At 72.0% G+C, this 229,118-nt stretch carries 205 protein-coding genes and 2 pseudogenes (2 of these 207 only partly in view); 108 read left to right on the top strand and 99 right to left on the bottom strand.

Features of this window, described 5'->3' with window-relative positions:
* The 7 genes from ACZ466_RS47705 to ACZ466_RS47675 form a co-directional block, all read left to right on the top strand.
* A protein-coding gene (locus ACZ466_RS47705; protein ID WP_378281256.1) for an SDR family NAD(P)-dependent oxidoreductase crosses the window boundary here: on the top strand, positions 1–289 show its 3' portion. The gene continues 476 nt to the left of window position 1, outside the view; the window shows 289 of its 765 coding nt (coding positions 477–765); its start codon lies beyond the left edge, outside the window; its stop codon occupies positions 287–289.
* Positions 286–1,194, top strand: coding sequence for a beta-keto acid cleavage family enzyme (locus ACZ466_RS47700; RefSeq protein ID WP_378281255.1), 909 nt, complete (start codon positions 286–288; stop codon positions 1,192–1,194). Before ACZ466_RS47705 ends, ACZ466_RS47700 begins: the two co-directional genes overlap by 4 nt.
* The gene (locus ACZ466_RS47695) at positions 1,182–2,057 is read left to right on the top strand and encodes a hypothetical protein (protein ID WP_378281254.1); all 876 of its coding nucleotides are present in this window, start codon (positions 1,182–1,184) and stop codon (positions 2,055–2,057) included. The genes ACZ466_RS47700 and ACZ466_RS47695 overlap by 13 nt, the downstream gene beginning before the upstream one ends.
* Entirely contained in the window at positions 2,057–3,067 is a 1,011-nt protein-coding gene (locus ACZ466_RS47690) for a dihydroxyacetone kinase subunit DhaK (protein WP_464041991.1), read from the top strand. Before ACZ466_RS47695 ends, ACZ466_RS47690 begins: the two co-directional genes overlap by 1 nt.
* The gene (dhaL, locus tag ACZ466_RS47685) at positions 3,064–3,696 is read left to right on the top strand and encodes a dihydroxyacetone kinase subunit DhaL (protein WP_378281252.1); all 633 of its coding nucleotides are present in this window, start codon (positions 3,064–3,066) and stop codon (positions 3,694–3,696) included. The genes ACZ466_RS47690 and dhaL overlap by 4 nt, the downstream gene beginning before the upstream one ends.
* A gap of 29 nt (positions 3,697–3,725) precedes the next feature.
* Positions 3,726–4,637, top strand: a complete 912-nt coding sequence (locus ACZ466_RS47680; RefSeq protein WP_378281251.1) for a beta-keto acid cleavage family enzyme — start codon at positions 3,726–3,728, stop codon at positions 4,635–4,637.
* Positions 4,638–4,740: 103 nt separating this feature from the next.
* Complete coding sequence (locus ACZ466_RS47675) at positions 4,741–5,490, top strand: SDR family oxidoreductase (RefSeq protein ID WP_378281250.1); 750 nt, start codon at positions 4,741–4,743, stop codon at positions 5,488–5,490.
* A gap of 93 nt (positions 5,491–5,583) precedes the next feature.
* Here ACZ466_RS47675 and ACZ466_RS47670 read toward each other — a convergent pair whose 3' ends face one another.
* Both ACZ466_RS47670 and ACZ466_RS47665 read right to left on the bottom strand, forming a co-directional pair.
* Entirely contained in the window at positions 5,584–6,372 is a 789-nt protein-coding gene (locus ACZ466_RS47670) for an IclR family transcriptional regulator (protein WP_378281249.1), read from the bottom strand.
* Between the two features lie 244 nt (positions 6,373–6,616).
* The gene (locus tag ACZ466_RS47665) at positions 6,617–7,222 is read right to left on the bottom strand and encodes a TetR/AcrR family transcriptional regulator (protein ID WP_378281248.1); all 606 of its coding nucleotides are present in this window, start codon (positions 7,220–7,222) and stop codon (positions 6,617–6,619) included.
* A gap of 63 nt (positions 7,223–7,285) precedes the next feature.
* Here ACZ466_RS47665 and ACZ466_RS47660 point away from each other — a divergent pair, with 63 nt between their 5' ends.
* Positions 7,286–8,170, top strand: a complete 885-nt coding sequence (locus ACZ466_RS47660) for an oxidoreductase (protein WP_378281247.1) — start codon at positions 7,286–7,288, stop codon at positions 8,168–8,170.
* Positions 8,171–8,262: 92 nt separating this feature from the next.
* Here ACZ466_RS47660 and ACZ466_RS47655 read toward each other — a convergent pair whose 3' ends face one another.
* The 6 genes and pseudogenes from ACZ466_RS47655 to ACZ466_RS47630 form a co-directional block, all read right to left on the bottom strand.
* Positions 8,263–8,676, bottom strand: coding sequence for an aldo/keto reductase (locus ACZ466_RS47655; protein ID WP_464044056.1), 414 nt, complete (start codon positions 8,674–8,676; stop codon positions 8,263–8,265).
* Between the two features lie 95 nt (positions 8,677–8,771).
* Positions 8,772–9,122: pseudogene (locus ACZ466_RS47650) on the bottom strand (aldo/keto reductase); the annotation flags it as partial.
* 147 nt (positions 9,123–9,269) lie between these two features.
* Complete coding sequence (locus tag ACZ466_RS47645) at positions 9,270–9,695, bottom strand: VOC family protein (protein WP_378281246.1); 426 nt, start codon at positions 9,693–9,695, stop codon at positions 9,270–9,272.
* 179 nt (positions 9,696–9,874) lie between these two features.
* On the bottom strand, positions 9,875–10,720 hold the full coding sequence (locus tag ACZ466_RS47640; protein ID WP_378281245.1) for an enoyl-CoA hydratase/isomerase family protein: 846 nt from the start codon (positions 10,718–10,720) through the stop codon (positions 9,875–9,877).
* A complete protein-coding gene (locus ACZ466_RS47635) occupies positions 10,717–12,306 on the bottom strand; it encodes an AMP-binding protein (protein WP_378281244.1) in 1,590 nt (529 codons plus the stop codon). Before ACZ466_RS47635 ends, ACZ466_RS47640 begins: the two co-directional genes overlap by 4 nt.
* 105 nt (positions 12,307–12,411) lie before the next feature.
* Positions 12,412–13,566, bottom strand: coding sequence for a CaiB/BaiF CoA transferase family protein (locus ACZ466_RS47630; protein ID WP_378281243.1), 1,155 nt, complete (start codon positions 13,564–13,566; stop codon positions 12,412–12,414).
* Between the two features lie 175 nt (positions 13,567–13,741).
* On the opposite strand from ACZ466_RS47630, the gene ACZ466_RS47625 reads away from it, so the two are divergent.
* Together ACZ466_RS47625 and ACZ466_RS47620 are read left to right on the top strand one after the other, a co-directional pair.
* Entirely contained in the window at positions 13,742–14,251 is a 510-nt protein-coding gene (locus ACZ466_RS47625; protein WP_378281242.1) for a hypothetical protein, read from the top strand.
* Entirely contained in the window at positions 14,235–14,387 is a 153-nt protein-coding gene (locus ACZ466_RS47620; RefSeq protein ID WP_378281241.1) for a hypothetical protein, read from the top strand. The genes ACZ466_RS47625 and ACZ466_RS47620 overlap by 17 nt, the downstream gene beginning before the upstream one ends.
* Positions 14,388–15,060: 673 nt before the next feature.
* Here the strand turns inward: ACZ466_RS47620 and ACZ466_RS47615 are convergent.
* The 8 genes from ACZ466_RS47615 to ACZ466_RS47580 all read right to left on the bottom strand — a co-directional run bounded on the left by ACZ466_RS47615 (position 15,061) and on the right by ACZ466_RS47580 (position 26,163).
* On the bottom strand, positions 15,061–15,738 hold the full coding sequence (locus tag ACZ466_RS47615) for a TetR/AcrR family transcriptional regulator (RefSeq protein WP_378281240.1): 678 nt from the start codon (positions 15,736–15,738) through the stop codon (positions 15,061–15,063).
* Between the two features lie 128 nt (positions 15,739–15,866).
* Entirely contained in the window at positions 15,867–17,597 is a 1,731-nt protein-coding gene (locus ACZ466_RS47610) for a class I adenylate-forming enzyme family protein (protein ID WP_378281239.1), read from the bottom strand.
* Positions 17,598–17,637: 40 nt separating this feature from the next.
* Positions 17,638–18,681, bottom strand: coding sequence for a phosphotransferase family protein (locus ACZ466_RS47605; protein ID WP_378281238.1), 1,044 nt, complete (start codon positions 18,679–18,681; stop codon positions 17,638–17,640).
* Positions 18,678–20,297, bottom strand: a complete 1,620-nt coding sequence (locus ACZ466_RS47600; RefSeq protein ID WP_378281237.1) for a class I adenylate-forming enzyme family protein — start codon at positions 20,295–20,297, stop codon at positions 18,678–18,680. The genes ACZ466_RS47605 and ACZ466_RS47600 overlap by 4 nt, the downstream gene beginning before the upstream one ends.
* The gene (locus ACZ466_RS47595) at positions 20,294–21,313 is read right to left on the bottom strand and encodes an LLM class F420-dependent oxidoreductase (RefSeq protein ID WP_378281236.1); all 1,020 of its coding nucleotides are present in this window, start codon (positions 21,311–21,313) and stop codon (positions 20,294–20,296) included. The genes ACZ466_RS47600 and ACZ466_RS47595 overlap by 4 nt, the downstream gene beginning before the upstream one ends.
* A gap of 89 nt (positions 21,314–21,402) precedes the next feature.
* Positions 21,403–24,195, bottom strand: coding sequence for an ABC transporter permease subunit (locus ACZ466_RS47590; RefSeq protein WP_378281235.1), 2,793 nt, complete (start codon positions 24,193–24,195; stop codon positions 21,403–21,405).
* Entirely contained in the window at positions 24,192–24,848 is a 657-nt protein-coding gene (locus ACZ466_RS47585) for an ATP-binding cassette domain-containing protein (RefSeq protein WP_378281234.1), read from the bottom strand. The genes ACZ466_RS47590 and ACZ466_RS47585 overlap by 4 nt, the downstream gene beginning before the upstream one ends.
* Positions 24,849–24,972: 124 nt before the next feature.
* A complete protein-coding gene (locus ACZ466_RS47580; protein WP_378281233.1) occupies positions 24,973–26,163 on the bottom strand; it encodes an ABC transporter substrate-binding protein in 1,191 nt (396 codons plus the stop codon).
* Between the two features lie 414 nt (positions 26,164–26,577).
* Here ACZ466_RS47580 and ACZ466_RS47575 point away from each other — a divergent pair, with 414 nt between their 5' ends.
* Both ACZ466_RS47575 and ACZ466_RS47570 read left to right on the top strand, forming a co-directional pair.
* Entirely contained in the window at positions 26,578–27,597 is a 1,020-nt protein-coding gene (locus ACZ466_RS47575; protein ID WP_464044055.1) for a DUF7065 domain-containing protein, read from the top strand.
* 133 nt (positions 27,598–27,730) lie between these two features.
* Entirely contained in the window at positions 27,731–29,365 is a 1,635-nt protein-coding gene (locus ACZ466_RS47570) for an AMP-binding protein (RefSeq protein WP_378281231.1), read from the top strand.
* A 118-nt stretch (positions 29,366–29,483) separates the two neighbouring features.
* On the opposite strand, the gene ACZ466_RS47565 is transcribed toward ACZ466_RS47570, so the two are convergent.
* Positions 29,484–30,707, bottom strand: coding sequence for an acetyl-CoA C-acyltransferase (locus ACZ466_RS47565; protein WP_378281230.1), 1,224 nt, complete (start codon positions 30,705–30,707; stop codon positions 29,484–29,486).
* Positions 30,708–30,776: 69 nt separating this feature from the next.
* Between ACZ466_RS47565 and ACZ466_RS47560 the strand changes: the two genes are divergently transcribed.
* Positions 30,777–31,649 carry an SDR family NAD(P)-dependent oxidoreductase gene (locus ACZ466_RS47560; RefSeq protein ID WP_378281229.1) on the top strand — a complete coding sequence of 291 codons (873 nt, stop codon included), beginning with the start codon at positions 30,777–30,779 and terminating at the stop codon, positions 31,647–31,649.
* A 49-nt stretch (positions 31,650–31,698) separates the two neighbouring features.
* Here the strand turns inward: ACZ466_RS47560 and ACZ466_RS47555 are convergent, their stop codons facing one another.
* On the bottom strand, positions 31,699–32,868 hold the full coding sequence (locus tag ACZ466_RS47555) for an acyl-CoA dehydrogenase family protein (RefSeq protein WP_378281228.1): 1,170 nt from the start codon (positions 32,866–32,868) through the stop codon (positions 31,699–31,701).
* A 249-nt stretch (positions 32,869–33,117) separates the two neighbouring features.
* On the opposite strand from ACZ466_RS47555, the gene ACZ466_RS47550 reads away from it, so the two are divergent.
* Complete coding sequence (locus ACZ466_RS47550) at positions 33,118–33,882, top strand: enoyl-CoA hydratase (RefSeq protein ID WP_378281227.1); 765 nt, start codon at positions 33,118–33,120, stop codon at positions 33,880–33,882.
* Positions 33,883–34,163: 281 nt separating this feature from the next.
* Here the strand turns inward: ACZ466_RS47550 and ACZ466_RS47545 are convergent, their stop codons facing one another.
* Positions 34,164–35,174, bottom strand: a complete 1,011-nt coding sequence (locus ACZ466_RS47545; protein WP_378281226.1) for a Rieske 2Fe-2S domain-containing protein — start codon at positions 35,172–35,174, stop codon at positions 34,164–34,166.
* Positions 35,175–35,708: 534 nt separating this feature from the next.
* The gene (locus ACZ466_RS47540; protein ID WP_378281225.1) at positions 35,709–36,821 is read right to left on the bottom strand and encodes an acyl-CoA dehydrogenase family protein; all 1,113 of its coding nucleotides are present in this window, start codon (positions 36,819–36,821) and stop codon (positions 35,709–35,711) included.
* A 521-nt stretch (positions 36,822–37,342) separates the two neighbouring features.
* On the opposite strand from ACZ466_RS47540, the gene ACZ466_RS47535 reads away from it, so the two are divergent.
* Entirely contained in the window at positions 37,343–38,065 is a 723-nt protein-coding gene (locus ACZ466_RS47535; protein WP_378281224.1) for a hypothetical protein, read from the top strand.
* A gap of 419 nt (positions 38,066–38,484) precedes the next feature.
* Here the strand turns inward: ACZ466_RS47535 and ACZ466_RS47530 are convergent, their stop codons facing one another.
* On the bottom strand, positions 38,485–39,126 hold the full coding sequence (locus ACZ466_RS47530) for a DUF998 domain-containing protein (protein ID WP_378281346.1): 642 nt from the start codon (positions 39,124–39,126) through the stop codon (positions 38,485–38,487).
* 471 nt (positions 39,127–39,597) lie between these two features.
* Between ACZ466_RS47530 and ACZ466_RS47525 the strand changes: the two genes are divergently transcribed.
* The 5 genes from ACZ466_RS47525 (at position 39,598) to ACZ466_RS47505 (ending at position 43,780) form a co-directional block, all read left to right on the top strand.
* Complete coding sequence (locus tag ACZ466_RS47525; RefSeq protein WP_378281223.1) at positions 39,598–40,215, top strand: ArsR/SmtB family transcription factor; 618 nt, start codon at positions 39,598–39,600, stop codon at positions 40,213–40,215.
* 44 nt (positions 40,216–40,259) lie between these two features.
* Positions 40,260–40,955 (top strand): hypothetical protein, encoded by a 696-nt coding sequence (locus ACZ466_RS47520; RefSeq protein ID WP_464041990.1) that lies wholly within the window; start codon positions 40,260–40,262, stop codon positions 40,953–40,955.
* A complete protein-coding gene (locus ACZ466_RS47515; RefSeq protein ID WP_378281221.1) occupies positions 40,952–42,514 on the top strand; it encodes an MFS transporter in 1,563 nt (520 codons plus the stop codon). Before ACZ466_RS47520 ends, ACZ466_RS47515 begins: the two co-directional genes overlap by 4 nt.
* Before the next feature lie 130 nt (positions 42,515–42,644).
* Entirely contained in the window at positions 42,645–43,046 is a 402-nt protein-coding gene (locus ACZ466_RS47510; RefSeq protein WP_378281220.1) for a transposase, read from the top strand.
* Positions 42,983–43,780 carry an enoyl-CoA hydratase/isomerase family protein gene (locus ACZ466_RS47505; RefSeq protein WP_378281219.1) on the top strand — a complete coding sequence of 266 codons (798 nt, stop codon included), beginning with the start codon at positions 42,983–42,985 and terminating at the stop codon, positions 43,778–43,780. The genes ACZ466_RS47510 and ACZ466_RS47505 overlap by 64 nt, the downstream gene beginning before the upstream one ends.
* A gap of 11 nt (positions 43,781–43,791) precedes the next feature.
* Here the strand turns inward: ACZ466_RS47505 and ACZ466_RS47500 are convergent, their stop codons facing one another.
* On the bottom strand, positions 43,792–44,793 hold the full coding sequence (locus tag ACZ466_RS47500) for a LacI family DNA-binding transcriptional regulator (RefSeq protein WP_378281218.1): 1,002 nt from the start codon (positions 44,791–44,793) through the stop codon (positions 43,792–43,794).
* A gap of 90 nt (positions 44,794–44,883) precedes the next feature.
* Positions 44,884–45,705 (bottom strand): TetR family transcriptional regulator, encoded by an 822-nt coding sequence (locus ACZ466_RS47495; RefSeq protein ID WP_378281217.1) that lies wholly within the window; start codon positions 45,703–45,705, stop codon positions 44,884–44,886.
* 82 nt (positions 45,706–45,787) lie between these two features.
* Between ACZ466_RS47495 and ACZ466_RS47490 the strand changes: the two genes are divergently transcribed.
* The 3 genes from ACZ466_RS47490 to ACZ466_RS47480 are packed head-to-tail and all read left to right on the top strand — an operon-like array spanning position 45,788 to position 48,826.
* On the top strand, positions 45,788–46,810 hold the full coding sequence (locus tag ACZ466_RS47490; protein ID WP_378281216.1) for a phosphotransferase family protein: 1,023 nt from the start codon (positions 45,788–45,790) through the stop codon (positions 46,808–46,810).
* Positions 46,811–46,838: 28 nt separating this feature from the next.
* Complete coding sequence (locus tag ACZ466_RS47485) at positions 46,839–48,044, top strand: acyl-CoA dehydrogenase family protein (protein ID WP_378281215.1); 1,206 nt, start codon at positions 46,839–46,841, stop codon at positions 48,042–48,044.
* A 5-nt stretch (positions 48,045–48,049) separates the two neighbouring features.
* Entirely contained in the window at positions 48,050–48,826 is a 777-nt protein-coding gene (locus ACZ466_RS47480; protein WP_378281214.1) for an SDR family NAD(P)-dependent oxidoreductase, read from the top strand.
* 107 nt (positions 48,827–48,933) lie between these two features.
* Here the strand turns inward: ACZ466_RS47480 and ACZ466_RS47475 are convergent, their stop codons facing one another.
* Positions 48,934–49,740: a mycofactocin-coupled SDR family oxidoreductase gene (locus ACZ466_RS47475; RefSeq protein WP_378281213.1), complete on the bottom strand. Its 807-nt coding sequence runs from the start codon at positions 49,738–49,740 to the stop codon at positions 48,934–48,936.
* Between the two features lie 366 nt (positions 49,741–50,106).
* Between ACZ466_RS47475 and ACZ466_RS47470 the strand changes: the two genes are divergently transcribed.
* Positions 50,107–50,727: a TetR/AcrR family transcriptional regulator gene (locus tag ACZ466_RS47470; protein ID WP_378281212.1), complete on the top strand. Its 621-nt coding sequence runs from the start codon at positions 50,107–50,109 to the stop codon at positions 50,725–50,727.
* Between the two features lie 3 nt (positions 50,728–50,730).
* Here the strand turns inward: ACZ466_RS47470 and ACZ466_RS47465 are convergent, their stop codons facing one another.
* The 3 genes from ACZ466_RS47465 to ACZ466_RS47455 all read right to left on the bottom strand — a co-directional run bounded on the left by ACZ466_RS47465 (position 50,731) and on the right by ACZ466_RS47455 (position 54,605).
* Positions 50,731–51,156: a cupin domain-containing protein gene (locus ACZ466_RS47465; protein ID WP_378281211.1), complete on the bottom strand. Its 426-nt coding sequence runs from the start codon at positions 51,154–51,156 to the stop codon at positions 50,731–50,733.
* An 89-nt stretch (positions 51,157–51,245) separates the two neighbouring features.
* On the bottom strand, positions 51,246–52,880 hold the full coding sequence (gene abc-f, locus ACZ466_RS47460) for a ribosomal protection-like ABC-F family protein (RefSeq protein ID WP_378281210.1): 1,635 nt from the start codon (positions 52,878–52,880) through the stop codon (positions 51,246–51,248).
* A 318-nt stretch (positions 52,881–53,198) separates the two neighbouring features.
* Complete coding sequence (locus ACZ466_RS47455; RefSeq protein WP_378281209.1) at positions 53,199–54,605, bottom strand: hypothetical protein; 1,407 nt, start codon at positions 54,603–54,605, stop codon at positions 53,199–53,201.
* 109 nt (positions 54,606–54,714) lie between these two features.
* Here ACZ466_RS47455 and ACZ466_RS47450 point away from each other — a divergent pair.
* The 3 genes and pseudogenes from ACZ466_RS47450 to ACZ466_RS47440 all read left to right on the top strand — a co-directional run.
* Positions 54,715–55,014: pseudogene (locus ACZ466_RS47450) on the top strand (thiamine pyrophosphate-requiring protein); the annotation flags it as partial.
* A gap of 412 nt (positions 55,015–55,426) precedes the next feature.
* Entirely contained in the window at positions 55,427–55,756 is a 330-nt protein-coding gene (locus ACZ466_RS47445) for a hypothetical protein (RefSeq protein WP_378281208.1), read from the top strand.
* An 11-nt stretch (positions 55,757–55,767) separates the two neighbouring features.
* Positions 55,768–56,265 (top strand): hypothetical protein, encoded by a 498-nt coding sequence (locus tag ACZ466_RS47440; protein WP_378281207.1) that lies wholly within the window; start codon positions 55,768–55,770, stop codon positions 56,263–56,265.
* 244 nt (positions 56,266–56,509) lie between these two features.
* Here the strand turns inward: ACZ466_RS47440 and ACZ466_RS47435 are convergent, their stop codons facing one another.
* Positions 56,510–56,893, bottom strand: coding sequence for a DoxX family protein (locus tag ACZ466_RS47435; protein ID WP_378281206.1), 384 nt, complete (start codon positions 56,891–56,893; stop codon positions 56,510–56,512).
* 166 nt (positions 56,894–57,059) lie between these two features.
* Between ACZ466_RS47435 and ACZ466_RS47430 the strand changes: the two genes are divergently transcribed.
* On the top strand, positions 57,060–57,998 hold the full coding sequence (locus tag ACZ466_RS47430) for an RNA polymerase sigma-70 factor (RefSeq protein ID WP_378281205.1): 939 nt from the start codon (positions 57,060–57,062) through the stop codon (positions 57,996–57,998).
* Positions 57,999–58,142: 144 nt separating this feature from the next.
* Here ACZ466_RS47430 and ACZ466_RS47425 read toward each other — a convergent pair whose 3' ends face one another.
* Positions 58,143–59,483, bottom strand: a complete 1,341-nt coding sequence (locus ACZ466_RS47425) for a phenylacetate--CoA ligase family protein (protein WP_378281204.1) — start codon at positions 59,481–59,483, stop codon at positions 58,143–58,145.
* 421 nt (positions 59,484–59,904) lie between these two features.
* Between ACZ466_RS47425 and ACZ466_RS47420 the strand changes: the two genes are divergently transcribed.
* The 4 genes from ACZ466_RS47420 to ACZ466_RS47405 all read left to right on the top strand — a co-directional run bounded on the left by ACZ466_RS47420 (position 59,905) and on the right by ACZ466_RS47405 (position 61,454).
* Positions 59,905–60,237 (top strand): hypothetical protein, encoded by a 333-nt coding sequence (locus ACZ466_RS47420; protein WP_464041989.1) that lies wholly within the window; start codon positions 59,905–59,907, stop codon positions 60,235–60,237.
* 83 nt (positions 60,238–60,320) lie between these two features.
* Positions 60,321–60,554: a hypervirulence associated TUDOR domain-containing protein gene (locus ACZ466_RS47415; protein ID WP_378281203.1), complete on the top strand. Its 234-nt coding sequence runs from the start codon at positions 60,321–60,323 to the stop codon at positions 60,552–60,554.
* Complete coding sequence (locus ACZ466_RS47410) at positions 60,551–60,877, top strand: DUF3140 domain-containing protein (protein WP_378281202.1); 327 nt, start codon at positions 60,551–60,553, stop codon at positions 60,875–60,877. Before ACZ466_RS47415 ends, ACZ466_RS47410 begins: the two co-directional genes overlap by 4 nt.
* Positions 60,878–60,998: 121 nt before the next feature.
* Positions 60,999–61,454, top strand: coding sequence for a hypothetical protein (locus ACZ466_RS47405; protein WP_378281201.1), 456 nt, complete (start codon positions 60,999–61,001; stop codon positions 61,452–61,454).
* A gap of 297 nt (positions 61,455–61,751) precedes the next feature.
* Here ACZ466_RS47405 and ACZ466_RS47400 read toward each other — a convergent pair whose 3' ends face one another.
* The gene (locus tag ACZ466_RS47400; RefSeq protein ID WP_378293550.1) at positions 61,752–63,128 is read right to left on the bottom strand and encodes an IS1380 family transposase; all 1,377 of its coding nucleotides are present in this window, start codon (positions 63,126–63,128) and stop codon (positions 61,752–61,754) included.
* Positions 63,129–63,215: 87 nt separating this feature from the next.
* A complete protein-coding gene (locus ACZ466_RS47395; RefSeq protein WP_378285042.1) occupies positions 63,216–64,049 on the bottom strand; it encodes an SDR family oxidoreductase in 834 nt (277 codons plus the stop codon).
* 70 nt (positions 64,050–64,119) lie between these two features.
* On the opposite strand from ACZ466_RS47395, the gene ACZ466_RS47390 reads away from it, so the two are divergent.
* On the top strand, positions 64,120–64,518 hold the full coding sequence (locus ACZ466_RS47390; RefSeq protein WP_378285041.1) for a LysR family transcriptional regulator: 399 nt from the start codon (positions 64,120–64,122) through the stop codon (positions 64,516–64,518).
* Positions 64,502–64,990: a LysR substrate-binding domain-containing protein gene (locus ACZ466_RS47385; protein WP_378285040.1), complete on the top strand. Its 489-nt coding sequence runs from the start codon at positions 64,502–64,504 to the stop codon at positions 64,988–64,990. Before ACZ466_RS47390 ends, ACZ466_RS47385 begins: the two co-directional genes overlap by 17 nt.
* Positions 64,991–65,146: 156 nt before the next feature.
* Here ACZ466_RS47385 and ACZ466_RS47380 read toward each other — a convergent pair whose 3' ends face one another.
* The 5 genes from ACZ466_RS47380 to ACZ466_RS47360 form a co-directional block, all read right to left on the bottom strand.
* Positions 65,147–65,935: a phytanoyl-CoA dioxygenase family protein gene (locus ACZ466_RS47380; protein ID WP_378285039.1), complete on the bottom strand. Its 789-nt coding sequence runs from the start codon at positions 65,933–65,935 to the stop codon at positions 65,147–65,149.
* Between the two features lie 506 nt (positions 65,936–66,441).
* Positions 66,442–67,188: a DUF6069 family protein gene (locus ACZ466_RS47375; RefSeq protein WP_378285037.1), complete on the bottom strand. Its 747-nt coding sequence runs from the start codon at positions 67,186–67,188 to the stop codon at positions 66,442–66,444.
* Between the two features lie 5 nt (positions 67,189–67,193).
* Complete coding sequence (locus tag ACZ466_RS47370; protein ID WP_378285036.1) at positions 67,194–68,192, bottom strand: RNA polymerase subunit sigma-70; 999 nt, start codon at positions 68,190–68,192, stop codon at positions 67,194–67,196.
* A gap of 728 nt (positions 68,193–68,920) precedes the next feature.
* On the bottom strand, positions 68,921–69,106 hold the full coding sequence (locus ACZ466_RS47365) for a hypothetical protein (protein WP_464041988.1): 186 nt from the start codon (positions 69,104–69,106) through the stop codon (positions 68,921–68,923).
* Positions 69,107–69,369: 263 nt separating this feature from the next.
* A complete protein-coding gene (locus tag ACZ466_RS47360) occupies positions 69,370–69,951 on the bottom strand; it encodes a TetR/AcrR family transcriptional regulator (protein WP_378285035.1) in 582 nt (193 codons plus the stop codon).
* 205 nt (positions 69,952–70,156) lie between these two features.
* On the opposite strand from ACZ466_RS47360, the gene ACZ466_RS47355 reads away from it, so the two are divergent.
* Positions 70,157–70,921 carry a class I SAM-dependent methyltransferase gene (locus ACZ466_RS47355; RefSeq protein ID WP_464041987.1) on the top strand — a complete coding sequence of 255 codons (765 nt, stop codon included), beginning with the start codon at positions 70,157–70,159 and terminating at the stop codon, positions 70,919–70,921.
* Positions 70,922–71,420: 499 nt separating this feature from the next.
* Here ACZ466_RS47355 and ACZ466_RS47350 read toward each other — a convergent pair whose 3' ends face one another.
* A complete protein-coding gene (locus tag ACZ466_RS47350; RefSeq protein ID WP_378285033.1) occupies positions 71,421–71,927 on the bottom strand; it encodes a nuclear transport factor 2 family protein in 507 nt (168 codons plus the stop codon).
* Between the two features lie 411 nt (positions 71,928–72,338).
* Between ACZ466_RS47350 and ACZ466_RS47345 the strand changes: the two genes are divergently transcribed.
* On the top strand, positions 72,339–73,772 hold the full coding sequence (locus tag ACZ466_RS47345; protein ID WP_378285032.1) for an MFS transporter: 1,434 nt from the start codon (positions 72,339–72,341) through the stop codon (positions 73,770–73,772).
* 124 nt (positions 73,773–73,896) lie between these two features.
* Here ACZ466_RS47345 and ACZ466_RS47340 read toward each other — a convergent pair whose 3' ends face one another.
* The 3 genes from ACZ466_RS47340 to ACZ466_RS47330 all read right to left on the bottom strand — a co-directional run bounded on the left by ACZ466_RS47340 (position 73,897) and on the right by ACZ466_RS47330 (position 77,427).
* Positions 73,897–74,664 carry an alpha/beta hydrolase gene (locus ACZ466_RS47340; protein ID WP_464041986.1) on the bottom strand — a complete coding sequence of 256 codons (768 nt, stop codon included), beginning with the start codon at positions 74,662–74,664 and terminating at the stop codon, positions 73,897–73,899.
* A 143-nt stretch (positions 74,665–74,807) separates the two neighbouring features.
* Complete coding sequence (locus ACZ466_RS47335) at positions 74,808–76,571, bottom strand: acetyl/propionyl/methylcrotonyl-CoA carboxylase subunit alpha (protein ID WP_378285030.1); 1,764 nt, start codon at positions 76,569–76,571, stop codon at positions 74,808–74,810.
* 25 nt (positions 76,572–76,596) lie between these two features.
* Positions 76,597–77,427 carry an SDR family NAD(P)-dependent oxidoreductase gene (locus ACZ466_RS47330; protein ID WP_378285029.1) on the bottom strand — a complete coding sequence of 277 codons (831 nt, stop codon included), beginning with the start codon at positions 77,425–77,427 and terminating at the stop codon, positions 76,597–76,599.
* A 1,170-nt stretch (positions 77,428–78,597) separates the two neighbouring features.
* Between ACZ466_RS47330 and ACZ466_RS47325 the strand changes: the two genes are divergently transcribed.
* The 14 genes from ACZ466_RS47325 to ACZ466_RS47260 all read left to right on the top strand — a co-directional run bounded on the left by ACZ466_RS47325 (position 78,598) and on the right by ACZ466_RS47260 (position 93,289).
* Positions 78,598–79,923, top strand: a complete 1,326-nt coding sequence (locus tag ACZ466_RS47325) for a helix-turn-helix transcriptional regulator (RefSeq protein WP_378285028.1) — start codon at positions 78,598–78,600, stop codon at positions 79,921–79,923.
* A 205-nt stretch (positions 79,924–80,128) separates the two neighbouring features.
* The gene (locus ACZ466_RS47320; RefSeq protein WP_378285027.1) at positions 80,129–80,554 is read left to right on the top strand and encodes a MarR family transcriptional regulator; all 426 of its coding nucleotides are present in this window, start codon (positions 80,129–80,131) and stop codon (positions 80,552–80,554) included.
* 58 nt (positions 80,555–80,612) lie between these two features.
* Positions 80,613–82,073 (top strand): FAD-dependent monooxygenase, encoded by a 1,461-nt coding sequence (locus ACZ466_RS47315; RefSeq protein WP_378285026.1) that lies wholly within the window; start codon positions 80,613–80,615, stop codon positions 82,071–82,073.
* An 18-nt stretch (positions 82,074–82,091) separates the two neighbouring features.
* Positions 82,092–82,418 carry a TcmI family type II polyketide cyclase gene (locus ACZ466_RS47310; RefSeq protein WP_378285025.1) on the top strand — a complete coding sequence of 109 codons (327 nt, stop codon included), beginning with the start codon at positions 82,092–82,094 and terminating at the stop codon, positions 82,416–82,418.
* Positions 82,415–83,695 carry a beta-ketoacyl-[acyl-carrier-protein] synthase family protein gene (locus ACZ466_RS47305; protein WP_378285024.1) on the top strand — a complete coding sequence of 427 codons (1,281 nt, stop codon included), beginning with the start codon at positions 82,415–82,417 and terminating at the stop codon, positions 83,693–83,695. The genes ACZ466_RS47310 and ACZ466_RS47305 overlap by 4 nt, the downstream gene beginning before the upstream one ends.
* Complete coding sequence (locus ACZ466_RS47300; protein ID WP_378285023.1) at positions 83,692–84,930, top strand: ketosynthase chain-length factor; 1,239 nt, start codon at positions 83,692–83,694, stop codon at positions 84,928–84,930. The genes ACZ466_RS47305 and ACZ466_RS47300 overlap by 4 nt, the downstream gene beginning before the upstream one ends.
* Positions 84,931–84,990: 60 nt before the next feature.
* Positions 84,991–85,251, top strand: coding sequence for an acyl carrier protein (locus tag ACZ466_RS47295; protein ID WP_378285022.1), 261 nt, complete (start codon positions 84,991–84,993; stop codon positions 85,249–85,251).
* A gap of 21 nt (positions 85,252–85,272) precedes the next feature.
* Positions 85,273–86,082 (top strand): SDR family NAD(P)-dependent oxidoreductase, encoded by an 810-nt coding sequence (locus tag ACZ466_RS47290; protein ID WP_378285021.1) that lies wholly within the window; start codon positions 85,273–85,275, stop codon positions 86,080–86,082.
* A 29-nt stretch (positions 86,083–86,111) separates the two neighbouring features.
* A complete protein-coding gene (locus ACZ466_RS47285; RefSeq protein ID WP_378285020.1) occupies positions 86,112–87,059 on the top strand; it encodes an aromatase/cyclase in 948 nt (315 codons plus the stop codon).
* Positions 87,060–87,062: 3 nt separating this feature from the next.
* A complete protein-coding gene (locus ACZ466_RS47280) occupies positions 87,063–89,114 on the top strand; it encodes an SDR family oxidoreductase (RefSeq protein WP_378285019.1) in 2,052 nt (683 codons plus the stop codon).
* A gap of 85 nt (positions 89,115–89,199) precedes the next feature.
* Positions 89,200–90,786, top strand: a complete 1,587-nt coding sequence (locus tag ACZ466_RS47275; RefSeq protein WP_464044054.1) for an acyl-CoA carboxylase subunit beta — start codon at positions 89,200–89,202, stop codon at positions 90,784–90,786.
* Positions 90,787–90,826: 40 nt separating this feature from the next.
* Complete coding sequence (locus tag ACZ466_RS47270) at positions 90,827–91,048, top strand: acyl-CoA carboxylase subunit epsilon (RefSeq protein WP_378285016.1); 222 nt, start codon at positions 90,827–90,829, stop codon at positions 91,046–91,048.
* A gap of 38 nt (positions 91,049–91,086) precedes the next feature.
* On the top strand, positions 91,087–92,070 hold the full coding sequence (locus tag ACZ466_RS47265; RefSeq protein ID WP_378285015.1) for an LLM class flavin-dependent oxidoreductase: 984 nt from the start codon (positions 91,087–91,089) through the stop codon (positions 92,068–92,070).
* On the top strand, positions 92,063–93,289 hold the full coding sequence (locus ACZ466_RS47260; protein WP_378285014.1) for an MFS transporter: 1,227 nt from the start codon (positions 92,063–92,065) through the stop codon (positions 93,287–93,289). Before ACZ466_RS47265 ends, ACZ466_RS47260 begins: the two co-directional genes overlap by 8 nt.
* Positions 93,290–93,361: 72 nt before the next feature.
* Here ACZ466_RS47260 and ACZ466_RS47255 read toward each other — a convergent pair whose 3' ends face one another.
* Entirely contained in the window at positions 93,362–94,579 is a 1,218-nt protein-coding gene (locus ACZ466_RS47255; RefSeq protein WP_378285013.1) for an extracellular catalytic domain type 2 short-chain-length polyhydroxyalkanoate depolymerase, read from the bottom strand.
* Positions 94,580–94,895: 316 nt separating this feature from the next.
* Here ACZ466_RS47255 and ACZ466_RS47250 point away from each other — a divergent pair, with 316 nt between their 5' ends.
* Positions 94,896–95,057 (top strand): hypothetical protein, encoded by a 162-nt coding sequence (locus ACZ466_RS47250; protein ID WP_378285012.1) that lies wholly within the window; start codon positions 94,896–94,898, stop codon positions 95,055–95,057.
* Positions 95,058–95,351: 294 nt separating this feature from the next.
* Positions 95,352–96,527, top strand: coding sequence for an amidohydrolase family protein (locus ACZ466_RS47245; protein ID WP_378285011.1), 1,176 nt, complete (start codon positions 95,352–95,354; stop codon positions 96,525–96,527).
* Positions 96,528–96,575: 48 nt separating this feature from the next.
* Here the strand turns inward: ACZ466_RS47245 and ACZ466_RS47240 are convergent, their stop codons facing one another.
* The 8 genes from ACZ466_RS47240 to ACZ466_RS47205 form a co-directional block, all read right to left on the bottom strand.
* Positions 96,576–97,430 (bottom strand): hypothetical protein, encoded by an 855-nt coding sequence (locus tag ACZ466_RS47240; RefSeq protein WP_378285010.1) that lies wholly within the window; start codon positions 97,428–97,430, stop codon positions 96,576–96,578.
* The gene (locus tag ACZ466_RS47235; protein WP_378285009.1) at positions 97,427–98,725 is read right to left on the bottom strand and encodes an NtaA/DmoA family FMN-dependent monooxygenase; all 1,299 of its coding nucleotides are present in this window, start codon (positions 98,723–98,725) and stop codon (positions 97,427–97,429) included. Before ACZ466_RS47235 ends, ACZ466_RS47240 begins: the two co-directional genes overlap by 4 nt.
* A gap of 19 nt (positions 98,726–98,744) precedes the next feature.
* On the bottom strand, positions 98,745–100,058 hold the full coding sequence (locus tag ACZ466_RS47230) for an NtaA/DmoA family FMN-dependent monooxygenase (protein ID WP_378285008.1): 1,314 nt from the start codon (positions 100,056–100,058) through the stop codon (positions 98,745–98,747).
* Between the two features lie 64 nt (positions 100,059–100,122).
* Positions 100,123–101,751, bottom strand: coding sequence for an ABC transporter substrate-binding protein (locus tag ACZ466_RS47225; RefSeq protein WP_378285007.1), 1,629 nt, complete (start codon positions 101,749–101,751; stop codon positions 100,123–100,125).
* A gap of 32 nt (positions 101,752–101,783) precedes the next feature.
* Entirely contained in the window at positions 101,784–103,442 is a 1,659-nt protein-coding gene (locus ACZ466_RS47220) for a dipeptide ABC transporter ATP-binding protein (protein WP_378285006.1), read from the bottom strand.
* 1 nt (position 103,443) lies between these two features.
* Positions 103,444–104,364: an ABC transporter permease gene (locus tag ACZ466_RS47215; RefSeq protein ID WP_378285005.1), complete on the bottom strand. Its 921-nt coding sequence runs from the start codon at positions 104,362–104,364 to the stop codon at positions 103,444–103,446.
* A gap of 4 nt (positions 104,365–104,368) precedes the next feature.
* A complete protein-coding gene (locus tag ACZ466_RS47210) occupies positions 104,369–105,370 on the bottom strand; it encodes an ABC transporter permease (RefSeq protein ID WP_378285003.1) in 1,002 nt (333 codons plus the stop codon).
* Between the two features lie 343 nt (positions 105,371–105,713).
* Positions 105,714–106,502, bottom strand: coding sequence for an SDR family oxidoreductase (locus ACZ466_RS47205; protein ID WP_378285002.1), 789 nt, complete (start codon positions 106,500–106,502; stop codon positions 105,714–105,716).
* A gap of 420 nt (positions 106,503–106,922) precedes the next feature.
* Here ACZ466_RS47205 and ACZ466_RS47200 point away from each other — a divergent pair, with 420 nt between their 5' ends.
* Entirely contained in the window at positions 106,923–108,194 is a 1,272-nt protein-coding gene (locus ACZ466_RS47200; RefSeq protein ID WP_378285001.1) for a Rieske 2Fe-2S domain-containing protein, read from the top strand.
* A 12-nt stretch (positions 108,195–108,206) separates the two neighbouring features.
* Complete coding sequence (locus ACZ466_RS47195) at positions 108,207–109,154, top strand: PDR/VanB family oxidoreductase (RefSeq protein ID WP_378285000.1); 948 nt, start codon at positions 108,207–108,209, stop codon at positions 109,152–109,154.
* Positions 109,155–109,314: 160 nt separating this feature from the next.
* On the opposite strand, the gene ACZ466_RS47190 is transcribed toward ACZ466_RS47195, so the two are convergent.
* Positions 109,315–109,866, bottom strand: a complete 552-nt coding sequence (locus tag ACZ466_RS47190) for a VanZ family protein (RefSeq protein WP_378284999.1) — start codon at positions 109,864–109,866, stop codon at positions 109,315–109,317.
* 307 nt (positions 109,867–110,173) lie between these two features.
* Here ACZ466_RS47190 and ACZ466_RS47185 point away from each other — a divergent pair, with 307 nt between their 5' ends.
* On the top strand, positions 110,174–110,623 hold the full coding sequence (locus ACZ466_RS47185; protein ID WP_378284998.1) for a VOC family protein: 450 nt from the start codon (positions 110,174–110,176) through the stop codon (positions 110,621–110,623).
* On the opposite strand, the gene ACZ466_RS47180 is transcribed toward ACZ466_RS47185, so the two are convergent.
* From ACZ466_RS47180 to ACZ466_RS47125, 12 genes are all read right to left on the bottom strand, one after another.
* Complete coding sequence (locus ACZ466_RS47180; RefSeq protein WP_378284997.1) at positions 110,599–111,867, bottom strand: ROK family protein; 1,269 nt, start codon at positions 111,865–111,867, stop codon at positions 110,599–110,601. The genes ACZ466_RS47185 and ACZ466_RS47180 overlap by 25 nt on opposite strands.
* Before the next feature lie 111 nt (positions 111,868–111,978).
* Positions 111,979–112,971, bottom strand: a complete 993-nt coding sequence (locus ACZ466_RS47175) for a GDP-mannose 4,6-dehydratase (protein WP_378284996.1) — start codon at positions 112,969–112,971, stop codon at positions 111,979–111,981.
* Positions 112,972–113,015: 44 nt separating this feature from the next.
* Positions 113,016–114,248, bottom strand: coding sequence for a class I SAM-dependent methyltransferase (locus tag ACZ466_RS47170; RefSeq protein WP_378284995.1), 1,233 nt, complete (start codon positions 114,246–114,248; stop codon positions 113,016–113,018).
* Between the two features lie 138 nt (positions 114,249–114,386).
* A complete protein-coding gene (locus ACZ466_RS47165; RefSeq protein WP_378284994.1) occupies positions 114,387–114,938 on the bottom strand; it encodes an NUDIX domain-containing protein in 552 nt (183 codons plus the stop codon).
* Between the two features lie 262 nt (positions 114,939–115,200).
* On the bottom strand, positions 115,201–116,295 hold the full coding sequence (locus tag ACZ466_RS47160; RefSeq protein WP_378284993.1) for a PrpF domain-containing protein: 1,095 nt from the start codon (positions 116,293–116,295) through the stop codon (positions 115,201–115,203).
* A 35-nt stretch (positions 116,296–116,330) separates the two neighbouring features.
* The gene (locus tag ACZ466_RS47155; RefSeq protein ID WP_378284992.1) at positions 116,331–117,152 is read right to left on the bottom strand and encodes an N-acyl homoserine lactonase family protein; all 822 of its coding nucleotides are present in this window, start codon (positions 117,150–117,152) and stop codon (positions 116,331–116,333) included.
* A gap of 18 nt (positions 117,153–117,170) precedes the next feature.
* Complete coding sequence (locus ACZ466_RS47150; RefSeq protein ID WP_378284991.1) at positions 117,171–118,037, bottom strand: NAD(P)-dependent oxidoreductase; 867 nt, start codon at positions 118,035–118,037, stop codon at positions 117,171–117,173.
* The gene (locus ACZ466_RS47145) at positions 118,034–118,906 is read right to left on the bottom strand and encodes an isocitrate lyase/PEP mutase family protein (protein WP_378284990.1); all 873 of its coding nucleotides are present in this window, start codon (positions 118,904–118,906) and stop codon (positions 118,034–118,036) included. The genes ACZ466_RS47150 and ACZ466_RS47145 overlap by 4 nt, the downstream gene beginning before the upstream one ends.
* The gene (tcuA, locus tag ACZ466_RS47140; RefSeq protein ID WP_378284989.1) at positions 118,903–120,396 is read right to left on the bottom strand and encodes an FAD-dependent tricarballylate dehydrogenase TcuA; all 1,494 of its coding nucleotides are present in this window, start codon (positions 120,394–120,396) and stop codon (positions 118,903–118,905) included. Before tcuA ends, ACZ466_RS47145 begins: the two co-directional genes overlap by 4 nt.
* Positions 120,393–121,715, bottom strand: a complete 1,323-nt coding sequence (locus ACZ466_RS47135; RefSeq protein ID WP_464041985.1) for an MFS transporter — start codon at positions 121,713–121,715, stop codon at positions 120,393–120,395. The genes tcuA and ACZ466_RS47135 overlap by 4 nt, the downstream gene beginning before the upstream one ends.
* A gap of 65 nt (positions 121,716–121,780) precedes the next feature.
* Positions 121,781–123,244 (bottom strand): aldehyde dehydrogenase, encoded by a 1,464-nt coding sequence (locus ACZ466_RS47130; RefSeq protein WP_378284987.1) that lies wholly within the window; start codon positions 123,242–123,244, stop codon positions 121,781–121,783.
* Positions 123,241–123,999 (bottom strand): GntR family transcriptional regulator, encoded by a 759-nt coding sequence (locus ACZ466_RS47125; protein ID WP_378284986.1) that lies wholly within the window; start codon positions 123,997–123,999, stop codon positions 123,241–123,243. The genes ACZ466_RS47130 and ACZ466_RS47125 overlap by 4 nt, the downstream gene beginning before the upstream one ends.
* A 258-nt stretch (positions 124,000–124,257) precedes the next feature.
* On the opposite strand from ACZ466_RS47125, the gene ACZ466_RS47120 reads away from it, so the two are divergent.
* The 5 genes from ACZ466_RS47120 (at position 124,258) to ACZ466_RS47100 (ending at position 128,799) form a co-directional block, all read left to right on the top strand.
* Entirely contained in the window at positions 124,258–125,970 is a 1,713-nt protein-coding gene (locus ACZ466_RS47120) for a sensor histidine kinase (protein ID WP_378284985.1), read from the top strand.
* A 91-nt stretch (positions 125,971–126,061) separates the two neighbouring features.
* Positions 126,062–126,475 (top strand): roadblock/LC7 domain-containing protein, encoded by a 414-nt coding sequence (locus ACZ466_RS47115; protein WP_378284984.1) that lies wholly within the window; start codon positions 126,062–126,064, stop codon positions 126,473–126,475.
* Positions 126,472–126,834: a DUF742 domain-containing protein gene (locus ACZ466_RS47110; RefSeq protein ID WP_378284983.1), complete on the top strand. Its 363-nt coding sequence runs from the start codon at positions 126,472–126,474 to the stop codon at positions 126,832–126,834. The genes ACZ466_RS47115 and ACZ466_RS47110 overlap by 4 nt, the downstream gene beginning before the upstream one ends.
* Entirely contained in the window at positions 126,815–127,456 is a 642-nt protein-coding gene (locus ACZ466_RS47105; protein WP_378284982.1) for a GTP-binding protein, read from the top strand. Before ACZ466_RS47110 ends, ACZ466_RS47105 begins: the two co-directional genes overlap by 20 nt.
* Positions 127,453–128,799 (top strand): cytochrome P450, encoded by a 1,347-nt coding sequence (locus ACZ466_RS47100; protein WP_378284981.1) that lies wholly within the window; start codon positions 127,453–127,455, stop codon positions 128,797–128,799. Before ACZ466_RS47105 ends, ACZ466_RS47100 begins: the two co-directional genes overlap by 4 nt.
* On the opposite strand, the gene ACZ466_RS47095 is transcribed toward ACZ466_RS47100, so the two are convergent.
* The 6 genes from ACZ466_RS47095 to ACZ466_RS47070 all read right to left on the bottom strand — a co-directional run bounded on the left by ACZ466_RS47095 (position 128,783) and on the right by ACZ466_RS47070 (position 135,455).
* Entirely contained in the window at positions 128,783–129,982 is a 1,200-nt protein-coding gene (locus ACZ466_RS47095) for a cytochrome P450 (protein WP_378285043.1), read from the bottom strand. The genes ACZ466_RS47100 and ACZ466_RS47095 overlap by 17 nt on opposite strands.
* A 225-nt stretch (positions 129,983–130,207) precedes the next feature.
* Positions 130,208–130,819 carry a hypothetical protein gene (locus tag ACZ466_RS47090; RefSeq protein ID WP_378284980.1) on the bottom strand — a complete coding sequence of 204 codons (612 nt, stop codon included), beginning with the start codon at positions 130,817–130,819 and terminating at the stop codon, positions 130,208–130,210.
* A gap of 177 nt (positions 130,820–130,996) precedes the next feature.
* The gene (locus ACZ466_RS47085) at positions 130,997–131,731 is read right to left on the bottom strand and encodes an SRPBCC family protein (RefSeq protein WP_378284979.1); all 735 of its coding nucleotides are present in this window, start codon (positions 131,729–131,731) and stop codon (positions 130,997–130,999) included.
* Positions 131,732–131,777: 46 nt separating this feature from the next.
* Positions 131,778–132,263, bottom strand: a complete 486-nt coding sequence (locus ACZ466_RS47080) for a (2Fe-2S)-binding protein (protein WP_378284978.1) — start codon at positions 132,261–132,263, stop codon at positions 131,778–131,780.
* Positions 132,256–133,131 (bottom strand): FAD binding domain-containing protein, encoded by an 876-nt coding sequence (locus ACZ466_RS47075; RefSeq protein WP_464041984.1) that lies wholly within the window; start codon positions 133,129–133,131, stop codon positions 132,256–132,258. The genes ACZ466_RS47080 and ACZ466_RS47075 overlap by 8 nt, the downstream gene beginning before the upstream one ends.
* Positions 133,128–135,455: a xanthine dehydrogenase family protein molybdopterin-binding subunit gene (locus ACZ466_RS47070; protein WP_378284976.1), complete on the bottom strand. Its 2,328-nt coding sequence runs from the start codon at positions 135,453–135,455 to the stop codon at positions 133,128–133,130. Before ACZ466_RS47070 ends, ACZ466_RS47075 begins: the two co-directional genes overlap by 4 nt.
* A gap of 245 nt (positions 135,456–135,700) precedes the next feature.
* On the opposite strand from ACZ466_RS47070, the gene ACZ466_RS47065 reads away from it, so the two are divergent.
* The 7 genes from ACZ466_RS47065 to ACZ466_RS47035 all read left to right on the top strand — a co-directional run bounded on the left by ACZ466_RS47065 (position 135,701) and on the right by ACZ466_RS47035 (position 142,558).
* Positions 135,701–136,306: a TetR/AcrR family transcriptional regulator gene (locus ACZ466_RS47065; RefSeq protein WP_378284975.1), complete on the top strand. Its 606-nt coding sequence runs from the start codon at positions 135,701–135,703 to the stop codon at positions 136,304–136,306.
* Between the two features lie 403 nt (positions 136,307–136,709).
* Entirely contained in the window at positions 136,710–137,546 is an 837-nt protein-coding gene (locus ACZ466_RS47060; protein ID WP_378284974.1) for a mycofactocin-coupled SDR family oxidoreductase, read from the top strand.
* A gap of 45 nt (positions 137,547–137,591) precedes the next feature.
* Entirely contained in the window at positions 137,592–138,782 is a 1,191-nt protein-coding gene (locus ACZ466_RS47055; protein ID WP_378284973.1) for a cytochrome P450, read from the top strand.
* A 47-nt stretch (positions 138,783–138,829) separates the two neighbouring features.
* On the top strand, positions 138,830–139,054 hold the full coding sequence (locus ACZ466_RS47050) for a ferredoxin (protein WP_378284972.1): 225 nt from the start codon (positions 138,830–138,832) through the stop codon (positions 139,052–139,054).
* Positions 139,055–139,170: 116 nt separating this feature from the next.
* On the top strand, positions 139,171–140,634 hold the full coding sequence (locus ACZ466_RS47045) for an MFS transporter (RefSeq protein WP_378284971.1): 1,464 nt from the start codon (positions 139,171–139,173) through the stop codon (positions 140,632–140,634).
* 68 nt (positions 140,635–140,702) lie between these two features.
* Positions 140,703–141,764, top strand: coding sequence for a phosphotransferase (locus ACZ466_RS47040; protein ID WP_378284970.1), 1,062 nt, complete (start codon positions 140,703–140,705; stop codon positions 141,762–141,764).
* Positions 141,765–141,847: 83 nt separating this feature from the next.
* Positions 141,848–142,558 carry a TetR/AcrR family transcriptional regulator gene (locus ACZ466_RS47035; RefSeq protein ID WP_378284969.1) on the top strand — a complete coding sequence of 237 codons (711 nt, stop codon included), beginning with the start codon at positions 141,848–141,850 and terminating at the stop codon, positions 142,556–142,558.
* 34 nt (positions 142,559–142,592) lie between these two features.
* Here ACZ466_RS47035 and ACZ466_RS47030 read toward each other — a convergent pair whose 3' ends face one another.
* Together ACZ466_RS47030 and ACZ466_RS47025 are read right to left on the bottom strand one after the other, a co-directional pair.
* Positions 142,593–143,276, bottom strand: a complete 684-nt coding sequence (locus ACZ466_RS47030) for a TetR/AcrR family transcriptional regulator (RefSeq protein WP_378284968.1) — start codon at positions 143,274–143,276, stop codon at positions 142,593–142,595.
* Positions 143,277–143,361: 85 nt separating this feature from the next.
* On the bottom strand, positions 143,362–144,126 hold the full coding sequence (locus tag ACZ466_RS47025; protein WP_378284967.1) for a carboxymuconolactone decarboxylase family protein: 765 nt from the start codon (positions 144,124–144,126) through the stop codon (positions 143,362–143,364).
* 364 nt (positions 144,127–144,490) lie between these two features.
* Here ACZ466_RS47025 and ACZ466_RS47020 point away from each other — a divergent pair, with 364 nt between their 5' ends.
* The 5 genes from ACZ466_RS47020 to ACZ466_RS47000 all read left to right on the top strand — a co-directional run bounded on the left by ACZ466_RS47020 (position 144,491) and on the right by ACZ466_RS47000 (position 148,977).
* A complete protein-coding gene (locus tag ACZ466_RS47020; RefSeq protein ID WP_378284966.1) occupies positions 144,491–145,276 on the top strand; it encodes an SDR family oxidoreductase in 786 nt (261 codons plus the stop codon).
* Positions 145,273–146,046, top strand: a complete 774-nt coding sequence (locus ACZ466_RS47015; protein WP_378284965.1) for an SDR family oxidoreductase — start codon at positions 145,273–145,275, stop codon at positions 146,044–146,046. Before ACZ466_RS47020 ends, ACZ466_RS47015 begins: the two co-directional genes overlap by 4 nt.
* A gap of 126 nt (positions 146,047–146,172) precedes the next feature.
* The gene (locus tag ACZ466_RS47010) at positions 146,173–147,648 is read left to right on the top strand and encodes an aldehyde dehydrogenase family protein (RefSeq protein WP_378284964.1); all 1,476 of its coding nucleotides are present in this window, start codon (positions 146,173–146,175) and stop codon (positions 147,646–147,648) included.
* A 161-nt stretch (positions 147,649–147,809) separates the two neighbouring features.
* Entirely contained in the window at positions 147,810–148,448 is a 639-nt protein-coding gene (locus tag ACZ466_RS47005) for a hypothetical protein (protein WP_464041983.1), read from the top strand.
* Between the two features lie 97 nt (positions 148,449–148,545).
* Entirely contained in the window at positions 148,546–148,977 is a 432-nt protein-coding gene (locus ACZ466_RS47000) for an SMI1/KNR4 family protein (protein WP_378284962.1), read from the top strand.
* A gap of 19 nt (positions 148,978–148,996) precedes the next feature.
* Here the strand turns inward: ACZ466_RS47000 and ACZ466_RS46995 are convergent, their stop codons facing one another.
* Complete coding sequence (locus ACZ466_RS46995; protein ID WP_378284961.1) at positions 148,997–149,662, bottom strand: TetR/AcrR family transcriptional regulator; 666 nt, start codon at positions 149,660–149,662, stop codon at positions 148,997–148,999.
* Positions 149,663–149,794: 132 nt separating this feature from the next.
* Between ACZ466_RS46995 and ACZ466_RS46990 the strand changes: the two genes are divergently transcribed.
* Positions 149,795–150,958, top strand: coding sequence for an acyl-CoA dehydrogenase family protein (locus tag ACZ466_RS46990; protein ID WP_378284960.1), 1,164 nt, complete (start codon positions 149,795–149,797; stop codon positions 150,956–150,958).
* Here ACZ466_RS46990 and ACZ466_RS46985 read toward each other — a convergent pair.
* From ACZ466_RS46985 to ACZ466_RS46960, 6 genes are all read right to left on the bottom strand, one after another.
* Positions 150,955–152,184, bottom strand: coding sequence for a cytochrome P450 (locus tag ACZ466_RS46985; protein ID WP_464041982.1), 1,230 nt, complete (start codon positions 152,182–152,184; stop codon positions 150,955–150,957). The two genes, ACZ466_RS46990 and ACZ466_RS46985, sit on opposite strands and share 4 nt — an antisense overlap.
* Entirely contained in the window at positions 152,181–152,759 is a 579-nt protein-coding gene (locus tag ACZ466_RS46980) for a GTP-binding protein (protein ID WP_464041981.1), read from the bottom strand. The genes ACZ466_RS46985 and ACZ466_RS46980 overlap by 4 nt, the downstream gene beginning before the upstream one ends.
* 34 nt (positions 152,760–152,793) lie before the next feature.
* Entirely contained in the window at positions 152,794–153,153 is a 360-nt protein-coding gene (locus ACZ466_RS46975) for a DUF742 domain-containing protein (protein ID WP_378293530.1), read from the bottom strand.
* Positions 153,150–153,563: a roadblock/LC7 domain-containing protein gene (locus tag ACZ466_RS46970; protein WP_464041980.1), complete on the bottom strand. Its 414-nt coding sequence runs from the start codon at positions 153,561–153,563 to the stop codon at positions 153,150–153,152. Before ACZ466_RS46970 ends, ACZ466_RS46975 begins: the two co-directional genes overlap by 4 nt.
* Positions 153,564–153,709: 146 nt before the next feature.
* A complete protein-coding gene (locus ACZ466_RS46965; RefSeq protein WP_464041979.1) occupies positions 153,710–155,317 on the bottom strand; it encodes a sensor histidine kinase in 1,608 nt (535 codons plus the stop codon).
* A 277-nt stretch (positions 155,318–155,594) separates the two neighbouring features.
* Entirely contained in the window at positions 155,595–156,536 is a 942-nt protein-coding gene (locus ACZ466_RS46960) for an endonuclease/exonuclease/phosphatase family protein (RefSeq protein WP_378279592.1), read from the bottom strand.
* Between the two features lie 510 nt (positions 156,537–157,046).
* Between ACZ466_RS46960 and lexA the strand changes: the two genes are divergently transcribed.
* A complete protein-coding gene (gene lexA / locus ACZ466_RS46955) occupies positions 157,047–157,709 on the top strand; it encodes a transcriptional repressor LexA (protein WP_378279590.1) in 663 nt (220 codons plus the stop codon).
* A 4-nt stretch (positions 157,710–157,713) separates the two neighbouring features.
* Here the strand turns inward: lexA and ACZ466_RS46950 are convergent, their stop codons facing one another.
* The 4 genes from ACZ466_RS46950 to ACZ466_RS46935 all read right to left on the bottom strand — a co-directional run bounded on the left by ACZ466_RS46950 (position 157,714) and on the right by ACZ466_RS46935 (position 171,223).
* Complete coding sequence (locus tag ACZ466_RS46950; protein ID WP_378279601.1) at positions 157,714–158,085, bottom strand: helix-turn-helix domain-containing protein; 372 nt, start codon at positions 158,083–158,085, stop codon at positions 157,714–157,716.
* Between the two features lie 1,025 nt (positions 158,086–159,110).
* Entirely contained in the window at positions 159,111–160,499 is a 1,389-nt protein-coding gene (locus tag ACZ466_RS46945; RefSeq protein ID WP_378279587.1) for an AAA family ATPase, read from the bottom strand.
* 128 nt (positions 160,500–160,627) lie between these two features.
* Complete coding sequence (locus tag ACZ466_RS46940; protein ID WP_378279586.1) at positions 160,628–170,179, bottom strand: type I polyketide synthase; 9,552 nt, start codon at positions 170,177–170,179, stop codon at positions 160,628–160,630.
* Between the two features lie 24 nt (positions 170,180–170,203).
* Entirely contained in the window at positions 170,204–171,223 is a 1,020-nt protein-coding gene (locus tag ACZ466_RS46935) for an acyltransferase domain-containing protein (RefSeq protein ID WP_378279584.1), read from the bottom strand.
* A gap of 228 nt (positions 171,224–171,451) precedes the next feature.
* On the opposite strand from ACZ466_RS46935, the gene accD reads away from it, so the two are divergent.
* The 8 genes from accD to ACZ466_RS46895 all read left to right on the top strand — a co-directional run bounded on the left by accD (position 171,452) and on the right by ACZ466_RS46895 (position 181,163).
* Complete coding sequence (accD, locus tag ACZ466_RS46930) at positions 171,452–173,167, top strand: acetyl-CoA carboxylase, carboxyltransferase subunit beta (protein ID WP_378279582.1); 1,716 nt, start codon at positions 171,452–171,454, stop codon at positions 173,165–173,167.
* Positions 173,164–173,646: an acetyl-CoA carboxylase biotin carboxyl carrier protein gene (locus ACZ466_RS46925; protein ID WP_378279580.1), complete on the top strand. Its 483-nt coding sequence runs from the start codon at positions 173,164–173,166 to the stop codon at positions 173,644–173,646. Before accD ends, ACZ466_RS46925 begins: the two co-directional genes overlap by 4 nt.
* Before the next feature lie 29 nt (positions 173,647–173,675).
* Positions 173,676–175,037 carry an acetyl-CoA carboxylase biotin carboxylase subunit gene (locus ACZ466_RS46920; RefSeq protein ID WP_378279578.1) on the top strand — a complete coding sequence of 454 codons (1,362 nt, stop codon included), beginning with the start codon at positions 173,676–173,678 and terminating at the stop codon, positions 175,035–175,037.
* Between the two features lies 1 nt (position 175,038).
* The gene (locus ACZ466_RS46915) at positions 175,039–176,076 is read left to right on the top strand and encodes a ketoacyl-ACP synthase III family protein (protein WP_378279576.1); all 1,038 of its coding nucleotides are present in this window, start codon (positions 175,039–175,041) and stop codon (positions 176,074–176,076) included.
* Positions 176,077–176,202: 126 nt separating this feature from the next.
* Positions 176,203–177,708: an FAD-dependent monooxygenase gene (locus tag ACZ466_RS46910; protein WP_378279574.1), complete on the top strand. Its 1,506-nt coding sequence runs from the start codon at positions 176,203–176,205 to the stop codon at positions 177,706–177,708.
* 29 nt (positions 177,709–177,737) lie between these two features.
* Complete coding sequence (locus ACZ466_RS46905) at positions 177,738–178,796, top strand: methyltransferase (protein WP_378279572.1); 1,059 nt, start codon at positions 177,738–177,740, stop codon at positions 178,794–178,796.
* 82 nt (positions 178,797–178,878) lie between these two features.
* Positions 178,879–179,619 carry an ABC transporter ATP-binding protein gene (locus ACZ466_RS46900; protein ID WP_378279570.1) on the top strand — a complete coding sequence of 247 codons (741 nt, stop codon included), beginning with the start codon at positions 178,879–178,881 and terminating at the stop codon, positions 179,617–179,619.
* Positions 179,616–181,163, top strand: a complete 1,548-nt coding sequence (locus ACZ466_RS46895; protein ID WP_378279569.1) for a hypothetical protein — start codon at positions 179,616–179,618, stop codon at positions 181,161–181,163. The genes ACZ466_RS46900 and ACZ466_RS46895 overlap by 4 nt, the downstream gene beginning before the upstream one ends.
* 5 nt (positions 181,164–181,168) lie before the next feature.
* Here ACZ466_RS46895 and ACZ466_RS46890 read toward each other — a convergent pair whose 3' ends face one another.
* From ACZ466_RS46890 to ACZ466_RS46870, 5 genes are all read right to left on the bottom strand, one after another.
* Complete coding sequence (locus tag ACZ466_RS46890) at positions 181,169–182,485, bottom strand: cation:proton antiporter (RefSeq protein ID WP_378279567.1); 1,317 nt, start codon at positions 182,483–182,485, stop codon at positions 181,169–181,171.
* Positions 182,486–182,529: 44 nt separating this feature from the next.
* Positions 182,530–182,670 (bottom strand): hypothetical protein, encoded by a 141-nt coding sequence (locus ACZ466_RS46885; protein WP_378279565.1) that lies wholly within the window; start codon positions 182,668–182,670, stop codon positions 182,530–182,532.
* Positions 182,670–183,830 carry an NAD(P)/FAD-dependent oxidoreductase gene (locus ACZ466_RS46880; RefSeq protein ID WP_378279563.1) on the bottom strand — a complete coding sequence of 387 codons (1,161 nt, stop codon included), beginning with the start codon at positions 183,828–183,830 and terminating at the stop codon, positions 182,670–182,672. The genes ACZ466_RS46885 and ACZ466_RS46880 overlap by 1 nt, the downstream gene beginning before the upstream one ends.
* An 85-nt stretch (positions 183,831–183,915) precedes the next feature.
* Positions 183,916–185,172: a ketosynthase chain-length factor gene (locus ACZ466_RS46875; protein WP_378279599.1), complete on the bottom strand. Its 1,257-nt coding sequence runs from the start codon at positions 185,170–185,172 to the stop codon at positions 183,916–183,918.
* A gap of 2 nt (positions 185,173–185,174) precedes the next feature.
* Entirely contained in the window at positions 185,175–186,446 is a 1,272-nt protein-coding gene (locus tag ACZ466_RS46870; RefSeq protein ID WP_378279561.1) for a beta-ketoacyl-[acyl-carrier-protein] synthase family protein, read from the bottom strand.
* Between the two features lie 212 nt (positions 186,447–186,658).
* Here ACZ466_RS46870 and ACZ466_RS46865 point away from each other — a divergent pair, with 212 nt between their 5' ends.
* The 7 genes from ACZ466_RS46865 (at position 186,659) to ACZ466_RS46835 (ending at position 192,742) form a co-directional block, all read left to right on the top strand.
* Positions 186,659–188,143, top strand: a complete 1,485-nt coding sequence (locus ACZ466_RS46865) for an FAD-dependent monooxygenase (RefSeq protein ID WP_378279559.1) — start codon at positions 186,659–186,661, stop codon at positions 188,141–188,143.
* A gap of 68 nt (positions 188,144–188,211) precedes the next feature.
* Positions 188,212–188,538, top strand: a complete 327-nt coding sequence (locus tag ACZ466_RS46860; RefSeq protein ID WP_378279557.1) for a TcmI family type II polyketide cyclase — start codon at positions 188,212–188,214, stop codon at positions 188,536–188,538.
* Between the two features lie 63 nt (positions 188,539–188,601).
* On the top strand, positions 188,602–188,856 hold the full coding sequence (locus ACZ466_RS46855; protein ID WP_378279555.1) for an acyl carrier protein: 255 nt from the start codon (positions 188,602–188,604) through the stop codon (positions 188,854–188,856).
* Between the two features lie 28 nt (positions 188,857–188,884).
* Entirely contained in the window at positions 188,885–189,670 is a 786-nt protein-coding gene (gene fabG / locus ACZ466_RS46850; protein ID WP_378279598.1) for a 3-oxoacyl-ACP reductase FabG, read from the top strand.
* Between the two features lie 22 nt (positions 189,671–189,692).
* Complete coding sequence (locus tag ACZ466_RS46845) at positions 189,693–190,661, top strand: aromatase/cyclase (protein WP_378279553.1); 969 nt, start codon at positions 189,693–189,695, stop codon at positions 190,659–190,661.
* A gap of 13 nt (positions 190,662–190,674) precedes the next feature.
* Positions 190,675–192,198, top strand: coding sequence for an FAD-dependent monooxygenase (locus ACZ466_RS46840; protein WP_378279551.1), 1,524 nt, complete (start codon positions 190,675–190,677; stop codon positions 192,196–192,198).
* Positions 192,199–192,244: 46 nt separating this feature from the next.
* On the top strand, positions 192,245–192,742 hold the full coding sequence (locus ACZ466_RS46835; RefSeq protein ID WP_378279549.1) for a nuclear transport factor 2 family protein: 498 nt from the start codon (positions 192,245–192,247) through the stop codon (positions 192,740–192,742).
* 105 nt (positions 192,743–192,847) lie between these two features.
* Here the strand turns inward: ACZ466_RS46835 and ACZ466_RS46830 are convergent, their stop codons facing one another.
* The 5 genes from ACZ466_RS46830 to ACZ466_RS46810 all read right to left on the bottom strand — a co-directional run bounded on the left by ACZ466_RS46830 (position 192,848) and on the right by ACZ466_RS46810 (position 197,354).
* Positions 192,848–194,143 carry an FAD-dependent oxidoreductase gene (locus tag ACZ466_RS46830; protein WP_378279547.1) on the bottom strand — a complete coding sequence of 432 codons (1,296 nt, stop codon included), beginning with the start codon at positions 194,141–194,143 and terminating at the stop codon, positions 192,848–192,850.
* 82 nt (positions 194,144–194,225) lie between these two features.
* Positions 194,226–194,843 carry an NAD(P)-dependent oxidoreductase gene (locus ACZ466_RS46825; protein ID WP_378279546.1) on the bottom strand — a complete coding sequence of 206 codons (618 nt, stop codon included), beginning with the start codon at positions 194,841–194,843 and terminating at the stop codon, positions 194,226–194,228.
* A 42-nt stretch (positions 194,844–194,885) separates the two neighbouring features.
* A complete protein-coding gene (locus ACZ466_RS46820; RefSeq protein ID WP_378279544.1) occupies positions 194,886–195,563 on the bottom strand; it encodes a hypothetical protein in 678 nt (225 codons plus the stop codon).
* A gap of 23 nt (positions 195,564–195,586) precedes the next feature.
* Complete coding sequence (locus tag ACZ466_RS46815) at positions 195,587–196,285, bottom strand: AfsR/SARP family transcriptional regulator (RefSeq protein ID WP_464041978.1); 699 nt, start codon at positions 196,283–196,285, stop codon at positions 195,587–195,589.
* 403 nt (positions 196,286–196,688) lie between these two features.
* Positions 196,689–197,354, bottom strand: coding sequence for a response regulator (locus tag ACZ466_RS46810; protein ID WP_378279541.1), 666 nt, complete (start codon positions 197,352–197,354; stop codon positions 196,689–196,691).
* 232 nt (positions 197,355–197,586) lie between these two features.
* On the opposite strand from ACZ466_RS46810, the gene ACZ466_RS46805 reads away from it, so the two are divergent.
* From ACZ466_RS46805 to ACZ466_RS46785, 5 genes are all read left to right on the top strand, one after another.
* A complete protein-coding gene (locus tag ACZ466_RS46805) occupies positions 197,587–198,309 on the top strand; it encodes an alpha/beta fold hydrolase (protein WP_378279540.1) in 723 nt (240 codons plus the stop codon).
* A gap of 187 nt (positions 198,310–198,496) precedes the next feature.
* A complete protein-coding gene (locus tag ACZ466_RS46800; RefSeq protein WP_378279539.1) occupies positions 198,497–199,336 on the top strand; it encodes a TauD/TfdA dioxygenase family protein in 840 nt (279 codons plus the stop codon).
* Between the two features lie 138 nt (positions 199,337–199,474).
* On the top strand, positions 199,475–200,425 hold the full coding sequence (locus ACZ466_RS46795) for a MetQ/NlpA family ABC transporter substrate-binding protein (RefSeq protein ID WP_378279537.1): 951 nt from the start codon (positions 199,475–199,477) through the stop codon (positions 200,423–200,425).
* 11 nt (positions 200,426–200,436) lie between these two features.
* Positions 200,437–201,552: a methionine ABC transporter ATP-binding protein gene (locus ACZ466_RS46790; RefSeq protein WP_378279535.1), complete on the top strand. Its 1,116-nt coding sequence runs from the start codon at positions 200,437–200,439 to the stop codon at positions 201,550–201,552.
* 1 nt (position 201,553) lies between these two features.
* Positions 201,554–202,213: a methionine ABC transporter permease gene (locus ACZ466_RS46785; RefSeq protein WP_378279533.1), complete on the top strand. Its 660-nt coding sequence runs from the start codon at positions 201,554–201,556 to the stop codon at positions 202,211–202,213.
* Positions 202,214–202,238: 25 nt separating this feature from the next.
* Here ACZ466_RS46785 and ACZ466_RS46780 read toward each other — a convergent pair whose 3' ends face one another.
* The 3 genes from ACZ466_RS46780 to ACZ466_RS46770 all read right to left on the bottom strand — a co-directional run bounded on the left by ACZ466_RS46780 (position 202,239) and on the right by ACZ466_RS46770 (position 206,450).
* A complete protein-coding gene (locus ACZ466_RS46780) occupies positions 202,239–204,272 on the bottom strand; it encodes an excinuclease ABC subunit UvrA (RefSeq protein WP_464041977.1) in 2,034 nt (677 codons plus the stop codon).
* 479 nt (positions 204,273–204,751) lie between these two features.
* Positions 204,752–205,291 carry a pyridoxamine 5'-phosphate oxidase family protein gene (locus ACZ466_RS46775; protein WP_378279529.1) on the bottom strand — a complete coding sequence of 180 codons (540 nt, stop codon included), beginning with the start codon at positions 205,289–205,291 and terminating at the stop codon, positions 204,752–204,754.
* A 112-nt stretch (positions 205,292–205,403) separates the two neighbouring features.
* A complete protein-coding gene (locus ACZ466_RS46770; RefSeq protein WP_378279527.1) occupies positions 205,404–206,450 on the bottom strand; it encodes an NAD(P)H-dependent amine dehydrogenase family protein in 1,047 nt (348 codons plus the stop codon).
* Positions 206,451–206,751: 301 nt separating this feature from the next.
* Between ACZ466_RS46770 and ACZ466_RS46765 the strand changes: the two genes are divergently transcribed.
* From ACZ466_RS46765 to ACZ466_RS46745, 5 genes are all read left to right on the top strand, one after another.
* On the top strand, positions 206,752–207,768 hold the full coding sequence (locus tag ACZ466_RS46765) for an MDR family NADP-dependent oxidoreductase (protein WP_378279526.1): 1,017 nt from the start codon (positions 206,752–206,754) through the stop codon (positions 207,766–207,768).
* Between the two features lie 14 nt (positions 207,769–207,782).
* The gene (locus tag ACZ466_RS46760; protein ID WP_378279524.1) at positions 207,783–208,184 is read left to right on the top strand and encodes a MerR family transcriptional regulator; all 402 of its coding nucleotides are present in this window, start codon (positions 207,783–207,785) and stop codon (positions 208,182–208,184) included.
* Between the two features lie 338 nt (positions 208,185–208,522).
* Entirely contained in the window at positions 208,523–211,531 is a 3,009-nt protein-coding gene (locus ACZ466_RS46755; protein WP_464041976.1) for a LuxR C-terminal-related transcriptional regulator, read from the top strand.
* A gap of 179 nt (positions 211,532–211,710) precedes the next feature.
* On the top strand, positions 211,711–212,181 hold the full coding sequence (locus tag ACZ466_RS46750; RefSeq protein ID WP_378279520.1) for a hypothetical protein: 471 nt from the start codon (positions 211,711–211,713) through the stop codon (positions 212,179–212,181).
* 211 nt (positions 212,182–212,392) lie between these two features.
* On the top strand, positions 212,393–213,190 hold the full coding sequence (locus tag ACZ466_RS46745; protein WP_378279518.1) for an FAD-binding oxidoreductase: 798 nt from the start codon (positions 212,393–212,395) through the stop codon (positions 213,188–213,190).
* A gap of 34 nt (positions 213,191–213,224) precedes the next feature.
* Here the strand turns inward: ACZ466_RS46745 and ACZ466_RS46740 are convergent, their stop codons facing one another.
* Complete coding sequence (locus ACZ466_RS46740) at positions 213,225–215,099, bottom strand: hypothetical protein (RefSeq protein ID WP_378279516.1); 1,875 nt, start codon at positions 215,097–215,099, stop codon at positions 213,225–213,227.
* Positions 215,100–215,759: 660 nt separating this feature from the next.
* Between ACZ466_RS46740 and ACZ466_RS46735 the strand changes: the two genes are divergently transcribed.
* Together ACZ466_RS46735 and ACZ466_RS46730 are read left to right on the top strand one after the other, a co-directional pair.
* Positions 215,760–216,953: a cytochrome P450 gene (locus ACZ466_RS46735; RefSeq protein ID WP_378279514.1), complete on the top strand. Its 1,194-nt coding sequence runs from the start codon at positions 215,760–215,762 to the stop codon at positions 216,951–216,953.
* A gap of 29 nt (positions 216,954–216,982) precedes the next feature.
* Entirely contained in the window at positions 216,983–217,450 is a 468-nt protein-coding gene (locus tag ACZ466_RS46730; RefSeq protein WP_378279512.1) for a VOC family protein, read from the top strand.
* 40 nt (positions 217,451–217,490) lie between these two features.
* Here ACZ466_RS46730 and ACZ466_RS46725 read toward each other — a convergent pair whose 3' ends face one another.
* Positions 217,491–218,300, bottom strand: a complete 810-nt coding sequence (locus ACZ466_RS46725) for an SDR family NAD(P)-dependent oxidoreductase (protein WP_378279510.1) — start codon at positions 218,298–218,300, stop codon at positions 217,491–217,493.
* 139 nt (positions 218,301–218,439) lie between these two features.
* On the opposite strand from ACZ466_RS46725, the gene ACZ466_RS46720 reads away from it, so the two are divergent.
* Positions 218,440–219,033 (top strand): TetR/AcrR family transcriptional regulator, encoded by a 594-nt coding sequence (locus ACZ466_RS46720; protein ID WP_378279508.1) that lies wholly within the window; start codon positions 218,440–218,442, stop codon positions 219,031–219,033.
* A 33-nt stretch (positions 219,034–219,066) separates the two neighbouring features.
* On the opposite strand, the gene ACZ466_RS46715 is transcribed toward ACZ466_RS46720, so the two are convergent.
* Positions 219,067–220,539, bottom strand: a complete 1,473-nt coding sequence (locus ACZ466_RS46715) for an aldehyde dehydrogenase family protein (RefSeq protein WP_464041975.1) — start codon at positions 220,537–220,539, stop codon at positions 219,067–219,069.
* A 75-nt stretch (positions 220,540–220,614) separates the two neighbouring features.
* Between ACZ466_RS46715 and ACZ466_RS46710 the strand changes: the two genes are divergently transcribed.
* Positions 220,615–221,214, top strand: coding sequence for a TetR/AcrR family transcriptional regulator (locus tag ACZ466_RS46710; protein ID WP_378279505.1), 600 nt, complete (start codon positions 220,615–220,617; stop codon positions 221,212–221,214).
* A gap of 7 nt (positions 221,215–221,221) precedes the next feature.
* Here ACZ466_RS46710 and ACZ466_RS46705 read toward each other — a convergent pair whose 3' ends face one another.
* The gene (locus ACZ466_RS46705) at positions 221,222–222,664 is read right to left on the bottom strand and encodes an amidase (RefSeq protein WP_378279503.1); all 1,443 of its coding nucleotides are present in this window, start codon (positions 222,662–222,664) and stop codon (positions 221,222–221,224) included.
* A 10-nt stretch (positions 222,665–222,674) separates the two neighbouring features.
* On the bottom strand, positions 222,675–223,520 hold the full coding sequence (locus ACZ466_RS46700) for a mycofactocin-coupled SDR family oxidoreductase (RefSeq protein WP_378279501.1): 846 nt from the start codon (positions 223,518–223,520) through the stop codon (positions 222,675–222,677).
* 47 nt (positions 223,521–223,567) lie between these two features.
* Here ACZ466_RS46700 and ACZ466_RS46695 point away from each other — a divergent pair, with 47 nt between their 5' ends.
* The 5 genes in view from ACZ466_RS46695 to ACZ466_RS46675 are tightly spaced (each overlapping or abutting the next) and all read left to right on the top strand, a layout consistent with a single transcriptional unit that may run on beyond the window.
* The gene (locus ACZ466_RS46695; RefSeq protein ID WP_378279499.1) at positions 223,568–225,076 is read left to right on the top strand and encodes a flavin monoamine oxidase family protein; all 1,509 of its coding nucleotides are present in this window, start codon (positions 223,568–223,570) and stop codon (positions 225,074–225,076) included.
* Positions 225,076–225,990 carry an enoyl-CoA hydratase gene (locus ACZ466_RS46690; protein WP_378279497.1) on the top strand — a complete coding sequence of 305 codons (915 nt, stop codon included), beginning with the start codon at positions 225,076–225,078 and terminating at the stop codon, positions 225,988–225,990. Before ACZ466_RS46695 ends, ACZ466_RS46690 begins: the two co-directional genes overlap by 1 nt.
* Positions 225,990–227,225 carry an acyl-CoA dehydrogenase family protein gene (locus ACZ466_RS46685; protein ID WP_378279496.1) on the top strand — a complete coding sequence of 412 codons (1,236 nt, stop codon included), beginning with the start codon at positions 225,990–225,992 and terminating at the stop codon, positions 227,223–227,225. Before ACZ466_RS46690 ends, ACZ466_RS46685 begins: the two co-directional genes overlap by 1 nt.
* Positions 227,222–228,343 (top strand): acyl-CoA dehydrogenase family protein, encoded by a 1,122-nt coding sequence (locus tag ACZ466_RS46680; protein WP_378279494.1) that lies wholly within the window; start codon positions 227,222–227,224, stop codon positions 228,341–228,343. The genes ACZ466_RS46685 and ACZ466_RS46680 overlap by 4 nt, the downstream gene beginning before the upstream one ends.
* Positions 228,340–229,118: the 5' portion of a long-chain-fatty-acid--CoA ligase gene (locus ACZ466_RS46675; protein ID WP_378279492.1), read on the top strand. 751 nt of this gene lie beyond the right edge of the window; the window shows 779 of its 1,530 coding nt (coding positions 1–779); the start codon lies at positions 228,340–228,342; its stop codon lies off the right edge, out of view. Before ACZ466_RS46680 ends, ACZ466_RS46675 begins: the two co-directional genes overlap by 4 nt.

The raw sequence follows: 229,118 nt of genomic DNA, 5'->3' as shown, positions 1-229,118 counted from the left end.
GGTGATGGCCGTCGAACTCGGGCCCAGCGGCGTCCGGGTCAACTGCGTGGCGCCCGGCGCCACGGACACCCCGCTGGTGCGGGTGGCCCAGCCGCCCGAGATCCGCCGCGCCGTCCTGAAGGCGATCCCGCTGGGCCGGTACGCCGACCCCGCCGAGACCGCGGCGGTGATCGCGTTCCTGGCCGGGGACGGCGCCGCCTTCGTGACCGGCCAGATCTGGGGGGTCGACGGCGGGCAGCTGGCGGGCGCCGGCTGGCGGCCGGAACCGACTCGAGGAAGGGAAGGATGAACAAACTCGTCATCGGCGTCCATCCGAACGAGAACACCATGCGCGAGCCGAACGGCGACGTGCCCTGGACGCCCGAGGAGATCGCCCGGGTCGCGGCCGAATGCGCGGACGCGGGCGCCTCCCTCATGCACTACCACGCCCGCACGCCGGAGGGCGGCGCCGACCACTCGGCGGCGGCCTACGCGGAGATCGCACGGCGGGTGCGGAGCCGCTGCGACATCCTGCTGGCGCCGTCGATGGCCAACGCGCCGGGCGGCACGGTGGAGGAGCGGCTCGCCAACGTGGCCGGGACCGCGGGCGATCCGGTCACCCGCGCCGACTTCCTCGTCATGGACATGGGGTCGGCGAACATGGACCTCTTCGATCCGGACGCGGCGCGCTTCCGCACCGAGGACCGGGTCTACGTCAACGGCACCGCCACGCAGCGGCGCCTGTTCCGGCGGGCCCGGGAGCTGGCGCTCAAACCGTACCTGGCCTCGTTCAACGTGAGCTGGACCCGTGCGATCCTCGCCCATCTGGAGGCGGGCGAGTTCGACGAGCCGGGCGCGGTCGTGTTCGTCCTCGGCGGCCCGGAGTTCACCGCCGCGCATCCGGCCACGGCGGAGGGCCTGCGCGCGCAGCTGGCCTTCCTGCCTCCCGGACGGCGGATCGAGTGGATCGTCTCCGCCCATCGCGGCGACGTGCTGCCCGTCGCGGAGGCGGCGATCGGGCTGGGCGGTCACGTGGCCATCGGCGTCGGCGACCACCACTACGGGGAACTGGGCCATCCGTCCAACGCCGAACTCGTCGCGCGGGTCGCCGAGCTCGCCGCCAGGGCGGGCCGCGAGGTGGCCACACCTGACGAGGCCCGCGAGATCTTCGGGCTCGGCCCGAGCGGCACAGGGAGCGCGCGTTGTTCGTCGTGAACGAGTACGGCACCGAACCCGAGACGGTCCTGGAGTCGCACGGCATCCGGGTCCTGACCATGGACTCCATCGCGTTCGCCTCCCTCGCGCTGGCCGGTGAGGTGATCGTGACGGGCTCGCACGGCGGGGCGAGCGCCGGGCAGTACGCCCGGCGGGCCGGGGTGGCCGCCGTCGTGTGCAACGACGCCGGCGTCGGCAAGGACGGCGCCGGGATCGCCGGGCTGCGTGCGGTCGGCGCCGACGGCATCGCCGGGATCGCGGTGGGACACGACTCGGCTCGTATCGGTGACGGCAGGGACGCATGGCTCAACGGCGTCGTGACCTTCGTGAACGATCCGGCGCGGGCCGCCGGAGTGCGCCACGGCCTGCCCTTGCGGGAACAGGCCCGCGGCCTGATCGAGCACCTCACGGCATCGCCCGCCGAGCGCCGCGCCGGCGCCGGCGAGGGCGGCGACGAGCTGCGCCGGATCGTCGTGGTGGACCGCCCCCGTGGCGGCGTCGTCCTGCTCGACAGCATGTCGCAGGCCGGGGACGGCGACCGCGGCCACGTGGTGGTGGCGGCCTCCAACGGCGGCAAGGAGTCCGGGCGGATCGCCGTCCTCGTCGGGTGCGCCTGCGCGGTGTTCAACGACGCGGGCGTCGGCAAGGACGAGGCCGGGATCGCCGGGCTGGCGCTGATGGACCGGGCCGGCCTGCCGGGCGTGGCCGCCTCCCACCTGTCGGCGGCCATCAGCGACGGCCCCGATCTGTGGGAGAGCGGCGTCATCTCGCATGTGAACGAGGCCGCGCGGGCCGCCGGGTTCGAGGCCGGGACCCGGGTGGCGGACGCGGTCCGCCGTTTCGTCGAGCGGAGGGAGGGCTGATGCCGTCGCGGCACATCGTCAACGACCCCGACGACCTGGTCGCCGAGGCGCTGGAGGGCCTGGCGCTCGCCCACCCTGACCTGGTCCGTGTCCATTTCGACCCGGCATACGTGGTCCGGGCGGACGGCACGAGGGGCAAGGTGGCGCTGGTCTCCGGCGGCGGCTCGGGGCACGAGCCGCTGCACACCGGGTTCGTCGGGGCCGGCATGCTGGACGCCGCCGTCCCCGGGGCGGTCTTCGCCAGCCCCACCGCCCACCAGATCCGGGCGGCCGTCACGGCGGCCGACGGCGGCCTCGGCACGCTGCTGGTCGTCAAGAACTACACCGGCGACGTCCTGAACTTCTCCATCGCCGCCGAGCTGGCCGCCGATGACGGCATCGCGGTCGAGACCGTGCTGGTCGACGACGACCTGGCCACCGAACGGCCGGACGGCGACGGCCCGGGCCGCCGGGGAACGGCCGCCGTGGTGGCGGTGGAGAAGATCTGCGGCGCCGCCGCCGAACGGGGCGCCACGCTCGCGGAGGTCGCGGTGCTGGGCCGCAGGGTCGCCGGTGCGGCCCGCACGATGGCACTGGCCCTGGAGGCGTGCACCCATCCCGGGCGGCTGCGGCCCTCGTTCGAGATCGCCGATGACGAGGTGGAGTTCGGTGTCGGCATCCACGGGGAGCGCGGCGTCGGCCGGCGCCCGCGCGGCCCCGCCCGCGAACTCGTCGCCGAGCTCGCGCGCCCCGTGGTGGAGGCGCTCGGGCTTGCGCGCGGCGCGTCCGTCATCGCCATCGTCAACGGCCTGGGCGGCACGCACGGCCTGGAACTGTCGGCCGCCCACCGGGAGCTCACCCGGCTGCTGGACGGGCTCGGGATCACCGTCGTGCGGTCCCTGGTCGGCCCGTACGTCACGGCCCTGGACATGAAGGGAATGTCGATCACCTTGGTACGCGCCGACGACGAACTGCTCGACCTGTGGGACGCCCCGGTGCGCACCCCGGCACTGAACTGGGGCGGGCGATGACCGGGCGGACGCTCACCGCGGAACACGCGCTGGCCTGGACCGGCAGGTTCACCGAGGCGGTCCGGCGCGGCGGCGAGGAGCTGACCGAACTCGACCGCCGGGCCGGTGACGGCGACTTCGGCACGAACATGCGGTTCGCGCTGCGCCGGGTGGCGGACCTGCTGGACGGCGGCGCACCGGACTCGGCTGCGGGCGTCTTCACTGCCCTGTCCGAAGGGTTCCTGCAGACGGGCGGTACGAGCGGCCCGCTGTTCGGGATGTGGTTCCGCGAGTTCGCCAAGGGGTCCGCGGGCGGGGAGGTGACCACGGCGGTGCTGGCACGAGCGGCCGCCGCCGCGGTCGCCACGGTGCAGCGGCTCGGCGGAGCGGAGGTCGGGCACAAGACGATGGTCGACGCCATGGCGCCCGCGGTCGAGGCGCTGCGCGCGGAGGCGGACCGGGACGCCGAGGTCGCCGAGGCGCTGTCGCGGGCGGCCGCCGCCGCCCGCGAGGGCGCCGAATCCACCCGCCACCTCGTGGCGGTGCGGGGCCGCGCCAGCTACGTCGGCGAGCACGCGCGCGGCGTGGTCGATCCGGGGGCGCTCACCGTCGCGCTCTTCTTCGAGGCGGCGCCGGAGCCGGACGCGTGAACATGAACAACGACACAGAGGAAAGGACCATGGCCGGAAAGGTCATCGTGACCATCGCCCCCACAGGCGGCTTCCTGACCCGTGCGGACAACCCGTACGTGCCGGTGCGGCCCGAGGAGATCGCCGAAGACGTGCGCCGCTGCCACGACGCGGGGGCGAGCATGGCCGCGTTGCACGCGCGGCGACCCGACGGGCAGGCCACCTGCGACGCGGCGACGTACCGCCTCATCAACGGGCTCGTCCGCGAACGGTGCGACATCGTCATCAACAACTCCACCGGCGGCGGCGTCAACGGCGACATGGTCCGGGAGACCGCCGACGGCCGTGCGGTGGTGGACTGGGAACAGCGCCTGCGGGGACTGGACGGGGGCGCCGAGACCTGCACGCTCGACGCGTTCACCGCGTACGCCACCGCGGGCGGCGCCGAGGTCCTCATGGACACCCCGTCGTCCCGGGCCCGTGAACTGGCCCGTCTCATGCGGGAGAAGGGGATCAAGCCCGAGTGGGAGGCGCTGAATCCCGCCCACCTCGCGCAGGACGTCACCACCCTGATCGCGGAGGGCTTCGACGACGCGCCGCATCTGGTGAACATCGTGCTCGGCCTCCAGCACGTCTTCCAGAACGCGATGCCCTATTCGCCCAGGACCCTGCAGTACATGGTCGATCTGCTGCCCGCCGGCAGCGTCTTCTCGGTCGCCGTCGCCGGGCCCGAGCAGACCCGCGGGCTGACGCACGCGCTGCTGCTCGGCGGCCACGTCAGGGTGGGGCTGGAGGACAACGTGCGGTACGCGCCCGGGCGGACGGCGGACAACGTCCGTTTCGTCGAACGGATCGTGCGGATCATCCACGACCTGGGAATGGAACCGGCGACCCCGGCCGAGGCACGGAAGATCCTCGGCCTGCCCGCCCCTCCCCGCGACCCCGCTGGGGAGGTCGCCTGATGGACGTCCGGGAAGGAGCCGACGACATGCCGCCCCTGCGTTCGCGTGAATGGTTCGCCGGATCGGACGCCAACGCGTTCGTCCACCGGTCGTGGATGAAGCCATGCTGACCAGGTTGCGGAACAGCATGGACGTGGGGCGCAGCATCGTCTCGCCCAGCGACATGACGGGGAACTCCACGGGGAACCCGCCGGCCTCCAGCACACCGCGCTTGACGTGCTCGGCGAGGCTGCGGGAGACGGCGCAAGGGGCACGGGCCGCGCTGGTGGTGCCGACCGACGTGACCTCGCCGGACTCGGTGGCGGCTCTGTTTCAGACCGTGGAACGCCACCACGGCCGGATCGACCTGCTGGTCAACAACGCGGGAACGTTCGGGCCGTCCGGGGCCGTCGACGAGATCTCACCCGAGGATTGGGCGCACACCGTCGGCACCAACCTGACCGGCGCGTTCCTGTGCGCGCATCACGCCGTCGGGCTGATGCGGCGGCAGCGGCCGCAGGGCGGGCGGATCATCAACAACGGCTCGATCTCCGCGCACTCCCCCCGGCCCCGCAGCGTCGCCTACACCGCGGCCAAGCACGCCATCACCGGCCTGACCAAGTCGATCGCGCTGGACGGCCGGGCCCACGACATCGCGTGCGGGCAGATCGACATCGGCAACGCGGCCACCGAGATGACCGCGGGCATCGCCGAGGGCGCGCAGCAGGCCGACGGGCGGACGGCCCCAGAGCCGACCTTCGACGCCGAGCACGTGGCCCGGGCGGTTCTGTACCTGGCCGCGCTGCCGCTGGACACCAACGTACTTTTCATGACCATCACCGCGACGAAGATGCCGTTCGTCGGCCGCGGCTGAGCCACGGGGCCGGTCACCGCATCACCGGCCAGGCATCGTGTGGCCGGACGGCGGGCGGTGTTCGTCCTGCCCGCGCACCGGCCCCGCCGATGACTACCGCGTCGATCGGCTGGGGGGATGAGCGGCGGGAAGGCGCTCCCCGGCGAGCCGCCGGGTCACCGCCAGGGCGGCGGCCCGGACGGCCGCCTCGACGCGGGTCAGGCTGATCCGCCCGGCGAGCCCGGACATCGACAGCGCCCCGGCGACCTCCCCGTCCGCGCCCATGATCGGCGAGGCCACCCCGACCACGTTCGGAAAGGATTCCCGCAGGTCGTAGGCGACCCCACGGCGCCGTACCCGCTCCAGCTCCGCGGCGAAGGCGTCCCGGTCGATGATCGTGTGCTCGGTGAACCGCCGCAGCGGCCCGGTCCCCGGCCCTTCGGCACCGGAGAACGCGAGGATCGCCTTGCCGGAGCAGCTCGCGTGTGCGGGCCATCTGGTGCCGGTCCGCTGCGGAAGCCGCGGCGCGTCCCGGCCGCGGAACATGTCCACGTACACGACGTCGTCGTCGGCGAGCACGGCCAGGCCGACATTGTGCCGGGTGGCCTCATGCAACGCGGCCATGTGCGGATGGGCGGCCTCGTGCAGCCCGCTCTCCCGCGGCGTCCTGCGGCCCAGCTCGAACACCAGCAACCCGAGCCGGTACGTACCGCCGACCTGTTCGAGCAGTTCGACCCGCACCAGCTCACGCAGCATCCGGTGCACCGTCGACTTCGGCAGGCCCGTCCGTCTGACCAGCGCGGCCGCGGTCAGGGTCCCGTCTCCGGTGCGGAACTCCTTCAGCAGCGCCGCGGCGCGTCCCACCGCGGAGATCTCGCCTTCGTTCCGATGAGCGGGACTCACCCTCCCATCGTCCCTCCCGGTGATCCCGCGGGTCAACATTCCTTGATCGTCGTCGTCGGTCTCATGTGCCGTGTCCGCGTCCGGCGGCGAGCCTGCGGGCGAGGAACACCCCGGCCGGCGGGCGGCTTGGACGCCCGGCGGCTATCAGCGGCGGCCCGCAGTGCTGGGAGAGGGCCCCAGCGGGCTCCGACCAAGTGTGTAGCGGGGAACGCCGTAGGGCATGCCGCCGGTCGATGCCCCGCATTCAGGTAAGCGGGCGGGCGCCGCGCAGGAACTGCTCGGCCGCGGTCTCCACGAGTCCGTCCAGCAGTTCTGGTTCGACGAAATTCCCGTTGATGATCGAGGCGATGCCCTGGACGGTCGCGAAAAGGACGATCCCGATCCGCTCGGCATCAGCGGCGTCGAGCGCGCCCTGCTCTTCCCCCTGAGCGATCAGCTCGGCCATCAGTCCGAACGGCGCCTCGGCCGCCTTCACGACCTGCGTCGCCCCCGGCCGGTGCTTGCTGGTGTACATCAGCTCCAGCAGCGCGGCGTTCTCGGTGGCGAAACGGATGTAGGCCGTCATGGTGGCCCGGAGGCGCGCGGGGAAGCCCTCGTCCGCACCCGCCAACGCGGTGCGAAGTGCCGCGTCCAGGTGGACGAACCCGGCCTCGGCGAGCGCGTCGAGCAGCGCCTGGCGGTCGGGGAAGTGCCGGCGCGGCGCGGCGTGGCTGACGCCGACCTCCTTGGCCAGGTCGCGCAGCGACAACTGGTCCGCGCCGCGCTCCCGCAGGCCGCGCTGGGCAGCGTCGAGCAGTGCGGCCCGGAGGTTGCCGTGGTGGTACGGCCGCTCCCCGTTCGCGTCTGGCATGGCACGAAGATAGCAGAAGTGTTTTCGTTGACTACATTGTTGTCGGTGACTACTTTGTAGGCCATGAGAACATTCTCTGCCTCGGACGTCCCCTCCATGACGGGTCGTACGGTCGTCGTCACCGGCGCCAACAGCGGGATCGGCCGCGTCACCGCCCGCGTCCTCGCCGCCAAGGGCGCGCGCGTCGTGCTCGCCGTACGCGACCTGGACAAGGGGCGCGCGGCCACCGCCTCGATGACCGGCCACATCGAGGTCCGGCGGCTCGACCTCGCCGACCTCTCCTCGGTCCGCGCGTTCGCCGAGGACCTCACCGAGCCCGTCGACATACTGATCAACAACGCGGGCGTCATGATCCCGCCGTTCTCCCGCACCGCCGACGGCTTCGAGCTCCAGTTCGGCACCAACCACCTGGGCCACTTCGCGCTGACGAACCTGCTCCTGCCGCGTATCCGGGAACGGGTCGTCACCGTCTCCTCCAACGCTCACAAGAGAGGCTCGATCGACTTCGACGACCTCAACTGGGAGCGTCGGCCGTACCGGGCGATGGCCGCGTACGCGCAGTCCAAGCTGGCCAACCTGCTGTTCACCTCGGACCTCCAGCGCCGGCTCGACCAGGCCGGCTCACCGGTGATCGCGACCGCCGCACACCCCGGCCTCGCGGCCACGAACCTGCTCCGGTCCGACAGGCTGCGCCTCGTGCAGCCGGCGCTCACCCTCCTCGCGCAGAGCGACGACGACGGCGCTCTGCCAACGCTGTACGCCGCCGTGGCGGAGATCCCGGGCAACGGCTACGCAGGCCCCAGCGGCTTCCTTGAGGGACGCGGCGCGCCGAAGCTGGTCGGCCGCTCGCCCAGGGCACAAGACGCCGAGACGGCACACCGCCTGTGGGAAGTCTCCGAAGAACTCACCGGAGTCGCCTTCCCTGGCCACCTTCTCCACACCACCTGATCTGTGTCCATCGCCCCCGGACTGGCACCCGCCCGGAACGGTTTCGGTGTCAAGAGGACGAGAGCGATGCGCGCTCGCTCGCCAAGGCCCGGTTACATGCGAGCGCTGTAGACCGGGACCTGGAGACACAGCCTGGCAGGCCGCACAGGTGAGCGACCGCGTCGGGCACCAGTACGTCGGCGGGTGGCCGAGGTGACGCCAGGGTGGGTGATGGCGAAGGTCATCGCGAGGTGGGTCAGCGGCATCCCGGCTTCTTCGGCCAGTGGGATGAGCCGTTCGACGGCGTCGAGTTTGCGTTCGTCGGTCAGGTGCCGGGGCACCCAGTGCATCCGTTCGGTCCGTGGTTCGGGCCCGCCCTTGCGGTAGCGGCCGGTGAGCAGGCCCATGGACAACGGACCCCACACCAGCGTGCCCATGCCGTGGCGCCGGCAGGCGGGCAGGACCTCGCGCTCGATGCCGCGGTTGAGGATGGAGTATGTGGGCTGCTCGGTGCGGAAGCGCTCCAGGCCGCGCCGCTCGGCCGTCCACTGCGCCTCGACGATCTGCGAGGCCGGGTGTTGGAGGCGCCGATGGCGCGGACCTTGCCGCTGCGTACCAGGTCGGTCAGCGCGGAGAGGGTTTCCTCGATGTCGGTCTGCGGGTCGGGGTGGTGAATCTGGTAGAGGTCGATGCGGTCGGTCCGCAGGCGCCGCAGCGAGTTCTCGACCGCGGTGACGATCCAGCGCCGGGAGCCGCCGGAGCGGTTGGGGTCCTCGCCCATGGAGCCGCCGACCTTGGTGGCCAGTACGACGTCGTCGCGGCGGCCCTGGAGGGCCCTGCCCACGATCTCCTCCGACACTCCGGCGGGCCCGTACACATCGGCGGTGTCGACGAAGTTGATCCCGGCCTCCAAGGCCCGGTGGACGATCCGGACGCAGTCGTCGGGGTCGGGGTTGCCGAAGCGGCCGAACATCATGGTGCCCAGGCAGTAGGGGCTGACCTGGATGCCGGTCCGGCCGAGTGCGCGCGCCTTCATTACCGGGTTCCTTGTTTCGGGAGGGGCCGCGGCCTGCCCGCCTCCCGGTGGGGTGGCGGGCAGGCGTTGATCGTCGCGACGCGGTCAGGCGGCGTTGTACTCGCTGACGACGTCCAGGACCCAGGTGACACCGAACCGGTCCTTGCACATCCCGTACAGGGGCGCCCACTGCGCGGGCCCCAGCGGCTGCACCACGGTCGCGCCGTCGGAGAGCTTCTCCCAGTACGCGGTGATCTCCTCGGCCGTGTCACCGCGCACCGAGACGAAGAACGCGTTCTCCCCCTGGTGCCACGGCAACTGCGAGGGCACGTCGTAGGCCATCACCCGGAAGCCGCTGCCGGCGGCCACCTGCCCCCACATCACCTGGTCCGCCTCGGACGGCTCCTGGACGTTCCCCGCGTCCTTGTAGGTGACCGTGACCATGTCCCCGCCGAACACCGACTGGTAGAAGCCGAGCGCCGCGCGGGCGTCACCCCGGAAGTTCAGGTGGGTCACTGTGCTGATGGACATGATCGGCTCCTTGCCTTCGCATTCGTCGTGTGCGGGCGCCGCGCGTTCCGGTTCTCGGCGGAACCGCCGCCGCCCGGCTCGGCGATCACAGTGGCAGGGGAAGCGGCCAGGGTGTGGCCGCTACCGCGAGCCGCATGGCACTTCTGACTCCGGCAACAAGCAGGGGCTGGGCGGGGCGTCTAGCGTTCGAGGCGGGCGGCGAGTTGGTCCAGGGCGGTGTGTGTCTCGGGGTGGTCGAAGAGCATCAACTGGGCCGCGTATTCGGCCCGGAGCTGATCGGTCAGGTCGTTGCCCATCGACCGGCGCAGCAGCCGCTTGCTGGAGCGGACCCCCAGCGGCGGCATGGCGGAGATCCGCTGCGCGAGCTCCATCGCCCGTTCCAGCAGCTCGTCGTCGGGCACCGTCTGGTGGACCAGTCGCAGGTCCCTGGCCTCGGCCGCGGTGACGAGCCGGCCGCTGAAGAGCAGGTCGGCCGCCGCGGCCATGCCGACCAGGCGCGGCAGCAGGTAGCTGATGCCCAGTTCCGCGGTCAGCCCCAGCGGGGCGAAGCCCGTGCCGAGCCGGCTCGACTCCCCGGCGAGCACGATGTCGTGCAGGAGCGCGATACCGAACCCTCCGCCGACGGCCGAGCCGTTGACCGCGGCGATCGTCGGCTTGTCCAGCTCCCACATCCGCAGTGTCCAGCGGCCGGAGTTGCCCAGTTCGTCCAGGTCGCGGCCGTGCGCCGACAGCGGCGGCAGGCCGTTGTCGCCCCCCACGCTGGTGCCGGTGAGCAGGTCACGGGCCGGCGGCCGTGCGTCCGAGCCGAGGTCGGCGGCGTCGGCTCCCGCACAGAAGGAGGTGCCGGTGCCGGTGGTGACCACGACGTGGACGGTGTCGTCGGCTCCCGCCTCCTCGAACGCCGCGGCCAGGTCGCGCAGCATGGTGCCCCCGATGGCATTGTGCCGATGCGGCCGGTTCAGACGCAGCAGCACGACACCGCCGTGGCGTTCGGCGACCACGTCGGCCTGTTGCCGGTGTGTCACGGGTTCTCCCCTTTGGTGGCGACGAGACCTTGGGCTTCCAGGTCCCACATGGTGTCGGTGACGCCCTCTTCGCGCAGGAGGTGCTTCATGACCCGGCTCAGCGCGTTGACGGGGAGCGAGTCGCGGATGTCGACGTACCGGGGCACGGCGAAGTAGGCGACCTTGCCGCGGACGAACTCGAAGAACTCGGCGGGGTCCAGGTCCGCGCCGTCGGCCAGGACGATGCTGGCCTTGATGTCGTCGTCGCCGAAGGGGCCGGGGACGGGGGACACCGCGACGTCGGCGACCGCGGGGTGGCCGCGGATGACGTTCTCCAGCGCCAGCGCCGAGACGTTCTCCCCGCGCCGCCGCAGCACGTCCTTCTTGCGGTCGACGAAGGTGACGAAGCCGTCGGCGTCCATCCGCCCGAAGTCGCCGGTGTGGTGCCACAGGTTGCTCCAGGCCGCCTGGGTGGCGTCCGGTTTGCGCCAGTAACCGCTGTACATCGCGTTGGGCACCTTGGGCCGCACGACGATCTCACCTGGCCGGCCGAGCGGGACCGGGTTGTCGCCGTCGTCGACGATCGCGACCTCCAGCAGGGGCGAGATCATCCCCGAGGTGCCGCGGGCACGTGGCCCGTCGGGGGCGCTGACCGTGATCGGCACGCACTCGGTCTGCCCGTAGCCCTCGGACATGACGGGTGTGGCGAACCGCTCCTGGAACCGGCGCTGCTCGGCCTCGCCCATCGGTACCCAGACCGCCAGCCGGAAGGGGTGGGCGCCGTCGGCGGGGCCGGTCGGCTGGGCGAGCAGCAGGTTGCCCATCACGCCGACGCCCACCAGCGTGGTCGCGCCGTCGGCGACGGCGTCGGCGATGAAGCTGGAGGCGTGGAACTGCGGCGCGATGCTGATCGAGGCGCCGTTCACCAGGGCGGTCATGAACGCGACCATCTGCCCGCTGGTGTGGAACATCGGGAAGCCGGTGTACATCCGGTCGCCCGGCAGGCACCACCGGCGCATCCCGTAGGCGCGCCCGACCGACACGTAGTACCCGTTCGACAGCATGCAGCCCTTGGCCGCGGCCGTGGTCCCGGAGGTGTACATGATCGACAACAGGTCGCCGGGCTCCGCGCCCGGCTCGAAGGTGCGGCGCTCCCCCAGCAGGTCGGTGTAGGCGACCAAGCCCGGTTCCGGATCGTCCACGGTCACGGTGTGGCGGATGCCGGTGGCCGCCAGCGGGTCCCGTGCCGCCGCGTGGCCCGGGCCGTCGGTGATCAGTACGCTCGCGCCGCAGTCGTCGAGCTGGTACTCCAGGAACTCGCCCTTGAGCCAGTAGTTCAGCGGGACCTGGACGGCCCGGAGTTTCGCGACGGCCAGCAGGATCTCGACCGTCTCGATCCGGTTCGGCAGGATCGTGGCGACCATCGTCCCGCGCCGGACGCCGAGCGCCGCCAGCCCGGCGGCGAGCCGGTCGCTGCGCTCGTCGAGCTCGGCGAAGGTGAGCCAGCCGGTGCCGCATTTGACGAACGGCGTGTCCGGCTCGGCGGCGACGCGCTCACGGAAAGCCTGGTCGACAGTGGCCGCCGGGGTGGGGTGCTGGGGTGTCATGAGCGTTCCTCGTTCCTCGTACGCGTCCCTGGGCCGGCCAGGTCCCGGCAGGCCGCTGCCGGGCACGGCACCGGCCGCTGCCGGAGTGGTGCCGGCCCTGCCGGGTCAGGCGATCTCGCCGGCCGATCGACGCCGGGCGATGTCGGCGGCGTCCAAGCCGAGCTCGCCGAGGATCTCCTCGGTGTGCTGGCCGTGCGTCGGCGGAGGCCCGGCGATCGCGGCGGGCGTGCGGCCGAACCGCGGGGCCGGGGCGGGCTGGGTGATGCCGAAGCCGTCGGTGAAGGTGCCGCGCACCGCGTTGTGCGGATGCCGCGGCGCCTCCCACGGCGTCAGCACCGGGGCGAAGCAGGCGTCGGAACCGGCGAACACCTCGGTCCACTCGGTGCGGGTGCGGGTGCGGAAGACGGCCGCGAGCCTGCCGCGCAGGGCGGGCCAGGACGCCTGGTCGTACTGAGTCGCCGGGTCCAGATCCAGGCCGAGGCGTTCCACCAGTTCGGCGAAGAACTTCGGCTCGATCGCCCCGACCGACACCCATCCGCCGTCGGCGGTCTCGTACACCTCGTAGAACGGCGCGCCGGTGTCGAGCAGGTTCGTGCCGCGCTCGTCGCCCCACCGGCCCATCGCCCGCATCCCGTACATGAAGGTGTTGAGCAGAGCCGCCCCGTCGACCATGGCCGCATCCACCACCTGGCCGCGGCCGGAGGAGGCGCGCTCGGCGAGCGCCGCGCAGATCCCGACCGCCAGCAGCATGCCGCCGCCGCCGAAGTCCCCCACGTAGTTCAGCGGCGGGACCGGTGCGTCGCCGGCCCGACCGACCGGCCACAGCGTCCCGGCCAGCGCGATGTAGTTGATGTCGTGACCCGCCTGCCCGGCCCACGGACCGTCCTGGCCCCAGCCGGTCACCCGGCCGTAGACCAGGCGCGGGTTGCGCGCCAGGCACTCCTGCGGGCCCAGGCCGAGGCGTTCCATGACACCGGGCCGGTAGCCCTCGATCAGCACATCGGCCTGGTCGACCATCCGCAGGACCAGCTCGACGCCGCCGGGGCGCTTGAGGTCCACCGCGACCGAGCGGCGGCCCCGGAACAGCACATCGGCGGCTTGCTCGGCGGGGTCTGCGTCGTCCACCGCGCCGGGACGGTCGACGCGGATCACCTCGGCGCCGAAATCGCTGAGCAGCATCGCGCAGAACGGGCCGGGCCCCATCGCCTGGATCTCCACGACCCGCACACCCGCCAGCGGACCTGTGGCCTGCCCTGTCATCGAGACGTCGCCTCCTCCACCATGACCAACCATCGAGTTGATTACATCAAGCATGGGGAGTGCTGGCAATCACTGCTGGGATGAATGTTCTCGATTCCAGGACATCAACTAACTAGTTGGCTTGCTAACCTGGGCGTGCTGTATCCGCGCAGCCGAGCAACCGACAGGCGCGCCGATGGCCGAGACCGACACCCAGCAGCCGCACGTCGAGCTTCCTTTGAACCGGCACTGGAGCGACTGGAGCACCCGGGCGATGCGTCAGGCCGCCCCGGGGTGGGCCGACCTGGTGCGGGAGATGGCCACCCTCCAGGACGCCTTCGCGGCCGGCTCACCACCGCAGCAGGCCGTGACGGAGATCAGAGCCCTGGTCCAGCGCGCCACGACGCTGCTCGCCCGGTCCCAGGCCGGCGACGCCGACCAGCTGTTCGGCCGGTTCCTGCTCGACCCCACCCGCGGCCAGACCTTCAGTCCCCCGGTGCACCTGACCACGGTCACCGAGCGGACCCTGACCGGCCAGACCAGGTTCGGGCGGTTCCACTCCGGCAACAACGCCGCCGCGCACGGCGGCGGCGTCGCCCTGCTGTTCGACGAGATGTTCGGCCGTCTCGTGAGCTGCGGAGACATACCCCCTTGCCCGCACGGCGAACCTGTCGGTGGACTACCGCAGCGTGACGCCGCTCGGTGAACCGCTCACCGTCGAGGCCACGGTCGCCCGGGTGGAGGGCCGCAAGTGGCACCTGCGAGGGACGCTGCACCACGGAGACCGGCTCTGCGCGGAGGCGACCGCCTTGTTCCTGACGCTGCGGCCCGACCAGCCGTGACGCCCGCCGCGGGATGCGGGGCACGCACCAGAAACGGCACCGGACAGGGCACCGTTCGCCGCCCAGGCCACCGCGGCTCATGCCTGCTCCGCCGAGCCGCGGGGTCACACCGGGAACGAGCTTGTCGCTCCATTGCGGGCGGGTCCGCGCCCGCTCCCGTGCCACCTCCCTCGCTGAGCACCGCGAACGGCTCGAAGGAAGATCACCTCGAAGCCGGGCACCTCATGGAACTCGCTCACTTCGACACCGCCGGGCCCGCCCGGCAGGCGTAGGGGCCGTCGCCGGGCACGAAGCAGGGCGCCGCCGACCTTGACCGTCCGGCTGCCCAGAGCGGCGCGTTGGACGGCGTCGTCCTCGCCGAACTACGCGATCTTGCGCTTACCCGCCTTCGGCTCATCGGCCTCGTCGTGGGCGCTGGTCACGGCCGCAGTTACTCACGTCGCTCGATCGAACGAACCCCGTGCTCACTCGGGGGCGACAACGCGGCACTCGCGGGTCCCCCACCAACCAGTTGGTAATGAAGATGTCCGCGGCACCCCACCACGGTCAAGACAGATCGCCGCACGTCATCGCGCGGCCCGCTCACCGTCCGCTCGTCGGCGCGGGGCAGCGCGATAGCGACCACCGCGAGAACTCGGATCGGGATCGCCGCGCCCTGAGCCTGCCGCGGAGGTCAGGAGCTGGACGTCTGCTTCGGGGAGCGCCCCCGGCCTGCGGCGGGGAGCCGGCCGCCCTCGGCGGCGGACAGCGGTTCGGCCGCCGCGAGCGCGGGGGTGAGGATTCCGTACATGACGAAATCGGTCAGTTCCTGGACGAGCGCCGCCTGCGCCTTGCCCGTCGCCGCCCGGAACCAGACGGGCACATAGGCCAGGATGCCGACGATCGACGGCATGATCATGCCCACGTCGATGGGCCGGAACTCCCCCGACCGGACGCCCGCGGTCATCAGCTGCTTGCTGAAGTGCTCGTACTTGCGCACACGGCGCCGCAGATCCGCCGCCTGCGCGGGCTCGAGGTGCTTCTCGATCCAGGGCAGCTCCTGGAAGAACACCACGACCTCGTCGTGCTTGCCGGACACATGCTCGACCTGCAGCCGCACCAGTTCACGCATCCGCTCGGTGGCGGTGCCCTCGGAGGGGACCTTGGCGATGAACTCCAGAGTGCCGTCGACCTGCTTTGACAGCAGCTCGTAAAGGATGGCGCTCTTGGACGGGTAATAGTGGTAGAGCGTTCCCTTGTTGAGCCCGATCTCGTCGGCGATCAGGTCCATGGTGGCCGAGCTGTATCCGTACTCGCGGAAGAGCCGCGCCGCCGTGGCGCACACATCCGCTCTCCGGGACGGTCGTGGCACGAAACCCCTCCTGACAAGGCGCCGCGGATGCCCGACCGCGCCGTCCAGCCGGGGCGCGGTCGGTGGAAGCATACATTTTCCCAACCAGCTGGTGGATATCATACACCGCCTGCGGCGTCGACCGGCCGTCACCCGGCCGCGGCCAGCTCCTCGCGCAGGAGCCGCTTGAGGATCTTGCCGGTCGCGTTGCGGGGCAGTGGCGCGTCGCGCACGACGACGACGGCGGGGACCTTGAAGGCGGCCAGGCCGCGGCGCGCGTGTTCACGCAGTTCCTCGCCGGTCACGGCGGCGCTCCCGGCAGGGACCACGACGGCGGCCACGATCTCCCCGAGGTCGTGGTCGGGCAGCCCGACCACCGCCGCCTCCTGGACTGCCGGGTGGTCGTGCAGGACGGCCTCGATCTCGGCCGGATAGACGTTCTCGCCACCGCGGATGATCACGTCCTTGGCCCGGTCCAGGACGGTCAGGTAGCCCTCCTGGTCGAGCGCGCCGATGTCTCCGGCGCGGAACCACCCGTCCTGGAACGCCGTCGCCGTGGCGGCGGGGTCGTTCCAGTAGCCGGCGACGACCTGCGGGCCCCGCACCCAGATCTCCCCCGCCGCACCGGCCGGCCGGTCCGTGCCGTCCTCGGTCACGATGCGGATCGCGGTGCCCGGGGTGGGCAGGCCGACGCTGTCGGGCCGGGCCGCGAACGAGGCGCCGTTGTGCTGGCAGGCCGAGGATGTCGTCTCGGTGAGCCCGTAGCCGTGGTTGATCGAGACACCTGATCCGAACCGGGCGGCGGCGGCGTCGGACAGCTCCGCAGCTCCCGGGGCTCCACCGATCCCGATGGCGGTGACCGCCGACAGGTCGTAGGTCTCGGCGGCGAGCCCCTGGAGCATCCGGCGCAGCATCGTCGGGACCACCGCCAGGTTGGTGATGCGCTCGCGTGCGCAGATCTCCAGCGCCCGGGCGGTGTCCCATTTGTACATCAGGACCTGTTTCACCCCGCCGGAGCCCGCCAGGTACATCGACGACAGGCCGCCGATGTGGAAGAACGGGAACGGGTTGAGCAGCGCCGGCTGCGACGGCTCCCGCCGCGGCGGGGACGGCTGGGTGAGCCGGCCGACCTCGCCCTGGAATCCGGCGGCCATCAGCAGGGAGCAGTGGTTGCGGCCCGTGCCCACCGCGCCCTTGGGCCTGCCGGTGGTTCCGGAGGTGTAGAGGATCGTGGCGGGGTCGTCCGGGCCGATGTCGCAGTCCGGCAGTTCGCCGGTGCCGGTGTGGTCGGGCACGATCTCCCGCCAGGGGATCGCGCCGGCGAGATCCTCCTCCGCCCGTGTGACCACGACCGGCAGGCCGGTCATCGGGAATCCGGCGTCGCGCAGCCGCCGCCACCGCTCGCCGTCCATGACCGCCAGGGCAGGGTCCGCGTCGGCGATCGCCCAGGCCAGTTCCTGCCCGGTCCACCACGCGTTGAGCGGTACCGCGACCGCGCCGATGACCTGGCAGGCCCAGAACGCGATCACGAACTCCGGCAGGTTGCGCATCGCCAGCACGACCCGGTCGCCCCGGCCGATGCCGAATCCCTCGCGCAGGGTGGTCGCCGTGCGGGCGACGGCGGCGTATTGCTGGGCGTAGGTGAGACGTTCGTCTTCGTACACGACGGCGTCGCGATCGCCGTACTCGCGCGTCGACTCGAAGACCGCGCGCAGGTGCGGCGGGGCGTTGCGGTAACAGTGGACCGACTTGCCCGCGACGACGACCTCGTGCAGTTCGTAGGCCGCGCCCGGTGCCGTCAGCGTCGCCCGCGCCGCGCCGACCGTGATCGGCCCCGACCCGACCACGCCCTCGCCCGGCGCCTCGGCCGCTCCGGTCATGTCCCTCCTGCCCTGGTTTTCATCGGCTTGCGGAGACGGCTCATCGCCGGGCCAGCAACTGATCCGCCCGTTCGAGCCATGTCGCGGCGGCGGTGAGGAACTTGGTGGTGTCGTGGGTCTGGCCCATCGCGCCGGACTCGTACCGGGCCCAGCCGCGCAGCCCGGTCGCGGCCAGTCTCCAGCAGGCGAACGCCTGGTAGAACGCCATGGCGTCCAGGTCCCTGCCGGACAGGCGGGCGTAGTGGTCCAGCGCCTCGTCGACGCTGATGGCCCCGGGCGCGGCCGTCGGCATCGTGGTGCCGAGCATCGCCGCGGCGGGCGGGTCCCAGAACGCCGCCATCATGCCGACATCGGCCAGCGGGTCGCCGAGGGTGACCAGTTCCCAGTCCAGCACGGCGCGGATGGTGCCGTCCTGGCCGGTGATGGCGTTGCCGAGCCGGTAGTCGCCGTGCACGACACGGCCGGCCTGCTCGCGCGGGGTGAGGCCGCGCAGCCGTTGGCCGGTCCGGGTGAACAGTGCGACCACGCCGGTGTCATCCAGTGCCAGGCCGTCCACCACTCCGCTCCAGCGTCGGAACTGGCGCTGCACGTAGCCCTCGCGCGGCCCCAGATCGCCCAGGCCGACGGCGTCGGGGGCGACGGCGTGCAGCGCGGCGAGCGCGCCGACGATGTTCCTGGACGCGGCCGCGAGCGCCTGCGGGGGCAGGCAGGTCTCGGCGGCCCGCGCGTCCGCCAGAACGTGCCCGGGGACGAAATCGGTGACATGGCACGACAGCCCGAGCGGGTCGTCGTCGGTGCCGACCGCCCGCAGCCGGGGCACGGGCACCGGCGTGCCGACCAGGGCACCGATCGCGCGGGCCTCGCGGGCGGTGTCGTGCGCGCGGCCCTGGTGGACGCCGGGCGGCCGGTGCCGCAGCACCCAGGTGTTTCCCGCCTGGTCCTCCACCCGCCAGGTGAGCATGGAGTAGCCGCCGGCGATGCGGGTGAACACCAGCGGCGGCTCCGCCGCGGCGAGCCGGCCGACGAGCCAGGCGGTCAGCGCGGGCGGGGCCTGATCGGTGAGGGAGACCGCGGGCTCGCTCACCGCGCCCGCCGTTCGGCGGTGTCCCGGGGCGTGTCCGGGTCGTGCGGGTCCTGGTCGTTCATCTCCTGTTTCACCTGGACGCGGCGGATCTTGCCTGCGGCGGTCATGGGCAGCTCCTCGACGAAGCGCCACCGGCGCGGGACCTTGAAGTGGGCGATCCGCTCGGCCAGGAACGTTTCGAGTTCGGCGGCCTGGACCGCCTGGCCCGCGGTGATGACGCTCGCTCCGACGACCTCGCCCCAGGAGGGGTCGGTGACACCGACGACCGCGCAGGCGGTCACCGCGGGGTGCCGGGCCAGCGCGGCCTCCACCTCGGCCGGGTAGATGTTCTCTCCGCCGCGGATGATGACCTCGCGGATCCTGCCGCGGATGGTGAGGTTGCCGTCGGCGTCCAGGCGGCCCAGGTCGCCGGTGTGCAGGAACCCGTCGCCGGTGAGGACCTCCGCGGTGCGCTGCGGCGCCCGGTGGTAGCCCCGCATGACCAGGGGGGACCTCACGAGGATCTCGCCGGTCTCCCCCGGGCCGGCCACGCCGCCGGTCCGGGGGTCGATGATCCGCACCTCGGTCGCCTCCACCGGCCGCCCCGCCGTGGTCGCCAGGGCGACGGGGTCGTCGCCAGGGGTGCTGCAGGTGATGATCGGGCACTCGGACTGGCCGTAGGTGGTCAGCACGGTGGCGCCGAGCTCGTCGCGAACGCGGTCGATCAGCCGGGGGCTGATGTCGGCGCCGCCCAGCGCCACCGTCGTGACCGAACCGGCCGCCGCGGCGAGTCCCGGCCGGTCCAGAACTCGCTCGATCATGATGGGGACCCCGCCCAGGTGGGTCACCCCCGCCAGCGGCAGCAGCCGCACGGTCTGGTCGGCGTCGAACCTGTCGACGACGACGAAGGCGCCGCCGCCGGTGAGCGCGCCGAGCACGACGTACAGCGACCCGCCGATGTGGTGGTACGGCACGCTGTTGAGGCACACGCCGCCGCTGGCCGGATCGCGCCGCTCCCGCAGGTGGGCGGCGTTGAGGACGGAACGGTGGCTCAGCAGCGCCCCCTTGGCCCTGCCGGTCGTCCCGGAGGTGAACTGCATCAGGAACGGGGCGTCCGGGCCGACCGTGACCCGGGTCGGGCTCGCCTCGGGGCACTCCAGCAGTCCTGCCAGCGGGCGGACCGGGCAGGTGCCCGCCAAGCGCTCGGCCCGTTCCCGCAGCGGCGCCCCGCGGCCGTCGGCGCCGGTGAACACCATCGACGGCTCGGCCAGGTCCAGCGCGGCCGCGGTCTCCTCGTCGGTCCATGCGGTGTTCAGCGGCACCAGAACCAGGCCGCGCAGCGCGCAGGCGTACTCCAGCAGCACCCACTCCACGCAGTTGGCGCCCCACACGGCGACCCGGTCCTCCACCACCAGGCCGGCGCCGCCCAGCAGGTGCGCCACCGCCTGTGCGCGGGCCTCCAGTTCGGTGTAGGTCAGGCGGCGCACCACCTCGCCGGCCTCCCAGAGGACGGCCGGCCGGTGCCCGTGGTCCCGCGCCTGCCGCCGCAGGGCCTCTCCGACCGTCTCCGCCAGCAGCCCGACGCGCTGCGGGCCGCCGCTCTCCGTGCCGGGACGTTGCGATTCCGCGACGCTCATCTCGCTGGCCGCCTCCCTCGTTTTCCACCAATTAGTTGGTTATTGTGCGCCGGCCCGGGAGCGGCGTCAACGGCCGCGCCCAGCCGCAGCAGAAGCCCGCGGGCCAGATCCGGATCCGGCCCGACCACCGAGATCACCGGACGGGTGACCCCGGCGGCGATGTAGTCGGCCACCCCCGCCCGAACCTGCGCCTCGTCCCCGGTGAGGAACAGATCATCGACCAGATGGTCGGGTACGGCGGCGAGCGCGGCCTTCCGGTCTCCGGCCTGCCAGGCCCGCCACATCGGCTCCAGCGCCGGGCCGCGGCCCAGCCAGACCTGATGGGCGGCATAGACGCCCGAGGTGAGGTAGCCGGTGACGAACCTGCGGGCGTGGTCGCGCGCGGCCTGCCGGTCGGCGGCGGCCACGACGAACAGCCGCGCGACGATGTCGGCGTCGGGGTCGCCGTCCAGGACCAGGGGCGCCACCCGCTGGACGTCGCCAGGGCTGAGCCAGTTGAGCACCACGCCGTCGGCTTCGGCTCCGGCCAGGCGGAGCATCCTCTCCCGCAGCGCGGCGATCAGGACGCGGGGCCGCCGCGGAGGTGTCCGCGCCAGCCGGAAACCGTCGATGTCGAAGCTGTCGGAGCGGAAGGTGACACGGTCGCCCTCGAACGCCCGGCGCAGGAAGCGCGCGGTGTCGCGGACCCGCGTGTAGGGCTTGGCGTAGGGCACCCCGTGCCAGCCGGTGACCATCGCCTGGCTGGAGGCTCCGATGCCGACGAATACCGGATGGGCGCTGGCCTCGGCCAGGCTCAGCGACTGCATCGCCAGCAGCCCCGGCGAGCGGGTGAACACGCCGGCGACGGCCGTGCCGAGCCGCAGCCACGGCCGGCCCGCCGCGGCGGCGAGCAGCGGAGCGAAGGCGTCGGACCCGGTGAGTTCACTGGTCCACAGCTCCCGGTAGCCGGCGGCGGTGAACTGCTCGACCAGGCCGCCGACCTGGTCCAGGCTCTCATCGGCCCCGCTGAGGCTCACCGCCGGCCGCGGTCGGGGATCAGCACCGCGACCTGCCGTCTGACCTGCCGGTCGTCCCGTCTCCTGCCCTGCCGCCGCCCCGGCCGGGGTCATTGCCGCACCGTCCCGGGCCTCGTCTCGTCCCGTGTCTCCTCCTGAGCCGCGTCGGGGTCCGCGTCGCCCAGGTAGGCGGCGCGCACGGCCGGGTCGCGTTCGATCTCCTCGGGCGTGCCGACCGCCAGCGTCCGGCCCAGATTCATCACGTGGACGCGGTCGCAGACCGCCATCACCATTTCCATGTGGTGTTCGACCAGGATGATCGCCATGTTCCCGTCGCGGGCCAGCCTGCGCAGCAGGGTGATCAGCTCCTGCACCTCCCCCGGCCCGAGCCCCGCGGCGGGTTCGTCCAGCAGCAGCACCGACGGTGCGCCCGACACCGCGCGCGCGATTCCGGCGAGCCTGCGCAGGCCGAAGGAGACCTCGCCGGGTTTGTCGCCGGAGCATTCCCCGAGCCCGAACAGCTCGACGGCGGCCCGTCCAGCGGGCGAGAGCCGGCCGCGGGCGGGTCTCAGCAGGTCCAGGAGCAGGCCCCCCAACCGCCTGCCCTCATGCCCGACCATGACGTTCTCGCCGACCGTGAGGTCCTCGAACAGCTCGATGCCCTGGAAGGAGCGGCCCAGTCCGCTGCCGGCGCGCCGGTGCGGTGGCAGGCCCGACAGGACCTTGCCGCCGAGCATGACCCGGCCGGCGGCCGGCACCAGGCCGGTGACGGCGTCGATGGCGGTGGTCTTGCCGGCGCCGTTGGGGCCGATGAGCCCGAGGATCTCGCCGGGCGCCACGGCCAGCGACAACCCGTCGACGGCGCGCACCTCGCCGAACCGCACCGACAGGCCCTCGACGCGCAATCCGGCGGCCCGCACCCCCGGAACCGCCGGACGAGCCGCCGGCTCCCCCGTGTCGGGCGCCGCCGAGGTCTGCGGCCGCGGGTGCGGGCGCGCCGCACCGCGGCGCACGGCCGCGACCGCGTTCCGCAGGGCCTCCGCGCCGGGAAGCCGCCGGGCGGCGGCCGCTCCCAGGTGCCGCCAGGTCTCGAGGGTCTCCGGCACGATGCCGCTCGGCTGCACCACCAGCGTCAGCATCAGCGCCAGGCCGCTGATCAGCGGCAGGTAGTCGGCGATGCCGCTGAAGCCGAGCCAGGTGGACACGATCCCCCCGCTGGCCATCACGCCCGCCACGATCGCGCCGCCGCTGTAACCGACGCCGGCGAGCACAACGGTGCTGACCAGCAGAATCGAGCTGAAGGCGTCGAAGGTGGTGAAGGTGGCGACACCGGTCTGGAAACCGGTCAGGACGCCATAGAGCCCGGCGATGAACGCGGCCAGCGAGAAGGCGACCAGCTTGGCGGCTCCGACGCTGATACCGACCGAGGCCGCGGCGCGCTCGTTGCCCCGGACGGCCAGCAGCTGGCGGCCGAGCGGCCCCCTGCGGACGCGGACCATCAGCAGCCCGACCAGCAGCAGCAGCGCCAGCACCAGGTCGGCGTAGCGTTCCGGATGCAGGTTGGCGTCGACCGACCAGCCCAGGACCGTCAGCGGCCCGGTGGTCAGGCCCTCGAAGCCGCCGGTCCAGCGCGGGTTGTTGAAGGCGACGTCGTTCACCACGACCCCGAGGGCCAGCGTGATCGCGGCCAGGTTGGCGCCGCGGGTGCGCAGTGCGGGCAGGGCGACCGCGAGACCGACCGGGACGGCCAGGACGGCCCCGGCGAGCAGGCTCGGCACCAGCGGCCACCCCCAGGCGTGGGAGGCGTTGGCGGCCAGCAGCGCACCCGCGCCGCTCAGCGCCAGCGGCGCCAGGGTGAGCTGACCGGCGTACCCGGTGACCAGCACGACCGACAGCGCCACGATGGCGGCCATGGCCGTGGCGGTGATGGGCCCGACCCAGGAGGCGGGCCCCAGGTGGACGGCCAGCAGCAGGACCAGCACCACCCCTGCCACGCCGGTGCGGCCGAAGTGGGCGCGGCCGACCGCCGGGAGTGCCTGCTGCGCCTCCGAGCGGACCGGCAGGCTCCGGCCGCGCGCGACGAACAGGATGGCGATGCCCAGGAAGGGCACCGCTTTCGACCAGCCCGGTGTGGACACGTAGTTGCCGACGACGGACTCCGCGGCGCCGATCGCGAGGCCCGCGGCCAGCGCGCCGGGGAAGGAGGAGAACCCGCCGGCGATGGCCGCCGCGACGGCGGGGACGACCAGCATGGACAGCGTGTCGGTCTGCAGGCCGGTCAGCGGCGCGATCAGGCAGCCGCACAGGCCCGCCAGCCCGCTGCCGATCGCCCAGTTCGCGCCGGCGACCAGCCTGGGGGACCCGCCGAGCGCGCCGACGGCGTCCGGGTCGTGCCAGACGCCCGTGGTCAGCCGGCCGAACTGGGTGGACCGGTAGGCGTACCAGGCGGCGAGGGTGACCACGACCGCGATCAGCAGCAGGATCAGCCGGTCCAGTCCGACCGCCGCCCCGCTCCACAGGTGCAGGGGCGAGGAGGGCAGGAAGCCGGGGACCATCTTGCTCTCGGTGCCGTAGCGCAGCGCGACCGCCGACTGCAGGGTCACGAACAGGCCGAGGGTGGCCGCCACCTTGGCCAGGGTCGAGGCCCGGCGCATGGGTGTCATGACGATGGCGTGGAAGAGCACGCCGAAGGCGGCGGCGCCCGCCGTCACCGCGACGACGGCGATCGGTGCCGGCACGATGTGGCGCAGGTCGACGAACAGGTAGGCGGCGGCCATCGCGATGGCGCCCTGGGCGAAGTTGAGCACGCCGGAGCTGCGGTAGACGGCCACGATCCCCTGGGCGAGCAGCCCGTAGACCGCGCCGCTGCCCAGGCCGATGATCGCGTAGAGCAGGACGTTCATGGGTGCCTCACCCCGTTCACCGCGGCGGTCGTCAGGCGTTCGATCTCTTCGGGGTGGTCCCGGTGGTCGGCCGAGCGGCCGTCCAGGGCGACGCCGCCCTGGCGCAGCACGAGGAACCGGTCGGACAGGGCCAGGGCCCGCCGCAGCACCTGCTCGACGAGCAGGACGCCGGTCCCCGCCTCCGCGGCCGCGCGCAGCAGCGCCGTGACGGCCTCGGCGGCCAGGGGCGACAGCCCCTGGGAGAACTCGTCGACGACCAGCAGCCGGGGGCGCCGGGCCAGCGCGCGTCCGACGCTGAGCAGTTGCTGCTCGCCGCCCGACAGCAGGCCCGCCCGGCGGTCGAGCAGCCCGGCCAGCGCCGGGACCACGGCCACGACCTCGTCGAGGTCCACCTTGGCCAGGCGCAGGTTGTCCCGGACGCTCAGGGCCGGGATCAGCGAGCGGTTGTCGGCGATGTAGCCCAGCCCGGCCCGGGCGCGCTGGTGCAGCGGCGCCCGCGTCGCCTCGCCGAACAGGTGCACCTCGCCGCCGAGCTGCCGCTGGAGCCCCACGACGGTGCGCAGGACCGTGGTCTTGCCCGCGCCGTTGCCGCCGAGCAGGGCCGTGATCTCGCCTTCGTCCACGGCCAGGTCGACGCCGTCGACGACACGCATGTCTCCGTAGCCGGCCGCCAGTCCCCTGGTCCGCAGGAGAACCCGGCGGGCCGGCGTGGAGGCGGCAGGCGGCCGGGGCCGGTCCCCGGGTGGTGTGGGCCGCTCTGTCACCACGGTGTCCTTCCTAGGAGCCGCTGTAGACGCTGACGAACTTCTGGCTGATGGGGACGCGCTTACCGCCGGTGGCCTGGTACTCGATGACATAGGGGTCGACGATCCGCGGATACTGCGGCAGGGCGCCGGGCTTGGAGAAGGTGAGGCTCCCGCCGGTCACGCCGTGGGTGTCGATGGCCGGTACCGTCTTGAGCCGCTTGATCAGCGTGGCGCTGGTCAGGGGCGTCTGCCCCTTGAGGACCTGGGCGATCGCGTAGGTGGCGAGCCAGGAACCGGCCGAGATGCTGTCGGTGGCGGCCTTGGGGTCGTAGGCGCGCATCTGGTCGTAGAACAGGGCCGCCTTCGGGTCGCCGGAGTAGGCGATGTCGCTGGGGGTGTAGGTGTTGTCGGCCAGCGTCCCGAGCGTCTTGATGTCGCTTTCCAGCAGGGTCGGGTATCCGGCGGTGAACGCCCCGGTGAAGCCGGCCTGCCGGACCGCCTTCAGGATGCGGGCGCCGTCCCCGGCGTTGCAGGCGCAGGCGATCCCGCCGGGGCGCTTGGCCACGGCCTGGGCCGCGGCGGGCGTGGGATCGGGGTTGCCGATCGTCGAGACGATCCGGCTGGTGACCGAGCCGCCTGCCGCCTTCACCCCGCCGGTGACGACGTCGGCGACGAAGGCGGACTGGGAGTTCTGGTGCCTGATGATGACGACCTGCTTGCCGCCCTTCTGCACCGCCAGGCGTCCGGCCTGGTAGAAGCCGGTGACGGTCCCGCCGGTCATCGGGTAGGACATCTCGTTGGTCGCCTGGTCGGCGGAGATGACGTCGAGTCCCACCCAGGGGATCCCCGCGGTCTTCAGCACGGGCCACAACTGCGCGGTGAACAGGTCGATGCCGCCCACCATGGCGACCACGCGCTCCTGCGCCGCCTTGCGCACGCACGCCAGCGCGGTGGACGGGTTCAGCTGGTCGTTGCACTCGATGACCTTGATGGGGCGGCCGTCGATGCCGCCGGCCTTGTTGATCGCCTCGGCGGCCGCCAGCGCGCCGGTCGCGGCCTGCGGATACGACAGGTTCGGGCTCGACAGCGTCCCCGAGACCATGATCGAGACGGGAGAGCCGGAGGATCCCTTCCCGTCGCCGGAGGATCCGGAACCGCCGCAGGCCGTGGCCAGGCCTGCGAGCACCGTGCCGATGAGGACGAAGGCGGATGTGCGTCTCACGGGGACTCCTCTCACCCGTCGGGCGCATAACCCAACCAGTTAGGGGGGAATGATCTGCTGGGGCGACGGCACGTGCCCACCGCTCCCACCAGGTCAGTTGGCCGATGAGCGGATCCTCAACTGACCAAGTGGTTGGCAAACTAGCAACGCCCGATCTGAGCGTCAACGCTCGGCGTGCGATGAATTTTCGCAAGCACAACGGCCATGAGAGGCGACTTCCGCGACCTCCGGCCCCACTCTTGATTTAGCCGACCATCCAGTTGAAGATGTTGGCGATGGCCGCGGGAACGGACGGTGACGATGATCGGCAAGTCCCCTGCGGCGGTCGCGGAGCGGCCACCCGCCCGAGCCGGACACCCCTCAGCGCCCGGCAGCCTGAAGCGCAGGCATCGAGAAGAGGATGACGGCTTGTCCATGTTCGCCGAGTCCATCGCGCCCCTGCACGAGTACCGGCACCCACCGGACCGCACTCCGAGCTACAACGAGTCCACCTACTACAACTTCACTTCACCGGGCTCTGGAGTGGTCGGGTGGCTGCGCATCGCCGTGCAGCCCAACCGACCCGCGGGCCAGGCGACGGCACTGATCTTCCTGCCGGAGGGCAGGACGCTGCTGGCCTTCCACCGGGTGGAGCAGACCACCGCCGACACCCTCGCGGTGGGCCCCATCGCGATCGAGATCGACGAGCCGCACCGGCGCCAGCGACTGACCTTCGACGGCCCCGTCTCGGTCTTCCCCGAACCGCGGGTGCTGTCCGATCCCGGCCCCGCGTTCCGCGCCGCACCACTCGTCGGCGCACGGATCGACCTGACCGTCACCGGCAACGGCGACTCCTTCGGCACCAGCGGCGAGGATCCGGCCAACATCCTTGAGAGGTCCATGGCACTCGGCCACTACGAGCAGTTCATCCAGCTCGCCGGGAGCCTGCGGGTGGACGGCGAGGAGCACCAGATCCAGGGGGGCGGGCTCCGTGACCACTCATGGGGACCGCGCGACTGGGCCGGGCCGCGCTTCTACCGGTGGATCTCCGCCTCCTTCGACGACGGGTCGGCGGTCATGGGGCTGCAGGTCGCCCAAGCCGACGGCACCATGACCCGGCGAGCCGCGCTGGCCTCCGCGGGCATCGCCACCGAGGCCCGGCTCGGCGAAGTGGCACTGGAGTGGACCGATGACGGCTTCTGCCGCCGGATCTCCTGCGCGCTCCAGGGCCCGGACAGCGAGTCGACGCTCACCGGGACCGCGCGCGTCCCCGAGCAGTTCGTACCGCTGCGGCACCACCGCCCGCAGGACGGCACCTCACACGGCGTGACCAGGATCGGCTACTCGGCCTACGACTTCGAACTGAGCGACGGCCGTCACGGCCTGGGCATCGTCGAGGTCCTCGACCGCATGGTCGACGGCCTGCCGATCTCGATGACCGGACAGGACTCGTGACACCGGCCCGAGGCCGCCTCAGCCCGACCCGCTCCGGCCTCGTGAGCCGACCGTTGCGTCCACCCTGCTGAACCGACCCGCGACCGGCCGACAGGCCCCGCACCACACGGGTCGACCGCGAGAAAGGCCGTACATGGGCACGACATCCGACGCGCAGCGCAGCCTGGCGGTGGTGTGGGAGGCGATCGCGGAACAGTTCCCCGACGCCCCCGCCCATATCCAGGGCGAGCGCGCCTACACCTGGTCCCAGTTCGACCAGCGCGCGGACGGCATCGCGCGCACGCTGCTGGACGCCAAGGCGTCCCAGAGCGACCGAGTCGCCCAGTACCTGCGTAACAGCCCGGAGTATCTGGAGGTCTCTCACGCGGCGCTGAAGCTGGGCATCCCCGCGGTCAACTCCAACTACCGCTACAAGGGCGACGAACTGCGCTACCTGTGGGACGACGCCGACGTGACCTCGGTCGTCTTCCACGGCGCCTTCACCGAGACCGTGCAGGGCCTGCGCGCCCGGCTGCCGCGCGTCCGCGCGTGGATCCATGTCGACGACGGCACTCACGACTGCCCGCGGTGGGCGATCCCCTACGAGCAGGCCGCGGCCGCCGCGACCGGCCGCACCACCGGTCCCTGGGGCCGCAGCGGCGAAGACCTGTTCCTGCTCTACACCGGCGGGACCACCGGGCTGCCCAAGGGGGTGATGTGGCGGACCACCGACTTCCTGGAGCAGACCAACGACGTCTCCAGACCGCACTACGACATCGACGATCTGGCCGGCAGCGTCCGCCGGACATTGCGCGAGCCGGGCTGGAGCCACATTTCCGCCAGCCCGTACATGCACGGCTCCGGCCTGTTCGGCGCGTTCATGACGATGCACGAAGCCGGTTGCGTCGTCTCGCTGGCCGGGACGGGATTCGACGCCGCCGAGTTGTTGCGGACGATCGACGCGCACGGTGTCGCCAGCCTGGCGATCAGCGGCGAGGTCTTCGCGGGCCGCATCCTGGCGGCCTTCGACGCCGAACCCGGCCGCTTCGAGGGCGCCTCCGTCAGGCACGTGCTCAACTCCGGTGGCATGCTCAGCGAAGCCGCCAAACGCGGGCTGCTCACGCACTGGCCGGACGCCCGCATCCTCGACGGCTTCTCCTCGACGGAGGGCTTCGGGATCGGCTGGTCGCTGGCCACGCAGGGCGACATCCCTCCGACGGGCCTGTTCTCCCCCGGCCCCAACACCCGGCTCCTGGACGAGAGCGGAGCCCCGGTGACGGCGGGATCGGGCGCCGTGGGCCGGCTGTCGGTGCACAACCGGCTTCCGGTCGGCTACTACAAGGACCCCGAGAAGTCGGCCCGGACGTTCTACGCGATCGACGGCGTGCGTTCGTCCGTCCCCGGTGACAACGCGTTGCTGCTGCCCGACGGCCGGATCCAACTGCTGGGCCGGGACTCGCTCTGCATCACCTCGGGCGGCGAGAAGATCTTCACCGAGGAGGTCGAGTCGGTGATGCTCGACCACGAGGCGGTCGCCGACGCCCTGGTCGTGGGCGTCCCCGACCCGGTGTGGGGACAGGTCGTGAGCGCCGTGGTGAACCTCCGCGACGGGCGCACGGCGACCGCCGCCGACCTGATCGCGCACGTCAAGGAACGTCTGGCGGGGTACAAGGCGCCCAGGCTGATCGCTTTCGTCGACCTGGTCCCCCGCGGCCCCAACGGCAAGGCCGACTACCAGGCCGCCCGCGTCCTGGCCGAGGCCGCTCGCTCCGGGCCCGCAACCGCCTGACGCACCGGCCTCCCGTCTCGTCCGCGAGGCGGGAGGCCCGTCCGTTCCCGGCCGGTGGCACCGCTCGTCACCCGGCCAGGGACATCGCGGCCAAGGGCGGCCTCGACGCTTCTTCCGATCAGATCCGCTCGATGATCGTGGCGGTGGCCATGCCGCCACCGGTGCACATGGTGACGGCTCCGGTCGACAGGTCGCGGCGCTCGAGCTCGTCGAGCAGGGTGGCGAACAGGATCGGCCCGCTCGCCCCGATCGGGTGGCCCAGCGCGATGGCTCCTCCGTTGACGTTCACCGCCGCCGGGTCCGTACCCGTCTCGCGCAGGAAACGCAGAACGACCGAGGCGAACGCCTCGTTGACCTCGAACAGGTCGATGTCGGCCAGGGTCATCCCGGCCCTGCGGGCGCACTTGAGCACGGCCGGGGCGGGGGCGGTGAGCATGGCGACCGGTTCCGCGCCGGTGCTCGCGGTGGCCAGCACCCGGGCGCGAGGACGCCAGCCGCGCTCGCGCGCGGTCCGCTCGTCGGCGAGCAGGACGGCGGCCGCGCCGTCGGCCAGCCCGGAGGAGTTGCCGGCGTGATGGACGTGCTGGACCTGCGCCACATGCGGGTAGACCGTGCGGCACATCTCGTCGAAGGTGCGGTCGTAACCTTCCAGGTCCGCACCGCCCAACTGGGCGAAGGACGCTGGGAGCCCGGCAAGCGCCTCCATGCTGGTGGCGCGCGGCAGTTCCTCCCGGTCCAGGATCACCGAGCCGTCATCGGCCAGGACCGGAACCATCGACCCGCCGAACCGGCCGTCCTCGATCGCGGCGGCGGCGCGGCGCTGCGATTCCAGCGCGTAGGCGTCCACGTCCGAGCGGCCGATCCCGTCGAGCGTCGCGATCAGATCGGCGGAGACGCCCTGCGGCACCAGGGGGTGCCTGGCGCGCAGCCGCGCGTTGCCGCCGTCCAGGGTGAGCGGGCCGCCGGCCGGGTAGCGCGACATCATCTCGACGCCGGAGGCCACCACGGTGTCCGCCTGCCCGGCGGCGATCATCATCGCCGCGGTGTTGATCGCCTGCTGGCCCGAGCCGCAGAACCGGTTCATGGTCAGGCCGGGTACGTGGTCGGGCCACCCGGCGGCCAGGACCGACAGGCGGGCGACGCAGTCCCCGTGGTCACCGACCGCGTTGGCGCACCCGGTCAAGACGTCCTCGACCTCGGCCGGGTCGAGCCCGGTGCGCTTCTCCAGCTCGCGCAGCACCCCGGCGAGCAGCTCCTGAGGGTGGATCCCGGACAGCGCACCGCCCGGCCTGCCCCTGCCCCGCGGCGTGCGGACCACGTCGACGATCACGGCATTCTGCATGACCGCGACGCTACCAAACCAACCGAATGGTTGGCTATGATGCTCGCAGCACAGCTTTGAGGAGGTTCGGTGGCCGAGAGTCTGCGCTACGACGACCGGGTGGCGATCGTGACGGGCGCGGGCGGGGGGTTGGGCCGCGCGTACGCACGGCTTCTCGCCGCCCGCGGTGCCGCGGTGGTCGTCAACGACGTCGATCGCCCGTCCGAGGACGGGCGCACCCCCGCCGAGTCGACGTGCGAGGAGATCGTCGAACTGGGCGGGGCCGCGACCCCCTGCAACGCCTCCATCGCCGAACCGGGCGCGGGCGCCGACGCCGTGCAGACGGCCCTCGATACCTACGGCCGGGTTGACATCATCGTGAACAACGCGGGGATCGTCCGGGACCGTTCCTTCGCGAGGATGCCGGAAGAGGACCTGCGGGCGGTCCTGGACGTCCACCTGCTCGGCTCCTTCCGCCTGACCCAGGCGGCGTGGCCGCACCTGGCCGAGCGGCGGTACGGGCGGGTCGTCATGACCACCTCGGTCGCCGGACTGTTCGGCAACTTCGGCCAGGCCAACTACTCCTCCGCCAAGGCGGGACTCGCCGGCCTGGGCCGCACCCTGGCGATCGAGGGAGCGCGCAAGGACATCCGGGTGAACATCGTCTCGCCGGGAGCCGCGACGGACATGACCTCTGCGGCACTGCCGCAGGACCTGCACGCGGCGATGTCACCGGACCGGGTGGCGCAGCTCGTCGGCTATCTGTGCCACGAGTCGTGCACGGCGACCGGCGAGATCTTCTACGCCGCCGCGGGCCACTACGCGCGCAACCTGATCGTCCAGACCGCCGGCTACCGCAACCCCGCCGCGACCGTGGAGGACATCGCCGCGAACCTGGGCCAGATCATGGACACCGAGCAGTGGACGATCCCGTCCGACGCCCTGGCGCTGCCGGAGACCTGACCGGGCCGCACCCGAGCCGGTGCCCGGGGCGCCGCTCGGGTGCACCGGCTCAGCGGGGCATCCCCAGGCCCTGGGTGGCGATGATGTCGAGCTGGATCTCGTTGGTGCCGCCGCCGAAACGCCACACCGGGGACGACTGCAGCCCGTGTTCCAGGTGCCCGTGCGCCGGAGCGTACTGCGACCCGGTCGCGATCGTGCCCTCCTCGCCGATGAGGTCCAGGCCCGTGTCACAGATCCGCTGCCGGAGCTCGCCCCACCAGATCTTGTTGATCGAGGCCTCGGCGTAGGGCACCTGGCCCGCGGCGAGCATCCGGGCCCCGCGCAGCGCGAACAGCCGGCAGATCTCCACGTCGACGGCGTGCTCGCCCATGGTGACCTGCAGCGTGCCGGCCTCGGGGGTCCGGCCGTCCAGCAGCCCGGCGCCGCCGGCCCACTCCTCCAGTTGCCGCAGCTCCCAGCGCGGCTCGTTGTGGTAGAACATCCGCTCGAAGTTGAGCGCGGCCGTGACGGCCTTCCAGCCGCCGTTCTCGGTGCCGACCATCGCCTCGGCGGGGACGCGCACGTCGTCCAGGAAGACGGCGTTGGTGCGCTCCCCGCCCTGGGTGATGATCGGCGTGATGGTGATCCCGGGGGTGTCCATCGGGATGATGAACAGGCTGACGCCCCGGTGCCTGTCCTCCTGCGCCCCGGTCCGGACCGCCAGCCACAGGTGGGTGGCCACCGAAGCGCCGGTCGTCCAGATCTTCTGGCCGTTGACCAGGTAGTGGTCCCCGTCGCGCACGGCCCGGGTGCGCAGCGCCGCCAGGTCGCTGCCGGCGTCCGGTTCGCTGTAGCCGATCGCGAACTCCAGCTCACCCGCCCGGATCCGCGGCAGCAGCTCGGCCTTCTGCCGGGCGCTGCCCATGAGCATCAGCGTCGGGCCGATCGAGTTGAGGGTCAGCAGGCCGTTGGGCAGCCTGCGATCGTAGAGCTCTTCGGCGAACAGCCACTGCTCGATCGGGGTGCGGCCCTGACCGCCGTACTCGCGCGGCCAGGAGATGCCCAGCCAGCCGTCGGCGCCGAGCCGCCTGAGGAAACGCCGGCCGTGCTCGCGCGGCTGCATGGGGTCCTCGGTGTTCTCCACCCGCGTCGCCTCGACCAAGGCGGGGTCCAGGCCGTCCAGGTAGGCACGCAGCCGCGCGAGGAACTCCAGTTGCTCCGGTCCGATCGCCGTCTTCATTCACAGTCCTTCCGGGCCGCCGCCCGCACGGCAGCCGTCCGTTGACGGGGACACCGGCACCGAGCATGCGGGGCCGTGCACCTGACCTCAACTATAGCCAACCGATTAGTTAGTTATCCAGATAGCATTCCGTCCCGCCGGACGAACCTCGCGGTTCGCCCTGTGCTGGGCGCATCGCCTGGTGCAACAAGGGCAGAGTTAGTCAACTGACTGGTTGATTCTCATCAGGCGGGATCCTACGATGCGCGCATGAGCATCGAGTTCGAGAGCGCGGACGGCATCGCCCGCGTCACCCTCGCGGCGCCGGAGCGCCGCAACGCCCTCACCCCGGACGAGTTCGCCCAGCTGCGCGATGTCCTGGCCGCGATCGCGGCGAGCCCGTCCGAGCGCGTGGTCGTCATCACGGGAGAGGGCACCGCTTTCTGCGCGGGGGCGGCGCTGCCGCCCGACCGCCCGCAGAGTCCGCCCATCGTGCTGATGCGCCAGATCAACGAGACCGCCCGCGCCCTGCACCGGATGCCGCAGCCGTGCGTGGCGGCGGTGAACGGCCCCGCGGTGGGTGCGGGGATGAGCCTGGCCCTCGGCTGCGACTTCGTCATCGCCTCGACCACCGCCACCTTCAGCCAGATCTTCGTCAAGCGGGGCCTGTCCCCCGACTTCGGCAGTTCCTGGCTGCTGCCGCGGCTCGTCGGTCTGCACACGGCCAAGCGCCTCGCGCTTCTCGGCGACACCATCGACGCCGAGCAGGCCGCGGCGCTGGGCCTGGCCGGCGAGGTGGTCGCGCCCGACGAGCTCGAGGCGGCCGTCACAGAACTGGCGCGGCGGCTGGCCGCCGGCCCGCCGATCGCGCTGGCCCTCACCAAAGATCTTCTCAATCAGTCGCTCACGACCGGCTTCGACGACGCGCTGGGCCGCGAGGCCGCCGCCGCCGCGACCAACCTGGGCGCCGAGGACACCACCGAGGCGTTCGCGGCCTTCCGGGAAAGGCGCGCGCCCCAGTTCAAGGGGCGCTGACTCTCCGGTCGGCCCGGCCTGCGTGCACCGCCGCCCGGCCGCTGAGGCGGGCACGGGGCCGGGACCCGCCGGCGGGTCCCGGCTCGCTGTTCCCGGCGGGCGGCGCGCGGTCACCGGATGATGATCCGGCGCTCAGCACCGGTGCGTCCTGCTACGGGCAACCGGCCGCCGGCTCAGGCCGTCTTCGGCAGGCGGTAGAGCAGGACGTCGTCCGGCCGCCACGCGATCTTCGATTGTCGGGGGGCGTCCAGACTGCTCGGCATCTGCGCCTGCCCGGGCGGTCAGACCTGCTCAGACTCGGGGGCGTTCACGTAGAACTGCCGCGACCAGCGCCGGAAGCGGGCGTAGTGCTCCTCCTCGCCGCCGGCGAAGGGCGGGTGCTCGACGTAGCGCTGGTTCTCCCAGATCGCGAAGTCGCGGCGGATCTGGCCCTTCTGGAACTCCAGCATCCGGGCGGCGGTGCCGGAGGGTTCGGGGTCGTCGCTCCCCGGCTCACGGGTGCAGGTGATGGTGTCGAACAACTGTGAGTGCTCCCGGTCGACCGGCGTGGCGGCGGTGAGCTGCGAGGTGATGAAGCCGTCGAGGACGAAGCGGGCGTTCGACAGGCCCAGGCCCCATGCCTCGGTCTCGATCTCGCCGGCGACCGGGCCGTCGGGGGTCAGCCAGGTCGACTGCTTGCCGTGGCCGAACACGAATCCGATGCGGGTGCGCAGGTAGTGCCCCTCCTCCTCCCACAGCAGCGGCTTGCCGGGCTGGCCGGACCCGTGCACCCACATGAAGTGGTAGTAGTCCGGAGTGTTCTCCACCGGAGACTGCGGAATGATCTTCCGGACGCCGATGTGGTCGGCGCCCTGCGGGTAGATCGGGTAGCAGCCGGCACCGTCCTTGAACTCGCGGATACCGGGCCACTCCCACCAGGGCGCCCGGCCGAAGCCGTCGTACCAGGCGATGATGAGCCCGTCGACCTCCCGGGTCTCCCACCGGTCGAGGCCGACGCGGCGCGTCTCACCCGGCGCGTAGGGGATCTCCGACAGCGCACCCTGCGCCGTCCACAGCCAGCCGTGGAACGGGCACTCGATGCAGTCGCCCTTCACCTTCCCGCCGTACCCCAGGTGCGCGCCGAGGTGGGCGCAATAGGCGTCCAGCAGGGCCACCTCGCCCTGCTCGGTACGGAACAGCACCAGGTCCTGATCGAAGTACTTCACCGGGCGCACCTCGCCCGGAGCGAGCTCCGCCGAGTACCCGATCTGGTACCAGCCGGTCGGGAAGACGTCGTACGGCCAGTCCTTCATCCACGTTCTCCGATCTCGGGATATCAACCATCTGGTTGGTAATGTAGGCAAGCGAGAGTTCATCGTCAACTGGCGATGGACAGCAAAGACGGCCATGTCATCCCATGTTTTCGGACACCTTTATCCAACTGGCTAGATGGTTACGTGGGCATCACCAGGTGACCTTGGACCGGCCCGGCGCCCTCGGTGCCCGGCACCCCTCCGACGTCGGCGGCACCCAACGAACGCGTCACTTCGGGCGATGAGCGTGCAGGGTCAGGGCTGCCCAGGGCCCGAGCAGCGGTTGCTCACAGGTCGGTAAGAGCGTTTCGCCGCCGTCGAGGCCGATCGTCTCGCCGGTGATGATGGCGCACCACAATGAAGTCGATGTTCACGAAGGCGCGCAGCATCCGGATGGCGCCGCCAGATTGCCGGAGCGGGCCGGCACTGTGCCGTCGACGGCCGGCCGGAGCGCGATCGCGCGCCCGAGCTCGCGGCCGCCGCCGGTGACGACGGCGACTCACCGGTGGTCGGTTCTCCGGAGGGTCGGTGCGGTCACCAGAGGCTGCCCTCGTGCCGGACCACCAGGGCGTGGTGGATCTCCCGGAGCCGCTCGGCCCGTTTCCCCGAGCGCAGCTGCATCGCCTTGGCGCGCCGGAAGTGGTGGTGCAGCACATGCTCGGTGGTGGTGCCGACCCCGCCGTGCACCTGCGCCGCGGTGAGCACGGCCGAGACGTAGGAGCGCCCCGCCGCGAATAGCGCCACCGCCCCGGTCGCGGTCACGTCCTCCCCCGCATCCGCGCGGGCCAGCGCCTCGTTGCAGGCCAATCGGGCCGCATCGGTGGCGATCGCGATCCGCGCGGCATGGTGGCGCACTGCCTGGAAGGCGCCGATCGCCTGGCCGAACTGAACCCGCTCGAGCGCGTAGGCGACCGTGCGTTCCAGCACCGCCTCGCAGCCACCGACCATCGAGCTGGCCCGCAGGAGGTCGGCGCGGGCGAGCGCCCTGAGGGCCGTGGCGGCGGGGACTTCCACGAACTCGGCGTCCTGGGATGCCAGATGGAAACCGTCCAGGTCCAGGCGGGTCACGCGTTCGTTGTCGATGCTCGGCACCGCGATGCTGCGGGCGTCCAGGAGTGCGCGGGCGACCACGGCGCACAACCAGTTCGCCGAATCCGCCACCGGAAGCAGCAGGACGACCTGTTCGCTCTGCGCCAGCCACTCCACGACCGTGGCGGCACCACCGATCTGGTATCCGCCGTCGACCTCGGCGGCGGCGACCGTGCGGTCCGGAGGCGCGACCAGGGCCGTCGGCGTGCCCTGCGCGATGCGGGCGAGCACTCCGTCGAAGCGGCCGCCTGCATCGACACCGAGCAGGACGTTCGCGGCCATGCTGGAACGCAGCAGCGGCGAGGCGAAGGCGGCCCGACCGCACTCGCGCAGCACGATGCCCGCCTCAGCCAGCGTGCCGTCCCCGCCGCCCACGTGCGTGGGGAGGTTGACCCCTGTCCAGCCCAGCTCGCACAGCTGCTTCCAGCGCCCGGGGTCGTACCCCTCGTCGGTGTCCTCCTGTCCGTTGAGATAGGCGTTGTCGACGAAATCGGCGAAATAGCCGCGGACCGTTTCGGCCAGCAGCGTCTCGTCTTCGGTCAGATCGGTATCAGCCAAAAGGGCCATCATCGGTCTCCTTCAAGGGGCGCTCCCGGGGTGCGTTCCAGGAGCATGACCCGACGGCAATCGGACGCCTGCTGACAGGCGCTCATGGTGTCCAGGCGTGCATGGTCGGGGTACCGCTCGGCCTGCCGTGCTCGACGGTCAACGGGGGTTCCGAGCAGGTCGCGGTTGAGCGCGGCTCCACCGGCGGATCTGCGGCACCTGGCGGAACGCACCGCCCCTTGCTCCCATCGTGACGTCCACCTAGGCACTATAACCAACCAGATGGTCAACTTGGTAGCGCCAGCGGACACCGTGCAGGGACGGCGTAGCCGACCGACCATCAGCGCTATGAACAGCGCAGACCGGTCTCTGTCACACCCAGACGCGGCCAAGGCCCGGAAGAGGCAGCAGAGTGGCACCTCTGACTCTGCCGCAGGTAGTCCACCATTTGGTTGGCTGATGGTCGGGGCTTGAGACGGTCCGAAGCCCGATGATCTGATCAGTGCGCCTGCCCTGTGTGTCAGGATCCGGGGATGTCGGATACCGGGGTATGGAGTGCGGTCCACGCCGTGGATTGGGCGGCGGTTCCCGGGCCCGCGGGCTGGTACGAGCCCGAAGAAGCGGCCTCGGGGTTGCGGAAGCTGGCCGTGGCGACGACCTTGGTCCAGGTCACGGCCGCGGTCGGGCGTCTGGAGAACGGGGGTCTGTGTCACGGTCACAGTGCTGCGGTGTTTCCCGCCGCAGCGGTCGCCGCGCCCGTGCTGCTGGAGATCGTCGGGCATGCCGGCCCACGGGCCAAGGCCGCCGCGCTCGAACTACTGGAGTCGGGGCTGCGCTATGACCCGCACGCCGGGTACGCGCGGATCGACACCGCCGAGGTCGCCCGGGTCCCTGTCTGCTGTGCGATCGCGGAACACATACGTGAACGCAGGGACCTGCTGACCGGCTGTGGGCAGGCTGGTCGGCGGCTGCTCGCCGAGGCCGGCGCGCATTGGCGCTTCCAGGTGGGCGAGCTGTTCTCCGAGGCAAACGACGTCATGGCTTTCGGCACCGCCGGCGGGATCGTGCCCAGGGACCACTTCCCGGCCGAAGTGCATGTCGCCGACAGGATCACCGCGAGCGCCGACGCCATCGCCGAGTATCCACTCGACGTGGACACCCGCGAGGGGGTCCTCCGTCTGATCGGTATGGGACTTGATCGGATCCGGACGGGTGCGGTGCTCTACTCGGCCGAGTGCGGTGCCCGTGTGCACTGACGAACGGCTTCCCTCTTACGGGGGTCGTGCCAAGGACAAGGTTGCCTCGGGCATCCGACCGCAACCGGCTCCCCAGGCTTCCACCATGCAGAGCTCGGCATGCACTCTGGCGCAACGATTCGCCCTGCCAGCGCGATAGGAAGCACTTTTGGGGCTTCGAGCGCACCAGGTAACGACGCGTTGGGGAGTGAAGCGCCCCGGGACACATCAGAGCCGCGACTGAACTCGGGGCGCTTCACTCTCCGACCAGGGTCCATCCGCAGACGAACCGTCGTCGCGGGCATGGTCAGCCAGTACCGCCACGTCGTGTAATCCCAGCTGAGATCGCGTGCTCGATACCCGAGCGGTGAACCGTACTCGGCTTACGGTCGGGAATCGGGCCGCCGGCCGCTCGACTCCCGCCCCCCGTGTGTTCGTGGTCAGGTGGTGGGCGAGGTCATCGGCTCATGTTCGGCCGGCCCGGAACCGTGAGTCGCGTGATTCCAGGCAAGGCCCGCGAACCACAGCCATGCCAGCATCGCGGCGATATAGAAGCCGACACCGGTTGGGATCTTCTCGCTCGCGCCCAACGCGATGAAGACGGGAATGGCGACTCCTGCCGCGAGGCACTGGCCGGCGATGACCTGTCGTTCCTCGCGCCAGAAGATGCCGCCGAAGACGAAGCAGGCGACGATGAGTGAGCTGAAGGCGACCATGAACGCGACCGAGTGCATCGTCGCCGAGGCCGTCATGACCGGCTCAAGATCTTGCGGTGTGCCCAAGGGAAAGCCGAGGCCTCGCGGAGCGGGGAAGATGCCGGCGAGGATGAGTCCGGCACCGAACCCTCCGATGAGGGCGGCCGACCAGCGCCGATGACGGAAGCGCCGGAGGGTGTTCGCCACCTCCAGCACCAGCAGGCCAGAGACGATGAACGTCGCGACCATCACCCACCCGCGGTCGCCGAGACTCAGCATGCTGATGGCGTGCCGCTCCAGATCGAACGCGGGGCGTGCGAACGCTTCGATGGTGGACACGCAGGCGAACAAGACCGCCGCTCCCACTCCGACCCGAAGCCTGGACATGCTCAAGCCCCCTCCCTCGGTTCAACAGGCGACGTGGTGGCGTCGGTGCAGGTGCGTAGCCCGCTGGTGTTTCCGTTGGGATCGTGGACGTAGACCGACACTCCAACGCCTCGAGCGCCGAACTGCTCAACCGGCCCGTTCAGCACGGCCAGGTCCGGCGACTCCAGCCATGGCCGCCGATCATCTGGGTCGATGACGAAGCAGAGGTGATCGACCCATGCGCCGGCCTTCGCCCCCTCCAGAGAGCCACGGCTGATGTCGTCTGCGCCCGGGGCGGCGTTCCGCGATAGGGGTCGAGTGCCTGTTCAACGTCCAGGACGTTGAGGGCGACATGGTCCAGCCGGGTCATGCGAGCATCACGGATCCCTTCAGCGGTGTGGTGCTGCGCAGACTAGGCTCCGAAAAATCTAATCGTCAAGACATCTGAGACTGTCTTGACAAATTAAATTTTCGGTGGCCATCCTTGCATGCATGGAAGATCTCGATGTCATCTCCGACCCGGTCGTTGCCGAGGTCGCCCTCGCCCCGTTGCGTGCGCGCCTGCTGTCAGAGCTGGCGAGCCCCGCGTCGGCGACCATGCTCGCCGCACGCACCGGCCTGGCCCGTCAGAAGGTGAACTATCACCTGCGCGCGCTTGAGAAGCACGGGCTCGCCCAGGTGGTCGCCGAGCGCCGGAAGGGCAACATGACCGAGCACCTTTTCCAGGCCTCGGCCGCGGCCTACGTCATCTCGCCCGAGGTGATGAGGGATGCCGCTCCGAACTCTGAGCGCCTGCGTGACCATGCTTCGGCCACCTGGATGCTCGCGTTGGGCGCCCGGCTCGTGCACGACGTCGGACAGTTGATTCGCGGTGCGGGCAAGGCGAAGCAGAGATTGGCCACGTTCGCCATCGACAGCGAGATCACGTTCGCGAGTCCCCAGGCCCGGGCGCAGTTCGCGGCCGAACTGGCCCACTTCACCGCCGGCCTGGTGAGCCGCTACCACGACGAGACCGCGCCGGGTGGTCGGCGTCATCGCGTCGTCATCGCGCTGCATCCCAAGCTCAAGGACCGATCCCAGGCCGCCGGCGAGATTGCCGCGAGCGATTGAGCGGCGTCGAGCCCGCGCACTCCCACCGACAGGAAGGCAGAAAGATGTCCGATAAGTTCCGGATCGAACACGAGGGCCCGTTGCCCGCCGTCCCCGAGCAGGTCTGGCTCGCCGTAACCCGCGACAGCGAAGCCTGGCTCATGCCGTCCGAACCGATGAAGGACACCGCGATCGTCTGGGACCCGCCGTACCGGTGCGTCGCGCGTGAACAGTCGGGCGACTGGTTCCACCAGATCGAATTCCAGATCGAGGCGCGTGACGGTGGCAGTTACATCCGCTACGTCCACAGCGGCGTGTTCGAGGACGACTGGGACACCCAGTACGACGGTGCACGCAAGCACACGGGGTTCTACATGCACACCCTCGCCGAATACCTGAAGCACTTCCAGGGACGCCCGTACCGACACGTCGAGGTCCACGCCCCTCCGACGTCCGCGACCGCGGCAGGGCTTCAGCCCGTTCGTACAGCGCTCGGCATCCATGACACCACCGAGCCCGGTGGGACGCTCGTCGCGGCGCTGCCGACCATCGGCGAAGTCGAGGCCGTGCTCGACTTCCACAACGAGTACTTCATCGGCCTGCGCACCAGTGACGCCCTTTACCGGTTCTTCGGCCGCAACTTCTTCGGTGCGCCGGTCGTGCTCGGCGCCTACCAGTACGGCGCCCAGGACGTGGCGCTGGAGACCGTCGCCGATGAATGGACCGGCTGGCTCGCGGACGTGTTCGGCGGTGCGGCATGAGCGAGGTTTCCACGAGCACGGACGAAGACCTCCACGACGCATCCGGCAAGGCGTGGCTCGCGCTCCTCGTTCTCGCGCTACCGACCCTCCTGCTGTCCATCGACGTCAGCGTCCTCTACCTGGCGCTGCCGACCCTGAGTCGTGAACTCGGCGCATCGAGCATCGAGCAGCTGTGGATCATCGACATCTACTCGTTCGTGCTGGCGGGTTTCCTCGTCACCATGGGAGGCCTCGCCGACCGCATCGGCCGACGCCGCCTGATGCTCATCGGTGCCACGGCCTTCGGTGCCGCCTCAGCGGTCGCGGGCTTCGCCCAGTCTCCAGAGGTACTCATCGGAGCGCGAGCCGTGCTGGGGATCGCCGGCGCGACACTGATGCCCACCACGCTGGCGACGATACGCCACCTGTTCGCGGGAACCCGCCAGATGAGTTCGGCCATCGGCGCCTGGTTCGCCTGCTTCATGATCGGCATGCTCATCGGACCGATCGTCGGCGGCATCATCCTCGACCGCTTCTCGTGGGGCGTCGCGTTCTTCATCGCCATTCCCGTGATGGTGCTTCTCCTGATCGCCGCGCCGGTGCTGCTGCCGGAATCGAAGGACCCGTCCGCCGGGCGCATCGACCTGCCGAGCGTCGCGCTGTCGCTGGGGGCCCTGCTCCCCGTGGCATGGGGGGTGAAGGACCTGGCACGCGATGGTGCCTCGTGGACGTCCATCGCGGCCACGTTCGTCGGACTCGGGTTCGGCGTGGCGTTCGTCGCCCGGCAGCGCAGACTCACCGATCCCCTCGTGGACCTTGCGCTGTTCGGCATTCGCGCTTTCAGCGGTGCCCTTGCCATCTCCGCGGTCGGAGGCATCGTGATGGCCGGCACATCGTTGGTCTCCGCCATCTACCTTCAATCGGTCAACGACTTGGACCCGCTCGAGGTGGCTCTGTGGCTCATTCCGCAGAACGTCGTGATGGTCGTGGGTTTCGCCGCGGCGCCGGCGCTCGCCAAGCTCATGCCCGAGCGGTACGTCATCGCCGGCGGACTGGTGGTGGCCGCCTTTGGATTCTCCCTGCTCACCCAGGCCGACGCCGACACGTTCGGGTTCGTGATCGCCGGAATGGCCATCGCCTCCTTCGGGGTCGCCGCCCCGATGTCGCTGGGCGCCAACGTCCTGATGTCCTCGGCGCCGGAGGAGCGGGCCGGCTCGGCGGCATCGATCATGGAGACCAGCGGCGAACTCGGAGTCGCGCTGGGGATCGCCTCGCTGGGAAGCGCCGCCGCGGCCATGTACCGGGTCTCCCTCGGCTCCGACCTCGATGACATCGGCATCACCGGCGCCGACGCCTCGGCCGCTTCGCGCGGCATCGAGGAAGCACTGTCAACCGCGGCGAACCTTCCCGTCGGTATCGGGGATGCCCTTGAGTCAGCGGCGAAGGCCGCGTTCGTCTCCAGCGTCCATGTGGTCGGCGTGCTCGCTGCCGTCACCTTCATCGTGCTGGCGGGCGCAGCCGTCCTGACCCTTGCCGCGAAAGGATCACCAACGAGCGACGAGCCGGCGACCACGACATGACCGGCGTGCACGCGTTGTCGCCCTTCGGTGAAAGCGGAGAGTGAGGCCGTCCGAGGACGATGCGGTGGCACGGGGTTGTCTCATGAACGGCGGCCACCGCTGTTGAGGACGGCTGCAGCCGACCAAGCGGGTGCTGGAGTCCCGCCTGGAGGGCGAGATCACCGACCATGTCGGCTGCGAAAGCACGACGGGCCGGGGCAGCGGCAACAGCCGCAACGGATCGCGGGCCGAGACCAGGCTGACCGACGTCGGTCCTGTGGAGGTCAAGGTGCCTGGGGATGCCGCCGGCACCTTCGAGCCGCAGATCGTCCGCAATTCGCGTCTCACAGGCCGCCGCCTTGACAAAGTAAGGTTCGTTCTGGTGGCGCTTCTCGCTCGCGTTGGGCGGCCGGGGCGGCAGCGTCGGCGCCTGGGTTCCGCCTGCGGCTGCCGTAGGCTTTCGGGCCGGATGAGAGAAGGGATCAGCGCATGGCGGACGACACCGACGACGCGGTGGTGCTCACCAAGCCCGGGCCGGGTGTCCGTCTCGTGACCCTGAACCGGCCGGGTGTCCGCAATGCCATGACCGAGGAGATGACCCGCGCCTGGGACCGGGCGCTGGACGAGGTGGCGAGCGATCGGGATACCCGCGTGCTCATCGTCACCGGTCAGGGCGCTTCCTTCTGCTCCGGGGCCGATCTCTCCTGGCTCGACCAGGGTTCGCCCGAGGACGTCACCGTCGACCGGCTGCGGGAGCGGATGCTGCCGTTCTACCGGAGCTGGCTACGGCCGCGCGCGCTCCCCTTCCCCGTCATCGCCGCGGTCAACGGGCCTGCCGTGGGTGCGGGGGTCTGCCTGACACTGGCATGCGATCTGCGGTTCGCCGGTCCCAGCGCGAAGTTCAGCACCCCGTTCATCTACCGCGGGACCCATGGCGGGATGGGGGCGGCCTGGCTGCTGCCCGAGGCGATCGGGGTCACGCGGGCACGGGACATGCTCTACACCGGCCGGGAGGTACTGCCCGAACAGGCGTTGGACTGGGGGCTGGTGACCGGGGTCGCCGATGACGCGCTCTCGCACTCCCTTGAGGTCGGCGCCCGGATCGCGGAGGCGGGCCCGATCGCGCTGCGGTTGACCAAGACGGGGCTGGAGCAGTCGGCCGCCGGGCTGGAGGCCGCGATCCAGTGGGAGGCGGTCGCGCAACCGGTCACCATGACGACCGCCGACCTGCATGAGGGCATCGCGGCCTTCCGTGAGAACAGACCGCCGCGGTTCCGCGGCAGGTGACCGCCGCTGTGCTACGTGGTCTCGCCGGGGAGGATCGAGTAGGCGTCTTCCTGCGGGGGGATGCCGTCCGAGGGCGCGGGACCGCCGAAGGTCTGGGCGAGGAGGTAGCGAATGTGCCGCACGGCCGCCGGGACGTCCCCTTTGACGGTCGTCACGCGGGGCGAGACCGCCTGGCCGATCTCCGCGCCCTCGGCGCCGATCACCGCGACGTCGCCCGGCACACTCAGGCCGAGCCTCTTGGCGGCGAACACGACGGCGACGGCCACCTCGTCGTTGAAGCAGGCGATCCCCACGGGCCGTCCGCGCTGTTCGAGGACCGTCTTGAGCGCTTCCTCGGCGCCTTCGGGCTCGATCGGCACATGGACGTGGATCGGTGCGGTCAGCCCCTCGGCTTCGCAGAACTCGGTGACGGCCGCTGAACGGCTCCGCCCGTACGGGTCGTCGCGCACGTCGGACAGGAAGGCGTAGACGAGTTCGGTGTAGCCGCGGGAGTGCAGATGCCGAGCCTGCAGGATGCCGATCCAGTGGTTGACGTCGAAGTGCAGCTTGCGCGGCAGGACGGCGCAGCCGGTCTTCTCGATGAGGTCGAGTTCGCGCCGGGACACCCCACCCAGGTCCACGACGCCCGCGGGCCGCAGCGTCTCGATCAGGTGCAGCAGCCGGTTCGGCGTCTCCTCCTTCGTCCGGGACATGCTGAAGTGGACGACCATGCTGAAGCCGAGTTCAGCGATGTCGGAGGAGAGGACCTCGATGACGTCCTGGAGCCGGATGAAGGTCGTGTAGGGCACGACCACGACGACGAGGTCGCTGCGTCCCATGGCCAGGGCGCGGCCCGCGGTCGAGCGGACGTAGCCCAATTCGGCCGCGGCACTGCGCACGCGCTCGACGGTGTCGGCGTTGAACTTCTCGGTCTGGCCGTTGAGGACGTGGCTCACCGTGGCCCTGGAGACTCCGGCGAGACGCGCGACGTCCACGCTGGTCGCCGGCTTCCTGTTCTCCGGTTGCCTGGACACGTCTTCTCCCGAGGGCTTGAAGAGAGCGCGGAGCGTGGGCTCGATCCCGCCCACAGTAAGGCAGGACGATACAGATCGATAGATGCAAGATCATCTCGCGGGGTCCCGGTGCAGCATCGCCAGGGCGTAGCGCGCGTACTCCTTCGCCACCTGTTCGGCGCTCATGGGCCCGTCGAGGCGGAACCACGACGGCAGGGACGTGCACATGGTGGCGATCGCCCTGCACGCCGTGCGGATCTCGGCGCCGGGGAAGGCGCGGGCCGCCTGGGCGTCGAGGAGGTGCTGGACCTCGTCGCGCATGGCGGTGATCCGGACCAGGTCGGGCCCGGTGATGCCGCGCATCTCGGTGGCGCCGAGGAAGGCGAGGTCGCCGCGCAGCGCGTGGAAGAGCGCGAGCGACTCGACCATCTTCGCGAACGCGTCCCGCGGGGTGCCGCCGTCGTCGCGCGCGGCGCGCACCCTCCAGCCGATCTCGGCCATGGTGGCCTCGAGCAGCCTCACCAGGATCTCCTGCTTGGCGGCGTGGTGGTGGTAGATGCCGGCGACGCTCACGCCGGACTCGGCCGCGATCTCCCGCATGCTCGTGGCGTGGAAACCGGTGCGGACGAACAGGCGGAGGGCGGCTTCGAGGATGGGGCCGAGGGCGAGTTCGTCGTAGTGCCGCCAGTCACCGGGTTCGTCGGCGGCGCGGGTGCTCGCGGGGGTCTCCCCGCGCAGCAGGGTCGCCGCGGGCACGTCGAGCAGCTCGGCGATCCGCTGGAGCCGGGTCACGGTGAGCGGCGTGCGGCCGTGCTCGATCGCGCTCATCGTGGCCGGACTGACCCCCACCCGGGACGCGAGCGCCCGCAGGGAGAGCCCCTGGGCCTCGCGCGCTCTCCGGACGGCGGCCCCCACCGGCAACTGTTCGGTCACAGCGAACACCATAGCCGCTTGACTGCGCACTAGTGCAGACCGTACGTTCACTCGGTAGTTGTTTAGTGTCGGGAGCGCGTACGTGACCACGCATGACCTCGTCCGCCTGGACCGGCTCGGTCCCGCCCTGGCGGAGGCCACCGGCGGCGACGCATGGCGGGCGGCGACGGCCGAGCTGATCAGCGGCGGCAAGTCGAACCTGACCTACCTGCTGCGCAGCGCGGCCGGTGAGCTCATCCTGCGCCGGCCGCCCAGCGGGAAGCTGCTGCCCAGGGCGCACGACATGGGGCGCGAGGCGCGCGTCCAGCGCAGCCTGTCCGGAAGCGGCGTCCCCGTGCCCGAGATCGTCCTCTACGACGAGGGAGGGCTGCTGGGGATCGGCTGCTACGTCATGCGGAAGGTCGACGGCCACGTCGTCCGCGGCCGGCTCCCCGCGTCCTACGCGCGGACCCCGCGGGAGCGCGAGGCGATGGCCTTCGCGTTCGCCGACACGCTCGCCGCCCTGCACGCCGTGGACTACACCGCCGCCGGTCTCGCCGACTACGGCCGCCCGGAGGGCTTCATGGCGCGCCAGGTGCGCCGCTGGACCGGCCAGTGGGAGGCCAGCAAGACGCATCCCGTCGCGGAACTCGAGGAACTCGGGCGTCGGCTCGCCGCCGCCGTGCCGGGCCAGGAGCGGTGCACGATCGTCCACGGCGACTACCGCATCGACAACCTGGTCTTCTCCCTGGCGGATCCGGGCGAGATCAAGGCCGTCCTGGACTGGGAGCTGTCCACCCTGGGAGACCCCCTCACCGACGTGGGCCTGCTGATGCTCTTCTGGCGTGAGGAAGGCGAGAGACAGATCAGCCTGATCCCCGGTGTCACCCACCTGCCCGGGTTCCCCGGCCGGGACGCGATGCTGCGCAGGTACGCCGCCGCGTCCGGGGCCGACCTCTCCGACATGGGCTACTACCAGGCGTTCGCCCACTACAAGTTCGCCATCATCGCCCAGGGCATCGCGGCGCGTTCCGCCGCCGGGGCGATGGGCGGCCAGGACTTCGGCGACCTCGACGACGAGATCCTCCAGCTGGCTCGCGACGGGCTCACCTTCATCGGCGGCTGAGCCCCCGCACATCACCCAGGAGCACACGATGGACTTCTCCCCTTCCCCGAAGGCCCGCGAGACCTGCGACGCCATGTGGGACTTCATGCGCGGCCACGTGTTCCCGGCCGAACCGGTCTGGGCGGCGCACCTGCGCGAGCACGGCGAGCACGCCTACCCGCCGGTCATGGAAGAACTCAAGGCGGAGGCCCGCCGCCGCGGGCTGTGGAACCTGTTCCTCCCCAAGCTGTCGGGCCTGTCCAACGTGGAGTACGCCGCCGTCGCGGAGATCTCCGGCTGGTCGCCGGTGATCGCACCGGAGGCCCTCAACTGCCAGGCGCCCGACACCGGCAACATGGAGACGCTCGACCTGTTCGCCACGCCCGAGCAGCGCCGGCGGTGGCTCGAACCGCTGCTCGACGGCACCATCCGGTCCGCCTTCGCCATGACCGAGCCCGACGTGGCGTCCTCCGACGCCACCAACATCACCACCGAGATCCGGCGGGACGGCGACGAGTACGTCATCAACGGCCGCAAGTGGTGGATCACCGGCGTCGCCGACGAGCGCTGCCAGATCTTCATCGTCATGGGCAAGAGCGACCCGGACGCGGCGACCCACCGCCAGCAGTCGATGGTCCTCGTACCACGCGGCACCCCGGGCCTGACGATCGAGCGCCATCTCCCGATCTTCGGCTACCAGGACCAGCACGGCCATTCCGAGCTCGTCTTCCGCGACGTCCGCGTGCCGGCCGCCAATCTGCTCGCCGAGGAGGGCGACGGGTTCCGCATCGCCCAGGCGCGCCTCGGCCCCGGCCGCATCCACCACGCCATGCGCGCCCTCGGGATGGCCGAGCGGGCCCTCGCCCTCATGGTGGACCGCGCCCAGAAGCGCGTCGCGTTCGGCAAGCCGCTGGCCGAGCACGCCAACGTCCTGGACCTGATCGCCCAGTCGCGCATCGAGATCGACCAGGCCCGGCTGCTCGTCTACCACGCCGCCTGGATGATCGACCAGCACGGGAGCAAGGCCGCCCGGTCCCAGATCGCCGCGATCAAGGTCGCCGCGCCCGCCGTGGCCACCGCCGTCATCGACCGTGCGATCGAGGTCTTCGGCGGCGCCGGGGTCTCCGACGACACGCCGCTGGCCTACTTCTACGCCTGGGCCCGCGTCCTGCGCATCGTCGACGGACCCGACGCCGTCCACCGCCGCTCCCTCGCCCGCGCCGAACTCGGCAAGACCCCGCCCTACGTCGGATGACCCCGGTGACGAACGTGAACCCCCTCGACCGCTTCCGCCTCGACGACAAGGTCGTCGTCATCACCGGTGCCAGCTCCGGGCTCGGCACCGGCTTCGCCCGTGCCACCGCCGCCGTCGGCGCCACCCTGGTCCTGGCCGCACGGCGCGTGGACCGTCTCGACGCGCTCGCCGACGAACTGCGCGAGCGGGGCGCGACGGTGCTGACCCGGCGAACCGATGTCGCCTCCTTCGAGGACTGCCAGTCGCTCGCCGAGGCCGCCGTCGACGCGTTCGGCCGCATCGACGTGCTGGTCAACAACGCGGGCGTGGGCCATGCCCGGAGCGCGCTCCGCGAAGACCCGGACGTCTTCCGCCAGACCGTGGACGTCAACCTCAACGGCGTCTACTGGATGGCCCGCGCCTGCGCCCCGCACATGCCGGAGGGCTCGGCCATCGTCAACATCGCCAGCGTTCACGGCCGGGTCGCCTCCAGCTACCCCCAGGCGGCGTACGCCGCCAGCAAGGCCGGGGTCATCGGCCTCACCCGCGACCTGGCCCAGCAGTGGTCGAAGCGGCGCGGCATCCGGGTGAACGCGCTGTGCCCCGGCTACTTCGACAGCGAGATCACCAACGGCGAGAGAGCCGACGCGCTGCGCGCCATGGTCGCCGACAAGAGCATCCTCGGACGGTTCGGGAACCAGGAGGAGCTCGACAGCGCGCTGCTCTTCCTGGCCTCGCCCGCCTCGTCCTACGCCACCGGAACCTCCCTGGTCATCGACGGCGGTCTCGAGGCCACCGTGTGAGACCGGGACGGGGTCATCCTCGACGCCCCGCCCCTCCCCCGCCGGCAGGTCCGTGAGGACCGGCCGCCGAGGCGCGGGGCGCGGGCGGTCGCCGGGGACGGGACGGCTCAGCGGTTGAGGGCGCCGAGGTCGACGGGCAGCTGGGCGCCGGTGATGTACTTGCCCTCGTCGGAGGCCAGGAAGGCGACCAGGTTGGCGACGTCCTCCGCCTCGACCATCTCGTACGGCAGCGACGGCATGTAGATGGGCCCCAGGTTGGGGGACTTCTCGATGTAGATCCCCATCGAGCCGTCGGTCATGCCGGTCCGGACGCCGTGCGGGTGGACGGTGTTGACCCGGATGTCGTACTCGGCCAGCTCGTTGGCCAGACTCCTGGCCAGGCCGACGACGCCGTGCTTGGAGCTGGCGTAGTGGGCCAGGAAGGGCAGCCCCTTCAGGCCCGCGACCGAGCTGGTGATGATGACCGAGCCGCCCTGGCCCTGCTCGATGAGCGCGGGCACGCTCGCCTTGATCGTCTTCCAGACGCCGGTCAGGTTGACGTCGATCAGGTCCTGCCACTGCTCCTCGGTCAGCTCCCAGGCCCGGCCGTAGTTCACGATGCCCGCGTTGGCCACCACCACGTCCAGCCGCCCGAACTGCGCGACGCCGTCCCGGACGACCGACTCCAGGCCCGCCAGGTCGCGCACGTCGACCTCGCGGGTCAGGACGCGCCGCCCCTGCTCCTCCACCAGCTTGGCGGTCTCGTTCAGGTCGGCCTCGGTGGGGGGCTCGTACCGGACGTAGGAGCTGGGCGATGCGGCGATGTCGATCGCGATGATGTCCGCGCCCTCGGCGGCCAGCCGGACGGCCTCCGCCCGGCCCTGCCCCCGCGCCGCGCCCGTGATGAAGGCGACCTTGCCCGCCAAACGCCCCATTGCATTACCTCCACGGTGGTGGACCCCACGGCACGGCCCGGTTGCCTGTCCGGCGGCGCCGAGGGCCTTGAAAAGGCCAGCTCAACGAGTGGCCCCCGCAATGATGGCACTCGATGCCAAAAAAGGGCAAGGGTCGTCGGCGACCTGCCGCGCCCTGTCCCCCAGGTCGGTGAGCCCGCCCACCATGCGCCCTCCCGTGCTCGGCTGAGACCATTCTGCTGGCCGCCGCTCGTCCCGAGGCGGCCTTCGGCAAGGTCGTGCGCACCGCGGCGGTCCGCAGGGGGCCGGGGCGGGAGGCCGTCCACGGCTACGATGAAAGCCGGACCACGGTCCCCGGATCCGGGCGGGCGACGGGAGAGCCAACGCATGACGACGACGACGCGCCGCGGACCCTACGCCAAGTCGGCGGCGGTGCGGCGCCGGATCCTTGAGGCGTGCGTCGACGCCTTCGGCGAGACGGGCTTCCACGGCGCCACCATGAAGGACATCGCCAAGCGCGCCGGAATCAGCCACACCGGGCTGCTGCACCACTTCGCGCGCAAGGAGGACCTGCTCGCCGCGCTGCTGGACCTTCGGGCCGAGCGCGGCGCCCGGATCCTCGAGTTGACCGGTGCGCTCGACCCGAGCGCGAAACCCATCGAGGCGCTCCAGGGCATGCTCACCGTCCTGGTCGACAACGAGCTGCAGCCCGGGCTCATGGAGCTGCACTGCGTCCTGTCCGGCGAGGCGACCTCCCCCGAGCACCCCGCGCACCGCTACTACACCGAGCGGTACCGCAACCTCCGCCTCTTCTACACGCGCGCGTTCACCGCGCTCGACGAACGCGGCGAGCTGCGTTCGGCGTTCGATCCCGCCACGCTGGCGACGATGACCATCGCCCTCATCAACGGCCTCCAGGCGCAGTGGCTCTTCGACCGGAACTCGGTGGAGATCGTGGGCGCGGTCCGCGGATTCCTCCAATCGGTCATCCCGGCCATGGACCGATGAGCGTCACTGGAAGTCGCAGCCGGGGTTAGGGGCGTCCCGGGACAGCGGGCTTCCGTGCGGAAGGGTGTAGAGGACGGTCAGGACGACGGGCGTGGAGCCCAGGTTGCGGCCGACGTGCACGTAGCCGGCCCCCGCGAGCTCCACGATGACGTCCCCGTGCCGGTAGATCCCGTCCACCGAGCAGTCGGCGGCGTTGTGGGTCAGCGTGCCCCGCTTCACCACCCCGCGCAGCGGTCCGTCGTGGAAGTGCCAGCCGGTGGTGCCTCCGGGGGCGATCACCACCTCGCGCAGGACGTAGTCGGTGCCGCCCACCGTGCGCTGCGCGACGATCGTCCCCGTGACGCCGGAACCCGGCGTCGCGGCGGCCGTCCCCTGCAAGGCGCCCATGACCAGCACGGCGCCACCGGCCGAAGCCGCCAGTCTGCTCATCAACGTGACCGTCCTCCGTATCCCGCCGCCGTCCGCCGGTCTCCTCGTTCACCTCATTCAACCGGGTGGCGGGCGGCCGCGCCGGCGGCTCAGAGATCCGGGGCGCCGGTCTCCAGAAGGCGTCCCTCGTCCAGCCGCAGCCACCGGCCCACGCTGATCTCGGTGAGGAAGCGCTCGTCGTGGCTGACCACGACGAACGCGCCCCGGTAGGAGTTCAGCGCGCCCTCCAGCTGGCCGACGCTGACGAGGTCGAGGTTGTTGGTGGGCTCGTCCAGCAGGAGCAGGTGCGGCGCCGGTTCGGCGCACAGGACGCAGGCCAGGGTGGCGCGCAACCGCTCGCCGCCGGACAGCACCCCGACCGGGAGGTGGACGCGGGAGCCGCGGAACAGGAAACGCGCGAGCATGTTCATCCGCTCCGCCTCCGCCATGGCCGGCGCGAACGCGGCGAAGTTCTGGGCCACGGTGCGGTCCAGGTCGAGCAGGTCCAGCCGCTGGGACAGGTAGGCGACCCGCCCGTCGCCCCGCCTGGCCTGCCCGCCGTCCGTTTCCAGCTCGCCGCCGACCAGCCGCAGCAGCGTGGACTTGCCCGCCCCGTTGGGGCCGGTCAGCGCGACGCGCTCGGGCCCGCGGATCGTCAGGTCGACGCCGCCGTCCGCGAACAGGGCCCGGTCGCCGTACCGGACCTGCAGCCCCTCGCCCTGGAACACCGTCCGCCCGGCGGGGACGTCGGTGTCCGGCAGGTCCAGCACGATGCTCTGCTCCTCGCGCAGGGCACGGCCGGCCTCGTCGAGGCGGGACTTGGCCTGCCCGACCCGGGCGGCGTGGGTCTGGCTCGCCTTGCCCGCCGCCTCCTGGGCGCCCCGCTTCATGTTCCCGGCGAAGATCTTCGGCAACCCCGCGTTCTTGAGGTTGCGCGCCGCGTTGCTCGCCCGCCGTTCGGCCCGCTCGCGGGCCTGCTGCATCTCGCGCCGCTCCCGCTTCAGCTCCTGCTCGGCGTTGCGGACGTTCTTCTCGGCGACCTCCCGCTCGGCGCGCACCGCCTCCTCGTAGGAGGTGAAGTCGCCGCCGTAGAAGCGCATCTCGCCGCGGTCGAGCTCGGCGATGCGGTCCATGCGGTCGAGCAGCGCCCGGTCGTGGCTGACCAGCAGCAGGCAGCCGTTCCAGTCCTCCAGCACGCCGTAGAGCCGGCGGCGCGCGTCCAGGTCCAGGTTGTTGGTCGGTTCGTCGAGCAGCAGGACGTCGGGCCGCTTCAGCAGCTCGGCCGCCAGGCCGAGGGACACGATCTGGCCGCCGCTGAGGGTGTGCAGGCTCCGGGAGAGACCGACCTCGGCGAGGCCCAGACGGTCCAGCTGGGCGCGGGTCCGCTCCTCGATGTCCCAGTCGTCGCCGATGACGGTGAAGTGCTCCTCGCTCACGTCCCCGGACTCGACCGCGTCCAGCGCCTCGATCACCGGAGCGATGCCCAGGACCTCGGCCGCGGTCATGTCCCCGGTGAGGGGAAGGGTCTGCGGGAGGTAGCCGACCGGCCCGCTCACGGACACGCTCCCGCGGGCGGGCTTCAGCCGTCCCGCGATCAGCTTGAGCAGGGTGCTCTTGCCGGCGCCGTTCGGCGCGACGAGGCCCGTGCGGCCGCCGCCCACGGTGAAGGACAGGTCCTGGAAGACCGGAGTCTCGTCGGGCCAGGAGAAGGACAGGTTGGAGCAGACGATGGAAGCGTCGGACATTCGAAAGACCTCGGAGGTGATGCGGGCGCGCGTAGAAGCGACGGCTCCGCCGTGGGCGTGGGTCAGTGAAACGACGGCATGGCCACCGCGGCGGCGCTCCTCGGCGCCCGCCGGTGGCCGATCACTCCGGTATCACCCGGAGATGTCGTCGTCACCTGCCACGTCTGGTCTCCCTGTCCACGGTCATGACTTTCGCGCATCAATTTACCAGCGACCCGGCCCTGCTCTGTACGCCCGGCGAACGGGCCGGACGCGGACGATCCGCCGCCGGGCCGCCGGACCCGGCCGCCCGTCGGACCGCACCGTGGCCGAGGAGCCTCACCTGTCGTTCTGCGGGACGTACAGGCGGATGTCGTCGACGTGCGCCGACCCCTCGTAGTAGTTCAGGTGCGGGTCGCCGATGATGAAGGAGTCGGGGTAGGCCGAGCCCCTGGGCCAGGAGTGCTCGGTGGTGTACGTCCCGGCGGGGCCCCGGTGGGCGAGCCTGCGGTCGAAACGGCCGTCGTACTCGCCGGGGGTCTGGTTGTAGTGCCAGATCGGGCGCCCGTCCTCGACGAACCTGTGGTGGACGCGCAGCGTCGTCTGCCCGATGTGCCGGAACGGTCCGCTCATCTCGAGCGTGTACCCGGTGCGGTCGCGCTCCACGGCGAACCGGTAGGCGGCCTTCGGCAGCAGTTCCGGCCGCAGCTCGGCGCTGGCGAGGTGCCCGTGGAAGCGGCGGCCCGGGCCGTACGGCTCGTCCATGGAGACGTTCCCGCAGGCGGTCTTGATGTAGTACTCGTTGCTGACGTTGTTGTTGGCGGCCTCGCGGAACCTGTCGCCGCGCGCGAACAGCGCGTTGACGCCGTTGAAGGTGCCGTCGAAGGTGCGGTAGATCCGGCGGGTCCTCGGGTCGCAGGTCCCGGCGTTCTTCCAGCGGTCGTCGTCGCTGTAGTAGCCGTCCATGATGACCTTGCGCCGGTAGTGGATGCCGGGGTTGCCGTGCGGCGCCGGGGTCGCGTAGTCGAGGATCGTGAGGTAGTAGAACCCGTTCTCCCGCGTGACGTCGGGGTAGTCGCAGCGCGACCTGCCCGGCAGCGCGCCCTGGAACGTCCACGGGTAGCGGGTCTTGCAGGGCTCTTTGGTGTAGCCGTTGTGCTTGCCGCCGTAGTCGAAGCGGCCGCCCCGCTGACCGCCGAAGTCGATGCCCCGCAGCGTCATCTCCACGCGGTAGCGCGGCGGCAGCGGGCGGGTGGGCCTGATCAGCACCCCGGCGTCCCAGCTCGGCTCCGAGATCCGCGCGACCCGCTGACCGTCCGGCAGGAACGCGGTCGACAGCCCGGGCCGCGAGTCGGGACGCCCGTCGCGGTCCTTGTCGACGGCGGCGATCTCGGCGGTCAGCCACCCCTGGCGGCCGAACGCGACCCGCTTGCGGAACACGTTCAGGGTGGCGAGCCGCCGCTCGAACAGGGATCCGCTGATCTTCCGCCAGGCCTCGCCGTCGTCGTCGAACGCGTCGACGTGCCACGGGCTGCGCGGCCCTTGCGGGTCCAGGCGCCACGGAGTCCGGTCGACCTTCAGCGGCCGGTCGAAGCCCTCGTGGGCCACCAGCGTCCAGCGTCCGGGACCGTGCCCGCCGCTTCCGGACGCGGCACCGCCGACCGCGGGCCAGGCCGCGGGGACGACCGCCACGACGACCGCTCCGGCCACCGCAACGATGACCTTCCAGCATCTCCGACCAGTCATGCCTGCGGACGCTACGGCCATCCACGGACCGCGTTCGGAGGCATGCGCCTTCAACACGAGCCCTTGCCCATTCCTTGACCGGCCGCATCGGCCACCAGGCGATCTTGGCGTCCCCTACGCCATCGGCGCCAGGTTCGCCCACCCCGACCGCCCCGCCATCGCCTTCATCGCCGTCCTGCACGACAACGACCTCAACCAGGTCACCTGGGAACTGCGCGCCATGAGCGGCGCACCCAAGTTCGAGGAATCCCAGACCCTGCCCGACGTGGCCTACCCCGCCGGGGACCGCGCCCTGACCGCCGACCGGCCCGTCGTCCTGGACGTCCACTGCGACCCCGACGCCACCGGAATCGTCAAGAAGGGCCTCGAGACCAAGGCCCAGGAACTCTTCTCACAAAGCAAGCGCTGATCTCCGTCACCGCCGTCACCTCGCCCGTTCGCCGCTCTCATGGGCACAGGGGTTGATCTCAATGTCCACCCGATCACGGCCTCATCGCCACCAGATCGGCTGGGCGTCCGTGCCCTCTGGACGGATGGAGTAAGCAGCCAACGGCTTGACATCTCTGATTCCACATTCGCCGAATCAGTGGTCCCTTTCTGGACCGAGGTCTCCGTACGATGTCGAAGTGCCCATTCGCCGCGCTCCGATCGAGACGCCGAGCGGGTATCGCCGTCGACCGAAGGCGCCTCCGGACACCGCCCGGCACCCCTCCCCTGCGGCGTCCGAGGACCCTGTTGACGGCTACGGCGCCTACTCGATGATGATGCATGATCTTCATCTGGGAATATGGGGCAGAGTGGACAGCGAAAGGATCCAAATCATGGCTGCGCGACCGCACATGGCCAAGCTGGACGACGTCACCCGGTTCGCCGAGGGACTGACCAACGACTACCTGATGTGCCGCACCTGGGCGCATTCCTGGGACCCGAGCACTTCCGCGGTGCAGCGCACCGGCGGGCGCATCCACTGGACGGTGGAATGCACCACGTGCGGCACCACCCGCACCCGCGTCATGACCACCAGCGGCACCATCGTCGGCAACCGCTACGCCTATCCCGAGGGCTACCAGTCCGGTGGCATCGGACGGATCGGGCAGCGCGGCCTCGCCACCATCCGGATGGAATCGCTCAAGCGCATCGGCGGCGCGTGATGCAAGAGGTCGTGATCGCAACCTACTGCGACCGCTGCTACCAGGCCGACCAGACCAAGACCGAGACCTCGCTCACCATCGAGGTGAGCATCGGCACCGACCAGGCCCGACTCGACCTGTGTCCGCGCTGCGACCAGGGACTGCTGGACCCGCTGCGCGAACTGATCAGCACCCGCGCCGCCGCACAGCGCGCCCTGGACCGATCGGCCGGCGCCTCGCCCGAGACCGAGGACACGGGACAGGCTTCCGCGCGGACCTTCCCCAACGTCGCGGTGCGCTGCGGCCACTGCCAGTCGGAGATCGCACTGCGCAGCCGCAGCAACCACGCCCGGAACCGCCACGGCTGCAAGCCCCAGGACATCACCTGGGACTTCGGCGAGGACATCGCCGAGGTCTGGATCTGCACCTGCGATCTGGCGTTCCCCACCGAACACGGCCGCAACACCCACGCGCACCGCACCGGTCACGCGCTCCCGGACCCCTCCGGACCGCAGCCACCACCACGCTGATGAAGCACGCCCCACGGCCGAGCGGGACGGCACGTCAACGCGCCGCCGACCGACTCACCCGTTGGGGCCGGCATCCGGCCATCGGCCCGTGGCGCCCGGATTCTGCTCTCTGGAAGCCGGGCGCCCACGGATCTGTTTCGAGGCGGTTGGCGGCGCTGTAGCGACCACCGGGCACGGACCCGGCAGCCGATCTCCGTCGAGTTCTCCACGTGAGCAGCCGGCACAGGCAGGCCGCATCCCTCCGTCAGCTGGTGAAAGGCTCAAGAGCGAAGCGGCCCCACGCGACGAAGCCGGCGATCGCGAGGTAGACCGAGTTCAGCATCACGAGGTTGAACTGACCAAGACGGCCATGGGTGATCATCGCGCCGATCATGAGCAGGACCCAGCAGACGGCGGTCACCGGCACCATGACCGGTGCGATGTCGAGCACGGCGGGCAGGATCAAGCCCGCCGCAGCCAGGAGTTCAAGGATCCCGAGGGTCGTGACGAAGCCGACGCCGGCGTGTCCGGTCCACTCGCCGCCATGCTGCGCGGCCAGCTTCTCCTTGGGGATGAACGTCTTGCTGGTGCCGCCGACCAGGGCGACCGCGGCCAGCAGTCCGGCAGCGATCCACAGGGTGAGGTTCACGAGTGCCTCCGGATGGGTGACTGATCACGCATGAGATGCCGACGGCCCGATCCCTGTGACGGCGCGGCCCTGTGACGCGCGCCACCGCTCGCGGTTGTCACAAAGCCGAGTGAACCGGTGTCTTGTGCGTGTGGCATGGTCGAGAAGGAACAGGCGGGAGCCGGCGATGAGCGAGCACAGCGAGCCGACGAGGGGCACGGCCGAGCCGCTCGCCGATGGCGGCCGCATGGACCCGGCCACCGAGGTGTTCGTGGCGCACCGCAATCTGCTGTTCACGGTCGCCTACGAGATGCTCGGCTCGGCGGCCGACGCCGAGGACGTCCTGCAGGAGACCTGGTTGCGGTGGGTGGGCGTCGACCTGGAGTCGGTGCGGGATCAGCGTGCGTACCTGGTGCGGATCGCCACCCGGCAGGCGCTGAGCCGGCTGCGTACGCTCGGCCGGCGCAAGGAGTCGTACGTCGGCCCCTGGTTGCCCGAACCGCTGCTGACCGCGCCGGACGTGGCCGAGGACGTCGCGCTCGCCGACAGCGTCTCGATGGCGATGCTGCTGGTGCTGGAGACGCTCGGACCGACCGAGCGGGCGGTGTTCGTGCTGCGCGAGGTGTTCGCCCTCGGGTACGACGAGATCGCCGAAGCCGTCGACAAGAGCCCCGCCGCCGTCCGCCAGATCGCCCATCGCGCCCGGGCGCACGTCGCCGCGCGCCGACCGCGCGACGTCGTCTCACCGGCCGAGACCCGAGCCGCGCTCCAAGCCTTCCAACGGGCGGTCGAAACCGGCGACCTGCAGAACCTGGTGGACATCCTCGCGCCGGACGTCGTCGCCCTCAGCGACGGCGGCGGACTCAAGCGGGCCGTGCCGCGGCCCATCGTGGGGGCCGACAAGGTGGCTCGCCTGCTGGCCGCCGGTCTGAGTTCGGTCGACGCCGAGGCGTCCGTCGAGCCGGTCCAGGTCAACGGCTGCCCGGGACTCATCCTGCGGCTCGACGGAGAGATCGACGGCGTCGTGGCGGTGCGGGTCGAGGACGGCCTCATCACCGGGCTCTACTTCGTCCGCAACCCCGAAAAGCTGTCACGCGTGGAGCGGGAGACCACGCTGAGCCGCTGACGCCGAAACGACCTCAACAACGCGGCCGACCACAAATGAGCCTGCCTGCCATCGGCAGATGGCGCTTGAGGCGATCTCCCGCTGGCGACCGGGACCGGTGGAACACCAATGGAAGCGTCCGACGGGGTGTCGGCTCGGTCGTGGTCAGGGGGAAGCGTCGACGACACGGCGCGTCTTGTGGAGGCCGTCGGCGCGGGGCAGTTCGCCGGGGGCGAGAACCTGCACGGGGATGCGTTCGCGGACGCCGTTCTGCAACGCCTCGCTGGTGGTCTCGGCCAGGGCGGCGCGCGCGGCGGCGTCGATGGGGTCGGCCGCTTCCACCTGGATCGTCAACGTCGACGATCCCTCCGAACGCAGCAGCCGGTACTCGGTGCCGAGCCCGGGAAGGGAGCGGACGACGGCTTCCACGGCCGAGGGGAAGATGTTGGCGCCGCGGTACCAGATCATGTCGTCGGTGCGGCCCTGAACCGAACCGACGATGCGCGTGTGCGTGGAGCCGCAGGCGCAGGGCGAGCCGTCGGACAGGACGCCCAGGTCCCCGCTGCGGTAGCGCAGCAGCGGATGGGTGTCGCTGATCAGGTTGGTGTAGGTCAGTTCGCCGAGTTCACCGGGAGGCACCGGCTCGTCGCGGTCGGGGTGCAGGCACTCGGTGAAGAAGCAGTCGTCGTTCAGATGCTGGTCGGTTGAATGGGGGCAGTTGCCTCCCAGGGGCAGAAGTTCGGTCATGCCGAGCCCGTCGAGAAGCGTCCGCGCGCCGAACTGTTCGCGCAGCGCACGGTTGGTGGCCTCCACCGCGCAGCCGGGTTCGCCGAAGGCCCAGATGACGCGGACACCGCATGCGCGGAGGTCGATCCCGGCGTCCGCGGCGACCTGCCCGAGGTGCAGCAGGTAGGACGGCGAGCCTGTGACCATCACCGGCCGCAGTTCGGCGATCGCCTCGACCTTGTGCAGGTCGGTTCTGGTCCCGGCCTGGACGACCAGCCCGCCCTGGGCTTGGACGGCCTCGGTGATGATGGTCGCGCCCATCAGCCCGTCCACCGGTGTGGTCAACAGGACCCTCTCCCCTGCATGCACGAGCGCGGGCTTGCGCGCGGCCCAGTCGAGAACCTGGCGCCAGTCGCGGCTCGAGAAGACGCGGCGCAGCGGCCGGCCGGTGGTCCCGGAGGTGGTGAAGTACCGCACCCAGTGGGCGGCGGGCGTGCAGGTGTAGCCGCCGAACGGGGGGTCGGCCTCCTGCTCGGCGAGCAGCTCGTTCTTGTCACAGGTGGGAAGCCGCCTGATGTCCTGGATGCCGGTGATGTCACTGGGGCCGACCCCGGTGGCGTCCAGTTTCCGCCGCCAGAACGGAGCCCGCCGGTAGACGTGGCCGACCATGGCGACCAGTCGCTCGCTCTGCAGCTTCCGCAACTGCGCAGCCGGGAGTTCGCCCAGCTTGGGGTCATTGATCCGATAGTCGGGCAGTTCGCTCGATGGACCGTCGTTCACCGCTCTCACCCCTCATGCGGCGGTGTCGGTAGGCAGCGTCGCGGCCAAGCAAGCGCTCGCGGCATGATGAGCATGCACAAAGGCGACGATGCGCGCAAGACGGCGCTCGCGGTCGGCGAAGGGGCGTGGCGGTCGGACTCGGTCACACCGCGTCGGCACCCCCGAGTGCGCGCGTCCCGGCTCCATATGGCGCCACCCGCTCCCCCGCACCGCCGGACCACACTGCCAACGCGCCCTCGCGAGCTGCAGCAGCCAGATCCTGCCCCCACCGGCTCTGCGAGGAGTCGCCGCCCGGAGACGCCTCAGCGGCGACGCGGCCGCCGGTGACCACGTCCTGGCCGGTATCACGGCCGTCTGTGGCGATGCCCCGGAGATCGTTGGTCGTTGGCAGGCCGGGTTGCTCCTCGGTCTGGGTGAGCGTGTGCTGTTCACCTTCCGCCGCCCCGTCAACGGTCCGTCCGGTGGAACCTGTGCGGGAATCTGTTTTGAGGCGGAGAACCTGCCGTTGTGGGTGGACTGCTATGCGTGGCCCCTGCGGACCGCGCGGGTCCCCAGTGACGCTCGGGTCCTGATGGAACGCGGCGACCACCCGATCCCACACCTAGCCGGGCTAGTGAATCGCCACCGCGCCACGCCCTCCAAGGGCGGGGAATCCATCTGGCGCGCGGTGATCAGGCCGGATCTGGCCGACGCCGTCCAAACGACCGCGCATCTGGTGGAGATGGCCGAGGCAGTCGCCCGGTCAACGCCATGAACAGACTCTTGGGCTGTTATGACTTGCTATTTCTTGGTTTCGTATGGTGACTGGCCTGTGTTCGCGCAGGGTAGGGCGGGCGCATGGCGAAGAAGAGCGAGAAGAGACTGTCGACCGGGGACGAGGTCACCTGGCGCAGTCACGGCTCCACCGCCGAGGGCGAGGTGGAGAAGAAGGTCACCGACCGGCGTGAGGAGGCGGGCCGTACGGTGGCCGCCTCGCCCGAGGAGCCTCAGTACGTGGTGCGCAGCCGGAAGAGCGGCAAGAAGGCGGTGCACAAGCCGTCCGCGCTGCGCAAGAAGAAGGACTCGCAGTGATCAAAGATGAGAGGGCGGTGGCCAGGAAGTTCGGCGATGTGGTGAACATGACCGCCAAGCAGTTGGAGGACTGGCTGGAGACCGAGGAGTCCAGGTCGGTCGGCCAGAAGGAGGGCGGCGAGTCGACCGGCCATGCCTCGGGCCGAAGGATCGTCGACCTGATCCGCAAGCAGAAGTCGGATCTGACGGGTCAGGACTACGAGCACATGAACAAGGTGGTCGGTTACGTTCACCGCCATCTCGCGCAGCGGCCTTCGGGCGATGTGACCGACACCCCCTGGCGCTACTCGTTGATGAACTGGGGCCACGACCCGCTCAAGTAGACCGTGGCGAGCCGCCCCAGAGTTGAACGGCCAAGGTTGCGACGCAAACCGTCCCGCCTGCCCACCCAGAACCGCGGAAAACGAGTCGGCGCGCCTCGCCCGACCATGTGATCATGAAGTGGTGGACGTGGCAGTGCAATGGGTGCACACCTACTGGACGAGCCGCTCGCGCGGAGGCCCCGGCGCCGTCCGGCGCAGTGCGTTGCCCGAAGCCTTTCCCCTTCCGGATGCTGCCCCGCCCTTCGTCCACACAGTGAGCATGGACGAGCCCAGCTTCACCCCACGATCGAGCGTGGCCAGCGGCCTCCCGCCAGACGACCAGGTTGAGTTGACCGAAGCCGACGGGGTGCTGAAGGTGCTGGTTGTCAGGCCTTACCCCTCATGGACTCGACCAGCGGCTGTGCATCTGCGTCCCAGGCATACGCTGCGCTGGCAGATCAACCATCGGTTCGCGAACGAGGACAACTGGTTCTACCGGCTCGACACCCTCAACGTCCTCTTCGGCAAGACCTCGGCCGAGGTCTTCCTGCACCCGCCCACTCGTCGAATCGACGAACGCTCCAAGCTCTACTGGTGAGCCGGGCCGACACGGCCTGACCGGATATTTCCAGAGCCTGGCCACCCGGCGAGGAAGCCAGGCCGGCAGAGTGCTCAGGTCGCCTCCGACGCCGGCACGCGGCCGCCGGAGGGCGCTCACCACGGGATGACGTCGTCTAGCCTCGATCTTTCACAGCGCCGGTTGGGTCGTGTGGCGGCCTGACCGGTTTGTGTTTTCTGGTGGTGGTCAGGTCGGTGGCCCGGATGTCGCTCCGGGTGGGCGGGGTTCCACGGCCCCTGGTTCTCCTTCCTGGGTTGTGGGGACGGTTGGTGCTGGTCAGCCGGGGTTGGGTAGTGCCGCGAGGCGTGCGAGGGCGTCAGTGATCAGGGTGGTCCAGGGCCAGTGCCGGGCGATGCGCAGGATGCGGCGGCGTCCGGTGGTGACCAGCCGTCCGGCGGTGTGCAGCAGCCGCAGCCGCAGGCGGCGGGGTTCCCAGCGGCGGGCGGGGCCGGTAAGGGCGAGCATCGGCATCCAGGCGAGCAGGTCGAGGGCGAGTTGCACGATCTCCAGCCAGATCTGGTTCTGCGCGGTGTCGTGCAGGGGGAGGTTGCGCAGGCCGGTGGCGCGGGCGGCGCGGACGCGGTCCTCGGCCCGGGCGCGGCGGCGGTGCCGCAGTTCCAGTTCGGCGATCGGCGTGCCGGGCGTGTTGGTGGCGAAGCAGGTCAGGCGCATGCCGTCGGCGTCGGTGAGGCGCAGCTGGGCGCCGGGGTGCGGGCGTTCTTTGCGCACGATCAGCCGCATCCCGGGCGGCCAGCCGGCCAGCACCCGGCCGCTCAGCTCGGCCACCCAGGCGCCGTGGCGGATCCGGCCGTCCGGCTCGAGGGCCGGGGTCCAGGCCGGGTCCGGGATCTGCAGGACGGCGGCGTGGATGGACTCGGTGATGGTCATCCCGACCGAGTAGCCCAGCCACCGGCCCCGCGCGGCCAGCCACTCGACGAACCCGTGGGTGCCGCCGGCTGTGTCGGTGCGGATCAGGGTGCGGCGGCCACGCCGATAACGGGCGGGCAACTGGGCCAGCGCCAGCTTCGCTGCGGTGATGTGATCGGCGGCGGTGTTGGACCCGGCGTTCCCGGGCCGCAGCAGCCCCGCCACCGGCTCCCCCGATCCGCCGGGACCGTGATCGACGAACGCCATCAGCGGGTGGTGGCCGAAGGTCTTCTTCCAGGTCGGGGCGGCGTCCTGCTTGTCGGAATGCGCGATCACCAGCACCCCGTCCACATCCACGATCACCTGCCCGCCGGTGTCCGGGGCGGCGTCACCGGCCAGCGCCCACACCCGTTCACGCACCTGGGCACGAGCCCGGCGCAACGCCCTCAGCGCCCGCTCACCGCCACCGGCCAGGACATCGATCAGACGGGAGAACGTCGGGTCGGAGGCCACCGGCCCGAACAACCCCGGCTCGGCACGCAGCATCGCGACATCGGCCAGGCAGTCACCGCCCAGCGCCACCGCCAGCGCCATATCCATCACGATCTTGCCCGGATCATGCCGGGCTCGCGGCCTGCGCCAAGGCGCCAACGCCGCCGAAAGCGCGCCGTCCAGCCCGCTCTTGCGGACCGTTTCCACCAGCAGCACGGCCCCGGCCTGCGAGACCACCCCGCGACCACAGCCATCGACGCCCACACGCGGGTATGACCCGATACGCTTGCTCACCTGAAAAGTGCCTTCTGGACTGGTACGGACAGGACCTTCGACAAGCCCTATCCTCCCAGCACAGAGGCACTTTTCTTATCTAAACGGTCACTCCCGGCCCATCGCCCGGTGAAAGCCCGAGGCTAGGGAGTCGGGGCCTCGGAAGACGCCGGTGGGGCCATCGGTGGGGATCGTCGCGAGCAGGACCGGGACGACTGCGCCGTCGGCTGTGGTGCGGTCGCCGCGAGGGAAAGTGGCGGGGGCGTTCTGGTCTGTCGGCACAAGGCCGGGACTGGCGGCGTTGACCTTGATGCCGTCGCCGCGCAGGGCGTTGGCATAGAGCAGGGTCAGGGCGTTGAGCGCGGCCTTGGACGAGCTGTACGCGAGGAAGCCGCGTGTCGAGAGGGGACTCGCCGGGTCGCCCAGGAGCGTCAGCGAGCCGAGCCCGCTGGACATGTTGACGATCCTCGGGTTGCGGGAGCGGCGGAGCATGGGGAGACAGGCTGATGTCACGGTGACGACGCCGAAGACGTTGACCTCGTATACCTCGCGGAGGTGCGCGGCCGTGACGTCGGCGGTCCGGACACCCCACTCGGCCATGATTCCGGCGTTGTTGACCAAGACGTCCAGCCGTCCCGTCTCGGTGTCGATCTGCCTGATGGCCGCCTGGACCGATTCCGGGTCGGTCACGTCCAGTCGCACGAACCGGATGTCCAGTCCGTCGCCGCTTCGGCCGGGGTCGTCGCCAACGCCGGCCGGTTCCTCGGTCGACTCCACCGAGGTCGCTGACTCTTGCCTCAGTTCCTCGACGGCCGAGTGGCCGCGCTCCGGATCGCGAGCGCCGAGGTACACGGTGAAGTTCCGCTGGGCGAGTCGGCGGACGATCTCCCGGCCGATGCCCTTGTTGCCGCCGGTGACGAGTGCGACTTCGTTCGTTGCCATGCCTCCCAGTCCAGCGGCCGGAGCGCCGGAAGGGAAAGACCGATCGGGTGCAGTTCCCTACCCTGGCGGTATGACGGAGCCGGAAATCCGCGAACTGCGTTACTTCTGCGCCGTCGCCGAGGAGCTGAACATCACCCGCGCGGCCGAGCGGCTCGGGATGGCTCAGCCGCCGCTGTCCCGGGCCATACGTCAGTTGGAGCGCCGGCTCGGTGTCGCCCTGTTCGATCGCACCGAGCGCCGACTGGCCCTAACGCAGGCCGGCGAGATCCTGGTCAAGGAGGCGGCCGTCGTCCTGGGCGCCCTCAACTCCGCCGTACGCCGGACGCGGCGTGCGGGACTCGCCGGTCGACGACTCGTGGTCACCGCCAAGCCTGGGGTGGCCACAGAATTGCTTCACCGGATCCGCGAACGGTCTCGTGCGGACCCGGACGCACCAGAGATCCAGGTCATTGGTGAGCGGATTCGGTGAGCAGGCCGACATGGTCCGCGACGGCCGCGCGGACGTGGCGATCGCCGCCTGCTTCGACGGCCACGGCCTCGAGACCCGGCTGTTGACGACCGAACCACGCGTCGCCGCGCTCACCTCGGGACATGAGTTGGCGGGACGCGATGTCCTCAGTACCGCCGACCTCATAGCCGAGCCCGCACCCCGGTGGAGTGTTCCGGCGGTTGTCGACCGCGACCACTGGCTGGGCAGCCCGGATCGACCGGCCGACGGCCCGGTCGTCGAAGACATCGCCCAGATGCTGGAGGTCGTCGCCCTGGGCCAGGCCGTGGCGTTGGTGCCCTCCTCGCTGGCCGCGAGGAACATCCGGCCCGACGTGATCTACCGCCCGCTGTCCGACGCCGCGCCGTACCAGACCCTGGCCCTCTGGCCGGCGGGCAATCGGTCGCCCTGGATCACCTGGTTCATCCGGACCGCGGTAGAGGGCTCGCGCTAACTCCGTCCCTCCGCGCGGGCCCGGCATTCCGCGCTCAAGGCAGGAACGGAGCCGCCTCGGGCAGCGTCCTGGATGGTGAAGCCCTCTCGAGGACGCCTGGTTGGCATGGCGCCGAGTACGCTGGGCGCCAGTGCCGGGCGGCAAGCCGCAGCGCTCTCATGGACGCCGCATGACGACGCCCTCCGGCGGCTTGTTGAGGATCCTGTTCAGCCCGAGCCGGTAGCGCATCGTCTTCGACAGCTTCTCCGTGACCTCGGGACGCAGCGCCGCCGTGAAATTGAACTGTGGCCGCACGAAGGACCTCGTGTAGTAGGCGAACACCAGGGGGCGGTCCTTGTCCTCGGTGATGTTCGCGCCCGAGGTGTGCCAGAGCCGGCCCTCCATCACCACGGTCGAACCGGCCGCGGCCTCGAACGGCACCAGCCGGTCACCGAGGTCGGCCGGCAACTCGTCCCGGGTCTGGTAACGGTGGCTGCCGGGCACGTAGAGCGTGGCGCCGTTGTCGCCATAGGCGTCGTCGAGGCACCAGATGACGTTCAGCGACCACGGCTGCGTCCAGGGCCCCTCGTGGACCAGGGCCTGGTCCGAGTGCAGCGCCATCGACCCGCTTCCCGGACGGGCGATGTTCGCCGTGATGTTGCTGACGACGTAGTCCTCGCCGAGGAGACGACCGGCGATCGCATCGGCCACGGGGTGCTCGAGCAGCCGGCCGAACAGCGCGTCGAGGTCGACCAGGTTGAACACCCGGACGTTACTGGCGTTGGGGTCGAGCCCGGGCACATGAGTCGGCACGCCCCGGCGTTCGCTCTCCTCGACGGTGGCCCAGAGACGCTCGCGGGCGGCCTTGACCTCGGCTTCATCGAGCACCCCCGGCACCACGGCGAACCCGTCCGCGTCGAGGGCCGCGCTCACCGCATCGGCGTCGAGGGTCTGCGGCGTGGTCACGATCGGGTCTCCTCCCGCTCGTCGAGGCGGTGGTCACAGGCCCGTTCCGGGATGTGCCCGCGCTCCTGGCTCCCGGCCGAGTATGTCCCGACCGGCGACCCATAATCAATATCGATGTCGAAATTGCTCTCTCGTGCTCCTTCTGCGCTGTCGGGTGAGGCAAGGTCGCGACACGGTGATGGGCGTCGCGCCCGTCCGATCGTGCGGTGTCGCCGGGGCTGGCGGTCGCGCGCAGCGCCTTCTCCCGCATGTCAGGGCTCGGCTGCGAGCGTCTGGCGCGGCTTGAGCCTGACGTCGACCCGAGAGAGGGGCAGATCCCGGCCCAAGGGAGCCGAATCCACGTGGGAGGCACGTGGCGGCGGGGGCGGCCAGGATGAACGCGACCGGGGTACGCGGGGCGCCCTTCCCGCAAGGCGCCCTGTGCATCTTCGCAGACGCGACTCGGCCTGGACTGGAGGGTGGCGGCACCCGGGGGGCCACGTAGTGCGCGTCCCGTTGCGGGATCGTCAGTCGGTCCGGGTGCGGAGGCTCCGCGCCAGGGTGGGGATCATCACCGTCGCAGGGACGAGGTGGAGCACGAGGAGGGCAACGGTGGTGGCGGTGTTCGCCCCGGACAGGAAGGGCGGGATCAACGAGATCGCGGTCAGCGACACTGCCGTCCACACGAATCGCGCGGCGGGGCGCGCGCTCCAGCGGAGAAGAGCGGCGGCGATGACGACACCCACGACCGAGCAGAAGCCGGTCACTACGGCGAACCCGGGCAACGGGATCGACTCGTCACCATCGGAGACCTCGAAGTCGACGCCGACGGCCTGGGCGAGCGCAGCGGCGAGGGTGGTGGCCGCCATCGCTGCGAGCGTGGCGACGAAGCCGGTACCGGCGAGCCCGCGGAGTCGGTGGGGATAGCTGGTGTGGCCCGACGCCGGGCCTGCGACGACGCCGGTGTCATTCAGGCTGTTCATGTCATCCTCCATCATTCGGTGCATGGCGTAGGGGTGTGTTGGCCGGCATGTGGCGGTCCTGGCCCTGGGGGTGATGATGCGCACCCTCGCCGTGCGACGGCCGGGGTTGCGCAGGGCGCGGACGCCGGTGCCGCGGAGCCAGAATCCGGCGTCGCGTCCCAGGACAGGCCCGGGCTCGCCGTCGCGCAACTCCAGTTGCACCCGCCCGCGGGTGACGACGCCGAACGCGTCGTGCCACTCGGCCGCGACCACCGCGACACGCGCGCCACCGCGCAGCGCGAGCGTCCGCACCGGGACTACTCCGCGCCGTCCGCCGGCAGGCGCTCCGGCAGCCCGAGCCGCGGGAACCGGTCGTCGTGGAAGATGAAGATCTCGGTGATCGCCCCGCCGGTGACGCGCAGGACGTCGATCGTCAGCGGCAGGTACGCGCCCTCCCGCTCCTGCCAGAGGTAGAAGGCGACGGCGGGCTGCCGGTTCACGGCGGTTTGGACGGCGCGCAGGCCCGTCATGCGCGCGAAGCCGTCCTCGACCCAGTCGTTCACCACCGCGTCGCGGCCGACGTACAGGCCCGGCGTGGGCGGCATCGAGTAGCGGACGTCGTCGCGCAGCATCGAGGCGAGCGCCGGAACGTCCGTGGCCACGCTGGCGTCGGTGAAGCGGCGCACCAGCTCGCGCGTCCCGGCGTCCTGTTCGCCGCCGGTCCAGTCCTGCCGCTCGGCGGGCAGGTGCTCCCGCAGACCGGCGCGGGCCCGCTGCAGCGCGCTGTTCACGGAGTTGACCGAGTCGCCCAGGAGCTCCGCGACGTCCTTCGCCGGCCAGCCGAGCACGTCCCGCAGGATCAGCACGGCCCGCGGGCGCGGCGCGAGGTGCTGGACCGCGACCAGGTACGCCAGCTCGATCGTCTCCCGCGCGAGGGCGAGGGTCTCCGGCTCGTCCGCGTCACCCGCGGGCAGCTCGTCGAGCAGCCGGTCCGGGTAGGGCTGCAGCCAGGGCACCTCACCGCCGGTCGCGGGCTCCGGACGGCGCTTGGCGAGCAGGTCAAGGCAGGCGTTGGTGGCGATCCGGTACAGCCAGGCCCGGAACGTCGACCGCCCCTCGAAGGTCTCCCGCCGCCGCCAGGCACGCAGGAACGTCTCCTGCACGGTGTCCTCGGCATCCTCGAACGACCCGAGCATCCGGTAGCAGTGCACGTGCAGCTCCCGCCGGTGCCGCTCCGCCAGCCCCGAGAACGCCGGCTCGTCGACCTCACCCAGACCGCTCCCGCCCAGCTCCTCCAGCCGTGTGTCCGCACCCATCACGTCATCCTTCCCTCGCGTCATGTCCCGTCATAGTTATGACGGCTAGAGGCGCGACAACTCATCACTGGGGTCGGTCGGCACGGCTGAGCGTTCTCATCGACGTGGCGGAGAACGACTATCTCCACGTTCATCCCGTGCCGTCGACGATGACGTAGGCCGGCAGCCGGATCCTGGGTCATCGCCTGGTGCAGCCGTTGCGCAGGTGGCCAGGGCGAGCAGGGCCCGCCGACCGGGGTCGAGTCGACGCCAGCGGGATAACACAGCAACGAGGCTCCCGGTTGGGGCGTCTTCCGACCTTCACCACGCCACTGACCTGCACCATCAGGCGGCCGTGGGACGGCGCCCTCTGGGCCCCACGTGCTTGGTCGCGGACCTGGCCATTGGCGCCTCTATCCGCTCGGCTTGTTTCCGGTCGGTTCGTCTCGGCCCATGGACGCATAGAGCAGCACCAGCAACTCCCTGACCGGGGTGGCGACGAGCGTCTTCTCCCCCACAGTGGGAGCCTGGAACCCACGTGCCCGGCAGTACTCAAAATCAGCGCGTCAGTAGCGCCACGCCTGGCCTGGCCACACTCGAGGTCGCGGCCATCGGCGCCTTCGCCGGGCGCGCCACTCGGTCATGATCTTGGTTTAGTCGGGTGATGGGTGCCACGGGCAGCGTGAGCGGGCGCCCGACCGGCGCATGTGTGCTTGAACGCGCGGACCATTGGCAGCCACGCCAGCACGCTAGGCCTCGATCGGCCGGGTGATGACGTCGTCAGCATCCTCGTCTGCAATGGCGTTCAACATGGTCTCGTTGAAGTCGGTCAGTATCAGATCCGGCCTCTGCCATGCGGCGCGCGATCGCTTGTTCCATGGCCCTGGTTCTCGCGACGGAGCGTCTTCGCTATAGCGGGCATTCCGCAAGTTCACAGGGAAAAGTGTAGTTCACATCGAGTCGCGGAGCATGTTGATCACGGGTGCCGACAGCCGTATCGGCCGACCATTTACCAAAAGGGCAAAATGGCAAGTACCGTTTGGACGCCTAGCGGGACGTGTGGGATCCCGAAATCATTTCCGTCCGCGGTGTGTCGCGCTTTGAGCGGGGGTTTCGCCGACCAGTTTTCGCTTGCCGAGATATGGGCCGCTCATTGCCGCGCCACCGTCGGTGTTTCTCTGGTCTGGCCGGACGGCTGTCAGCCGACTCGTGCCGCCGCTGTCTCCACGGCGATCACGTCCTGTGTGAGCTCCACGGCCACCTTGGCGTTCTCCGCCGTGCTGAGCACGGAGCCCGTGGTGAAGAGACCGTTGATGATCAGTAGAATCCGGTCGGCGAGGCGTTCCGGGTCGACCGCCGCGGTGCGGCGGGTCAACTCGCAGACCTGCTCACGCACGGTGCCGAAGTGCTCCTGGGCCGCGCGGTGCACGGGGTGTCCCTCGTCCGGGAACTCCGCGTAGGTGTTGCGAATCGGACAGCCGCGGGGACCGGGCACGCTCGCGCCCACCAGCCGCACCAGTTCGACGAGCTGCTCCTCCGGCTGCCCGCCCGACTCGAGCGCGGCCGCCAGGCTCCGCTCCCAGCCCCCCTCGCACCGGTGCAGGTACTCGGTGACGAGCTCGTCCTTGCTGCCGAACTCCCGGTAGAGCAGTTGCTTGCCGCAGCCGGCCTCGTCGATGATGCGCTGCATCCCGACGGCGTGGACGCCATAACGGTCGAACAGGTCGGTCGCGGCGTCGAGAATGCGTTCGCGCACGCTGGCGGACGGTTGCCGAGGCATGTCACGATAATAGCAGACCAATCAGTCCGGCGGCGGTGGACGGCTTCCGGCCGGACGGCCGTGACGCCGGCCGGAGCGTCCCGGAAATCCCGTGGTAACCCGTAGTTTCGCCGCTTCCACATGGCACCGCGGGCGATCGCCTGCCTACCATCGATCCGAATGTCGCCCCGCGAGATCCACTAGGCGGTGGTTGACGAACTGGCGAGTGGACGGGAGTACCGGCATGGCGACAGAAGAACGGACTTTCTCCCAAGAGGATTATGACTTCGACGCGCTCTATGCGGGCCGCGCGGCGTTCGAGGGATCCGAACAGGGCGAGCAGTTCATCCCCTGGGATATCGGCGAGGCCCAGCCCGTGATCGTGGAATTGGAACGAGCCGGGGGGTTCCGGGGCAAGGTGCTCGACGCGGGCTGCGGGCTGGGCGAGAACGCGATCCTGCTCGCCGGCAATGGTCATGAGGTGACCGGGGTGGACGGCTCCCCCAGCGCGATCCAGCAGGCCGCGCGACGCGCCACGGCGCATGGCGTCCAGGTGCGGTTCGCGGTGGCCGACGCCACCGAGTTGCGCGATATCGGGACCGGTTTCGACACGGCGCTCGACAGCGGCCTGTACCACTGCCTGAACGACGAACAGCGGTCGGCGTACGCCGCCGCGCTGCACCGGGTATGCGGACCGGGCGCGGTGCTGCACCTGTTCTGCTTCGCCGAAACCCTGCCGTCGGGGACGCCGATCGCCCAGGAGGCCCTGGTCAGCGTGGCGAACCTGCACGCCAATCTGGACCGGCACTGGATAATCGAGGACATTACGGAGACCGTCTTCGCCACCGGTTTCACCCGTGAACTGCTCACCAAGATGCAGGAGACGAACGCGCTGGAGAGCAGCGACGAACTGGACCCGGACGCACTGCAGGTGGACGACCGCGGGCGGGTCCTGACGCCGATGTCCCACGTCCGCGCCCGGCGGAGGTAACCCGAGTTCCGGCGTCGTATGAAGGACAGGGTCGCGGCGGATCTCGGCTGAGTCGGCAATGCTCGTCGAAGCCCTGGTCCGCCGCCTTGCCGTAGCGTGGCGACTCCGCGGTCAGGATGGGTGACGCCTTCGCGTGGAACGGGGCGATGCCTCCGTTGCGAGCGGGGGCTTTGCTTCTTGTGTGGGCCCGGCCGGGCGGTACGGGCGACTGCGACCGCTCCCCCATCGTGAACGACCGCGTTCATGCCTTCGAGAGGGCGCCGCCCCCTGGACGACCGTCGCGCCGAGCCGTCGAGGGGCTCGGCGCGCGGCGGGTCGCGTGCCACGATGCGGACGGCCCGGCCCGTCGAAGCAGGCGGGGCGTGGAGGCGGCCCGAGGTGGGCGATCGTTCGCGGTCGCCGCCGGTCATCGTGGATGCGCCCCGATCACTTGATCACGGCGGTGGCGCGGTCGTGCCCGGTCGCGAGCGGCCCCGGTCCGGCGGAATCGGCGTCCGGGCTACCAGGGCCAGCGCCAGCCGTCGTTGTCGGGGACCACCCAGTAGTGGTCGAGTTCGACCTTCGCGAAGAACCAGCGATCGCCGATGCGGACGTACTTGTCCGAGAACTGGCCGAGGCTGCTGAACGCCAGGCTGTCCTTGTTGAATCGAATCTGCTCTTCGAAGAAGCACACGCCGGTGGCGGTGTCCTCGCCGTTGATATGGACCTGGTGCCCGTGGATGTAGTTCTTCAGGGCGATCGCCGTGGCATTGCGCATGTCCCTGATCTGCTCAAGGAGCTGGCCGTAGTAGCTCCGGACCTCTTTACTTCCGTGGGCCTGGCCGTATTCGCCGTAGTCGAGGTGCGCGTCCTCGGTGAACAGCCCGGCCAGGGTGTCCCATTCGCGGTTGTTGAGAGCGCGGTGGAACTCGGCGCGCAGGCTGGTGAGGTCGCGGACGGCCTCCAGTTCTTCGATGCGTTTCGTGAGCTGCTTCAGCGTGGTCTGGGTATCCAGTTCCTCGGACATCCTGCTACCTTTCGGATCGGGGCCGCCCCGGCGAAGGAAAGAGCACGGATTTCGCGCGCGCGTGGCGCCGGTCAATGACAGGACAACTGTCGCAAGCGGGTACCGCCGCGGCAAGGTTTGGCGACATGTTCTGTGGTCCGCCCGAAGGGACGCCCGCCGGCCCGTCCGGTCAGGTGCCGGCGGGGTGCGCGGCGGCGTTCCGGGCCTGGTAGGAGCTTTGCGGGGGCTGGTACCGCAATGTCGGACCGATCGGTCCCGAACGCCGCTTTCAGCTTGACACGTCTTCGCCGCCCAGCCGATAATGCAGTTGCGGACCGATCGGTCCGGATCGGTCACCACGGTGGCACGACCCGCCGCGACGGTCCGCCCTCTGCCATGCCTTCTCCGTTCCCGGCCGACCAGGAGTGCCGTGTGACTGCAGAAACGACAACCGCACCACCCGAATCCGAGGAGGTGTATCCGCGCCGGTGGGCCGCGCTCGTCGTGCTCCTTCTGGCCTTCATGCTGGACCTGCTGAGCGTCACCATCGTCAATGTCGGGCTGTCGGCGATCCAGCGTGATCTGGGTGCCAGCCCCACCGACCTCGAGTGGATATCCGCCGCCTACCTGCTTTCCTTCGCGGTCGCACTGATCACCGCAGCCAGACTGGGTGACCTGCGCGGCCGGAAGCTCGTTTTCCTGGTAGGAGTAGCCGCTTTCGCGGTGACCAGTCTGTGGTGCGGAATCGCGGGCAGCCCGGCCGAGCTGATCGCCGCGCGGGTGTTCCAGGGATTGGCCGCCGCCGCGATCGCCCCCCAGGTGATGAGCATTCTCTTCACGATCTTCACCGGCCGGGAGCGCGCCACGGTGTTCGGCACGTTCGGGCTGCTCTCCGGCCTGACCCAGGCCGGGGGGCTGATCCTCGGTGGCGTACTGATCACGACGGACGTCGCCGGACTGGGCTGGCGCTCGATCTTCCTGATCACCGTTCCGGTGGCGATCGTGCTGATCCCGCTCGCGATCTGGCTGGTTCCGGAGAGCAAGGTGGCGGGGGGAGCCCGCCCGAGGTGGGGGGCCACCGCCGTGCTCGTCCTCGCCCTCGTGGCGATCGTGTTCCCCCTCCTGGAGGGCCGCGTCTACGGCTGGCCCCTGTGGGGCTGGCTCCTGATCGCCGCCGGGATCCTGGCGGTGGTCGGGCTGGCGATCGTCGAGCACCGCGATCCGCGGCGGCGGGCGGGGGCCCTCCTGCCGATGGAGCTGTTCCGGAACCGCACCGGCGCCGGCGGGCTGATCGTGCTGCTGCTGTCGTTCTCGGGCTTCACCGGCTTCATGATGATCTTCCCGCTGTGGCTGCAGGACGGGCAGGGCTTCTCGGCGCTCAACGCGGGTACGGTCTCGATCGCGTTCGCCGCGGGCGGGCTCGTCATGGCCGCGTTCACCGGACGGCTCACCATCCGGTTCGGCCGGTTCATCGTGCTCACCGGGTGCCTGGTGTCCGTGGCGGGCGGGGGCATCCTGCTCCTCGCGGTGCACGGGGCGTCGGATTCGCTCAACAGCTGGTCGCTGGTCCCCGGCCTGTTCGCGCTCGGCGTCGGGATGACCCTGGTGATGCCGCCGCTGACCACGCTGTTCCTGTCCGCGGTACCGCCCGAGTACGCCGGATCGGCCTCCGGTGTCTGGACCACCGGCCAGCAGTTCGGCAGCGCGGTGGGCGTCGCCGCGTTCGGCACGGTCTTCTTCACCGTCCTGGAGAACAGCCGGGATCACCCGGAGGCGTTCACGGCCGCCACGATCGCGGTGATGGGCGCCCTGGTGGTCAGCGCGGCACTGTGCTTCACCCTCGCGCCGAACAAGGAGCCGGCGTAGTTCGCCGACGCGTTCCTCACGGCCGATGGGTGTCCCCGGGGCGATGGTCCCGGGGACACCCATCGCCTTTGGGGCGAGGGCACGGCGGCGGCCTCCCGCCCTTGGGCGGGACGTCTCCCCCGGCTCACCCCGTACCGGAACTCGACAGGGCCAGGCACTCGTCCGCGAAGGCGAGCACTCCGAGGTGGTAGTCGCGGGCGGCGTATCCGAGGCTGATGTTGTGCCCCGCGCCGGCCAGCCGTTCGGTACGGACCAGGGGCGCGGCCAGGCGGGCCGTCATGGCGGCGACGGTCTGCGGGTCGCAGCGCCACCAGCGTTCGTGCTCGGCGAAGGTGAACCGCACCGGGACCCGGACCTGGCGGGCCACTTCCGGATACCGGTCGGGCCAGTCCGGTATCTCAGCCGCCTCCCGGGGCGGGACCGGCGCGGCGAGCGGCATCGCGTGCAGGAAGGTCCCCGGTGGGTACAGGTCGAGCGGGCCCCAGTGCAGGGGCCGGGTTCGCCGGTCGTTCACGTCCCCCCGCAGAGCGGGGTCGACGGCCCAGCGGTCACTGATCCCGGAGACGTCCACGCCCAGCAGGGCGCCGGCGGTCCAGCCCGCGGCCACCGACAGCGCCAGCTTGCCGCCCAGCGAATGGCCGACGATGAAGAAGCCCGCCCCGGCCGGGTGCAGGGCGCGGTAGCCGGCGAGAGCGCGCCGGACCCGGGACGCCTGTTCGTCCAGTCCCAGCCCGTCGGGCGCCGCGGACGCCGAGACGCCGTATCCCGGCCGGTCCAGCGCGAGCGCCGCGTAACCGCGCGACGCAGCGAGGGAGAGCAGTGAGGTGGCCGGGTCGGCCTGGCCGTGGAAGTACCCCGCGCGCATGCCGGCGCCGTGCAGGGCGACGATCACGGCCGTCGGCGGGGAGTCCGGGGGGGAGGGCGAGGAGCCCGGAGAGCCGGAGGCCGCCCGCGTCCATCTCCACGGTGCGCACCTGGGCGCCGGGCGGTCCGCCCCGCGTCGGCGGGGGCGAGGGAGGCCGCGTCATGGCGGCCCTAGTCGCTGATCTTGCAGATCACGGCGCCGCCGGAGACGGACGCGCCGACCTCGGCGGACAGGCCGCTGACGGTGCCGGAGCGGTGGGCGGTGATGGGCTGTTCCATCTTCATCGCCTCCAGGACGACGACGGGCTGTCCGGCCTCCACCGGCTGGCCGTCCGCCACGGCGACCTTGACGATCGTGCCCTGCATGGGCGAGACCAGATCGTCGCCGGAGAGCGCCGAACGGGATCGCTTCGCCGCCCGGGGCCTGGCCTTGGCTCCGTCGTCGCCGATGGACGCGGCGGGCTCGCCCGACAAGGCGGGCAGCGAGATCTCCACCCGCCTGCCGCCGACCTCGACGACCACGGTCTCGCGTTCGGCCGACGGCTCCCCGCCGGTGGCGAGCCGGTCCTCGTACGGCGGGATCCGGTTGTCGAACTCGGTCTCGATCCACCGGGTGTGCACGCCGAACGGGGCGCCGTCGTCGGCGGGCACGAACGTGGGATCGTCCAGCACCGCCTGGTGGAAGGGCAGCACCGTGGGCATCCCCCCGATCTGGAACTCCGCCAGCGCGCGGCGGGCCCGGTCGACGGCCTGGCGGCGGGTCGCCCCGGTCACGACCAGCTTGGCGATCATCGAGTCGAACGCCTGCGGGATGGTCTGGCCCTGCGCGCAGCCGGCGTCCAGGCGCACCCCCGGGCCGGACGGGGGCTGCCAGTGGGTGAGCGTGCCCACCTGCGGGAGGAAGTCGCGGCCCGGGTCCTCGGCGTTGATCCGGAACTCGAAGGAGTGGCCGCGCAGCTCCGGGTCGCCGTAGCCCAGGGGCTCGCCGGCGGCGATCCGGAACTGCTCGAGGACCAGGTCGATGCCCGCCACCTCCTCGGTGACCGGGTGCTCGACCTGGAGCCGGGTGTTGACCTCCAGGAACGAGATCGTGCCGTCCTGGCCCACCAGGAACTCGCACGTCCCCGCCCCCACGTACCCGGCCTCGGCCAGGATGGCCTTGGAGGAGGAGTACAGCAGCTCCACCTGCTCCTCGGTCAGGTAGGGCGCGGGGGCTTCCTCGACGAGTTTCTGGTGGCGGCGCTGCAGGGAGCAGTCGCGGGTGGAGACGACCACCACGTTGCCGTGCCTGTCGGCCAGGCACTGGGTCTCCACGTGCCGGGGACGGTCGAGGTAGCGTTCGACGAAGCACTCGCCGCGGCCGAACGAGGCGACCGCCTCGCGCACCGCCGACTCGTACAGGGCCGGCACCTCGTCCAGCGTGCGGGCGACCTTCAGCCCGCGGCCGCCGCCCCCGAACGCCGCCTTGATCGCGATCGGCAGGCCGTGCTCCTCGGCGAACGCCACCACCTCGCCGGCCGAGGCGACCGGGTCGGCGGTCCCGGCCACCAGCGGCGCGCCGACCCGCTGCGCGATATGCCGGGCCGCCACCTTGTCGCCCAGCGCGGTGATCGCCTCCGGGGGCGGCCCGATCCAGGTCAGCCCGGCCTCGGTGACGGCGGCCGCGAACTCGGCGTTCTCGGCCAGGAACCCGTAACCGGGGTGCACCGCGTCCGCGCCCGCCCGCCGGGCCACATCGATCAGCTTGTCGATGACCAGGTACGACTCGGCCGCGCTCTGCCCGCCCAGCGCGTAGGCCTCGTCGGCCAGCCGCACATGCGGCGCGTCCAGGTCCGGCTCGGCGTACACCGCCGCACTGGCCAGGCCCGCGTCGCGGCACGCACGGGCGATACGGACCGCGATCTCACCGCGGTTGGCGATCAGGACCTTGCGCACGTGGAGCTCCCCTCCCTGCGTCGGCTTATCGCCGCGACAGGATCTCTTCGGTGAGGCGGTGCAGCCGCGCCGCCGCGTCGCCGTCGTACACCCTGGGGTCCAGGGGGATCGGACGGTCCTCCCACAGGGCGGTGAGCGGTTCGGCGGGCGGGTCGTCGATGACGTCGACGAGCGGGACGATCGACTCCTCCGCGGACTTGCCCGCGCCCCGCTTCATCTGCTCGACCTGGGCCGCGGTCTCCGGGTCGAACTCGCCGGCGAGGCCGGTGCGCGTACCGCCCGGGAACTGCAGGACGTAACGGGCCCGCCGGTCACCGTGCGCGGCGGCCCAGGTGACGCCGAGGAGGTCGTTGAGCTTGCCGCCCTGGAACATCGCGTCCCAGCCGTTGTACCCCCGCTCCAGTTCGAGATCGTCCCAGTGGATCCGGCCCTCCGAGATGCCCGGCCCGGCGAGGTTGAGGACCACCCCGGGCCCGGCCTTGTGCAGCGGTTCGACGAGGCCGTGGCTCAGGAGGTACCGGCTCAGGTAGTACAGCGCGAGGTTGTGCTCGATGCCCTCGTCGGTGACCCGGCGGTAGGAGCGGAAGAACCGGGCGCACAGGACGAGGGCGTCCACGGCCGTGAATGTGTCCGCGATCTCCTTGAGAACCCGCTTGTTCTCGCTGACGAGGCTGAGATCGGCCTGGACGAAGAATACCCGCTTTCCGGCTCCCTTCTCCTCCGCCTCTTCGATGAAGCGGGCGCCCTTGACGGGGTCGGGCGCGACGACGAGGACGTTGTCCCCGCGGTCGCGGCAGTGGCGGGCCAGTGCCAGTCCGATTCCGGATGTTCCACCCGTTATAACAATGTTCTTCACCGGAATATCCCTTCGGTCGCCGAGGACCCGCGGCGGCCCCCGGTCAGCGTTCTGCAGGCAGCGCGTATATGCACTGGTCACGGCAATTCTCGCAGAGCTTTCAGGGTCGCCGCAAGAGGTTCGGACCGTTCGGTCCGTGACCTGTGGTGGAGCCGTAGGGACGCCGGACTCGGGAGCGCTTAGGGTGCAGCAATGGATTGCCGGAGCCGATCCGAATAGGGAGCCTGAGTGGTCGCGCGACAAAATCGGATCGCGCTGGTCAGCGGGGCGGGCCGGGACATTGGCGGCACGGCGGCAGGGGAGCCCCGCGGACGGACATATTACGCGGTCGTTAACCACCGGCAAAGCGACGGTGAAGCGACCCGGCGGCGGAGGACATCGGGGCCACCCGTTATTCCGCGCTCCCGACGGCGGCCGGCCCCTGTGACGCGGAGCACATTTCCGCACCGGTCGATATCGCCCACACCCCGGGGACCACCGCAAAGGCCCCGGCACCACCGCGGTGCACCACGGCGAAGCCGGCTCCCGGCGTCTCGCGGCGGGCATGCGGCGGCGTTCGCGGCACCGCGCCGGAGCGCCGTCGACGAGGAGCGGCCGCGGAGCGGGGCGGCGTCCGCGGACGGACTTCGACCCGGCGCCCGGCCGGCGATTTCCACCGGCGGACGGCACCGACGCCCCGGACCAGCGACTTCACGCAATGGCCGGCACTTCGATTGGCACCGGCACCTTCACCGGCGCCGCCGAGTGACGCAGATCACTGAATTGCATTACATGTAACATGTTCTTGCATCGCTTGACTTCACCGGTCAATTAGATAAACTACCGATCTAGTAGGAATTGCCGTGCAGGCTTCCCGAATCCAACCTCAGCCCCGGTCGGGGTCGAGGACGACGGCGTACTTGGGTCGGGAATTCCGGCTGGTCGGCGCTCACACCCCCGGCACCTCCATCTTCAGGTGTGTGGCCTGCCTCAGGTGTCGTGTGGCGTTCCCTCGCACACCGTCCGGGGGCGGAATTCCGCTACCACGTGTGAGCCTTCTCAATGATCGGACGGGCCACCCCGCCCTGGACTGTCTTGGGCCCCGTCTCCCAATGGTCGCGTCGGAATTGAGCTAGCTGATGGGGACACAAGATGATGGCCGGAAGGAAACAGGAAACCACAGAGGCGACCGTGAAAGCCCACGAAGGGTGCGGGAAACGGCAGTTCTCCGCCCCTGATCCCCACGGCGGCGCCGGGCGCGGAGGTGGCGCGGGCGGGCGCGGCGGCCCGGTGGCCGTCTACATGCCGGGCGTCGTCTTCCCGACCGACCGCCCGTTGTGCCGCGCGATGAACGAGGCGGCGCGGCGCATCGAGACCGCCACGCTCGGCCGGCAGCTGCGCGGAACCGTGGTCGAAGAGGTGGAGAGGGCGCTGAACGCGGGCGAGCCGCATGCGAGCACGGACGCGATGTGGCTCACCTTGCTCTCCCTGTACTACACCGGCGACTTCGACTCGGTGAACGCCTACTGCGCCGAGCTCTCACGGGATCACGAGTGGATGCGCACGCCCCGCCGCAGGCGGCTGCTGCTCATGCTGCGGGCGCGCGTCAGCCTGGAGACCAGGGAGATGGGACTCGCCGCGGGAATGCTCAGGTCGGCGCTCGCCCAGATGGGGGCGGGGCCGCTGCGGACCCTGGCCGTCGCCTGGCTGATCGAGTCGCTGGTCTACGTCGGCGAGTTCGACCAGGCGCACGAGGTGGTGCTCGCGCACGGGCTGACCGGCCGGCTGAGCGGCGGCCCGGCGGAGCGCGCGCACGTCCTGGCGGCCCGGGGGAACCTACGGCTGGCCACGGGGCAGTTCCAGCTCGGCGTGGACGACTACCTGGAATGCGGTCGCCTGCTGAAGTCGCTCAATGTCGCCAACCCCGCGGTGATTCCTTGGCGTTCCAGGGCGGCGATGGGGGCGCTGGCGGTGCACCGGTGCGACCTGGCGCGCGCCCTGGCCGAAGAGGAGCTCGTCGCGGCCAGGCGGTGGGGGTCCCCGCGCGCCATCGGCGTGGCGCTGCACGCCCTCGCCTTGGCGCGCCGGGACGAGTCCTCGCCCGCGATGCTGGAAGAGGCCGTCGAACTACTGGTCCTGGCCCAGGCAGGCACCGAGTCGATCCAGGCGCTCTACGACCTTGGAGCGTTGCGGATCCAGCGTGGAAACGTTCCAGGGGGGCGGACCGCACTGGCGACCGCCGCCTCGGTGGCGCGCGAGTGCGGCAGCGCGTACTGGGTGTCCCGGACCGACACGGCCATGGCCAGGTTCGGTGACGGCCACGCCACGCAGGCCCTCACCCCGCAGGAGGCGAGAGTCGCCAATCTCGCCCGCGCGGGGTACAGCAACCGCAATATCGCCGAGACGCTCTACCTGACCGTCCGCACCGTCGAGTTCCATCTGTCCAGCGTGTACCGCAAGCTCGGCATTTCCGGTCGGCGCGACCTTTCCGTGGCATTGAGCCTCACCGTGTCCTAGCCTGCCTGAGCACAGCGCGCATATTGTCCGGGCTCCATCCGCCGGCACGGCGGATGGAGCTTCCGGCTGCCCGCATTCAGGGGTCTGTGGCCCTACCGTAGATTCGCCCGGCGCCTCTTGTGAGGGGTGTAGGGGCATGTCAGAGTCAAAGCGTTGATCGGGAACTCGACGGTAAATACCTATTCCCCGGTAATAGAGGTTTCCCATGCTCCAGCAGAACACGACGAAGCGGCTCGGCTATTGGCTGCTGCACCTGCACCGGCTCTTCGACGAGGCCACCACCTCCGCGCTGGTGGACGAGAAGCTGAACCGCCGGCAGTGGCAGGTCCTGCACGCCCTCAGCATCGGCGTGGACTCCGTCGCCGGCCTGGACGGCGCGTTCGCCCCTTTCCTGGCCATCGACGGCGACACGTCCTACCGGCCCATCGTGGACGAGTTCACCGAACGCGGATGGGTCACCGACTCCGGCGGATCCCTCGCGCTCACCGAAACCGGCGCGGCGGCGCACGAACGCGCCGAAAAGCTCGTGAACGCGCACGCGGCCAAATCACTCACCGGAATCAGTGAAAGCGAATTCCTCGCCGCCAACGACGTGCTGGCACGGATCGCCCGCAACATCGAACAGGCCTGAGAACGCGCCGCACGCGCGGCGGTTTCCGCGGTAAGAACAGCCGCCACTGGAGGTTCGCATGGACGCTTCCGTAATCGTCATCGGCGCCGGACCGGCCGGGCTCATGCTGGCCGGGGAGCTCCGCCTGGCCGGTGTCGACGTGATCGTGCTGGACCGGCTGGGCGAGCGCACCGGGCAGTCCCGCGCCATCGGATTCACCATCCGCACGATGGAGGTGTTCGACCAGCGGGGGCTGCTGCCGCGGTTCGGGGAGATCCAGACCAGCTTCGCCGGCCATTTCGGCGGGCTGCCGCTGGACCTCGGGCTGCTGGGCTCGGCGCACGGCGCGGCCCGGAACATCCCGCAGACCGTCACCGAGGCCGTGCTGGAGAGCTGGGCCCGGCAGCTGGGAGCCGACGTCCGGCGCGGCTGGGAATGCACCGGCTTCGTCGAGGACGCCGCCGGGGTCACCGTCACCTCGCTCGACGGCAGGGCGCTGCGCTGCCGCTACCTGGTCGGCTGCGATGGCGGGCACAGCACGGTGCGCCGGACCGGCGGGTTCGACTTCCCCGGGACGCCCGCCACCATCGAGCTCTTCCTCGCCGACATCCGCGGCGTCGAGCTGGAGCCGCGGCTGGCCGGGGCGGGGACCGACACCGGCATGGCGATGGTGGCGCCGCTGCCCGGCGGCGTGCGCCGGATCATCGTGGGCGAGCGCGGGACGCCGCCGCAGCGCCGGACCGGCCCGCCGGAGTTCTCCGAGGTGGCCGACGTGTGGAAGCGGGTGGTCGGCTCGGACATCTCCATGGCGGAGCCGGTGTGGGTCAGCGCGTTCGGCGACGCCGCCCGCCTGGTCGCCCAGTACCGGCGGGGACGGGTCCTGCTGGCCGGCGACGCGGCCCACGTCCACCTGCCCGCCGGCGGCCAGGGCATGAACACCGGCATCCAGGACGCGGTGAACCTGGGCTGGAAGCTGGCCGCCGTGGTGCGCGGGCGGGCCCCCGAGACGCTGCTGGACACCTACCACGACGAGCGGCACGAGGTCGGCCGCGCGCTGCTGTCCAACACCCGCGCGCAGAGCACGGTCCTGCTCGGCGGCGAGGAGGCGGAGCCGCTCCGCGACGTCCTGGGCGACCTGCTCGCCTCCACGGACGCGCAGCGGATGCTCGCCGCCCGGGTGAGCGGCCTGGACATCACCTACGACGTGGGCGGCGGCAGGCACCCCCTGCTCGGCGCGCGCATACCGCCGCTGCGGCTGGAGCACGCGGGCCGGAGCACCGACGCCGGCGAGCTGCTGCGCACCGGGCGGGGCGTCCTCCTCGACCTGGCCGGCAACCGGATCCTGCGGCGGCGCGCCCGGGACTGGGCGGACCGGGTCGACATCGTGACGGCGACGCCGCGCGCGGACGGCACGAGCGGCGCCCTGGAGGACACCACCGCGCTGCTGCTGCGGCCCGACGGCCATGTCGCCTGGGCCGCGCCCGGAACCGACGACGATCTGCGCACCGCCCTGAACCGCTGGTTCGGGCCGAGCCGATAACGATTGAGAAGAGAAACGATGCACAGCACACTGATCGTGGCCAAGATCGCGCCCTCCTCCGCGGACAAGGTCTCCCAGCTCTTCGCCGACTTCGACCGAACCGACATGCCGGACCGGATGGGAACCCGCCGCCGGCAGCTGTTCGAGTTCAACGGCCTGTACTTCCACCTGCAGGACTTCGACGACGACAACGGCGGCGAGCTGATCGAGGAGGCCAAGACCGACCCGCGGTTCGTCCAGATCAGCGAGGACCTCAAGCCGCACATCACCGCCTACGACCCGGACACGTGGCGCTCCCCCAAGGACGCCATCGCCCGCCGCTTCTACGCGTGGAGCGCGCGATGAGCGGCGCGCTCCCCCGCCGGCCCGTGATCACCGGTGTCGGGGTGACCGCGCCGGGCGGCCCGGGGGTCAAGGAGTTCTGGAAGCTGCTCACCGACGGGCGCACCGCCACCCGCCGGATCTCCTTCTTCGACCCGTCGCCCTTTCGCTCCCAGGTCGCCGCCGAGGCCGACTTCGACGCCGAGCTCGCCGGGCTGACCCCGCAGGAGACGCGGCGGATGGACCGCGCGGCCCAGTTCGCCGTGGTCACCGCGCGCGAGGCGGTGGCCGACAGCGGGCTGGACTTCGCGGGGCTCCCCCCGCACCGCACCGGCGTGACCGTGGGAAGCGCGGTGGGCGCGACCATGGGGCTGGACCAGGAGTACCGCACCGTCAGCGACGGCGGCCGGCTCGAGCTGGTCGACCACGCCTACGCGGTGCCGCACCTCTACAACTACATGGTGCCCAGCTCGTTCGCGACCGAGGTCGCCTGGGCCGTGGGCGCGGAGGGGCCCGCCACGGTGGTCTCCACCGGCTGCACCTCCGGGCTGGACGCGATCGGCTACGCCGCCGACCTCATCCGGGAGGGCTCGGCCGACGTCCTGGTCGCGGGGGCGACCGACGCCCCCATCTCGCCCATCACGCTGGCCTGCTTCGACGCCATCAAGGCGACGACGCCGCGCAACGACGACCCCGAGCACGCCTCCCGCCCGTTCGACGCCAGCCGCAACGGGTTCGTGCTGGGCGAGGGCGCGGCGATGTTCGTGCTGGAGGACCTGGAGAGCGCCCGGGCGCGCGGAGCGCGGATCTACGCCGAGGTGGCCGGGTTCGCGACGCGGTCCAACGCCTTCCACATGACCGGCCTGCGACCGGACGGCAGGGAGATGGCCGAGGCCATCCGGGTCGCGCTGGAGGCCGCCCGGCTCGCCCCCGAAGACGTCGACTACATCAACGCGCACGGCTCGGGCACCAAGCAGAACGACCGGCACGAGACCGCGGCGTTCAAGCGCAGCCTCGGCGAGCACGCCTACCGCACGCCGGTCAGCTCCATCAAGTCGATGGTCGGGCATTCGCTGGGCGCCATCGGGTCGATCGAGGTCGCCGCGTCGATCCTGGCGATGACGCACCACGTGGTGCCGCCGACGGCGAACCTGCACCGCCCCGATCCCGAGTGCGACCTGGACTACGTGCCGCTGACCGCCAGGGAGCACCGGGTGGACGCGGTGCTGTCGGTCGGCAGCGGGTTCGGCGGGTTCCAGAGCGCGATCGTGCTGGCCGGCCCCGACCGGAGCGGCGCATGACCACGGCGACCTGGGTCACCGGACTCGGGGTGGCGGCTCCGACCGGGCTGGACGTCGAGTCGTACTGGGCGGCCACCCTCGCCGGGCGCAGCGCCATCGGGGCCGTGACCCGTTTCGACCCCTCGTCCTATCCGTCCCGGCTGGCGGGTGAGATCACCGGTTTCGCCGCCGCGGAGCACCTGCCCAGCAGGCTGCTGCCGCAGACCGACCGGATGACACAGCTCGCGCTGGCCGGCGCCGACTGGGCGTTCGCCGACGCGGGCGTGGATCCGTCGGACCTGCCCGACTTCGACGTCGGGGTCATCACGGCCAGCCACTCCGGCGGGTTCGAGTTCGGTCAGAACGAGCTGCGCGCGCTGTGGAGCAAGGGCGGCCAGTACGTCAGCGCCTACCAGTCGTTCGCCTGGTTCTACGCGGTCAACAGCGGCCAGATCTCCATCCGGCACGGGCTGCGCGGGCCGAGCAGCGTCGTGGTCAGCGACCAGGCGGGGGGCCTCGACGCGATCGCGCAGGCGCGGCGGCAGATCCGCAAGGGCACCCCCATGGTGATCAGCGGCGCGGTCGACGCCTCGATCTGCCCGTGGGGGTGGGTCGCCCAGCTCTCCAGCGGCCGGCTCAGCACCAGGAACGACCCCGAGCGGGCCTACCTGCCCTTCGACGACGACGCGAGCGGGCACGTCCCCGGGGAGGGCGGCGCGCTCCTGGTGCTGGAGAACGCCGACCACGCCCGCGCGCGCGGCGCCGGGCGGGTCTACGGCGAGATCGCCGGCTACGCGGCCACCACCGACCCCCGGCCGGACAGCGGCCGGGAGCCGACCCTGCAGAGCGCCGTCGAGGGGGCGCTCGAGGACGCCGGGGTGGAGCCCGCCGACATCGGCGCGGTCTTCGCCGACGCCGCCGCCGTTCCAGAACTCGACCGCGTCGAGGCGGAGGCCATCGCCAAGGTGTTCGGGCCGGCCGCCGTACCGGTGACCGCTCCCAAGACGACGACCGGCCGGCTGTACTCGGGGGCGGCGCCGCTCGACCTCGCCGCCGCCTTCCTGTCCCTGCGGGACGGGGTCATCCCGCCGACGGTCAACACGAGCCCGTCCCGCCGCTACGACCTCGACCTGGTCACCGGGGCTCCCCGCGCGGCGGAGCTGCGCGACGTCCTGGTCATCGCGCGCGGCCACGGCGGGCTCAACTCCGCCATGGTCGTGCGGTCCGTCGATCCCTCCGCTCCACCGAACCGCTGACGACCGACCGCTGACGATTTTCGCTCTCCACACCGACCGTCCAAGGAAAGGACCGCACACATGCCCGGAAGTCAGTTCACGCTGAACGAGCTCAGGACCGTCCTGCGTGAGGCGGCCGGAACGGACGAGGGCGTCGACCTCGACGGGGACATCATCGACACCCCGTTCGACGACCTCGGCTACGAGTCCCTGGCGCTGCTGGAGACCGCCGGCCGCATCGAACGCGACCACGGCATCAGCCTGGACGAGGAGGCGCTGGTGGAGGCCCAGACCCCGCGCGCGCTGATCGACCTCGTCAACTCCCACCTGGCCGCGGCCTGAACGCACCCCCGAGGAGCCCTCATGCCCGACACGACCGAGAACACCACCACGCAGTCAGCCGGCCGGGTCGCCCTGGTCACCGGTGCCACCAGCGGAATCGGACTGTCCAGCGCCCGGCTGCTCGCCGGGCAGGGGCACCGCGTCTTCGTCTGCGCGCGCGACGAGGAGAAGCTCGCCGACACCGTCAAGGGCCTGCAGAACGAGGGCTTCGACGTGGACGGGGCCCCCGCCGACGTGCGTTCCAAGGAGGACGTCGCCCGTCTCGTCCAGGCCGCGGTGACCCGGTTCGACACCATCGACGTGCTGGTCAACAACGCCGGCCGCAGCGGCGGCGGGGTCACCGCCGACATCGCCGACGACCTGTGGGCCGACGTCATCGCCACCAACCTCACCAGCGTGTTCGTGGTGACCCGGGAGGTGCTGAACGCGGGCGGGATGCGGCGCAAGTCCCGCGGCCGGATCATCAACATCGCCTCGACGGCGGGCAAGCAGGGCGTGGTCCTGGGGGCGCCGTACTCGGCGTCCAAGCACGGCGTCGTCGGGTTCACCAAGGCGCTGGGGAACGAGCTGGCCCCGACCGGCATCACGGTCAACGCGGTCTGCCCCGGCTACGTCGAGACCCCGATGGCGCAGCGGGTCCGGCAGGGCTACGCGGAGGCGTACTCCACCAGCGAGGAGGCGATCCTGGAGAAGTTCGAGGCCAAGATCCCGCTCGGCCGGTACTCCACGCCCGACGAGGTGGCGGGCCTGGTCGGCTACCTCGCCTCCGACACCGCGGCCTCCATCACCGCCCAGGCGCTCAACGTCTGCGGCGGCCTGGGCAACTTCTGACCCGGGCACCTTCTGAGAGGAGAACGGCAGTGTCCGAAAAGCAGGGACGAGAGGTCGAGCACGAGACCACGGTGCGGGCGAGCGCCGAGGAGGTCTACCGGCTCCTCGCCGAGGTCGAGAACTGGCCGCGCCTGTTCCCGCCCTCGGTCCACGTCGAGTACCTGGAGCGCGGCGAGCGCGAGGAGCGGATCCGCATCTGGGCCACCGCCAACGGAGAGGCCAAGAACTGGTCCTCGCGCCGCACGCTCTCCAAGGAGTCGCTGCGCATCGACTTCTGGCAGGAGGTCTCGGCGCCCCCGGTGGCGGAGATGTCCGGCGCGTGGCTCATCGAGCCCGTGGGCGCGGAGGAGACCAGGCTGCGCCTGAAGCACTGGTACCGGTCCATCGACGACGACCCGGAGGGCCTGGCCTGGATCGACGAGGCCGTCGACCGCAACAGCCGGGAGGAGCTCCCGGCCCTGAAGGCCGCGCTGGAGGAGGCGGCCGGGGACGACCCGCTGACGCTGTCCTTCGTCGACTCGGTCCAGGTCGCCGGCTCCGTCAAGGACCTCTACGACTTCGTCAACGAGGCCGACCGGTGGCGCGAGCGGCTGCCGCACGTCAGCGACGTGAAGCTGACCGAGGACACGCCGGGCCTCCAGGTGCTGCGCATGGAGACACTCACCAAGGACGGTTCCGCGCACACCACCGAGTCGGTCCGGGTGTGCTTCCCGCCCGGCCGCATCGTTTACAAGCAGACCACCCTGCCCGCGCTGATGCGACTGCACACCGGGTACTGGCTGTTCGAGGAGGGCGACGACGGCACCGTCACCGCCAGCTCCCAGCACACCGTGGTGATCAGGGCCGAGAACATCACCACGATCCTCGGCGCGGACGCCGGGGTCCCGGAGGCGCGCTCCTTCATCCGCGAGGCGCTCGGCGGCAACAGCCGGGCGACGCTGGACCTGGCCAAAGAGTACGCGGAAGCGCGGCGCTGACCGATGGCCGGAACCGCCGAACGGGACGCCCGGGAGTCCGGCGCGGCCGACGCCGACGTGGTCGTCGTCGGCGCCGGACCGGTCGGGCTGCTGCTCGCGGGAGACCTGGCGGAACGGGGCGTGCGCACCACGGTCGTGGAGCGGCTCGCCGAGCCCATGACCGAGTCCAGGGCGTCCACCCTGCACACGCGCACCATGGGGCTGCTGGCGGAGCGGGGCGTCCTGGACCGGTTGGGAGAGCTGCCCGACGGCGGCCCCGGGCACTTCGGCGGCATCCGGCTCGACCTGACCGAGGCCGACCCCGACCACCCCTACGCCGGGCAGTGGAAGTGCCCCCAGACCCGGCTGGAGGCGGTGCTGCAGGAACGGGCGCTGAGGGCCGGGGCCGACCTGCGGCGAGGATGGCGGCTGGTCGCCCTGCGCGACCGGGGCGACCAGGTCTCGGCCGTGATCCGGGCGGCCGGCGGAGGCGAGCGGACGCTGAGCGCCTCGTTCCTGGTGGGCTGCGACGGCGAGCGGTCCGCAGTCCGCGGGCTCGCGGGCTTCGAGCTCGCCGGGACCGAGGCCGGACGCGAGATGCTGCGCGCCGACGTCGCGGGCATCGACGTGCCGGACCGGCGCTTCGAACGGCTGCCGAAGGGGCTGGCCACCGCGCACCGCTGGCCCGACGGCAGCACCCGGGTCATGGTGCACGTGTTCGGAGCCGAGCCCCGCGCGGGCCGGGACGCTCCGACGTTCGACGAGGTGGCGGCCGCATGGGCCGAGGTGACCGGGGAACGGATCGAGCAGGGCACGCCGTTGTGGCTCAACGCCTTCGACGACGCGCACTGGCAGGTGACGCGGTACCGCAGGGGCCGGGTCCTGGTCGCCGGCGACGCCGCCCACGTGCAGATGCCGGTCGGCGGGCAGGCGCTCAACCTGGGTCTCCAGGACGCGGCCGACCTCGGCGGGCCGCTCGCCGACCGGGTGGCCGGCCGGTCCGGCGACGAGGTCCTCGACGGCTACCACGAACGGCGCCATGCCGTCGGCGCCCGCGCGCTCACCGACATCCAGGTGCAGACACTGCTGCTGCTCGGAGGAGAAGACGTGGAACCGCTCCGGGAGATCTTCGCCGGGCTGCTGGAGTTCGGCCCGGTCCGGCGCAACCTGGCGAGCAAGATCAGCCAGGTCGGCCAGGTCGGCGAGCCCGCCGCCTGGGCCATCGGCCGGGGCGCGGGCGGCGGACCGGCTCCGGTCGCTCCGGCGCCGGCTCGCACGCACACGGCACCACAAGGGAGGAGACGCAGGATGGAACGCCTGGAGAAGAAGACCGCGCTGGTCACCGGGTCCAGCCGAGGCATCGGCCGGGCCGTCGCGCGAGGGCTGGCGGAGGAGGGCGCCCTGGTCGCCGTGCACTACGCCGCCCAGCGGGACGCGGCCGAGGAGACCGTGCGGCTGATCGAAGGGGACGGCGGACGCGCCTTCGCCGTGCAGGCCGAACTCGGCGTGCCCGGCGACGTGCACGAGCTGTTCCTCGGGCTGGAGCACGAGCTCAAGGCCCGCACCGGGGAGACCGTGCTGGACATCCTCGTCAACAACGCGGCCATCACCACGCCGGCCGGCCAGTCGCCGGAGGAGGTCACCCCCGAGGACCTCGACCGGCTCTACGCCGTCAACGTCAAGGCGCCGTTCTTCATCGTGCAGCGCGCCCTGGCGCTGCTGTCGGACGGCGGCCGGATCATCAACGTCTCCTCGGGGCTGACCCGGCTGGCCAACCCCGAGCAGGTGGCCTACTCGATGACCAAGGGCGCCATCGAGCAGATCACCCTGCACTTCGCCCGGCATCTGGCCCCGCGCGGCATCACGGTCAACACCGTGGCGCCCGGCATCACCAACAACGGCAGCGCGATCTTCGACGTCCCGGAGGCGGTGCAGCAGATGGCGCAGCTGTCGGCGTTCAAGCGCGTCGGCGAGGCGGAGGACGTCGCCGACGTGATCCGCTTCCTGGCGACCGACGAGGCCCGGTGGATCACCGGGTCGTTCGTCGACGCCAGCGGCGGCACCCTGCTCGGCTGAAACGACTCTGCTCGGCTGAAACCACCGAACCACCACTCGGCATCCGCGGGAGTAACGGGGTCCCATGACCACAGCACAGGAAACGATGACCGCGCCGGGACCGGCCACGGAACGCGGACCGGAGACCTTCGCCGACCGGGTCGAGGAGCTGCGGGAGGTGAAACGGCGGGTCCGGCAGGGGCCCGATCCCAAGGCGACCGAACGCCAGCACGCCAAGGGCAAGCTGACCGCCCACGAACGCATCGACCTGCTGCTCGACCCGGGGACCTTCACCGAGGTCGAACCGCTGCGCCGGCACCGGGCGACCGGGTTCGGCCTGGAGGCGAAGCGCCCGCACAGCGACGGCGTGGTCACCGGCTGGGGTGAGGTGGACGGCCGGACCGTGTTCGTCTACGCCCACGACTTCCGCGTCTTCGGCGGCGCGCTCGGCGAGGCGCACGCCCAGAAGATCCAGAAGGTCATGGACCTGGCCCTGGCGGCGGGCGCCCCGCTGGTCTCGCTGAACGACGGCGCGGGCGCGCGCATCCAGGAGGGCGTGTCCGCGCTCGCCGGGTACGGCGGCATCTTCCAGCGCAACACGCGGGCGTCCGGGGTCATCCCGCAGATCAGCGTGATGCTCGGCCCGTGCGCGGGCGGCGCGGCCTACTCGCCCGCGCTCACCGACTTCGTCTTCGCGGTCCGCGGCACCTCGCAGATGTTCATCACCGGCCCGGACGTGGTCGCGGCGGTGACCGGGGAGGAGGTGACGCACGAGGGACTCGGCGGGGCCGACGTGCACGGCGGGGTCTCGGGGGTGGCGCACTTCGTCTACGACGACGAGGAGTCCTGCCTGGCGGAGGTGCGCTACCTGCTGTCCATGCTGCCGTCCAACAACCGCGAGATGCCGCCGGTCACCTCCGGCGGGGACCCGCCGGACCGCCCGCTGGACCGGATCGGCGACCTGGTGCCGTCCGACGGCAACCGGTCCTACGACGTGCGCGACGTCATCTCGGAGATCGTCGACGACGGGGACCTGCTGGAGGTGCACGCCGACTGGGGGCGCAACCTGGTCTGCGCCCTGGCCCGGCTCGGCGGCCACGTGGTCGGCGTGGTGGCGAGCCAGCCCTCGTCGCTGGCGGGGGTGCTGGACATCACCGCCAGCGAGAAGGGGGCGCGGTTCGTCCAGTTCTGCGACGCCTTCAACATCCCGCTGCTGACGCTGGTCGACGTGCCCGGGTTCCTGCCCGGCGTGAGCCAGGAGCACGACGGCATCATCAGGCACGGCGCCAAACTGCTCTACGCCTACTGCAACGCCACCGTGCCCCGCGTCTCGGTGGTGCTGCGCAAGGCGTACGGCGGGGCCTACATCGTGATGGACTCGCGCTCGATCGGCGCCGACCTGTCGCTGGTGTGGCCCGGCAACGAGATCGCGGTGATGGGCGCCGAGGCCGCCGCGGACGTGATCTTCCGCCGGGAGATCGGTTCGGCGGAGGACCCGGCCGCGACCCGGGCGCAGAAGATCGAGGAGTACCGCGGCCGGCTGGTGCACCCCTACTTCGCCGCCGAGCACGGGCTCGTCGACGACGTCATCGACCCGGCCGACACCCGTGCCGTGCTCGTCCGCGCGTTCGCGATGCTCAGGCACAAGGACGCCGGCCTCCCGCACCGCAAGCACGGCAACCCGCCCCAATGAGACCGGCGGGACGACGAGAGCGACAGGAGCGATTCGAGCGATGACCGAGCACACGGACGCGCCGTTGCTGCGCGTCGAGAAGGGCACCCTGGACCCCCTGGAGCTCGCCGCGGTCACCGTGGTGCTGATGCGGCGGCTGAACGCGGCGCGGCAGGAGGCGGACCGCTACCCGTGGCCGCCGGCCGCCCCGGCTCCCTGGCGGCGTCTGGAGCGGATCTCCGCCTACCGGGGACCGCGGAGCTGGCAGGCGCTGGCCGCCTGACGGCGCGCCTCGACCCCCCTGACGAACGGAGAGCGATCATGGAAGTCGGGCTGCTGTTCGACCTGCGCAACCCCGAGCCCTGGAAGCGCCCCTGGACCGATCACTACGCGCGCTCCCTGGAACTGTGCGAGGAGGCCGACCGGCTCGGAGCGGGCGGTCTCTGGTTCACCGAGCACCACCTGTTCGAGGACGGCTACCTGCCGCAGCCGCTGACCATGGCCGCCGCCGCGGCCGCCCGCACCCGCGACGCCCGCATCGGCACCGCGGTGATGCTGCCGAACCTGCGCCATCCGGCGCAGATCGCCGAGGAGGCCGCCGTCGTGGACCTCATCAGCGGCGGCAGGCTCGAACTCGGGTTCGGCGCGGGCTACGGGGTGCTGGAGTACGGGCTGTTCGGCGCGGACCACGGACGCCGCTTCCGCAACGTCGAGCGGAACATCGCCGAGGTCCTGCGGCTGTGGCGGGAGAAGGGCGTCACGCCTCTTCCACTGCAGGATCCGGTGCCCGTGTGGGGCGGGTTCTACGGGCCGCGGGGCGCCGGCATCGCGGGCCGCCTCGGCCTCGGCCTCCTGCACATCTCCCCCGACATGTTCGAGCACTACCGCGCCGGGCTGATCGAAGGCGGGCACGACCCGGCCGCGGCGCGGGTGTCGGACCTGCTGCCGGTGATCCTGGCCGACGACCCCGAGTCCGTCTGGCCGCGGGTCGCCCCCCACCTCGCCCACCAGAAGAACACCTACCGGCAGACCTGGGCGGCGGGGACCGACCACCCGCAGCCCCCGCCGCTGCGCGCGGAGGACTTCCCGGACCAGCCCGACGACGGCTCGTGGGCCATGCTGGAGATCCTCACCCCGGAGGACGCGGCGGTGCGCATCCACGAGAAGACCCGCGGGCTGCCGGTCAAGCACCTCATCTTCTGGGCGAGCGTCGCGGGCATGCCGGACGACCTGGTCACGCGCAACATCGAACTGATCACGGGGAGGCTGCCGGAACTGCTGGAGAAGGTGTCGGCCGGTGAGTAGCCCGTCCACGACGGCGGGCCGGCACCGCACCGGGGGCGGCGGATGGCCACTGCTGTTCGTCCTCTCGGGGAACATGCTGCTGGACGCCGTCGAGGTCTCGGTGGTCCTGGTGGCGCTGCCGGCCATCGGCGCCGATCTCGGGCTGGGCCTGTGGTCGGTGCAGTGGCTGATGAGCGGCTTCGCGCTCGGATTCGCCGCGTTCCTGCTGCTCGGGCCGCGGCTGACCGCCGGCTGGGGGCTGCGCAGGGTCTACCTCGTCGCGATGCTCGTGTTCGCCGCCGCCTCCCTCGTCGGGGGGCTGAGCGCGAACATGTGGATCCTCGTGGGCTCCCGCGTGGTCAAGGGCGCCTGCGCGGCGCTGACCGCGCCGGCGGGACTGGCGCTGATCGGCGAGACGTTCCCCGCCGGACCGCGGCAGCGCAGGGCGGTGTCGGTGTACTCGATGTTCGGGGCGTACGGCTTCAGCCTGGGGCTGCTCCTGTCCGGGGCGCTCGTCGCCGACAGCTGGCGGTGGACGTTCCTCTTCCCCGTCCCGATCGCTCTGGCGCTGCTGGTGGTGGGGCATCGCGTCATACCGGACGTCCCGGGCCGGTCGGCCCCGAGGTTCGGCCGGGCGCTGACCGGCAACGGGCCGCTGGTGCGCGCGATGGCGGGCGCGGGCAGCCTGAACGGTGTCTACATCGGCATGCTGCTGCTGGCGACGTTCACCATGAGCGACGGCCTCGGGTGGCCGGCATGGCAGATCGCGTTCGCCCTGCTGCCCGCGTGCCTGCCGCTGGCGGTCTCCGTCCCGTTCGCCGGGCGCCTGATCCAGCGGTTCGGCACGTCCCGCCTGATCGCCGCCGGGGCGCTGCTCGCCTTCGCGGCGCAACTGCTCGCCCTGGTGCGATCGGGCGGGGACGCCCGCGCCGCGGACTCCTACGCCTGGGACCTGCTGCCCTCGCTGGTCCTGGTCGGGGCGGCTTTCGTCGTCTCGTTCGCCGCGCTCAACATGCAGGCGACCCAGAGCGCCACCCCCGAGCTGCGCCGCGCGGCGATCCCCGTCTACCAGACGGGTGTCCAGGTCGGCAGCATCGCCATGCTGCCCCTGGTCGCCGCCCTCCTGAACCCGCCGGGCGGACCGCGGTCGGCGCTGCTGGCCACCTCGGTGCTCGCCACCGCCGGCCTCGCCGTCGCCGCCACCGGCCTGCGCCCCCGCTCCACCGAACCGGACTCCTGATCCGACGACCGGCCAGATGGGTTGAGATGCCTTGCCCGCCGGCGGTGCGGGCAAGGCACCAGGGGCCCGGGGTCAGCACCTGGCCCAGTGACCTGGACTGATCTCCTTGATCGTGCTCTGGGTGTAGGTGTTCCACAGGCCGAGATTCTCGTTGGAACCGTTGGCGTAGGTGTAGCCACCCGAGTGGCGGGCGCGTCCGGTGGTGGTGTGCGTGTAGTTGGAGGCGGTCACACAGACGGGTTCGGGGGTCGGCGTCGGGGTCGGGGTCGGGGTTGGCGAGGGGGTGGTGCCGTCGCCTCCGCCGAGTGCCTTGACCATGTTGACCACGGCGGTCATCTGCGGGCCGCTCTTCATCGCGTATGCGGAGGACCCGTAGCCCCACCAGTCCCAGCACCCGCGCGGATTGGTGCCGGCGGCGCTCGTGGTGGCCTGGGGATACAGCACGATCATGTTGTTGGTGTCGGCGTACTCGTTCAGGTACGCCTTGTCCATGAGCGCGTTCCCGACCAGCCCGTAGTACTGGTAGCACCCGTGCAGCGTCACCATCAGCCTGCACGAGGTCGTCTCACACGACTTCGGCACGTAGGCGAAGCCCTCGTTGCCCATGCTGATCGCGGTGGCGCTGCCGCCAGGGGCGTAGCCGCTCTGATCGAACTGGACGAGCCTGCCCGTCAGCTGCGAGGCGGCGGGACTCACCGTGCCGAGCAGGTGGCCGAGCATCTCCTTCACCGGGTCCGTCGTGCCGCACTTGTTGATGTACGGGGATGAGGTGGAGGCGCAGGCGTTGGGGCCGATCGGGCTGACCCAGGCGTGCCCGGCCCCGGAACCGCTGTTGAACACGACGTTCGAGCCGACCTGCCGGTAGTAGGCCGCCAGGTCGTCGTTGACCGCCCGGTCGACGGTCGTGTCGGCACTGCCGTGGAACATCCACACGGGGTCACCGGAGAGGTTCTGCACCGGGTCGACCTGGCCCGCGGCCGCCCGCTGCCGGGTGAGCTGGACCAGTTGGGCGGGGGTCTTGCGTGCCATGAAAGTGTCCATGCACGCGTACAGGGCGGTGTTGAGGTTGTTCTGCGCGCAGTCGTACGGACCCGCGGAGAAGATCCCTGCGCCTTTGAAGACGCCCGAGTAGGCGACGTGCAGCTGGTTCGCCATGAACCCGCCGGACGACAGCCCGCTGACGTAGGTCCCGCTGATGTCGTACTTGGTGAGCGTGCCGGGGGTGGGCGAGGGCACCGCGGCCTGCGCGACGGACAGCGAGGCCGCCGCCAGCCCGACCGCCGCCGCCATCGCTGGGAGCACCTTTCTCATCCGTATTCGCATTTGTCCTCCTCGGACAGGGGTGCCGTCATTCTTGGGAGAGAACGTGTTCCGCACCACATTCGCCGCCCACACATTTTCCTGATCAACAAGGTGGCGATCGCCATGCACGGGCCGGTGCCGGCCGTCCACGGTGCCTGCGGGGACGGCTCGCCGCGCAGAGGGACGTGCAGACCGGCGGTGGGGAGGTGCTGGCGGAGGCGCCGAAGCTGCCGCCGACCACGGTCGCCACCGAGTCCTGGCCGCCGGACTGCGGATCGTCGACCTGCGCGGGGAGCGGCTGCGGATGGAGTTCGTCGTCTACTTCCTGCGCAAAGTGATCTGGACCGTCCCGGACTTCACCGTCGACCATTACCGCGAACTGCACGAGCAGATCCAGAAGAACGGATCGTTCGTCGCCATTCGGCCCGGTTCCTCATCAAGGCCAGCAAACCGGCCTGACCTGTGACGGCACGGCGGTCGCTCCGGGCGGCCTACGCTCACGGCATAGGGCTGCGACCATCGGGTCCTGGACATCGACTGGCTGGAGCCCCCGGCTTGTCTGCGCCTGGGGCGACGGCGAGCTCGCCGGCTTCGACGCCTGGGGCTTCACGTCGACGAACGCAGGCCTCATCGCGCTCTGACGCGGTTCGCGCACTCGCGAACGCTCGCATCGTCGATCAGAGTGAACATTTACTTGTTAATCACGGATCGTTAGGGTGAGGTGAGAGCGCGTGGATGGGCGCCACCCTGGGAGGCAACGATGGCGAAGCTGGCCGAAGACATCCGTGTGATCGACGCGGACTCGCATCTGACCGAGCGGCACGACCTGTTCACCGAGCGGGCGCCGAAGGGCTACGAGGACAAGGTCCCCCGTGTCGAGCGGATCGACGGCGTCGACATGTGGGTGATCGAGGGCAAGACCTTCGGCAAGGCGGGCTCCGGCGGCACCATCGACCCCCAGGGCAACAAGCACCCCTTCCGGAGTTCCCAAGGCGGGTCCTGGGGCATCGACGACGTCCATCCGGCGGCGTGGGACACCGGGGAGCGGGTCCGGCTGATGGACGACCTCGGCATCGACGCCCAGGTCCTCTACCCGAACAACATCGGCATCGGCGGCCAGAACCTGTACAACACCCTCGACGACAAGTCGGCGGTCCGGATGTGCCTGGAGCTCTACAACGACGCCATGGCGGAGGTGCAGGAGGAGTCGGGCAACCGGCTGCTGCCCATGCCGATCATGCCCGCGTGGGACATCCAGGCGTGCGTGCGCGAAGCCCAGCGCTGCGCCGGGCTGGGCTTCCGGGGGGTCAACCTGACGGCCGACCCGCAGGACTCCGGCTCCCCCGACCTGGGCGACAAGGCGTGGGATCCGTTCTGGGAGGTGTGCGCCGGCCTGAACCTGCCGGTGCACTTCCACATCGGCGCCAGCCAGACGTCCCTCACCTACTTCGGCACCACGTACTGGCCCAGCCAGGACGACTACGTGAAACCGGCCATCGGCGGCGCCTCCCTGTTCCAGAACAACTCGCGGCTGCTGCTCAACAGCGCCTACGCGGGGATCTTCGACCGCCACCCGGACCTCAAGATGGTCTCCGTCGAGAGCGGCATCGGCTGGGTGCCCTTCATGCTCGAGGCGATGGACTACGAGCTCGAGGAGAACGCGCCGGCCTGGTTCGACAAGCTGCAGAAACTCCCTTCGGAGTACTTCCGCGACAACTGGTACGCCACGTTCTGGTTCGAGACCGGCCGGGGCAACCTGCAGCACCTGATCGACGCGGTCGGCGAGGACAACGTGATGTTCGAGACCGACTTCCCGCACCCGACCTGCCTGCACCCCGACCCGATCGAGAAGGTGAGCGAGAAGATCGCCACCCTCCGCCCCGAGACCCAGCGCAAGGTCATGGGCGGCAACGCCGCCGAGCTCTACCGGATCTGACTCCTTCGTGGCGGGTCCCGCCGACGGCCGGCCGGCATGCTCACGGGCTCACCCGGCCGGGCCGAGGGACTTGAGCACCGTCCGGAGCGCGTGGTCGTCGGTGACGAGGACCTGGATCCCCTGCACCTGCTCGCCGTGCCGGGCGAGCTCGTCGGCGCGGCCGAGCTCGTCCGGGTCGCGGACGTGCGCGATCAGGGGGCGTCCGCCGAACGCGTCCGCACCGCCGGGGGTCTCGATCGCCGTGTCGAGGGGCACGGTGACGGAGTCGAAGGCGGGTGGAACGGCGGCCGGGACGCCGTCCGGGGCGAACAGGGACAGCAGCGGGCGGCCGCGGGTCGGCACCGGCAGCGGGCCCGCCACGTCGTAGACGCCGCGGTGGTCGCTGGCGCGGAGGCGTTCCAGGTCGAGGTAGGTGTTCGAGGCCCGGTCGGCGATGACCGCGTCGAGCGGGTAGTCGTCCCAGAGCTTGCGCGCCACCACGCCGGTGTCCAGGGTCGCCTCCAGGCCGATCTCGACCGGCCTGGACAGGTCCCTGACGTCCCAGGCCTCCGCCCCGGGCCGCCCGTCGGGCACGGTGCGGTCCCGGACTCCCAGCACGAGGCCGCTGCCGGACGGCACGAAGTCCTGGAGGCTGGCGACGGCCCGGGCGAGGTTCCAGGGGTGCTCACGATGGTTGGCCGCGGCGATCAGCACCCGGGTGCCCGGGATCCGCGGCGCCAGGATCGCGGCCAGCGAGCTCGGGTCCAGGTGCCGGTCCTCCGGGGAGAGCGGGTCGAGCCGTTCCAGGCCCACGACCACGGCGTCGAGACCGGCCTGGTCGAGGCGTTCCGCGAGGTCGGCGTCGAGGAGCAGGTGCCGGGCGAGCCCGTCCGACAGCGCGATGGACCGCCACCGGGTGCTCATGCCGGCACCTCGCTCACCTGGCCGCCGGCGGCCTGGAAGTGGCCCGCCAGCGTCGACGACGCGTACTCGCGCTTGTAGATGCCGCGTTGCTGGAGCAGCGGGACCAACTCCTCGACCAGGATCGGCAGGGTCTCGGTGACGAGATCGGGTGCGATCACGAATCCGTCGGCGGCGTGGGAGCGGAACCAGTCCTCCATCCGCTCCGCCAGTGGCTCCGGCGCCCCGACGTACATGCCGTGACCGCCGCTCAGATAGCGGGTGCGCAGCAGGTGCTCGGACAGCGGAATCCCCGGTTCGGCGGCCAGGACCTGCAGCGTCGACGTCCGCAGATGGTCCCGGTCCGCCGCCGCGGCGGCGAAGGCGGATTCCAGCACCGACGGGGGAATGGGCTTGTCCGGGTCGAGGTCGGGCACCGTCGCGCCGATCAGCCCGCCGAGCCAGTTCTCGTGCTCCGACCGGGTGATCGCGTCCTCGGTGAACAACTCGTCGACACGGGCCTTCGCCTCCGCGTTCGTGCTCCCGAGCACGATCCGCAGGCCGGGCAGGTAGGCGAGGTCGGAGGGGCGGCGGCCGGCGGCCAGCGCGTCGGACTTCACCTTCTGGTACCGCGTTCGGGCCTCGGCGATCGTGAGCGCCGAGTCGAAGACGGCGCTCGCGAGGCGGCCGGCCAGCCGCCGGCCCTCGTCCGACGAGCTCGCGCGGATGATGGGCGGCCGTCCCTGCGGGGAGCGGGGCAGCGGCAGGCGTCCGGAGACCGTGAAGTTCTCGCTCGCGTGCGCCACCTCGGGGCCGTCGCCGGCCGAGTCCCACAGACCGACGACGACCTCGGCGAAGTCCTCGGCGCGCCGGTAGCGCAGCCCCCGCTCGGGGTGCCCGGCCAGCCCGAAGTTGGCCGCCGCGTCCTCGGCGAAGGTCGTGACGAGGTTCCACGACACCCGCCCTCCCGACAGGACGTCGAGGGACAGCAGCCGCTCGGCGAGCCGGTAGGGGTCGTTGTACGTGGTCGAGGCCGTGACGATGACGCCGATCCGCTCGGTGTGCGGAACGACCGAGGCCCAGGCGACGAACCGGTCCACGCCGTCGATGTCGACCCGGTTGAATCCGAGGAACTGCGCGGAGTCCCCCGCGAACACCGCGTCGAACAGCCCCCTCTCGGCGAGCTTGGTGATGCGCGCCCAGTAGTCGGCGGTGAAGATCTCCAGGCCGGTCGATCCCTGCGACAGCCAGGCGCGCGGCGACACGCCGTAGCTGCGCACGTTGTAGGCGAGGAACAGTCGCCTGCCATCCTCGGTCATTTCCGTCCTCTCATTCCGCTCATGGCACCGGCGGCAGGCCGAGGTGGTCCCGGAGCGTGCCGCCGGTGTACTCCCGCCGGAACAGGCCGCGGTCCTGGAGGATCGGCACGACCTCGTCCGCGAACAGCCGCGCGCCCGCCAGCCCCTGCGCGGGCGAGACGGCGAATCCGTCGGCCGCCCGGGCTCCGGCCCAGCGCTGGATGTGATCGGCGACCTGCTCCGGGGTGCCGAAGACCCGGCCGTGGCCGTGGGCCGTGCCCAGGGCCTGGAGCAGCCGCCGCAGGGTGGCGCCCTTCTCCTTGGCGAGGTCGATGAAGATCTGCGCGCGTCCCGGCTGGCGGGTCAGCGCGCCCGCCTCCGGCAGCCGCTCCTCGGGGACCCGCTCGTCCAGGTCGATGTCGGACAGATCGACCCCGCCGAGCAGTGACTCCAGATTCCGGCGGGTTCGCTCGTAGTCGATCCGGGCGAGGAACCGGTCGTGCAGCTCCTGCGCCTCCGCTTCGCTGCCGCCGATGGTGACGACGAGCCCCGGAAGGATGCTGACGCGCGCCGCGTCCCGCCCCTGCCGCTCGACACGCCTCTTCACGTCGCGGTAGAAGGCCTGCGCCTTGCCGATGTCGTTCTGCGCGGTGAAGACGATCTCGGCGTGCCTGGCGGCGAAGTCCCTCCCCTTCTCCGAGTCGCCGGCCTGGACGAACACCGGCCGGCCCTGCGGGGGCCGGGCGATGTTGAGCGGACCGGCGACGCGGAAGTGCTTGCCGTGGTGATCGATGGTGTTGATCTTGTCCGGGTCGAAGAAGACCCCGTTCTCGCGGTCGACGAGCACCGCGTCCGGCTCCCAGCTCGCCCACAGCTTCGACACGACCTCGATGAACTCGTCGGCGCGCTCGTACCGCTCCTCGTGGCCGGGGATCTCGTCGTAGCCGAACTGCTCCTCGCCCGCGATGGAGGTGACGATGTTCCAGCCGACCCGCCCGTTGCTGAGATGGTCGAGCGTCGCCAGGGTCCGGGCGAGGTTGTAGGGCTCGGTGAACGTGGTCGAGGCCGTCCCGATCAGCCCGATCCTCTCGGTCCGCGCCGCCAGCGCGGCCAGCAGCGTCAGGATCTCGAGCGAGCCCGCGAACGCCTGCTCCGGGTCGGGCAGCGGGAGTCCGAGCCCGTCGCCGCGGATGAGCGCGTCCAGCTTGGCCCGCTCGCCGATCTCGGCCACCTCGACGTAGGGCTGGAGCGAGTTCAGCTCCTCGGCCCTGCTGGCGGGGTCGCGCCATTCGGCCGCGTCCAGGAAGGTGAGCCACAGCCCCAGGTGAAGGTGTCGGTCGTGTCCCTTGCTCATGGTTCTCCCGCAGTGGGTCTGGTGACGCCGGTTCCAGTGACGCCGGTTCGCCGGCCGGCGAGTCCTACTTGCCGAGCCAGGCGTCGTAGACGACGAGGTTGGAGAGGCTGTCCAGGCGCAGGCCGTGCACGCGTGGTGCCGCCGCCACGAAACCGGACTCGTGCTCGACCAGGGGGATGACGATCGCGTCCTCGATCAGGATCTCCTGGGCCTCCGCGAGGAGTTGATCGCGCTTGGTCGCGTCCACCTCGACCGCCTGGCCCTGCAGGACCTCCTGGAGCCGCTTGCCGTGCGAGCTCACCTCGGCGCTGTCGGAGAACAGCCACGGCTGCGCCTTGGTCCCGTCGTTCTGGTACATCTTGCGGAGGACGTCCGCCTCGGAGCTCTTGTTGCCGGAGAACCAGAGGTCGGCGCCGGTCTGCCACCAGGTGGGGCCGATCCCGGTCTCGGGCTTGATCGTGATCTCGATGCCGACCGCCTTGAGCTGCTCCTTGATCAGCACCATCGAATCCTGGATCGGCTTCTGCTCCGCGGATCCGGTGATCACCAGGGACAGCCGCTGCCCGTTCTTCACGCGGATGCCGTCGGCACCGGGCTTCCAGCCCGCGTCGTCGAGGATCTTCCGCGCCCCGGCCGGGTCGTACTTCAGCAGCGCGCTGAAGTCCTTGTACCCGTTCAGCGTCCGGGTGATCACGCTGGTCGCCGGCGGCGCGGTCTTCCCCGTGACGTTCTTCGAGATCTCGTCGCGGTTGATGGCCTTGAGCACCGCGCGCCGCACGTTGAGGTCCCGGGCCAGCGGCTTCTTGAAGTTCGGCTGGAGGGAGTAGGGGATCCCGACGGTGGCACGCCAGTAGAGCCTGTTGCCCTGCTTCTCCAGGAGCGTCGAGCCGTCCACCGTCGGCGCTTCGGCGACCTGCGCCTCACCGCTCGTCAGCGCGCCCTCGCGCACGCCCGCCTCGGCGACGAGCCGGACGTCGATCTTCTCGATGCTGGCCTTGCCCTGGTGCTTCGAGAGCGCCGAGCCCCACGTGTAGTCGTCCCGGCGCTTGAGGAGCAGCCGCTCGTCGGGGACGTACTTCTCCACCACGAACGGGCCGCTGGCCACGAACTCGGTCCTGCGCTTCTCCAGCGGGATCTTGAACGAGCCGGGCGACAGCATGGCCAGCTGGCTGGTGGCCGCCGTGGTCAGGAACGACGGGTTCGGCTTGGAGAACTTCACGACGACGGTGTTCTCGTCGACGGCCTTGGTCTCGACGTAGTGCTCGAACTGGCCGCGGACGTACCAGCCTCCGCCCGCGGCCAGGTCCTGCATCACCCCGTCGAAGTTGGCCTTGACCGACGCGGCGTTCACCCGCGTGCCGTCCGAGAAGGAGGCGCCGTTGCGCAGCCGGAAGGTGAACTCCGTCTGCTTCTCGTTGTGCTCCCATGTCTGGGCCAGCCAGGGGACGAACTTCCCGGTGCCGGGGTCCCTGTCGATGAGCGAGTCGCTCAGTGCCCGGTTGAGCCAGCCGTAGGACTGGCGCGGGTCGAAGGCCGGATTCGGGGCCGCGTAGACGACCAGGGTGCCGCCGTCCTGCCGCTGCCCCGAGGACGCGCCCGCGTCGGTGTCCGCTCCCCCGCAGCCCTGAAGGGCGAGGGCGGCCACGAGGCCGCCGCCCAGCAAGAGTGATGTGCGCCGTGTCAGCACAGGCATGTTCCGCGTCCTCTTTCTCGAATGGCGAAGGTTCACGTGACCCGGTGGGGCGTGGATCCGGGAATCGCGTCGACCAAACGCCGGGTGTAGTCCTGGCGGGGGGTCGTGAAGATCTGTTCGACCGGTGCCTCCTCGACGAGGACGCCGTTGTGCAGCACGCCCACCCGGTCCGAGACCAGCCGGATGACACCGAGATCGTGCGAGATGAACAGATAGGTCAGGCCGAACTCGGACTGGAGGTCCACGAGCAGCTGCAGGACCTGCGCCTGCACGGACACGTCGAGTGCCGAGGTCGGTTCGTCCAGCACGATCAGCTCGGGTCGCAGCGCGACCGCGCGCGCGATCGCCACGCGCTGGCGCTGGCCGCCCGACAGCTCGCCCGGCCTGCGCCGCAGGTAGGTCGTGTCCAGCCCGACCGCGGTCAGCGCCTCGGCCGCGCGGTCGAGGCGCTCGCCCTTGGCGCCCACCTTGAAGCCGTGCAGCGGCTCGGTGACGATCTCGGCGACGTCGAGCCTCGGATCGAGCGAGGAGTACGGGTTCTGGAAGACGTACTGGACGGCCCGGTTCAACCGGCGGCGCTCGGCGCGCCCGGCGTGCGAGACGTCGCGGCCGCGGTAGGCGATCGTGCCGCGGTCAGGCCGGTCGATCCCGGCGACGATCCGCGCGACCGTCGACTTGCCCGAGCCGGATTCGCCGACCAGGCCGTAGGTGGTCCCCTCGGCGATCGCGAAGCCGACGTCGCGGACAGCTCGCGTGACGGTCTTCCCCGACCTCGCGCCGCGGGTCACGTAGCTCTTGTCCAGCCCCTCCACCGTGACGAGGGGTTCCGCACCCGGCCGGTCGCGTACCGCACGGTCGGAGGTCGCGGTCAGCCGGCGGGCGGAGCGCGACGGGGCGGCCTCGAACAGCTGTCTCGTGTACGGGTGGTCGGAGGACGCGATGACCTCGGCGGTCCGGCCCCGGTCGACGACGCGGCCGTCCTGGAGGACCACGACCGAGTCGGTGCGCTGGGCGGCCACCGCGAGGTCGTGGGTGATGAGGATGACCGACAGGCCCCGGGCGCGGACGAGGTCGTCGAGCACGTCGAGGATGAGCTTCTGCACCGTGACGTCCAGGCCCGAGGTCGGTTCGTCGGCGATGATCAGCTCCGGTTCGCCGCCGAGGGCGATCGCGATGAGGACCCGCTGCCGCTGACCGCCGCTGAGCTGGTGGGGGTAGGCGTCGTAGACGCGTTCCGCGTCCGGCAGGCCCGCCTGGCCGAGCAGTTCGATCGACAGCGTCCGCAGCTCGCGCCGGTCCCGCCGGTGCCGGTGGAGCCGGACGGTCTCGTCGACCTGGTGCCCGACCCGCTTGACGGGGTCGAGCGCGATGTTCGGGTCCTGGGGGATGAACGCGATCGACCCGCCCCGGATCCGGTTCCACACCCGCTCGCTGCGGATCGCCAGCAGGTCCCGGTCGCCGAAGCGGGCGGTGCCCGAGCCGGTCACCGCGTTCCCGGGAAGCAGGCCCAGGAGGGTGCCCGCGATCGTCGACTTCCCGGCGCCGGACTCGCCGATCACGGCGAGCCGCTCACCGCGGCGCACCCGGAACGACACCCCCTTCACGGCCGCGACCAGATCCCGCGGCCGCACGTAGGAGACGTCCAGGTCCTCGACGTCGAGGACGATGTCGGCGGTGCTCTCCGCGGCCATGTCAGCGGACCCTCTCCACGAACTTGCTCACCCGGTTCGCCGAGACCACCACCAGCACGATCGCCAGGCCCGGCAGGGTGGTGAGCCACCAGGCGTAGGCGAGGTAGGTCCGGCCGTCCGAGACGAGGGAGCCCCATTCCGGCGTCGGCGGCGGCGCGCCGAAGCCCAGGAAGCTCAGGGCCGAGATCGACAGCAGCGCCGTGCCGAACTCGAGCGCGGCGAGCGCGATCATGGGCCCGGCGGCGTGCGGCAGGACGTGCCGGCGCAGGACGGTGGGCCAGCGCACGCCGGAGTGCACCGCGGACGTGACGAAGTCGGACTCCCGCACGCGCAGCACCTCGGCGCGCAGGACCCGGGTGAAGGTCGCGATCGACCCGACGCCGACGGCGACCGCGATGTTGACGGTGCCGAAGCCGATGCCGGTGACCAGCATCAGCGAGATCAGCAGTCCGGGCACGGCGAGGAAGATGTCGATCAGCCGGCCGACGATCTCGTCGATGACGCCGCCCAGGTAGCCGGCGAGCAGGCCGATCACCGCGCTGACGGCGAAGCCGATGGCGAGCGCGAGCAGCGCCGCGACGAGCGTCGTCCTGCTCCCGTGGACGAACCGTGACAGGAGGTCGCGTCCGAGGCTGTCGGTGCCGAAGGGATGGTCGAGCGAGGGCTGCGCGAGCTTGGCGGTCATGTCCCTGGCGTACGGGTCGTGGGGCGAGAAGAGCGCGGGGAAGAGGGCCCACAGGCAGACCGTGACGAGGACGAGTACCGCCAGCACCAGGCTGGGCTGGAGCAGCTGCGACAGCAGACCTCGCGCCCGCGCGCGTCGCAGCCACGAGGCGGAGCCTTCGCGGGCGACCGTGCGGCCGGGTTTCACGTCCGCGGTCTGCTGCCCGGTCGGCGCCTCGGCGAGTGTTCTTTCGGACATGGGTTCAACCGATCGAGATCCGAGGATCGATCTTGGGATAGACCAGATCGACCAGGAGGTTGGCCACCGCGTAGAGCACGGCGGAGAAGACGACGACGCCCTGCACCACGGGGATGTCCTGAAGGGTCACGGAACTCTGCATCAGGCGGCCGAGCCCCTGGCGCGAGAACACCGTCTCGACCACGACCGTGCCGGCGAGGACGCCCCCGATCGACATCCCGAGCAGGGTGGTCGCGGGGATGACGGCGTTGCGGAAGGCGTGCGTGAGCAGGATCCGCCGGTGCGGGACTCCCTTGGCGCGCAGGTGGTCGGCATAGGGCGAGCGGAGGTTGACGTACAGGCTCTTGGCGGTGACCTGGGCGATCCCCGCGCTGGCGGGGATCGCGATGGTGATCGCCGGGAGGACGAGATGCGCCGTGCTGCCGGTCCCGGCCGCGGGCACGATCTTCAGGCCGAAGGCGAAGGCCTGGACCAGCAGGAGGCCGACGAAGAAGGCCGGCAGGGACGAGAACAGCGGCGGCAGCGAGAACAGCAGGTTGCGCAGGAACGGGGTCCGGACCGCGTTGGCGGCCAGCGCGATGCCGAGGCCGAGGAACGTTCCCAGGACCAGGCCGGCCAGGCCGAGCTGGATGGTGCTCGGCAGCGCCTGCCCGATCACCTCGATGACGGGCCGCCCGGTGGCGGTCGAGGTGCCGAAGTCGCCTCTGACCGCGCGCCACAGGAGCGTCAGGTACTGCTCCAGCGGGGGGCGGTCGAGGCCGTAGCGGTGCTCGAGCGCGGCGACCGCCGCGCGGTCCGCGGCGGAATTGCCGCCGCTGATGTTGCGGAGCATGACCTCGGCCGAGTTGCTCGGTATGAGGAAGAGCAGCAGCCAGGTGATCGTGTACGCGGCCCAGACCACGAACACCGCGTAGTAGACGCGGCGGACGATGTAGCGGGCCTGCCCGCTCGCCTGACGCGGAGCGAGGCGGCCGCGGGCGCGGGCCCGCGTTTCCGTATCCGGCATTGCCCCGCCTCCATGTCGAAATAACGACATAATTGATCGGATGAGTAGGGAATAAGACAAGCGGGAGCGAGGCGTGCCGACCCGCCGCCACGGCGAACCGCGCCGGCACATCGACCTACCCGGACCGATCGGTCTTAGCGGGAAGTATTGGGCACCCGGCCGGGGCTGTCAAGCCTCGGAACGGCGTCCGGGACCGACCGGTCCGCCGTCGCGGTCCTGACGTGCGCGATCGCGCCGACGTCAGGACGGGGACGCCGTTCCCGTCCCGGCGCGGCGAACGCAGGTGGTCATCGCGGCGTGCGCGCCGCCGGCGGGACGCGGGTCACGAACGGGCGGGCACGGATCACCGGAAGAACTCCATGACCGCGTGCAGCTGCTGGTCGAGGACGTCGTAGCCGCCGTCCACCCGGATCACCTGGCCGACCGCCGCGCCGAAGCCGTCATCGGCCACCGACGCCACGCTCCTGGCGGCGTCCTCGGGGTCCATGACCCGGCCGAGCACCGAACGCTCCTCGGTGAACTTCCGCAGACCGTCGCCCAGCACCCCCGCGGTCGCGTCGGTCCGCACCGTCCCGAACGCGACCGTGTTGACCACGATCCCGTCCTGCGCGGCCTGTGCGGCCACATGGCGGCTGAAGGTGTTCAGCGCCGCCTTCGCGGTGGAGTGCGCGGCGACGCTGCCGACCAGGTCGGCGGCGGTGCTGGAGATGTACACGATCCGGCCCGCGCGCTGCCGCTGCATCGCGGGCAGCACGTGCTGGGTGAGGTGGAACGCCCCGGCCAGCTCCCCGCCGACCTTCCCGATGAACGCCTCCCAGGAGACCGAGAGCAGCGGCTCGAACGGCGGGTTCACGGTGTTGGCGTTGCAGATGAGCACATCGATGCGGCCATGGTCGGCGGTCACCCGCCGGACCAGCTCACCGACCTGGCCGGCGTCGCAGACGTCGGCCCGCCGCGCCTCCGCCGTCCCCCCGGCGGCCTCGATCTCATCGACCACACCCTGCGCGGCGGACGCGTTCTCCCGGTAGTTCACGACCACGTGATATCCCCGCCGCGCCATTTCCCGTGCGGTCGCCGCGCCGATTCCCCGGCCCGCCCCGCTGATCAACGCCACCCGCCGCGACTCGCCCATGTGCCCTCCTAGCGGCCGTACGCGCCGGCCGGTGAAAACCCTGTCCCGTCAAGCTAGGACGGGCGGGCCGCCGGTGTCCCTGCGGCCCTCCCACAGGTCCCGCCGCGAACCCTTGCGACCGGCGCCGCCTGATTGCAAAGTGGATACGCCACCGACCTGCGCAATGCGCGCCGTATTCACTTTCGTTCCGTCCCCCCGCACCGCCACGTCTCGTTTCACCAACGCACGCTCCCTGAATTCGGCAGTCAGCGGGATGCGCCGCGGCGACCATGTCGCCGCGGCCCGCCGAACGCGCTGACGACCGCAAAGCCGCCCGCGACCTCACGACCTCGCGCTGCCGATTTCCCCGTCGTCCCGACAACGGTGGCCGGGACGCTTCGGCCTGCCCGGAGGTCCGGGACCACAGCTGAGGAGATCGACATGACTGAACGATCCATTGTCGACACCGGTACCGGCTACGGCCGCAAGACTCCCTCATACGACGCGCGGCTGACCGAGGCCGGCCCGGGCACCCCCATGGGCGAGGCTCTGCGGCGGTACTGGCAGCCGATCGCCACCTCGGCGGCGCTCACCCCCGACGTGCCGCACCGCACGCGCGTCCTCGGCGAGGACCTGGTGGTGTTCCGCGATGGCCGGGGCCGTCCCGGCGTGGTGTTCGAACGCTGCGCCCACCGGGGCGCCAGCCTCTATTTCGGCCGTGTCGAGGAGGACGGCATCCGGTGCTGTTACCACGGCTGGAAGTTCGACGTCCAAGGGCACTGCCTGGCGCAGGCGGGCGAACCCGATCGCGGCCGCCGCCGCGACGCCGTCCGCCAGCCGTGGTATCCGGTCGAGGAGCGGTACGGTCTCGTGTTCGTCTACATGGGACCGCCCGACCGCAAGCCCGTCCTCCCCCGCTACGACTGCCTGGAACCCCAGGAGGAGGGCGAGAAGTACTACGCCGAGTGGCCGGTCCCCGGAATGAACGTGACCGGCCTTGTGCAGGATTTCAACTGGCTGCAGATCTACGAGAACGCGATCGACCCGGTGCACATCAACTGGCTGCACTCCCAGCACAGCGGATACCAGTTCCTGGGAACGGGGACCACCGGTTTCCCCGAGGACTTCTACGACCCCGACACCGTGGCCGACAGGGTCGGTTACGACCGGACCGAATTCGGGGCGAAGTACGGTATCCGCTTCCTGGACAAGGCGGAGAACGGGGTCCGGACCGAGCGCGTCTGGGGCGCGGAACTCCATCTGCCGAACGTCCTCGTGCTGCCGGACTTCGTGAAGCTGGCCCCTGACGCGAAGGCCGACATGCTGCTCTGGGTCATTCCGAGCGACGACACCAGCCACCGGTCGTTCTTCTCCATCCGTTCCAGCGATCCCGAGCGCCTGGACCGGTTCTTCTACGGCGTCAAGCAGAACGGCAAGGACCCATGGGAACTGACCGAGGAGGAGCAACAGCGCTTCCCCGGCGACGGTGAGGCGCAGCGGTCGCAGGGTGCGATCACGCTGCACTCCGAGGAGACCCTGGCGACCAGCGACCGCGGCGTGGTGATGCTCCGCCGGTTGCTGAAGGCGATGGTCGCCGATGTGGAGGCCGGTCGCGATCCGCAGGGTGTGAGCCTGGTCGATGTGCCGCCACGTCACACCGAGGCCGGCCTGTTCAGCACGTCCGCGGCGGCCGTGCCCGCGGCCGGACGCTGACGGGACGTGGCCGTGACGTGGACGGAGGCGGTGGTCGTCTCCCACTCCCCCGCCACCCCGGACATCGTCGTGATCGACCTCGCTCCGGCCGCCGGGGACGGTTTCCCGGCCTACACCGCCGGGGCGCACATCGATGTGCTGATCGCCCCGGGCCTGGTCCGCCAGTACTCGCTGTGCGGGCCGCCCGAGGGGGGCCGTTACCGCCTGGCCGTGCTGGACGGACCCTCCTCGCGCGGCGGATCACAGACGATCCACGGACTCAGGGTGGGCGACCGGCTGCGGATCTCGGCGCCGCGCAACCGCTTCCCCCTCGTCACGGCACGGCGGCATCTCCTGTTCGCCGGCGGGATCGGGATCACGCCCCTGCTGGCGATGGTGCGGCGGCTCGAGCACGAGGGCGGCGACTACGCGCTGCACTACTGTGCCCGCAGCCGCGACCGGGCCGCCTTCGTCGAAGAGCTGGCAGGCAATCCGCGGGTCGCCCTGCACTTCGACGAAGGGGACCCGGGCCAGCTGCTCGACATCGCCCGCGACCTGGGCGACCCGCAACCGGACACGGCCGTCTATGTCTGCGGCCCGGACGGGTTCATGGACTATGTGCTGGGCAAGGCCGAAGCGCTGGGCTGGCCGCCGCAGGCGCTGCACAAGGAACGGTTCGCCGCGGCGGCCCAGCCACCCGGGGCAGGGACGGGCGGCTTCACCGTGCGCCTGGCCTCCACCGGCGCCGAGTACCTCGTCCCGGACGGCAGCAGTGTGCTCGACGTGCTGCTGGAGAACGGTGTCGACGCGCCCTACTCCTGCCGGCAGGGCATCTGCGGGACGTGCGTCGTCCGGGTGCTGGCGGGCGACCCCGATCACCGCGACGACGTGCTCACCGACGACGAGCGCGCCGAAGGCATGTTCACCACGTGCTCGTCCAGGGCCCGCTCCCCCGTCCTGGAACTGGACCTGAACGGGTAAGGAGATTCGCGGCCGACGCCTCCCACGACGTCACAGTCCTTTCCCGATCGGCGGACCGACCATTGACGCGCTGTGGTCCATGCCTCCAGTGAAGACGGAGGACTGTTGCGGCGGCGTAGGCGATTTTCGATACGCCCGCGATACACCCGATCCCCGGCCATCAAGGAACCGCGGTGGAATCGGTCGACGACCGGTCGACCAGCCACCAGCGGAGCGATGCCAGGGCGGCCAGCCCGGCGCCGGCGGTGTTGAGCAGTACGTCGTCCACGGAGGACACCCGGTCCAGCCGCAGGACGTACTGCGCGGTCTCGACCAGGACCGAGCAGCCCGCCGCGAGCGCCAGGATCCGCGGTACCGACGCCAGCGCCGCGAACCGCAGCGGGGCGAAGAACCCCAGCGCCGCAAACACCGGCAGGTTGCCGACGACCTGGCCCGTGTTCATCGTGAGCAGGTCCCGCAGCGGTACCAGGCTCACGGCGGCGCCGCCCTCGTCGCCCGGCAGCATGATCATCCACACCCACGGCACCGTCCCGTAGACGATGCCCACCTCGGCCAGCGACGTCCGCCACGCCGGCGTGACGTCGGCGGCGCTCCGGCGGCGTGCCAGAGCCCACGCCGCCAGCGCGGCCACCGGCAGTGCGGCCACCGTGATGAGTACGACGCCGTTGATCGTGCCGACCCAGCCGTGCCACCCCGGCGTGCGCATCGGCATGGACAAGATCCTCAGTACCGCGCCGACGGGGCCGAATGCCGCGATCGCCGCACCGAGGATCGCCAGACCGACGAGCACGATCCTGCGCGTGCGACGGGCCGGGGCTGACGATGATGCGCTGTGGTCCATGCCTGCATTGAAGACGGAAGACCGTATCGCGGGTGTATGCGTTTTTCGATGCGCCCGTGACACACGCGGCGCGGTCCCGCGGAGAATCCGGGGGCATTCGTTACGCGGGCGAGGTCTCTCGACGACCTCCGCCGGGGAGGTGCCCGGTGAGCGTCCACGACCGCCGAAGGAGAGACCGATGGTGAACCGCGCTGACCTCCCCGCCCCCGAGCGGGGGCTGGTGATCACGCACTTCCTGACCGTGCGGGACGTCGCGGTGTCCCGCGACTTCTACGCGGGGATCCTCGGCGGGGAGGTGGTGCTGGCCGAGAACCCCGCGATCGTGCGGGTCGCCAACAGCTGGATCATCCTCAACCCCGGCGGCGGCCCGACGCCCGACAAGCCGGACATCGTTCTCAGGCCGCCCGAGCCGGGGGACCCGGTGTCGTCCTTCATCAACGTCCGCGTGGCCGACATCATGGCGTTCTACGAAGCCGCGCGGGCCCAGGGGGCGACCTTCGTGACCGAGCCGCTGGACCGCAAGGCCGAGATCCGCTGCTACCTGCGCGACCCGGACGGGTACCTCATCGAGATCGGCCAGGCGACGGGCATGCTGCGCGGCGTCTACGCCGACCCCTCCCCCAGCTGACGGGGGCGGCGTTCCAGGACGCCCAAGGGATCGCACAGCAGCGGGGCGAAGGCCAGCTCCGCGGCACCGCTCAGGCACGAGTCCTCGCCCAGGGCGGCGGTGCGGAGCTCGACGCGTTCCCGGGAGACGGGCAGGCTGCCCGCGTCCACCCGGGCGTGGATCCGCGCCGCCGCGCCCCGGTAGATCTCGCTGAGCACGCCGCCGAAGACCATGGCGCCGGGATTGAAGAGGTTGATCAGGTTGACCGCGCCGATCCCGAGCCAGTCGCCGGCCCGGTCCAGGGCCTGGCGGGCGGTCGCGTCACCGGCGGCGGCCGCGTCCACGACCGCCCGCACGCCGTCCCGGCCGACCGGCCCGCCGGCGCGCCCGGCCGCCTCCAGCAGCGCGGCCTCGCCCACCTCCGCCTCCAGGCAGCCGCGCGAACCGCAGTTGCAGGGGCGGCCGCCATGCGGATTGACGATCATGTGCCCGAGTTCGGCGCCGTAGCCGTCGTCGCCGTCCAGCAGCCTGCCGCCGACGATGACGCCGCCGCCCACGCCCACGTCCCCGTGCAGGTAGACGAGGTTGCGGCTGCCGGCGCCCGCGCCCCGCTCGTACTCGGCCAGCGCCCCGAGATGGGCCTCGTTGCCGACGGCCACGGGCAGCCCCAGGCCCAGCCGCCGGCCGAGCGCGGGGCCGAAGTCGAGGTCGGCCCATCCCATGTTCGGCGCCAGGCGCACCATCCCGTCCGCCGCCCTGACCAGACCGCAGAACGACGCGCCGACGCCCACGCACCCGGCGGCGCGCGGCGCCGCGTCCACGAGCGCGCCGCCGAATCCCGCCAGGACGCCGACCACCTCGTCGAGATCGGGATACCGGCGCCGCCGGACCGTCTCCCTGCGCTCCAGCACCGCGCCGCCGAGCCCCACCCTGGCGGCCACCAGCCGGTCCACCGCCACGTCGAACGCCAGCACGTACGCCCGGTCCCGCTCGGGGCACACCAGCCGCGAGGGCCGGCCCGCCCGCCCCGTCGCGGTGGCGGGCTCCTCCCGCACCAGGCCCGCCGCCGCGAGGCGCGCCGTCAGACCCAGGATCGTGCTGCGGTTGACCGCCATCCGGTCGGCGAGTTCGCTGCGCGACAGCGGGCCGTGCCGATGCAGCAGCCGCAGCAGCACTCCGAGGTTGCCGCCCCGCGCCGTCTCCGGCACCGCGCCCTGCGGCGCGTCGGCGGCAGCGCCTGCGTCCGACACCAGAGGCGACGACATCGGCTCCTCCTGACGACCGCGAATGCCGCCGACCGGCCAGGGCAGCTCGCCTGCGGCCCCGTCCGGGAACGTACTCCCCCATTCTGCAACGCGAGCGCTGGCCGCGCAGCCCTACGCGCGGCCCGTCGCCTCACGGCGCGCGGCGGCGAGATCGGCGTCGACCATCATCTCGACCAGGCCGCCGAAACCGATCCGGGGCGCCCACCCGAGCCGCGTCCGCGCCTTCGACGCGTCGCCTATCAGCACCTGCGCGTCCTCGGGGCGCGCGTGCCGCGGGTCGTACTGGACGTGCCCCTCCCAGTTGGTGATGCCGACGCGGGCGAAGGCGACGTCCAGGAGGTCCCTGACCGAATGGGACTCGCCGGTGGCGACCACGTAGTCGTCCGGTTCGTCCTGCTGGAGCATCAGCCACATCGCCTCGACGTAGTCGCCCGCGAAGCCCCAGTCCCGGCGCGCCTCCAGATCCCCGAGCACGAGCTTCTCCTGCAGGCCCAGCGAGATGCGGGCCGCCGCCCGCGTGACCTTGCGGGTCACGAAGTCCTCGGTGCGGCGCGGGCTCTCGTGGTTGAACAGGATTGCCGAGCAGGCGAACGCCCCGTACGACTCGCGGTAGTTGACGGTGATGTGGTGGCCGAACGCCTTGGCCGCCCCGTACGGGGAACGGGGACGGAACGCCGTGGCCTCGGTCTGCGGGGCCTTGCGGACCTTCCCGAACATCTCCGAGCTGGACGCCTGGCAGAAGCGCACCTTCGCCATGTCGCCGCCGGTGTGGATGCGGATGGCCTCCAGCATCCGCAGCACGCCGGTGCCGGTGATCTCGCTGGTGAGCTCGGCCTGCCTCCAGGACAGCCTGATCATGCTGATCGCGCCCAGGTTGTACACCTCGTCGGGCCGGGACCGCTCCAGCGCGCCGATGAGGCTCGGCAGGTCGCGCAGGTCGCCCTCCAGCAGCCGGATCGACGGAAGGGCCCGGCGCACGGCGGGCGCCTTCGGGTTGGCCTGGCCGCGGACCAGGCCGAAGACCTCGTACCCTCGCGCGGTCAAGAGCTCGGCGAGGTACATTCCGTCCTGGCCGGTGATCCCCGTGATGAGAGCGCGTGGCACTGGAACTCCTTCGTGTCCGGGTCCGGGGTCCGGGGACGGCGGCGTCACGGTGAACGCGTCGCCGCACCGGCGCCCACGATCTCCAGGTCGGGCAGCGGGAAGATCAGCCGGCCGCCGGCCTCCAGGTAGCCGCGTTCCCGTTCGATCAGCACGTCCCGGAAGAACCACGGCCCCACCAGCATGTACTCCGGCCGGTCCGCGCGGGCCTGCCGCTCGGAGATGATGGGCACGCCGACCGCGGCCATCCTCCGCCCCACCTTGGCGGCCTGGCGCTCCACGGCGAAGGGCAGGTCCTTCACCGTCAGGCCCGCGCCCTGCCAGATCGTCGCGCCCCGCGTGCTCGCGCCGTAGATGTAGCAGCGCTGCCCGGCCGCGTTGATCTCGTCGACGAGCCGGCGCAGGTCGCCGAAGGCCCGCGCGGCCCGCGCGGCGAAGTCCCGCCACACGGCGGGGTCCCGCAGTCCGTGCTCCTCCTCCCGCCGCCTGTGCCCGGCCACCGAGGCGCTGACGGGACGGCTCCCGCGACGCGACACCAGCGTGCGGAAGCAACCGCCGTTCACGCTGGTCACCTGCACGTCGTTGACCTCCAGCCCGTGCCTGCCGAGAAGGTCCTCCAGCGCGGTCAGCGACCAGTAGGTGAGGTGCTCGTGGCAGACGTTGTCCACGGCGCCGAGCTCCAGCATGGTGAGCGCGTAGTTCTGCTGGATCACCCAGACCCCGTCCGCCGCGAGCACCTTCAGGACGTCGGCGACGAACCCGTTGGGGTCGTCCAGGTCGTAGAACATCGAGATGCTCGTGATGACGTCGAAGGTCCGGTACCCCGCTCCGTCGCCGTCCCCGGCGAAGTGCCGCGGGCCGAAGAAGTCGACGACGACCCGGTCGGCGTGCCGGCGCGACTCCTCCGCGAACGGCGCCACCGGGTCGATGCCGACCCGGTGGACGCGCTCGGGCACGAACGACAGCAGGGTGCCGTCGTTGCATCCGATGTCCAGCCAGCGCAGCGCGCCGGGATGGGCCTTCAGCGCGTGGTCGACGATGTCGCGCAGGTCGTCGCGGATCGCCTCGTTGACGCCGGACCGGAAACCGTAGCGATCGTGGTACATCAGCTCGGCGGGGGTGGTGTCCCGCAGCTGCGGCAGCCCGCATTTCCCGCACAGCGTCAGCACCAGCGGCCACTTCGGCGGGCGGCTGTCGTCATCGCGGAAATCGCTGAGGTACTGGCTGCCCAGATCGAGGACCTCGATCATTTCGCCGGAGCGGCAGGAACGGCAACGCACGTGCGCCTCCGAGGGTCAACGTGTTCCCGGAAAGGTCTCCTTGAGCGGTCGCTCGCGCCCTCGCACGGCCGCGTGCGGCATGTCCGGCCCGTTCCACCCCGGAACGGCGGGCCCTCCGGGCGGCACCGCGCCGTTTTCTCAGTACAGGCCGGCGTTCCTCAATATGACGAGGAGGAAGGGATGGAGCAGTTCGGATTTCGCGGCTTCGAGTTCACGCAGTTCCGCGGGCGAGTACCACCGGATCCATTCATGGGTCCGGTCGGCGGCGGCGACGGCCTCGACATCGTCATCGGTGCACTCGTACCTCATCACCGTGATGACGGTCTGGAAGCCTGCCTCCTCGGGTGGAGCGGTCCTGCTGCCCCACATGACGTTGTAGACGTTGTCCAGCGCGAGCCGGTCCCGGTCCACCTGGAGGGCGATCTCCTGTTCGAGGACGCGCTCGGCGGTGCCGGCCAGTTGCTCGCCGGGTTTCATCCGCCGCCCGAAGACCCAGAACCTGCCGCGGAGCGGCACGTCCTTGCGGTAGCCGAGGAGGATCTCCCCCGCGGGCGAATGGACGATGACATCGACGTTGGCCTGTACCAGGTGGTCGAGCGCCCGGCCGTAATCGTCGAGCGGCAGGCCGAAGTCCGGGACGTCGCGCGGAAGGAAATCGTCTTCGACGAGTTCATGAATGGCAGGTCTCATCGCCGGACTCCTGGCTCGGGTCAGCCGTCGGTGGCGACGACCTCCATATCGGAAGTGTCGCAGACAGATCCCGCTTTCTGCAACTATCACATTGATATTCAAGACTCGCATTTTGGCACCATTTATGGGATGCCCAAATCGAGGAGAGAAAGGCAATGGGAGGGCAAAAACCGGCCGTCTACCAGGCCCGATCTCGGTGCTTCCGCCGTCCCGGTCACCGAATAAGGGACACCCGGCGACGACCGGCGCGAGGGGCCACCGTTCAGCCGGCCGGGCCGTCGTCGACCGCGTAGACCGAGCCCGCCATGAGCCGGCGGGCGGTCCGGATCGCGCCGACCGAGCGCACGGGCGGGTCGGCGGCGGGGGCGACGTCGGCGAGCACCTCGACGACCCCTCGCGGATGCCTGACGCGAACGCTCTCCCCGCTCACGCCGCGTGCCGCGCCCGACGGGACGGTGCCCGGCAGGCGCACCGCGGCGGCCAGGCACAGCGCCCCCGTCATCGGCAGCGCGTGGTGGATCTTGCCCATGGAGACGCCGAGCGCGGCGATGTGGTGGTCTCCGTCCGCCGGCTCGGCGACGAGCACGATGCGCGGCACGATCGGTGAGAGCCGGGCCGCCTCCCGCGGTGAGGCGGCGCGTCCGAGCGCGACCGCCGCCTCACCGCGCAGCCGCTCCACCCGGGCCAGGAGCGCGCCGTCCTGGTTGAGCGCGGGCGGGCTCGCGTCGCGCAGGTCCACCGCGAGGTCCTCGGCACGGGCGAACACGTAGGGGTGGGTGACGTCCAGGATCGTCACCTCGACGGGCCCGTCCTCGCCGTCCAGCTCCTGCGCCGGCGCGGACGCCGGGAAGCACGGCCCGAGGCCGACGTACCGGGTGACGACCGGCGCGCCGGGACGCCGGATGCCCGGGATGCGGTGCGTCCCCTCGGCGAGCGCGCGCCCGTCGCGCACCGGCACCTCGGCCAGGATCCGCACGCCGGTGTTGCCGTTGCGCATCCGCACCCGCGTCACCGGCTCGACGGCCTCCACCAGTCCTTCGTCGACCGCGAAGGGCCCGACGGCCGAGGTGAGGTTGCCGCAGTTGCCCGACCAGTCCACGATCGGCTGGTCCACCCCGACCTGGGCGAACCAGTAGCACACATCGTCGCCGCCGCTTCCGGGCTCGACCACGACGACCTTGCTGGTGCTGGAGTGCGTGCCGCCGAGGCCGTCGATCTGCATCGGGTCGGGGCTGCCCATGAGGTCGAGCACGAGCGCGTCCCGTGCGGGGCCGGGCGGCGGCAGGTCGCGCGCGTGCAGGAACAGGCCCTTGCTCGTGCCGCCCCGCATCAGCACGGCCGGGATGGCCTTCGCCATGAGCCGTCACCCCCTTCGTCCGCTCCGGAATCCTGTCATGCGATCCGGACGGCCCTGCCCTCCAGGCCGTCGACCGGTTCGAACCTGGTCAGCACCTCGGGATCGTGCCCGGGCACGATCAGCTCGGGCGAGCCGGCCAGGCGGCGCATGAGGTCGAAGGTGTCGTACATCGCGGGCAGTTCGGTGAGGACGCCGAACGGGGCGTCGTCCTCGACGTTGGCGTACAGGTGCGAGGCGTCGGCCGCCAGCACGACGGTCCCGCGCCCGGTGGCCACGCTGACGATCTGCATCCCGGCGGTGTGCCCGCCGACGTGGTGGACGCGCACGCCGGGCACCACCTCGTGCTCGCCGTCCACGTACAGCAGCCGCCCGTCGAGCCCGTACCCGGCCAGCCGCTCGATGTCGTCGCGCTCGACGAGCCTGCGGAACTCGCGGCGCGCGGCGTGCCTGCCGGTCCAGAACGCCATCTCCCTGCCCTGGACGACGAACCTGGCGTCGGTGAACGCCCCCAGGTCGCCGACGTGGTCGTAGTGGAAGTGGGACAGGATCACGTAGGGCACGGCGGCGCAGTCGGTGCCGAGCCCGGCCAGGGCCTCCGACGGGGCGCACCAGTGCTCGCGGCGGCGGCGCGCCGCCGTCTCGGCCGTGAACCCCGCGTCCACCACGATGTCGTGGCCGGGCGACCGGATGAGCCAGACGAAGTAGTCGAGTTGGACGGGCCGGTCCATCGGCTCGGCCGCCGATCCGTAGAAGTAGTCCCCGTGCTTGCCGCCGGGGTGCTGGCCGAACTTGATCGCGTAGACCTCGTGCGCCGTGGTCGCCGCGGTCGCCGTGGTCGTGGTCTCGCTGCCGCTCACTGCCACCTCACTGCCACCTCACTGATCGATCACCCGCACGACGACGGTGTGGTACTCCTCCTCGTGCCCCGCCCCGCACGCGGCGTCGAGCAGCTCGTGCGCGAGCAGGGCGGCGGGCAGCCGCAGGCCGGCCTGCTCGGCCAGGTCGAGGGCGTACCCGATGTCCTTGCGCATGTAGGAGGCGGGGAAGGCGCCGCGGGGGTGGGTGTCGGGCAGCAGCGCCTTGCGGCCGTGGTTGTCCAGGGCGAAGCTGGCGGCCGATCCGGCGGCCAGCGCGTCGAAGAGCGTCTCGTCGCCGACCAGCCCGGTGCGCCTGGCCAGCGTGACCGCCTCGGCCAGCGCCACGACGGTCTCGAAGACGACCAGGTTGTTCACCAGCTTGACCAGGGCGCCCGCGCCGGGCGGTCCGCAGTGCCGCACCTCCGTCGCCATGCAGCGCAGGTAGGGCTCGACGCGGTCGAAGGCGGCGGCGTCGGGAGCGCCGACGGTGATGCTCAGGGTGCCGTCGACGGCCGCCTGCCTGGTCCGTGCGACGGGCGCGTCGAGAAACAGGACGTCCTGTTCGGCCAGGGTGGCGGCCAGACGCTGGGCCAGCTGGACGGGCGAGGTGCTCAGGTCGACCACGGTCTGCCCCGGGCGGGCGTGCGGCAGCAGCTCGTTCAGGACGACGTCCTCGACCTGCGGCCCGCCGGGCAGCGACAGGAAGACGACGTCGGCGCGTTCGGCCACCTCCGCCGCCGAAGCCGCCCGCTCCGCCCCTGCGGCCTCCAGTGCCTGCGCGTTCACGTCGAACGCGGTCACCGGGACGCCCGCGCGGCGCACGAGGTTGCGGCACATCGGCCCGCCCATGACGCCGAGGCCGATGAAGCCGAGTCTGGTGCTCATGACGTTCCCTCCTCCGGGGACGGGGTGGCGTAGCGGGCCTCGAGCTCCTCGAACTCGGCCCGCCGGACCAGGCGCTGCCGCTCCTCCCAGCTCGCGAGCCGCTCCTCTCCCGGGACGGTGCCGGCGCGCAGCGTCCGCAGCGCGTCCTGGACGCCCTTCAGCCCGGCCAGCAGCGGCAGGTTGGCGTGCAGCACGATCGCGAACCCCAGCTCGCGCAGCCGCCGCTCGGGCAGCATGGGCGTGACGCCGCCGTGCACCAGGTTGATGACCTGCGGCCCGCGCACCCTGGCCGCGACGGCCTCGACCTCGGCCTCCGACCGCGGCGCCTCGACGAACACCACGTCGGCGCCGGCGTCGCGGTAGGCGTTGGCGCGGTCGCACGCCTCGTCGAGCCCGGCGACGGCGCGCGCGTCGGTGCGCGCGACGATCAGGGTGCCGTCGTCGCGCCGGGCGTCCACCGCGGCGCGGATCTTGGCGATCATCTCCGCGGCCGGGACGACGCCCTTGCCCGCGAAGTGGCCGCACCGCTTGGGGAAGGTCTGGTCCTCGATCTGGATCGCGGCGGCACCGGCGCGCTCCAGGTCCCGCACGGTGCGGCGGACGTTGATCGGGTTGCCGAACCCGGTGTCGGCGTCGACGATCAGCGGCACGCTCACCGCCTCGCGGATCGCCGCCACGTGCGCGAGCATCTCGCCGAAGGTCAGCAGGCCGATGTCGGGCACCCCGAGGTGGGTGTTGGCCACGCCGGCGCCGGTGACGTAGAGGCTCTCGAACCCGCAGTCCTCGATCACCCGGGCGGTCAGGGCGTTCGCGGCGCCGGGCACGACCAGCGGCCGTCCCGCGCCGAGCAGCGCGCGCAGGCCGCTCATCCGGCGGCCCCGGTCGCGCGGGCCGCGGCGTTCTCCCCGGCGATCCTGCCGAACACCGCGCCGCGCACGAGACCGGAGCCCGCGGCGTAGTTGTGGTAGAAGAAGTCGCCCGCGATCTCCCCGGTGGCGTACAGGCCGGGCATCGGGCGGCCCGTCGTGTCCAGCACGCGGCCCGCGGTGTCGATCTTCAGACCGCCGTAGGTGAAGGTGATGCCGCAGGTGACCGCGTAGGCCGTGAACGGCGGCTCGTCCACGGTCTGCGCCCAGTTCGACTTGGGCGGCTGCCCCTGCGGCCCGGCCGCGACACCGTCCTTGCGCATCGGGTCGAACCGGGATCCGGCGTCGGCGGCGACGGCCGTGTTGAACGCCGACACGGTCTCGGCCAGCGCGTCCGCCGGGACGCCGAGCTTTCCGGCCAGTTCGGCGAGCGTGCCCGCCTGGACGGGCGTGCCGGTCCTGTACCGGGGCTCGAGGAGATGGGCGGTCTTCCGGTCGAACACCTGGTAGGCGACACCGCCGGTCTGCCGCATGATCGCCGCGCCGGTCTTGGCGTAGGTCAGCCAGACCTCGTTCTCGCCCTCGTCGACGAAGCGCCTGCCCTCGCCGTTGACCAGGATCGCGTACGGGTAGGAGTAGCGGCTCAGCTTGTCGGTCATGCGCAGGTCGCCCACGGGCGGGTGCGCGGCGTCCTGCGGGCTGGCGTGGCAGCCGCCCCAGTGCCCGGCGGGCTGCGCGCCGGCCAGCAGCGCCTGGGTGAGCATCGTGCCCATGTTGTAGCGGGTGCCGCGCACCCTGACCAGGTCCCAGCCCGGGCCGAGGTAGCGCAGCCGCATCTCGGGGTTGGCCTCGAACCCGCCGCTGGCGAGGACGACGGCGCCGCGGACCTCGTCGACGCCGTCCTCGCGGTGCACCAGGACGCCGTCGACGGCGGCGCCCCTGGTGATGAGGCCGGCGGCGGGCGCTCCGTACCGGATCTCGATGCCGGCGCGCTCGACGGCGGCGAACAGCCGCTCCATCAGCCCCACGCCCTCGCCCTTGGCGCGGATCGCGCCGCCGGGCGGCAGCTCGTGGACGCCGTCGAGGTTGTCCAGGTCGAAGAGCTTGTTGGCGGTCAGCTCCCACTCCACGCCCTGGCGCCGCATCCATTCGAGGGTCTCGAAGGAGCGGTCGACGACGGTGTCCACCAGGTCGCGCGGCGGGCGGCCCATGGCGGCGGCCAGCCACTCCTCGGCGTAGCGCCGCCTGGTGTACGGCCCGACCGACACCCTTCGCAGCACCTTCTCGTCCGAATCGGCCAGCAGCGGGCGCAGCGACTCCAGGCCGTCGTGGGCGGCGCGGAAGATGCCGCCGGAGAAGCGGCTGTTGCCGCCGCGCTCCTCCTCCGGGGCGGCCTCCAGCACGATCACGCGGGCGCCCGCCTCGTGCGCGGCCAAAGCGGCCACCAGCGCCGCGTTGCCCGCGCCGACGACGACGACATCGGTCTCCGTCATGGACAAGACATCTTCCTTTCGGTGGGGAGAGGGGAGGGCGGCGAGCCGGCGAGCCCGGCGCGCGAGGTCTCGGGCGCCGCGTACACGGCCACCGCGCTGATCAGGGCGGTGAGCGCCATGTACCCGGCGAAGTACCACGGCCGGCCGTCGCCGAACCCGACGAGCGCGGTGGCGATCATCGGCAGCGGCCCGCCGAACAGCGCGCCCGCCACCTGGTAGCCCAGGGACAGGCCGGTGTAGCGGACCGAGGTCGGGAACAGCTCGGAGAAGAAGCTCGCCTGCGTGCCGTACACGGCCGAGTGCCCGAGGCCCATGCAGACGGCGATGCCGGCGAACAGCGCCGGCCCCGAGCCCCCGTCGATCAGCCAGAAGAACGGGAACGTCGTCGCCGCGAGGAAGGCCAGGCCGCCGAGGTAGACCGGCCGCCTGCCGACCCGGTCGGACAGGTGGGCGAACGCGGGCAGCGTGCACGTCTCGATCAGCGCGGCGACGCTGACCGCCACCAGCACCAGGCCGGTGGAGTAGCCGAGCGTCGAGGTCGCGTAGGTCAGGATGAACGTGGCGAAGGTGTAGAAGTAGGTGTTCGGCGCGATGTGCGCGGCGATGAGCAGCGCGATCCTGCGCGGGTGGCGGCTGACGGCCTCGACCAGCGGCACCCGCACGACCTCCCGGGCCTGCTTGGCGTCCTCGAAGGCGGGGCTCTCCACGATCCGCATCCTGATCACGAGCCCGACCAGGACGAGCACGAAGCTGAGCAGGAACGGCACCCGCCAGCCCCACGCGTGGAAGGCGTCCTCGGGCAACGCGGTGAAGAAGGCGTAGAAGACGCCCGTGCCGAGCACGAGCCCGGCGGGCACGCCCATCTGCGCCCAGCTCGCCGCCAGCCCGCGCCGCCCGTCGCGGGCGTGCTCCACGGCCAGGACGACGGCGCCGCCGTACTCGCCGCCGACCGCCAGCCCCTGGACGACGCGCAGCGCCACCAGCAGGACGGGCGCGGCGACGCCGATGCTCGCGTACGTCGGCAGGACGCCGATGAGCATGGTCGCCACGCCCATGCCCACGACGGTGACGACGAGCATCGTCTTCCTGCTGGCCCGGTCGCCGAAGTGCCCGGCCAGCACGCCGCCGAGGGGGCGGGCCAGCCAGCCGGTGGCGAACGTGGCGAAGGCGAGCATGGTGCCCGCGGCAGGCGAGAACTCGGGGAAGAACAGCTCGTTCAGGACGAGGGCCGCCGAGGTCCCGTAGATGAAGAAGTCGTACCACTCGACGGTGGTTCCGATCAGGGTCGCGAGCGCGACGCGCCGGCTCTGTCCGGACATGAGTCACCTCGGTAAGGGGGTGGGGCGAGGCTCTCGGAGGTGGGGAGGGGCGGGGGGTAAGGGGGTCAGGTGCGGATGGAGAACGGGTCCCTGGCGGCGCCGGAATAGTCGATCATCACGTTCTGGACGTAGGTGTACTCGGCGAGCGCCTCCTCGCCGCGCTCGCGGCCGTACCCGCTGCGCTTGACGCCGCCGAACGGGGCCTGCGCGGCGGTGGCGCGGTAGGTGTTGACCCAGACCGACCCGGCCTCCAGGCGTTCGGTGACGCGGTGCGCGCGGTCGATGTCGCCGGTCCAGACCCCGGCGGCCAGGCCGTAGTCGATGTCGTTGGCGATCCGGACGGCCTCGTCCTCGTCGTCGAACGGGATGATCGACAGCACCGGGCCGAAGATCTCCTCGGCGGCGACGCGCATGCCGGGCGACACGTCCCCGAAGACGGTCGGCCGGATGAACAGCCCCTCGCCCGCGCCCTCGGCGGGGCCGCCGCCGGTGAGCAGGGCGGCGCCCTCGTCGCGTCCGGCCTCGATCAGGGCGAGGATCCGGTCGAACTGGGGACGGTTGGCCACCGGGCCCATCTCCGTGCCGGGGTCGAGCGGGTCGCCCAGCCGGATCCGGCCGGCCCGCTCCACGATGGCGCCGGCCACCCGCTCGTACACGGGCCGGTGCACCAGCAGCCGGGAGCCGGCGATGCAGGTCTGCCCCGCCGCGCCGAAGATCCCGGCCACCGCGCCGACGACCGCGCGGTCGAGGTCGGCGTCCGCGAAGACGATGTTGGGCGACTTGCCGCCGAGTTCGAGCGTGAGCGGGACCAGCCGGCGGGCGGCGGCCTCCGCCACCCGGGTGCCCGTCGCGCTGCCCCCGGTGAAGCTGATCTTGCCGATGCCCGGATGCCCGGTCAGCGCGTCGCCGACCGCGCCGTCGCCGGTGACGACGTTGACCACGCCGGGCGGGAAGCCCGCCTCGGCGGCCAGCAGGCCGAGCTCGCAGGTGGTCACCGACGCGTGCTCCGACGGTTTGACCACCACGGTGTTGCCCGTGGCGAGCGCCGGGGGCAGCTTGTTGGCCAGCAGCGCGATGGGCGAGTTCCAGGCGGTCACGAGCCCGGCGACGCCGTACGGGCGGCGGCGGGTGAAGTCGAACATGCCCGGATGGTCGAGCGGCACCGTCCGGCCGTAGAGCTTGTCGGCGTACCCGGCGAAGAACCGCAGGTTGCGCGCGGCGAAGCCCATCTGGTTGCGGGTCTCGCGGATGACCTTCCCGTTGTCGCGGGTCTCCATCTCGGCGATGGCGTCGGCCCGGGACTCCAGCAGGTCGGCCAGGGCGGTCATCAGCCGGGCGCGCTGCACGCCCGGGGTGGTCCGCCACGTGTCGTGGAACGTCCGGGTCGCCGCCTCCACGGCCCGGTCGACGTCACCGGTGGTCGCGGTGGGCACGGTCGCCCAGGCCTGGCCGGTGTAGGGGTTGAACGATTCGAAGCGGGCGGTGCCGTCCTCCGGAGCACCGTCGATGACCATGCGCGCGTGCTTCACGGCCGGGTCCCCTCCTGCCCGCCGAGGTCCAGGCGCCGGTCGCCGGTCGCCCTGGGCTCGCCGCCCGTCCCTTCGATCAGCTGCCTGACGCTCCGCCGGGACGACTCCAGGTGGGCGTGCATGGCCGCGCCGGCCGCCTCCGGGTCGCGTGCGCGTATCGCCTCGTAGATGCGCAGGTGCTCCTCGTAGGCGGCCTGAGCCCGCCCCGGCACCTCGCCCGAGCGCGCCCGGGCGAGCTGGAACTGCGTCGCCACGCTCCGGGCCGTCTCCACCAGCTTCAGGTTGCCGCTCATGTCGAGGACCTGCTGATGGAAGTCAAGGTCGCGGGGGTAGGAGTGATCGGGGTCGGCCAGGGCCTCCCTCGTGCTGGCCAGCAGCCGCTCCAGCGCGTCGAGCAGGGCGTCGTCCGCGCGCTCGGCGGCCAGCGCGGCCGCCTTGCACTCCAGCGCCTGCCGCACCTCGGCGAGCTGGTCGATGGTGTCGGCGTCGAAGGTGGCCACGAACATGCCGCGGCCCGGAACCGCGCGCACGATGCCCTCGGCGGCCAGCGCCTGCAGCGCCTCCCGGATCGGCGACCGGCTGATCGACAGCGTCTCGGCGAGGTTCAGCTCGTTCAGCCGCTCCCCCGGCCCGAACCGTCCGGAGAGGATGAGCTGCCGGATGATCACGGCGACCTCGTCGGCGAAGCGGCGGGCCTGGAACACCGAGCTGTCGAAGCCTTCCGGCAGTCCCTTGCGGTCACGTGCGGGCGACATTGAACCTGCCAATCTGTCGTCTGTCGACAGACGACAAAGTAACCCAGCGCCCCCCTCGTCACAAGAGCTGATCGTGATCCGGGTCCGCGGACCCTTAGGGGACGTATCGGAAGGGACGATTCAAAGTCGGTTTCTCCGAGAATTCCGGCATGCCGATCCGCGGGTGATGCATCATGGTCACCGATCTTTCTCGGCACGGGACGCCCGTCGTCCGGGCCCGTCGTGACCTTCCGCCCGCACCCTTCCCAAGGATGATGGATGTCAGTACAGGCAGGCCGGTCCGGCAACGACCGAGCGGCCTTGGGACGTGCCCTGTTGACCTGGTCGGCCGCGGCGCTCGTCGCCGGAGTCGCCTGGGTCGCGGTCTACCTGACGTCCGGGTCCCCCGATCCGCTGCTGGGCCTGTACGGCGGCGTGGCGGGCCTGGCGTTCAGCCTGGCGGTCGCGGCGGCGGTCTACTTCGCCGAGCGCGCCCGCCGGATCGGCACCGTGCTGGCGGGGGTGGAGAGCGACGGAGAGCGGCTGGACCACCGGCTCCGCGAACTGGTGGACGGTCCGCTGCCCGTGCTGGTCGCCCGGCTGAGGAAGGGGATGGAGCCGGAGGCCGCGCTGACCGGGTTCCCGGCCGTGCCCGACCCCGTGCTCAGGCGCCTGCTGCACCTCGTCGTCGACGGCGTCGCGTCGGGCACGCGCGAGGCGGAGGCGGCGCGGAAGGAGGCGGCCGCGCTGGCGGACGAGGCGGTCTGGCTGGCCGACACGGCGATCCCCGAGGTGGTCGGCCGGCTGCGCGGCGGCAAGTCCTCGGCCCCCGCGGCGCTCGCCGAGCTTCCCGAACCCCGGCACGAGGCCGCGCGCCGGGTGCTGGGCCGGTTCGCCGACGAGCTGGCCTCCGGGGAGCGCACCAGCGCCGCCGCCATGGGCGCCTGCGCGAACGCGGCGGCGCGGATCCAGGCGCAGACGACCCGGATGCTCGCCCAGCTGCGCGAGCTCGAGGACCGCCACGGCGACGACCAGGTCTTCGGCGACCTGCTCGCCCTCGACCACGACGTCTCGCAGCTGGGCCGGCTGGCCGACAGCATCGCGCTGCTCAGCGGCGGCCGGTCGGGGCGGCGCTGGACCAAGCCGATCGTCATGGAGAGCATCGTGCGCGGCGCCATGGGCCGGATCAGCGCCTACCGGCGCGTCCAGTACCACTCGACGGGCAACGCCGCGGTCGCCGGGTTCGCCGCCGAGGGCGTGATGCACGCGCTGGCCGAGCTCATGGACAACGCGGCCAACTTCTCCCCGCGCGGCAGCGTGGTGCACGTGTACGTCGAGGAGGAGGACGCCGGGGTCGTGGTCATGATCGAGGACGCCGGGCTGGGCATGCGGCGGCGCGAGCGCGAGCGCGCCGAGCGGCTGGTCTCCGAGGCGGCCGACCTCACCTCGATCCCCGGGACGCGGCTGGGCCTGGCGGTGGTGGGCCGGCTGGCCCGCAAGCACGACCTGCGGGTCAGCTTCCGGCCCTCCTCGCGCGGCGGCATCGGCGTGGTCGTCCTGGTCCCGAGCAAGCTCATCACGCACGTCGCGGTGGAGGCGCCGTTCCCCGAGCACGGCCCGGCCGTGACCGGCCGGGCGGGCGGCCACAGCTCGGGGGCGTTCCCCGTCTCGCCGCCCGCCGGCACCGGTGAGAGCCGGATCTCCGTCCCGGCCGACCCGGGCGGCGACGCCGATCTGCCCAAACGCCGGAGGGGAGCCGCCCTCGCCAAGGCCCCGGGCACGAGCGCCCCGGACGCCGCCGTGCCGCGCGCCCGCGACACCGGCACCCGCTTCGCGGCGTTCCGCCAGTCGGCCTCCGGGCGCGGCCGCACCACCGACGGCGCGGCCGGCCGGCACGCGCAGAAACAGGACGAGCAGAAACAGGACGAGCAGGGACGGCACGCGCAGGAAGGGGACGCGCAGGGACGGTCCGGCGCGGACCCGGATTCCTAGAGCGCGCGTGCGCGACCGCCGCGCGACGCTCACATGACAGGACGACTGAGGGGAGGAGGGGCGCAGCCGACCGGCCGCGTCCCGGAAACCGATGAGCACCGATCAGCGCGACCTCGACTGGCTGCTGGCGACCCTCGTGGACCGCGCGCCCGGCGTACGGCACGTCCTGGTGCTGTCCAAGGACGGCCTGAAGATCTGCCACACGCCGGGGCTCGACGAGGACAAGGCCGACCAGCTGTCGGCCATCGCCTCGGGCATCCAGAGCCTGTCGCTGAGCGCCTCCGGGGAGTTCGGCAACGGGATCGGCGCGGGCCAGTCCATGGTGGAGTTCCCCGGCGGGGTGCTGCTCATCGTGCCCGCGGGCCAGGGCGCCCACCTGGCCGTGGTCGCCGACGAGATCGCCGACGTGGGGCTGGTGGGCCACAGCATGCACGAACTGGTCGAGCAGATCGGCGGCTACCTGACCGCGGCGCCGCGCACTCCCGGACCCGACGCGCACCCATGAACCCGCGTCCGCTGGACAAGGAGAACCCCGACCGGCTCTACACCGTGACGGGCGGGCGCAGCCGCGTCGAGGGCGACGAACTCGACGTGGTCTCGCTGATCGTCGCCGAGGACGACCCGGTGCCCGGCATGCAGTCCGAGCACGCCGCGATCCTGCGGCTGTGCCGGCACAGCCCGGTCGCGGTCGTCGAGCTGTCCTCCCATCTGGAGATGCCGGTGAGCGTGGTGAAGATTCTGCTGCTGGACCTGCGGGACGCCGGCCGCGTCACCGTCCGCCACCCGTCCTCGGCCGCCGCGCCCGCGCACACGGCCGACCTGGAAACGCTGAAGCAGGTGCTCGTTGGACTCCAAGACCTCTGATCCCGCCGCGGGCCCGCGGTCCGGCCCGCTCCCGGGCACGCCGCTGCGCCGCACCGTCCGGGACGCCTCCAAGATCGTGATCGTCGGCGGATTCGGCGTCGGCAAGACCACCATGGTCGGCTCGGTCAGCGAGATCCGCCCGCTCAGCACCGAGGAGGTCATGACCAAGGCCGGCGTCGGGATCGACGACCCCAGCCAGGTCGCGCACAAGAGCACCACCACGGTCGCGTTCGACTTCGGCCGGATCACGCTGAACGCGCAGCGGGTCCTCTACCTGTTCGGGGCACCGGGCCAGGAGCGGTTCTGGTTCCTGTGGGACCAGCTGTTCTCCGGCAGCCTGGGCGCGGTGGTGCTGGTCGACACCCGCCGGCTGGAGGACTCCTTCTACTGCCTGGACCGGCTGGAGGCGCACGGGATGCCGTTCGTGGTCGCGGTCAACCGGTTCGCCGGGCCCCGGCCCCCGATCGAACGGGTCCGCGACGCGCTCTCGCTGCCCGACGGCATCCCGCTGGTCGACTGCGACGCGCGGGCGCGGGAGTCGTCCAAGACCGTGCTGATCACGCTCGTCCGCCACCTCGCCCGCCTCCAGGACCCGACGGCCTTCGAGGAGATCGCGCCGTGACCGAACGCACCGATCCGTCCGCGCAGGACGGCCTTCCGCACCCGCCCACCGCGACGGCCGCCGGCCCGGGCGCGGGCCTCGAGGTCGAGCCGGTCAGGCTGACCGGGACGGGTGTCGCCCGCGAGCCCGAGGCCTTCTACCACCGGCTGCGGCACGAGTACGGCCCGGTGGTGCCCGTCCTGCTGGACGGCGACGTGCCCGCGTGGTTCGTGGCGGGCTACCGGGAGATCCACCACATCACCAGCAACCCCCGGCTGTTCGCGCGCGACTGCCGGCGCTGGAACGCCTGGGACCAGGTGCCCGACGACTGGCCGCTGATGCCCTACGTCGGCTGGGCCCCGTCGGTGATGTTCGCCGAGGGCGAGGAGCACCAGCGGCGGGCGGGTGCGATCGGCGACGCGCTGGACGCCGTCGACCGCACCGAACTCGCCCAGATCTGCGAGGAACTCGCCGACGGCCTCATCGACGGGTTCGCCGGCGACGGGCGGGCCGACCTGATCGCGCAGTATTCGCACCGGATCCCGCTGCTGGTCATCGCCCGCCTCTTCGGGCTGCCCGACGCCGACGTGCCGGCCCTGGTCCAGGACGTGGCCGAGTCGCTGAACGTCGACGCCGACGCGGCCGCCGCCCACCAGCGCATCCAGGAGCGCATGCGGCGGCTGGTGACCGAACGGGAGCGGCGGCCGGGACCGGACGTCCCGTCCCGCCTGCTGGGCCACCCGGCCGGGCTCACCGCCGAGGAGGTGACCATCGACCTGCTGGTGGTGATGGCCGCGGCGCAGCAGCCCACCGGCAACTGGATCGGCAACACCCTGCGGCTGATGCTCGTCGACGACCAGTTCTCGATGGAGTTGCAGGGCGGCCGCAACAGCGTCGACCAGGCGCTCACCCAGGTGCTGTGGGAGGACACCCCCACCCAGAACTTCATCGGCCGCTGGGCGGTGCACGCCTGCCGGCTCGGCGGCCGCGACATCCGCGCCGGCGACCTGCTGGTCCTGGGCCTGGCGGCGGCCAACACCGACCCCTCGGTGCGGCCGGCCGAGCGCGGTGACCCGGGCAACCGCGCGCACATGTCGTTCGGGCACGGCGAGCACGGCTGCCCCTTCCCCGCCCCCGAGCACGCCGAAGTGATCGCCAAGGTGGCCATCGAGGTGCTGCTCGACCGGCTGCCCGACATCGAGCTGGCCGTCCCGGACCGGACGCTGGAATGGCACGCGTCGCTGTGGATGCGCGGGCTGCATTCGCTGCCCGTCGCGTTCACCCCGGCCGCCGACCAGCTCGGCGGGACGAGCCCGCTCGCCCCGCCGCCCTTCGTCCCGCCCGAGGTCACGCCGCAGGCGTGAACTCCAGCGGCAGCGCCCCCGGGCCGCGGGTGAACACCCCGCGCTCGACCGGCGCCGCCCCTTCGGCCAGCCGCACGTCCGGCATGGCGTCCAGCAGCATGTTCGCGCCGACCTCCACCTCGGTCTTGGCCAGCAGCGCCCCCACGCAGAAGTGGCGGCCCAGCGCGAAGGCCAGGTGGTCGGCCGCGGCCGAGAACGCGTTGGTGGTGGTCAGGTCGCTCCGGAAGAGGTCGAAGCGATCGGGGTCGGCGTAGCGGTCGGGGTCGCGGTTGGCCGCGCCGATCAGGGCGGTGACGGTGCTGCCGGCGGGAATCGCGACGCCGCTCAGCTCGACGTCCTCGGCCGGCTGCCGCATGATCATGTGGACCGGCGGCGTGAAGCGCAGCGTCTCGGCGAACGCCTGCGGGATCAGGCCGCGGTCCTCCCGCACGGCGGCGAGCTGGTCGGGGTGGGCGAGCAGGTTGGCGAACAGCGCGGAGATGGCCTTGTCGGTGGTCTCCCCGCCCGCCGCGAGCAGCAGGCTGACGAACGCCTTGATGTCCTCGTCGCTCATCCGGGTGCCGTCGACCTCCGCCAGGCACAGCTTCGACAGCAGGTCGTCGCCCGGGTCCTCCCGGCGGCGGGCGATGATCGGCAGCATGTAGGCGGCCAGCTCGTCGCGGGTGCGCACGCCCGCGGCGGCCACGTCCGGGTCCTGGGTGAGGTTGCCCAGGAATGCGATGATCGAGGTGTACCACTTCTGGAACCGGGCGTGGTCGGCCTGGTCGAGCCCCAGCATGTCGACGATCACGTTGATCGGGAAGTGGGTGCTGAACTGGCCGACCAGCTCGACCCGGCCGTCGGCCCGGAACGCGTCGATCAGCGTGCGCGCGTTCCGCTCGATCACCGGCAGGAACCTCTCCTGCAGCTCGCTCCCGCGGAAGGCGGGGGCGACCAGCCCGCGGCGCACCGCGTGCTCCCGGCCGCTGAGCTGGAGGATGGTGCGGCCGTGCACCGGCTCGAGCTGCCAGTCGTAGTTGGCGGTGGTGAAGATCTGGTCGCGGAAAGCGCGTGACACATCCTCGTAGCGCGACACGACATAACTCTGCGTGCCCTCGTGCCAGTAGACCGGGGCATTCTCGCGGAATATCCGGTAGGCCGCGTAGGGATCGGCGGCGAACTCGGCTGACACGATGTCGGGCATCTCTGGAATCACGGTCACGCGCAACGCTCCTGGCAGACGGTCCGGACAAACGTTCCATTCCGAGCCTAGGGAGGCATCGCCCGGCACATCCACGGTTCGATCTTGATCGTTGTTTCGGTCACAAAAGCAGCATGACCGAAACCGGGCGCCGTCGACGCCCGCGGCGCGGCCGACAGGCCGGGGCCGCGAAGGGCCCCGGCCTGGTCCGGTCCGCGCGGCCCGGCGTCAGATACGGCGGTTGATCGTGGTGGAGGGATCGATCTGGAAGCTCCCCGAGATCCCCGGGGACTGGCCGTTCTGGAAGGGGAAGCAGGTCGCGTTCGAGATGACGAGGCTCCCGCTGTCCTCCGGCTCGTCGATCGTCAGGGTATCCGTGAAGTTGTTGTAGGTCCCGTGCAGCGTCCCGGTGACGCGCCAAACGCACCCGGGGCCGGAGAACCGTAGCCCGAAATCGGTGATCCTGATGTCGACGATGCCACCGGACTGGGAGTCGGCGTAGACCTTCCAGGCGCTGAGCATCTCCACGTTGAGCGTCAGCCCGAGAGGACCTTGGGCGCCGTTACAGGTCAGGTAGTTCAGATAGCCCACACGGTCGAGCCCCGGATCCGGGACTCCGCCGATCGGCTGATCGTCGAAAAGGTCGCCTTCGACGAAGGGCTGCTGGATAATGATCGTGGCGCCGTTGTTGGTGACCTGGAGACTGTTGCCGTAAAGCACGACCTCGCCGCCCGGAACGACGTCCCAGTTGCCGTCCAGGGCGCGGGCGGGAACGGCGGACAGGCCGACGACCAGAGCGATCGTCAGGGCGGCCGCCAGTATTCTTCTGATGTGGGCCATGTTCGCCTCCGGAGGCGTCCGTCTTGCCGGGGCGGGGCCGAAGGCTTTTCGGCAGGCCGCCATGACCGAGAGATTAAGCAGGTGCCATCGGCTCGACAAGAGGCGGGTCGCCGGGAATCGATAATGGCCGCATTCCTTGTCATCGCATGATGAGCCGGCGAGCGGGTTTTATCATGATCACCATGATCGATTCTTTTCGGGGAAATGCTCGCCGGTGGAGCCGGCCCGGTGGCCGAGGCGGCGGCGGAGCGCGAGGAGGAGCAGCAGCACGGCGGTCGCCGCGGCCACGGGGCCGACGCGCTTGATGATCCCGCCGCCCGCGGCGCCGAGAAGGTCGATCGGTTCGGCCGACGCACGGGAGGCGGGGGCGGCTCCGGCCGTGAGCGTGGAGGACTCCACGCGGCCGTCCCCGGTCGCCGGCAGGCCGGGGGCGTCCGCCCGGTCCGGCTCGGTGCCGCCGTCCGCGGAGCCCGCGGAGATCACCTCGGCGAGGTTGGCGGCGAACTGGCCGATGAGCGTGCCCGCCACCTCCGCCAGGGCGCCGCGGCCGAACTGGGCGGGTTTGCCGGTGATGGCGAGATCGGTCTCCACCAGGACGTCGGTCGCCCCGGCGGACTCCACGAGCCGGCAGGTGATGACGGCCTTCGCGGTGCCGTTGCCGCGGGTCTCGCGGCCGGTGGCCTCCAGGACCGCGACCCCGGCGTCCTCGTCCTGGGAGACGAAGGTGACGGTGCCGTTGTAGGTCAGGCCGATCGGGCCGAGCTTGACCTTGATCTTGCCGGTGTAGCGGTCGCCGTCGCGGGCGGTCAGGGTCGCCCCGGGCACGCAGGGGGCGATCCGCTCGATGTCGAGCAGAACCTTCCACGCCTCGGGCGCCGGCACGGGAATGCTGAGGCTGTTCTCCAGCTTCATCCGGATCCTTCTTGATGTCGGTGATGTCGGCGCCGGGAACGGGGGTTCACGCCTCGCCGGCGGTGGACGCGTCCGCCGCCGCCCGGACGGCCTTGAGGATTCCCTGGTAACCGGTGCAGCGGCACAGGTTGCCCGACAGGCCCTCCCGGATCTGGTCGTCGGTGGGATCGGGGTTGTCGCGCAGGAACGCCGTGGCGGAGACGATGAAGCCCGGGGTGCAGAATCCGCACTGGAGTCCGTGGTGTTCGCGGAAGGCGGCCTGCACCGGCGAGAGCTCGCCGTCCGGCGACGCGATGCCCTCGACGGTCGTGACGTCCGCGCCGTCGGCCTGCACCGCGAACACCAGGCAGGCGCGGACGGCCTCGCCGTCCACCAGGACCGTGCACGCGCCGCAGACCCCGTGCTCGCAGCCCAGGTGCGTGCCCGTCAGCCGGCAGCGCTCCCGGAGGAAGTCGGCGAGGGTGAGGCGGGGCTGCACGCTCGCGCGCCGCACCCTGCCGTTGACCTTCATCTCGATGTCGATCTCAGCCATCGCTCGCCTCCTGAAGGGCCTTCTGCCAGGCACGCGCCACCATCTCCGCGCCCACCCGCCTGCGGTAGGCGGCGGACCCGTGCAGGTCGGACGGGACCGAATCGAGCTCCGCCATGGCGGCCCGCCCGACCTCGCCGGGCGACGCGTCGGCGGCCGCGGATCCGGTCGCCGCCGACTCCGCGGCCGTGGCGCGCCGCGCCGCCGGGCCGAGGCCGAACAGTCCGATGCCGCACCGCCGGATCCGGGCGCCGTCGTCGAGCTCGATCGCGACGGCGGCGCCGGCCATGGCGAAGTCGCCGTGCCGGCGGGCGTACTCCTCGACGGCGAACCCGCGGCGGCCGCCGGCGACCGGGAAGGTGATCCCGGTCAGCAGTTCGTCGTCCGCCAGGTCGGTGCTCCACAGGCCGGTGAAGAAGCCGGTGGCGGGAATGGTCCGGCGCCCCCGGGGCGAGCACGCCTCCAGTCGCGCGTCGAGGGCCAGGGCCACCGCGGGGTATTCGGCGGCGGCGTCGGCGTGGGCGATCGAGCCGCCGATGGTGCCGCGGTTGCGGATCTGGAAGTGGCCGATCAGAGGGGTCGCGCGGGCCAGCAGCGGAACGGCCTCGGCGACCTCCGCGGACCGTTCGATCGCGGCCTGGGTCGTGCCGGCCCCGATCCACAGGGACCCGTCGCGCCGCTCGATGCCCCGCAGTCCCGCGACCCGGCGCAGGTCGACGAGGTGGTCGAAGGCCGCCAGCCGCAGGGCGAGCATGGGGGCCAGGCTCTGCCCTCCGGCGATCGCCTTGGCGTCCTCGCCCAGTTCGGCGAGCAGGCCGACCGCCTCCTCGATCGTCGCGGGCGCGTGATAGTCGAAAGGTGCCGGTTTCATCGCGCCTCGCTCACCAGGTCGGAGAGGAACGCGGGCGACAGCGGCAGTCGGGTGATCTTGACGCCGAGCGGCGCGAGCGCGTCGGCGACCGCGTTCACCACGGCGGGCGGCGAGCCGATCGCGCCGCCCTCGCCGACGCCCTTGTAGCCCCCCTGCCCCGGCCCCGGGGTCTCGATGTGGCCGTACTCGATGGTGGGCACCTCGGTGGTGGTCGGCAGCAGGTAGTCCATGAAGGTGGTGGTGAGCGGGTTGCCGTCCTCGTCGTAGTCGAAGTGCTCGTAGAGCGCGCCGCCGATCCCCTGCACGGTGCCGCCGGCGATCTGGCCCTCCACCACGTCCGGGTTGATCATCGGGCCGCAGTCCTCACTGACGATGTAGCGCAGCAGTCTCACCTCGCCCGTCACGACGTCCACCTCGCAGGTGCACACGTGCGTCGCGTTCGCCCAGATCATCGGGCTGCGCGCACGGTAGCGGCCGCTGGCCTCCAGGCCCGCCGGCACGCCGGGCGGCAGCTTCTCGGGCTGGAAGTAGGCGATGGCGGCGATCTCGGGGAAGGACAGCCCGATGTCGGGCGTGCCGCGCACATGGGCGCGCCCGCCTGCCAGCTCGATGTCCCCGGCGGCGGCCTCCAGGCGGTGCGCGGCGATCGCCACCATGCGCTCCCGCAGGACCGACGCGGTCTCGGCGATGGCGCCCGCGGTCATCGAACCGGAGCGGCTGCCGCCGGTGCCGCCGCCGAACGGGGTGATCGCCGTGTCCCCCTGGATGGTGTTGACGTCGGCGATGTCGGCTCCGAGCGCGTCGGCGGCGAGCTGGACGACGGTCGTCTCGAGGCTGTTGCCGGTCGATCCGCCCGCCACGTACACGTTGACCTTGCCCGAGGGCTCGATCCGGATCGTCGCGCCCTCGGTGGCGTGGAAGCCCATCCCGCTCGTGGTCGGCTCGACGTAGGTGCACGTGCCGACCCCGATGTGGCGGCCGGCGGCGCGCGCCCGCTCCTGCTCGCGCCGGAAGGCCCCGTAGTCCAGCATCTTGAGCGCCTGCTCGAAGGTCTCCAGCGGCGTGATGTCGCTGTAGGGCATGCCGTTGGGGTTCGCCACCGGCAGTTCGTCCCGGCGCAGCAGGTTGCGGCGGCGCAGTTCGACCGGGTCCATCCCCATCTCGCGCGCCGCGATGTCCAGGAGCACTTCGCGCGCCAGCGACTCGAACTGCCACGGGCCGCGGTAGGCCGTGCGGCCGGTGGTGTTGGAGAAGACCGACCTGCAGGAGAACGTGGCCTGGGGAACCCGGTAGGGCCCAGGGAAGAGCAGCCCGACGACGGCGGTCGTCTGCACCGGCCAGGGCACCGGGTAGGCGCCCGCGTCCTGCACGTGGTCGATCGCGGCGGCAAGGATCCGGCCGTCGGCGTCGAACGCGATCCGGGCGTCGGCGTGCTCGTGGCGGCCCTGTCCGGCCGAGATGAGGTTCTCCTGGCGGTCCTCGATCCACTTCAGCGGGGCAGGGACTTTTCGCGCGGCCAGCATGACGCACATGTCCTCGCGCTGAGGGAGGGCCTTCTGCCCGAACCCGCCGCCCGTGTCGCGCATCACGACCCGGATGCGGTGCTCGTCCAGCCCCAGCAGCCTGCTGCAGAACAGGCGCATCTCGTGCGGCACCTGGGTGGACGCCCAGATCGTCATCTCGCCGGTGGGCGGCGACCACTCCACGATCAGCCCGCGGGTCTCCATGGGCACGGCCGCGTACGCCTGCTGGTGGATCGTCTCCCGCGCCACGTGGGCCGCCTGGTCGAAGACCTCCGCGAGGCCGGCCGCCGGGCGTCCGGCGAGCTCGCCGACGAGGTTGCCGGGATGCCCGGCGTGCACGAGCTCCCCGGCCTGCTGGGCGGTGGCGTAGTCGACGACCGGCGGCAGCGGCTCGTAGTCGACGTAGACCAGTTCGGCCGCGTCCTCGGCGACGTAGCGGTCGTCGGCGACCACCAGCGCCACCGGGTCTCCCACGAACCGCGCCTCGCCCTCGGCCAGCGGGGGCCGCGGCGTGTCCGCGACATCGCGGCCGACCAGCGAGTACCAGGGATCACGCACGTCCGGGTTCAGGTCCTGCGCCGTGAAGACGGCGTGGACGCCGCGCAGGGCCAGCGCCTCGGAGGCGTCGATGCCGGCGATGCGGGCCCGTGCCATCGGGCTGCGGACGAAATGCGCGTGCAGCATGCCCGGGCGCACGACGTCGTCGACGAAGCCGCCGTGTCCGGTCAGCAGCCGCGGGTCCTCCACCCGGGGGACGCGCGCGCCGGCGTAGCGGGCGGCGCCCGCCTGCGGGCCGCTCACCGGCCCACCGCCGCCCCGACGTCCCCGATCATCCCCGCCGGCCGATCACCGCGAGAGACGAGCGTGATCCGTGTCACAAACAGATCCTCCGTTCACCTGGGACGCCTCCGCCCCCACCGGTCGCCCGGCGGGCGAGAAGCGCCCGGCAGTCCAGGGGCGACCGGCGGGGGTCCGTCCCGCCGGCACCGAATGCTGAACGACTGTGTAGCATCGCCCCGGGCGAACCGTCAAGGACAATGTGAGGCATGACCTCACCTCGCCGTAGGGGCACCGAGACCTCCAAGACGCGCTTCCTCCTCCTGGACACCGCCGAACGGCTGATGCTCGACGAGGGCTACGCCGCCGTCGGGATCCGGCGCGTGGCCCGGGAGGCCGACGTCACGCCGGCGCTGGTCAACTACTACTTCCCGTCACTGGACGAGCTCTTTCTCGCCGTGCTCCGGCGGCGCGCCGAGCAGGAGTTCGCGATGCAGTCGCGCGCCCTGGAATCCGACCAGCCCCTGCGGGCCCTGTGGAAGTACAGCAGCCATCCCGCCGGCGCGACGCTGATGATGGAGTTCACGGCCCTCTCCAATCACCGCAAGGTGATCCGCCAGGAACTGGCCAGTTACGCCGAACGGTTCCGCAACGCCCAGATCGAGTCCCTCGACGGGTACCTGAAAGAGCGCGGCATCGACACCGGCGAACTGCACCCGCTCGCCGTCCTGGTCGTGATCTCGGCCATCTCCCGGATCTTCGTCATGGAGCAGGCCATGGGGCTGACCACCGGCCACGCCGAGACCCTCGACCTGATCGAGCGGTCCGTGCTCCAGATCGACGGCCCGCCCGCACCGCCCAAGGAAGCGAAGTAACCCGGTTCCAGGAGGTCTCGCGGTCTCCGGGTGCGGCGGAATTCCTCTCGCCGCACCCGGATTCGTCAACACCGAGTGAGGTGCGGCCGGCGACCGGCGGCGGGCTGCCGGCCGGCTGAGCCGGGCATGCACAGGCCCACGTTTCCCAGGGCGCCGCAGGGCGGCTTCCCAGCACGACTCCACCCGTGAAGAGAGCGCGATCCGTGCTCGAACCATGGTTGACCCTGCCCGCGGCCTCATGTTACACAGTTGTTCAGCATCGCGGCGGGCCGGCACGCCGGCGCCCGCCCGCCATCGGGTCAGCGGCTCCTCGCGAGCCGATCCCCCTCCCCCGACCGTCCCTCTCCGACCGGCGCGACGCCCCCCGTCGACGTCCGGTCCCACTCAGGAAACGAGGTTCCCCATGCCTGGACGAGTCGAAGGCAAGGTCGCCTTCATCACCGGCGCGGCGCGCGGCCAGGGGCGCAGCCACGCGGTGCGGCTGGCCGAGGAGGGCGCCGACATCATCGCCGTGGACGTCTGCAAGCAGCTCGACGGCGTGACCTTCCCGATGTCGACCCCCGAGGACCTGGACGAGACGGTCGCCCAGGTGAAGGCGCTGGGCCGCCGCATCGTCGCCGTGCAGGCGGACGTGCGCGACTACGACGCGCTCAAGGCCGCGGTCGACGAGGGCGTGACCGAGCTCGGGCGCCTGGACATCGTGGTGGCCAACGCCGGTCTCGGCAGCGACGGCACCGTGCTCCACAAGATGACCGAGAAGACCTGGCGCGACATGATCGACGTCAACCTGACCGGCGTGTGGATCACCACCAGGGTGTCGACGCCGCACATCCTCGAGGGCGGCCGCGGCGGGTCGATCATCCTGACCAGCTCCGTCGGGGGGATCAAGGGCCACGCCCACATCGGCCACTACATCGCCGCCAAGCACGGCGTGGTCGGCCTGATGCGGACCCTGGCGGTGGAACTGGGCCAGTACAACATCCGGGTCAACACGGTGCACCCCAGCCAGGTGAACACGCCGATGGTGATGCACGAGGGCACGTACCGCATGTTCCGGCCGGACCTGGAGAACCCGACCATCGACGACTTCGCGGCGGTGTCGCAGGGCATGCACATCCTGCCCACCCCGTGGGTGGAGCCGCTCGACATCAGCAACGCGATCCTGTACCTGGCCTCGGACGAGGGCCGCTTCCTCACCGGCGTGACCCTTCCGATCGACGCCGGAGCCCTCCTCAAGTAGGCCGCCGCCAACGCCCACCGACCCCCGCCACCAGGAGGCGAGTTCATGAGTACCGTCGCCGAGCTGAACTGGGACCCCTACGACCCCTCGCTCGTGCTCAACCCCTACCCCATCTTCCGGCGGATGCGCGAGGAAACTCCGCTGTACCGCAACGAGGAACACGACTTCTACGCGCTCACGCGTTTCGAGGATTGCCAGCGTGGCCTCGCGGACTGGCGGACCTACACCTCCGTCCGCGGCGACATCCTCGAACTGGTCCAGTCGGGGATCGAGTGGCCCTCGGGCACCCTCATCATGGAGGACCCGCCTGTCCACGACATCCACCGCCGTCTCCTCGCACGCGTCTTCACCCCGCGCCGGATCGCCATGCTCGAACCGCAGATCCGGGCGTACTGCCGGCGGACCCTGGAACCGGTGATCGGAAGCGGCCGGTTCGACCTCATCGAGGCCGTGGGCGCCGAGATGCCCATGCGCGTCATCGGCATGCTCCTCGGCATCCCCGAGCCCGACCAGCCGGCCATCCGCGACAGGGTGGACGCCGTGCTGAGCACCGAGGGCCGCGGGAAGATGAACCCGAAAGAGGGCGAGATCCTCAACACCGAGGCGTACCGGACCTACCTCGAGTGGCGCAAGCAGAACCCCTCCGACGACCTCATGACGGAGTTGATGAACGCCGAGTTCGAGGACGAGAACGGGGTCACCCGCACGCTCACCGACGACGAGGTCCTCACCTACTGCTCGGTGATCGCCGGCGCGGGGAACGAGACGACGGGACGTCTCATCGGGTGGTTCGGCGCGCTGATGGCCCGCTACCCCGAGCAGCGCCGCGAGCTCGCGGCCGACCCGTCCCTCATCCCCAACGCCATCGAGGAGATCCTGCGCTTCGAGCCGACCAGCCCCTTCACGGCCCGCTACGTGAACAAGGACGTGGAACTGCACGGCCAGACCGTCCCGGCCGGCAGCGCCATGCTGTTCATCGCCGCCGCCGCGAACCGCGACCCCGGGCGCTTCCCCGACCCCGACACCTTCGACATCCGCCGGGTCTCCCAGCACATGACCTTCGGTGTCGGCGCCCACTACTGCCTGGGCGCGGCGCTCGCCCGGCTGGAGGGCCGCGTCGCGGCGGAGGAGATCCTCAAGAACTTCCCGGACTGGGACGTGGACTGGGACGCCGCCGAGCTGGCGCAGACCTCCACCGTCCGCGGCTGGAAGACGCTGCCGCTCGTCATCGGGTGAACCCGGGACGACGCGCCCCCGGCAGGAACGATCTCAGGAGGTCACCGATGACCGACCGCTGGACGGTCGCCTTCGACCGGCATATCTGTGTCGGCACGGGTCTGTGCGCGGCCACCGCCCCCGACGCGCTGGACCTGGACGAGAACGGGAAGGGATGCGCGACGGCCGAGACGCTGCCGGCGTCCGAGGCGGTGCGGGACGCCGCCGAGTCGTGCCCGGTCGAAGCCATCACCATCACCGACGCCGGCACCGGAGAACGAGTCTTCCCGTAGCGGCCCTCCCTCCCGGACTCGCCGCGCCGCCACCGGGGCCGCACGCCCCGGGGCGCGGCGAGCGGCCGCTCGCTCCGGCCGACCACCCCACCCCACCCCAGTGCCCGGAGAAGCCCATGACCATCCCCCAGGACAGGACCGTTCCACCAGGTGGACGTTCGCACACGCGGATCCTGATCGCCCTCATCGTGATCGAGGTCTTCGCGGTCTTCGAGACCGCGATGGCGATCGCGGCCATCCCGAACTTCATGAAGGTCTTCGAAGCCGACGCGGCGGCGGCCGGCTGGACCACCACCGCCTACCTGCTGGTGGGCGCCTCCTCGGCCGCCACGGCCGGGCGCCTCGGCGACATCTTCGGCCGCCGGAACGTCCTGGTGGTCATCCTGGCCGGCGCGGCCTGCGGCTCGCTGGTCAGCGTGCTGGCCAACGACCTGTGGATGATCACGGTCGGCCGCGGTGTCCAGGGCCTGGCCGCCGGCGCGCTCCCGCTGTCGTTCGGCCTGGTCCGCGAGCTGCTGCCGGAGCGGCGGGTGCCGCTGGCGGTCGCTCTCCTGGGCGGCATCGTCCCGATCTGCACCGGCGCCGGGGCCCTGCTCGCCGGGGTGCTGATCGACCACAGCGGCTGGCGCCTGCTCTTCATCGTGGCGACCGCGATGGGCGCCGCCGCGTCGCTGACCGCGCTCATCGGCCTGCCGCGCACGCCCGGGATCAGGCCCCGGCCGCCGGTCGACATCGTCGGCGCCGTGCTGCTGGTCCCGGCGACCGGCGGCGTGCTGTTCGGCGTCTCCCGGGCCGAGGAGTGGGGCTGGAGCGACGCGCGGGTGCTCGCGGCGATCGCGGTCGGGCTGGTGGCGCTCGCCCTGTGGGTCTGGTGGGAGCTGCGGGTCCGCGAGCCCATCGTGGACGTCCGGCAGTTCACCGACCGCAAGGTGGCGCTGACCACCCTGGCGACGGTCCTGGTCGGCGCCGGGCCGATGGGCGCGGCCGCGCTCCTGACGCCGATGGTCCTGCAACTGCCCGACGCCTCGCCCATCGGGCAGGGGCTGTCGGCCACCACCGCCGGGGTGGTGATGGTGATCGCCTCCACGATCGGGTACGGCGGGGCCGCGGTGAGCGGGCGGATCGCCGAGCTGGCCGGCGCCCGCTGGGCGCTGGTGGTCGCGGGCGTCCTCTACATCGCCGGGGCAGGGATGTGGATCTTCATGGCGAAGAGCCTGCCGGGCACCATCCTCTGCACCGGGCTCCTGGCCGTGGGCTCGGCCTTCGCCTACAGCGCGCTGGCGAACCTGATCGTCGAGGTGGTGCCGTCCGAGCAGACCGCCGCGGCGACCGGGATGAACCGGGTGACGCTGAACGTCGCGGTGGCCACCGGCCTGTCGATCACCGCGGTGATCCTGACCGTCTCGACCGTGCCGGGCACGCACCTGCCGACCGAGAAGGCGCTGACGGGCGCCTGCCTGTTCATGGTCGCCTGCTCGGCGGTGAGCCTGGTGCTGGCGCTGCTCATCGGCGGTACCCGGCGGGCACCCGTGCAGCAGGCGCCCACGCCCGGTCTCGGCACCGAGCAGGCGGCCGCCTGACCACCCCTTCCCCAGGCACCCCCTGGCGACCGCCGCACATCAGCGTTCAAAGGATCAAAGGACAGAGAATGCCGCACCAAGCCACCGTTCCGGTGCCCAGCACGACGACGGAACTGATGTCGCCGGAATGGCTCAACTCGGCGCTCGCCCCGCGCTTTCCCGGAATCCGGATCACCGGCGTCACCCCCGGGCCCGTGGTGAACCGCGTTTCGACCAACGTCCGGTTCCACATCGAGTCGGCGGAGGGCCTCCCCGGCGGGCTGTCGCCGGACCTGTGCGGCAAGGGCTACTTCTCCGACATCGGCGTGTGGGACGCCCGCGGCACCGGGATCCCCGAGGTGTCCTTCTACCGCCACCTGGCGGCCACCAGCGGCGTGCGGACCCTGCCCAGCGTGTACGCCGACATCGACCCGGAGACCCGGCACGGCGTGGTCATCACCGAGGACGTCGTCGCCCAGGGCGGCCGGTTCCTCGACGCCCTCAGCGACTACACCCCGGAGCAGACGGCCCAGAGCCTCGGGGAGTTCGCCAAGCTGCACGCCGCGACCTGGGGCGATGCCACGGTGGCCGCGGCCGAGTGGCTGGCGCCGCGGCTCGGCGCCATCGCCGTGCACCGCGGCGTCAAGGACATCCGCGCCAACTTCGAGAGCGAGATCGGCGCGGGCGTGCCGGACGAGGTCCGCGACGCGGAACGGCTGTACGCGGCGTACCGGGCGCTCGCCGAGCAGACGCTCACCGCGTCGCCGTGGTCGGTGATTCACGGGGACGCCCACGTCGGCAACCTCTACCTCGACGGCGCCGGACGCCCCTCGCTCGTGGACTGGCAGCTGGTGCAGCGCGGCCCCTGGTACCTGGACGTCGGCTACCACATCGTCTCCACCCTCACCGTGGAGGACCGGCGGCGGACCGAGAAGGACCTCCTGCGCCACTACCTCGACAGCCTTCGCGCCAACGGGGTCGAACCCCCGTCCTGGGACGAGGTCCGGCTGGGCTTCCGCCGCGGCATCCTCTACGGCTTCTACCTGTGGGGGGTCACGCAGAAGGTCGCCCCCGAGATAACGAGCGCGCTCCTGCGGCGCCTCGGGATCGCGGCCAGCGAGCACGAGTCGTTCACATCGGTCGCGCCGTGAGAGGCGGTCCGCGACCGCGCCGTCCGGAAGGAGCGAGCGGGCCGTCCCAGTCGGAGGACGCGAGTCCGGGGGCCGGGAACTCCGTGGCGGCCCTGGCCGACCGGGCCGTGGAACGGTCCCCCTCCGTCCAGCGGTCGCGGACGCGCGGCATCCGGCAGGCGCGGGAGATCGTCGAGGCCGCGCGCCGGCTGACCCGTGCCAAGGGGTCCTCGTTCACCATCCAGGAGCTGGTGAACGAGGCCGGAATCACGCTGCGGACCTTCTACCGGTACTTCGCCGACAAGGACCGGCTCCTGCTCGCCGTCCTCGAAGAGGAGATCCTCGCCGAGGCCGCTCGCACCGGAGCCGCCGCCCGCCGGTTGCCCGACCCCGTCGCCCGCCTGCGCTTCCTCATCACCAGCACGCTGGAGTCACTGCACCGCCAGGACGCCGACGCCCCGCACGGCCGGCCCCCCGATATCGGGCCGCGGTTCGTCACCGCCGAGCACTGGCGGCTCCACCAGCTCTTCCCCGACGAGATGGCGCGGATCAACCAGCCCTTCGCGGACCTGATCGAGCGGGAGCTGCACGAGGCCGCCGCGCTGGGCCTGCTCTCCCCGGCCGATCCGGCCGCCGACTCATGGCTGGTGATGAAGCTGGTGATGTCGGTCTACCACCGCTACGCCTTCACCACCGCCCGCGAGAGCCTCGACGACACCATCGAGCGCCTGTGGGTGTTCTGCCGGGCCGCCTTCAACGGTGTCCGGAGCGCGCCCTCGTCCCCCGGAGCCGAGGTCGGGCCGGGACGGCACTGAGCGCGGCCGGCCTGGGCGCCGTCGCGGTTCGCGGTCACAGGACCGGCGACGGCGCCCAGGTCTTCTCGAGCGAGGCGTCGTCGAGGACGGCGCGGGCGACCGGTGACACGGGGGCCTGGAGGAACCCCACGAGGCCGTCGAGGAGATCGGCGACGTGCACGGCGAAGGGCAGCACCGGCTGCCCGTTCACTTGGGCGTGCTCGCGGTGCGACGCGGCGTCGACGCTGAAGGCCACCGCCTGGCTGACGCGGTGCGCCCGCAGGGGCTCGGGAATGTGCGGGAGCAGCGCCCCGACCCGCTCGTAGAACTCGCGCGTCGATGCCTGGAACTCCTCGGGAAGGCGTTCGAACACGTCCCGGCGGCCGTGGTGCCGCAGCATGTTGACGAAGGTCAGGTAGTGGCTGCCCTCCTGCTCGCCCTGCTCCAGGATGGGGAGCACATAGCACTTGACCCACGCCTGGAGGTCGGCGGGGCGGTACTGGGCGATGAGGATCCGGCGCCGCCCGTAGACGCCGGGCAGCCGGTGCTCGAAGATCGCCTGGAGCAGGCGGTCCTTCGTGCCGAAGTGGTACTGGACGGCGGACTTGTTGCCGTTCCCCGCCTCGGCGCCGATCTGGCGGAGCGACACGCCCTCGATCCCGTGCCGGGCGAAGAGGCGCTCGGCGGCGAGGACTATCTGCGCCTTGGTCGAGGGCGCCAGCATTGACATGGCGGTCATGTAACCAACCGTCCGCATGTAAGTCAAATGACTTGAAGGTCGGCTGCCTGGCGTCCCTTCCCGGCCGCACTGTCAGAACGAACGCTCAGCGGTCCCGCTCGGCCCAGATCGCGTCGGCGGTGCCCCCCAGCGCCTCCCCCTTGGCGAAGCCGTAGTAGGCGGCGAACTGGAGCACGATCTCGTCCATCTCCTCCTTGGAGATGTCGCCGGAGTTCAGCGCGGCACCGACGTGCGACCGCAGCGGCATGGGCGAGTCGTCGATGGCGACGCACGCCACGGTGATGATGCGGCGCTCGCGGCGGGTGAGCCCGGGCCGCTGCCAGACGTGCCCGAAGACGAAGTTGAGGATGCCGGCGTGGGTGTACGGCGTCTCGCCCCTGGGCGCCTGGATGAGGTTGACGTCGACGAACTCCTCCGCTCCGCGCCTGATCCGTTCGTCCCAGTCATTGAGGCCGAGCGCGGCGTTGTCGAGCACCGGCAGCGGCCCGGCCTCCTCGCCGCGCTCCTGCCGGATCCGGGCCCACTGCCGGCGGATCACGCCCTCGATGTGCGACGCCTTCGGCCAGCCGCAGTAGACGGCGAAGTGGAGCACGAACTCCAGCATCGCCTCCAGCTCCATGTCCCCGCTGTTGAGCGCCGCGTACACGTGCTCGTCGATCGGCTCGGGCGCGTCCGCCGCGCCGACGCAGGTGAGCGTGACCCAGCGGCGGTCACGCCGGCTCAGCCCGGGGCGCGGCCACACCTCGCCGAAGACGAAGTCGCGGGTCGCCGCCTCGAACGGCGTGGCCGGTGCCGGCGCCTCACGGGTCATGACCTCGCGATAGGTCCGCTCGGCGGCTGCGTTGCCCATGCGCTTCTCCTCTGACGCCCCGGCCTGCCTTCGAGTGGCAGACTCTAAGTCGCTTGACTCTCTAGGACAAGGGGACTGTGGCAGCCGATCCGCCGAGTTCCACGCGCGGCAGGCACCGGCAGCGAGCCGTTTGACCGCGTTCACCTGGTGAAATTCGGTCCACACCCACTCCTCCGCACCCGGCGATTCCTCCGCCTCGCCCTATGCGACCGCCATCAAACTAAGGCGATTGACTTCACGATGGCCGCATGTTTTGATGCCAGTCGTTGACGGTAGCCACATTCTCGCCGCCGGTAATCCCGCTCTCGCGCACCCGGCAGGTCTCGACCGGCCTGTCCGCCCCCGTTGGAAAGGTGAGCGTCCCATGAGCATCGATCTGGACAACGCCGTCGCGGTCATCACGGGCGCGGGCAGCGGCATCGGGCGCGCCGCCGCGCACGCCTTCGCCCGGCGCGGGGCGCGCGTCGTGGTCACCGACATCGACGGCGACCGCGCGGCGCGCGTCGCCGCCGGGCTCGCCGGCCGCGGCACCGCCGCGACCTGCGACGTCACCAGCCTCGGCGACCTCGAGGCGGTGCGCGATCTGGCACTCGACCGGTTCGGCCGCGTCGACCTGGTGATGAACAACGTCGGCGTCCTCGCCGTCGGCCCCGTCGAGGCCATCCCCCTCGAGACCTGGCAGCGCGTCGTCGACGTCAACCTGCTCGGCATCGTCCGCAGCAACCTGGTGTTCCTGCCGCTGCTGCTGGAGCGGGGATCGGGCCACGTGGTCAACACCGCCTCGACCGCGGGGCTGCTGCCCTACGGGTACGACCGGCTGCCCTACACGGCGACGAAGCACGCGGTGGTCGGGCTGTCCGAGGCGCTCGCGCTGTACCTGCGGCCGCGCGGCATCGGCGTCTCCTGCCTGTGCCCGGCCGGGGTCGCCACCAACATCGTCGAGCAGATCACCTTCCACGGGGAGCCGGCGCCGCCGCGAGGGCCGAGCTTCCCCGTTCTCGACGCCGAGACCGTCGGCGAGATCGTCGCCGACGGCGTCGCCGCGGACCGTTTCCTCATCCTCACCGCCCCGGAGGCCGCCGGCGAACTCCGCGCGCACGGAGCCGACGTCGACGCCTACCTGTCCCACCTCCTCAAGGAAGCGCCATGAGCACACTCGATCGTCTCCGCCTCGACGGGAAGGTCGCCATCGTCACGGGCGGCGCCGGAGCCATCGGCCAGGTCTACGGCCGCGCGCTGGCCGAGGCCGGCGCCGCGGTGGCACTGGCCGACCTCGACGGCGACGGCGCCGAACGGGCCGCCGCGGCCCTGGCGGCCGACGGCTTCCAGGCCACCGGCGTGCGCGTCGACATCACCGACCCAGCGTCGGCGGCGGCGATGGCCGAAGCCGCGGTCGCCGCGCACGGCGGTGTCGACATCCTGGTCAACAACGCCGCCGTCATGGCCGAGATCCCCCAGGTCGACCTGCTCGACCTCCCGCCGGAATGGTTCGACCGCGTGATGCGGGTGAACGTCCTGGGCGCCGTCCAGTGCTCGAAGGCGGTCAGGGCGCCGATGGCCGAGCGCGGCGGCGGACGGATCATCAACCAGGTGTCCGCCGGGGCGTTCATGGCCGGCGGCATCTACGGGATCAGCAAGCTCGCCCTGGTCAGCGTCACCGCCGGCCTCGCCCGCTCGCTGGGCCCGCTGGGCATCAACGTCAACGCCATCGCCCCCGGCCTGGTCGAGAACGAGCCGGGCATGCGGAGCCTGCCGGCCGACCACCCCGCCCGTGCCGCCCTGGCCGCGGCCATTCCGGGCAAGAAGCAGGCGCCCGCCGAGGACCTGCTGGGCACGCTGCTCCTGCTGGCCTCCCCGGCCGGGGAGTGGATCAACGGCCAGACGATCAGCGTCGACGGCGGCTGGGTCATGCGCCTGTGAAGGCGACGCCGCCGCGGCGGCGTCCAGTCCGGCCAAGGGGGCGTTCAGGCCCCCGGAAGAGAAATGACGGCGGGGCGGCGGCCCCGCCTTCCCCGAACAGGAGACAAGGCGGTACCAGGAATGACCGTGTCCCCACCCATCTCACACGACCTGGGCGTCACCGGACCGCTCATCGACGGCAGCCGGCTCGACCGGGCGTCCGCAGGCACGATGGACCACATCAACCCCGCGACGGCCCGCGTCAACGGCACCGTCGTGCTGAGCGGCCCGGACGAAGTGGACGCGGCCGTCGCCGCCGCCAGGAAGGCATTCCCCGAGTGGCGGGCCATGTCACCGGACAAGCGCCGGCGCATCCTGCAGCGGGTGGAGGAGCTGATGGAGGCCCGGGTGCCCGAGCTCGGCCGCCTCACCACGCTCGAACTCGGCGTCCCCGCCACCGTGTCGGCGGCGCTGGCGAACCTCTGCGCGGGATGGTTCGGGTACTACGCCGGTTGGGCGGACAAGCTCGAGGGCGCGACGATCCCGCCCAGCCCGCTGATGGGGCAGGGCTTCGACTACACCGTCCCGGAACCGTACGGCGTGGTCGGCATCATCCTGACCTGGAACGGGCCGATCGTGTCGGTCGGCATGAAGATCGCGCCCGCGCTGGCCGCGGGCAACTGCGTGGTCGTCAAGGCCCCCGAGCAGTCGCCGTACACCGTCGCCCGGTTCGCCGAGATCGCCCTGGAGGCGGGCCTGCCCCCGGGCGTCCTGCACGTCCTGCCGGGCGGGCCCGAAGCGGGCGACAGGCTGGTCCGCCACCCGGACGTCGCCAAGATCTCCTTCACCGGCGGCATCCCCACCGCCAAGAAGATCCTGGAGGCCGCCCGGCACACCCTGAAACCGGTCGTCCTGGAACTGGGCGGCAAGGCGGCGAACGTGGTCTTCCCGGACGCCGACCTCGGCCAGGCCATCGCCCTGACGATCGGGTCCTGCACCACCCTGGCCGGGCAGGGCTGCAACCTCGCCACCCGGATGCTGGTGCATCGCCAGGTGTACGACCAGGTGGTGGAGGCCACCGCGCAGGGCGTCGCCGGACTGCGGGTGGGCGATCCGTTCGACCAGCGCACGATCGTCGGCCCCGTCGTCGACCAGGCCGCCTACGACCGCATCCTCGGCATGATCGACCGCGCGGGCGGGGACGGCCGCGTCGTCGCCGGGGGCCGCGGCGTCGAGCGGTCGGCCCTGGCGCCCGACATCCGTGACGGCTACTTCATCGAGCCGACGGTCCTGGCCGACGTGGACCCGCGGAGCGAGGCCGCGCAGCAGGAGATCTTCGGCCCGGTGCTGTCGATCACCCCGTTCGACAGTGAGGAGGAGGCGGTGGAACTGGCCGACTCGACCCCCTATGGCCTCGGCACCTACCTCCAGACCCGCGACGTCGCACGGGTGCACCGCCTCGTGCCCCGGTTCCAATCCGGCACCGTGCTCGTCAACGGCGTCTCCGGGCAGCCCCCCGGCGCCCCGTTCGGCGGCTACAAGCAGAGCGGCTTCGGACGGGAAGGCGGCAAGGAGGGCCTCTACGAGTTCCTCCAGACCAAGAACGTCTACATCAGCGCCTGACCGGACGGTCCCGCGGCCTGGCCACCACAGGCCATCCACCAAGATCACCCGTCCGGGCCGCGCCCGGCCTGCCACCGTTCCACTGGACGTGGGCAGGAAGGACCGGCGGGGAGGCGTGCGTGGGCGGGTGGCGGACGGACACCGGTTTGCGGTCCCATGATGTGCCGATCGAGCACATAGCCGATGAGGTGGAGGCGGTGAGGACCGCCCGCGTCGCCGTGGTGGCCGATGCGTTCCACGGCATCGGCGGGGACCACAGGGGTGAGGGGGTCTGGGACTTCGAACGGCATCTGCGCCTGCTGCGCTTCGGCACGGGAGCGGACGCCGTGCACCTTCTCCACGCGGGACCGGACATGTTCACCGAGCTGTCGCCACAAGATCGGCTCCAGAGCGGAAAGCGCTGGACGCGGGCCACCGGCGGCCAGACGAACTGGAGGAGCGAGCGCTCGGAGACCGTGGCCTCGATACGGCACCTGTCCGAGCCCGTACGCGTCGGCTCCGAGAAGCTGGCGGGGCAGCGGCTCCGACGGTACTCGCTGCGCGTCCGGCCGGACCCGGCGGCCACCGACCCGCTGCTCAAGGGCGTCCACGAGCACGTGCGGAGTGAGGGGATCAAGCAGTTGCGCTTCGACGCCTGGCTCACCGGGGACGACCGGCTGTGGCAGACGCGCGAGCACGCGACACTGCACCGTGCGCACGCCAGGCGCACCGGGGTGAGAACATACAGCCTGTACTGCTGGGAGTTCGGAATCGACCTCGGCGACCTGGCCGCGCCGTCGCCCGACGAGATCCTTCTGTAAGGGCGTGGGGCACCGGCACGGTGATGGCCGCAGGAGGATCCGGGCGTGCCGATCGGGCGACTGGACGGCGCGGGCCCGTTTTCGTCATGATTCGCGAATGTGGCGCGAGCTGATCGAACAACACACCTCCCAGGCCCGCTTCGCCTCCCCGGCCACGGAAGAGGCCCTGTACCGGACCGAGGAGACACTGGGGCACCTGCTTCCCGACGACCTGGTCAAACTCCTCGGTGAGACCGACGGCGTGGTCGACGCCAACGGTTACAACCTGGTCTTCTCCGCCGAACAGCTCCTCCAGGGCAACCTGGAAATGCGCACCTACCCCGCCCTGAAAAGGCTCTACATGGCCTTCGACCAGCTGCTGTTCTTCTCCGACGCTCCCGGCGACGGCAACCTGTTCGCCTACGCGCTCGTCCCCGAAGGCAGGCCGGACATCTTCGTCTGGGACCACCGCACCGACAACCGCCGCTGCGTCGCCCAGTCCCTGGAGCACTTCGTCGAATCCTGGCTCACCGGGCACATCCAGCTGTGACCCGGGCGCCTGCGCCCGGCTAGCCCGGTTCGCCGAGGACGCTGCGCAGGACGGGCAGCACCGCGTTGAGGTTCTTGGTCGTACGGAACACGACGATCGAACCCGCGCCGCCGGCCGCGGCGGCATCGGTGAAGAGTTCGACCGTGTGGTCCAAGGCCGCGTCCAGCTCCTCCTCGGGGCTCCCGGTCAGGCCGCGCAGCCAGCGGCGCAGCACGTGGTTGTGCGCGGTCACCACCGCGGCGGCCATGAGCTCGGCCTGCAGGGCGCTCTCCTCGCCACCGCCCATCCAGGTGTGGATGAACTCGCGGAACACCCGCTGGTACTGCTGGGTGCCGGCGATCTCGCGGTCCCGCAGGGCGGGGACGGTCCGGGTGAGGCGGTACCGGGCGATGGCCGTCTCCCCCTCGCCGAGGTAGTGCAGGAGGACGAGCCGGGCCGCCTCGCAGACCGCGACGAGCGCGGTCCGCTGGGTGGAACCGGCGAGACGGGAGCGGATGGTGGCCAGCAGCGCCTCGTGATCGGGGAAGATCACGTCTTCCTTGGAGCGGAACGCACGGAAGAAGGTCGTGCGGCCCACCCCGGCCCGCTCGGTGATGTCGTCGATCGTGGTGCCCTCGTAGCCGCGCTCCTCGAACAGCGCGAACGCCGCCTCGATCAGGCGGTCCTTGGCGGTTCGCTCTGGCATCCCGTGCTCCTCACCTGTGCCGCTGCGACCTTATCCGCGGCGGCGTCCGAGGGTTGCCTCCCTCGAAGGGACTGAGTACCGTCTACTAGGTATCTAGTACCACACCGCCCTCCCCGACCCCGAAGGACGCCCATGCCCGCCACCGGCTTCGATCTGTTCCGCATCTCCGACGACCACGAGGCCGTCCGGGACGCCGTCCGCGCGGTGGCCCAGGACAAGATCGCCCCGCATGCCGCGGAGGTCGACGAGCAGGCGGTGTACCCCCAGGCCGCCCACGACGCCCTGATCGCCGCGGACTTCCACGCGCCGCACGTCCCCGAGGAGTACGGCGGGGTGGGGGCGGACGCCCTGGCGACGTGCATCGTCATCGAGGAGGTCGCCCGCGCGTGCGCGTCGTCCTCGCTCATCCCCGCGGTGAACAAGCTCGGCAGCATGCCGCTGATCCTGGCCGCGTCCGAGGAGGTGAAGGCCAGGTACCTCCCGCCGCTGGCCCGGGGCGAGGCGGGGTTCTCCTACGGGCTGTCCGAGCGCGAGGCCGGGTCCGACACCGCCTCCATGAAATGCCGGGCGGTCCCCGACGGCGACGACTGGATCCTGTCCGGGCACAAGGCGTGGATCACCAACGCCGGGGTCTCCGAGTACTACACCGTGCTCGCCGTCACCGACCCCGACGGCAGGCGCGGCTCGAACGTCAGCGCGTTCGTCGTGGAGAAGAGCGACCCCGGGTTCACCTTCGGCGCTCCCGAACGCAAGCTCGGCATCAAGGGCTCACCGACCCGCGAGCTGCACTTCGACAACGTCCGCGTCCCGGGCGACCGGATGGTCGGCTCCCCCGGCGAGGGACTCAAGATCGCGCTGCGCACGCTGGACCACACCCGGGTCACCATCGGCGCCCAGGCCGTCGGCATCGCGCAGGGGGCGCTGGACATCGCCCTGGACTACGTCAGGGAGCGCAAGCAGTTCGGCAAGGCCATCGCCGAGTTCCAGGGGCTCCAGTTCATGCTGGCCGACATGGCCACGGCGGTCGAGACGGCCCGCCAGATGGTCTACGTGGCCGCCGCGAAGTCCGAGCGCGGCGACGACGACCTGCCCTTCTTCGGCGCCGCCGCCAAATGCTACGCCTCCGACGTCGCCATGCAGGTGACCACCGACGCCGTCCAGGCGCTCGGCGGCGCCGGCTACACCCGCGACTTCCCGGTCGAGCGCATGATGCGCGACGCCAAGATCACCCAGATCTACGAGGGCACCAACCAGATCCAGCGGCTGGTCATGGCCCGGCACCTGCTCCGCGGCTAGGCGTCCGGGCGGAAGCCGGCCGGGGTGAAGCGGACGGGAAGGGCGGCCAGGCGGCGGACCCAGAACGAGGGGACCCATTCCAGCTCGTCGGGTTTGACCGACAGTTCGATGTCGGGCAGGCGGTCCAGGAGCACCTCGACCGAGGTCCTGGCGATGATCTCGGCGAGCTCGGGCACCGGGAAGGGACACCCGTGCTCGCCCTGCCCGAAGGACAGATGGGCCCGGTTGCCGGCGTCCTGCCCCGGTGAGATGGGCCGCACCGCGGGATCGGCGTTGGCCGCCGAGTACCCCATCACCACCATGTCCCCCGCGCGGATGGTGTGACCCCCCAGCTCGCAGGCGTGCACGGCGAAACGGCCGATGACGTTCTGCTGCGGCGTGTCCTCCCACAGCACCTGGTTGAGCGCCTGGGACACACTGCCCCGCCCGCCCTGCAACGTCATCGCGAACCGCTCGTCGACCAGCATCAACCGCAGCGTGTTCCCGATCCAGTTGCTGGTGGGCAGATGCGCCGCCGCCAGCAGGATCACGATGTCGTGGACCACCTCATCGGCGGTCAGCCCGGCCGGGTGGGCCAGCATCCTGGAGGTGATGTCGGGCCCCTTGTGCACCCTGCGGTGCTCCACCAGATCACCCAGACGCCCATGCAGCCGCTGGAACGCCGGGATCGCGTTCTCGTCCGAGCCCGCCGAATCGGCGATGTCGGTGATCAGCGCCGGCACCTGGGCCTCGGGCAGGCCCAGCAGCCGCGCGAACACCAGCGGCGGGATCGGATCGGCGTAACCCTCCATCAACTCCGCCTCACCGTCCCCGGCCAAGGCATCGATCAGCCCGTCGGTGACCTCCTCGCTCAGCACCGCCAGCTCGGTCCGGTCGATCGCGTCCAGCGCGTCGCTGACCACCCCGGCCCGCCGCTGGTGCTCGGCCCCCTCGGTCATCCACATCGCCGGCGACCACGCCACATACGGCATCAACGGCCAATCATCGGGAATCCGGTCCCAGGCGTTCCAGCGGCGGGTGTCCCGCGCGAACAGACCGGGATTGCTCGCCACATGGTTCAGCTCCCGGTACCCGATCACGAACCAGGCCGGCAGATCACCCTCCAGCAGCACCGGCACCACCGGACCGTACTCACGCCGCAACCGCTGATACAGCTCCAACGGCCGCTCATTGAACTCCTCCCCATAAAGACGCACCGCGTCCCCGCCACCGATTCCCTCGTTCACTGCACGGCCTCCTGCAAAGCGGCTGGGTCATTGAGCCCGACAAGATGCCGGACAAGGGTGATCAGCACGTTCTTGCTCGACTCCCGCGACCGGGCGTCGCACTCGACAAGCGGAATGTGGGAATCCAGCGACAACGCCTCGCGGACCCGCTCCAGCGACGGCTGCGAGCCCGGACCCGAACCCGGGCCGGGGTCCTGGAACCGGTTGACGGCCACCACGAACGGCATCCTGTGATGCTCCAGCCGGTCCAGCGGATAGAAGGAATCCTCCAGACGGCGGGTGTCCACCAGCACCACCGCGCCCAGGCTGCCGGAGAACAACTGGTCCCACAGGAACCAGAACCGCTCCTGCCCCGGCGCCCCGAACAGATAGAGCACCCGCTGCGCGTTCAGCGTGATCCGGCCGAAGTCGAACGCCACCGTCGTGGTGCTCTTGTGCGCGACCTGGCTGGCGTCATCGATCCCCACGCCCGCCTGCGTCATCGTCTCCTCGGTGCTGAGCGGGCGGATCTCACTGACCGAACCGACCAGGGTGGTCTTCCCGACACCGAACCCGCCCACGATCACGATCTTCAACGCCTCCCGCGCCGTGCGAGGCAACGGGACCGCGTCACAGACTTTGGAGTCCAACGAGCACCTGCTTCAACGTGTCCATGTCGGCCACACGCGCCGCGGCGGCCGAAGAGGGATGGCGAACAGAAATGTGACCGGTGTCGCGCAGATCCAGCAGCAGAATCTTCACCACACTCACCGGAAGACCCAGATGGGCCGACAACTCCACGACCGCCACCGGCTCATCCCGGCACAGCCGCAGAATCGTCACGTGCTCGGACTGCATGCCCGGCGCGGCGTCGCTCTCGGCGAGGATCAGACTGACCAGGTCCAGACCCTCTTCGTCCACCCGGCTGCGGCCACCGGTCACGATGTAGAGCCGGTCGGGATCCTCCCGATCCAGAGCACGGGCATTCATGCCGGCGTGCCATGACCCGCCGAACGCGGCGCCGCGGTCAGATACCCACCGATCTGCTCCACCAGCTCATTCATACTGTGCCCGACCAGACCCACATCGGCGTCCTCACCGGCCAGCACCGCCAAGTGCGCCCCCTCCCCCGCCGGCACGATGAGCAACACCCCACCCGAGAACTCCACCATCGACTGGCCGGAACCGACGCCGTCGCCGAACTCATGCGAAGCGGTCAGAGACAGGCTCTGGATCCCCGCGGCGATGGCCGCCAGCTGGTCGGCGCTGTCGTCGTCCAGGCGGTGGGTGTGGCAGATCCGCAGACCGTCCCTGGACAGCACCAATACGTGCTGGATGCCCGGAGCCCGGTCCACCAGACCCGCCAGAAGCCAATCAAGTCGATGCTCATCGGTGTTCATCAAGATCACGGGGCCGCGACCAGCGGACGCTGCACCCCTGCCTCCTCATCTGTCGTTCCTCCGGCCGGGCTGAGGTCCCGGGACCGGTACACGCCGCCCACCCCGAAACGGGGGGAGGCCGCGGGTGGACCGCAGGGCCGCAGGCCCTACTGGTCGAGATCTGCGGCGGACGTGCCGTCGCTGTCGTCGTGGGTTCCGCCCGCGCGGGTGCGGCCCTCAGCGGACTGGCGGAACGCGGCGAACCGCACCCCCGGGTCACGGGGCTTGGGAGCGGGGCGGGGCGGCTGCTCGATCGTCGCGGCGAGGGTCGCGCCGCGGCGGCGCTTGGGGAGGTGCGCGTCATCCGCGCCGGTACGGACGGCGGCGCGGGCGCGGCTAGGCGAAGAGGTAGCGGACGACGCGGCGGTGCCGACCCCAGGCGGCATGTCCAAAGCCGTCTCGTCGGAGGCACGCGTGATCAACCGCCGCGGAATCAACACCACCACCCCAATGCCACCCCGCGAAGACGGGCGAAAACTCACCGTCAAACGATGCTTGCCCGCCAACCGGCCCACCACCGCCAAACCCAGCCGCGTCCCAGGAAGCGTCGTCAGATCCGCCGCCTCCGCCACCAGCCGCTCCGCACGCTCACGCTCACGCTGCCGCATCCCCAGCCCACTGTCCTCGATCGTGACCACGACACCGGCATCCTCCTCCTCGGCATACACATGCACAGCCGTCCCATGCGGCGAGAAGTTCGCAGCGTTGTCCATCAACTCCGCCAACGCATGCATCACACCCTCGGCCGCGAACCCCGCAACGGCGGCGTTGCTCGTCGAGTGGTACTGAACACGCTGGTACGAGGCGATACGCCCCATCGCCCCGCGGATGATGCTCTCCAGCACGATCGGCTTGGTCCAGCGCCGACCCGACCGCCCACCACTGAGCAACGCGATGCTGTCGGCCAAACGCCCCATCTGGGAAACGTGATGGTCAAGGTCCAGCAGATCACCGAAGAACTCATCCTCGTTGTACCGATCCTCCAACTCACGCAACTGAGCGAGCATCCGCGTCGTCTGCGCCTGAATCCGCGCGGCCGCACTCGCCGCCGCCGCCATCGCCGCAGCCCTGGTCCGCTCACTCACCACCAGCGCCTCCGCCGTCTCCCGCAACAGGCGATCCAGCGAAGCATGCGGAAGAGCGGGCAACTCGGCAAGCGCGGTCGAAGCCGAAGCGCGATCCCCATGAATCCGCTCCACCAAGGCCGGAAGCGTCTCCTCGGCCAGCCGCACCACCGCCCGATCCAAAGACTCCAACTCGCCACGCGCCACCGCCGCATCACGCTCACCCGACGCCACACCCTCAGCCACCACATGCACCAAACGGCCCAGCAGATGATCGGGAACAGCCTTCAGATCAGCCAGAGTCTCCTGCGGCGACGCCCCCGCACGAAGCCGCCCGATCAAATCAGGCAACGGCCCATCGACCAACTCACGCAACCGCCTCTCCAACCGGTCATCGTCGCTCTCCCGGTGGGACACCCAGGTGCGAAGCCCGCGCGCGTACTGGACGTGGTAGGCCGCGACCGCGACCGCGAGGCTGACGATCAGCGCTGCCAAACCGCCGACCGCGGCGATCAGCGCGTCGATCCGGTCCGCGATCAGGAGCATGCCCAGCCAGGTGCCACCGGCGACGATCACCGCGGCCAGCCAGACCCCGAAGGCACGTTCCAACGCGGCTCGTTCGACCACCGGCCGGCCTGCTTGTGCTGCCATCCATCGCGTCCTTCTGGGCATGGCGCGACGAGGCGCGCACGACTCTCGCCACACGGCGAACATAACGGAATTGAAGTCCGGTGCCGAGGAACAATAACGCTCTTCGGCACGACCGGGCACTCAAGCTTCGATTTTCTCCGAACACACGACATTGGGCGCGCACCCACCGAACACGGTTCGCTTGGCGTGCCGGGCGGACGAACGCGTCACGAAGGCCGGAACGGGACGACCGGCAACGGCCTCGCCGTGTCCGGATGTGGTCCGCGGCGACCGATCGTCAGGGCAGGCGCAGGGCGGCGAACACAGACCGATGGTCCGTGCCGGGCAGGGAATGCACGCTGAAATCCCGCACCGCCATCCGGCGGTCGGCGAGCACGTGGTCGAGCGTCACCTCCGGGACGTCCCACCACCGCTGCGGCCAGGTCGGTATCAGCGCCTTCCCCCTGACGTCGGCCGCGTCGCGGTACCCGCTGTCCAGCAGGTCGCGCAGCGGCCGGTGGTCCAGGGTGGAGTTGAAATCGCCCGCGAGCACCGTGAGCCCGCCGCCCGCTCTCGGCAGCGCCCTGAGCCCCTCCGCCCAGCAAGGCGTGTCGTGCACGTCGCTGGGAGAGCAGGGGTGGACGGAGACGACCTCGACGCGCCTGCCGCCGGCGTGTGCGAGCGTGGCCCGCGCCTGCCGGAAACCACCGAGTTCGATCACCGGCAGTTCGGTGAGCGGGTGACGGGCGTAGATGCCCGAGCCCTGCGGGTCGACGGACGAGCGGTCGACCGCGTACGGCAGGAGCCCGCGCAGTCCCGCCCTGTTCAGCCGCTCGGCCGCCTGCGGGGTGAGTTCCTGCACCGTCAGCACATCGGGCCGGAGAGTGCCGACCAGCTTCACCAGTGCGGCCACGTCGGCCTGTCCCACCGCCAGATTGACGCCGAGCACCGCCAGCCGCGCTCCACGCGCTTCGGGGTTGCCGTCAGGCAGGAGCCTGGGCAGAACGACCGCGGCGAACGCGATGGCCGTGACGCCCGCCGTCACGGCCGCCGCCGTGCGGCGCAGCCCGAGCGCGAGGATCAGCGGCACCACCGAGCCGGCCGCCGCGTAGGGGGTGAAGGCGACCAGCGACACCCAGTGCCAGGTGGGCGTCCACCCCGTGACCCTCAGGCTCGCCCATGCGGCGAACGGAACCACCAGCAGCCAGAGGAGCGCACTGATCCACCCTGATCGGCTCATGGACGATCACAATAGACAGACCGGAAACGCCGCTCTTTTCGTGAAGCCTGGCCGGCCGCTCCCGGGGCCGTGCGATCCCGCCCTCACGCGTTCTGATTCACGCGGACGGCGCCGTGGCGACCGCCGCCTGGAGCGCCCTGGCCGATCACCGCGCTCCAGGCCGCCCGCGCGCAGGGCGGCCCGGTGAAGGTGATCAGCCGCGTCCGCGACCACCTCGGCGAACTGGCCGTCCCGCTCGATCGCGCCGGCCGGGCACGTGATGACGGGCGACCGGGCGACGCCGCGGCGCTCCGCCCTGGCCGTCGCCTCACGCGGGCCCGAGCAACTCGACGTCTTCTGGGTGCGTCCCGACCGCCGTGTCGGGACCGACTGGTGGATGCCCGAACGGGTCCGCGTGCACGTCCGGGTCGTCAACCTGCCGGGCGAGAGCCTCACCGGGGTCGGTTCCCAGAGGCGGGCCGAAGCGGCGTCCGGGCTCCGGTGTCAGCCGGTGCCTCTACACTTCCATGGGTGACCGGACACGATGATCTTGATGTTTTCGAGGGCCTGGACGCCTCGGCCCTGCCCCCGCGCCAGCAGCGGATCCTGGTCACGATCCGGGACTGGGTGGTCAGGTACGGCTATCCCCCGAGCACGCGCCAGATCGGCGACGCCGTCGGGCTGCGGTCGTCGTCCTCGGTGTCCCGGCACCTGGCGAGCCTGGAGGAGAAGGGCTTCCTGCGCCGCGGGTCCGCGATGTCCCGGCCGATCGACGTGCGGATGTTCCTGAACGAGAACCCGGCGCGAGAGCCCGCCGAGGAGTCGGTGACCGTGCCCGTGGTCGGCCACATCGCCGCCGGCACCCCCATCTCCGCCGAGGAGCACATGGACGACACTCTGTCGCTGCCCCGCGAGCTCACCGGGCGCGGCACCGTCTTCGGCCTGCGCGTCCGCGGTGATTCGATGATCGACGCCGCGATCTGCGACGGCGACATCGTGGTGGTCCGGCAGCAGTCCGAGGCCCACTCGGGCCAGATCGTCGCCGCGATGATCGACGGCGAGGCCACCGTCAAGGTGTTCCGGCGCCGCGGCGGCCACGTCCTGCTCGAGCCCCGCAACCCCGACTACGACGTCATCGACGGCGACGAGGCCGTCGTCCTGGGCATCGTCGTCTCGGTGCTGCGCAGCGTCTGAAGCCTCAGCCGACCGGTCCGCGGGGTGCGGTGGACGCGCCTTCGAACACCCGGCGCAGCCCGATGCGCCGCACCCTGAGCTTGCGATAGACGATCGTGAGGTGCTGCTCCACGGTGCTGACCGTGACGTGGAGCTTGTCGGAGATCTCCCGGTTGGTATGTCCGGCGGCGGCGAGGGCCGCGACCCGGCGCTGCGCGTCGCTCAGCTCGCCGAGCACGGTACCGACGGCGGGGCCCTCGTCCTCCGCGTCATCGCCGGTCCGGCCGGGCCGTACATCGGTGCCGCACTGCTCGGCCAGCACCTGCGCGCGGAACGCCAGCGTCCTGGCCTCGTCGGAGTCGCCGAGGCGCTGCCGCGCGTCGCTCAGATCGGCCATCGTCCAGGCCAGCCCCAGCCGGTCACCGGAGTCCTCCAGCAGGAGCGCCGACTCGTCGAGCAGCGCCGGATCGCCGCCGCGCGCCGCGGCGAGGAAACGCAGCGCGTGCCCCCGGGTCCGATGATGCCCGGGTGCGGTCAGGGCGAGCTGCTCCTCGACGAAGCGGGCGGCCGTCTCCGGATCGCCGAGCAGAAGGTGGGCCCGCGCGGCGCCGAGGCGCCAGAGGGCGAAGGTGGGGAAGAAGATCCCCCACTCGGCCATCATCCGGCCGCACAGTTCGAACTCGTAGAGCGCCGCCTGCGGGCGCCCCACCGAGAGGTAGTACCAGCCGCGCGCGTAGAGGTAGTGCAGTCCGCACGGCGTGTGGAACATCCCGTCCGGCACGGGGAGGTCGAGCAGCGTTTCCGCCTGCCACTCGTCGCCCCTCGCCGTCGCCGACAGCACCGCCGCGGACAGCGGCAGCCCGATGGCGATCCCCCAGCTCTGGGCGGGCAGGATGCCGAGCGCGGACCCGGCGTGCCGCTCCGCCGCCAGGAGGTCGCCCTGACGCAGGCTGATCATGGCGTGCGTGGCCGCGAACAGGGCCTCCCAGGTGGGACTGCGCCTGGCCGCGGCCTCGGCCCGGAGTGAACCGCACCAGGACGCGGCCTCGTCCAGCCGCTCGCCGTACATCAGGATCGCCAGCGCCGCGAGGAGGGGGAAGAGGCTGTCGTCGTCGAGGTGGGAGCGCTCCAGAATCCCGTCCGCGAGGGAGACGACGGCGGCGTTCCCGTCCATGAACTCCGAGGACGGCGCCATCGATTCCCGGATCCGCACGTTCACCGACGTCGAGAGCGTCCGCTCGGAATCCAGCGGCTGCTCCTCGCCCGCCGGGGACACGCCCACCATCAGGCCCGGGTGGAAATAGGAGAACCAGCACCCCAGCTGCCTCGTCATGGAGGGCGGGACCGCGTTCCTCTGGTCGCGGACGTTCTCGATCAGGTCCTGCACCTCGCCCGCCCTGCCGTGCCAGAACAGATAGGTGATCAGGGCGTGGACGTCGTCACCGGACAGCCGCCCCGCGCGGGCCGCGGTGGCGAGTTCGGGCAGGGAGCCCAGGACGCCGCAGGGGTCGAGGCGCCATTCCGCGCGGGCGAGCGCCGCGGCGATCGCGGAACGTTCCGCTTCGTCGCCGCTCCGCCGGTAGGCCGACCGCAGGTGCCGGATGCCGCCGGGTCGTCGCTGGCGAGGGCGAGCGCCGCGGACTCGCGGAGCACGCGGACCACCCACGGGTCGTCCATGGAACCCGCCGTGACGACGTGATCGGTGACGTCCGTGGCCGGTGCGCCGTCCCCGTAGAGGATCTCGGCCGCGCGCCGGTGCAGCGTCGTGCGGGCCTCGGCGGTGATGCTGTTCTCGACGACCTCCCGGACGGCCTCGTGCCGGAACCTGCTCCGGCCGAACAGTCCCGTGTCGGTCAGGGCCCGCAGGCCCTGCGCCGATGACGCGGGGTCCAGGTCGGCCAGGCGTCCGAGCACGGCCGGGGAGGCCTCCGCGTCCAGGACCGCGGCGGCGCGGGCGACCTCGATGACCGGTGGATCGTGCTGGCCGAGGAGGCTGAGCACCGCACGGCCGAACGCGTGGCCGGCGCCGATCTCCGCCGCCGCCTCGTGGCCGGCGGCGGAGTGGCCGGCGGCTGCGTGGTCCTCGATCAGCGCGTGCACCAGCAGGGGCAGGCCCGCGCTCAGATCGTGGGCCGGGGGCGCCAGCCGCCGGGCCGCCCGGTCTCCGAAGTGCCGGGAGAGCAAACCGGCGACCTCGGGCACCGACAGCGCCTCGAGCCGCAGGCGGCGGGCCGTGGGGTCTCGGAGCAGTTCCCGCTCCAGCGGGGATGGCACGTGCCACGGCTGGCCGCTCTCGGTGAAGACGGCCATCACCCGTGTGGCGCGCAGGCGTCGCAGCAGGTACAGCAGGGACCGCTGGGACGGCTCGTCGGTGAAGTGGACGTCGTCGACGGCGAGCACCACCGGCCGGCGCCTGGCGTGATCGTGCAGGGTCTGCCACAGCCCGTGCAGGCTGGGCGGGTCCATTCGTCCCGGACCTGGGCCAGGGCCCGGCGCCTCGTCGGCCGCCCCGTCCAGGGGCCCCGGGAAGGGCCAGAGCGTCTCCTGGATCGCGCTCGCGCCGGGAACGTCGCACTCCCGGAAGAGCTGCTCAAGCACCCCGTAGGGGACGTCCCGCTCGGACCTGGACGCGGTGGCGCCGAGAAAAAGCGCTCCGGAATCGACGGCCCATTCCGTGAACGCGCGCAGCAGGGCCGTCTTTCCCGTGGTCACCTGACCGCTGACGACCGCCACTCCGCCTCGGCCGTGCCGACAGGCGGTGAAGACCTCACGAAGGGCGGCGAACTCCTCGTCCCGGCCGACCAGTCTCACTTCCACCCTCCCTTCACCGAATTCCCGGGGACGGCCGAATAATTCCGGTTCCGCGTGATCACGTTCCGCGACTGAATCATTGCACCGGGCCGGAGGAGGGTCAAACAACGCTATGCTTTCACGGCCTTTCAGCGTGTAGTTTCATCCCGGCTGACATGCGGGTTCCGGCCTGTCACGGGGCGGTGGGCCGATGCCCGATCGTCGGCGCCTCGCCGACTCGGGGCGGGCCGGCCAAGATCTGCCGCCCCGGCGCTCCGCGGTATTTTTACCCCGCTTGACACCGGGAGTGCGAGCGTCCCGCGAAATGATCTTCTCATTCCGGCCGGATGGATTCTCCCACCATCGTCCATTCGGTAACCAATTGAGAAACGTTCTGCCAATTCTGGTCCCGGCTGACGTTCACCTCCGGGCGCCCCGGCCCCCGTCTCCGTCTCCGCGTCCGCCGCCGAGTCGCCCAGCGTGGTGAGCAGGTGCCGCGTGAGGTCCTTCGGGGTCGGGAAGTCGCTGGTCACGCTGGCGCGCAGGCGGACGCCGGTGGCGGCCGTCAGGCGGTTGCGAAGCTCGACCGAGGTGAGCGAGTCGAACCCCAGCTCCTTGAAGGCCCGGCCGGGCTCCACCAACTCCGGGCCGACCTGACCGAGGATCGTCGCGGCGTGCGCGCGGACCAGATCCATCAGGGCGGTCTCCTGCTCGTCCTCGGGCATGCCCGCCAGCCGCCGCGCCAGCGACGCGTCGTCCTGGGCTTCGGCGCCGTCCGAAGCGGCGCCGCCGTTCCGGCCGTTCGGCGTCGCCGCCCGCCTCGCGCCGGCTCGCGGGACGGCGCGGACCAGGCCGCTCAGCAGCGGCGGCACCGCGCCGTGTTCCCGCAGCGCCGCGGCGTCCAGGCGCATGGGCACCAACGCCGGCCGCCCCATCATGAGGGCGGCGTCGAACAGGGCCAAGGCCTCGCCGGTCGGCAGCGGTGCCATCCCGGACCGCCGCATCCTCGCGACGTCGGCGTCGTCCAGGTGCCCGGTCATACCGGTGCGCTGCTCCCAGAAGCCCCACGCGAGGGAGCACGCGGGCAGGCCGAGCGCGCGGCGCCGCCGGGCGAGCGCGTCCAGCAGGGCGTTCGCCGCCGCGTAGTTGCCCTGCCCCGCCTCGCCCAGCACTCCGGCCGCCGAGGAGAACAGGACGAACGCCGCCAGGTCCTGCCCGGCGGTGAGCTCGTGCAGGTGCCAGGCGGCATCCGCCTTCGGGCGCATCACGCGCTGGAGCCGCCGCGAGGTCAGCGACGAGGTGACGGCGTCGTCCAGCAGGCCCGCCGTGTGCACGACGGCCGTGAGCGGGCGGGCGTCGGGCACCTCGGCCAGGAGGCGGGCCACCGCCCGGCGGTCGGCCACGTCGCAGGCGGCGACCGTCGCCTCGGCGCCCAGCTCGGCGAGCTCGGCCACCAGGTCCGCCGCGCCCGGCGCGTCCGGTCCGCGGCGGCTGGTCAGCAGCAGGTGCCGGATCCCGTGGCCGGTCACCAGATGGCGGGCCAGCAGGCCGCCCAGCGTCCCCGTGCCGCCCGTGACCAGCACGGTGCCGCGCGGATCCAGCGCTCGCGGCATGGTCAGCACGATCTTGCCGATGTGCCCGGCCCCGCTGAGGAGCCTGAAGGCCTCCGGCGCGCGCTGGACCTCCCAGGTCGTGCGCGGCAGCGGTTCCAGCGCCCCCCGCGCGAACAGGTCGAGCAGCTCGCCCAGCGCGGCGCGGACGCGGTCCGGCGGGACGGCCGGCAGGTCGAACGCCTCGTACCGAACGCCCGGATGGACCGCCGCCACCCGCACCGGGTCGCGGACGTCGGTCTTGCCCATCTCGACGAACCGCCCGCCCCTGGGCACCAGCCGCAGGGAGGCGTCCGTGAACTCCCCGGCCAGCGAGTTCAGCACCACGTCCGCCCCGCCGCCGGCCGCGAACCGGTCCTCGAACTCCAGCGATCGCGACGAGGCGACGTGATCGTCGTCCAGTCCCATCTCTTCCAGCGCGTGGCGCTTCCCCGGCCCGGCCGTCCCGAACACCTCGGCGCCCAGGTGACGGGCCAGCTGGACGGCTGCCATGCCGACCCCGCCGGTGGCCGCGTGGACCAGCACCGACTCCCCCGGGCGCACCCCGGCGACATCGACCAGGCACAGGTATGCGGTGAGGAACACGACCGGAACGGAGGCCGCCTGCTCGAACGACCAGCCCTCGGGCACGGGCGCGACCAGCCGCCGATCGGTCACGGCCTTGGGGCCGAACGCCCCCTCGAACAAGCCCATCACCGAGTCGCCCGGGGCCAGGTCCGTCACGTCAGGACCGACCTCCAGGACGACGCCCGCGCCCTCCTTGCCGATGGGCTCGTCCGATGCGCCGTCGAGCAGGCCCAGCGCGAGCAGCACGTCCTTGAAGTTGACGCCGGCCGCCCGCACCGCGACGCGCACCTGCCCCGAGGCCAACGGCGCGGACGCCTCCGGGGACGGCAGGAGCGCGAGGTTCTCCAGCGTGCCCGTGCTCGTCACGTCGAGCCGCCAGGCCGTCGCGCCCTCGGGAGGGATCAGGGCTTCGCCCGACGCGGCCCCGGCCAGCCGCGCGGCGTGCACCTCGCCGCCGCGCACGGCCAGCTGCGGCTCTCCCGTCGCGACCGCGGCGCGCAGCGCGCTGCGGGACGCGTCATCGTCGTCGACATCGACCAGGACGAACCGATCGGGGTTCTCCGACTGGGCCGAGCGCACCAGCCCCCAGGCGGGCGCCTGTGCCAGCCCCTCCGCGTCCACTTCTACGCCCTCGTCGACCGCGACCGCGTTTCGTGTGACAAGGGCCAGCCGGGACGCGGCGAACCTCTCATCGGCCAGCCATGCCTGCACGAGGTCGAGCACGCGCTGCGTGATGTCATGCGCCGCCTCAAGAGGGGACCCGGCATCCCCTCCGGGACACAGGGCGAGCACGGTGTCGGGCACCGCAAGCCCTCCGTCGACGGCCTCGCCCAGAGCGGCGAGATCCGCGAACGCCGGGGCATCAACGGCGTCCAGTTCTTCGTCCAGGACGGCCAGGCGGGCGGAGGGCGAGGACGGCGGGCCGGTGATCGACGTCCAGCCCATGCGGAAGAGCGCCTGGAACCGCTTGTCGGCGCCCCGCAGGCTCTCCGTCGTCGCCTCTCGCAGGTCCAGGCCGCCGATCGTGCAGACTGGCGTGCCCGCCGCGTCGGCGGCCTCGATCGTCACCCCGCCGCCGTCCGCCGGGGCCATCCGCACCCGGAGCACCGACGCGCCCTCGGCGTGCAGAGCGACGTCCGTCCAGGAGAACGGCAAAAGCATCCGGCCGTCCTCGGCGGACGGGCCGAACCGCAGCCACGCGTGCAGCGCGCTGTCGAGAAGCGCGGGGTGCAGGCCGTAGGCGTGCGCGTCGTCCCGGGCCTCTTCGGGAAGGGCGACCTCGGCGAACAGGTCGTCCCCGAGACGCCACGCGGCGCGCAGCCCGCGGAAGGTGGGGCCGTACTCGTACCCTCGGGCGGCCAGCCGATCGTAGGCGTCGCCGACGTCGACCCGCTTCGCGTCCGGGGGCGGCCAGGCGCCCGGCTCCACCGGGGACGCCGATGACGGCCGCGCGCCCTCTCCCCCACCCCGGTGCGGGACGGGGGCCAGCAGCCCGTCCGCATGCCGCGTCCACGGCTCTTCCGGTGCCGCGTCCTCGGGACGCGAGTGGACGCCCACGGACCGGTGGCCCGCGCCGTCCGGGTCCCCCACCGACACCCGGAGCTGGACGCCTCCCCGCTCGGGAAGCGGCAGCGGGGCCTCCAGCGTGAGCTCCTCGAGCCGCCCGCACCCCACCTGCCGGCCGGCCCGGATCGCCAGTTCGAGGAAGGCCGTCCCGGGCAGCAGCGCCGTGCCGTGCACCGCGTGGTCGGCCAGCCAGAGAGGGGTCCGCGCGGCCAGCCGCCCCGTGAACAGCATCCCGTCGGGCGGCAGCCCGACGGCGGCACCGAGCAGCGGGTGCTCGGCGGGGGCCAGGCCCGCGGAACCGAGGTCCAGGGCGGGGGACGGCGGTTCGAGCCAGTAGCGGCGGCGCTGGAAGGCGTAGGTGGGCAGGTCGACCCGTGCCGCGGAGGGGAACACCGCCTTCCAGTCGACCGCGGTCCCGTGCGTGTGGGCCTGCGCCAGTGACGTCAGGAACCGGCCTCGCCCGCCCTGGTTCCGGCGCAGCGACCCGAGCGCCACCGCCCCGCCGCCGTGGTCGTCGGCGGCGTCCTGAACCCCGGCCGCCAGCACCGGATGCGGGCTGACCTCGATGAAGACGCGGTACCCGGCGTCCATGAGGGCGCGGGCGGCCGGTCCGAACCGGACCGTGTTGCGCAGGTTCTCGAACCAGTAGTCCGGGCCGAGGCGCGCGGTGTCGATCCGCTCCCCGGTGAGGGTCGAGTAGAACGGGACGTCGGACGGCCGGGGCGTGATGCCTGCGAGCAGGTCGCCCAGCCGTTCCTCCAGCACGGCGACGTCGGGGGTGTGGGACGCGTAGTCCACATCGATCCGGCGGGCGTCCACGCCGTCGGCCTGGCACGCGGCGATGAACGCGTCGAGCGCGCCGGGCGCCCCGGCGACGGCGGTCGAGCGCGGCCCGTTGATCGCGGCGATGTGGATCCGGTCGTCCCACGGCGCGGGCCGCCGCCGGACGTCGGTGGCGGAGAGCGGCACCGACGCCATCCCGCCGGTCCCGGCGAGTGCGGTGATGGCCCGGCTGCGCAGGGCGACGACCTTCGCGGCGTCCTCCAGCGACAGCGCTCCGGCGGCGCAGGCCGCGGCGATCTCCCCCTGCGAGTGGCCGACCACCGCGTCCGGCTCCACGCCATGGGCGCGCCACTCCGCGGCCAGCGACACCATCATCGCGAAGAGGACCGGCTGCACGACCTCCACCCGCTGGAGCGACGGCGCGTCCGGCCCGCCGCGCAGCACGTCGATGAGGGACCAGCCGGTGACGGGGTCCAGCGCCGCGGCGCACTCCTCGAACCGACCGCGGAACGCCGCGGAGGATTCGAGCAGGTCCAGCCCCATTCCGGCCCACTGCGAGCCCTGGCCGGGGAACACGAACACCGTGCCGCCGCCGGTCGCGGCGCCCGTGACCAGGTTGGGCCGGGGTTCACCGCGTGCGATGCCGTCCAGCCCGGCGAGCAACTCGGCCCGGTCCGCGCCGACGACGACCGCGCGGTGCTCGTGGCGCGGGCGCGTGGTGGCCAGGGAGAACCCGATGTCGGCCGGGCTCGCCCCGGGTTCGGCCTCAGCGAACTCCCGGAGCCGGGCCGCCTGCGCGGGCAGCGCCGACCCGCTCCGCGCCGACACGACCCAGGGGACGGGCCCGCCGGCCGTACCGTTCTCGGCCGCCTCAACGCTCTCGTCGGCAGGCGCAGCCTCGACGATGAGGTGCGCGTTCGTCCCGCTGATCCCGAAGGAGGAGATCGCGGCCCGGCGCGGACGGCCGCTCTCCGGCCACGGGACCGTCCGGGTGAGCAGGGACACGCCGCCCTCCGACCAGTCCACGTGCGCCGTGGGCTCGTCGACGTGCAGGGTGGGCGGGAGTACGCCGTGGCGCATCGCCTGCACCATCTTGATGACGCCGCCGACGCCCGCCGCCGCCTGGCTGTGGCCGATGTTCGACTTCAACGAGCCGAGCCACAGCGGCCGGCCGGGCTCCCGGTCCCTGCCGTAGGTGGCGAGCAGCGCCTGGGCCTCGATGGGATCGCCAAGGGCCGTGCCCGTCCCGTGCGCCTCGACCGCGTCCACCTCGCCCGTGGACAGCCCCGCGTCGTCCAGCGCCTGCCGGATGACCCGTTCCTGGGACGGCCCGTTGGGAGCGGTCAGGCCGTTGCTGGCGCCGTCCTGGTTGATCGCGCCGCCGCGCACGAGGGCGAGGACGGGATGCCCGTGGCGCCGCGCGTCGGACAGGCGCTCCAGCACCAGCAGGCCCACGCCCTCGGCCCAGGCCGTGCCGTCCGCGCCGGCCGCGAACGCCTTGCAGCGGCCGTCGGGGGCGAGCCCGCGCTGCCTGCTGAAGTCGACGAACATGCCCGGGGAGGGCATCACCGCGACACCGCCCGCGAGCGCCAGCCCGCAGTCGCCCTGCCGCAGCGCGCGAACGGCCAGATGGATCGCGACCAGCGAGGACGAGCACGCCGTGTCCACCGTGACGGCCGGGCCCTGGAAGCCGTGGACGTAGGCGATCCGGCCGGAGGCGACGCTCGGGGTGGCACCGGTCAGCAGGTAGCCGCCGAAACCGTCGTTCCCCCCGCCGGACTCGTGCAGGCGCGGACCGTAGTCCTGCGCCATCGCACCGACGTAGACGCCCACCGGGCGCCCGGCATCGCCCAGGGCGGCCGGATCCAGCCCGGCCCGTTCGAGCGCCTCCTGCGACGATTCCAGCAGGAGACGCTGCTGGGGGTCCATCGCGGTGGCCTCGCGGGCGTGGACGCCGAAGAACTCGGCGTCGAACTCGTCCGCGTCGTGCAGGAACCCGCCGTGCCGCGTGTAGGAGGTCCCGGGCCGGGTGGACTCGGGATCGTACAGCTCCGCCAGGTCCCAGCCACGGTTGCCGGGGAACTCCGAGATCGCGTCCGTGCCCTCGGCGACCAGCCGCCACAGGTCGTCCGGGCCTCGCACGCCGCCGGGGAACCGGCAGCTCATCGCCACGACGGCGACCGGCTCGTCGGGTGCGGGGCGGGCCGGGCCGGGCGCCGCCTGCCCGGCCCGCCCGCCGGTCGCCTCACTCCGCAGGTGATCGATCAGCGCCGTGGGCGTCGGGTGGTCGTAGACCAGCGCCGTCGGCAGCCGCAGTCCCGTCGCCTCCCGCAGCCTGGTGCGGAGTTCGACGGCCATGCGGGAGTCGAGCCCCAGGTCCTTGAACGGACGCCGCTCGTCGACGGACTCCATGTCGTCGTGCCCCAGCACCGCCGCCACGTTCGCGCGCACGAGGTCGCGCATGTCGACGTCGCTGGGCTCTGCCCTTTCCGGGGGCGCCGTCCCGGGGGGCGTTGTCGCGCGGTCTTCATGCAGCCAGTGGCGCCTGCGCTGGAAGGCGTACGTCGGCAGGTCCACTTTCCGGGCGTGCGGCCCGAACACGGCCTCCCAGTCGACGTCCACGCCCCGGACGTGCAGCCAGCCCAGCGCGGCGGTGACCGACCGCACCTCGGCCGTCGCCTCCGGGGAGGTGTCCAGGGACGGCGCGAAGGCGCAGTCCGCGCCCGTGACGTTCTCCTGGCCCATGACGGTGAGGCCGTGGCCGGGGCCGACCTCCAGGAAATGGCGGGCCCCGAGGCCCTGCAGCGTCCTGACTCCGTCGGCGAAGCGCACCGGCAGGCGGACGTGGTCGATCCAGTGGTCCACCGAGCACAGCCGTTCCGCCGTCGCGATCTCCCCGGTGACCGTGGACACCAGGCGCGGGCCGCTCGGAGCGTGGAAGTCCACCTGGCCGGCGGCCTCGCGCAACCCGTCCAGGACGGGCGCCATCAGCGGGGAGTGGAACGCGTGGCTCACGTTGAGCCGCCGGGTCCTGCGGCCGAGCCGTTCGAAATGCGCCGCCACCTCCACCGCGGGGGCCGCCTCACCGGAGACCACGACCGAGCTTGGACCGTTGACGGCCGCGATGCCGAGCCGCGCCCGGCCGCCCCCCAGCAGCGGGCGGACCTCGTCCTCGGAAGCCTGCAGCGAGATCATCACCCCGCCTGGCGAGAGTTCCCGCATCAGGCGCCCGCGCGCTGCGACCAGCGTGCACGCTCCGGCGAGCGTGAGGACGCCCGCGACGTGCGCGGCGGCGAACTCGCCGACGGAGTGGCCGGCCACGAAATCGGGCTCGACGCCCCACGACTGGAAGAGCCGGTAGAGCGCGACCTCGACGGCGAACAGGGCGGCCTGGGTGTGGTCGGTGCGATCCAGGAGGCCGGCGTCGGCCGAGTGGTCCTCGGCCCAGACGACCTCGCCGAGCGGGCGGTCCAGCAGCGGGTCCAGTTCGGCGCGGACGGAGTCGAAGGCCGCGGCGAAGGCCGGGAAGCAGCCGTACAGCGCGCGTCCCATACCCGGCCGCTGGAAGCCCTGGCCGGAGAACAGGAAGGCGAGCCCTCCGCCGATCGTGTCGTCCCGGACCACGTTCGCGGCGGGCTCGCCCTGCGCCAGCGCCCGCAGCCCGGCGAGGAGATCGTCGCGGTCGTCGCCGACCACCGCCGCCCGGTACTCGAAGGCCGTGCGCGAGGTGGCGAGGGAGAAGCCGACGTCGCCGGTGTCCAACGCCGGTTCGGTAGAGGCGAACTCCCGCAACCGGTCGGCCTGCGCCCGCAACGCCTGCGCGGATCGTCCCGAGACCACCCACGGCGCTGGACGGGGCTCGCCCGTTCTCTCCTCCGCCGGGGTCCTTGTCGTCGCGGGTTCGGCTGCGGGCGGTGAGGCCAGCACCAGGTGGCAGTTGGTCCCGCCCATCCCGAACGACGACACACCGGCCACCGGCGGCCGCTCGGGCGACGGCCACGGCCCCGCCTCGGTCTGGACCCGCAGTCCCCAGTCCGCCAGCGGGATCCGCGGGTTGGGCCGCTCGAAGTTGAGGCTGGGCGGGATCTCCCCGTTGCTGATGGCGAGCGCCGTCTTCAGGAATCCGACGATGCCCGCGGCACCCTCCAGATGGCCCACGTTCGTCTTCGCCGAGCCGACCGGCAGCGGGGCGCCGGCCGGCCGGGAGGAGCCGAGCACGGCGCCGAGCGCCCCCGCCTCGATCGGATCCCCCACCGGGGTCCCGGTGCCGTGCAGTTCGACGTACTGGACATCGACCGGATCGACGCCCGCGTTCCGGTACGCCTCCCGCAGCACCTCCTCCTGGGCCCGCCGGCTCGGCACCGTGAGCCCCTCGGTGGCGCCGTCGCTGTTCGTGGCCCCGCCCCGGACGACGCAGTAGACCGGATCACCGTCGGCGAGCGCCCGGGACAGCGGCTTGAGCACCACCGCCCCGCCGCCCTCCCCCCGCACGTAGCCGTTGGCCCGCGCGTCGAAGGTGTGGCAGCGCCCGTCCGGGGACAGCGCGCCGAATCGAAGCGAGCCCAGGGTGCTCTCCGGGGCGAGCATCAGGTTGACGCCGCCCGCCACGGCCAGGTCGGTCTCGCCGCGCCGCAGGCTCTCGGCGGCCAGGTGGACGGAGACCAGCGACGAGGACTGCCCGGTGTCCACGGCCATGCTCGGCCCGTTCAGGCCGAGGGCGTAGGAGATCCGGTTGGCGATGATGGAGCGGTGCACCCCGGTCATGGTGTGCTCGGAGACGGCCGCCGGTCCCTGCCGGTAGGTGCGGGCGGCGTAGTCGTCCCAGACCGCGCCGACGAACACGCCCGTCCCCGTGCCGTGCACCGTGCCGGGGGCGATGCGGGCGTTCTCCAGGGCCTCCCAGCTCAGCTCCAGCATGAGCCGCTGCTGCGGGTCCATCGCGGCGGCCTCGCGCGGCGAGATCCCGAAGAAGTCCGCGTCGAAGGCGTCGACCCGTTCGAGGAATCCGCCCCGGCGCACGCCCGTGTGCTCGGCGAGGTCCCGGAGGTCCCGCCGGTCGTCCGGGGGCTCGCCGACGGCGTCGGCGCCGTTCCGGAGGAGCCGCCAGAATCCGGCCGGATCCGGGGCTCCGGGGAGGCGGCAGGCCAGCCCGATGACCGCTATCGCATCACTCACTGTCGTCGCCCTCCAAGACGGTGTTCACGAACGGACGGCGTCCCCGTCGATGTCGTGGCCCTCGGCCGAGATGCGCTCGGCCGCGTTCAGCACCGCGGCGCGGTCGCCGGCCGGGTCGCCCGCCCTGGCCGGGAGCATGGCGGTGACGGCGCTGCGTCCCGAGGTCACCGCGGGCCGGCGCCGTGCCAGCGCGCTGAGTCCCTGCCCCGGCCCGGCCTCGACCAGGAGGTGGTCGCCGCCGTCGAGCATCCGTTCCAGCGTCGGCCCGAAGAGCACGGGATCGACCGGCTGGCGGGCCCAGAAGCCGGGATCCCGGGCGTCCTCGGGTGACAGCACGGCACCGAGGTAGGCGGAGTAGACGGTGAGCTCCGGAGCCCGGAGTTCCGTCTCCTTCCAGGCAGGGGCCGACCTGTCCACCGCGCCGGACAGGAGCGGGCTGTGGAAGGCCTGCCGTGCCTTCGCCATGCGGCACGTGCGGCCGTCGGCCCGCAGCCGGCGCTCGGCCTCGGCGAGCGGCCGGGCCGGCCCGGCGAGCAGGACCTGGCGCGGGGCGTTGACCGCGCCGACGGAGACCTCCCCGGACAGGTAGGGCTCCACCTCCTCGCGCGACGCGGCCACCGCCAGCATCCCGCCGGGCGGCGTGCCTGCGATCGTCGTGATCCGGTCCATCATGAGGCGCGCCCCGTCCGCGAGGCCGAAGACGCCGGCCAGGACCGCGGCCGACAGTTCGCCCACGCTGTGCCCGAGCAGGGCGGCGGGCCGGACGCCCCAGCTCAGGACGGTTCTGCCGAGTGCGTAGTTCAGCGCGAACAGGAGCGGCTGCGCACGCGTCACGTCGTCGAGTAATTCGGGTGGGCCGCCGGACAGCCAGTCCGCCCTGATGCTCGCGCCCTCCTCGCCCCACAGCCGGAACACCGTGTCCATGACGTCGGTGAAGACGGACATGTGCCCGTACAGCCCGGCGCCCATCAGCACCTGCTGCGAGCCCTGTCCGGGGAAGAGCAGCGCGACGGGCCGCCTGGCGTTCTCCTGCGGGTTCGGCATGGCGGTTCTTCCTGTGTTCGGGCTCGTCGGGGGGTGTTCCGGGCGGTCGCGGTCGTGGCGATCCTGCCGATGGCCGATCGTGCCGGTGGCGTCTCAAGGACGGGTTGAGGACGGCTGGACGCGGAGCGGACTCCGGGGTCGCTGGATCGAGGCTCGAACCATCCCTGAGCCGGGGCTGCCAGTTTCGGGGCCGGATATCAGTTCGCGACATTCCTCTGGAGTCCCGTGATGACCCAGACCTCTCCTTCCGCGATCGCCGACTGGGTCGCCTGCCGCAGGTGCAGAACGCCGGTCTACGGCAAACGCTTCACCCGCGACCTGTGCGTGTGCCCGGACTGCGGGCACCATGCTCCGATCACCGCGCCGCGGCGGCTGGAGCAGCTGCTCGACGAAGGGTCGGCCGTGCCGCTGCCGTCCCCGCGCACGCCGGAGGACCCGCTCGGCTTCGTGGACACCGCCCCCTACCGGGAGCGGCTCCGCCTGGCCCGGGAGAGCACCGGGCTGGACGAGGCGGTGATCTGCGTGCGGGGCACGATCGAGGAACGGCCGGCCGTGGTCGCCGCCATGGACTTCCGCTTCATGGGCGGGAGCCTGGGCACGGCGGTCGGCGAGCGGATCACCCGCGCGGCCGACGCGGCCCTGGCCGACCGGGTGCCGCTCGTGCTGGTCACTGCCTCCGGCGGGGCGCGCATGCAGGAGGGGATCCTCGCCCTCATGCAGATGGCCAAGACGGGCGGCGCCCTCGCCGAGCTGGACGAGGCCGGGGTGCTCACCGTCTCGGTCATCACCGACCCGACGTACGCGGGGGTGGCCGCGTCGTTCGCGACGCTGACCGATGTGATCATCGCCGAGCCCGGCGCGCGCATGGGCTTCACCGGCCCCAGGGTGATCGAGCAGACCATCGGGCAGCGGCTGCCCGACGACTTCCAGACCGCCGAGTTCCTGCTGGAGCACGGCCTGGTCGACGACATCCGCCCGCGGGCCGAGCTGCGATCGACCCTGGCGCGGCTGCTGGCCTTCCACGAGGACGGGCAGGGCGCGCGGGACCAGGAGCCGCGCCACCGGGAGGACGGCACGGCGCGCGGCGATCCGGCCACGCGGGCCCCCGCGGCGCCTTCGCCGCGCGAACCGGTGGAGAACATGCGGCAGGCACGGAACATCGACCGCCCGACGACGCTCGACTACCTCGCCTACATGGCGGACGGCATCATCGAGCTGCACGGCGACCGGATGTCCGGTGACAGCCCGGCGATCACGGGCGGTCCCGCCCGGCTGGACGGGCGGCCGGTGATGGTGGTCGGCCACCAGAAGGGGCACAGCACCGCCGAGCTCATCGCGCGCGACTTCGGCATGCCGACCCCCGACGGCTACCGCAAGGCGGCGCGGCTCATGCGGATGGCCGCCAAGCTCGGGCTCCCCGTCGTCACGTTCATCGACACGCCGGGCGCCCACCCCGGGATCGAGGCGGAGGAACGGGGCCAGGCGATCGCGATCGCGGAGAACCTGCGGCTCATGGCGCGGCTGCCCGTCCCGATCATCGCCGTGGTCACGGGCGAGGGCGGCAGCGGGGGCGCGCTCGCGCTGGGCGTCGCGGACCGGGTGCTCGCCTTCGAGTCCTCGATCTACTCCGTCATCAGCCCGGAGGGCTGCGCGGCGATCCTGTGGCGGGACCGGGCCAGGGCGGCCGAGGCCGCGGCGGCGCTGCGCATCGACGCCGGCGCGCAGCTGAGCCTCGGTGTGGTGGACGGGGTCATCCCCGAACCCGAAGAGGGCGTCCAGGGCGACCCGATGCTCGCGGCCGAGCGGCTGGGGGCGGCGCTGACGGCCGCGCTGGACGAGCTGTCCCCGCGCCCGGTCGAGGCGCTGCTGCGCGACCGGCGCCGCCGGTTCCGCGGGATGGGCGCGGCGCCGGCGGACCGTGATCAGGAAGGTGGGGCGACGTGAGCGCCGAGAGCATCATCGACGAGATCATCCGGCGGGCCGAGGCGCTGGCGCTCGAGGCCCGCCGGCCTCTGCGCCGGATCAAGGTGCAGGCCGAGGACGTGACGGTCGAGCTGGAGTGGCCCGTACCGGGCGCGAACGGCGAGTACGCGGAGCCCGTGGCCGCGGAGCCCGCCGCGCCGATCCCCGCGGACTCCACCGACTCCGCCGACACCACGTCCGGCTCCGACGGCGAGCTGATCCATATTTGCGCGCCGCTGGTCGGGACGTTCTACCAGGCGCCCGGCCCCGGCGAGCCGCCGTTCGTCCGTCCGGGCGACGTCGTCGAGCCGGGGCAGCAGGTCGGGATCCTCGAGGCCATGAAGCTCATGAACGCCATCGAAGCCGAGCAGGGCGGCCGGATCGTGGAGCTGCTCGTGCCGAACGACACCGCCGTCGAGTACGGGCAGCCGCTCATCGCGCTCGCCCCGGCCGGCGGCTGACGGCCGTCCCGACGGCAGCGAGGAGCGAGATGTTCAGCACGGTACTCATCGCCAACCGGGGCGAGATCGCCCTGCGCGTGGCCAGGACCTGCCGCGAGATGGGCATCCGGACGGTGGCGGTGTGCTCCACCGCCGACGAGGAGTCGGCCGTCACCGGATTCGCCGACAGCGTGGTGCGGATCGGCCCCGCGGCGCCCAGGCGCAGCTACCTGAGCGCGCCGGCGATCACCGAGGCGGCGCTGCAGACCGGCGCCGAGGCGGTCCATCCCGGCTACGGGTTCCTCTCCGAGGATCCCGACTTCGCCGAGATCTGCGAGGCCGGCGGCCTGACCTTCATCGGCCCGCCCGCGGACGTGATGGCCCGGCTGGGCGACAAGGCGGCGGCCCGGCGGATCATGAGCGAGGCGGGGCTGCCGGTGCTGCCGGGCACCGACGCCACCGGCGCCGCCGCGGCCGAGGCCAAGCGGATGGCCGACGCCGTCGGCTACCCCCTGATGATCAAGGCGGTGGCGGGCGGCGGCGGGCGCGGGATGACGCCGGTGCGCGGGCCGCGCGAGTTCGTCCGCGCCTACCGGGAGACCCGTGCGGCGGCCAAGTCGCTGTTCGGGGACGGCAGGGTCTACCTCGAGCGCCTGGTGGAGCCGGCGCGGCACATCGAGGTGCAGGTCCTGTGCGACCGGCACGGCAACGGCGTCCACCTGGGCGAGCGGGACTGCTCCGTCCAGCGCCGCCACCAGAAGCTCGTCGAGGAGACCCCCGCCGCGGGCGTCGACCGCGCGATGACCGAGCGGATGTGCGAGGCCGCCGTCACCGGGGCCCTCGCCTGCGGCTTCACCGGGGCCGGCACCTTCGAGTTCCTGGTCGACGGCGACGACTTCCACCTCATGGAGATCAACTGCCGGATCCAGGTGGAGCACCCGGTGACCGAGATGGTCACCGGCATCGACCTGGTCCGCGAGCAGATCCGGATCGCCGCCGGGCTCCCCCTCGGCTTCGCGCAGGACGAGGTGCGCCGGCACGGCGCCGCGATCGAGTGCCGCGTCAACGCCGAGGACCCCGAGCGCGGCTTCGCGCCCGCGCCCGGGACGCTCACCGCGTTCCGGCCGCCCGGCGGGCCGTTCACCCGGGTGGACACCGACGCCTACCAGGGCCGCAGGGTCCCGCCCCACTACGACTCGCTGATCGCGAAGGTCGTCACCTGGGGACCCGACCGGGACGCGGCCGTCGCGCGCATGGACCGGGCGCTCGGCGAGTTCACGGTCGGCGGCCCCGGCGTGCACACCACCACCGGACTGCTGCGCAAGGTGATCGGCGAGCCGCGGTTCCGGCGCGCCGAGCACACCACCGCGCTGCTCCGGGAAATGCACCTCGGCGACTCCCAGGGAGAGTGACGTGAGATTCGACGACCTCCATGTCGCCGCGGCGGCGAGTCGGCTCCCGGAGCGGATGACCCTCGACGAGGCCGACCGGGCCGGACTGTGCGACGCCAGGGCGCTGTGGCGGACCGACATCGCCGCGGTCCGCGTCTCGCGCACCGAGCCGGCCCCCGACATGGCGGCGCAGGCCGCCCGCGCGGCGGTGCGCCGGGCCGGGTGCCGGCCGGACGAGATCGACCTGCTGCTGCACGCCAGCACCTACTACCAGGGCCACGACATGTGGCCCGCCGCCTCGTACGTCCAGCGGGTCGCGGTCGGCAACCGGTGCCCCGCCATCGAGATCGGCCAGATGTCCAACGGGGGCATGGCCGCGATGGACCTCGCCGCGAACCACCTCATGGCCGACCCCGCCCGGAGCCATGTCCTGGTGACGACCGGCGACCGGTTCTGCCCGCCCGGGTACGACCGGTGGCGCAGCGATCCCGGGACGGTCTGCGGCGACGGCGGCGCCGCGGCGGTGCTGTCGCGCCGGCCCGGCTTCGCCCGGGTCCGGAGCCTGGTCACGGTCTCCGACCCGGAGCTGGAGCGGATGTCGCGGGGCGACGACCCGTCCGGGGACGCGCCGTTCGGCGTCCGGCGGACGGTCGATCTCGAGGCCGGGCGGAAGGCGCTGGTCGCCGAGGTGGGTCTCGACGAGGTGCTCGGCCGCATCGACGCGGGGCAGCGGGAGACCTTCGAACGGGCGCTGGCCGAGGCCGGCGCCGAGCTCGCCGACATCGACTGGTTCGTGCTCCCGAGCCTGGGCCTGGGCCGGCTGCGGGCGCACTTCCTCGATCCGTTCGGCATCGATCCGGAGCGGACGACCTGGTCGCTGGGGCGCGAGATCGGGCACCTGGGAGCCGGTGACCAGATCGCCCTGCTGGGCCTGCTGGCCGACTCGGGCGCGCTGCGCCCGGGCCAGCGCTGCCTGGTCGCCGGGGTCGGCCAGGGCTTCTCCTGGTCGGCGGCCGTCCTCGACATGCTGCGCGCACCGGCGGCGGGCCGGGAGGTGTGACGTGGCCGCGCCCGCCCTCCCTCGTCCGCCCGCTCCACCTGCGCTCAAGCGCGGTTCAAGCCCCCGGGGCGAGGATCGGACCGCCAAGCCGTGGAAGCCGCACAGCGAGTGCCGTGGGAGCGTGTCATGAGCGTGATCGTCGTCGGGGCCGGACCGACCGGGCTGATGCTGGCCGGTGATCTCGCGGCCGCCGGGGTGCCGGTGACCGTCCTGGAGAAGCGCGCCCTGGAGTCCAACCTGACCCGGGCGTTCGGGGTGCACGCGCGCACCCTGGAGATCCTCGACATGCGGGGGTGCGCGGACGAACTGGTGCCGCAGGGCCGTCCGGTGGGGATGTTCCGCCCGCAGATGGGGCGCGGGGACCTCAGTCTCAGCTTCCGGCATCCCGAGAGCCGGTTCCCGTTCGTCCTGATCGTCCCGCAGGCCCGGACCGAGGCGCTGCTGCTGCGCCGCGCCGAGGAACTGGGCGCCAAGATCGAGACCGGTGCGGAGGTGACCGGTCTGGAGCAGGACGCCGGCGGCGTCGCGCTCGAGGTCAACGGCGCGCCCGGCCCGGCCGCCGACTACGTGGTGGGGTGCGACGGCGCGCACAGCCGGGTCCGGGCGCTCCTCGGCGTCGGTTTCACCGGCCGCAACTACGACACCAAGCTGCTGCTGGCCGACATCCGCACCACCTCCCGGATGCAGGAGGGCATCAACGGCCTGATGGGCCGCGACGGCGCGATCCTGTTCCCGGCGTTCGGGGACGGCTGGTACCGCGCGGTGATCTGGGACCGCGCCCAGCAGGGCGTCCCGCTGGAGGCCCCCCTCGGCGTCGCGGAGGTGCTGGAGTCCATCCGGCGCATCAGCGGCAGGGACATCGACATCGAGGAGATGCGGTGGTCCACCCGGTTCCTGACCGAGCGCCGCCAGGCCGACCGGTACCGGGTGGGACGGGTCTTCCTCGCCGGGGACGCGGCGCACGTGAACTCCCCCATGGGCTCCCTCGGGATGAACACCGGCATCCAGGACGCCGCGAACCTGGCGTGGAAGCTCATCGCCGCGCACCGCGGCCGGGCCCCGGACTGGCTGCTGGACTCCTACCAGACCGAGCGCCACCCGGTCGGGCGCACCGCCCTGAAGATCAGCGACCTGCTGCTGAGGTCGGCGGTGGCGCCGCGGGCCGTCCACGTGGTCCGGCCCTACGCGGCGCGGCTCGTGCTGGCGATCCCCCTGATCACCAGGTTCCTGCGCCGGACGATCGCCGGGATGAACATCAGCTATCCGGCTCCGCCCGGACTGCCCCGGTCGTCGGCCACCGGTCTGCGGGTGGACGACCGCGAGCTGTCCGTCGAGGGCCGCCGGGTGCGCCTGTACGAACTGGTCGAGCCCGATCGCTTCCTTCTCCTGGACCACTCGGAGGACGGCGCGGCGGCCGCGGCCGTCGCCGGCTGGGGCGACAGGGTCACGGCGGTCGCGGCGCCGGGGCAGCGGCCGTCGCGCGCGTCCACGGTCATGCTGCTGCGCCCGGACGGCTACCTGGCCTGGAGCCACCGGGCGCCGAGCCCCGGCCGGGTCCGTGAGGCGGTGGCGCACTGGTGCGGCTCCCCGCGGCCGTCCCCGCAGGGGAGCTCCCTCTCCTCGTCCGAATGAACGGTCACCACGACTCCGAAGGAGAAGCCATGCAAGAGTCCGGCCCGAGGAACCACGGCGACGGGGGCATGGACGCCCAAGGGATGATCAAGAGGTTGATCTTCGGCCACATGCCCGCGCGGGTGATCCACGTGGCCGCCCGGCTCGGCATAGCCGACGTGCTGGACGGCGGCCCCCGGACGGCGGAGCAGCTCGCGGCGGCGACCTCGTCCGACCCGGCGTCCCTGAAGCGGCTGCTGCGGGCGCTCACCTGCTTCGGCGTGGTCGTCGAGCAGGGCCCGGGCGTCTACACGCTCGGCCCGATGGGCGGCCCGCTGCGCTCGGACGCCCCCGGCACCCTGCGCGAGCTGGCCATGCACATCGGCGGCGAGGCGCTGTGGCAGAGCTGGGGCGGCCTGGAGGACAGCGTCCGGACGGGCGGGAACGCCTTCCAGAAGATCTTCGGAACCGACTACTTCGAGTACCTCGACCGCAACCCGCGGCCCGCGGCGACCTTCAACGTCGCCATGGGCGAGCTGACCGGGGACGTCACCGACCGGCTCGTGACCGGATACGACTTCTCCCGCTTCCGCGCCGTGGTCGACGTCGGGGGCGGCAACGGCACGCTGATCGCCGCGATCCTGCGCACCGCGCCCGGGCTCCGCGGCGTCCTCTTCGACACCGCCCAGGGCGTCGAGCAGGCCGCCAAGACCCTCGCGGACGCCGGCGTCGCCGACCGCTGCGAGGTCCGCGCGGGCGACTTCTTCACCTCGGTCCCCGGCGACGGGGACCTCTACGTGCTCAAGAGCGTCGTCCACGACTGGGACGACGAGCGCAGCGAGGCGATCCTGCGCAGGTGCGCCGAGGCGATGTCCGGCGACGACAGGATCGTCCTCATCGAGCCGTCCCAGCCCGCGGGCGGCGAACCGGGCGAGATCGTCAACACGGTGATGAGCGACCTGAACATGATGGTCCTCACGGGCGGCCACGAGCGCTCGGAGGCGGAGATCGAGGCGCTGTTCGACAGGGCCGGCATCCGGCTCACCGGCGTCACCCCGATCCAGGCCGGCACCAGCCACAACATCGCGGAGGGGGCGCTGCGGTCCTGAACGGCGCGAGCCGGCCCCCGGACACGGTCCGCGGGGCCGGCTCGCCGTTGACGCGGTCGTCCGGAAGAGAAGGGGAGGAGCGGTGAACGAAGCGATTCGCACCGAGGGCCTGGTGAAGACCTTCGGGCAGGGGCGGGCGCGGGTCCGGGCCCTGGACGGGCTCGACCTGTCCGTTCCGGCCGGCGAGGCGCACGGCCTGCTCGGAGCAGCCGGGGCGGGGAAGACCACGGCCTTCCGCGCGCTGCTCGGGCTCGTCCGGGCGGATTCGGGAACGGCGCGGCTGCTGGACGGCGATCCCTGGCGGGACGCGGTCCGGCTCCACCGGCGGCTGGCGTTCGCGCCGGCCGCCGTCCGGTTCTGGCCCGGCCTGTCCGGTGGGGAGATCATCGATCTGCTCGGCCGGCTGCGGGGCGGACGGGCGGACGGCCGGCGCCGGGACGAGCTCGTCGCCCGGCTCGACCTGGACCCGCGCCGGAAGGCGCGCACGTACTCGGCCGGAGAGCGGCAGAAGCTGACCGTGATCTCGGCGCTGGCGTCCGACGCGGAGCTGCTGATGCTGGACCGGCCGGCGGCGGACATGGATCCGCCGGCACGGGCGGTCGTCCGCGCCTGCCTGGCGGAGGAGCGGCGCGACGGGCGCACGCTCCTGCTGTCGGGCGAGAGCCTGGGAGAACTCGCGGAGGTCTGCGACCGGATCAGCGTCGTCAGGTCCGGCCGGACGGTCGAATCCGGCCCGCCGGACGGGCTGCGGCACGCCTCTCCCGAGGACCTCCTCCTGTCGCAGGACGCGGTACTCGAAAACCGGAGGGCGGCGGCACCATGACGTCAACGCTGAAAGCGCCCGGCGCGAGGCAAGGAAAGGCGGCGCCAAAGGACCGGCTCGCCGGGACGGGAACGCTGTTCCGGCTGGGGCTGCGCCGGGAGCGCCACGCCCTGCCCGCCTGGCTGCTCGCCAACGCGGCGCTGCTGGGGGGAACGGCGGCGGCCTACGGCGCCGCCTTCACCGATGCCGAGGCACGGGCGGCGGCCATCGACCGTTCGGAGTCCGCCCTCCTCAGGGCGCTCAACGGAGCACCCGCCGGCGACGGCATCGGCTCGCTGGCCGTGACCGACACCTTCACCGCCACGACGACGCTCGCCTCCCTCATGGCCGTGGCCATGGTGCTCAGGCAGACGCGCCAGAACGACGAGAGCGGGCGCGCCGAGCTTCTCGCGTCCACCGCGGTGGGGCGGCACGCGCCGTTGCTGGCCGCGCTGCTCCTCGGGGTCGCGGCGTGCGCGGCCCTCGTGCCGGTGCTCGCGCTCGCCCTCGCGCTCGGCGGGCTTCCGGTCGCGGGGTCGGTCGCGGCGGCCGCGGCGATCGCCGCCACCGGGCTGGTCTTCGCGGCGGTGGCGACGATGACCGCGCAGCTGTGGCCGTCCACGACCGCCTCGACCTGGGACGCCATCCTGGTGATCTTCCTGGTGTTCCTGCCCCGCGCGATCGGCGACGCGCTGGGCGGGGTCCCGGCGGGCGGCCTCGGGGTGTCCCGCGGCTGGATCTCATGGATCTCCCCGGTGACCTGGGCGCAGGAGATCCGGCCGTTCCACGGGGACCGCTGGGTGCTGCTGGTGCCTCTCGTGGCGCTGTCGGTCCCCATCGCCGCCCAGGGGTTCAGGCTGAGCACGAAACGCGACCCCGGGTCCAGCGTCATCGACACCGGCAAGGGTCCCGCGGCCGCCTCGCCGTCCTTGCGCGGACCCTGGAGTCTCGGACGGCGCCTGTACCGCACGGCCATGAAGGCCTGGGTCGCGGGGAGCATCCTCGGCTTCCTGTGCGCGGGGCTGCTCGGCGCCGGCGACGACGCTTCAGCGGTGGCCATGGCGGACCTGGTCGCGATCGTCGCGGTCTGCCACGCCGCCCACGTCCTGGCGGGTCTGAGGTCGGAGGAGACGACCGGCGGGCTGGCGATGACGCTGGCGGGCCGCGCCGGGCGCGGCACCTGGCTGCTGGCCCGGCTCGGTCACGGCGCCGCCGGTCTCGCCGCCGTCGTCCTCGCCGCCGGTCTGGGCGCGAGCCTGGGCACCGGGCTGCGGAGCGGCGACCTGGGCGGCGGCCTCGCGGAGACACTGGCGGTCTCCCTGGTCCAGACAACGGCGGCCCTCGCGTTCGCGGGCCTCGCCGTCGCGGCGTTCGGCGCCCTGCCCCGGTTGTTCCTGCCGCTGCTGTGGGCCGGGCCGGTGGCGACGGCGCTCCTGGCCGTCGCCGCCAGCGAACCGGACGCCGGCCCGGTAGCCGGGCTGACCGCGGTGGCGGCCATCCTGGCCGCGCTCGTCCTGGGCGCGCTCGGCACCGTGGCGTTCGGGCGCCGCGATGTCGGCGGATGACGCGGTCATCGGCCGACCGTCGCATCGTCGTAGGCGGGCCTCGGCTCCCGTCCGCCGCCGCCCTCCCTCCGGTCCCGCTCGGCGTCCTCCAGGTGCCCGGGGAGGGAGAGCCGGTACAGGGGGATCGCGGCGATGGTGGTCACGACCGCCACGAGCACCAGGATCGAGTAGAGGTCCTGGCCGAGCAGCCCCTGCCGGCGGCCGATCCCGATGAAGATGAGGATCATCAGGCCGCGGGCGTTCATCAGCGCGCCGACCGCCGAGGAGATCCGCCAGCCGTTGCCCTGCAGGCGCATCGCCAGCAGGCAGCTCAGATACTTCCCGGCGAAGGCGGCCGCCACGATCGCGACGACGGCCCCGAGCACCGAGCCCCGCAGGACCGCGTCGATGTCGGTGTTGAGCCCGGTGTGGGCGAAGAAGACCGGCAGCAGCAGGCCGGCGTTCATGTCCATCAGCCTGCTCCGCAGCCGCTCCCGCAGCAGCGGCGACGCCGGGAGCGCGAGGCCGGCGACGAAGCCGCCGAAGACGAAGTGGACGCCCAGCTCGTGCGTCGCCCAGGCGGACGCCGCCACGAACAGCAGGGTCGTCGCGAGCGCGCCCGGGGTCAGCTCCCCCTCCCGCTCCACGACGCGCGCGACCCGCGCCATCAGCCGCCTCCCCAGCGTGAGCATCGCCGCCGTGAACACCGCCGTGCCGACCAGGGCGACCGCGACCTGCGCGGCGGACCCGCCGAACGCCAGCGCGATCACCAGCACCAGCATGATCCAGGCCGCGATGTCGTCCACCGAGCCGGCGAGCAGGGTGACCGCCCCCAGCCGGGAGAACTGCATCCGCCGGTCCTCCAGGATCCGCGCCAGCGTGGGGAAGGCCGTCACCGTGAGCGCACCGCCCAGCAGCAGCGACAGGTGCAGGCGGGAGGTGCCCGGTTCGGCCACCTGGCCCGCCACCAGCAGCGCCGTCCCCGCGCCGAGGACGAACGGGACGCCCACCCCGGTCCCGCCGACCACCATCGCCTCCCGGACCGACCGGCGGTCCAGCACGTCCCCGTGGATGCCCGCGCCGACCAGGAACATGAAGAACACCAGGCCGATCGTGCTCAGCACGTACAGCACCGAGACGACCTCCCGCGGGAACAGGAACGCAGAGGCCGCCGGGGCGAGCTCACCCAGCAGGGACGGCCCCAGAAGCACCCCCGCGACCATCTCTCCGACGACGCGGGGCTGCCCCGCGGCGTTGGCGATCCGCCCGCAGGCCGCGGCGGCCAGGATGATCGCGATCAGTGCGACGAAGACGTGCGAGGTGAGCTCGCCGACGGGATCCATGGACGCTCCATGACAGAGGGGTCGTGCCGCCGAGGACGGCGGGCTCAGACGGCGGCGGCGACCTCGCGGACACCGTGGATGGGGTGGGTGACGTAGGGCTCGAAGTCCTCGAACACGCCCCACTCCGTGGTCTCCCGGAGCCGCCGCCCGACCGGGTTGTCGGGGTTCCAGAAGTCGCCGTTCATCAGCTGCAGGACGCTCGCGATGCTGGCCCCGCCGGACACGCACTGGTCCCAGAGGTACTCGTAGACGCTGTAGTGGTGGGTGTAGAAGGCGCGATCAGCCGGTGGTAGGTGTCCATCCCGGTCATGCCGAACCGCTCGTACAGCCGGGCGCGCACGTCCGCGACGGACGGGTCGGCCAGGGACGCGTTGATCGCCTCGCCCGCCCAGGTGCCGGTCACCAGGGCCAGGAACACCCCGGCCGAGAAGATCGGATCGGTGAAGCAGCCGGCGTCCCCGACGATGTAGTACCCGGGCCCGACGAGCGCGTCGGAGTAGTGGCTGTAGTCGGTCTCGCCGCTGAGCTCCGCGGCCACCTCGGTGTTCCGCAGCCGGTTCTTGATGCGCGGGATCCGGCCGAGGTACTCGTCGTAGATCTCCTCGGCCCGCCCCGCGCGCATGGTGTCGACCGGCACCACCGTGCCGACGCTGAGCTTGTCCTCGCGGATCGGGATCGCCCAGACCCAGCCGTCGTCGTGGTTGCCGAGCACGATGTCGCCCTTGGCGCCCGGGTTGTACAGCTCGTCGATGCCGCTGAAGTGCTTGAACACCGCCATCATCCGGATGCTGTTGTCGGTCTTGCGCAGGCCGAGCGCCCGCGCCAGGACCCCGGCCCGCCCGCTGGCGTCGACGACGTACCGCGCGGACACGGTGTGCTCGTCCTCGCCGCCGGTGTAGCGGACGCCGGTGACCCGGTCGCCCGACCGCACCGGGCCGAGCACGCGGGCGCCCTGGACGACCTCGGCGCCCGCCTCCGCGGCGGAGTCGAGCAGGATCTTGTCGAAGTCGGCCCGCTCGACCTGGAAGGTCCAGTTGCGGAAGCCGTCCCCGATCTCCTGGAAGTCGACCCGGTACGAGAACCCCTCGGTGCCGGTCAGCTCCACGCCGCGCTTGGTCACGAAGCCCGACTTCTGGACCTTCTCCAGCACGCCCAGCTTCTCCAGGGCGTCCGCCGTGTAGGTGAGCAGCGACTCGCCGACGTGGAAGCGCGGGAAGACCTCGCGCTCCAGCAGCAGGACGGACCGTCCCGCGCGGGCGAGCGTCAGCGCGCAGGCCGATCCTCCGGGGCCTCCTCCGACAACGATGGCGTCGTACTCGTTCCTGGTGTGGGGTGCCGCGGCCATGACCACTCCTTTTCCTCGGGTGCTCGGTTGCTCGGTTGCTCGGTTCTCGTGATCGCGATCTGTGCCGGAGGCCGGTCGGGCGGGGTCACTCGGGGGCGCGCAGCACGACGGCCGCGTTGAATCCCCCGTGCCCGCGCGCGACGACCAGTGCGGTGCGCACGTCCGCCCGGCGGGGCCGGCCGGTGACCAGGTCCATCTCGTACTCGGGGGCGGGCTCGGCCACGTTGACGGTGGGCGGGATCACCCCGTCGCGCAGCGAGAGCACCGCGTAGGCGGCGTCCAGGGCGGCGCCGCCGGCGAACAGGCGGCCCGTCATGGTCTTGGGGGCGGTGACCGGGACGCCCCGCGGTCCGAACAGTTCGCGCAGGGCGTCGGCCTCCGCGGCGTCGCCCTTGCGGTCGCCCGCCGCGTCGGCGAAGACGACGTCGACGTCGCCGGGCCGCAGCCCCGCGTCGCTGATCGCGTTGGCCATCGCGTCCCCGAGCCGCGGCGGGCGGCCGGTCCAGGGCGGCGGGTCGAGCGTCGCCGCGTACCCCGCCACGGTGGCCAGGGCCGGGACGCCGCGCTCGCGCGCGTGGCGGGCGTCCTCGGCGATGAGGATCGCGCCGCCCTCCCCCGGGACGAAGCCGCACGCCGCGTCCGAGAACGGGAGGTAGGCGCGGTCCGGGGCGCTCTCGGTGCTGACCAGGCCGGTGGTGAGGTAGTGCACCCAGCCGAGCGGGCACAGGCCGCCGTCCACGCCGCCGGAGACGATGACCGAGGCGCCCTTGCGGACGAACCGGCGCGCCTGCGCGAGCGAGTCCAGGCCGCCGGCCTGCTCGGTGATCAGTACCCCGCCGGGCCCGCGCATGCCGTGCCGGATGGAGATCTGCCCGTTGTTCACGGCGTAGAACCAGGCGAAGGACTGGTAGGCGCTGACATGGTCCTTGCCCTGGGACCACAGGTTCTGCAGCTCGCGCTGGCCGAACTCGACGGCGCCCGCGGACGCGGCGGTGGCCACGCCCACGGCGAAGTCCTCGATCTCGGCGGGGTCGAGCCGCGCGTGCCGCAGCGCCCACTCGGCGGCGGTGAGCGAGAGCCGGGTCTGGTGGTCGGTCTGCGGCAGCAGGCGGCTGGGGATGTGGTCCTCGGCCACGTAGCCGTGGACCTCTCCGGCCACGGTCGCCGGGTACCGGGACGGGTCGAACCGGCTGATCCGGCCGAGCCCGCTCCGTCCGGCCAGGGTCGCCCGCCAGCACTCCTCGGTGCCCAGCCCGTTGGGCGCGGTGACGCCCACGCCGGTGATCGCCGTCGTGGCGGCCGCGTCCCGCTCTGCAGGAGGCGCCGGGCTCGTACGGGGCATGGTCATGACGCGGCACCCCCGCGGTCGGGACGGGTCAGCACGAGCGCGGTCTGGAAGCCGCCGAACCCGCTGCCGACGGTCAGCACGGAGTCGAGCCGGGCCTCCCGCGCGGTGTTCGGCACGTAGTCCAGGTCCAGGTCGGGATCGGGTTCGCTCAGGTTCGCCGTCGGCGGGACGACGCCGTGCTCCATGGCGAGCGCGCACGCCGCGGTCTCCAGCGATCCGATCGCGCCGAGCGAGTGGCCGATCATCGACTTGATCGAGCTGATCGGCACCCGGCGGGCGTGGTCGCCGAGGCTGCGTTTGAACGACGCGGTCTCGTGCCGGTCGTTCTGCTTGGTCGCGGAGCCGTGCGCGTTGACGTAGTCGATCTCGGCCGGGTCCGTCCGCGCCTCGGCCAGCGCGGCGTCGATGGCCGCGGACATCTCGCGCCCGTCGGGCTTCAGCCCGGTCATGTGGTAGGCGTTGCACCGCGAGGCGAAACCGGCGACCTCGGCGTAGACGTGCGCCCCGCGGCGCCGCGCCAGCTCCAGATCCTCGAAGACCAGCACGGCCGCCCCCTCGGCGAGGACCAGCCCCCTGCGGGTGCGGTCGAACGGGCGGCAGGCCCGCTCGGGCGGATCGTTGTCGGGCGTGGTGCCGCGGATGGCGTCGAAGCAGGCGGAGGTGATCGGGGACAGCGGCGCCTCGGTGGCGCCGGCGACCACGACGTCCACCGTGCCCTCGCGGATCAGGTCCGCGGCGTGGCCGAGCGCGTCGAGGCCGGAGGTGCAGCCGGTGGACACCACCGCGGCCGGTCCCTCGGCGCCGGCGGCCCAGGCCACCTCCGCCGCCATCGAGTGCGGGACGAACTTCCAGTACAGCTCGGGCACGGCGTACTCGTGGTCGACGTTCTCCATCCGGCCGCCGTCGCTGAGCACCACGTACTCCCGCTCCAGCGTGGTGGTGCACCCCACCGCGCTGCCGAGCGAGGTGCCGATCCGGTCGGCCGGGACGCCCGCGTCCGCCACGCCGCTGTCGGCCAGCGCCTCCCGGGCCGCGACGACCGCGAACTGGCCGGCCCGGTCGAGGCGGCGGGTCTCCTGCGGCCGGAGCCCCGCCGCGACCGGGTCGAAGTCGACCTCGGCGGCGACCCGCGAACGGAACGGCGACGGGTCGTACAGGGATATCCGGCGGATCGCGGATCTCCCCTCGGTGAGAAGTTCCCAGTACTCCTTGACGCCGGTTCCGCCAGGAGCCACGACGCCCATGCCGGTTATGGCGACCCTGCGCATTCCATCACCTCGTTCGGATAGCCCGCGTTCTCGATGAGCCCGCATCCGGGGGACCCGCCCTGCGCTCTGCGGACAGCGTCGCCGCACGGTCTCGAAGCTCACTCGGGCCGTCATGGAACGGGCTGGACAAAGGCCCGAGCGAGCCTCGAGAAGGGCGGGTGACGCTGGCGGCCGATAGATCGATTCGGCCGGTACCCGACCGTGGAGGAGCGATGGAATCCCCCGTCGTCGTCGTGGGCGCAGGGCCCACCGGAATGATGCTCGCGGGCGAGCTCGCGCTGGCCGGAGCGGACGTCCTCGTGCTGGAGAGACTCGCGGAACCCTCCGGGGAATCGCGCGGGCTGGGCTTCGGGCCGCGCACCATGGAGATATTCGCGCAGCGCGGCATCCTCGACGATTTCGGCGACTTCGCCAGGAGCTCCGCCGGTCACTTCGGCGGGATACCGTTGGACTTCGCCGTTTTCGACGGCGCGCATTTCAGTGTCAACGGCGTACCCCAGTCGCGGACCGAGGCGGTGCTGAGCGGCTGGCTCGACCGGCTCGGCGCCGAGGTGCGCCGCGGTGTCGAGGTCACCGGCGTCGACGCCGGCGTCGACGGGGTCGACGTGCACGTGACCGGTCCCGGCGGACCGGCGACCCTGCGGGCGTCCTACCTGGTGGGGTGCGACGGCGGGCGGAGCACCGTGCGGGCGGCGGCCGGCTTCCGGTTCGAGGGCACGGACCCCACCCTGGAGATGTACCTGGCCGACGTCGAGGGGGTCGAGGTCCGGCCGCGGCTGAGCGGCGAGCACACCGCCGGCGGCATGGCGATGGCGGGTCCCATCGGAGGAGGGGTCACCCGTGTCATCTCCTGCGAGCTCGGCAACGAGCCGCGCGAGCGGACGGAACCGCCCGCCTACGCGGAGGTCGCGGCCGCCTGGAAGCGGCTGACCGGCGAGGACATCGCCGGCGGCCGTCCCGTGTGGGTGAGCAGCTTCACCGACGCCGCGCGGCAGGCGACCGAGTACCGCCGGGGCCGGGTGTTCCTGGCCGGCGACGCCGCCCACATCAGCCTCCCCGCCGGGGGCCAGGGCATGAACACGGGCGTCCAGGACGCGGCCAACCTCGGCTGGAAGCTGGCCGCGCAGGCCGGCGGCCGCGCGCCCGAGGGCCTGCTGGACACCTACCACGCGGAGCGCCACCCGGTGGGCGCGCGACTGCTGCGCAACACCCGGGCCCAGGGGATGCTGACCCTCGGCGGCGAGGCCGCCCGCCCGCTCCGGGACGTCCTCTCCGAGCTGATGGCCTATGACGAGGTCGCCCGCCATCTCGCGGGCATGGTCAGCGGCCTGGACATCCGGTACGACGTCGGCCCCGGCGACCACCCGCTGCTGGGCCGCCGCATGCCCCACATCGGTCTCGTCACCGACGGGACGAAGACGACCACCACCGAACTGCTGCGGACCGGGCGCGGGGTGCTGCTCGACCTGACCGGCGACGCGGACCTGCGGAGGGCGGCCTCCGGCTGGAGCGACCGCGTCGACGTGGTCACCGCGGCACCCGCGGACCCGGAGACCGGTGGCGTGGCGGAGGCCGGAGCGCTGCTGATCCGCCCGGACGGGCACGTCGCCTGGACCGCGCCGGACGGCGCGGGCGGCGGATCGGACGGCGGGCTTGGCGAGGCGCTGGCGCGCTGGTTCGGCCCGCCGCGGATCTGACCGGTGCGATCGTCCGGCCGGGCGGGACCCGGCCGGCCGGAATCGCGGAAGGGAGAAGAAGGGAACCCATGCACAGCACACTGATCATCGCCCGGAAGGCCGGCCCGTACGAGGAGGAGATCGCCAAGCTCTTCGGCGCGTTCGACGAGACGGAGATGCCCGAGCGGATGGGGACGCTGCGGCGCCAGCTGTTCACCTTCAACGACCTCTACCTGCACCTGCAGGACTTCGAGTCGGAGGGGGCGGTCGCGATCGACGGCGCCCGCGCCCATCCGCTGTTCCAGCAGATCAGCGCGGACATGCGCCCGTTCGTCGAGGCCTACGACCCGGATACGTGGCGGTCGCCCGCGGACGCGATCGCGAGCAGGTTCTACCACTGGGAGCGCGGCCGCTGAGAGGGCGGGGGCGCGCGGGCGCACGCGCGGCGACCGAACCGATCCGATCCCGAGAGGAGAGACATGAGCTCGACCGGAATGACGCTGCCCGAACTGAAGGAGACCCTGCTGGCCGCCGCCGGCGAGAGCGAGGGCGTGGACCTGGACGGCGACATCGCCGACGTCCCGTTCGCCGACCTCGGCTACGACTCGCTGGCGGTCCTGGAGACGGGCGGCCGGATCGAGAAGAAGTACGGGATCAGCCTCGACGACGACGACCTGACCTCGGCGGAGACGCCCGGCGAGTTGTTGAAGCTCGTCAACGCGTCGCTCGCCTGACCCGGCAGAGGAGGCAGACATGACCGGCATGACCGGCAACGGATTCCAGGTCGCCCTCGTCACCGGCGCCACCAGCGGGATCGGGTACGCGATCGCGACGGAGCTGGCCGAACGCGGGAAGAGCGTCTTCCTCTGCGCCCGCACCGCCGAGGACGTGGAGACCACCGTGCGCCAGTTCCGTGAGAAGGGGCTGGAGGTCGAGGGCAGGGCCTGCGACGTCCGCTCCGCCGACGACGTGCGCGCGCTCGTCCAGGCCGCGGTGGACCGGTACGGCCCCATCGACATCCTGGTGAACAACGCCGGCCGCAGCGGCGGCGGCATCACCGCGGAGATCCCCGACGAGCTGTGGTTCGACGTCGTCGACACGAACCTGAACAGCGTCTTCCGGATGACCCGCGAGGTGCTGGTCGCCGGCGGGATGCGGGACAGGGGGCACGGGAGGATCATCAACATCGCCTCGACGGCGGGCAAGCAGGGCGTCGTCTACGGTGCCCCGTACTCCGCGTCCAAGCACGGCGTGGTCGGGTTCACCAAGGCGCTCGGCAACGAGCTCGCCTCCTCCGGCATCACCGTGAACGCCGTCTGCCCCGGATACGTCGAGACCCCGATGGCCGGGCTGATCCGCCGCCGCCACAGCGCGCACGAGGGGGTCCCCGAGGAGGAGATCCTGCGGCGCTTCCAGGCCAAGATCCCGCTGGGCCGGTACTCCACCCCCGAGGAGGTGGCGGGGCTGGTCGGCTACCTGGCGACCGGGCCGGCCGCCTCGATCACGTCCCAGGCCGTCAACGTCTGCGGGGGCCTCGGGAACTTCTGAGCCCCCCGGCAGGAAGGAAATCATGTCGGACCAGATCGGCGTCCGCGAGGTCGAGCACCAGACGGTCGTGAACGCGCCGGCCGAGACCGTGTACCGGCTCGTCGCCGACGTGGAGCGGTGGCCGCGGATATTCCCGCCCAGCGTGCACGCCGAATACGTGGAGAAGGGCGCGGCGAGGGGATCCGGGGACGAGGTGATCCGGCTCTGGGCCGTCGCCAACGGCGAGCCGAAGACCTGGACCTCCCGCCGCCGGCTGGACGCGGACGCGCTGCGCGTCGACTTCCGCCAGGAGGTCCCGGCCCGCCCGGTGGCGGCGATGGGCGGCGCGTGGCTGGTGGAGCGCCTGTCGGACCGCGAGAGCCGCGTCAGGCTGCTCCACGACTACCGCGCCGTCGACGACGACCCCGGCAGCCTCCAGTTGATCGACACCGCCGTCGACCGGAACAGCGGGTCGGAGCTGGCCGCGATCAAGGACGCCGCCGAGGCGGGCACCGGTGCCGCCGGGACCTTCCTGACGTTCGAGGACACCGTGACGGTGGACGGCCCGGGCAGGCTCGTCTACGACTTCCTCAACGAGGCGGACCAGTGGACGGAGCGCCTCCCGCACGTGGCCGGGATCGTCCTCACCGAGGACTCCCCGGGGCTGCAGACCCTGGAGATGGACACGCGGGCGGAGGACGGCTCGGTGCACACCACCAAGTCCGTGCGTGTGTGCTTCCCCCACGACCGCATCGTCTACAAGCAGTTGCGCGTACCGCCGCTGCTCACCCTGCACACCGGCGTCTGGACGGTGGAGGAGGAGCCGGGGCGCCCGACCGTGGTCCGCTCGCTTCACACCGTCAGGGTGAACGAGGCGAACATCGAGGCCGTCCTCGGCGCGGGGGCCGATCTCGACAAGGCCAAGAGCATGGTCCGGTCCTCGATCGGCGGCAACAGCGTGGCCACGCTGAACCGGGCGAAGCGGTTCGCCGAGTCCGGCGGCCGAGGCTGAGAGGGCGGAGGACATGAGCGCGGCACACGGCGCGGACGGCTCCCTCCCGGCGGAGGCCGAGGTGGTGGTGGTCGGCGCGGGCCCGGTGGGCCTGATGCTGGCCGGTGAACTGCGGCTCGGCGGTGTGGAGACGGTCGTCCTGGAACGGCTGGCCGAACCCCACCGCGAGTCCCGCGCCGCCCAGCTCAGCCCCCGCACCGTGGAGCTCCTCCTCCAGAGGGGCCTGCGGGACGCGCTGGGGGCACCGCCCGGCAGGGACGTCGGCCACTTCGGCGGGATCCCTCTGGACGTGACCCGGGCGGGCGGTCCCGTCCCGGCCAACTGGATGGTGCCGCAGTTCCGCACCGAGGAGATCCTGCACGACTGGGCCACCGGGCTCGGCGCCACGGTGCGCCGCGGCCGGCAGGTCGCCGACGTCCGCGACGACGGCGGTTCGGTGGTCCTCGACGTGCGGGATCCGGACGGGCGGGTCTCCGGAGGCACGACCCGGATGCGCGCCCGTTACGTGGTCGGATGCGACGGCCGTGACGGCGTGGTGGGCGGCCTGGCGGGCATCGCGCTCCCGGGCCGCCCCGCGTCCCGCGAGCTGCTGCGGGCCGACGTGACCGGCGTCCACATACCGCCCCGCCGCTTCGACCGCCTCCCCCACGGGGTGGCGGTCGCGGGCGCCCTGCCCCACCGCGTCACCCGCCTCATGGTGCTCGAATACGGCCGGGCACCGGTCGCACGTCCGGGTCCTCCCGAGTTCGGCGAGGTGGCCGACGCCTGGAAGCGGGTGACCGGCGACGACATCTCCACCGGGGAGGCGCTCTGGACGGACGTCTTCGACGACACCTGCCGGCAGGCCGCCGAATACCGCCGCGGCCGCGTGCTGCTGGCAGGGGACGCGGCACGCCTGCACATGCCCGTCGGCGGGCAGTCCCTCAACACGGGCCTGCACGACGCGGTCAACCTCGGCTGGAAGCTCGCCGCGCAGGTCAGGGGCTGGGCGCCGGACGGCCTGCTGGACACCTACCACGCCGAACGCCACGCGGTCGGCGCGCGGGTCCTGGACAACGTCGAGGCTCAGACGACGCTGCAGTTCGACGGGGTGCGGGCGGACCCGCTCCGGGAGGTCTTCGCCGGGCTCCTGGAGATCCCCGCGGTCGCCGCGCACCTCGCGGCCATGCTCGGCGGGGTCGACGTCCGGTACCCGGTGCGCCGGAACGGGGCGGATGGCGACCGGGCGGCGGACGTCCTCGGGCGGCGCCTGCCGCCGCTGCGGGACGCGGACGACCCCGCGCCCCTGCCGCCGGGCACCGGCGCGCTGCTGAGCCGCCGCTCCGCCGCGCCGGGGACGCGTGCCCGTGTGGAGGCCGCCGCCGTCAGCCGTCCGGGCCGCGTCCGCCTCGTCCCGCCGGAGCAGTGCACCGCCCTGCTCCCACCCGGAGTGGACGCCGCTCTGCTGCGGCCGGACGGCCATGTCGTCTGGACCGACACCGTGGGCGAAGGACTCGAGGACGCCCTCCAGCAGTGGTTCGGCCCGCCCGCCCGCTGATACCCGGCGCCGCCCCCACCCGTCACAGGAGAAGAAAGGGCCGGCAGTGAACGACACGATGCTCCTCGACTTCAAGGATCTCCTTCCCCGCCTCCAGGACACGGCGGACAGGTCGGAGATCGAACAGGCGATCAACCGCCACTTCCTGTCGCCGGACGACCGGCGCGCCGACGACGCCTGGTTCGACTCCGTCTACACCGAGGACTTCGTCCTCATCGTGCCCACCGGCACCTACACCGGCCGGGAGGGGATGCGCGAGGCGCTGCGCACCTCGGCGGTGGTCTTCGAACGCAGCCACCACCTGGTCTCGAACCATGTGATCGAGATCGACGCCGACGGCGCCGCGATCCGCTCCAAGATCATCGCGACCCATCTGCAGCGGGCGGACGACCAGGGCGACGCCTTCACGGGCGGGGCCGACTACACGTTCACGGCGCGGCGCACCGGAAACGGCTGGCGGCTGAGCCGGGCCGAGTACATCGCGGTGTGGACGCGGGGCACCCCACCGACACCCCCCGCCGAGCCCTCCGGCTCCCAGGGCTGAACCGCCGCGACCGACCGCCGCATCCGAACGATCCAGGGCCGGGCCGCAAAGGCCCGGCCCTGGATCATGCCCTGCACCGGTCTCCGATCGACCGGACCGGACCGCCTAGGGACGCAGCTCGGGAGCGGTCACGTGCTCCGGGCGCAGCCCGCGCATCATGATCCGCGACATCAGCCGCGAGTAGAGGCCCGTCGCCACCCTGGCGCCGGCGGGCGTCCTGAGGGCCGCCTCCAGCATGCGGCGCGGAGCCGGCGCGGCGGCGCCGTCCGCGGCGGCGGGGACGACCTCCCCGAAGAGCTCCCGCTGCATGAACTCCTGCACCCGCTGGGTGCCCGCGTCCGGGAACCACCGGCGGCGCTGGACCCGCGCCAGCAGCTCCGGGTTGAGCGTCCGCTCGAAGCGCCGCGGCTCGCGCTGCGCCCGCAGCAGCGGCCCGGCCAGCAGGTTCGCGGTGGCGACCGCGTCCTGCACCGCGAGGTTGATCCCGACGCCGCCGACCGGGGTCATGGCGTGCGCCGCGTCGCCGATGCACAGGTAGCCGGGGCGGTACCAGCGCTCCAGCCGCTCGAGCCGGACGTCGAGCAGCGCCACGTCGTCCCAGCTCCTGATCGCCTCCACCCGGTCGCCGAGGAAGGGCAGCAGGGCCCGCAGCCGCTCCCGCAGCCCGTCCACGGGCTCCGTGCGCAGCCGGTCGAACCCGCCCTTGCGGATGACGTAGGCGATCTGCCAGTAGTCCCCGCGGTCGATCGCGAACGCCATGGTGCCGTGCTCGGTGCGGCCGTTGAGGCCCTCGACCCGCTCGTCGCCGCGGGGGACGCGCAGCCACAGCACGTCCATGGAGGAGCCCAGCACCTTCGGCCGCAGGCCGGCGCGCTCTCGCAGGGCCGAGCGGCGGCCGTCGGCGGACACCGTCAGCACCGAGTGGAGCTCGTGCTCGCCGCCGCCGTCGGTGTAGCGCAGCCCCCGGACGGCGCCGCCGCGGTACAGCAGGTCGGTGCTCTCCGCCTCCATGACGAGCCTGAATCCGGGGTGGGTGCGCGCCTCCCGGGCGAGCATGTCGAGGAAGTCCCACTGCGGGACCATCGCGATGTACGGGTGGTCCAGCGGCAGCGCGGACAGGTCGACCTCGATGTTCGCGGCGTCCCGCCCCACCGTGACCTTGCGGACCTTGCGGTGCGGGATCCGCTCCACCTCCTCGCCCAGCCCCAGCTCGTCCAGGACCGTGCGGGTCGAGGGGTGGAGGGTGTCGCCGCGGAAGTTGTTGAAGAAGTCGGCGTGCTTCTCCACGACGGTGACCTCGATCCCGGCGCGGGCGAGGAGCAGGCCGAGCATCATGCCGGCGGGTCCGCCGCCCGAGATGGCGACGGTCGTCGTGTCCGGGCGGGCGGAACCGTGCCCCATGGGATGGCCTCCTGTCGGGTGGCGTCCGGGCGATGCCGGTGTACGGAGCGTTCGGGGTGCTGCCGGGTGTGTGCGGGACGGTTCAGTACGCGATGCCCACGCCCCGCCCGGCCACGGCGGGATCGTCGATGAGGTGGAGGACCGCCCCCGCCAGGTCGGCGCGGGAGAGGGAGAGGCCCCGGGGGACGTTCCCGCCCGTTTCCAGGCGGTACCGGCCGGTCCGGGGTCCGTTGGTCAGCCGCGGCGGGCGCACGATCGTCCATGCGACGTCGCTGCCGCGCACGATGTCCTCCATCGCCGCGAGGTCCCGGTGGGCGTCCCGGAAGACCCATCCCACCAGCCGGTACGCCAGGGGCGCCGGGCCGCCGCGCAGCGGGACCGGCGCGGCGCTGGTCACGACCAGCCGCCGGACGCCGCACTCCGCCATCGCCGACAGCGCGGCACGGGTCCACGTCGCGGCCGGGGATCCCGCGCGCGTGCTGCCGTTCAGGACGGACACGACGGCGTCCGCCCCCTTCATGCCGGCGCTCAGCGCCCGCGGGCCGGGGTCGCCCATCGGCACCTTGGTCAGGTCCGGGTGGGTGATCGGCAGCCGTTCGGGCGAGCGGACGAACGCCGCCACCTGGTGTCCGTCGTCCAGGGCCTGGGCGACGAGCAGCCGTCCCGTCCTGCCCGTCCCGCCGAACAGCGCCAAGCGCACGGTCTCACCGTCTCCTTCGCGTCTCGCGGTCTCCTTCGTACGTCACATCGGCCGGACGAGCAGCGGCAGCGCGGTCATGCCGTGTTCCTTGAGCCGCGGGCGCACGAAGCGGTGGAAGCTCGGGCGGGTGAGCTGGCGGACCAGGAAGGGCGCCGCCTTTCCGGGGATGCGCGCGTAGTTGACCATCGCGTAGGGCGACTCCCCAAGCGGGCGCAGCGGGATCGAGTTGTCGACCCCGGTGTTGGCCGTGTACCAGCCGGCGACCGACTTCCACCCCTCGACCGCCGCGTCGCTGTCGGGCGCGAGGAAGTGGTTGAACAGGTACGTGCCGGTCGCCGGGTTCTCGGTGTCGCCCAGCCTGACCGGGTTGTCGGCCGGCATGACCAGCTTCGCGTCGATCTCCTTGAACGGTCCGGAGGCGCGCACGTGCTCGATGTCGCCGGGAGAGGCGGTCTCCACGAGCATCGTGACGTCGAAGCGCGGGAGGCCCTTCAGCGGCGGGATCAGGACCGCCTGGAACACGCGCGCCCGGACCACTTCCGGAAGGGCGGTGAGACGGTCGGCCAGGGTCAGGCACCGCTCGATCTCCTTGTCGCGCTCGGCGCTGTGATGGACGGGAGGCACCCGGGGCGGAGCGACCGACAACCCCAGGTAGATGTATCCGGAGGCGACGGGCGGCAGAAATTGCGGTTCCGGGTACTTCTCGGCCTTAACAGCCATTTTCGGGGTCTCCCATCTCGGCTTCAGCCTGACCGATGCGCGCCAGGTGAGCCGGCGTCGTGGTCGCGCGCGGCGGGCACCATCGAGGGGGCCGCCGGGCAGTTGTCGGAGAGCATCTCCTGGTGGAGCCTCCTGAGATCCGCCCCGAACAGAGCGATCATCAGGAGCCCGTGCATATGCTCGTCCAAAGGATTGGTCAGGACCAGCGACTTCAGCTCGCTGGCCACCTCCCGGTGGCGCCCGACCTGAAGGTCGGCCTCGATGCGCAACTCCAGCGCACGGTGCTTCAACTCGTCCAGCCAGGTCGTGTAGGAATAGAGCAGCTTCCCGTGCTCGACGTCCGCGAGCGACGGGCCGCGCCACAGGCCGACGGCCGACCGCAGAATCCGCGACGCCTCGGCCGGCCTGCCGTCCTCGAGCGCCGCACGCCCGGCATAGAAGGAATTCTCGAATTCCCACAGGTCCACCCGACGGTCCTCGACCTCGAGCCGGTATCCGCCGGGATGGGTGGTCAGCAGATGCTCCGCACCATGCTCCAGCAGGATCTTCCGCAGGTGGTAGATGTAGGTCTGCAGGGTCGTGGCCGCGCTCTTGGGCGGCGCGTCCCCCCACAGTTCGTCGATGAACTCCTCGGGGAGGACGAGCGAGTTCCTCCGCAGGAGCAGCAAGGACATCACCTGCCGCAGCTTGGCCGCTGTCGGGGCTATGTCGTGGCCGTTCACGCACAATTCCAGGGGCCCGAGCACACGGAAGTGCATAGTCATCCCACCGTTGGATCCCACCGTTGACCTCTGCCGGGACAACGCCTGCCGGAATATGCTGGGACCCGGCCAGGCGAAGTCCACGATTTCAGACTTTAGAAGGCCCGCGGCCGTCCCGTCAGCCCCTACGGCGCCCGAGTACTTTCGGCGGCGACGGCCCCTAGGCCCGCCCCTCACCCCTAGGGGCCCACCGCTCCGGCTCCATTCTTCCTGGCCAGCCGCGGGTGCTCGTATCGGGTCCGGCGAGAAGATGTAGGAGCACTACTACTTTCGGTTTATCCCCACTGCGTCCATGGTTGTGCGAGCCCCGCCGCACCGGCGACCATTCTCTGATCATTCAGAATTCGCTCCACCGCGGGTGCGCTCAGCTCTCCGTGCTCGGCGGGACGATCAGGGCGGCGGCCGCGGCCTTGTTCACCGCGTCGATCCTCGAAACCGCGCCGAGCTTGGCGTAGACGTTGCTCAGATGGCGTTTGACGGTGCCTTCCGTGAGCCCGAGCCGACGCGCGATCTCGGTGTTGCTGAGCGCGCCTGCCGCCAGTTGCAGGACCTCGCACTCCCGGGCGGACAGGAGGTCGCGCGCCGGGGAGTCGACCGCCGGGGCCAGGCTGCCGCGCGAGACCGAGAGCATCACCCGGTCGCCGTCGTCGCCCGCGGTGCGGACCATCGCGACCAGTTCCTCGCGGGTGGCGCTCTTGGGCAGATGACCGCTGATGCCCGCGTTCAGCAGGCCGCGCAGCAGATCCGGTCCGATGAGCCGGCTCAGGATGATCACGCGCGTTCCGGCGGAGGCCGTGTTCATGCGGCGCACGGTGGTGAGCACGTCGTCGCCCGGCAGCTCGACGTCCAGCAGCACCACGTCGGGCCGTTCGTCCGCGACGGCCGCGACGGCCTCCGCGCCGGTCCCGGCCACGCCCACCACGGCCAGGCCGGGAACCGTCCGCAGAATCTCCTTGAGGCCCTCACGGAGGAGGTCCAGATCGTCCGCGATGACGACGGAGATGGGCCGATCGGGTCTCGATCTCGACATGGCGCCCCCGTGATGCCGGTCATGGCGGACGCGACCGTCCACCGGGTCGTCCCGACCACCACCACTCCCCCGTTCCGGAGCCGACCGAGTTCGGCGCCGATGAGCGTTTTCTGGGGATCGGGCGGTTCGATTCAAGCACCGGCCGCACTGCCCGGCCATCGGTTTCTGCGAGGGCGGTGAGGCCGGCCGTACGCCGCGACGGCACCGGATGGCATATTCAGATGCTGTGACAGTGACAGAACGTTGGACCGCTCGCAGTGGACCGCGCATCCGCTACCTGGACAACGCGCCGGCCGCCCCCTCCGGACTGCCGGTGCTGTTCTCGCCCGGCCTGTCGGACCTCGCGGACGAGTACACCGAGATGCTCGAGTTCTTCGCCCCCCGGCGGCTCCTGGTCGTCGAGGTCCGCGGCCGCGGCCGCAGCGAGGCTCCGCCGTCGGGTTACGCGGCACGGGACCACGCCGCGGATCTGAGCGCGGTGCTGGACGAGGAAGGCATCGAGCGGTTCCACCTGGTCACCTTCTCGCGGGGCACCACCTGGGGGCTCGACCTGGCGCTGTCCCGCCCGGAGCGCGTGGCCTCCCTCGCGATCGCCGACTATCGCGCGATGGAGGTCGGCCTGCCCCCGTCGTTCGCGGAGTCGCAGTGGGGGATGAGGTTCCGCGGCCGGCCGATCAGCGAACGCCTGCCGCGTCACGTCCTCGAACGGCTCACCGCGGAATCGGAGTCCAGGGACCTGTGGGACCGCCTCGGCTCGCTGCCCTGCCCGCTGCTGGTGGCCCAGCCCGGCGGCACGGGCGGAGTTCTCACGGATGAGGACATCGCCCGCTATCGCGGCGTCCGGCCGGACGTCGAGGTCGTGGTCGTGCCCGACGCTCCCCACGACGTGTTCCGGCCGGACCGCCTCTTCTTCCCGGAGGCGGTCGCGGCGTTCGCCAAGCGGGCGGAGGGCTGACACCGGCCCCTCCCCGGCCATCGCCCGCCACCGGGGGCGGCGCCGGCCAGATATCCTATTTTTCCGGTAGGTATTGCATAGTTCATGTCGGGACTCGTACGCTGATCACGTGTGAACGGTTCCGGTTCCGCCGGCGGCTCGGCCCACCGCCTCGTTGGTCCTCCCGTGTGATCCCAGGAGTTCAGTCATGACCGTCACCGCCCCCGCTTCTCCCACCGCCTACCGCGTCCGGCGCGCGGGCCCGCTGTTCGGCGCCGAGATCTCCGGTGTCGACCTGACCCGGCCGGTGGACGAGGCGACCGCGGACGCGCTCCGCCGGGACTTCGTCGACCACCGGGTGCTGGTGTTCCGCGACCAGCATCTCGACCCCGACCAGCACGTCGCCGCCGTGCGCGTCTTCGGCGAGCCGTTCGATCACCCGACGGCCCACCGCGCCACCGGCGACGGGGCGAACCGGCTGGTGTACCCGTACGACGTGCGCTCGACCGGCAAGGCGTCGACGTGGCATGTCGGCGGCGTGTGGCGCAACCCGCCGTTCAGCATCGAGTCGCTGACCTATCAGGCGGTTCCCGAACTGGGCGGGCACACCCTGTGGGGCGACCTGCAGGCCGCCTACGACGACCTCTCCGATCCGGTCAAGCGGCTGCTGGAGTCGGTGTCGGCCGTCTACGACGCCGATCCGGTCAACTACGCCCAGGGCAGCGCGAAGGCGGACACGGGCACGACCATCGAGCACCCGGTGGTCTTCACGCACCCGGACACCGGCCGCAAGGGCCTGTTCATCAGCACGGGCACGCTGGGCCTGACCGGCGTCACGGCGGGCGAGGCGAAGGCGCTGCTGCCGTTCCTGCTGGCTCACGCGTCCTCGCCGGACTACACGATCCGGTTCTCCTGGCGGCCGGGTGACTTCGTGCTGTGGGACAACCGCGCCACCTGGCACTACGCGATCGACGACTACGCCGACGGCCCGCGCCGCTATCGCAAGGTCATCGCCACCCGCGAGCATCTCCTGTCCGCGGCGGCATGACGGGTCGCGAGCGGCCTCTGTCGCGGTTGAGGTCGGCACGGCGCCGCTTCTGACGGGCTGTCGTCCACTCCCCCACCGGCCGCTCGCACGCGACGGTTGCCGGGCGGTGCTCCCCTCGCTGACTTCCCGGAGGTTGTTGTGTCCGATTCATCCACGCCCAGCGAACCGGCGGCCGAACCGCGGCTGCCGGAACGCCCTGCCGGGGGCGGGCGACGCCTCACCTGGATCGCCGCGGCCGCGGTCGTCGCCGTCGCCGCGGTCGTCGTCGCGGTCGCCTCCGGCGGTTCCGAGGATGCGAAGACGGTGCGCATCGGCGTCGTCGACGCGTCCGAACCGTACTGGAAGACCTACGCGTCGCTGGCGAAGAAGCGGCTCGACGTCGACGTGACGTACGTGAACTTCAACGACTACAGCCAGCCGAACCCGGCGTTGAAGGAGAAGCAGCTCGATCTGAACCAGTTCCAGCACATCCAGTACCTGGCGAACTACAACGTCACCGCGCGCGACGACCTGCAGCCCATCGGCGCGACGGCGGTCTACCCGCTGCCGCTGTACTCGCTGAAGCACCGCTCGCCGGACGCGCTGCCGGGCGGGGCCAAGGTCGTGATCCCGAACGACGCGATCAACGAGGCGCGCGGGCTGCTGGTGCTGCAGGCCGCCAAGCTGTTGACGCTGAGGGACGGCGGCACCGCGTTCTCCAAGGTCTCCGACATCACCTCCAAGAAGGTCGAGGTGGTGACCCTCGACGCGTCGCAGACCGCGCGGGCGCTGCAGAGCGGTTCGGCGGCCGCGGCGGTCGTCAACAACAACTACGCCACGACCGCGAAGCTGCCGAGGTCGAACGCGATCTTCCAGGACGACCCGGCGAGCCCGAGCGCGGCGCCGTACGTGAACCTGTTCGTCGCCCGCGACGCCGACAAGGACGACCCGACGTACCTGAAGCTGGCCGAGCTGTATCAGGACCCGGAGGTGCGGAAGGGGGTCCAGGCGGCCAACGGGGGCGCCGCGGTGTTCCGGAACCTGCCGCCCGCGAAGTTGCAGGCCGACCTGAAGACCGTCGAGGCGCAGGCCCGGGCGGCGCAGAAGTAGAAGGGAGACGGGTGGCCCGGGACCCCGCGTGGTGCCGGGCCGCCGTTGCGATGATGGCCATCACCGGCAGCGGCTCCGCGCCGCACGGCTCCCAGGCGCACGTGCGTCTCGAGCACGTGACCAAGCGCTTCCCCGGTAACGGCCGGCGGGGTGCGCCGTTGACGGCGCTGGACGACGTGAGCCTCGAGATCGATCGCGGCGAGGTCTTCGGCGTCATCGGGTACTCCGGCGCCGGCAAGAGCACGCTGGTACGGATGATCAACGGCTTGGAGACGCCCACCCGGGGGCGGGTCCACGTCGGGCCGCACGAGCTGACGGCGCTGGCGGAACGGGCCCGGCGCGGTGTGCGGCGCGACATCGGCATGGTCTTCCAGCAGTTCAACCTGTTCCGGTCGCGCACCGTCGCGGGCAACGTCGCCTACCCGCTCAAGGTCGCGGGCGTGGCGCGGCCCGAACGCGACCGCAGGGTGGCGCGGCTGCTGGACTTCGTGGGGCTCCTCGACCGCGCCCACGACCACCCCGAGCAGCTGTCCGGCGGGCAGAAGCAGCGGGTGGGGATCGCGCGGGCGCTGGCGACGGAGCCCTCGCTGCTGCTCGCGGACGAGGCCACGAGCGCGCTCGACCCGACGACGACGGGCGAGGTGCTGGCCCTGCTCCGGCGGGTCAACCGCGAGCTGGGCGTCACGATCGTCATCATCACCCACGAACTGGAGGTGATCCGGAGCATCGCGGACCGGGTGGCGGTGCTGGACGGCGGCAGGCTCGTCGAGTCCGGAAGCGTCTACGAGGTCTTCGCCCACCCGCGCACCGAGGCGGCCGCCCGCTTCGTCGGCACGGCCCTGCGCGACCGCCCGCCGCCCGAGACGCTCGCCCGGCTGCGGCGCACGCACCGGGGCCGCCTGATCACCGTGCGCGTGCGCGACCGGGCCGGCTTCCAGACGGCGCTCGCCGCCACGTTCCTGCGCCACCAGGTCACGGCGGAGATCGTCTTCGGCGGCATCGGCGAGCTGCAGGACCGGCCGGTCGGGAGCCTCACCTTCGAGCTGACCGGGCCGCCGGGCGCCGTGGACGCCGCGCTGGCCGCGCTGCGGGACGACGGCGCCGACCTGGTGGAGGAGGACGACTGAGATGGACGAGTTCATCGACAACCTGCCGGTCTTCTGGGCGGCCATCGGGCAGACCTTCTACATCGTGACCATCTCGGTGGTGGTCGGCGGTGTGCTCGGTCTGGGCATCGGGCTGGTCCTGTACGCGTCCCGTCCGGGCAACCTGATGTCCAACCGGCCCGTGCACCTCGTCGTCAACATCCTCGTCAACGTCGTCCGGCCGGTCCCGTTCGTCATCTTCCTCATCGCGATCCAGCCGCTGATGCTGCACACCATCGGCACCACGATCGGCACCGACGCGGTCACCTTCGCGCTGTCGCTGTCCGCGGCGTTCGCGGTCAGCCGCATCGTCGAGCAGAACCTGCTGACGGTGAGCCCCGGCGTGATCGAGGCGGCGCGCGCGGCCGGGGCCCGCCCGCTGAGCATCATCGTCACGGTGCTCATCCCCGAGGCGCTCGGCCCGATCATCCTCGGCTACACCTTCATCTTCGTCGCCGTCGTCGACATGTCCGCGCAGGCCGGGCTCTTCGGCGGCGGCGGCCTGGGCGACTTCGCGATCACGCACGGATCGCAGCGCTACAACTGGCCGATCGTCTACATCAGCGTCGCCACGATCGTGGTGATCGTCCAAGCGGGCCAGTTCCTCGGCAACTGGCTGGCCCGCCGGGCCCTGCGCCGCTGATCCGCCGTCCCGCGCCGGTCTTCGCTCAGCGGTGCACGCCCTGCCGCACCTCCAGGAGCGGCAGGCCCGCCGCATACCGGCGGAGGAAGCCCGCGGTCGGGGTGTCCGCCGCCGCGACGGCCTCCGGGGCGCCCTGCGCGACCACCGCGCCCCCGTCCGGACCGGCGCCCGGCCCCAGGTCGATCACCCAGTCCGCGGACGCGGCGACCGGAATGTCATGTTCGGCCACGACGACGGTGTTGCCCGAGTCGAGCAGCGCGTCGAGCGCGTCCACGATGCGCTGGACGTCGGACGGGTGCAGGCCCGAGACGGGCTCGTCGAGCACGACGAGCCCGGCCTTGCGGCTCGCGGCACCCCGCTGGATCGCGGACGCCAGTTTCAGCCGCTGCGCCTCGCCGCCGGACAGCTCCGTGGCGCTCTGGCCGAGTTGGAGGTAGCCGAGCCCGACCCGGTTCAGGGCGCCCAGGGTCTCGGCGAGCTGCCGGGGCCCGGCGAACCGCTCCACCGCCTCGGCGACGGTCAGCTCCAGGACCTGGTCGATGCCCAGTCCCCGATACCTGATCTCCAGCGCCTCCGGCTTGTAGCGCCGCCCCTCGCACGCGTCGCAGACCACCCACACGTCCGGCAGGAAGTGCATGTCGACCAGCTTGCGGCCGTACCCGGCGCAGGTCTCGCAGCGGCCGCCGCCCGCCGTGTTGAAGCTGAACCAGGAGGCGTTGACCCCGCGTTCCCGCGCCGTGCCGGTCTCGGCGAACAGCTTGCGGACGATGTCGAACGCCTTGCTGTACGTCGCCGGGTTGGACCGCGGCGTCCGCCCGAGCGGTTCCTGATCGACGACGGCGACCCAGCCGAACGGCTCGAGGCCGGTCACCCGCCGCACCGCGTCGGTCGCCGTCCCGTTCAGGGCGGCCTCCACGCCCGCCCCGAGCGCGCCGAGCAGGCTGCTCTTGCCGCTGCCGCTCACCCCGGTCAGGCAGGTGAGCCGGCCGACGGGGAAGCGCACCAGGTCCGCGGTGACGTTGTGCGCCCGCAGGCCGTGCAGTTCCACCCAGCCGGTGCCGTCCCCGGCCGGGCGGCGGGTCCGGCGCAGCCGCGGCCCGTCGCCGGCCAGATAGCGCCCGGTCAGCGACTCCGGATGGGCGGCCGCGTCGGCGGGCGGCCCCGACACCAGGACCTCGCCGCCGAGGCGGCCCGCGCCGGGCCCCATGTCGATCACCCAGTCGGCCCGCGCGATCAGCTCGGGATCGTGCTCGACGAGCAGCACCGTGTTGCCGGCCTCGCGCAGCTCCAGGGCGATGTCGAGCAGGTGCGCCTTGTCCGCCGGATGCAGCCCCGTCCCGGGCTCGTCCAGGACGAAGATGATGCCGCTCAGCTCGGTGCTGAGCTGCGCGGCGAGCCGGGTCCGCTGCAACTCGCCCCCGGACAGCGTCGCCGCGCTCCGGGACAGCTGCAGATGGGCCAGGCCGAGCCGGTCGAGGATGGCGAGCCTGCGGCCCAGGTCCTGCAGCAGCGGCTCCCCCACCTCGCGCTGCCGGGCGTCCAGGTCGTCGGCCACGCGCCCCGCCCAGGCGCGCACCTCGCGTACCTCCACCTCCAGCAGGCCGGGGTAGGTCAGCCCGCCGAGCCGCACGGACCGGGCCACCCCGTCGTACCCGCTGCCGCCGCAGGTGCCGCAGGGCTCCTTGCGCATGTACGGCAGGTACCGCTGCTTGGCGCCGGCGGTCTGGGCGTTCACGAACACCCGCTCCACCTCGGCGAGCGCGCCCCGCAGCGGCTGGCTCCCGGTGTAGGTCATCCGGGACGTCTCGTTCTTGTTCGGTATGTCGACGGTCGCGGTGATCTTCTCCTCGCCCGTGCCGTACAGCACGCAGTGACGGAACTCCTCCGGCAGCGACCGCCACGGCCGGCCGAGGTCCACGCCCCGCTTCTCGGCGAGCGCCGGCACGAACGCGTGCTCCCCCGACCGCCACTTCGCGTACCAGGGCGAGGCCCCCTCGAACAGCGGAAGCTCCGGACGGGTGATGATCAGATCCTCCTGCGCCTGCCAGCGCCCGCCCACCCCGTGGCAGTCCGCGCAACTCCCCTCCGGTGTATGGCGGTCGAAGTGGGCCGTCGTCAGATGCCCGTCCCCGCTCGCCGCCGGATCCGCGCCGATCCCCGGCAGGCGCGAGTACAGCAGCCCCAGGTGCCCGTCGATACCGGTGATCGTCGCGACCGTGGAGCGGGGATTGCGGTTCAGGCGGCGCTGGTCGACCGCGAGCGTCGCGCCGAGTCCCAGGACGCGGTCGACCTTCGGCCGGTTGCGCTGGGTGATGTACTGCCGCACGAACGGCGAAAGCCCCTCCAGGTAGCGCAGCTGAGCCTCACTGTGCAGGGTGTCGACGGCCAGCGAGGTCTTGCCGCTGCCGCTCACCCCGGTGAAGGCGACCAGCCGCCCCTTGGGGATGCTCACCGACACGTCCTTCAGATTGTTGGTGCGCGCCCCCACCACGTCGATGGTCTCGAGCCCCATACTCGCGACGTCCCGTACGAACGCGGTCAACCTGCGTCCACCCCTCCGGACCGGGCCTCCTTGGCGATGTCGGGGGCGTAGACGGTCATCCAGTGCGGCCGCAGCCGGTAGAAGACCACCTCGTCTTCCCAGTCGAAGGCGCCCTCACCGTAGAAGTCCTTGAAGTACGCGAGCAGGTCCGGCCAGTCCGCGGCCGGCTCGCCGTCCCGGGGGTTGAGGATCTCCACCGTCCCGTGCGTGAACACGCCCAGGTCCTCGCCGCGCATGTGCGCGGCGCTGGCGGCGGGCCGTGCGGCCAGATGGCGTGCCTTGGCGGCGTTGCGCGCCGTACCGAAGTGCCACTTCCCGTGGAGGAAGTGCCCGTCCACACCGCTGATCCGCGGCTCGCCCTTCGCCGTCACGGTGGACAGCGCGAGCGTGCGCATACCGGTGAGGGCCCCGGTGACCTGCTCGGCGGTCAGCGTGCGCTCGGTGCTGATGATCGAGCGCAGATGCGGGGTGGAGCGGGCCAGGGAGGCGTCGAGCAGAGCCTGGAGCTCCTTGAGGTCTTCTGGTGTCTCAAGCATGGGTGTCCTTGTCCGTCCGTGGTGACACCCATGCTCGCCGCAAAACCTGACACCTTGTGTCGCTCTTCTTCGCCCGTCCCCGCGGACGGCCAGGAACCGGCGGTGGCCCGGGTCAGCGTTGCGCCGCCAGCCATCGTCCGGCCGGCGCGCAGGGGAGCCCGACGTCGGCCAGGTGCAGGATGCCGGGCCTGGCGGCCTTGACGTTGAAGACGGCGTTGACCGCGGGCAGCGCGGTCATGGTGTCCCACTCGTGGTTGCCCCAGCTGTCGGGCGGGATGAAGCGCATGCGGGTGTCGACGCCCGGCTCGCCGTCGATGACCACGTGGTACTGGTCGTCGGTGAACTCCCAGCTCTCGTTGAGGTGCTTGGTCAGGTACCAGGCGAACTTCATCTCGATCACCGTGCGGCCGTCGATCCTGCCCTCCCAGCCGACCCGTACCGCGGCGTTGGTGCCCTTCTCGATCCGCATGTAGCCCAGATCGACCGTCTGCGCGGCGGTGGCGTAGTCGAGGGAGAACTCGACGTCGTCCAGCGTGTACTCCAGGGCCAGCGCCATGCGCTGCACGGCTTCGTAGGCGGGCTTCATCCACAGCCGCGCCGTCTCGACGACCTTCGGCGTGGTCCCGGTCAGGGAGATGCCCATGGCCAGCCAGGTCTCGGCCGACTCGTAGACGGAGCAGTCGGCGGCCTCCAGGATGGAGATCTTCCGCACGTCCCGGCACACCCCGGTCATGGCCACGACCATCGTGTTGATCCAGCCGGGGCTGACGCCGGTGATGTAGAGCGAACTGCTCCCCCGGGCGCAGGCGGCCTCCAGTCGTTCCCTGGTCTCCCCCTCGATCCCGCCCACGTCGAAGAACAGATTGGTGCTGACCACGTCCGTCCCGGACTCCAGCAGCCGGAGGACGTGATCGAGATCGGCCATGAACGGGGTGTAGACCACGGTGTCGGCGCCCAGGGCGACCAGCGCGTCCACGTCGTCGGTGGCCGTGACGCCGCACGGCGGCCGGCCGCACAGTGTCCCGGCGTCGACGCCGGCCTTGTCCGGCGACCAGGCGTACACGCCCACCAGGTCCAGCCGGGGATCGTCGAGTACCGCCCGCAGGGACAGCTTGCCCACCTTGCCGGTGGTCCACTGGATGACACGAAGCCGCTCCATCCGCGTTCCCTCCTGCCCGCCCGGAGCACCGCACGACCAGCGGTGCTACACGACTGTTCAACACCGGCATTGTTCGTGACGCCGGGAGCATGCGTCAATACGCGAGGGCGGAACCGTTCGCTTCACGTCCAGGGAAACGCAGGTCGCGGCCGCCGCCGACCTCGCCTTCCTCTTCCTCCAGCCCTTCCAGCAGGCGAACAATGCCTCGCCAGAACCCTCGCCAAGGTCGCGGTCGGCGGGCTTGCCCCTGACGCGCGCGTCAGGGGTTAACGTCGCCTCCCACGATCTTGAGGAGCGACCCATGCCGACCCAGCCCCGTACCAGTCGCGAGGTACGGCTCGCCGCGCTGCCCGAGGGCCTGCCCCGCCCCGAACACTTCACCGTCGCCCGCATTCCGGCCCCCGCGCCCGGGCCCGGCCAGGCGTTGGTGCGCAACCGGTTCTTCCAGGTGTTTCCCGCATTGCGCACGCTCATCGGGGGAGGCGTGCCCGGCGCGCCGATGCCGCCGCTGCGCCCCGGCGACCCCCTCTTCGGAGCCGCGATCGGCGAAGTGCTCTCGGCCCCCGACGGCAGCGGCCTTCGCCCCGGTGACCTGGTCCACCACTGGCAGGGCTGGCGGGAGTACGCGGCCGTGGACGCCACAGCGTGCGCTCCGGTGGGCGACTCGCTCCCCGACCCCGTCGCGCGCCTCGGCCAGGGGCACACCGCCTACAGCGCACTGGCCCACGCCGCTCGGACGCGGCCCGGCGACACCGTCTTCGTCACCGGCGCCGCCGGCGCGGTCGGCTCCCTCACCGGGCAGATCGCGCGGCTGCTGGGCGCCGCCCGGGTGATCGGCAGCACCGGCAGCACCGCCAAGGCCGACCGCCTGACCGCCGAACTCGGCTACGACGCCGCCGTGATCCGCGGCACCGACCCGATCGCCGCCCAGCTGGCCGAGGCCGCCCCCGACGGCATCGACGTCCTGGTCGACAACGTCGGCGGCGACCAGCTCCAGGCCGCGGTCACCGCCGCCCGGACCGGAGCCCGGTTCGCGCTGGTCGGCACCCTGGCCCGCCAGCTCTCTCCCGACGAGACCGGCACCACCGCCCCCGTCGAGCTGGACACCTTCCAGCTCATCGTCAAGCAGATCACCCTCCGCGGCGTCACCGGCGCCTCCGGAACCGACCAGGAGTGGATCGAACGGTTCGGCGGCTGGCTGCGCAGTGGCAGCGTCACCTTTCCCCACGTCCGCGTCCCGGGCATCGACCGCGCGCCTCAGGCGTTGCACGAACTGATCAGCGGGCGGCACCTGGGAGCCGTCGTCGTCGAGGTGTAGAGGAGAACAAGGCCATGCGGATCGGCGACGCCGCGGCGGCCGCGGGCACCACACCGCGCGCGCTGCGCTTCTACGAACAACGCGGTCTGCTGCCCCCGCCGCCCCGCACCGCCAGTGGCCAGCGGCTCTACGGACCCCGCGAGATCGCCCGCATACGGATCATCCGCAGGCTGCTGGGGCTCGGCCTGACCGTCGAGGACATACGCCGCTGCGCCCACCGCCTCGACCTTCTCGACGGTGACGACCTCCCGCCCTACGGCAGCGCCGGATGCGACCGGGGCAGCGGCACCGTCCAGCACCGCATCGCCGCCCTCGACACCGAGATCGCTCGGCTCACCCGGCTGCGCGACAGCCTCGCGGCCGCGATCACCCCCGCATCGGCGGCGCCCCAGGAGGCGCGTCAACCGGCGGAATGAACCCGGTGGCGCCAAACCGTGAAATGCCGAAACGCCCTGCCCAGGATCGACCGGGACAGGACCATTAACCTACGATGACACAGCCGAAAACCGACCGGTCCGGCCGGGAAACCAGAGACTTTTAGCACGCCGCCGCACCTGGGCCCTTGACGCTTTTCCTGCGAACTCCTCACCTCCGGTGCCGGGCCGGAAGAGCCGGTGACAAGGTGCTCGGCACGCGGACGCGCGGTACGGGGAATTCGACAGGGGGTTGTTGCGGTGGTGATAACCGGCCGCAGCGTCTTTTTCTGCATCGCGTTAAACATTTCCGACTCTTGATCACAATAATGCGTCCGAACGTGCGCGACGACGCGGCCGAGTGGCAGGAGGTCCCGCCGATGACGCCAGAGGACCCCGCACTGGTGGAACGCGACGGTGACCTGGCCGCGGTGGTGGCGGCGCTCGCCCGGCCGCCCGCCTTCGTGGTGGTGGAGGGCGAGCCGGGCGCCGGGAAGACGCGACTGGTCCGCGAGGCGCTGGCCGACCCGTCCGCGGCGCGCGGGCAGCGGCTGTTCGGACGGGCGTGGCCCGCCCCGGAGCAGTGCACGCTGGCGCCGGTGTTCGAGGCGCTCGCGTCGGCGCGGCCGCCTCACGCGGGGAGGCTCGGTCCGCTCACCGGCGTACTGCGTCCCGTCCTGCCGCACCTCGCCGGAGTCCTGCCGCCAGAGCCCCCGCCGTTGGGCGACCCTCCGCTGGACGATCCGCGGCTGGCCCGCCACCGGCTCGTCCGGGCCGCCGCCGACCTGCTCGCCGGGCTCGGGCCGGCGCTGCTGGTGGTCGACGACGCGCACTGGGCCGACGAGGGAACGATCGAGTTGCTCCGGCTGATCGGCACGCGGCCGCCGGCGGAGCTGTCGGTCGTGATCACCTGCCGGTCTCCGGCGGGCCCGTCCGCCGGGGCTCCGGCGGTGCCGTCGGCCGTGCGCGTGCGCCTCGCGCCGCTGACGAGGTCCGGTGCGGCGCGGCTGGTGCGGGCGGTCCTGGACGACCCCCGCCCGGTCCTGCCGCGCCGTCTCGCCGACCGGCTGTACGAGCGCCACGGCGGCGTGCCGTTCGCGGTGCGCGAGGACGTGGCGCTGCTCCGGCGGCGCGGGCTCCTTCGTCCGGTGAACGGCGAATGGACGCTCGCCCCGGTGGCAGGAGCGGAGGCAGGAGCGGAGGCAGGAGCGGATGCGGGCGTCGGCTCCGCGGCGTCGGCGCCGGTCCCGCCGGCGGTCGCCGCCGAGATCCTCTCCCGCGTCGCGGGCCTCGGCACGGCCGAGAGGGCGGCGCTGGAGGCGGCAGCGGTCCTCGGCACGGCGGACGAGCCAGGGCTGGTGGCGCGCGTCGCCGGGATGGACGCCGAACAAGCCTGCGCGGCCCTCGGCGAGGTGACCGGCCGCGGGCTGCTCCGCGACCACGGCCCAGGTCGCGGCTCCGTGAGGTTCCGCCATGAGCTGGCCCGGCTCGCGATCTACCAGGCGATTCCGGGGTGCGGACGGCGCAGGCTGCACGAGGTCGCGGCGCGCGAGTTGCTGCGCACCGGGCAGGGCGCCCTGGCCGTGCGGGCGGCGGCGCATCACCAGGAATCCGGGGACGTCCAAGGATGGGCCGAGACCGCCGAAACCGCCGCCCGACTCGCCGCCGCGGACGGCCTGTACGAGGACGCTCACGCCTGCCTTCGGGACGTCCTCCAAGCGGACGCGGTCGGCGAGGACGCCCGTCCCGCGCTGGCGGCCAAGCTGGGCTGGGCGGCCTCTGGGGGCGTCGACCGGACCGGGACGACCTCCGCACTGCTCGCCGCCACGCTGGAGCACGACATCGCCCCGCCGGAACTGCGGGCCGAGTTGCTCCTGCTCAGGGCGTGGGCGTCGGCGCGGTCCACGGTGCCGCGGCGGGAGAGGGCCGCCGCGCTCGCCGGGCTGCGCGCGGCGATCGGCGATCTGGCCGGACGGCCGGACCTGCGCGCCATCGCCCTGGCCGTCCTCGCGCTGCCGGACGGACTGCCCGGCCGCGACCTCCGCGCGCAGGTCGCGCGGCTGTGCCAGGCGCACGCGGCCCTCGCCGGAACGGACGACCCGATGGCGCGCGTGGTCGTCCAGGTCACGACCGCGCGCCTGCTCCTGGCCCTCGGCAGCCCGGCGGCACGGCACGCGGCCGACGCACTGCCCGCGCACGGTGACCGTCCCGAGGTGAACCGCCAGCTCGTCCAAGGTCTGCTCGATCTCGCCGAGGAGGCCGCGCAGTTGGGCCACCGCGCCTACGCCCTGAAGCTGGTGGAGCGGGCGCGGCGCGCGGCCGCCGGGGTGCGGTCGCACACCTACGACCGGCGGCTCCGCGTGGTCGAGCTGGGGATCCGCTGGACGACCGGCGACCTCGGCGCCGAGGACCGGGCCGTGTCGCCCTCCGGCGACGATCCGCTCGTCCAGGACCCGGCGGGCGCTTCACCGCACGCGCGGGTGCTGGCGGGGCGGATCAGCGCGGGCCAGGGACGGCTCGACGTGGCCCGCCGCACCCTTCACGCCGTCGCCCAAGGGCCGTACAGGACGGGTGAGGAGCTCGCCGCCGCCGTGCACGCCGTGGCCGAGTACGACCGGGTGGCGTCGACCGATGCGCACCGGGCCCTCGGCCTCGCATTGACCCGCCGGGTGGTGGACGAGCTGGCGCGCCGGCACCTGTGGTGGTGGGCGGCGCCGCTGCTGCCGTTCGCACCGCTCGAGGTCGTCCGCGCCGTCCTGCCCCGGTATCGCGGCGCCCTCACCGGCCTGGACGTGCCACTGGCCCGCGCGGCGCTCGACTTCGCCGAGGCGCGGGTGCACGAGCGGTACGGCGACCCGGACCGGGCCGCGGCCGGTTACCGCCGTGCCCGCCGCGCGTACGCCGCGCTGCCGGACCCGCGGCTGGCCGCGCACGCCGCCGCGGCCGAGGTGGGCGCCAAGCTCGCGGCCGGCCGTCCCGCCGACGCCGGCCCGCTGCGGCACGCGTGGAGCACGTTCACCGGCCTCGGCGCGCCCTGGGACGCCGACCGGCTCAAGCCCCTCATGCGGGCGGCCGGACTGCCGACGCACAGGCGGCGCGGCCGCCCCGCCTACGGCAACGAGCTGTCGCCGCGGGAACGCGAGGTCGCGGGGCTGGCGGCGTCGGGTCACACCAACCGGGACATCGCCGCGACCCTGTGCCTGTCCGACCGCACGGTCAAGTTCCACCTCGCCAACGCCATGCGCAAGCTCCAGGTGGGCAACAGGCGGCAGCTCCGCGACGTGCTGGCGCCGCGCGACCACGTCTGCCGGTGCGCCCGCTGCGGCTGGACGCTCCAGAGCGTCGATTAAAACCGTCCCCCGGGGACGGGGCCGTTCGCCGGTGACTCCGGTGACCATGAAAGCGATGCACACCCGGCGCATCGGCACCGGCCTCCACAACCGTTCCCACTCCCCCAGGCCGGTACGCACCCCGCCACGCCGGGCCCGCGGCGGAAGGACCGCCGCACGCGTCGAGGAGGAGAACCCGCATGAGACCCGCCACTGTGCTCGCCGGCCTCGCCGTCGCCGTCGCCGCCACCGGTCTGACGGCGGCCCCCGCCCACGCCGCCGCCCCCGGACTGGTGGACGGCACCCTCTCCGCGCTCGGCTTCACCTGCACCTTCGCCAACGCCACCACCAGCGACACGCCTCCCAACACCCTGACCATCGACCACACCACGCTCTCCCCGCAGTGCGGCGGTGGCGTCAGCATGTCCCTCGCGAGCTCCCCGACGTTCACCTTCGACGACATCCCCGGCACCGCCTCGACCCCGCAGCTCGACATCAACGCCGGCGGACTCGGCATCACCTGCAGCTACCGCGTGACCAACGTGACGGTCACCCGCAGCGGGACGACCCGCTCCTACACCGGCGGCCCGTTCACCGCCACCAGGGTCTCCGGCGGATTCCTGTGCCCGTCCACCACGAACGTGGAGACGGCCGCCTTCAGCTTCCACTGACGATCCGGCGCCGATCCCCGGGGCACCTTCCTCTGAGGAACGGCGCGGTGGACGAGGGGCGGGCTCCTGCTCTCAGGGCCCCGCCCCTCGTTCTACCGTGGGGATATGCGCCTGACCGCCTTCACCGACATTTCACTGCGCATCGTGATGCGCCTGGCCGTGGCGGGCCCGGACGAACTGCTCACGACACGGGCCGTCGGTCTACTGGCTGATGGCCGGCCGGCTGATCGCCATGGAGGCCCGTCTCTACGCGGCCGCCGGAGCGCACGACGGCCGCACCTGGCGGCGGTGGCGGATCGCCGAGCGGCGCGAGGAGACCCGCGACGTCGTGTCGCTGGTGCTGCGCCCGCTCGACGACGGCCCGCTCCCGCCCGCGCTGCCCGGCCAGTACGTCAGCGTCCGGGTGCGGATGCCCGACGGGGTGCACCAGCTCCGGCAGTACACGCTGACCGGTCATGGCGCGGACGGAACACGGCGGATCACCGTCAAGCGGGTGCGCGGCGCCCACGATGGCGAGGTCTCGAACCTGCTGCACGCCACCGCCGCCGTGGGGACCGAGCTGACGCTGTCGGCCCCCTTCGGCGACGTGACCCTGGCCGACCTCGACACCCCGCTCGTGCTCGCCTCGGCGGGCATCGGCTGCACACCGATCGTGGCGATGCTCCAGCACCTGGCCTCCAACGGCTCGCCACGCCGCGTCCTGCTCCTGCACGCCGACTCCTCAAGGGACGGCCACGCCCTGCGCCAGGAGATGGAGACGCTGACCGACGCGCTCCCCGGCGCCGAGCGCGTCTTCTGGTACGAGCAGGACGGGCACGAGGACGGACAGGGCCGCACCGGCCGCATGGACCTGGCGGACGTCGCGATCCCCGAAGGCGCGACCGCCTACCTGTGCGGCCCGCTACCGTTCATGCGGCACGCGCGGGCGCAGCTCGTGGCGGGCGGTGTCGCCGCGCGCGACGTCCACTACGAGGTCTTCGGCTCCGACCTGTGGCTCGCCCGCTCCTGACCCCGAACCCACCGCCGTCCCCGTCCCGGAGCGGCTAGTTGGTGCGGGCGCTGACCAGGTGTTCACCGATGTAGCCGATGTAGACGGTCCCGTGCCCGGCGATGTCGTCGAGGAAATGCAGCCTGGGCGCGGGAGGCAAGGTGTCGATCTTTATGTGGGCGCCCATGTAGGCGCGGCCTGAGGGGTCGGTGGCCGGGGCGACGGGGAACGTCCGGGCTTGGCGGTAACGCCCGTTGGTCTCGGAGCAGTCCGATTCGCCCATCGCGGCGATGTGAGCGCTGATGAGAGCGCCGGTGTGCCCGGACCTGAGAAAGGTGTAGAAGCTGGCGAGTTCGGGGCCGGGTTCCTGGCCGGCGTCCAGGCGCCCGCGTTTGAGGGTCGCGTAATGGTGCAGTGAGGCGAGGGCGTCGGAGATCTTGCGGCGCCACGCGTCGGCCTTGGGGTGCTGGTCCAGCGCGCACGCCGGGCGCATGTCGAGGCGGGCGAAGTCGAGCAGCGGGTACTGACGGGCGGCCCGGGCCAGGAGGTCCTCCATGCTGCCGGGGACGGCGCCGTCGTCGACGACGGCGGCATCCGCGGCGGCCTCCGTGGTACGGGCGAGGGAGGCCAGCCGCAGGGCGAGGACACCGCGTTCGCGAACGGCGAGGTCTCGCTCGTCGGTGAGGAGATCGCACTCATCCACGTAGGCGTCGCGTTCGGCGGTGAGCTGCGCGATCTGGTCGAGTTGCGGGCGGGCCGCCTCGACCTGCTCCCTGAGCTCGGCGATCTCGGCGAGCAGGCGCTGGTTCTCCTCGCACAGGCGCTGCTTGCCGGCACTCAGGGCGGCGAGGTCGCGCCTGGCCTGAGCCAGTGCCGCCCTGTCCCTTTCGGCTCGCTCGGCGAGATCGTCCCGCTCGGGGGTCGACGGCTCGGCACGGACCGGGGCGGGGTGGTCGCGCAAAGTCGGCAGTGACGTAGAAGCCAGCGTGCGCGTCGTCCCGAGGTCTGGCTCGACGGCGGAGCAGCGCCGCAGCCGCGGGTGGTCGTCCAGAAGCCGGGCGGCCTCGGCGGCCTGCCCGTCCGGGTCGCGCCCGGTGCATGCTCCCGCGGCGATGGCGAACAGCGGTTCCGTCCATCCGGGCCGCCGCACCACGTTCTTGGCCAGGACCAGGTCCTGCTCGGCTCCGGCGGCGGCTGCGAAAAGCCTGGCTCCCCCCACCGGGACGGGCCGTGCGGGCAGTTGCTGCGCCAGGTACTTGCGTACCCGGCCATCGACCAGCATCACCGTGCACGCCCCGGGCCAGGCGGCGGCGTTCAGTTCCCCGCCGTCGGGGATCCTGCCCGCGTGCATCGCGACCACCAGCACGGCGGTGCTGCGCGCCGGATCGGCCAGCGCACGGGCGATCCGTTGATGCTCGTGTTCGTCGCCCATGGCTATCAACCGCCCGGTCGCCACGAGCGGCGACAGCGTCTGGACCCATTGCGGGGCGTCGGTCACCACGATCGGACCGTCGAACAGCGGCACGCCGCTGAGATCGTGCACGCCGGCCCCTTTCAACCCGAGCATGTTGAGCGGGGAGGTGACGGCGCCGCTCCAGCCGGAGTCGGCGAACGCGCTCAGCCCCCACTCCACCCGCCCCTCGCCCTCCGCGGCGGTCGCCTCGCGGAGCGCCAGCGCGACGATCACCAGGCCCGCGACCGGGTCCTGCCAGGACGCCGTCGTCACCAGCCCCCCTGTCCCGGAACCGGTGGCCTTCCACGGCCTCATGGTGATCTCGTCGTCGTCGGCCTGCCGGGTCAGCTGCGCGGCCAGCGCCCCGACCGGATCGGCGGGGCTACTGTGCAGTTCGCCTTGCATCCACAGGCGCTGGAGCGGCCGCTGGGCCTTGACGTCGGTGTCGGCAGTGGTCGAGCCCGGGGTCACGGTCATGCGGGAGTTCCCTCGCGTGGCTGGGAGTGGGCCGTCCGGGGGACGGAGAAGGTGTCCACGTGCTCCAAGAGATGATGCCGGACCTCACCCTCGGAGTCCCCGCTTCGGAAAATCGCTCCTCAGCATCCGCGGAATGCGCTATAAGCCTTGACACGCCCCTGGGGCCTAGCCATATCGGGCATCCCCCTCGGACGGGGGCATATTGCAACCACGGCCGCGGCCCCGCCCGCGAAAACGGCGCCGGCTCCTAATTCGGACGCACCGCCGCCGAAATGCTCACCCCGCGCCCACGCCCCCACCGCTCATCTCGAGATCGCCATCGGCAGCAGGAAACAATTCATTCCCGGATTCTCGGCAGTTCCCTTTGCGGTCGTTCCGATGACCGACGCGGGGGCGCCACACTTCCTCTTCGTTGTGAGCCCGCTGATCGGCGTGCAGGTCCACGTCGACGGCGCCGGGCCGACGGGGCGAGGCGTCCCGTCGTCCTTGACGCCCTCCGGCGGGAGTGTTAAACAGTCGTTCAGCACACGGTGCCGGCCGTCACGACATCGGCGTCGCCGCGGGCGGACCTCGTGCCCGACCAGCGGGCGGTCTGCGCTTCCTCCAACCGTCGGCGTCGAACGCGCATGGGACATCCACACGATTCCGGGAGGCCAGGTCATGGAGACCGGCGGCGAGATCTACTGGGACCCCTACGACGCGACATACGCACAGGACCCGTATCCCCTCTACCGGCGGCTGCGGGAAGAGCGGCCGCTCTACCGCAACGAGAAGTACGACTTCTACGCGGTCAGCCGCTTCGAGGACTGCGAACGCGGTCTGCCGGACTGGAAGAGGTTCTCCTCCTCCCGCGGGGACATCCTCGAGATCATCCAGTCGGGCTTCGAGATCCCGTCCGGAACCCTCATCTTCGAGGACCCGCCCATCCACGACATCCACCGGCGGCTGCTCTCCCGCGTCTTCACCCCGCGGCGGATCGGCATGCTGGAACCGCGGGTGCGCGACTTCTGCACCGCCGTCCTGGACCCGCTCGTCGGCACCGACCGATTCGACCTCATCGAGGCGGTCGGCGCCCAGATGCCGATGCGCGTGATCGGCATGCTCCTCGGCATCCCCGAGGCCGACCAGCCGGCCATCCGCGACATGGCCGACGACGCCCTGCGCACCGAGGGCGGCGGGAAGATGCGGTTCGAGGGCGCCGCGACCCTCACCAACGAGGCTTTCGGCGAGTACGTCGACTGGCGCCGGGACCACCCGTCCGACGACCTCATGACCGATCTCCTCAATGCCGAGTTCGAGGACGAGCACGGGCGGACCCGCACGCTCACGCGCGACGAGGTCCTGACCTACGTGAACGTCGTCGCCAACGCCGGCAACGAGACGACGGGACGGCTCATCGGCTGGATCGGAGCCGTGCTGGCCCGCCACCCCGACCAGCGCCGCGAACTCGTGAACGACCCCGGCCTGATCCCCAACGCCATCGAGGAGATCCTGCGCTACGAGCCCACCGGGCACTTCATCGCCCGCTACGTCAACCAGGACGCGCGGTTCCACGGCGGCACGGTCCCGGCCGGCAGCGCCCTGCTCTTCATGGTGGGCTCCGCCAACCGCGACCACCGGCGCCACGCCGACCCCGACCGGTTCGACGTCCGCCGCGAGATCGGCCAGCAGCTGACCTTCGGCCTGGGCGGCCACTACTGCCTCGGCGCGGCCCTGGCCCGCCTGGAGGGCAGGATCGCGATGGAGGAGATCCTGAAGCGCTTCCCGGCGTGGGATGTGGACTGGGACAACGCCAAGCTGGGCCAGACCTCGACGGTCCGAGGCTGGGAGACCCTCCCGCTCGTCCTCGGATGACCCCCCGCCACCACTGATCGAGGAGGATCATGTCGTCGTCGGCAAGCGGCTTCTCCGCCGTCTCCCACATTGCTCTGTGCGTGTCCGACCTTGAGCGGGCCGTTCGCTTCTATACCGAGGGGCTGGGGTTCGAGGTCTCCGACGGGTGGAACATCGGAGACGCGCTCGCCCAGCTACTTGAGACACCGCCGCCCGTGAACGTCCGGTCCCAGATGATCGTCAACGGGGCGACGAAGATCGAATTGCTCGGTTGGAGAAATCCGCGGGCCGAAGGCGTCCCGCCCGCGAACCGCCGGCAGATCGGGTTCACCCACCTGTCGGTGCTCGTGGACGACCTGCGCACGGCCGAGACCCGGCTGGTGGAACTCGGCGGAACCGTCATCGAGTCCTCCCGCACGCATCAGCCCGCGGAGGGGAACGGTTCCGTGGACATCCTGTTCGTCGCCGACCCGGACGGCGTGCGCATCGAACTGGTCCACTTCACCTCAGAGTCGTAGCATCCGCGGGCCGGCCGGATCGGCTGGCGGCGCCGCCGGCTCAGGCGGTGTCGCCGCCGTCGGCGAGCAGCGTGCTGCCGGTCATGAAGGCCGACAGGTCGGACGCGCAGAACAGGACGACGCGCGCGATGTCGTCCGGCGCGCCGCTCCGGCCGATCGGGCCGGTCAGCATGAGGTCGGTGGGCGGGGTGTCGTCGGTCATCACGGCGGCGGCCGCCATCATGTTGCCCTCCGTGGGGACGTAGCTCGGTGCCACTCCGAGCACCCGGATCCCCATCGGGGCGAGTTCGAGGGCCAGCTCGCGCGTCAGGCCGCGGACCGCGTGCTTGGACCCGACATAGGCGGCCAGGCCCGGCGCGCTCCCGCGGAAACCGGCGGTCGAGACGATGTTCACGATGACCCCGCCCGTTCCGGCGGCCGCCATGCGCCGTGCCGCCTCGCGCGCACCGACGAAGACGCCGCGCGCGTTCACCGCGAACACCTCGTCCCAGGTCTCCTCGCTCATCTCCAGCAGCGGGACGCTGGGGAAGATCCCGGCGTTGTTCACCCAGATGTCGAGCCCACCGAGATCGGCGACCGCGCGGTCGGCCGCCGCGGCCACGGCCGCCGCGCCGGTGACGTCCATGGCGGCACCGATCGCGCGCACACCGTGACGTTCGGCGAGCTCCCCGGCGGCGGACAGGGCGAGCCCTTCGTCGATGTCACCGATCAGCAGGTCGGCGCCGGCCTCGGCCAGCCGCGACGCGATCGCCTTGCCCAGCCCGCGACCTCCCCCGGTCACGACCGCGCGCCGCCCCTCCAGGGAAACGAGCTCGGCCAGGGACTTGCTCGACACATCGGCGGTGGACATCCACGGTCTCCTTTTGTCCCTGTCGGACCAGGCAAGCACTGCCATTGCCGAACCTGCGTTTTCAAACTGAAACTCAGTGTCACTCTAGCCGCTCATGCTCACATTCGGGAACGTGCGTCCCGCTTGGTACTGTTCGACCGTGGGGGACCCCAAGCGCGCGACGACCCGGAGCATCGCCCGTACGGCCATCCGGGCCGAACTGGCCCAGGTGGCCATCGAGCTGTTCCGCCGAGACGGCTTCGAGCAGGTCACGATCAGCGATGTGGCCGCCGCCGCCGGCGTGTCGCGCAGCACCTTCCTGCGCTACTTCGGCAGCAAGGAGGAGGCCGTCCTGGGGGCCATGGACGTCCAGGGCGTCCAGGCCGCCGCCGCGCTGCGCGCCAGGCCCGCCGGCGAGGACGACTGGACGGCGCTGCGCCGCACCCTTGACCCCTTCATCGACAGCTACCGCCAGAACCCGGGCAGCGCCCTCGCCCTGGCCCGGCTCGTCCAGGAGAGTCCGGCTCTCAGGGTCCGGCAGCTGGAGAAACGGGCCAGTTGGCTGCCCGCCCTGGCCGAAGCCCTCAGCCGGCGTTCAGGCCACGACCGCCCCACGCCACTGGCCCCGGAGGTACGAGCCGCCGCCGCGCTCGACTGCCTCAGCATCGCCGTCGCCCACTGGACGGCCTCCGACGGCGAACTCGACCTCGCCGAACTGCTCGACCAGGCCTTCGCCGCGCTCACCACCCCCTGATCGGGCTTGCGCCGAGACCACGTCGCGCTGTTGTCAGGGGAGCTGAAGGCTCTTGGTCTGCAGGAACGCCTCCAGTCCCCAGACCCCCAGCTCCCGGCCGTGACCGGACTGCTTGTAGCCGCCGAAGGGCGCGAACGGGTTGAACCGGGCGCCGTTGACGTCGACCTGGCCGGCGCGGAGCCGTCCGGCGAAGGCCGCGGCCCTGCCGGTGTCGGCCGACCACACGGCCGCGCACAGGCCGTACCGCGTGCCGTTGGCGAGCGCCGCGGCATCGTCGTCGCCGTCGTGGGCCTGCAGGCACAGCACCGGGCCGAAGATCTCCTCCTGGACGATCGCCATGCCGGGGGTCGTGCCGGAGAAGACGGTCGGGCGGACGTAGTGGCCGCGGTCGAAGCCGCCGGGCCGCTCGGGGCCGCCCGCCACCAGCCGCGCGCCCTCCTCGACGCCGGCGCGGATGTGGCCGGTGACGCGCTCGCGCTGCGCCGCCGACACCAGCGGGCCCAGCGCGAAGGTGAAGCCGATGTGCCCGAGCTTGTCCGCCAGCACCGTGGGCCGGACTCCGGCGGTCTCCGCGGCGGGGTCGACCAGCGGGTGGTTGGCGACGGCCGCCGCGGCGATCTCCTCGGCCTCCGCGAGCCGGGCACGCGGCACGATCAGGCGGGACAGCGCCGTGCAGGTCTGGCCGGAGTTCACGAACGCCTTGACCATGCCGTCGGCGACGGCGGCCTCCAGGTCCGCGTCGTCCAGGACCACGGTGGGCGACTTGCCGCCCAGTTCCAGGTGCACCCGCTTGACGGTCGCGGCGGCCAGCGCGCCGATCCGCCGCCCGGCCGCCGTGGAGCCGGTGAAACTGACGACGTCCACGTCGGGGTGGGCGACCAGGCGTTCGCCCACCTCGGCGCCCGTCCCGCACACGAGGTTGAACACCCCCGGCGGGAACCCGGCCTCGTGCACGGCCTCGGCCAGCAGGAAGGCGTTGAGCGGCGCGACCTCGCTCGGTTTCAGCACCACGGTGCACCCGGCGGCGAGGGCGGGGGCCACCTTCGCGGCGATCTGGTGCAGCGGGTAGTTCCAGGGCGTGATCGCGACGACCACGCCCGCGGCCTCCCGGACGACGGCCGAGTGCCCGACCTCCCGCCGCCAGGCGATCTCCTCCAGCAGTCCCGGCTGGCCGGCGAAGGTCGCCAGCGGAAGCCCGACCTGGACGGCGGCGGCGAACGACGCCGGGGAGCCGACCTCGGCGACGATCGTCGCCGCGAGCCGCTCCCTCGCCGCGGCGAGCAGGCCGGTCAGGCGTTCCAGGAGGGCGGCGCGTTCGGCGCGGGGCGACGCCGACCACGCGGGGAACGCGCGGGCCGCCGCCGCGACGGCCGCGTCGGCGTCGGCGGCGGTCCCGGCGGGGACCTCGCCGATCACCTCGCCGGTGGCGGGGTCGCCGACGGCGATCCGGCCGGTCCCCGCGGCCTGGCGGCGGCCGTCGATGTAGTGGCGGGTGAAGGTTTCCACGGTGAGCCCTTTCCGGACGTGCGTCTACACTTGAAGTTGTTCAATTGACCAGAACCTGTCGGACCTGGGGGTGCGGTGGCTTACCTTGCAGCCGACGAGCGCCGTCGGCAGATCGTCGACGCCGCCGTCGAGATCATGGCGACCGACGGCCTCGCCGGAACGACCACCCGCAAGATCGCCGAGCGTGCGGACGCCCCGCTGGGCGCGATCCACTACTGCTTCCGCAACAAGGACGAGCTGATCCACCTGGTGATGGAGCGCGGCGCGGCGATGCTCCAGGACGCCTTCGCGAGCGTCGACCCCGGCCTCGGCGTCGAGGCCACGATCCGGGCGAGCGTGGCCGCGATGTGGGACTGGTACCAGCAGAACATCGGGCTGCAGATGGCGCTGACCGAGGCCGGGATGGCCCGGATCCGGCGGGGCGGCGACCCCGCCGAGGTGTACGCGGTCTGGGACCCGTTCGGGCGGGCGCTGCTCACCGACAACCTGCGGCTGGCGGTCAAGGCCGAGGGCCGGGAACCGGCGATCACCGTGGAGGAGATCGTCCGGTTCGTCCTGCACCGCTTCGACGGGATGACGCTCGAGTACGCGGCGTCCCGGGACCGGGCCGCCTGCAGCCGCCAGATCGATCTGCTGGCCGACGCGATGGTGCTGCTCGCGCTGCCCCGAGGCTAGGCCCCGGTCACCGCACGCCGTGCGGGGGACGCCGGTCCGCCCACGGCAGCGCGGCCTCCAGCTGTGCGCCGACCCGCAGCAGCACGTCCTCGCGGCCGTAGGCGGCGGCGAGCTGCACGCCCTGCGGCATCCCGTCGGACCGCTCGTGCAGCGGCAGCGAGATCGCGGGCTGACCGGACACGTTGAACAGCACGGTGTTCTGCAGGATCCACATCGCGACCGACGCCGAGGGGTCGTCGGCGGTCGCGGCCAGCTGCCCGATCTCGGGAGTGGGCACGGGGATCGTGGGGGCCAGCAGCAGGTCCCAGCCGTCCTCCTCCCACCAGCGTTCGATCTCGCGGGCCTGGTTGCGCAGCGCGTCGATCCCCGCGGCGTAGGCGATCGCGCCGACCCCGCGGCCCTGCTCGATGTACGCCCAGGTGGCGGGCTCGACATCGGCCTCGGTGATGGGCCGCCCGATCTGCTCGCCGAGCCAGTCGAACTCGCGGGCGATCACGACGCCGACGCAGCCGAACCACTCCATCGGCCACATCCCCTCGCGCAGCGTCTCGGGGTAGCCGTCGGAGACGTCGTGACCGAGGTCGGCGAGGGCGTCGGCGGCCGCGCGGGTGGCCGCGACCGACTCGGGGTCGATCGTGATCTGGCCGGTCGGGTCGACGGTGAGCACGCCGACGCGCAGCCGCCCGGGATCGGCGCCCACCTCGGCGGCGAAGGGGCGGGACGGCGGCGGCGCCCAGTAGCCGTCGCCCGGCCGGTGCCCGCTCACCGCGTCGAGCATGCCCGCGGCGTCCCGGACCGAGCGGGTGATGAGCCCCTCGGTGGCCATCCCGCAGACGGTGTCGGACTCGACCACCATCGGCCCGGACGACACCCGTCCCCGGGTCGGCTTCAGCCCCACCACGCCGCACTGGCTGGAGGGGCTGCGCACCGAGCCGCCGCCGTCGTTGCCGTGGGCCACCGGCACCATCCCGGCGGCGACCGCCGCGGCGGACCCGCCGCTGGAGCCGCCGGCCGAGCGCCCGGTGTTCCACGGGTTGCGGGTCGGGCCCCAGGCGAGCGGTTCGGTCGACTCGTACATGCCCATCTCGGAGGTGCTGGCCTTGCCGATCAGCACGAAGCCCGCCTCGCGCATCGCGGTCACGAAGTGGGAGTCGTGGTCGGAGCGGTACCCGGCCGCCTTCACCCCGGCGCACCCCGCCGAGTACGGGTCGCCCTTCGAGTGGACCGTCAGGTCCTTGAGCACGTAGGGGACGCCCGCGAACGGCGCGTCCTTCGGCACCCGGGCGGCCTCCTTCCGGGCCTTCTCGTACAGCGGGACGATCACGGCGTTGATCTCGGGGTTCACCGCCTCGATCCGCTCGATCGCCTGCCCGACCAGTTCGGCGGGCGTCGCCTGTCCGGTGCGGACGAGTTCCGCCAGCGCGGTGGCGTCCAGGTACGGGTCGGTCATGATGCTCTCCTTAGAGGTTGACGCCGGCGTCCACGAAGTGCTTGGCGCCGGTCACTCCCCGGCCGTCGTCGGAGACCAGGTACAGGACGGCGTTGGCGATGTCGCCGGCCTCCAGCGCCCCGAACGGCAGCCTGTTGACGGCGCGGACCGCCTCGTCGAAGTCCTCCCGGGTCGGGTTCTCCAGATCGGGACGGAACGCCCGGTAGGTCGCGTCGTTGAGGATCATCGGGGTGACGACCGTCCCGGTGTGGACGGTGTTGACGCGGATCCCGTCCGGGGCGAGCTCCTTGGCGAGCACGCGCATCAGCGGCACGAGCCCGGCCTTGGCCGCGCTGTAGTGCCCGAGGCCCTCGTACACGCCCTCGGTCGCGGCCGAACTGGTGATGACCACGGCGCCGCCGCGCCCGCCGCCGATGATGTGCGGGACCGACGCCTTGAGGGTCTTCCACACCCCGGTCAGGTTGATGTCGATCATCTCCTGCCAGACCCGCTCGCTCATCTCCAGGGTGGGTGCGGGGCTGGAGATTCCGGCGTTGGCCACCACGATGTCGAGCCGTCCGAACTCCTCCACCCCGCGGTCGACCACCGCGGCCAGGGTGGCGAGGTCGCGGACGTCGGCGGTGCCGTGCACGACCCGGCGCCCGGCCGCCTCGACCAGGCGGGCGGTCTCGGCGAGGTCGGCGCCGGTGCCCAGCGGGTAGGGGACGCTGCCGACCGCGCCGCCGGGGGCGCCGTCCGCGCCGACGTCCACGGCGATGATGTCGGCGCCCTCCCCGGCCAGCCGCACCGCGTGGGCGCGGCCCTGCCCCCGTGCCGCGCCGGTGATGAAGGCGACCTTGCCGTCCAGTCGTCCCACGTCGCGTCCTCTCCTCGGGTCGAATATCTAGGTCACAAGACTTGGTCATGCGATCAACTGTGCTCAGTCTCACGTTGGCGACCGGGGGTGTCAAGAGGCTGACGTGCGTCTTCGTCGCGCACCCGGGGGCGCCGCGCACTCATGGGGCGGTTGACAGGGCGGACGCGGCCGAAATAATAGGTCAGCAGACCAAGTCACTTGACCAAGAAGGGCCGCACATGATCCCTGATGTGGACGTCGCCGTCGTCGGCGCCGGGCTGGCGGGCCTCACCGCCGCCCGGGCGCTGCGCGCGGCCGGGCGCGGCGTGGTCGTGTTCGAGGCGCGCGATCGTGTCGGCGGCCGTACCTGGAGCCGTCCGCTGCCGGGCGGCGCGGTCGTCGACCACGGCGGGCAGTGGATCGGCCCTGGTCAGGACCGCATCGCCCTGCTGGCCGAGGAGCTGGGCGTCACGACGTTTCCCACCTACTCCGGCGGCGAGACCCGGTACTCCATCGCCGGGCGCGGCCGTACCGAGATGCCCGAGGCCGACCAGGCCCTGCAGGAACTCGACCGGCTGGCCGCGTCACTTCCCCCCGAGGAGCCCTGGACCGCGCCGAGCGCCGCGGAATGGGACGCGCAAACGCTCCAGACCTGGATCCTCTCCCACGTGACCGACCCCGCCTCGCGGGCACTGCTCCGCGTGCTGACCACCGGGATCTTCACCGCCGAACCCGACGAGCTCTCCCTGCTGCACGCGCTGGTCTACATCCGCTCGGCCGGCTCCCTCACCGCCCTGCTCCAGGACGCCCAGGAGCGGCGGTTCACCGGCGGCGCGCAGACGGTCGCCGAGCGGATCGCCGCCGAGCTGGGCCCGGAGACCGTGCGTCTCGACCGGCCCGTCCTGGCGATCGAACAGAGCGTGGACGGCGCCGCCGTGCGGACCGGGGGCGACGGGGCCGGCGGCGTCCTGGCCCGCCGCGTCATCGTCGCGGTCCCGATCGCGATCGCCGACCGCATCGCCTTCAGCCCGCCGCTGCCCGTCCCCCGCGCGCAGCTCCACCAGCGCGCCGCACCCGGCGCGACGATCAAGGCGCACGCCGTGTACGACCGCCCGTTCTGGCGCGAGCACGACTCCAACGGCCGGTCCCTCACCGACGACGGGCCCGTCTCGGTCACCTTCGACGACTCTCCCCCGTCCGGGACGCCGGGCATCCTCGTCGCCTTCGTCGAGGGCGACGAGGCCCGCCGGCTCGGCGCCCTCGACGCTCCCGCCCGCCGCGCCGCCGTGCTCGACCGCCTCGCCGCGACGTTCGGACCGGAGGCCGCCGAACCCCGCGAGTACACCGAGGTGAGCTGGTCTGCCGAGGAGTGGACGCGCGGCTGCTACGGCTCGAACCTCCCCCCGGGAGCCTGGACCCGGTACGGCGCCGCGCTGCGCGAGCCGTGCGGGCACGTGCACTGGGCGGGCGCCGAGACCTCCGTGATCTGGATGAACTACATGGAGGGCGCCGTCCGGTCCGGCGAGCGGGCCGCCGCCCAGGTGCTGGCCTCCCTTTCACGTCCGAGGAGTGCGTGATGAGCCGTTACCTGACCTACGCCACCGAGAACGCCACCGAGGACACCGATGCTGACGACGGCGCGATCGCCGTCATCTCGCTGAACCGCCCCCGCCACCGCAACGCGCAGAACCGCGGGCTGCTGGTCGAGCTGGACGAGGCGTTCCGCCGCGCCGAGGCCGACGACGCCGTCCGGGTCGTCGTCCTGCGGGGAGAGGGCGAGGCGTTCTCCTCCGGCCATGATCTCGGCTCGTCCGACGACCGCGCCGAACGCGGCCACGGCCCGGGCCGCCATCCCAGCTACGACCGGGACGGCGGGACGCGGGCGGCCGCCGAGCGCAGGATGCTCCAGGAGTGGCACCACTACTTCCAGAACACCAGGCGGTGGCGCGACCTCCGGAAGATCACGATCGCCTCGGTGCACGGACCGGTGATCTCGGGCGGGCTCATGCTGATGTGGGCCTGCGACCTGATCGTGGCCGCGCGGGGCACCACGTTCGCCGACGTCGTCGGCGCCCGGCTCGGCATGTGCGGGCTGGAGTACTTCGCGCACCCGTGGGAGATGGGCGCGCGCAGGACCAAGGAGCTGCTGCTGACCGGCGACTCGATCGACGCCGACGAGGCCCACCGGATCGGCATGGTCAGCAAGGTGTTCGAACCCGGACGCCTGGACGCCGGCACGCTGGCGTTCGCGCGGCGGCTCGCGGCCGTCCCCACCGTCACCGCGCTGCTGATCAAGGAGTCGGTGAACCAGACCCTCGACCAGCAGGGCTTCGGCAACGCCCTCGCCGCCTGCTTCAGCCTGCACTCCCTCAACCACGCGCACTGGGCCGAGGTGAACCCCGACGGGCTCCCGCTCGGCACCGAGGCCGCCGGCCTGCCCGGGTGGCGCGGCGCCGGGCCGGTGCGCCCGGCCCGCAAGGGCGAGGTCTGATGGATCTCGCGGGCACACCGGAGACCGAGGCGTTCCGGCGGAGGGTGCGGGGATTCCTGGCCGAGCGGCTGCCGCCGGGCTGGCGCGGGATCGGCGCGCTGAGCGCGGCCGAGCGCGCCGAGTTCCGTCCGCGCTGGCGGGAGACGCTGCGCGAGCACGGATACCTGGGGATCGCCTGGCCGAAGGAGTACGGTGGCGCCGGCCTGACGGTGCTGGAGCAGTACGCGCTGCAGGAGGAGTTCGTCAACGCGGGCGTGCCGCTGCTGCCGCTGCCCAGCGACCCGTTCGGTTTCTCGCTGATCGGCCCGACGATCCTGCACTGGGGCACCGAGGAGCAGAAGCGCCACTTCATCCCCCGGATCCTGTCCGGCGAGCACCGCTGGGCGCAGGGCTACTCCGAACCGGGGGCGGGCAGCGACCTGTTCGCGCTGCGCACGTCGGCGTCGCTGGAGGACGGCGCCTGGGTGGTCAACGGGCAGAAGGTGTGGCAGACCGCGGGCGACTCGGCGAACTGGATGTTCGTGCTGGCCCGGACCGAACCCGGCGCCGCCAGGGCCCGGGGGCTGTCCCTGCTGCTGGTTCCCACCGAGCAGCCCGGCGTGGACGTGCGGCCCATCCGCACCATGACCGGCGAGGCCGAGTTCTGCGAGGTGTTCTTCTCCGGCGCGCGCACCGACGCGGCGCACGTCGTCGGGCCGCGCGGCGGCGGCGCCAAAGTGGCGCTGACCCTGCTGGGGTACGAACGCGGAGCCGCGTCGGGCGCGCTGTACGCCGGTTACCGGATCGAGCTCGAGCGGCTGGCCGAGATGGTCCGGGAGCGGGCGCTGGACGCCGACCCCCGCGTCCGGCAGCGTCTCGCGTGGTGCTGGTCGAAGGTCGAGATCCTGCGGATCCTCGGTCTCAAGACCCTCGCCGCCGCGCACTCCGGTGCCGCGCCGGGACCGGAGTCCTCCATCCTCAAGCTCTACTCGGCCGAGTACCACGCCCGGGTGACCGAGCTGGCGATGGACGTGCTCGGCATGGACGCCATGGTCGGTTCGGGGCCGCCGGGGGTCGCGACCGTCGGGGCGGATCCGCTGGGATCGCCGAACAGCCCGTCGGCCTGGCAGCGCGCGTTCCTGACGGCCCGCGCCGGGACGATCTACGGGGGCTCCAGCCAGATTCAGCGAACGACCTTGGGGGAACGGGTTCTGGGTCTGCCCCGGGAGCCCCGAGCCGAAAGCGGGAAGGCATGAGGTTCGGACCGAGCGAGGAGCAGCTCGCGCTGCGCGACACGCTCCGCAGTCTCCTGGGTGAGCACGCGCACGCGGCACGCGCCGCTTACGAGGGCGACCCTGCGGACGGTCGCCGGCTCTGGGACAGGATGGTGCGCGAGCTCGGGCTGACCGCCGTGGGCGTCCCCGAGGAGTACGGCGGGACGGGCGCCAGCTTCGGCGACCTGGCCGTGGTGGCGGAAGAGCTCGGGCGGGCGCTCGCCCCCGTGCCGTTCTTCTCCTCGGCGGTGCTGGCCGCCCGGATCCTTCTGGAGTCGGGGGACGACGCGGGGGCCTGGCTGCCCGCCCTGGTCCGCGGCGAGAGCGTCGCCACGGCGGCGCTGGTGGAGGAGGCGGGCGACTGGTCGTTCGCCGAACTCACCACGACCGCGCGCCCGGCGGCGGGCGGCTGGGTCCTGGACGGAGCCAAGCACTTCGTCACCGACGCGCCGGTGGCGGACCTGCTGCTCGTCCTGGCACGCGCGCCGGAGGGACCGACGCTGTTCGCCGTCCGCGCCGGGGACCTGTCCCGGCATATCCCCCAGGACGCGCTCGACGCCACACGCCCGCTCGGCACCGTGATTCTGCGCGCGTCGCCCGGTGTACCGGTCGGCCCGCCAGGCGGAGCATTGCCGGTGCTGGAGCGGGCCCTGGCGGCCGCCGCGATCGGGCTGGCCTGTGAGCAGGCCGGCGGCGCGAACCGCTGCCTGGACATGGCCGTCGGGTACGCGGGGATCCGCAAGCAGTTCGACCGTCCGATCGGCTCGTTCCAGGCCGTCAAGCACATGCTGGCCGACGTCCTGGTGGACAACGAGTCCGCCTCCGCCGCCGCGTCCTACGGGGCCTGGGCGGTGGACCACGCACCCGGCGAGGTCCCCGCGCTGGCGAGCCTGTGCAAGTCCTTCGCCTCCGACGCCTACACCGCCGCGGCGAAGACGAACGTCCAGGTCCACGGCGGAATCGGGTTCACCTGGGAGCACGACGCCCATCTGCATCTGCGGCGGGCCCTTTCCACGCGGGCGTTCCTCGGGTCCCCCCAGGCCCACCGGGAGCTGATCGCCGCGCACGTCCTGGACGCGCCGAGAGGAGAACGACGATGACCCTGCCCGGTCACGGCATGACGATGAGCGACCTGGTGGCCCGCCACGCACGGGTGAACCCCGCCGCCGAGGCCCTGATCGACGCCCGCTCCCGGCGCACCTACCGCGAGCTGGACGGGCGCGTGAACCGGCTGGCCGCCGCGCTGACCGCACGCGGCGTCTCCGCCGGGGACCGGGTGGCGGTGCTCGGGCTGAACGGCGTCGAGGTGGTGGAGGCGTGGCTGGCGACGCTGCGGCTCGGCGCGATCGCGGTGCCGGTGAACTTCCGGCTGGTGGCCGACGAGGTCGCCTACGTGCTGCGGGACAGCGGCGCGGCGGCCGTGATCGCCGAAGCGGCGTTCGCCCCCCTGATCCGTGCGGCGCGCGCCACCGCGCCGTCGGTGACGTCGGTGGTGACGATCGGCGGGGACTACGAGGCCGTGCTCGCCGAGGCACCGCCGGACCCCGTCGAGCGCGCGGTGCCCGACACGGCGCCCGCGTTCATCATGTACACCTCCGGCACGACCGGCGCGCCCAAGGGCGCGGTGCTGACCCACCGCAACCTGCTGCTGCACGCCTTCAGCTCGATTCTCACGCAGGGCGACACGGGACCGTACCGGGTGTGGATGTCGGCGGCGCCGCTGTTCCACATCGCCGGGCTGTCGGGACTGCTGCCCGGCCTCATCATCGGCGGCACGTCGATCATCCCGCCGTCGGGCGGGTTCGATCCGGCCGCGACCGTGCGGACGCTCGCGGACGAGGGCGTCACGTCCTGTTTCATGGTCCCGGCGCAGTG

The sequence above is a fragment of the Actinomadura rugatobispora genome (assembly GCF_055379765.1).
The sequence above is the reverse complement of the archived record's forward strand: the minus strand, read 5'-3'. Positions and strand labels throughout refer to the sequence as shown.

Excerpts from the sequence above, each read along its gene's own strand:
- ACZ466_RS47700 (WP_378281255.1), top strand. The coding sequence starts at position 286 with ATGAACAAACTCGTCATCGGCGTCCATCCGAACGAGAACACCATGCGC.
- ACZ466_RS47690 (WP_464041991.1), top strand. The coding sequence starts at position 2,057 with ATGCCGTCGCGGCACATCGTCAACGACCCCGACGACCTGGTCGCCGAG.
- dhaL (WP_378281252.1), top strand. The coding sequence starts at position 3,064 with ATGACCGGGCGGACGCTCACCGCGGAACACGCGCTGGCCTGGACCGGC.
- ACZ466_RS47680 (WP_378281251.1), top strand. The coding sequence starts at position 3,726 with ATGGCCGGAAAGGTCATCGTGACCATCGCCCCCACAGGCGGCTTCCTG.
- ACZ466_RS47675 (WP_378281250.1), top strand. The coding sequence starts at position 4,741 with ATGCTGACCAGGTTGCGGAACAGCATGGACGTGGGGCGCAGCATCGTC.
- ACZ466_RS47665 (WP_378281248.1), bottom strand. The coding sequence starts at position 7,222 with ATGCCAGACGCGAACGGGGAGCGGCCGTACCACCACGGCAACCTCCGG.
- ACZ466_RS47660 (WP_378281247.1), top strand. The coding sequence starts at position 7,286 with ATGAGAACATTCTCTGCCTCGGACGTCCCCTCCATGACGGGTCGTACG.
- ACZ466_RS47645 (WP_378281246.1), bottom strand. The coding sequence starts at position 9,695 with ATGTCCATCAGCACAGTGACCCACCTGAACTTCCGGGGTGACGCCCGC.
- ACZ466_RS47635 (WP_378281244.1), bottom strand. The coding sequence starts at position 12,306 with ATGACACCCCAGCACCCCACCCCGGCGGCCACTGTCGACCAGGCTTTC.
- ACZ466_RS47630 (WP_378281243.1), bottom strand. The coding sequence starts at position 13,566 with ATGACAGGGCAGGCCACAGGTCCGCTGGCGGGTGTGCGGGTCGTGGAG.
- ACZ466_RS47625 (WP_378281242.1), top strand. The coding sequence starts at position 13,742 with ATGGCCGAGACCGACACCCAGCAGCCGCACGTCGAGCTTCCTTTGAAC.
- ACZ466_RS47610 (WP_378281239.1), bottom strand. The coding sequence starts at position 17,597 with ATGACCGGAGCGGCCGAGGCGCCGGGCGAGGGCGTGGTCGGGTCGGGG.
- ACZ466_RS47600 (WP_378281237.1), bottom strand. The coding sequence starts at position 20,297 with ATGAGCGTCGCGGAATCGCAACGTCCCGGCACGGAGAGCGGCGGCCCG.
- ACZ466_RS47590 (WP_378281235.1), bottom strand. The coding sequence starts at position 24,195 with ATGAACGTCCTGCTCTACGCGATCATCGGCCTGGGCAGCGGCGCGGTC.
- ACZ466_RS47585 (WP_378281234.1), bottom strand. The coding sequence starts at position 24,848 with ATGCGTGTCGTCGACGGCGTCGACCTGGCCGTGGACGAAGGCGAGATC.
- ACZ466_RS47575 (WP_464044055.1), top strand. The coding sequence starts at position 26,578 with ATGTTCGCCGAGTCCATCGCGCCCCTGCACGAGTACCGGCACCCACCG.
- ACZ466_RS47570 (WP_378281231.1), top strand. The coding sequence starts at position 27,731 with ATGGGCACGACATCCGACGCGCAGCGCAGCCTGGCGGTGGTGTGGGAG.
- ACZ466_RS47565 (WP_378281230.1), bottom strand. The coding sequence starts at position 30,707 with ATGCAGAATGCCGTGATCGTCGACGTGGTCCGCACGCCGCGGGGCAGG.
- ACZ466_RS47555 (WP_378281228.1), bottom strand. The coding sequence starts at position 32,868 with ATGAAGACGGCGATCGGACCGGAGCAACTGGAGTTCCTCGCGCGGCTG.
- ACZ466_RS47550 (WP_378281227.1), top strand. The coding sequence starts at position 33,118 with ATGAGCATCGAGTTCGAGAGCGCGGACGGCATCGCCCGCGTCACCCTC.
- ACZ466_RS47545 (WP_378281226.1), bottom strand. The coding sequence starts at position 35,174 with ATGAAGGACTGGCCGTACGACGTCTTCCCGACCGGCTGGTACCAGATC.
- ACZ466_RS47535 (WP_378281224.1), top strand. The coding sequence starts at position 37,343 with ATGTCGGATACCGGGGTATGGAGTGCGGTCCACGCCGTGGATTGGGCG.
- ACZ466_RS47530 (WP_378281346.1), bottom strand. The coding sequence starts at position 39,126 with ATGTCCAGGCTTCGGGTCGGAGTGGGAGCGGCGGTCTTGTTCGCCTGC.
- ACZ466_RS47525 (WP_378281223.1), top strand. The coding sequence starts at position 39,598 with ATGGAAGATCTCGATGTCATCTCCGACCCGGTCGTTGCCGAGGTCGCC.
- ACZ466_RS47520 (WP_464041990.1), top strand. The coding sequence starts at position 40,260 with ATGTCCGATAAGTTCCGGATCGAACACGAGGGCCCGTTGCCCGCCGTC.
- ACZ466_RS47515 (WP_378281221.1), top strand. The coding sequence starts at position 40,952 with ATGAGCGAGGTTTCCACGAGCACGGACGAAGACCTCCACGACGCATCC.
- ACZ466_RS47505 (WP_378281219.1), top strand. The coding sequence starts at position 42,983 with ATGGCGGACGACACCGACGACGCGGTGGTGCTCACCAAGCCCGGGCCG.
- ACZ466_RS47485 (WP_378281215.1), top strand. The coding sequence starts at position 46,839 with ATGGACTTCTCCCCTTCCCCGAAGGCCCGCGAGACCTGCGACGCCATG.
- ACZ466_RS47475 (WP_378281213.1), bottom strand. The coding sequence starts at position 49,740 with ATGGGGCGTTTGGCGGGCAAGGTCGCCTTCATCACGGGCGCGGCGCGG.
- ACZ466_RS47470 (WP_378281212.1), top strand. The coding sequence starts at position 50,107 with ATGACGACGACGACGCGCCGCGGACCCTACGCCAAGTCGGCGGCGGTG.
- ACZ466_RS47465 (WP_378281211.1), bottom strand. The coding sequence starts at position 51,156 with ATGAGCAGACTGGCGGCTTCGGCCGGTGGCGCCGTGCTGGTCATGGGC.
- abc-f (WP_378281210.1), bottom strand. The coding sequence starts at position 52,880 with ATGTCCGACGCTTCCATCGTCTGCTCCAACCTGTCCTTCTCCTGGCCC.
- ACZ466_RS47455 (WP_378281209.1), bottom strand. The coding sequence starts at position 54,605 with ATGACTGGTCGGAGATGCTGGAAGGTCATCGTTGCGGTGGCCGGAGCG.
- ACZ466_RS47445 (WP_378281208.1), top strand. The coding sequence starts at position 55,427 with ATGGCTGCGCGACCGCACATGGCCAAGCTGGACGACGTCACCCGGTTC.
- ACZ466_RS47430 (WP_378281205.1), top strand. The coding sequence starts at position 57,060 with ATGAGCGAGCACAGCGAGCCGACGAGGGGCACGGCCGAGCCGCTCGCC.
- ACZ466_RS47415 (WP_378281203.1), top strand. The coding sequence starts at position 60,321 with ATGGCGAAGAAGAGCGAGAAGAGACTGTCGACCGGGGACGAGGTCACC.
- ACZ466_RS47395 (WP_378285042.1), bottom strand. The coding sequence starts at position 64,049 with ATGGCAACGAACGAAGTCGCACTCGTCACCGGCGGCAACAAGGGCATC.
- ACZ466_RS47390 (WP_378285041.1), top strand. The coding sequence starts at position 64,120 with ATGACGGAGCCGGAAATCCGCGAACTGCGTTACTTCTGCGCCGTCGCC.
- ACZ466_RS47370 (WP_378285036.1), bottom strand. The coding sequence starts at position 68,192 with ATGGGTGCGGACACACGGCTGGAGGAGCTGGGCGGGAGCGGTCTGGGT.
- ACZ466_RS47360 (WP_378285035.1), bottom strand. The coding sequence starts at position 69,951 with ATGCCTCGGCAACCGTCCGCCAGCGTGCGCGAACGCATTCTCGACGCC.
- ACZ466_RS47350 (WP_378285033.1), bottom strand. The coding sequence starts at position 71,927 with ATGTCCGAGGAACTGGATACCCAGACCACGCTGAAGCAGCTCACGAAA.
- ACZ466_RS47320 (WP_378285027.1), top strand. The coding sequence starts at position 80,129 with ATGCTCCAGCAGAACACGACGAAGCGGCTCGGCTATTGGCTGCTGCAC.
- ACZ466_RS47315 (WP_378285026.1), top strand. The coding sequence starts at position 80,613 with ATGGACGCTTCCGTAATCGTCATCGGCGCCGGACCGGCCGGGCTCATG.
- ACZ466_RS47310 (WP_378285025.1), top strand. The coding sequence starts at position 82,092 with ATGCACAGCACACTGATCGTGGCCAAGATCGCGCCCTCCTCCGCGGAC.
- ACZ466_RS47305 (WP_378285024.1), top strand. The coding sequence starts at position 82,415 with ATGAGCGGCGCGCTCCCCCGCCGGCCCGTGATCACCGGTGTCGGGGTG.
- ACZ466_RS47300 (WP_378285023.1), top strand. The coding sequence starts at position 83,692 with ATGACCACGGCGACCTGGGTCACCGGACTCGGGGTGGCGGCTCCGACC.
- ACZ466_RS47295 (WP_378285022.1), top strand. The coding sequence starts at position 84,991 with ATGCCCGGAAGTCAGTTCACGCTGAACGAGCTCAGGACCGTCCTGCGT.
- ACZ466_RS47290 (WP_378285021.1), top strand. The coding sequence starts at position 85,273 with ATGCCCGACACGACCGAGAACACCACCACGCAGTCAGCCGGCCGGGTC.
- ACZ466_RS47280 (WP_378285019.1), top strand. The coding sequence starts at position 87,063 with ATGGCCGGAACCGCCGAACGGGACGCCCGGGAGTCCGGCGCGGCCGAC.
- ACZ466_RS47275 (WP_464044054.1), top strand. The coding sequence starts at position 89,200 with ATGACCGCGCCGGGACCGGCCACGGAACGCGGACCGGAGACCTTCGCC.
- ACZ466_RS47270 (WP_378285016.1), top strand. The coding sequence starts at position 90,827 with ATGACCGAGCACACGGACGCGCCGTTGCTGCGCGTCGAGAAGGGCACC.
- ACZ466_RS47265 (WP_378285015.1), top strand. The coding sequence starts at position 91,087 with ATGGAAGTCGGGCTGCTGTTCGACCTGCGCAACCCCGAGCCCTGGAAG.
- ACZ466_RS47255 (WP_378285013.1), bottom strand. The coding sequence starts at position 94,579 with ATGGCGGCGGCGGTCGGGCTGGCGGCGGCCTCGCTGTCCGTCGCGCAG.
- ACZ466_RS47250 (WP_378285012.1), top strand. The coding sequence starts at position 94,896 with ATGGAGTTCGTCGTCTACTTCCTGCGCAAAGTGATCTGGACCGTCCCG.
- ACZ466_RS47245 (WP_378285011.1), top strand. The coding sequence starts at position 95,352 with ATGGCGAAGCTGGCCGAAGACATCCGTGTGATCGACGCGGACTCGCAT.
- ACZ466_RS47240 (WP_378285010.1), bottom strand. The coding sequence starts at position 97,430 with ATGAGCACCCGGTGGCGGTCCATCGCGCTGTCGGACGGGCTCGCCCGG.
- ACZ466_RS47235 (WP_378285009.1), bottom strand. The coding sequence starts at position 98,725 with ATGACCGAGGATGGCAGGCGACTGTTCCTCGCCTACAACGTGCGCAGC.
- ACZ466_RS47230 (WP_378285008.1), bottom strand. The coding sequence starts at position 100,058 with ATGAGCAAGGGACACGACCGACACCTTCACCTGGGGCTGTGGCTCACC.
- ACZ466_RS47225 (WP_378285007.1), bottom strand. The coding sequence starts at position 101,751 with ATGCCTGTGCTGACACGGCGCACATCACTCTTGCTGGGCGGCGGCCTC.
- ACZ466_RS47220 (WP_378285006.1), bottom strand. The coding sequence starts at position 103,442 with ATGGCCGCGGAGAGCACCGCCGACATCGTCCTCGACGTCGAGGACCTG.
- ACZ466_RS47215 (WP_378285005.1), bottom strand. The coding sequence starts at position 104,364 with ATGTCCGAAAGAACACTCGCCGAGGCGCCGACCGGGCAGCAGACCGCG.
- ACZ466_RS47210 (WP_378285003.1), bottom strand. The coding sequence starts at position 105,370 with ATGCCGGATACGGAAACGCGGGCCCGCGCCCGCGGCCGCCTCGCTCCG.
- ACZ466_RS47205 (WP_378285002.1), bottom strand. The coding sequence starts at position 106,502 with ATGGGCGAGTCGCGGCGGGTGGCGTTGATCAGCGGGGCGGGCCGGGGA.
- ACZ466_RS47200 (WP_378285001.1), top strand. The coding sequence starts at position 106,923 with ATGACTGAACGATCCATTGTCGACACCGGTACCGGCTACGGCCGCAAG.
- ACZ466_RS47190 (WP_378284999.1), bottom strand. The coding sequence starts at position 109,866 with ATGCCGATGCGCACGCCGGGGTGGCACGGCTGGGTCGGCACGATCAAC.
- ACZ466_RS47185 (WP_378284998.1), top strand. The coding sequence starts at position 110,174 with ATGGTGAACCGCGCTGACCTCCCCGCCCCCGAGCGGGGGCTGGTGATC.
- ACZ466_RS47180 (WP_378284997.1), bottom strand. The coding sequence starts at position 111,867 with ATGTCGTCGCCTCTGGTGTCGGACGCAGGCGCTGCCGCCGACGCGCCG.
- ACZ466_RS47165 (WP_378284994.1), bottom strand. The coding sequence starts at position 114,938 with ATGAGACCTGCCATTCATGAACTCGTCGAAGACGATTTCCTTCCGCGC.
- ACZ466_RS47160 (WP_378284993.1), bottom strand. The coding sequence starts at position 116,295 with ATGGCGAAGGCCATCCCGGCCGTGCTGATGCGGGGCGGCACGAGCAAG.
- ACZ466_RS47150 (WP_378284991.1), bottom strand. The coding sequence starts at position 118,037 with ATGAGCACCAGACTCGGCTTCATCGGCCTCGGCGTCATGGGCGGGCCG.
- ACZ466_RS47145 (WP_378284990.1), bottom strand. The coding sequence starts at position 118,906 with ATGAGCGGCCTGCGCGCGCTGCTCGGCGCGGGACGGCCGCTGGTCGTG.
- tcuA (WP_378284989.1), bottom strand. The coding sequence starts at position 120,396 with ATGACGGAGACCGATGTCGTCGTCGTCGGCGCGGGCAACGCGGCGCTG.
- ACZ466_RS47135 (WP_464041985.1), bottom strand. The coding sequence starts at position 121,715 with ATGTCCGGACAGAGCCGGCGCGTCGCGCTCGCGACCCTGATCGGAACC.
- ACZ466_RS47125 (WP_378284986.1), bottom strand. The coding sequence starts at position 123,999 with ATGTCGCCCGCACGTGACCGCAAGGGACTGCCGGAAGGCTTCGACAGC.
- ACZ466_RS47120 (WP_378284985.1), top strand. The coding sequence starts at position 124,258 with ATGTCAGTACAGGCAGGCCGGTCCGGCAACGACCGAGCGGCCTTGGGA.
- ACZ466_RS47115 (WP_378284984.1), top strand. The coding sequence starts at position 126,062 with ATGAGCACCGATCAGCGCGACCTCGACTGGCTGCTGGCGACCCTCGTG.
- ACZ466_RS47110 (WP_378284983.1), top strand. The coding sequence starts at position 126,472 with ATGAACCCGCGTCCGCTGGACAAGGAGAACCCCGACCGGCTCTACACC.
- ACZ466_RS47095 (WP_378285043.1), bottom strand. The coding sequence starts at position 129,982 with ATGCCCGACATCGTGTCAGCCGAGTTCGCCGCCGATCCCTACGCGGCC.
- ACZ466_RS47090 (WP_378284980.1), bottom strand. The coding sequence starts at position 130,819 with ATGGCCCACATCAGAAGAATACTGGCGGCCGCCCTGACGATCGCTCTG.
- ACZ466_RS47085 (WP_378284979.1), bottom strand. The coding sequence starts at position 131,731 with ATGAAGCTGGAGAACAGCCTCAGCATTCCCGTGCCGGCGCCCGAGGCG.
- ACZ466_RS47080 (WP_378284978.1), bottom strand. The coding sequence starts at position 132,263 with ATGGCTGAGATCGACATCGAGATGAAGGTCAACGGCAGGGTGCGGCGC.
- ACZ466_RS47075 (WP_464041984.1), bottom strand. The coding sequence starts at position 133,131 with ATGAAACCGGCACCTTTCGACTATCACGCGCCCGCGACGATCGAGGAG.
- ACZ466_RS47065 (WP_378284975.1), top strand. The coding sequence starts at position 135,701 with ATGACCTCACCTCGCCGTAGGGGCACCGAGACCTCCAAGACGCGCTTC.
- ACZ466_RS47060 (WP_378284974.1), top strand. The coding sequence starts at position 136,710 with ATGCCTGGACGAGTCGAAGGCAAGGTCGCCTTCATCACCGGCGCGGCG.
- ACZ466_RS47055 (WP_378284973.1), top strand. The coding sequence starts at position 137,592 with ATGAGTACCGTCGCCGAGCTGAACTGGGACCCCTACGACCCCTCGCTC.
- ACZ466_RS47050 (WP_378284972.1), top strand. The coding sequence starts at position 138,830 with ATGACCGACCGCTGGACGGTCGCCTTCGACCGGCATATCTGTGTCGGC.
- ACZ466_RS47045 (WP_378284971.1), top strand. The coding sequence starts at position 139,171 with ATGACCATCCCCCAGGACAGGACCGTTCCACCAGGTGGACGTTCGCAC.
- ACZ466_RS47040 (WP_378284970.1), top strand. The coding sequence starts at position 140,703 with ATGCCGCACCAAGCCACCGTTCCGGTGCCCAGCACGACGACGGAACTG.
- ACZ466_RS47030 (WP_378284968.1), bottom strand. The coding sequence starts at position 143,276 with ATGACCGCCATGTCAATGCTGGCGCCCTCGACCAAGGCGCAGATAGTC.
- ACZ466_RS47025 (WP_378284967.1), bottom strand. The coding sequence starts at position 144,126 with ATGGGCAACGCAGCCGCCGAGCGGACCTATCGCGAGGTCATGACCCGT.
- ACZ466_RS47020 (WP_378284966.1), top strand. The coding sequence starts at position 144,491 with ATGAGCATCGATCTGGACAACGCCGTCGCGGTCATCACGGGCGCGGGC.
- ACZ466_RS47015 (WP_378284965.1), top strand. The coding sequence starts at position 145,273 with ATGAGCACACTCGATCGTCTCCGCCTCGACGGGAAGGTCGCCATCGTC.
- ACZ466_RS47000 (WP_378284962.1), top strand. The coding sequence starts at position 148,546 with ATGTGGCGCGAGCTGATCGAACAACACACCTCCCAGGCCCGCTTCGCC.
- ACZ466_RS46995 (WP_378284961.1), bottom strand. The coding sequence starts at position 149,662 with ATGCCAGAGCGAACCGCCAAGGACCGCCTGATCGAGGCGGCGTTCGCG.
- ACZ466_RS46990 (WP_378284960.1), top strand. The coding sequence starts at position 149,795 with ATGCCCGCCACCGGCTTCGATCTGTTCCGCATCTCCGACGACCACGAG.
- ACZ466_RS46975 (WP_378293530.1), bottom strand. The coding sequence starts at position 153,153 with ATGAATGCCCGTGCTCTGGATCGGGAGGATCCCGACCGGCTCTACATC.
- ACZ466_RS46970 (WP_464041980.1), bottom strand. The coding sequence starts at position 153,563 with ATGAACACCGATGAGCATCGACTTGATTGGCTTCTGGCGGGTCTGGTG.
- ACZ466_RS46965 (WP_464041979.1), bottom strand. The coding sequence starts at position 155,317 with ATGGCAGCACAAGCAGGCCGGCCGGTGGTCGAACGAGCCGCGTTGGAA.
- ACZ466_RS46960 (WP_378279592.1), bottom strand. The coding sequence starts at position 156,536 with ATGAGCCGATCAGGGTGGATCAGTGCGCTCCTCTGGCTGCTGGTGGTT.
- ACZ466_RS46950 (WP_378279601.1), bottom strand. The coding sequence starts at position 158,085 with ATGGCCGATCTGAGCGACGCGCGGCAGCGCCTCGGCGACTCCGACGAG.
- ACZ466_RS46935 (WP_378279584.1), bottom strand. The coding sequence starts at position 171,223 with ATGCCGAACCCGCAGGAGAACGCCAGGCGGCCCGTCGCGCTGCTCTTC.
- accD (WP_378279582.1), top strand. The coding sequence starts at position 171,452 with ATGACCCAGACCTCTCCTTCCGCGATCGCCGACTGGGTCGCCTGCCGC.
- ACZ466_RS46920 (WP_378279578.1), top strand. The coding sequence starts at position 173,676 with ATGTTCAGCACGGTACTCATCGCCAACCGGGGCGAGATCGCCCTGCGC.
- ACZ466_RS46910 (WP_378279574.1), top strand. The coding sequence starts at position 176,203 with ATGAGCGTGATCGTCGTCGGGGCCGGACCGACCGGGCTGATGCTGGCC.
- ACZ466_RS46905 (WP_378279572.1), top strand. The coding sequence starts at position 177,738 with ATGCAAGAGTCCGGCCCGAGGAACCACGGCGACGGGGGCATGGACGCC.
- ACZ466_RS46895 (WP_378279569.1), top strand. The coding sequence starts at position 179,616 with ATGACGTCAACGCTGAAAGCGCCCGGCGCGAGGCAAGGAAAGGCGGCG.
- ACZ466_RS46890 (WP_378279567.1), bottom strand. The coding sequence starts at position 182,485 with ATGGATCCCGTCGGCGAGCTCACCTCGCACGTCTTCGTCGCACTGATC.
- ACZ466_RS46885 (WP_378279565.1), bottom strand. The coding sequence starts at position 182,670 with ATGAACGGCGACTTCTGGAACCCCGACAACCCGGTCGGGCGGCGGCTC.
- ACZ466_RS46880 (WP_378279563.1), bottom strand. The coding sequence starts at position 183,830 with ATGGCCGCGGCACCCCACACCAGGAACGAGTACGACGCCATCGTTGTC.
- ACZ466_RS46875 (WP_378279599.1), bottom strand. The coding sequence starts at position 185,172 with ATGCCCCGTACGAGCCCGGCGCCTCCTGCAGAGCGGGACGCGGCCGCC.
- ACZ466_RS46870 (WP_378279561.1), bottom strand. The coding sequence starts at position 186,446 with ATGCGCAGGGTCGCCATAACCGGCATGGGCGTCGTGGCTCCTGGCGGA.
- ACZ466_RS46865 (WP_378279559.1), top strand. The coding sequence starts at position 186,659 with ATGGAATCCCCCGTCGTCGTCGTGGGCGCAGGGCCCACCGGAATGATG.
- ACZ466_RS46860 (WP_378279557.1), top strand. The coding sequence starts at position 188,212 with ATGCACAGCACACTGATCATCGCCCGGAAGGCCGGCCCGTACGAGGAG.
- ACZ466_RS46855 (WP_378279555.1), top strand. The coding sequence starts at position 188,602 with ATGAGCTCGACCGGAATGACGCTGCCCGAACTGAAGGAGACCCTGCTG.
- fabG (WP_378279598.1), top strand. The coding sequence starts at position 188,885 with ATGACCGGCAACGGATTCCAGGTCGCCCTCGTCACCGGCGCCACCAGC.
- ACZ466_RS46845 (WP_378279553.1), top strand. The coding sequence starts at position 189,693 with ATGTCGGACCAGATCGGCGTCCGCGAGGTCGAGCACCAGACGGTCGTG.
- ACZ466_RS46840 (WP_378279551.1), top strand. The coding sequence starts at position 190,675 with ATGAGCGCGGCACACGGCGCGGACGGCTCCCTCCCGGCGGAGGCCGAG.
- ACZ466_RS46830 (WP_378279547.1), bottom strand. The coding sequence starts at position 194,143 with ATGGGGCACGGTTCCGCCCGCCCGGACACGACGACCGTCGCCATCTCG.
- ACZ466_RS46820 (WP_378279544.1), bottom strand. The coding sequence starts at position 195,563 with ATGGCTGTTAAGGCCGAGAAGTACCCGGAACCGCAATTTCTGCCGCCC.
- ACZ466_RS46810 (WP_378279541.1), bottom strand. The coding sequence starts at position 197,354 with ATGTCGAGATCGAGACCCGATCGGCCCATCTCCGTCGTCATCGCGGAC.
- ACZ466_RS46800 (WP_378279539.1), top strand. The coding sequence starts at position 198,497 with ATGACCGTCACCGCCCCCGCTTCTCCCACCGCCTACCGCGTCCGGCGC.
- ACZ466_RS46785 (WP_378279533.1), top strand. The coding sequence starts at position 201,554 with ATGGACGAGTTCATCGACAACCTGCCGGTCTTCTGGGCGGCCATCGGG.
- ACZ466_RS46775 (WP_378279529.1), bottom strand. The coding sequence starts at position 205,291 with ATGCTTGAGACACCAGAAGACCTCAAGGAGCTCCAGGCTCTGCTCGAC.
- ACZ466_RS46770 (WP_378279527.1), bottom strand. The coding sequence starts at position 206,450 with ATGGAGCGGCTTCGTGTCATCCAGTGGACCACCGGCAAGGTGGGCAAG.
- ACZ466_RS46765 (WP_378279526.1), top strand. The coding sequence starts at position 206,752 with ATGCCGACCCAGCCCCGTACCAGTCGCGAGGTACGGCTCGCCGCGCTG.
- ACZ466_RS46760 (WP_378279524.1), top strand. The coding sequence starts at position 207,783 with ATGCGGATCGGCGACGCCGCGGCGGCCGCGGGCACCACACCGCGCGCG.
- ACZ466_RS46750 (WP_378279520.1), top strand. The coding sequence starts at position 211,711 with ATGAGACCCGCCACTGTGCTCGCCGGCCTCGCCGTCGCCGTCGCCGCC.
- ACZ466_RS46745 (WP_378279518.1), top strand. The coding sequence starts at position 212,393 with ATGGCCGGCCGGCTGATCGCCATGGAGGCCCGTCTCTACGCGGCCGCC.
- ACZ466_RS46740 (WP_378279516.1), bottom strand. The coding sequence starts at position 215,099 with ATGACCGTGACCCCGGGCTCGACCACTGCCGACACCGACGTCAAGGCC.
- ACZ466_RS46735 (WP_378279514.1), top strand. The coding sequence starts at position 215,760 with ATGGAGACCGGCGGCGAGATCTACTGGGACCCCTACGACGCGACATAC.
- ACZ466_RS46730 (WP_378279512.1), top strand. The coding sequence starts at position 216,983 with ATGTCGTCGTCGGCAAGCGGCTTCTCCGCCGTCTCCCACATTGCTCTG.
- ACZ466_RS46725 (WP_378279510.1), bottom strand. The coding sequence starts at position 218,300 with ATGTCCACCGCCGATGTGTCGAGCAAGTCCCTGGCCGAGCTCGTTTCC.
- ACZ466_RS46705 (WP_378279503.1), bottom strand. The coding sequence starts at position 222,664 with ATGACCGACCCGTACCTGGACGCCACCGCGCTGGCGGAACTCGTCCGC.
- ACZ466_RS46695 (WP_378279499.1), top strand. The coding sequence starts at position 223,568 with ATGCGATCAACTGTGCTCAGTCTCACGTTGGCGACCGGGGGTGTCAAG.
- ACZ466_RS46690 (WP_378279497.1), top strand. The coding sequence starts at position 225,076 with ATGAGCCGTTACCTGACCTACGCCACCGAGAACGCCACCGAGGACACC.
- ACZ466_RS46685 (WP_378279496.1), top strand. The coding sequence starts at position 225,990 with ATGGATCTCGCGGGCACACCGGAGACCGAGGCGTTCCGGCGGAGGGTG.
- ACZ466_RS46680 (WP_378279494.1), top strand. The coding sequence starts at position 227,222 with ATGAGGTTCGGACCGAGCGAGGAGCAGCTCGCGCTGCGCGACACGCTC.